The organism is Duganella rivi (genome assembly GCF_009857435.1).
Classification (GTDB): domain Bacteria; phylum Pseudomonadota; class Gammaproteobacteria; order Burkholderiales; family Burkholderiaceae_D; genus Rugamonas; species Rugamonas rivi.
Map to the genome: position 1 here is coordinate 1 of NZ_WWCK01000003.1, position 230,686 is coordinate 230,686.

General features: G+C 61.4%; 206 protein-coding genes, 2 tRNA genes, 6 pseudogenes and 2 riboswitches (1 of these 216 cut by a window edge). Of the genes and pseudogenes, 131 read left to right on the top strand and 83 right to left on the bottom strand.

Annotation, left to right across the window (positions count from 1 at the left end):
* The 3 genes and pseudogenes from GTP45_RS08660 to GTP45_RS08670 all read right to left on the bottom strand — a co-directional run.
* Positions 1-261, bottom strand: a pseudogene (locus GTP45_RS08660) (hypothetical protein); the annotation flags it as partial.
* A 3-nt stretch (positions 262-264) separates the two neighbouring features.
* Positions 265-528 carry a PAAR domain-containing protein gene (locus GTP45_RS08665; protein WP_161013489.1) on the bottom strand — a complete coding sequence of 88 codons (264 nt, stop codon included), beginning with the start codon at positions 526-528 and terminating at the stop codon, positions 265-267.
* Positions 529-537: 9 nt separating this feature from the next.
* The gene (locus GTP45_RS08670) at positions 538-1,377 is read right to left on the bottom strand and encodes a M15 family metallopeptidase (protein WP_371874426.1); all 840 of its coding nucleotides are present in this window, start codon (positions 1,375-1,377) and stop codon (positions 538-540) included.
* 149 nt (positions 1,378-1,526) lie between these two features.
* Between GTP45_RS08670 and GTP45_RS08675 the strand changes: the two genes are divergently transcribed.
* From GTP45_RS08675 to GTP45_RS08700, 7 genes and pseudogenes are all read left to right on the top strand, one after another.
* Complete coding sequence (locus GTP45_RS08675) at positions 1,527-2,312, top strand: hypothetical protein (RefSeq protein WP_161013490.1); 786 nt, start codon at positions 1,527-1,529, stop codon at positions 2,310-2,312.
* Positions 2,309-5,143: a type VI secretion system Vgr family protein gene (locus GTP45_RS08680; protein WP_161013491.1), complete on the top strand. Its 2,835-nt coding sequence runs from the start codon at positions 2,309-2,311 to the stop codon at positions 5,141-5,143. Before GTP45_RS08675 ends, GTP45_RS08680 begins: the two co-directional genes overlap by 4 nt.
* Before the next feature lie 114 nt (positions 5,144-5,257).
* Positions 5,258-7,450: a M23 family metallopeptidase gene (locus tag GTP45_RS08685; protein WP_161013492.1), complete on the top strand. Its 2,193-nt coding sequence runs from the start codon at positions 5,258-5,260 to the stop codon at positions 7,448-7,450.
* The gene (locus GTP45_RS08690; protein ID WP_161013493.1) at positions 7,419-8,078 is read left to right on the top strand and encodes a hypothetical protein; all 660 of its coding nucleotides are present in this window, start codon (positions 7,419-7,421) and stop codon (positions 8,076-8,078) included. Before GTP45_RS08685 ends, GTP45_RS08690 begins: the two co-directional genes overlap by 32 nt.
* A gap of 239 nt (positions 8,079-8,317) precedes the next feature.
* Positions 8,318-8,691: pseudogene (locus GTP45_RS28575) on the top strand (DUF2345 domain-containing protein); the annotation flags it as partial.
* A gap of 36 nt (positions 8,692-8,727) precedes the next feature.
* Complete coding sequence (locus tag GTP45_RS28580) at positions 8,728-8,874, top strand: hypothetical protein (protein WP_229258439.1); 147 nt, start codon at positions 8,728-8,730, stop codon at positions 8,872-8,874.
* Positions 8,871-9,584, top strand: coding sequence for a DUF7738 domain-containing protein (locus GTP45_RS08700; protein WP_161013494.1), 714 nt, complete (start codon positions 8,871-8,873; stop codon positions 9,582-9,584). The genes GTP45_RS28580 and GTP45_RS08700 overlap by 4 nt, the downstream gene beginning before the upstream one ends.
* Positions 9,585-9,633: 49 nt before the next feature.
* On the opposite strand, the pseudogene GTP45_RS08705 reads toward GTP45_RS08700, so the two are convergent.
* Positions 9,634-10,595: pseudogene (locus tag GTP45_RS08705) on the bottom strand (IS481 family transposase).
* Positions 10,596-10,788: 193 nt separating this feature from the next.
* On the opposite strand from GTP45_RS08705, the gene GTP45_RS08710 reads away from it, so the two are divergent.
* The 3 genes from GTP45_RS08710 to GTP45_RS08720 all read left to right on the top strand — a co-directional run bounded on the left by GTP45_RS08710 (position 10,789) and on the right by GTP45_RS08720 (position 13,108).
* Complete coding sequence (locus tag GTP45_RS08710) at positions 10,789-11,178, top strand: hypothetical protein (RefSeq protein ID WP_161013495.1); 390 nt, start codon at positions 10,789-10,791, stop codon at positions 11,176-11,178.
* Positions 11,175-12,143, top strand: a complete 969-nt coding sequence (locus tag GTP45_RS08715; RefSeq protein ID WP_161013496.1) for a T6SS immunity protein Tli4 family protein — start codon at positions 11,175-11,177, stop codon at positions 12,141-12,143. The genes GTP45_RS08710 and GTP45_RS08715 overlap by 4 nt, the downstream gene beginning before the upstream one ends.
* Positions 12,144-12,400: 257 nt before the next feature.
* Entirely contained in the window at positions 12,401-13,108 is a 708-nt protein-coding gene (locus GTP45_RS08720) for a DUF7738 domain-containing protein (protein WP_161013497.1), read from the top strand.
* A 7-nt stretch (positions 13,109-13,115) separates the two neighbouring features.
* On the opposite strand, the gene GTP45_RS08725 is transcribed toward GTP45_RS08720, so the two are convergent.
* The 7 genes from GTP45_RS08725 to GTP45_RS08755 all read right to left on the bottom strand — a co-directional run bounded on the left by GTP45_RS08725 (position 13,116) and on the right by GTP45_RS08755 (position 22,247).
* Positions 13,116-13,634: a hypothetical protein gene (locus GTP45_RS08725; protein WP_161013498.1), complete on the bottom strand. Its 519-nt coding sequence runs from the start codon at positions 13,632-13,634 to the stop codon at positions 13,116-13,118.
* Complete coding sequence (locus tag GTP45_RS08730; RefSeq protein WP_161013499.1) at positions 13,634-14,134, bottom strand: hypothetical protein; 501 nt, start codon at positions 14,132-14,134, stop codon at positions 13,634-13,636. The genes GTP45_RS08725 and GTP45_RS08730 overlap by 1 nt, the downstream gene beginning before the upstream one ends.
* Positions 14,131-16,419: a TIGR02594 family protein gene (locus GTP45_RS28965; RefSeq protein ID WP_161013500.1), complete on the bottom strand. Its 2,289-nt coding sequence runs from the start codon at positions 16,417-16,419 to the stop codon at positions 14,131-14,133. Before GTP45_RS28965 ends, GTP45_RS08730 begins: the two co-directional genes overlap by 4 nt.
* Entirely contained in the window at positions 16,416-16,934 is a 519-nt protein-coding gene (locus GTP45_RS08740) for a hypothetical protein (RefSeq protein ID WP_161013501.1), read from the bottom strand. Before GTP45_RS08740 ends, GTP45_RS28965 begins: the two co-directional genes overlap by 4 nt.
* A 14-nt stretch (positions 16,935-16,948) precedes the next feature.
* Positions 16,949-19,879 (bottom strand): type VI secretion system Vgr family protein, encoded by a 2,931-nt coding sequence (locus GTP45_RS08745; RefSeq protein ID WP_161013502.1) that lies wholly within the window; start codon positions 19,877-19,879, stop codon positions 16,949-16,951.
* A gap of 144 nt (positions 19,880-20,023) precedes the next feature.
* Positions 20,024-21,325, bottom strand: a complete 1,302-nt coding sequence (locus GTP45_RS08750; protein ID WP_161013503.1) for a dicarboxylate/amino acid:cation symporter — start codon at positions 21,323-21,325, stop codon at positions 20,024-20,026.
* A 127-nt stretch (positions 21,326-21,452) separates the two neighbouring features.
* Positions 21,453-22,247, bottom strand: a complete 795-nt coding sequence (locus tag GTP45_RS08755) for a 3-hydroxybutyrate dehydrogenase (protein ID WP_161013504.1) — start codon at positions 22,245-22,247, stop codon at positions 21,453-21,455.
* 121 nt (positions 22,248-22,368) lie between these two features.
* Here GTP45_RS08755 and GTP45_RS08760 point away from each other — a divergent pair, with 121 nt between their 5' ends.
* Genes GTP45_RS08760 through GTP45_RS08770 form a run of 3 tightly spaced genes read left to right on the top strand, consistent with a single transcriptional unit; the run spans position 22,369 to position 25,880 of the window.
* A complete protein-coding gene (locus GTP45_RS08760) occupies positions 22,369-23,247 on the top strand; it encodes an alpha/beta fold hydrolase (protein WP_161013505.1) in 879 nt (292 codons plus the stop codon).
* 25 nt (positions 23,248-23,272) lie between these two features.
* Positions 23,273-23,623, top strand: a complete 351-nt coding sequence (locus tag GTP45_RS08765; RefSeq protein ID WP_161013506.1) for a RidA family protein — start codon at positions 23,273-23,275, stop codon at positions 23,621-23,623.
* A gap of 7 nt (positions 23,624-23,630) precedes the next feature.
* Positions 23,631-25,880, top strand: coding sequence for a RelA/SpoT family protein (locus GTP45_RS08770; RefSeq protein ID WP_161013507.1), 2,250 nt, complete (start codon positions 23,631-23,633; stop codon positions 25,878-25,880).
* Here GTP45_RS08770 and gstA read toward each other — a convergent pair.
* Positions 25,877-26,476, bottom strand: a complete 600-nt coding sequence (gstA, locus tag GTP45_RS08775) for a glutathione transferase GstA (RefSeq protein WP_161013508.1) — start codon at positions 26,474-26,476, stop codon at positions 25,877-25,879. The two genes, GTP45_RS08770 and gstA, sit on opposite strands and share 4 nt — an antisense overlap.
* Before the next feature lie 91 nt (positions 26,477-26,567).
* Here gstA and GTP45_RS08780 point away from each other — a divergent pair, with 91 nt between their 5' ends.
* Complete coding sequence (locus GTP45_RS08780) at positions 26,568-27,431, top strand: LysR family transcriptional regulator (RefSeq protein WP_161013509.1); 864 nt, start codon at positions 26,568-26,570, stop codon at positions 27,429-27,431.
* Here the strand turns inward: GTP45_RS08780 and GTP45_RS08785 are convergent.
* The 3 genes from GTP45_RS08785 to GTP45_RS08795 are packed head-to-tail and all read right to left on the bottom strand — an operon-like array spanning position 27,426 to position 30,440.
* On the bottom strand, positions 27,426-28,070 hold the full coding sequence (locus tag GTP45_RS08785; protein WP_161013510.1) for a CatA-like O-acetyltransferase: 645 nt from the start codon (positions 28,068-28,070) through the stop codon (positions 27,426-27,428). The two genes, GTP45_RS08780 and GTP45_RS08785, sit on opposite strands and share 6 nt — an antisense overlap.
* 7 nt (positions 28,071-28,077) lie before the next feature.
* Positions 28,078-29,532, bottom strand: coding sequence for a hypothetical protein (locus GTP45_RS08790; RefSeq protein WP_161013511.1), 1,455 nt, complete (start codon positions 29,530-29,532; stop codon positions 28,078-28,080).
* Positions 29,529-30,440, bottom strand: a complete 912-nt coding sequence (locus GTP45_RS08795) for a cation diffusion facilitator family transporter (protein WP_161013512.1) — start codon at positions 30,438-30,440, stop codon at positions 29,529-29,531. Before GTP45_RS08795 ends, GTP45_RS08790 begins: the two co-directional genes overlap by 4 nt.
* 140 nt (positions 30,441-30,580) lie before the next feature.
* Here GTP45_RS08795 and GTP45_RS08800 point away from each other — a divergent pair.
* From GTP45_RS08800 to GTP45_RS08855, 12 genes are all read left to right on the top strand, one after another.
* A tRNA-Val gene (locus GTP45_RS08800) sits at positions 30,581-30,657 on the top strand.
* Positions 30,658-30,694: 37 nt separating this feature from the next.
* Positions 30,695-30,771 (top strand) — tRNA-Val (locus GTP45_RS08805).
* Between the two features lie 184 nt (positions 30,772-30,955).
* On the top strand, positions 30,956-32,863 hold the full coding sequence (thrS, locus tag GTP45_RS08810; protein ID WP_161013513.1) for a threonine--tRNA ligase: 1,908 nt from the start codon (positions 30,956-30,958) through the stop codon (positions 32,861-32,863).
* Positions 32,864-32,883: 20 nt separating this feature from the next.
* Positions 32,884-33,423, top strand: a complete 540-nt coding sequence (infC, locus tag GTP45_RS08815) for a translation initiation factor IF-3 (RefSeq protein ID WP_371874441.1) — start codon at positions 32,884-32,886, stop codon at positions 33,421-33,423.
* A gap of 197 nt (positions 33,424-33,620) precedes the next feature.
* Entirely contained in the window at positions 33,621-33,818 is a 198-nt protein-coding gene (rpmI, locus tag GTP45_RS08820; RefSeq protein WP_056156036.1) for a 50S ribosomal protein L35, read from the top strand.
* Positions 33,819-33,844: 26 nt separating this feature from the next.
* Positions 33,845-34,204 (top strand): 50S ribosomal protein L20, encoded by a 360-nt coding sequence (gene rplT, locus GTP45_RS08825; protein ID WP_092271776.1) that lies wholly within the window; start codon positions 33,845-33,847, stop codon positions 34,202-34,204.
* Between the two features lie 82 nt (positions 34,205-34,286).
* Positions 34,287-35,306, top strand: coding sequence for a phenylalanine--tRNA ligase subunit alpha (gene pheS, locus GTP45_RS08830; protein WP_161013514.1), 1,020 nt, complete (start codon positions 34,287-34,289; stop codon positions 35,304-35,306).
* Between the two features lie 33 nt (positions 35,307-35,339).
* Positions 35,340-37,766 carry a phenylalanine--tRNA ligase subunit beta gene (gene pheT, locus GTP45_RS08835; protein ID WP_161013515.1) on the top strand — a complete coding sequence of 809 codons (2,427 nt, stop codon included), beginning with the start codon at positions 35,340-35,342 and terminating at the stop codon, positions 37,764-37,766.
* A gap of 143 nt (positions 37,767-37,909) precedes the next feature.
* A complete protein-coding gene (locus GTP45_RS08840; RefSeq protein ID WP_092271767.1) occupies positions 37,910-38,260 on the top strand; it encodes an integration host factor subunit alpha in 351 nt (116 codons plus the stop codon).
* Positions 38,261-38,277: 17 nt separating this feature from the next.
* A complete protein-coding gene (locus GTP45_RS08845; RefSeq protein ID WP_161013516.1) occupies positions 38,278-38,673 on the top strand; it encodes a MerR family transcriptional regulator in 396 nt (131 codons plus the stop codon).
* Positions 38,674-38,811: 138 nt separating this feature from the next.
* Positions 38,812-39,444 carry a response regulator gene (locus GTP45_RS08850; RefSeq protein WP_161013517.1) on the top strand — a complete coding sequence of 211 codons (633 nt, stop codon included), beginning with the start codon at positions 38,812-38,814 and terminating at the stop codon, positions 39,442-39,444.
* Between the two features lie 81 nt (positions 39,445-39,525).
* Positions 39,526-41,076: a CHASE3 domain-containing protein gene (locus GTP45_RS08855; RefSeq protein ID WP_161013518.1), complete on the top strand. Its 1,551-nt coding sequence runs from the start codon at positions 39,526-39,528 to the stop codon at positions 41,074-41,076.
* Here GTP45_RS08855 and GTP45_RS08860 read toward each other — a convergent pair.
* A complete protein-coding gene (locus GTP45_RS08860; RefSeq protein ID WP_161013519.1) occupies positions 40,973-41,716 on the bottom strand; it encodes a Crp/Fnr family transcriptional regulator in 744 nt (247 codons plus the stop codon). The genes GTP45_RS08855 and GTP45_RS08860 overlap by 104 nt on opposite strands.
* 197 nt (positions 41,717-41,913) lie before the next feature.
* Between GTP45_RS08860 and GTP45_RS08865 the strand changes: the two genes are divergently transcribed.
* From GTP45_RS08865 to GTP45_RS08905, 9 genes are all read left to right on the top strand, one after another.
* Positions 41,914-42,582 carry a response regulator transcription factor gene (locus tag GTP45_RS08865; protein ID WP_161013520.1) on the top strand — a complete coding sequence of 223 codons (669 nt, stop codon included), beginning with the start codon at positions 41,914-41,916 and terminating at the stop codon, positions 42,580-42,582.
* A complete protein-coding gene (locus GTP45_RS08870; protein WP_161013521.1) occupies positions 42,579-43,565 on the top strand; it encodes a sensor histidine kinase in 987 nt (328 codons plus the stop codon). Before GTP45_RS08865 ends, GTP45_RS08870 begins: the two co-directional genes overlap by 4 nt.
* Positions 43,566-43,666: 101 nt before the next feature.
* Positions 43,667-44,092, top strand: a complete 426-nt coding sequence (locus GTP45_RS08875; protein ID WP_161013522.1) for a type IV pilin protein — start codon at positions 43,667-43,669, stop codon at positions 44,090-44,092.
* The gene (locus GTP45_RS08880) at positions 44,080-44,721 is read left to right on the top strand and encodes a pilus assembly FimT family protein (protein ID WP_161013523.1); all 642 of its coding nucleotides are present in this window, start codon (positions 44,080-44,082) and stop codon (positions 44,719-44,721) included. The genes GTP45_RS08875 and GTP45_RS08880 overlap by 13 nt, the downstream gene beginning before the upstream one ends.
* Positions 44,718-45,152: a type IV pilus modification PilV family protein gene (locus GTP45_RS08885; protein ID WP_161013524.1), complete on the top strand. Its 435-nt coding sequence runs from the start codon at positions 44,718-44,720 to the stop codon at positions 45,150-45,152. Before GTP45_RS08880 ends, GTP45_RS08885 begins: the two co-directional genes overlap by 4 nt.
* A gap of 1 nt (position 45,153) precedes the next feature.
* On the top strand, positions 45,154-46,365 hold the full coding sequence (locus GTP45_RS08890; RefSeq protein ID WP_161013525.1) for a PilW family protein: 1,212 nt from the start codon (positions 45,154-45,156) through the stop codon (positions 46,363-46,365).
* Positions 46,362-46,940, top strand: a complete 579-nt coding sequence (locus tag GTP45_RS08895; RefSeq protein ID WP_161013526.1) for a pilus assembly PilX family protein — start codon at positions 46,362-46,364, stop codon at positions 46,938-46,940. Before GTP45_RS08890 ends, GTP45_RS08895 begins: the two co-directional genes overlap by 4 nt.
* A 9-nt stretch (positions 46,941-46,949) precedes the next feature.
* Positions 46,950-51,509 carry a PilC/PilY family type IV pilus protein gene (locus tag GTP45_RS08900; protein ID WP_161013527.1) on the top strand — a complete coding sequence of 1,520 codons (4,560 nt, stop codon included), beginning with the start codon at positions 46,950-46,952 and terminating at the stop codon, positions 51,507-51,509.
* Positions 51,510-51,554: 45 nt separating this feature from the next.
* A complete protein-coding gene (locus tag GTP45_RS08905; protein WP_161013528.1) occupies positions 51,555-53,222 on the top strand; it encodes a peptide chain release factor 3 in 1,668 nt (555 codons plus the stop codon).
* Positions 53,223-53,227: 5 nt separating this feature from the next.
* On the opposite strand, the gene GTP45_RS08910 is transcribed toward GTP45_RS08905, so the two are convergent.
* The 3 genes from GTP45_RS08910 to xth are packed head-to-tail and all read right to left on the bottom strand — an operon-like array spanning position 53,228 to position 55,784.
* Positions 53,228-54,241 (bottom strand): NAD(P)H-hydrate dehydratase, encoded by a 1,014-nt coding sequence (locus GTP45_RS08910; RefSeq protein ID WP_161013529.1) that lies wholly within the window; start codon positions 54,239-54,241, stop codon positions 53,228-53,230.
* The gene (locus GTP45_RS08915) at positions 54,238-55,002 is read right to left on the bottom strand and encodes a histidine phosphatase family protein (RefSeq protein WP_161013530.1); all 765 of its coding nucleotides are present in this window, start codon (positions 55,000-55,002) and stop codon (positions 54,238-54,240) included. The genes GTP45_RS08910 and GTP45_RS08915 overlap by 4 nt, the downstream gene beginning before the upstream one ends.
* Entirely contained in the window at positions 55,002-55,784 is a 783-nt protein-coding gene (gene xth, locus GTP45_RS08920) for an exodeoxyribonuclease III (RefSeq protein WP_161013531.1), read from the bottom strand. The genes GTP45_RS08915 and xth overlap by 1 nt, the downstream gene beginning before the upstream one ends.
* 179 nt (positions 55,785-55,963) lie before the next feature.
* On the opposite strand from xth, the gene GTP45_RS08925 reads away from it, so the two are divergent.
* From GTP45_RS08925 to GTP45_RS08935, 3 genes are read left to right on the top strand one after another with little or no spacing between them, the layout of a single operon-like run.
* Positions 55,964-56,350 carry a GntR family transcriptional regulator gene (locus GTP45_RS08925; RefSeq protein WP_161013532.1) on the top strand — a complete coding sequence of 129 codons (387 nt, stop codon included), beginning with the start codon at positions 55,964-55,966 and terminating at the stop codon, positions 56,348-56,350.
* The gene (locus GTP45_RS08930; protein ID WP_161013533.1) at positions 56,347-57,066 is read left to right on the top strand and encodes an ABC transporter ATP-binding protein; all 720 of its coding nucleotides are present in this window, start codon (positions 56,347-56,349) and stop codon (positions 57,064-57,066) included. The genes GTP45_RS08925 and GTP45_RS08930 overlap by 4 nt, the downstream gene beginning before the upstream one ends.
* Positions 57,063-58,490, top strand: a complete 1,428-nt coding sequence (locus GTP45_RS08935; protein ID WP_161013534.1) for a hypothetical protein — start codon at positions 57,063-57,065, stop codon at positions 58,488-58,490. Before GTP45_RS08930 ends, GTP45_RS08935 begins: the two co-directional genes overlap by 4 nt.
* Here GTP45_RS08935 and GTP45_RS08940 read toward each other — a convergent pair.
* The 3 genes from GTP45_RS08940 to GTP45_RS08950 all read right to left on the bottom strand — a co-directional run bounded on the left by GTP45_RS08940 (position 58,487) and on the right by GTP45_RS08950 (position 60,049).
* Positions 58,487-59,233 carry a PA4824 family protein gene (locus GTP45_RS08940; protein ID WP_161013535.1) on the bottom strand — a complete coding sequence of 249 codons (747 nt, stop codon included), beginning with the start codon at positions 59,231-59,233 and terminating at the stop codon, positions 58,487-58,489. The two genes, GTP45_RS08935 and GTP45_RS08940, sit on opposite strands and share 4 nt — an antisense overlap.
* Positions 59,234-59,300: 67 nt before the next feature.
* Positions 59,301-59,684 carry a cupin domain-containing protein gene (locus tag GTP45_RS08945; RefSeq protein ID WP_161013536.1) on the bottom strand — a complete coding sequence of 128 codons (384 nt, stop codon included), beginning with the start codon at positions 59,682-59,684 and terminating at the stop codon, positions 59,301-59,303.
* On the bottom strand, positions 59,681-60,049 hold the full coding sequence (locus tag GTP45_RS08950) for a hypothetical protein (RefSeq protein ID WP_161013537.1): 369 nt from the start codon (positions 60,047-60,049) through the stop codon (positions 59,681-59,683). Before GTP45_RS08950 ends, GTP45_RS08945 begins: the two co-directional genes overlap by 4 nt.
* Positions 60,050-60,145: 96 nt before the next feature.
* On the opposite strand from GTP45_RS08950, the gene GTP45_RS08955 reads away from it, so the two are divergent.
* On the top strand, positions 60,146-60,580 hold the full coding sequence (locus tag GTP45_RS08955; protein ID WP_161013538.1) for a cache domain-containing protein: 435 nt from the start codon (positions 60,146-60,148) through the stop codon (positions 60,578-60,580).
* 15 nt (positions 60,581-60,595) lie between these two features.
* Positions 60,596-62,227 (top strand): methyl-accepting chemotaxis protein, encoded by a 1,632-nt coding sequence (locus tag GTP45_RS08960; RefSeq protein ID WP_161014160.1) that lies wholly within the window; start codon positions 60,596-60,598, stop codon positions 62,225-62,227.
* Here GTP45_RS08960 and GTP45_RS08965 read toward each other — a convergent pair.
* From GTP45_RS08965 to gcvT, 7 genes are all read right to left on the bottom strand, one after another.
* Complete coding sequence (locus GTP45_RS08965; protein ID WP_161013539.1) at positions 62,201-62,629, bottom strand: hypothetical protein; 429 nt, start codon at positions 62,627-62,629, stop codon at positions 62,201-62,203. The genes GTP45_RS08960 and GTP45_RS08965 overlap by 27 nt on opposite strands.
* A gap of 36 nt (positions 62,630-62,665) precedes the next feature.
* Positions 62,666-62,902 (bottom strand): hypothetical protein, encoded by a 237-nt coding sequence (locus GTP45_RS08970; protein WP_161013540.1) that lies wholly within the window; start codon positions 62,900-62,902, stop codon positions 62,666-62,668.
* A 9-nt stretch (positions 62,903-62,911) separates the two neighbouring features.
* The gene (locus GTP45_RS08975; RefSeq protein WP_161013541.1) at positions 62,912-63,238 is read right to left on the bottom strand and encodes an ArsR/SmtB family transcription factor; all 327 of its coding nucleotides are present in this window, start codon (positions 63,236-63,238) and stop codon (positions 62,912-62,914) included.
* 126 nt (positions 63,239-63,364) lie between these two features.
* Positions 63,365-65,026 carry a methyl-accepting chemotaxis protein gene (locus GTP45_RS08980; RefSeq protein ID WP_161013542.1) on the bottom strand — a complete coding sequence of 554 codons (1,662 nt, stop codon included), beginning with the start codon at positions 65,024-65,026 and terminating at the stop codon, positions 63,365-63,367.
* A gap of 197 nt (positions 65,027-65,223) precedes the next feature.
* Positions 65,224-68,118, bottom strand: coding sequence for an aminomethyl-transferring glycine dehydrogenase (gcvP, locus tag GTP45_RS08985; RefSeq protein WP_161013543.1), 2,895 nt, complete (start codon positions 68,116-68,118; stop codon positions 65,224-65,226).
* Positions 68,119-68,193: 75 nt separating this feature from the next.
* Complete coding sequence (gene gcvH, locus GTP45_RS08990; RefSeq protein ID WP_161013544.1) at positions 68,194-68,571, bottom strand: glycine cleavage system protein GcvH; 378 nt, start codon at positions 68,569-68,571, stop codon at positions 68,194-68,196.
* A gap of 41 nt (positions 68,572-68,612) precedes the next feature.
* Positions 68,613-69,725 (bottom strand): glycine cleavage system aminomethyltransferase GcvT, encoded by a 1,113-nt coding sequence (gene gcvT / locus GTP45_RS08995; RefSeq protein ID WP_161013545.1) that lies wholly within the window; start codon positions 69,723-69,725, stop codon positions 68,613-68,615.
* 47 nt (positions 69,726-69,772) lie between these two features.
* Positions 69,773-69,873: riboswitch (glycine riboswitch) on the bottom strand.
* An 8-nt stretch (positions 69,874-69,881) separates the two neighbouring features.
* Positions 69,882-69,968: riboswitch (glycine riboswitch) on the bottom strand.
* 121 nt (positions 69,969-70,089) lie between these two features.
* Between gcvT and GTP45_RS09000 the strand changes: the two genes are divergently transcribed.
* Positions 70,090-70,650, top strand: coding sequence for an ATP-dependent Clp protease proteolytic subunit (locus GTP45_RS09000; protein WP_161013546.1), 561 nt, complete (start codon positions 70,090-70,092; stop codon positions 70,648-70,650).
* Positions 70,651-70,708: 58 nt separating this feature from the next.
* Here GTP45_RS09000 and GTP45_RS09005 read toward each other — a convergent pair whose 3' ends face one another.
* Positions 70,709-70,906: a hypothetical protein gene (locus GTP45_RS09005; RefSeq protein WP_161013547.1), complete on the bottom strand. Its 198-nt coding sequence runs from the start codon at positions 70,904-70,906 to the stop codon at positions 70,709-70,711.
* Between the two features lie 295 nt (positions 70,907-71,201).
* Between GTP45_RS09005 and GTP45_RS09010 the strand changes: the two genes are divergently transcribed.
* On the top strand, positions 71,202-73,616 hold the full coding sequence (locus tag GTP45_RS09010; RefSeq protein ID WP_161013548.1) for a DUF1631 family protein: 2,415 nt from the start codon (positions 71,202-71,204) through the stop codon (positions 73,614-73,616).
* Positions 73,617-73,782: 166 nt separating this feature from the next.
* Here the strand turns inward: GTP45_RS09010 and GTP45_RS09015 are convergent, their stop codons facing one another.
* Entirely contained in the window at positions 73,783-74,406 is a 624-nt protein-coding gene (locus GTP45_RS09015; protein WP_161013549.1) for a glutathione S-transferase family protein, read from the bottom strand.
* A 113-nt stretch (positions 74,407-74,519) separates the two neighbouring features.
* Between GTP45_RS09015 and GTP45_RS09020 the strand changes: the two genes are divergently transcribed.
* The 7 genes from GTP45_RS09020 (at position 74,520) to GTP45_RS09050 (ending at position 84,662) form a co-directional block, all read left to right on the top strand.
* On the top strand, positions 74,520-75,149 hold the full coding sequence (locus GTP45_RS09020) for a phosphatase PAP2 family protein (RefSeq protein WP_161013550.1): 630 nt from the start codon (positions 74,520-74,522) through the stop codon (positions 75,147-75,149).
* Positions 75,150-75,240: 91 nt separating this feature from the next.
* Complete coding sequence (gene smc / locus GTP45_RS09025) at positions 75,241-78,768, top strand: chromosome segregation protein SMC (RefSeq protein ID WP_161013551.1); 3,528 nt, start codon at positions 75,241-75,243, stop codon at positions 78,766-78,768.
* Positions 78,765-79,913, top strand: a complete 1,149-nt coding sequence (locus tag GTP45_RS09030) for a cell division protein ZipA C-terminal FtsZ-binding domain-containing protein (RefSeq protein WP_161013552.1) — start codon at positions 78,765-78,767, stop codon at positions 79,911-79,913. The genes smc and GTP45_RS09030 overlap by 4 nt, the downstream gene beginning before the upstream one ends.
* Before the next feature lie 12 nt (positions 79,914-79,925).
* A complete protein-coding gene (gene ligA / locus GTP45_RS09035; RefSeq protein WP_161013553.1) occupies positions 79,926-82,265 on the top strand; it encodes an NAD-dependent DNA ligase LigA in 2,340 nt (779 codons plus the stop codon).
* Positions 82,266-82,271: 6 nt separating this feature from the next.
* The gene (gene galU / locus GTP45_RS09040) at positions 82,272-83,171 is read left to right on the top strand and encodes a UTP--glucose-1-phosphate uridylyltransferase GalU (protein WP_161013554.1); all 900 of its coding nucleotides are present in this window, start codon (positions 82,272-82,274) and stop codon (positions 83,169-83,171) included.
* Positions 83,168-83,704 carry a peptide deformylase gene (gene def, locus GTP45_RS09045; RefSeq protein WP_161013555.1) on the top strand — a complete coding sequence of 179 codons (537 nt, stop codon included), beginning with the start codon at positions 83,168-83,170 and terminating at the stop codon, positions 83,702-83,704. Before galU ends, def begins: the two co-directional genes overlap by 4 nt.
* Positions 83,705-83,708: 4 nt before the next feature.
* Entirely contained in the window at positions 83,709-84,662 is a 954-nt protein-coding gene (locus GTP45_RS09050; protein WP_161013556.1) for an ion channel, read from the top strand.
* Here GTP45_RS09050 and GTP45_RS09055 read toward each other — a convergent pair.
* From GTP45_RS09055 to GTP45_RS09075, 5 genes are all read right to left on the bottom strand, one after another.
* Positions 84,659-85,078 carry a hypothetical protein gene (locus GTP45_RS09055; RefSeq protein ID WP_161013557.1) on the bottom strand — a complete coding sequence of 140 codons (420 nt, stop codon included), beginning with the start codon at positions 85,076-85,078 and terminating at the stop codon, positions 84,659-84,661. The genes GTP45_RS09050 and GTP45_RS09055 overlap by 4 nt on opposite strands.
* A gap of 12 nt (positions 85,079-85,090) precedes the next feature.
* A complete protein-coding gene (locus tag GTP45_RS09060) occupies positions 85,091-86,110 on the bottom strand; it encodes a DNA topoisomerase IB (RefSeq protein ID WP_161013558.1) in 1,020 nt (339 codons plus the stop codon).
* An 83-nt stretch (positions 86,111-86,193) separates the two neighbouring features.
* Positions 86,194-86,421, bottom strand: a complete 228-nt coding sequence (locus GTP45_RS09065; protein ID WP_161013559.1) for a hypothetical protein — start codon at positions 86,419-86,421, stop codon at positions 86,194-86,196.
* A 60-nt stretch (positions 86,422-86,481) separates the two neighbouring features.
* Positions 86,482-87,312 (bottom strand): 6-phosphogluconolactonase, encoded by an 831-nt coding sequence (locus GTP45_RS09070; RefSeq protein WP_161013560.1) that lies wholly within the window; start codon positions 87,310-87,312, stop codon positions 86,482-86,484.
* Positions 87,309-88,676 (bottom strand): NAD(P)/FAD-dependent oxidoreductase, encoded by a 1,368-nt coding sequence (locus GTP45_RS09075; RefSeq protein ID WP_161013561.1) that lies wholly within the window; start codon positions 88,674-88,676, stop codon positions 87,309-87,311. Before GTP45_RS09075 ends, GTP45_RS09070 begins: the two co-directional genes overlap by 4 nt.
* Before the next feature lie 191 nt (positions 88,677-88,867).
* Between GTP45_RS09075 and GTP45_RS09080 the strand changes: the two genes are divergently transcribed.
* The 6 genes from GTP45_RS09080 to urtE all read left to right on the top strand — a co-directional run bounded on the left by GTP45_RS09080 (position 88,868) and on the right by urtE (position 95,512).
* The gene (locus tag GTP45_RS09080; protein WP_229258391.1) at positions 88,868-89,989 is read left to right on the top strand and encodes a porin; all 1,122 of its coding nucleotides are present in this window, start codon (positions 88,868-88,870) and stop codon (positions 89,987-89,989) included.
* A 22-nt stretch (positions 89,990-90,011) separates the two neighbouring features.
* The gene (gene urtA, locus GTP45_RS09085; RefSeq protein WP_161013562.1) at positions 90,012-91,268 is read left to right on the top strand and encodes an urea ABC transporter substrate-binding protein; all 1,257 of its coding nucleotides are present in this window, start codon (positions 90,012-90,014) and stop codon (positions 91,266-91,268) included.
* 105 nt (positions 91,269-91,373) lie between these two features.
* Positions 91,374-92,948, top strand: a complete 1,575-nt coding sequence (urtB, locus tag GTP45_RS09090) for an urea ABC transporter permease subunit UrtB (protein ID WP_161013563.1) — start codon at positions 91,374-91,376, stop codon at positions 92,946-92,948.
* Positions 92,945-94,018 (top strand): urea ABC transporter permease subunit UrtC, encoded by a 1,074-nt coding sequence (urtC, locus tag GTP45_RS09095; protein ID WP_161013564.1) that lies wholly within the window; start codon positions 92,945-92,947, stop codon positions 94,016-94,018. The genes urtB and urtC overlap by 4 nt, the downstream gene beginning before the upstream one ends.
* Positions 94,015-94,809 (top strand): urea ABC transporter ATP-binding protein UrtD, encoded by a 795-nt coding sequence (gene urtD, locus GTP45_RS09100; protein WP_161013565.1) that lies wholly within the window; start codon positions 94,015-94,017, stop codon positions 94,807-94,809. Before urtC ends, urtD begins: the two co-directional genes overlap by 4 nt.
* A 4-nt stretch (positions 94,810-94,813) precedes the next feature.
* Entirely contained in the window at positions 94,814-95,512 is a 699-nt protein-coding gene (urtE, locus tag GTP45_RS09105) for an urea ABC transporter ATP-binding subunit UrtE (protein ID WP_161013566.1), read from the top strand.
* Positions 95,513-95,540: 28 nt separating this feature from the next.
* On the opposite strand, the pseudogene GTP45_RS09110 reads toward urtE, so the two are convergent.
* Positions 95,541-95,900, bottom strand: a pseudogene (locus tag GTP45_RS09110) (YbhB/YbcL family Raf kinase inhibitor-like protein); the annotation flags it as partial.
* A gap of 149 nt (positions 95,901-96,049) precedes the next feature.
* On the opposite strand from GTP45_RS09110, the gene GTP45_RS09115 reads away from it, so the two are divergent.
* On the top strand, positions 96,050-96,412 hold the full coding sequence (locus GTP45_RS09115; protein WP_161013568.1) for a hypothetical protein: 363 nt from the start codon (positions 96,050-96,052) through the stop codon (positions 96,410-96,412).
* Positions 96,413-96,471: 59 nt separating this feature from the next.
* Here GTP45_RS09115 and GTP45_RS09120 read toward each other — a convergent pair whose 3' ends face one another.
* The 11 genes from GTP45_RS09120 to GTP45_RS09170 form a co-directional block, all read right to left on the bottom strand.
* Positions 96,472-96,876: a type II toxin-antitoxin system VapC family toxin gene (locus tag GTP45_RS09120; protein ID WP_229258392.1), complete on the bottom strand. Its 405-nt coding sequence runs from the start codon at positions 96,874-96,876 to the stop codon at positions 96,472-96,474.
* Between the two features lie 5 nt (positions 96,877-96,881).
* Entirely contained in the window at positions 96,882-97,124 is a 243-nt protein-coding gene (locus GTP45_RS09125; protein ID WP_161013570.1) for a FitA-like ribbon-helix-helix domain-containing protein, read from the bottom strand.
* Between the two features lie 45 nt (positions 97,125-97,169).
* Complete coding sequence (locus GTP45_RS09130; protein WP_161013571.1) at positions 97,170-98,438, bottom strand: DUF445 domain-containing protein; 1,269 nt, start codon at positions 98,436-98,438, stop codon at positions 97,170-97,172.
* The gene (locus GTP45_RS09135) at positions 98,435-99,190 is read right to left on the bottom strand and encodes a substrate-binding periplasmic protein (protein ID WP_161013572.1); all 756 of its coding nucleotides are present in this window, start codon (positions 99,188-99,190) and stop codon (positions 98,435-98,437) included. Before GTP45_RS09135 ends, GTP45_RS09130 begins: the two co-directional genes overlap by 4 nt.
* A 115-nt stretch (positions 99,191-99,305) precedes the next feature.
* On the bottom strand, positions 99,306-100,217 hold the full coding sequence (locus GTP45_RS09140; protein WP_161013573.1) for a response regulator transcription factor: 912 nt from the start codon (positions 100,215-100,217) through the stop codon (positions 99,306-99,308).
* Positions 100,201-103,572, bottom strand: a complete 3,372-nt coding sequence (locus GTP45_RS09145) for a hybrid sensor histidine kinase/response regulator (protein WP_161013574.1) — start codon at positions 103,570-103,572, stop codon at positions 100,201-100,203. Before GTP45_RS09145 ends, GTP45_RS09140 begins: the two co-directional genes overlap by 17 nt.
* Before the next feature lie 60 nt (positions 103,573-103,632).
* The gene (locus tag GTP45_RS09150) at positions 103,633-104,310 is read right to left on the bottom strand and encodes a flagellar brake protein (RefSeq protein ID WP_161013575.1); all 678 of its coding nucleotides are present in this window, start codon (positions 104,308-104,310) and stop codon (positions 103,633-103,635) included.
* Between the two features lie 206 nt (positions 104,311-104,516).
* Positions 104,517-105,266: a pseudouridine synthase gene (locus GTP45_RS09155; RefSeq protein WP_174821647.1), complete on the bottom strand. Its 750-nt coding sequence runs from the start codon at positions 105,264-105,266 to the stop codon at positions 104,517-104,519.
* Between the two features lie 37 nt (positions 105,267-105,303).
* Positions 105,304-107,871, bottom strand: a complete 2,568-nt coding sequence (locus GTP45_RS09160; RefSeq protein ID WP_161014163.1) for a [protein-PII] uridylyltransferase — start codon at positions 107,869-107,871, stop codon at positions 105,304-105,306.
* A 19-nt stretch (positions 107,872-107,890) separates the two neighbouring features.
* The gene (map, locus tag GTP45_RS09165; RefSeq protein WP_161013576.1) at positions 107,891-108,709 is read right to left on the bottom strand and encodes a type I methionyl aminopeptidase; all 819 of its coding nucleotides are present in this window, start codon (positions 108,707-108,709) and stop codon (positions 107,891-107,893) included.
* A 135-nt stretch (positions 108,710-108,844) separates the two neighbouring features.
* A complete protein-coding gene (locus GTP45_RS09170; RefSeq protein WP_161013577.1) occupies positions 108,845-109,657 on the bottom strand; it encodes an MHFG family PEP-CTERM protein in 813 nt (270 codons plus the stop codon).
* A gap of 372 nt (positions 109,658-110,029) precedes the next feature.
* On the opposite strand from GTP45_RS09170, the gene rpsB reads away from it, so the two are divergent.
* The 17 genes from rpsB to GTP45_RS09255 all read left to right on the top strand — a co-directional run bounded on the left by rpsB (position 110,030) and on the right by GTP45_RS09255 (position 126,614).
* Positions 110,030-110,782: a 30S ribosomal protein S2 gene (rpsB, locus tag GTP45_RS09175; RefSeq protein ID WP_161013578.1), complete on the top strand. Its 753-nt coding sequence runs from the start codon at positions 110,030-110,032 to the stop codon at positions 110,780-110,782.
* Between the two features lie 106 nt (positions 110,783-110,888).
* Positions 110,889-111,806 (top strand): translation elongation factor Ts, encoded by a 918-nt coding sequence (tsf, locus tag GTP45_RS09180; RefSeq protein WP_161013579.1) that lies wholly within the window; start codon positions 110,889-110,891, stop codon positions 111,804-111,806.
* 123 nt (positions 111,807-111,929) lie between these two features.
* Complete coding sequence (pyrH, locus tag GTP45_RS09185; protein WP_161013580.1) at positions 111,930-112,646, top strand: UMP kinase; 717 nt, start codon at positions 111,930-111,932, stop codon at positions 112,644-112,646.
* Positions 112,647-112,671: 25 nt separating this feature from the next.
* Positions 112,672-113,232: a ribosome recycling factor gene (gene frr, locus GTP45_RS09190; RefSeq protein ID WP_161013581.1), complete on the top strand. Its 561-nt coding sequence runs from the start codon at positions 112,672-112,674 to the stop codon at positions 113,230-113,232.
* Positions 113,233-113,387: 155 nt separating this feature from the next.
* A complete protein-coding gene (uppS, locus tag GTP45_RS09195; protein ID WP_161013582.1) occupies positions 113,388-114,140 on the top strand; it encodes a polyprenyl diphosphate synthase in 753 nt (250 codons plus the stop codon).
* Positions 114,140-114,991 carry a phosphatidate cytidylyltransferase gene (locus GTP45_RS09200; RefSeq protein WP_161013583.1) on the top strand — a complete coding sequence of 284 codons (852 nt, stop codon included), beginning with the start codon at positions 114,140-114,142 and terminating at the stop codon, positions 114,989-114,991. Before uppS ends, GTP45_RS09200 begins: the two co-directional genes overlap by 1 nt.
* A 10-nt stretch (positions 114,992-115,001) precedes the next feature.
* Entirely contained in the window at positions 115,002-116,195 is a 1,194-nt protein-coding gene (gene ispC, locus GTP45_RS09205; RefSeq protein WP_161013584.1) for a 1-deoxy-D-xylulose-5-phosphate reductoisomerase, read from the top strand.
* Positions 116,192-117,547 (top strand): RIP metalloprotease RseP, encoded by a 1,356-nt coding sequence (rseP, locus tag GTP45_RS09210; RefSeq protein ID WP_161013585.1) that lies wholly within the window; start codon positions 116,192-116,194, stop codon positions 117,545-117,547. Before ispC ends, rseP begins: the two co-directional genes overlap by 4 nt.
* Before the next feature lie 30 nt (positions 117,548-117,577).
* Positions 117,578-119,914: an outer membrane protein assembly factor BamA gene (bamA, locus tag GTP45_RS09215; protein WP_161013586.1), complete on the top strand. Its 2,337-nt coding sequence runs from the start codon at positions 117,578-117,580 to the stop codon at positions 119,912-119,914.
* Positions 119,915-119,972: 58 nt separating this feature from the next.
* Positions 119,973-120,476, top strand: a complete 504-nt coding sequence (locus GTP45_RS09220) for an OmpH/Skp family outer membrane protein (RefSeq protein WP_161013587.1) — start codon at positions 119,973-119,975, stop codon at positions 120,474-120,476.
* A gap of 15 nt (positions 120,477-120,491) precedes the next feature.
* Entirely contained in the window at positions 120,492-121,547 is a 1,056-nt protein-coding gene (gene lpxD, locus GTP45_RS09225) for a UDP-3-O-(3-hydroxymyristoyl)glucosamine N-acyltransferase (RefSeq protein ID WP_161013588.1), read from the top strand.
* A complete protein-coding gene (fabZ, locus tag GTP45_RS09230) occupies positions 121,544-122,029 on the top strand; it encodes a 3-hydroxyacyl-ACP dehydratase FabZ (protein WP_161013589.1) in 486 nt (161 codons plus the stop codon). Before lpxD ends, fabZ begins: the two co-directional genes overlap by 4 nt.
* 5 nt (positions 122,030-122,034) lie before the next feature.
* Complete coding sequence (gene lpxA, locus GTP45_RS09235) at positions 122,035-122,826, top strand: acyl-ACP--UDP-N-acetylglucosamine O-acyltransferase (RefSeq protein ID WP_161013590.1); 792 nt, start codon at positions 122,035-122,037, stop codon at positions 122,824-122,826.
* Positions 122,810-123,985 (top strand): lipid-A-disaccharide synthase, encoded by a 1,176-nt coding sequence (gene lpxB / locus GTP45_RS09240; protein WP_371874427.1) that lies wholly within the window; start codon positions 122,810-122,812, stop codon positions 123,983-123,985. Before lpxA ends, lpxB begins: the two co-directional genes overlap by 17 nt.
* Positions 123,982-124,602, top strand: a complete 621-nt coding sequence (gene rnhB / locus GTP45_RS09245) for a ribonuclease HII (RefSeq protein WP_161013591.1) — start codon at positions 123,982-123,984, stop codon at positions 124,600-124,602. The genes lpxB and rnhB overlap by 4 nt, the downstream gene beginning before the upstream one ends.
* The gene (locus tag GTP45_RS09250; protein WP_161013592.1) at positions 124,599-125,384 is read left to right on the top strand and encodes a TrmH family RNA methyltransferase; all 786 of its coding nucleotides are present in this window, start codon (positions 124,599-124,601) and stop codon (positions 125,382-125,384) included. The genes rnhB and GTP45_RS09250 overlap by 4 nt, the downstream gene beginning before the upstream one ends.
* A gap of 30 nt (positions 125,385-125,414) precedes the next feature.
* Positions 125,415-126,614: an EAL domain-containing response regulator gene (locus tag GTP45_RS09255; RefSeq protein ID WP_161013593.1), complete on the top strand. Its 1,200-nt coding sequence runs from the start codon at positions 125,415-125,417 to the stop codon at positions 126,612-126,614.
* 96 nt (positions 126,615-126,710) lie between these two features.
* Here the strand turns inward: GTP45_RS09255 and ppsR are convergent, their stop codons facing one another.
* Positions 126,711-127,559: a posphoenolpyruvate synthetase regulatory kinase/phosphorylase PpsR gene (gene ppsR / locus GTP45_RS09260; RefSeq protein ID WP_161013594.1), complete on the bottom strand. Its 849-nt coding sequence runs from the start codon at positions 127,557-127,559 to the stop codon at positions 126,711-126,713.
* Between the two features lie 151 nt (positions 127,560-127,710).
* Between ppsR and ppsA the strand changes: the two genes are divergently transcribed.
* The 12 genes and pseudogenes from ppsA (at position 127,711) to GTP45_RS09320 (ending at position 138,509) form a co-directional block, all read left to right on the top strand.
* The gene (gene ppsA / locus GTP45_RS09265; RefSeq protein ID WP_161013595.1) at positions 127,711-130,140 is read left to right on the top strand and encodes a phosphoenolpyruvate synthase; all 2,430 of its coding nucleotides are present in this window, start codon (positions 127,711-127,713) and stop codon (positions 130,138-130,140) included.
* Positions 130,141-130,290: 150 nt separating this feature from the next.
* Entirely contained in the window at positions 130,291-130,713 is a 423-nt protein-coding gene (locus GTP45_RS09270) for an NfeD family protein (protein WP_161013596.1), read from the top strand.
* 21 nt (positions 130,714-130,734) lie between these two features.
* Positions 130,735-131,685, top strand: a complete 951-nt coding sequence (locus GTP45_RS09275) for an SPFH domain-containing protein (RefSeq protein ID WP_161013597.1) — start codon at positions 130,735-130,737, stop codon at positions 131,683-131,685.
* Positions 131,686-131,694: 9 nt separating this feature from the next.
* Positions 131,695-132,549 (top strand): hypothetical protein, encoded by an 855-nt coding sequence (locus GTP45_RS09280; RefSeq protein ID WP_161013598.1) that lies wholly within the window; start codon positions 131,695-131,697, stop codon positions 132,547-132,549.
* Positions 132,550-132,609: 60 nt separating this feature from the next.
* Entirely contained in the window at positions 132,610-133,776 is a 1,167-nt protein-coding gene (locus GTP45_RS09285) for an acyltransferase family protein (protein ID WP_161013599.1), read from the top strand.
* Between the two features lie 136 nt (positions 133,777-133,912).
* Complete coding sequence (locus tag GTP45_RS09290) at positions 133,913-134,356, top strand: hypothetical protein (protein ID WP_161013600.1); 444 nt, start codon at positions 133,913-133,915, stop codon at positions 134,354-134,356.
* 76 nt (positions 134,357-134,432) lie between these two features.
* Complete coding sequence (locus GTP45_RS09295; protein ID WP_161013601.1) at positions 134,433-134,771, top strand: hypothetical protein; 339 nt, start codon at positions 134,433-134,435, stop codon at positions 134,769-134,771.
* Between the two features lie 116 nt (positions 134,772-134,887).
* Positions 134,888-135,919 (top strand): annotated as a pseudogene (locus tag GTP45_RS09300) (IS110 family RNA-guided transposase).
* Positions 135,920-136,222: 303 nt separating this feature from the next.
* Positions 136,223-136,660, top strand: a complete 438-nt coding sequence (locus GTP45_RS09305) for an Imm44 family immunity protein (RefSeq protein ID WP_161013602.1) — start codon at positions 136,223-136,225, stop codon at positions 136,658-136,660.
* Positions 136,661-136,715: 55 nt separating this feature from the next.
* A complete protein-coding gene (locus tag GTP45_RS09310) occupies positions 136,716-136,997 on the top strand; it encodes a hypothetical protein (RefSeq protein WP_161013603.1) in 282 nt (93 codons plus the stop codon).
* Positions 136,998-137,043: 46 nt separating this feature from the next.
* On the top strand, positions 137,044-137,445 hold the full coding sequence (locus GTP45_RS09315) for a DUF2750 domain-containing protein (protein ID WP_161013604.1): 402 nt from the start codon (positions 137,044-137,046) through the stop codon (positions 137,443-137,445).
* Between the two features lie 80 nt (positions 137,446-137,525).
* Positions 137,526-138,509, top strand: coding sequence for a hypothetical protein (locus GTP45_RS09320; RefSeq protein WP_161013605.1), 984 nt, complete (start codon positions 137,526-137,528; stop codon positions 138,507-138,509).
* Positions 138,510-138,679: 170 nt separating this feature from the next.
* On the opposite strand, the gene GTP45_RS09325 is transcribed toward GTP45_RS09320, so the two are convergent.
* Positions 138,680-140,272: an SGNH/GDSL hydrolase family protein gene (locus GTP45_RS09325; protein WP_161013606.1), complete on the bottom strand. Its 1,593-nt coding sequence runs from the start codon at positions 140,270-140,272 to the stop codon at positions 138,680-138,682.
* A 2-nt stretch (positions 140,273-140,274) separates the two neighbouring features.
* Positions 140,275-141,357 carry a GSCFA domain-containing protein gene (locus tag GTP45_RS09330; RefSeq protein ID WP_161013607.1) on the bottom strand — a complete coding sequence of 361 codons (1,083 nt, stop codon included), beginning with the start codon at positions 141,355-141,357 and terminating at the stop codon, positions 140,275-140,277.
* Positions 141,358-141,406: 49 nt separating this feature from the next.
* Here GTP45_RS09330 and GTP45_RS09335 point away from each other — a divergent pair, with 49 nt between their 5' ends.
* A complete protein-coding gene (locus GTP45_RS09335) occupies positions 141,407-141,817 on the top strand; it encodes a DUF4259 domain-containing protein (protein ID WP_161013608.1) in 411 nt (136 codons plus the stop codon).
* Here the strand turns inward: GTP45_RS09335 and GTP45_RS09340 are convergent, their stop codons facing one another.
* The 5 genes from GTP45_RS09340 to GTP45_RS09360 form a co-directional block, all read right to left on the bottom strand.
* Positions 141,818-142,435 (bottom strand): PEPxxWA-CTERM sorting domain-containing protein, encoded by a 618-nt coding sequence (locus GTP45_RS09340; protein WP_161013609.1) that lies wholly within the window; start codon positions 142,433-142,435, stop codon positions 141,818-141,820.
* A 114-nt stretch (positions 142,436-142,549) separates the two neighbouring features.
* Positions 142,550-143,248 (bottom strand): TorF family putative porin, encoded by a 699-nt coding sequence (locus tag GTP45_RS09345; RefSeq protein ID WP_161013610.1) that lies wholly within the window; start codon positions 143,246-143,248, stop codon positions 142,550-142,552.
* Positions 143,245-144,534: a S8 family peptidase gene (locus GTP45_RS09350; protein ID WP_161014165.1), complete on the bottom strand. Its 1,290-nt coding sequence runs from the start codon at positions 144,532-144,534 to the stop codon at positions 143,245-143,247. Before GTP45_RS09350 ends, GTP45_RS09345 begins: the two co-directional genes overlap by 4 nt.
* Entirely contained in the window at positions 144,534-145,208 is a 675-nt protein-coding gene (locus GTP45_RS09355; RefSeq protein WP_371874429.1) for a zf-HC2 domain-containing protein, read from the bottom strand. The genes GTP45_RS09350 and GTP45_RS09355 overlap by 1 nt, the downstream gene beginning before the upstream one ends.
* Complete coding sequence (locus tag GTP45_RS09360; protein ID WP_161013611.1) at positions 145,181-145,735, bottom strand: RNA polymerase sigma factor; 555 nt, start codon at positions 145,733-145,735, stop codon at positions 145,181-145,183. Before GTP45_RS09360 ends, GTP45_RS09355 begins: the two co-directional genes overlap by 28 nt.
* Positions 145,736-145,822: 87 nt before the next feature.
* Between GTP45_RS09360 and GTP45_RS09365 the strand changes: the two genes are divergently transcribed.
* Entirely contained in the window at positions 145,823-146,659 is an 837-nt protein-coding gene (locus tag GTP45_RS09365) for an NAD-dependent protein deacetylase (RefSeq protein WP_161013612.1), read from the top strand.
* On the opposite strand, the gene GTP45_RS09370 is transcribed toward GTP45_RS09365, so the two are convergent.
* From GTP45_RS09370 to smpB, 3 genes are all read right to left on the bottom strand, one after another.
* On the bottom strand, positions 146,656-147,210 hold the full coding sequence (locus GTP45_RS09370; RefSeq protein ID WP_161013613.1) for a FlgO family outer membrane protein: 555 nt from the start codon (positions 147,208-147,210) through the stop codon (positions 146,656-146,658). The genes GTP45_RS09365 and GTP45_RS09370 overlap by 4 nt on opposite strands.
* Positions 147,211-147,903 (bottom strand): hypothetical protein, encoded by a 693-nt coding sequence (locus tag GTP45_RS09375; protein ID WP_161013614.1) that lies wholly within the window; start codon positions 147,901-147,903, stop codon positions 147,211-147,213. It abuts the gene before it with no gap.
* A 135-nt stretch (positions 147,904-148,038) separates the two neighbouring features.
* Positions 148,039-148,488 carry an SsrA-binding protein SmpB gene (gene smpB / locus GTP45_RS09380; RefSeq protein WP_161013615.1) on the bottom strand — a complete coding sequence of 150 codons (450 nt, stop codon included), beginning with the start codon at positions 148,486-148,488 and terminating at the stop codon, positions 148,039-148,041.
* Positions 148,489-148,563: 75 nt separating this feature from the next.
* Between smpB and GTP45_RS09385 the strand changes: the two genes are divergently transcribed.
* Both GTP45_RS09385 and GTP45_RS09390 read left to right on the top strand, forming a co-directional pair.
* A complete protein-coding gene (locus GTP45_RS09385) occupies positions 148,564-148,998 on the top strand; it encodes a type II toxin-antitoxin system RatA family toxin (RefSeq protein ID WP_161013616.1) in 435 nt (144 codons plus the stop codon).
* A complete protein-coding gene (locus GTP45_RS09390) occupies positions 148,988-149,278 on the top strand; it encodes an RnfH family protein (RefSeq protein WP_161013617.1) in 291 nt (96 codons plus the stop codon). The genes GTP45_RS09385 and GTP45_RS09390 overlap by 11 nt, the downstream gene beginning before the upstream one ends.
* Positions 149,279-149,280: 2 nt before the next feature.
* Here the strand turns inward: GTP45_RS09390 and GTP45_RS09395 are convergent, their stop codons facing one another.
* Entirely contained in the window at positions 149,281-150,474 is a 1,194-nt protein-coding gene (locus GTP45_RS09395) for a DUF7379 domain-containing protein (protein ID WP_161013618.1), read from the bottom strand.
* Between the two features lie 128 nt (positions 150,475-150,602).
* Here GTP45_RS09395 and GTP45_RS09400 point away from each other — a divergent pair, with 128 nt between their 5' ends.
* A complete protein-coding gene (locus GTP45_RS09400) occupies positions 150,603-151,445 on the top strand; it encodes a substrate-binding periplasmic protein (RefSeq protein WP_161013619.1) in 843 nt (280 codons plus the stop codon).
* On the opposite strand, the gene GTP45_RS09405 is transcribed toward GTP45_RS09400, so the two are convergent.
* The 8 genes from GTP45_RS09405 to GTP45_RS09440 form a co-directional block, all read right to left on the bottom strand.
* A complete protein-coding gene (locus tag GTP45_RS09405; protein ID WP_161013620.1) occupies positions 151,442-153,688 on the bottom strand; it encodes a beta-glucosidase family protein in 2,247 nt (748 codons plus the stop codon). The two genes, GTP45_RS09400 and GTP45_RS09405, sit on opposite strands and share 4 nt — an antisense overlap.
* Before the next feature lie 34 nt (positions 153,689-153,722).
* Positions 153,723-156,092 (bottom strand): GH36-type glycosyl hydrolase domain-containing protein, encoded by a 2,370-nt coding sequence (locus GTP45_RS09410; RefSeq protein WP_161013621.1) that lies wholly within the window; start codon positions 156,090-156,092, stop codon positions 153,723-153,725.
* Positions 156,093-156,105: 13 nt separating this feature from the next.
* Complete coding sequence (locus GTP45_RS09415) at positions 156,106-157,443, bottom strand: MFS transporter (protein WP_161013622.1); 1,338 nt, start codon at positions 157,441-157,443, stop codon at positions 156,106-156,108.
* Positions 157,444-157,538: 95 nt separating this feature from the next.
* The gene (locus tag GTP45_RS09420; RefSeq protein WP_229258393.1) at positions 157,539-158,054 is read right to left on the bottom strand and encodes a gluconokinase; all 516 of its coding nucleotides are present in this window, start codon (positions 158,052-158,054) and stop codon (positions 157,539-157,541) included.
* Between the two features lie 100 nt (positions 158,055-158,154).
* Positions 158,155-159,183, bottom strand: a complete 1,029-nt coding sequence (gene gntR, locus GTP45_RS09425; RefSeq protein WP_161013623.1) for an HTH-type transcriptional regulator GntR — start codon at positions 159,181-159,183, stop codon at positions 158,155-158,157.
* Positions 159,184-159,246: 63 nt separating this feature from the next.
* A complete protein-coding gene (locus GTP45_RS09430) occupies positions 159,247-159,741 on the bottom strand; it encodes a DUF4124 domain-containing protein (protein WP_161013624.1) in 495 nt (164 codons plus the stop codon).
* A gap of 75 nt (positions 159,742-159,816) precedes the next feature.
* Positions 159,817-160,296, bottom strand: a complete 480-nt coding sequence (locus tag GTP45_RS09435; RefSeq protein ID WP_161013625.1) for an FxDxF family PEP-CTERM protein — start codon at positions 160,294-160,296, stop codon at positions 159,817-159,819.
* Positions 160,297-160,628: 332 nt separating this feature from the next.
* Positions 160,629-160,994, bottom strand: coding sequence for an Arc family DNA-binding protein (locus GTP45_RS09440; RefSeq protein WP_161013626.1), 366 nt, complete (start codon positions 160,992-160,994; stop codon positions 160,629-160,631).
* 181 nt (positions 160,995-161,175) lie between these two features.
* On the opposite strand from GTP45_RS09440, the gene guaB reads away from it, so the two are divergent.
* The 6 genes from guaB (at position 161,176) to GTP45_RS09470 (ending at position 171,708) form a co-directional block, all read left to right on the top strand.
* Positions 161,176-162,639, top strand: coding sequence for an IMP dehydrogenase (gene guaB / locus GTP45_RS09445; RefSeq protein ID WP_161013627.1), 1,464 nt, complete (start codon positions 161,176-161,178; stop codon positions 162,637-162,639).
* Between the two features lie 66 nt (positions 162,640-162,705).
* Complete coding sequence (gene guaA, locus GTP45_RS09450) at positions 162,706-164,316, top strand: glutamine-hydrolyzing GMP synthase (protein ID WP_161013628.1); 1,611 nt, start codon at positions 162,706-162,708, stop codon at positions 164,314-164,316.
* Positions 164,317-164,787: 471 nt separating this feature from the next.
* Positions 164,788-167,328: an excinuclease ABC subunit UvrA gene (locus GTP45_RS09455; RefSeq protein ID WP_161013629.1), complete on the top strand. Its 2,541-nt coding sequence runs from the start codon at positions 164,788-164,790 to the stop codon at positions 167,326-167,328.
* Entirely contained in the window at positions 167,321-167,575 is a 255-nt protein-coding gene (locus GTP45_RS09460) for a hypothetical protein (RefSeq protein WP_161013630.1), read from the top strand. The genes GTP45_RS09455 and GTP45_RS09460 overlap by 8 nt, the downstream gene beginning before the upstream one ends.
* A gap of 408 nt (positions 167,576-167,983) precedes the next feature.
* Positions 167,984-170,419, top strand: coding sequence for a glucose/quinate/shikimate family membrane-bound PQQ-dependent dehydrogenase (locus tag GTP45_RS09465; RefSeq protein WP_161013631.1), 2,436 nt, complete (start codon positions 167,984-167,986; stop codon positions 170,417-170,419).
* 14 nt (positions 170,420-170,433) lie between these two features.
* A complete protein-coding gene (locus GTP45_RS09470) occupies positions 170,434-171,708 on the top strand; it encodes a carbohydrate porin (protein ID WP_174821648.1) in 1,275 nt (424 codons plus the stop codon).
* A 1-nt stretch (position 171,709) separates the two neighbouring features.
* On the opposite strand, the gene GTP45_RS09475 is transcribed toward GTP45_RS09470, so the two are convergent.
* Positions 171,710-172,363 carry a TetR family transcriptional regulator gene (locus GTP45_RS09475; protein WP_161013633.1) on the bottom strand — a complete coding sequence of 218 codons (654 nt, stop codon included), beginning with the start codon at positions 172,361-172,363 and terminating at the stop codon, positions 171,710-171,712.
* 205 nt (positions 172,364-172,568) lie between these two features.
* On the opposite strand from GTP45_RS09475, the gene GTP45_RS09480 reads away from it, so the two are divergent.
* Positions 172,569-172,838 (top strand): GlsB/YeaQ/YmgE family stress response membrane protein, encoded by a 270-nt coding sequence (locus GTP45_RS09480; protein ID WP_161013634.1) that lies wholly within the window; start codon positions 172,569-172,571, stop codon positions 172,836-172,838.
* Between the two features lie 7 nt (positions 172,839-172,845).
* Here GTP45_RS09480 and GTP45_RS09485 read toward each other — a convergent pair whose 3' ends face one another.
* The 5 genes from GTP45_RS09485 to GTP45_RS09505 all read right to left on the bottom strand — a co-directional run bounded on the left by GTP45_RS09485 (position 172,846) and on the right by GTP45_RS09505 (position 177,987).
* On the bottom strand, positions 172,846-174,243 hold the full coding sequence (locus tag GTP45_RS09485) for an efflux transporter outer membrane subunit (protein WP_229258394.1): 1,398 nt from the start codon (positions 174,241-174,243) through the stop codon (positions 172,846-172,848).
* Positions 174,240-175,220: an efflux RND transporter periplasmic adaptor subunit gene (locus tag GTP45_RS09490; RefSeq protein ID WP_229258395.1), complete on the bottom strand. Its 981-nt coding sequence runs from the start codon at positions 175,218-175,220 to the stop codon at positions 174,240-174,242. Before GTP45_RS09490 ends, GTP45_RS09485 begins: the two co-directional genes overlap by 4 nt.
* 45 nt (positions 175,221-175,265) lie before the next feature.
* The gene (locus GTP45_RS09495) at positions 175,266-175,997 is read right to left on the bottom strand and encodes a transporter substrate-binding domain-containing protein (protein WP_229258396.1); all 732 of its coding nucleotides are present in this window, start codon (positions 175,995-175,997) and stop codon (positions 175,266-175,268) included.
* Positions 175,998-176,175: 178 nt separating this feature from the next.
* Complete coding sequence (locus tag GTP45_RS09500) at positions 176,176-176,931, bottom strand: SDR family NAD(P)-dependent oxidoreductase (protein ID WP_161013636.1); 756 nt, start codon at positions 176,929-176,931, stop codon at positions 176,176-176,178.
* 156 nt (positions 176,932-177,087) lie between these two features.
* On the bottom strand, positions 177,088-177,987 hold the full coding sequence (locus GTP45_RS09505) for a LysR family transcriptional regulator (RefSeq protein WP_161013637.1): 900 nt from the start codon (positions 177,985-177,987) through the stop codon (positions 177,088-177,090).
* Positions 177,988-178,221: 234 nt separating this feature from the next.
* Between GTP45_RS09505 and GTP45_RS09510 the strand changes: the two genes are divergently transcribed.
* The 5 genes from GTP45_RS09510 to GTP45_RS09530 all read left to right on the top strand — a co-directional run bounded on the left by GTP45_RS09510 (position 178,222) and on the right by GTP45_RS09530 (position 185,440).
* On the top strand, positions 178,222-182,358 hold the full coding sequence (locus tag GTP45_RS09510; RefSeq protein ID WP_161013638.1) for a beta strand repeat-containing protein: 4,137 nt from the start codon (positions 178,222-178,224) through the stop codon (positions 182,356-182,358).
* A 69-nt stretch (positions 182,359-182,427) separates the two neighbouring features.
* Positions 182,428-183,030 carry a 2OG-Fe(II) oxygenase family protein gene (locus tag GTP45_RS09515; RefSeq protein WP_161013639.1) on the top strand — a complete coding sequence of 201 codons (603 nt, stop codon included), beginning with the start codon at positions 182,428-182,430 and terminating at the stop codon, positions 183,028-183,030.
* Between the two features lie 29 nt (positions 183,031-183,059).
* The gene (locus GTP45_RS09520) at positions 183,060-183,947 is read left to right on the top strand and encodes a hypothetical protein (protein WP_161013640.1); all 888 of its coding nucleotides are present in this window, start codon (positions 183,060-183,062) and stop codon (positions 183,945-183,947) included.
* A 62-nt stretch (positions 183,948-184,009) separates the two neighbouring features.
* Positions 184,010-184,978, top strand: coding sequence for a glycosyltransferase (locus tag GTP45_RS09525; protein ID WP_161013641.1), 969 nt, complete (start codon positions 184,010-184,012; stop codon positions 184,976-184,978).
* Positions 184,979-185,029: 51 nt separating this feature from the next.
* Positions 185,030-185,440 carry an EamA family transporter gene (locus tag GTP45_RS09530; protein WP_371874442.1) on the top strand — a complete coding sequence of 137 codons (411 nt, stop codon included), beginning with the start codon at positions 185,030-185,032 and terminating at the stop codon, positions 185,438-185,440.
* Positions 185,441-185,445: 5 nt separating this feature from the next.
* Here the strand turns inward: GTP45_RS09530 and GTP45_RS09535 are convergent, their stop codons facing one another.
* Positions 185,446-186,168, bottom strand: a complete 723-nt coding sequence (locus tag GTP45_RS09535) for a hypothetical protein (RefSeq protein ID WP_161013642.1) — start codon at positions 186,166-186,168, stop codon at positions 185,446-185,448.
* A gap of 145 nt (positions 186,169-186,313) precedes the next feature.
* Here GTP45_RS09535 and GTP45_RS29280 point away from each other — a divergent pair, with 145 nt between their 5' ends.
* Positions 186,314-186,592, top strand: coding sequence for a type II toxin-antitoxin system TacA family antitoxin (locus GTP45_RS29280; RefSeq protein WP_161013643.1), 279 nt, complete (start codon positions 186,314-186,316; stop codon positions 186,590-186,592).
* On the opposite strand, the gene GTP45_RS09545 is transcribed toward GTP45_RS29280, so the two are convergent.
* Entirely contained in the window at positions 186,532-187,500 is a 969-nt protein-coding gene (locus GTP45_RS09545) for an integron integrase (RefSeq protein ID WP_161013644.1), read from the bottom strand. The two genes, GTP45_RS29280 and GTP45_RS09545, sit on opposite strands and share 61 nt — an antisense overlap.
* A 337-nt stretch (positions 187,501-187,837) precedes the next feature.
* On the opposite strand from GTP45_RS09545, the gene GTP45_RS09550 reads away from it, so the two are divergent.
* From GTP45_RS09550 to GTP45_RS29285, 4 genes are all read left to right on the top strand, one after another.
* Entirely contained in the window at positions 187,838-188,251 is a 414-nt protein-coding gene (locus GTP45_RS09550; RefSeq protein ID WP_161013645.1) for a hypothetical protein, read from the top strand.
* 75 nt (positions 188,252-188,326) lie between these two features.
* A complete protein-coding gene (locus tag GTP45_RS09555) occupies positions 188,327-188,749 on the top strand; it encodes a hypothetical protein (RefSeq protein WP_161013646.1) in 423 nt (140 codons plus the stop codon).
* Positions 188,750-188,821: 72 nt separating this feature from the next.
* The gene (locus tag GTP45_RS09560) at positions 188,822-189,250 is read left to right on the top strand and encodes a hypothetical protein (protein ID WP_161013647.1); all 429 of its coding nucleotides are present in this window, start codon (positions 188,822-188,824) and stop codon (positions 189,248-189,250) included.
* A gap of 64 nt (positions 189,251-189,314) precedes the next feature.
* Positions 189,315-189,650 carry a ribonuclease E inhibitor RraB gene (locus tag GTP45_RS29285; protein ID WP_161013648.1) on the top strand — a complete coding sequence of 112 codons (336 nt, stop codon included), beginning with the start codon at positions 189,315-189,317 and terminating at the stop codon, positions 189,648-189,650.
* Here GTP45_RS29285 and GTP45_RS09570 read toward each other — a convergent pair.
* Positions 189,586-190,736 (bottom strand): IS3 family transposase gene (locus tag GTP45_RS09570; protein WP_161013649.1). Its coding sequence is split into 2 segments (ribosomal slippage): positions 189,586-190,493 and positions 190,493-190,736, totalling 1,152 coding nucleotides; the frame shifts between segments, so codons are not numbered across the junction. The genes GTP45_RS29285 and GTP45_RS09570 overlap by 65 nt on opposite strands.
* Positions 190,737-190,838: 102 nt before the next feature.
* Between GTP45_RS09570 and GTP45_RS09575 the strand changes: the two genes are divergently transcribed.
* The 10 genes and pseudogenes from GTP45_RS09575 to GTP45_RS29290 all read left to right on the top strand — a co-directional run.
* Entirely contained in the window at positions 190,839-191,255 is a 417-nt protein-coding gene (locus GTP45_RS09575) for a hypothetical protein (RefSeq protein ID WP_161013650.1), read from the top strand.
* Between the two features lie 3 nt (positions 191,256-191,258).
* Positions 191,259-191,609, top strand: a complete 351-nt coding sequence (locus tag GTP45_RS09580) for a hypothetical protein (protein WP_217363337.1) — start codon at positions 191,259-191,261, stop codon at positions 191,607-191,609.
* 2 nt (positions 191,610-191,611) lie between these two features.
* Positions 191,612-191,971, top strand: coding sequence for a GFA family protein (locus GTP45_RS09585; protein ID WP_161013651.1), 360 nt, complete (start codon positions 191,612-191,614; stop codon positions 191,969-191,971).
* A gap of 158 nt (positions 191,972-192,129) precedes the next feature.
* On the top strand, positions 192,130-193,734 hold the full coding sequence (locus tag GTP45_RS09590) for a hypothetical protein (RefSeq protein WP_161013652.1): 1,605 nt from the start codon (positions 192,130-192,132) through the stop codon (positions 193,732-193,734).
* Positions 193,731-194,147: a DUF1801 domain-containing protein gene (locus GTP45_RS09595; protein ID WP_161013653.1), complete on the top strand. Its 417-nt coding sequence runs from the start codon at positions 193,731-193,733 to the stop codon at positions 194,145-194,147. Before GTP45_RS09590 ends, GTP45_RS09595 begins: the two co-directional genes overlap by 4 nt.
* Positions 194,148-194,282: 135 nt before the next feature.
* Entirely contained in the window at positions 194,283-195,476 is a 1,194-nt protein-coding gene (locus GTP45_RS09600; protein WP_161013654.1) for an efflux RND transporter periplasmic adaptor subunit, read from the top strand.
* Between the two features lie 10 nt (positions 195,477-195,486).
* Positions 195,487-198,783, top strand: a complete 3,297-nt coding sequence (locus tag GTP45_RS09605; RefSeq protein ID WP_161013655.1) for an efflux RND transporter permease subunit — start codon at positions 195,487-195,489, stop codon at positions 198,781-198,783.
* The gene (locus GTP45_RS09610; RefSeq protein WP_161013656.1) at positions 198,780-200,180 is read left to right on the top strand and encodes an efflux transporter outer membrane subunit; all 1,401 of its coding nucleotides are present in this window, start codon (positions 198,780-198,782) and stop codon (positions 200,178-200,180) included. Before GTP45_RS09605 ends, GTP45_RS09610 begins: the two co-directional genes overlap by 4 nt.
* Before the next feature lie 70 nt (positions 200,181-200,250).
* On the top strand, positions 200,251-201,660 hold the full coding sequence (locus GTP45_RS09615) for an amidase (protein WP_161013657.1): 1,410 nt from the start codon (positions 200,251-200,253) through the stop codon (positions 201,658-201,660).
* 37 nt (positions 201,661-201,697) lie between these two features.
* Positions 201,698-201,850 (top strand): annotated as a pseudogene (locus GTP45_RS29290) (BrnT family toxin); the annotation flags it as partial.
* A 215-nt stretch (positions 201,851-202,065) separates the two neighbouring features.
* Here the strand turns inward: GTP45_RS29290 and GTP45_RS09625 are convergent.
* On the bottom strand, positions 202,066-203,718 hold the full coding sequence (locus tag GTP45_RS09625; RefSeq protein ID WP_161013658.1) for a methyl-accepting chemotaxis protein: 1,653 nt from the start codon (positions 203,716-203,718) through the stop codon (positions 202,066-202,068).
* Between the two features lie 164 nt (positions 203,719-203,882).
* On the opposite strand from GTP45_RS09625, the gene GTP45_RS09630 reads away from it, so the two are divergent.
* Positions 203,883-206,861, top strand: coding sequence for a ligand-binding sensor domain-containing diguanylate cyclase (locus tag GTP45_RS09630; RefSeq protein ID WP_161013659.1), 2,979 nt, complete (start codon positions 203,883-203,885; stop codon positions 206,859-206,861).
* Here GTP45_RS09630 and GTP45_RS09635 read toward each other — a convergent pair.
* From GTP45_RS09635 to GTP45_RS09645, 3 genes are read right to left on the bottom strand one after another with little or no spacing between them, the layout of a single operon-like run.
* The gene (locus GTP45_RS09635; protein ID WP_161013660.1) at positions 206,833-208,821 is read right to left on the bottom strand and encodes a TonB-dependent receptor plug domain-containing protein; all 1,989 of its coding nucleotides are present in this window, start codon (positions 208,819-208,821) and stop codon (positions 206,833-206,835) included. The two genes, GTP45_RS09630 and GTP45_RS09635, sit on opposite strands and share 29 nt — an antisense overlap.
* Before the next feature lie 54 nt (positions 208,822-208,875).
* Positions 208,876-210,516: a phytase gene (locus GTP45_RS09640; RefSeq protein ID WP_161013661.1), complete on the bottom strand. Its 1,641-nt coding sequence runs from the start codon at positions 210,514-210,516 to the stop codon at positions 208,876-208,878.
* A gap of 8 nt (positions 210,517-210,524) precedes the next feature.
* Positions 210,525-213,068 carry a TonB-dependent receptor gene (locus GTP45_RS09645; protein WP_161013662.1) on the bottom strand — a complete coding sequence of 848 codons (2,544 nt, stop codon included), beginning with the start codon at positions 213,066-213,068 and terminating at the stop codon, positions 210,525-210,527.
* A gap of 296 nt (positions 213,069-213,364) precedes the next feature.
* Here GTP45_RS09645 and GTP45_RS09650 point away from each other — a divergent pair, with 296 nt between their 5' ends.
* The gene (locus GTP45_RS09650) at positions 213,365-214,261 is read left to right on the top strand and encodes a GGDEF domain-containing protein (RefSeq protein ID WP_161013663.1); all 897 of its coding nucleotides are present in this window, start codon (positions 213,365-213,367) and stop codon (positions 214,259-214,261) included.
* Entirely contained in the window at positions 214,258-215,280 is a 1,023-nt protein-coding gene (locus GTP45_RS09655; RefSeq protein ID WP_161013664.1) for an AraC family transcriptional regulator ligand-binding domain-containing protein, read from the top strand. The genes GTP45_RS09650 and GTP45_RS09655 overlap by 4 nt, the downstream gene beginning before the upstream one ends.
* A gap of 12 nt (positions 215,281-215,292) precedes the next feature.
* Here GTP45_RS09655 and GTP45_RS09660 read toward each other — a convergent pair whose 3' ends face one another.
* Entirely contained in the window at positions 215,293-215,658 is a 366-nt protein-coding gene (locus GTP45_RS09660) for a hypothetical protein (protein WP_161013665.1), read from the bottom strand.
* Between the two features lie 240 nt (positions 215,659-215,898).
* Here GTP45_RS09660 and GTP45_RS09665 point away from each other — a divergent pair, with 240 nt between their 5' ends.
* The 8 genes from GTP45_RS09665 to GTP45_RS09700 all read left to right on the top strand — a co-directional run bounded on the left by GTP45_RS09665 (position 215,899) and on the right by GTP45_RS09700 (position 225,190).
* The gene (locus GTP45_RS09665) at positions 215,899-217,074 is read left to right on the top strand and encodes a sialidase family protein (RefSeq protein WP_161013666.1); all 1,176 of its coding nucleotides are present in this window, start codon (positions 215,899-215,901) and stop codon (positions 217,072-217,074) included.
* The gene (locus tag GTP45_RS09670; RefSeq protein ID WP_161013667.1) at positions 217,071-217,808 is read left to right on the top strand and encodes a hypothetical protein; all 738 of its coding nucleotides are present in this window, start codon (positions 217,071-217,073) and stop codon (positions 217,806-217,808) included. The genes GTP45_RS09665 and GTP45_RS09670 overlap by 4 nt, the downstream gene beginning before the upstream one ends.
* A gap of 20 nt (positions 217,809-217,828) precedes the next feature.
* Entirely contained in the window at positions 217,829-218,662 is an 834-nt protein-coding gene (locus GTP45_RS09675) for a hypothetical protein (protein WP_161013668.1), read from the top strand.
* Positions 218,659-220,644, top strand: a complete 1,986-nt coding sequence (locus GTP45_RS09680) for an LTA synthase family protein (RefSeq protein WP_161013669.1) — start codon at positions 218,659-218,661, stop codon at positions 220,642-220,644. Before GTP45_RS09675 ends, GTP45_RS09680 begins: the two co-directional genes overlap by 4 nt.
* Positions 220,645-220,660: 16 nt before the next feature.
* The gene (locus GTP45_RS09685) at positions 220,661-221,323 is read left to right on the top strand and encodes a response regulator (RefSeq protein WP_161013670.1); all 663 of its coding nucleotides are present in this window, start codon (positions 220,661-220,663) and stop codon (positions 221,321-221,323) included.
* A complete protein-coding gene (locus tag GTP45_RS29295) occupies positions 221,320-222,615 on the top strand; it encodes an ATP-binding protein (protein ID WP_161013671.1) in 1,296 nt (431 codons plus the stop codon). The genes GTP45_RS09685 and GTP45_RS29295 overlap by 4 nt, the downstream gene beginning before the upstream one ends.
* A gap of 63 nt (positions 222,616-222,678) precedes the next feature.
* Positions 222,679-223,719, top strand: coding sequence for a bifunctional UDP-4-keto-pentose/UDP-xylose synthase (locus GTP45_RS09695; RefSeq protein WP_161013672.1), 1,041 nt, complete (start codon positions 222,679-222,681; stop codon positions 223,717-223,719).
* A gap of 13 nt (positions 223,720-223,732) precedes the next feature.
* A complete protein-coding gene (locus GTP45_RS09700; protein ID WP_161013673.1) occupies positions 223,733-225,190 on the top strand; it encodes a glycosyltransferase family 39 protein in 1,458 nt (485 codons plus the stop codon).
* Here GTP45_RS09700 and GTP45_RS09705 read toward each other — a convergent pair.
* Positions 225,185-227,863 (bottom strand): bifunctional acetate--CoA ligase family protein/GNAT family N-acetyltransferase, encoded by a 2,679-nt coding sequence (locus tag GTP45_RS09705; protein ID WP_161013674.1) that lies wholly within the window; start codon positions 227,861-227,863, stop codon positions 225,185-225,187. The two genes, GTP45_RS09700 and GTP45_RS09705, sit on opposite strands and share 6 nt — an antisense overlap.
* Before the next feature lie 129 nt (positions 227,864-227,992).
* On the opposite strand from GTP45_RS09705, the gene GTP45_RS09710 reads away from it, so the two are divergent.
* The 3 genes from GTP45_RS09710 to GTP45_RS09720 form a co-directional block, all read left to right on the top strand.
* Entirely contained in the window at positions 227,993-229,345 is a 1,353-nt protein-coding gene (locus GTP45_RS09710) for a hypothetical protein (RefSeq protein WP_161013675.1), read from the top strand.
* Between the two features lie 197 nt (positions 229,346-229,542).
* On the top strand, positions 229,543-230,247 hold the full coding sequence (locus GTP45_RS09715; RefSeq protein WP_161013676.1) for a hypothetical protein: 705 nt from the start codon (positions 229,543-229,545) through the stop codon (positions 230,245-230,247).
* An 80-nt stretch (positions 230,248-230,327) separates the two neighbouring features.
* Positions 230,328-230,686: the 5' portion of a Pvc16 family protein gene (locus GTP45_RS09720; RefSeq protein WP_161013677.1), read on the top strand. 217 nt of this gene lie beyond the right edge of the window; only the first 359 of its 576 coding nucleotides appear in the window; its start codon is at positions 230,328-230,330; its stop codon lies beyond the right edge, outside the window.

Below are 230,686 nucleotides of genomic sequence, written 5' to 3' on the forward strand. Positions count from 1 at the left end.
CGCCAGCGGCGGCGCGGCCGGTGTTGCCTCGGCGGCCGGTGCAGCGCTGACCGTGCCGGCCATCGCCGCCGCGCTGGCGCGCGCCCAAGCCTTGCGGCCCAGCCACCACGCGGACAGCAGCAACAGCGGCAGCACCAGCAGGTACAACGCCAGTTCGCTGGTGGTCGGCATGCGGTTGGTCTCGCGCCAGAACCAGATTGCACCGCCCCAGCTGCCGCCAAATGCGGCGCTGGTCACGGCGAGATTGCGCAGCCAGTTCATACCTTATACCTGATCCACGGTGGCTTGCTGGGTGGCGATCAAGGTCGCCCCGCACGAAGTCTTGTCGCCATGACGCGCCACCGGCTTACCGTCCACCAGCATGCTGGGGTCGCCGCTGGCGATGGTGCCGTCGCCATGGCGCGGGCAAGTGATCTTGTCGCCCACGCGCGCGATACCCTTGCCGCCGCTGTCGCTCATCTGCGAACACTCGACCACGGCGCCGTTGTGTGAAGTCTTGTCGCCCAAGACGATGACTGGTCCTGCCATGCTGCTCTCCTAGTTGTTCATTACGCCGGGCCGGCGCAGTTCCGTGTGCCCGAAATCCATCATCTTCCAGCGCCCGCCCCAGGTCAGGCCCAGCGACTCGGCCACTTCGCCGTACAGCTGGTAGCCGCGCATGGCCCACGGGTCGCGTTCCGAAATCACCAGCTTGCCGTCGCGCAGGAAGGCGCAGTCGGCGGCCAGGCCGTACTGGTGCCAGCTCTGGAAGGCGGCGGCATTGGTCACGCCGGATCCCATCGCGGCCAGCGCGTCCTGGCGCGCGGGACTGCGGTAGCCTTCCAGCAGCGCCATTTCATAGCCATATTTTTCCTTCATGATGCGGAAGGCCAGCAGCAGCCGCTGCGCGTAGACGCCGTCCAGCAGCGCCCAGTCGCGGCTGGCCGAGACCAGCATCGGGCGTTCCAGCTGTACCTCGGCGGTGGTGAACACCAGCGGCGGCAGGGCAGGCGGCGGCACCAGCTGCTCGCCGGCCAGCAGGCCTGCCACCTGCGTGTTGACCTCGCGGGTGGACGCCTCGTAACCGTTCAGTGCTGGTTTGCCAGCCAGCAGGAACGCAGCCAAGGGAGGCAGGCACAGCAGGGCCAGCCCGCCCAGGCACAGCAGATAGTGCTGGCCCAAAAAGTCACGCAGATTGCCGGCGGTGGCGTGGCCCGAGCGGCGCAGCGCATCGATGCCACTGCGCTGGCGCTCGGCGGCGCGCCCCAGTTTCCGCTGCAGCCGCGCGCCGGCGCCCTCCAGTGCCGCCAGCACGAACTCGCGCCCGGACGGGAACAGCACCATCCAGCTGATGAGGCAAGCCAGCAAAAAATAGAGAGTTACCGCCAGTAGCAACACGTTGCCCTCGAAGTCATTAAATGTCTAAAAAGCATTGCTTTGGAGTATATATTAGAGTTATGACAAGCCCGCGCACGATTGAAACTAGCCGTGCGGCATGATTTCTTTGAATGTTTTAAAGTGATGCGAAATTAATAAGGGAGCTAATTTTGCAAGGTGAAGAAAAACGCCCCGCGAGCAGTGGCCGTCCCAGCCTGCTGTCGACGGAACCGCCGGCTGTGGCCGACCGCGCCAGCATCCTGGATGGGCTGGAGCGCCGCCCAGCCACGGCATCGGCTGCCGGCGCGGTTGCGGCCGGGCGCAAGAAAGCGCTGTTAGCCGGTGGCGCCGCGGTGATTGCGCTGGTCGCCGTGGGTGTTGCGGCGCTGCTGAATTTCCAGCCCGAGCCGGGGCTGACCTTGCCGGCGGTGCCGGTGGCTACCGCACCGCAGCCTGCGCCGCCGGCGCCGGCTGCGGCCGTAGCTGCCGTGCCAGCCGCCACCATCGTCGAAGAGACGGCTGCCGTCAGCCCCCCGGCCGACAACACGCGCTCGCTGAAGGAAATGCTCAACGACACGCCGACCAAGCAGCCGAAAGATGAATTGACCGCCGCGCTGGAAAAGCCGCACGCGGCGCCTGCCAAGCCCAAGCTGGCCGAGCACAAGAAAGCCGACAAGCCGGTCAGGAAGCCAGTACAAGTGGCCAAGAAAGCCGAGACCAAGCCTAAAGCGCAACCTGACAGCGATGTCGCCTTGCTGGCGGCGCTGATGGCGCACGTTCAATCCGGCAAGCCGGCCAAGGAAACCGCGACTCCGGCCTCCCAACTCAAACAGTGCAGCCGGATGAGCGAAGCCGGCGCCGCCCAATGCCGCGAACATCTGTGCGCGACCACCGCCCGCAAGGAGCCTGAGTGCAAGTCGCAACCGGTGGCGGTAAAAACTGCTGCCGAATCATGAGCATCGCGCTGCTAGAACAAATCACTACCGCACTGGCCCAATTTTCCAGCGTCACGCGCTTGTACGAATTGACGCTGGATAATGGCGACAGCGCCGACCTCGGCGCGGGCGGTTTGCTGGTTGAAGCGTTTGCCGCTGATGACAGCGTGCAAGGCGTCGGCCCGCGCGATGTGATCGTGTTGTCGACCAACGCCTCGGTGCGGCTGGCGCCGCTGCTCGGGCGGCAGGCCGCGCTGGCGGTCAGCCTGGCAGATGGCAGCCGCACCCAATTCCACGGTGAGATCACGCAGGCAGCGATGCTGGGCAGCGAAGGCGGCCTGGCGCGCTTCCGCCTGCGCTTGACGCCGTGGCTGTGGCGCCTGGGCCAGGTGCGCAACAGCCGCGTGTGGCAAGACAAGACCGTGGTTGAAATCGTCGATGAAGTCTTCGAGGGCTACGCGCCGCGCGCGCAATGGCGCTGGAGCGAGGAGGCCGAGCCGTTCATGGCGGACGCGGTGGCGCGCAGCTATTGCTGCCAGTACCGCGAATCCGATCTCGACTTCGTGCAGCGCCTGCTGATCGAGGAAGGCCTGGGCTGGCGCTACGAGCAGCTGGAAGACGGCGTCGGCGTGGTGCTGTTTGCTGACAGCAGCCAGCCCAGCGCCACGCCGGAAGACGCCAGTAGCGAGGCGGGTGGCGGTATCCGCTACCACGGTGTGCGTGCTGGCGAGGCGGCCGATACCATTCAGGCTTTGCAATCGCGCCGCGCAGTCACGGCGTCGTTGACCACGCTGCTGAGCTACGACTACAAGGCCAAGCAGGCAGTCAACGCCAGCGCGCCATCGCGCCTGCAGTCGGGCAAGCTGCCGGCGCTGGAAAGCTACGACGTGCCGGGCCAGTACGCCTACGCTAACGCGGCGCAAGCCCAGCGCTATGCCGACCTCCAGATGCAAGGGCGCGAGGCTGCCGCCCAGCTGTGGCGTGGCCGTTCCACCGTGCGCACCATGGCCGCCGGCACGCGCTTTACGCTGACGCAAGGCCCGCTGACCACCGACGCCGCGCCAAGCTACGTGCTGCTGCGCGTGCGCAGCGTCGGCGTGAACAATCTGCCGTCGCCAGCGCAGCAAGCATTGGCCGAGCTGTTTGGCCCGTTGCCGGAATTGCTGGAAGAGGTCGCCATCGATGCGCCGGACGACTTTGCATTGACCATCGCCCAGGCGCGCGAAACTGGCTACGCCAACAGCTTTGAAGCGGTGGCGGCCGACGTCACCTGGCGTCCGCAACTGCCCGGCAGCGATGGCCGCAGCCATCCCAAGCCGACCGCGCGCGGCGCGCAAAGCGCCATCGTCATTGGCGCCGACGGCCTGGCGCAACCATCGGGCGCGGATGAACTGTATTGCGACAAGCTGGGCCGCGTGCGCATCCGCTACCACTGGCAAGACAACGGCGACGCTAACTGCTGGGTGCGCGTGGCGCAGCGCTCGGCAGGCGGCGGCATGGGCAGCCAGTTCCTGCCGCGCATCGGCCAGGAAGTGCTGGTGCAATTTATCGAGAACGATATCGACCGGCCCATCATCATCGGCGCGCTGTATAACGGTCAGGGCGAAGGCGGTATCGCGCCGACGCCGGGCGCGCAAAGCAGCGGCGGCGAAGAAACGCGCTTCCAGCCGGCGGCCGATCACGCGCCGTCGGCGCAAGGCAATCTGGCCGGCGGCAACAGCCCGCTGTGGCACGGCGCCTCGGCCGACAGCGCGGGGCACCGTAACGCCGCCGCCCAGTGGGGCGTGCGCAGCAAGGAGTTTGGCGGCTCGGGCTACAACCAGCTGCTGTTCGACGACACCGATGCGCAAGGCCGCGTGCAGCTGCGCTCGACCCACGCCGCCAGCGAACTCACGCTCGGCCACCTGATCCACAGCGCCGACAATTATCGCGGCAGCCTGCGCGGGCAGGGCGCGGAACTGCGCACCGATGCCTATGGCGCCGTGCGCGCCGGCGCTGGCTTGCTGATCAGCAGCTACAAGATCAACCACGGCGCCGAAGCGCGCGAACCGGCCGGTGACAACGCCGCCGGCATCGCGCTGCTCAAGCAAGCGGTCAAGCTGGGCGAGACCTTCAGCGAGGCCGCCAGGACGCATCAAACCGTTGCATTGGCCGGCCACATCGGCGCGGCCAAGGCCAACGCCAGCACGCTCGATCCGAAAGCGCCGCCGCTGCAAGCGATGCTGACGGCGGTGTCCGGCATGGTCGGCAACGCCAGTCTCGACGCAGCCAAGGCCGATGCCGCGGAAAAGAAAACGTCACCGGGCGACGACCAGCTGCCGCACGTCAGCACGCCGGTCATCGCCATCAGCGGCAAGCGCGGCATCGGCGTCACGTCGGGCGCGGCGGTGCAGCTGGCCAATGGCGAAACCATCTCGCTCATGAGCGGCAACGACAGCCAGTTCATGGTCGGCGGCCAACTGCGCGCGCACAGCGGCCAGGCCATCGGCGTGCTGGGCGGCGCCGTCAAGGCAGGAGAGGGCGGGCTGGGCCTGCAACTGATCGCCGCCAAGGACGCCATCGATATTCAGGCCCAGGCCGACGAACTGAAAGTGCAGGCGCGCGACGACATCAACATCGTCAGCGCCAATGCCAGCGTGGACTGGGCGGCGGCCAAGCGCATCAGCCTGTCGACGGCCGGCGGCGCCAACATCACCATTGATGGCGGCAACATCACGGTGCAGTGCCCGGGCAAGTTGACCATTCATGCGGGGAAGAAGAATTTCACCGGCCCCATGCGACTGGAAACGGAATTGCCACTGTTGCCCCGAAGTGACCTTCAAATGAAAAACAAATTCCCGTTCTCGCTATAGCCGAATATGCTAATCAGCCCTCCTTTTTTACCGCCCCGGCAGGCGGCACAAACAGATGACAATTGGCTCGCAGCCGCCATGATATGTGGGCAACCCGGAGATGGTGCTTTTCCAGTGAGTTATCACCTCGGCTGGCACGGCGGCGTGCACCTGACCGCGCCTGTTTCGGGCGCAAACACGGAGCGGGTGCGTGCGATTGCCGACGGTACCGTGGTATTCGCCCGACAACCCACCCCGCATACTGACGACGCCCATCATCCGCAAAATTATCGGGGATGGACTGACAACGGCTGCGTCCTACTGCGTCACGAGACAGCCATAGGTGAGGGGGCGAATGCCCAAGACATCGTATTCTTTTCACTGTATATGCATCTTGGATCAGTACAGCAGGGTATTGCCGCTGGCCGGCGCATCTATCGCAAGGCCGAACTGGGACAGGCGGGACAGATTTACGGAGAAACGAGCCGCAAGATCCATTTTGAACTGCTATGTGACGATGCCAATCTAGCAAAGCTGGTCGGAAGAATCAGCGGCGAGCTGGATACAAGCCGAGATGGCCGGGTGGATGCGACTTACGGCGCGGTATGTTTTTTATTGCCGGCTAACTCCCCGGTGTTTAGCCAGCAGCCGGTAGGCCACCTGGCAGCAGCGCATTTTCAGCCTCCTAAACCTAATGCCCGTGCACTCCTGCCGCCTTTGGTCGCGCTAACGGCCACCCACAACACGAGTGCGCCATTGATCGTCGAGCTGCGCTTCGCGGCCGGAGCCGGTGCACCGGGGCAAAGGGGCGGTTTGGCGATCACGACCCTGCAATTGAGCGGGGAGGTAGTCGGCCAGGTGCAACAGGAGCCAGAGGCGGAATACGGACTTTACGAACAAGCCGGCGCCATTAGCCGCGCGATACATGGTGCTGCCGTACCAGCTTCTGCGACCGTGTACGAACTGCTGCGATTTGGCCGTACTGTGAATAGTGCCCACGAGGCTGCGACCCCCAACACCGTTCCGCACTGGCGCAAGATTAGTTATCCCGGTGGCGAGGGTTGGGTCGATCTGAATACCCAAGGCATCCATAAATATAGCGATGCCGATTTCCCTCACTGGGATGGCTGGTCGTTGATTGATGACAGCAGTGACGGCAATAGCCGTTGCGATTCTGCGACCATTAAGGGGTGGCTGGACGCGAATGCTGACGGCAATGTCACCGTGAGCGAGGCGACTGCCGCAATGGCTGACGCACAGGTCGCCCGCAAACTTGCCAAAGCGATTTGCAAGTTCCCGTCGGAGTGGATCGCCAGCACGATTGATACACGTTGGGGCTGGCTGATGCAAGAGTCGGTGGAAAACACGCCGGCAATGAGTGCAGCCGACTTTCAGGAACTCAAGGCGCACATTACAGCGTTTTGTTTCGACGTTCCCGAGTTGACAAGCGCCACTTGGCATTGGCATCCCCTGGAGTTTATACGCCACTTCCGCAAGTGCGGCTGGTTGAGTTTGAATGAGTTGTGCCAATTGCTACCGCGCCGTTCCGGCAGCAACGCGCAGCAAGTGAGTGAAATCCCGTGGGCCACTGCGACAGCGCGCTTCACGCCTTATTATTTACACTTAAATACGACGATGCGGAAATACGGCATGGTATCGCGGATCAGGCAAACGCATTTTCTGGCGCAGACTTATATTGAAACCGCATTGTGGCGGACGATGGAGGAGCTGGGACGTGCCCACCAGCAGCGCAGGCGTAACGGCCAGTTGTATTGGCCAGCACCAGCAATGCAGTATTACCAGGCCTTCTATGGGCGCGGTGCGATGCAGTTGACTTGGGCCGGGAACTTCGACAAGTACGGCACATACCGCGCATTCGCCAATGTCGGTGCCAGTCATCAATACGTGGATAACCGGATTACCCGCACATCGACCCATTATTGGGGGGATCCGCGCGACAGTAACGGTGTGGTGGTGCGGCAGCCGCAAGTCTGGTGGCCGCGCTATGATCCGCATGACCTGGTCAGCGAGCCATTTTATGCCTGCGATTCTGCGGCGTTCTATTGGGTGTCAACCAACACCGGGGGAGGACGGTTAAATATTCACCGGGTTGCCGATCAAGGACTAACCACCGATGCGGTTGGCCGCGCTTCCGTGCTGGTCAACGGCGGAGGCTATGGTTTTTCGGAGCGCCAGGGCTATGCGGTTTATATCGACCGCTACCTGGGCGATGGTGTCGAGAGCGATCCCACTCGCACATTTGTCGTTACTTATAGAGGAAGAAATCACAATGTTTATGTCGACTTTACTGCCCAGCGTCCGCGTTAGAACGCGGCTGCGGTTATCCTTACTCGCGATGCTGGGCGGTGTGGCGCAAGTTGCATTCTGCGCGCATGCCGACCCGCGCACGGCCTCGGTTGATGAAGTGCGTGAAGTCCATTCTCGTATTGCATCGGTGTTTGCCAATCGCGATGATTTTCCTGAGGCCCCCGTTTCAATGTCCAGACTGGAAAAGAAACTTTACTGGTCCGGCAGTGGATCTGATGCCTTACTGCTACTTCCGCTCACTGTGCGTTTTCGTGGCGTGAGTAATTCCTACTGCCGCTTGGTAACGGCTAACTCCAAATCGGGCGAGTTAGCGCTGATACCGCTGCCTGCGCAAGCCAACTTTGACGATTGCAGCGGTATAGACCAGATTCGTTACGTGGACGTGAATGGCGATGGCTTGCTGGATGTGATCGAGACAGTCAAGGTGAAGTCTAATGTGCAGCAAGGTCAGGTCGCGACCTCGTTAGTGTATGTTTCGTCTCCGCTGCGTGCCGGTGGCTACTGTTATTCCGATGCCGCCAGCCGCCAGTTGGCTCCAGTTGACATGAAAAACGACGCCAGCGTGGCAAAGGCGCTGGAAAGCGCCAAGCAGCGGCTCGGCATCGTGCAGTTCGATTGCGATCACTAGGCTCAAACCCGAGCCGAAGCGGTGTCACAGAACCAGTTCGTGAGCTGCAAAGCGAAATTTTAAAGACAGTATCTTGCAAACCGTGCGCCATGTGAACAGCTGAGCCAGTATGGTTCTTGCATTATTGACAATATCGAGTTTCATGGTTGCCGCACTGCTCGAACAAATCACCGCTGCACTGGCCCAGTTTTCCAGCGTCACCCGTTTGTACGAATTGACGCTGGATGATGGCGACAGTGGCCATCGGCGTGCTGGGCGGCGCGGTCAAGGCCGGCGAGGGTGGGCTGGGCATGCAGCTGATCGCCGCCAAGGATGCTATTGACATCCAGGCTCAGGCCGACGAACTGAAAGTGCAGGCGCGCGACGACATCAACATCATCAGCGCCAACGCCAGCGTGGACTGGGCGGCGGCCAAGCGCATCAGCCTGTCCACCACCGACGGCGCTAACATCACCATCGACGGCGGCAACATCACGGTGCAGTGCCCGGGCAAGTTGATGATCCGCGCCGGGAAAAATCGTTCAGCGGCGCCGAAAGTGCTCAATACGTTATGCCAGCCCTTCCACGCAGTGTGTGTAAGGGATGTCTTCTTAACGCGGCGAAAAGCGATGCGATTGTCGCTCAGTGGGCCAAGCTGAATCCCGCGAAAGTGAAGCGGGGAGAGTCTTCCACCGAATGGGAAGCGCTGGAGAAGGCGCATAAGAAGGAAGTGCTGGATTCGATCAACCGCATGGGCAAGGCCAGCAAGTCCACGTGGGACTATGTCAACGAGTATTTTGACCAGCTATTCAAATGATAAAAAAAATTGTTACGTTATTGTTGTTGTCCGGGACGGTAGTTTGCCACGCGCAGAATGGCAGTGCGCCCAGCTTGGGTGAACGCTTGAATTCTGTTTTTGAACAGGTGGCCAAGAAAGCCGGTCTGGTGAAAGACTACGGCACGCCGAGAAAGGTCAATCGGGGCGCACGGCCTGAAATTATTTTGAAGGACAATACCATCACGTGGAATGGCAAGCCGCTAGCGCTCGGACAGTCCATTGAGGAGTGGCGCAAGGTCATCGGCAAGGGCGCGGTTTGTTCAGCCAGGAATGAACGGCCGGGCTGGTGCAAATGGGATGCCTTGGGGATTGAGATTGCCGGCAGCATTGGCAAGCCCAACCAGGTCGGTACGTTCAACGTCAATTTCAATCGCGCTGCGGATGAAGGTCTCTACGATCTGCGCGCGCGCGATGCGGCGGGAAAGCCGATTGATCCGGTGTGGCTGTCAAAGGGCGTGTTTCCCGGGTATCTCGAGTTCGACGGGTTTGGCATCGACAAACTGACCAAGTTTTGGGAGGTCCGCGCGAGCGTCGATCGCCAGCATGACTTGCGTTGTGGCTTGCGTGACTGCAGCCATCCATTGGGAGCGTTCGGAGAGTCTGCCGCTATCTATATGATCTTGATGTCGAATGACGAATATGGCGTGATTAAAGAGTTTGCGATTGCCAACGATAGCACTCACCAATGAAGTCGCGCGTGCTTAACAAGGCTATCTTCATTTGTGCGATTCACAGACATCATTTCAATTTTCGCAGCGATAGCTCGGCCCGATAGTTCTGCTCCTGAAGACGCTCTTTTGACGAGTCGAATTTAGCGCTGACCTCCTCCCATAGGGGCGTCTTGTCAGAAAGTTCGGTAAGGCGCTCGTTGGGCGTTTTTCCATCAAGAGAGCTATGTGGCCTGTCCCAGTTGTAGTAGTGCTGCCATTCCGCCAGCAAGTCGGGAAGCAGCGGATCTTTGATATCGATTGTGGAATAGAACTCGTCGAGATCAGTCCGCTGGGATCTCTCTACCTTCCCGTTTAAGTGAGGGATGCCGGTTTGATGGGGCGGAATTTAATCCCCCATTCGAGTAGCCGTTCTTGAAATTTTGTGGCGAAAAATTCGCGACCACGATCTGTTTGAATTCGTTGAATCGGAAACGGCATTTCTTCGATCACTGCATCGAAGAACTCCATCGTGTTGTCCGCAGTTCTGCGGCGATAGAGGCGTAGCACCTTGTAGCGCGTGCAGTCGTCAATGGCCGTGTACTGATAAATGTCAAGCGCGATCTTGCAAACGTCGATCTGTACACGGTCTCCTGATATGGGCCGGCTGTACCTGGTGATCTGTTTTCTGTAGGCCCGTTTGTGATTTAGGATTGGCTTGCCAATGCGTCCCAGGATCTTATGAATGGTCGCGGTCGATAGCGAATTTTCGTGCAAGCGCCGTAGCTCATTTTGGATTCGACGATGTCCAAGTTTGCGCTTGCGGAGGTCTGCAATCAGCTTCTCATGCGCTGGCAGTACCTTCTTGGAAGGAGAAGACTTGGGACGGCGGCTCTGTTCCTGGAGGCCCGCTCCTCCAAGTTCTTGATACCGGGTCCACCACTTACGCAGCGTTGGTCGAGAGATGCCGCAACGCAGGCATACAACGGCTGCGTTGCCGAGTTCCTCATACAGCTGAACCCATCGTAACCGCTTCCGGATGTCGTCGTTCATGACACTATTTTAGTTAAAATGATGTCTATGAATCACACATCAATTAAAGCCAGGAAACTAAGATGCAGAGTTATGACCATGAGTACTTCTTCATCAAAAAGAAGAAGGATGATCGGTTGCCGTCCTTGACGCCAGACGAAAATATGGTGCGAGCGGTGGTGCGCAGGCCAGCTTCGAAAAAATCGAATGGCGCATGCGTAAAGGGCTTGAGCCCGAGCAGGGAAGGAGGCCATCAGAAAAAGAGACTACTGGATTCACGCATCACATGGTAAGGGAAGAAGGCAAAAATAAAATATTCGTGGGCGGGGAAACTAAAGTAGAAACGATGTACGGTCCAGCTGGTGGCAGCGTGGTGACTTACGATACTAGTTTCTGGGAAATCCAGTGTGCTAAGCAGGATGGGCTGGGGGATGGCACGGTCCCAGTTAGTTCTGGGGAGGCCCCACGTAATGCGGGTGGCTCACATATTAAGCAACAATTCCGTCTACAAGGTTTTGCCCATGAGCCGTCGTATAAAAATCCCACGGCTCAGCGAGTAACACTCTATGCGATTACAAAAATCGCTTCGTTAGCAAAGCTATGAAACAAACTATTCTTCTAGTGTTCATCCTGTTAGTGGCTGGATGTGATGCGACGAAAAAAACCTCTGAAAAACTCAAAATGACTTCGGCAATGAACACACACTGCGTTGGCCATAGCCTTATCGACCTGCCCGACGGCTATGCCTCGAGTCCGGGGGCATTGGGCATTTTCGTACCGATCCAGGATAGGGTAACTGATGCCAGCATTGATCTGGTCGTCGAGGAAAAAACGAACCAGGCCGCATTTGCAAAGCTGGTGAAGGAGCGGCAAGTCGCCCTGGCCGGGGTTGATCACGGCAACATGGACAAGCTTGTTTTATCACAGGAGACAGGTGATGGCGGCATGCTATTTCGGGTGAACGAAATCGACGATGCCTATAAGAGCGAAGTTCATTGGCTGTTACATGATCGTCACCTCGTCGCTCGCATCGATTCGTACAACAATCAGGTGAAGAGTGCGGAGGCATTGCTGCTTGAATTTAAAAGCAATGTCGAATACATGAGATCCGCGAAAGAACTGCCGGGCGCTTTCTGTCTCGGGGAAATCGCTGTCAAGGGAAGATATCGGTCGGAGTCCGCAAGTCTTGGCTATCGAAGCAACGCTTCGAAGATCTCGTTTGCGTTGGACTTTGATACGTTCCGTAAAGACGATACCGAATCTTTGTTGCAGCGCGTGGGTGGCAAGGATTCTTTGCTGAGGAAATTTCAGGCAAAGGAGAAAGTGCTACGGAAAAAGGAACTTACGGTAGCAGGAATGCGCGCCCAGGAATGGGGAGCTTCTGTCCTGCTGGGGGATGACGACAGTGAGAAACAAGCGAGCTTCGCACTGGAAACGATGCGGCCCGTACCCTCCGTTAGCGCTCCTAAAATTCATCTCGAGATGAACGCACAAGGCAGTGATGCGCAAGATGAAGAGGGATTAATCACATTATGGGACAACGTCACCAAGACGATACGAATGCGCTGAACAGTAATGATGTACGCGTATTTGATCGGCTATCTGAATGATAAAGAAAACCATTTTCCTTGCGTTGTTCTCATGGATGTCGCAATGCCATGCGCAGAATGCTGATAGTGGGCCGGGCATGGCTTGCGCTGCGGCTTGCGCGATTGCCGTCAGCCGCTTGGCGCATTCGGCCCCAATGCCAATATTTACATGAGAATGACAACCAACGATGAGCATGGTTCGCTGCGTGAACTGGCGATCACGTTAGATAGCAATTCATGATGAGTGCAGTTTTCCGTTTTCTTCTGTTCCTTGCACTACTGGCCTCGTGTCGCGCTGGTAACGCACAGTCATTGGGCGAGCGCTTGGGGCAGGCTTTTGAGAAAGCCGCCAACACGACGGGAGCGGCGAAAAATTATGGGAAGGTCAGGAGAGTCGCCAGGGGAGCCAAGCCGACGCTGGTTCTCAGGGATGGCGACATCTATTTCAATGATAACTTGCTGTCGCTTGGGGCCAGCATCGACAGCTGGAAAAAAATTATCGGCAGTGGCAGCGTGTGCAGTCCTGAGAATGAATGGCCTAAATGGTGCAAGTGGGACGCGCTGGGAATCGAGATCGGGACGGGAGCGCATAAAACTGACAGCGTCAAATTCTTGAATATCTATTTTAATCCCGAGCTTAAGGATGCCGATGAATTTCCAGATGTGGACAAGAGCGGTAATCCCGTGGTGCGACCATGGATCGTCAACGGTGTTTTCCCCGGATATTTTGAGTTCGATAATTTTGGTATAGACCGGCATACTAAATTCTGGGAGATCCGTGCGAGCGTGGAGCACAAGCATGATCTTCGCTGCGGACTCAGAGATTGCAGCCAGCCGTTAGGATTACTTAAGGCTGGTGTCGGCATCTATCTGCTGTTGAATCGCAATGATGAATATGGCGAATTGCGAACGTTCAGCATTACGGCCTTGGCGAGGCCGGAATGAAGCAGAATTATTGAGTGGCGTACTTTCGTGCCAAGCGGATGCCGTCGCTTGCTTTGCGGCTTGGCTTTTTGCGGCTGTCTTCGCCGGCCACTGACTCGTTGAGCTGGGTGTCGGCGAGGTAGTGGCCGGTTTGGCTTTTGTAGACGTAGAAGAATTGCTCGTAGCTCTCGTTGCGGGTGTCGCGGTCGGTGTAGATGAAGACGAGGTAGTCTCTGCCTGCCAGCTTGAACGCGGCCACGTCGTTGATGCCGGCGCAGTGCGGATACTGTTCTCCTGGCTCGGTCGACAATATGTCGATGAACTTGGGCGCGCTGGCGGTGCCGGCCAGTAGTCCGCAACTCGGGACGTTGGCGCCGTTGGCGTAGTAGGTCAACGGCGCGATATCGTTGGCCGGTATCGTGAGCCGGGCTTTGCTGTCGTAGGCGGTCCAGCCGCGCTGGGCCAGGTATTTTGCTACGTCGGGGCCGCTTGCGGCGCTTGCGGTTTTCAGCGCAAGCAGGCTAAGCAGCAGGCAGATTTGTTTCATCAACGGTCCAGCTGCGATGACTTGGCAAGTTCCAGGTCGTTGTTGTCGTAGTACAGCGATTCCACCAGCCACCCGGCTTTTTTATCGTAGACGAAGTTGTAGTCTTCGATGCGGGTCGGGCCGATGAAGGCGCATTTGGCGCTGTCGAATCTGGTTTGCGGGATGTATTCCTTGCCGGTCGATTTTTTCATCGCGGTCAGCATGGCGATTTCGGTATCGGCTGGACCGCGCTGGAACAGTTCGGTGTAGTTCTTGATGAATACCGGCCGGGAAATTTTCATCGATTTCATCCCGTCCATCGGCGGCAGCAGTTGTACCGGGAATTTATAGTAGCGCGCCACTTGCTCGGGCTGGCCAGTCAGGGTGGCGGTGCGGAACGATTGCCAGGTAGAGCGCAGCAGCGCCGGATCGGGCGCGCTGCACGGCTCGGCGCTGGCTGGCGAGTTCAGGCATCCTGCCAGGCTTACGGCGCACAGCGTCAGCATCAGGGACTGCTTCATTTACGTTTTTCCTTTTCGGTAGGCCAGCGGTACGATACCAGATGCAGGGCGGGATCGTCGGCGGGGTCGACGGTCCAGCCGGCAAAGTCCCTGACCATGCGCGAGAAGTTGCCGCTCAGGAGGCGTACCACTTTCACCTTTCTGAATTTCTTTTTGGTTTTCTTGGTGATGGTGCCGTCTTTGCCTTTGACTTCGACTTCCTCGACGCCATCCTCGACATTTTTTTCCGTCGTGCCGGTGTAAAAACCAACGTGATACTCCGGTTTGGTGGAGCGGGTGACAACGGTGATGGCGCCGTAGCGCGGTTCACTCAGTTGCTCGCCCCAATTCTTCCACGACACGGCTTGCGCATCGTCGGTGCCGATGTAGCCAGCTTGTTCCATACACCAGTTGGTGAATGACGAGCACCATGCCGTGCCGTCGTCGCGCGCCGCATCGCGGTCCAGCGAGGTGGTCTGCAGGTATTTAACGATGTCCGGGTTGTTGAAGCGTTGCTCAATCTTCAGCATTTCGGCGTCGGCATCGGCGTAGGCTTTTTGCTGACTGGTGATGGCGGCCTGCAGTTCTGCCACTTTGGCGGCGTCCACCGGTTTCTTTTTCTGCTCGATGCCCAGCTGCTTGTGCGCGGCTTTTTCAGCTTTTTTGGCAGCCTCGCGCGCAGCGTGCTGTGCCTTCCAATCAGGGTTAGTCTTGTGGTCATCTCTGTTTTCGATGACTTTCTCGGCGCCTTCCTTGCCTTGCTCCTTGAGGGCGAATGGCATCCACGGCGCGTCGGTGCTGGCCGCAACCGTCTTGACGGCTGGCTGTTCGGCGGTCTGGACTTTCTCTTCGACCTTGAGTTTCTTGGTGTCCTTGTTGGGCAGGCTGCTGCCGATGACTTGCTGGCGCGCCGGGCCGGGCGCGCTGGTGGGTGTGCTCAGCGGCGTTTCCGGGAATTTCGGACGGGTGTAGAACTGCTTCACGTAGGCGAAGGAGGTCATGTAGACGGCGTTCCAGCCGAGGTCTTTTTTCACGGCGGCCACGATGTCTTCGAAGGTGATGTCGCGGCTCGGCGTTGGCTTGGGTGCGGCTTTTTCCTTGGCCGCTTGGGCGGCGGCGTCGAAGACGTTGGTTGGGGCTGGCGGTTTGGCCGGCGACGCGGGCTTGGGGGCAGGCGTCGGCGCTGGTTCTGGCGCAGTGGCTGCGCCGCCGGTGTTTTCGGGCGTCGGCTTCCAGCCGTTGTCGGGCGCGGGGAAGGCTTGGGCGATCTGCTCGCCGTCGTGGGTCTGCAGGACGTGCTGGTTGCCGTCTTCAGGCATGCCTTCTTTGCTGACGGCGTCGTTGTAGGCTTCAACGTCGATGCGCGGGATCAAGATCGTCACCGGCTCTTGCGACTCGGAGCTGATTTCGGGGACTTTGCCGTCGGCGCCGGTGGTCATTTCTCTGGCGCTGACTTCCCATTCGATGCCCTCGTCGGCAGGAGCGGGCGCATTGTCGCTTGCGGCGGTTTCGGCGGCCGGCGTGGATGCCGGTGCAATCGGCGTCGGCTCGGCGGATGGCGCAGGTGCGGGCGTCGCATCAGCTGCCGGCGGCGCTGCTGCCGCTGGCGCGGCGGGCTTGGCCGGGCCTGCCGGCTTAGGCGTCTTGGTCACGACGATCACCTTACGGCTGCCCATCGGCTTGCCCATGATGTCGTTCAGCTGCACCACCAGTCCATGCGAGGCGTTGAGGATGGCTTCGATACGCTCGGCCTCGTCCACCACGGTTTTGGAATCCGGGTAGCGCTTGTTCTGCTCCAGCTCGGAAAATTCCTTGGGATGCCAGGTTTCTTTCTTGTGCTTGCCATTGCCGACCGGGACCATCTCGCGGTTACGAGTGGAGAACTCGCCATAGTGATAGCGGTAGTAGATCAGCGGTTCAAACTTGCCGGCGGCCGAGCCGTAGTCCTTGATGGTTTCGGCCTTGAGGTCGCGGAAGTAGCCCAGTCCGGCCTTGATGCTGGAGCGCGCGTCAAAGCGGTTGCTGTCGTTGACGCCGTAGGTAGCCGCCGTCTTGTCGATCACCTGCGCGATGCCGGACGCGGTCCCGTTCGGATTGGCCGCATCCGGATTGAACGACGACTCGCGCTTGGCGATGGCGATGTAATAGGCGAGGTCGCGGTTGTTGAAACCCATCTTGCGGGCTTCTTCAATGATGATGTCGATGACTTTCTGCTGCACCTCGGGCGGCACCTCGAAGCCGCGCCGGCCGCTGCCAGACAGCGGCTTGCTCTTGTCGATCGGCTCGTTGAAATGAGTATCGGTCATTGCGGTTGTGGATCTTCAAGCACGGTGTTGTTGATCGGGTAGCGCGGCGCCAGCTTCCACGATGGTTCGCGCAGGCGAATCTCGCGCTGCTCGCTGACCGGCGTCGATTTCCACTTGCTGCCATAGCGCCGCCAGCGGCCGTCGAGTCCCACCAGGGCCTGGAGTTCGCAGGTGTCGCAATTGCCGCCGGTATCCAGGTTCACTAGCAGATAACGTTGCTTGCCGGTTTCCACGCAACGCAGGGCGGATGCGATATGGAAGTCATCTCCGACCGGTTCCTGCTCCAGCAAATCGCGCTTGACGGTCTGCTTGCCCGGCTGCGTGATCACAAGCTCCTGCTCGGTGCAGCCGTCATTGACTTGTACCACGGCGTTGGCGCGATGCGAGACCTCGCAGTACGAGCGCACCACCACTTTGGCGTCGCCGCACTGGGTTTCGTTCTTGAACCAGAACATCTCGGGCTCTGTTGCCAGTGCGGTAGCGGCGCAGGACCACAGCATGGCGGCGGAAATCATCTTTTTATGCATACTCAGGAAAACCATTGGTTCAATTCATCTTCATCGATCTTGTCGCGATGGAATTTCTCGTTATGGTCTAACGAAATCGCGAGTTGTTCTTCTTTGGCGGTGTTGACCGGCGTGGTGTGGCCTTCGGCATCGGTCTTGCCGAAGAAGACCTTGCCGTCGGCGCGCTGTTTCTTATACAGGCGGCCGGCGATGGCGGTGCCGGCCAGCGCATCCTTGACCTGGAAGCGGCCGGCGTACAGTTTTTCGTTCGGCAGCTCGGGCAGGGCGGGCGTGCTCTGTGCCGGGCCGGTCAGCTCCTTCATGCTGGCCTTGAAGGTCATGGTGCCGGGGCCGTGCACTTCGATATTGCCGCCTTCCAGTTTGAGGTAGGCGCCTTGCGCGGTCAGCAGCACGTGTTCCTTGGCGGCCATGCGCACGTCCTTGCTGACGCTGGCCACGGTAACCAGCCGGTCGGCGGTCAGCGAGGTGGCGTCGTTCTGGCTCTGGCTACTGAGCTTGCCGCTGGCCGCGTGCAGGCGGATGCCGGTTTCCTGGTTGGGCTTGTCGGCGCTGCTGGCTTTGCCGTAGGTGAACAGGCTAATGCCGTCGCGCACGGCGTGCAGGCTGTTGGCTTGCGCGAGCAGGTTGATGTCTTGTCCGGCCGCCAGCGTGCTGGTGGCGCCGGCGGCAATCACCGCGCTGGCCGGCGTGGTAGCGGCAATACCGGCTGGGGCGGACAACTGCATCATCGCTGCGCTGAACGCGGCGGCTTGGCCACCGCCGCCCGCATCGCCGGCCAGTCCCGAGCCAGACGCGGACAGCGCTTGCGCGCTGCTGGCCATTTGCGCGATGGCAGGCAACTTTTCGGGCTCCGGCTCGGACTTGAGTTTGGCGTTCTGCTTTTGCGCGGTGGTTGCCAGCGTGGTTTGCAGCGCTTGCGCCTGTTCGATCTGTGCCTGCCCTTCGCGCGCATCGAGCTGATGGCCGCTGCCGCCGTTGCGCAGGTCGGCCGACAGCAGCATGCCGCGTCCGGCACGCAGCGCGGCGCTGTGTTCGGACTTGAGCTCGGCGCCGAAACCGGCCGGCTGCAGGCGCTGGTTGTCGGTTTGATGGCGCAGATTACCCAGGTTGAGTTCGTCCGTGCCCTGGTGCGGCGACGCGTGCCGCTGCAAGCCCAGGCGCGGTTGGCCCGGCGTGTCATCGAACACCAGCTGGCTGTAAGCGCCGCTGCCCCCCTGGCTGGCTGGCAGCGCCTGGCTCTTGAGGCCGGACAAGGCGGCCGGGTGGGCGTGACCGGCAGTGGTGCCGGGGAACCACGCCGGCGCATTGCCGGTACTGGCGCCGCCGCCTTGCGCAACCTGGTTGTGCTGGGCGTCGGCCTGGCCCTGGCCGTTGTAGAGCGCGCCGATCACCACTGGCCGGTCGATATTGCCGTCGATGAAATCGACCAGCACTTCCTGGCCCACGCGCGGCACGGCGTTGCTGCCCCAATTGGCGCCCGCTTGTGGCGCCAGCGGCGTGGCAACGCGCACCCAGGCGCCGACGCTGTCATCGGCCGGCGCGCCGCTGTGGCTGCCGGGCGCCGGATGATTCAGGCGGCTGTGGCCGGCATCGCCGCGCTGCCAGTGAAATTGCACCTTGACGCGGTGGTCGCGGTCGGTATGCACTGCCGCGCCTGCCGGGCCGACCACCACGGCGGTCTGCTGGCCCTGCATGGTCGGGCGCGGGTGCAGCAGGCGGCCGTGGCCGTCCGTGCCGCTGGCGCGGTAGGGCACGCTGGCGCGGATGGCATCGATGCGGTTGCGGTACAGCGGCCGCTCGCCGGCCTCCTTGCCCACTGCGTGCAAGCTGCTGGCCTGCTCGGCGGCGATGGCGGCGCCCAGCGCGCTCTCGCCCAGCCGCTGCATCAGGCCGGCGTGCAGGTCGGCGCCGAGGTTGTTGTGCGCCAGGTGCACCACGCGCGTGACGAGGAAGCTGTCATCCCCCAGCGCGTGCTCGCTCAAATTGAAGGTGGTGCCCGGCGACAGCGTGCGCACGGTGCCGGCGCCGGTGTAGACCTCGCGCGACGCCTCCAGCGCTTGCAACTGCTGGTCGGCGATGCGCTGGCCGTGGGCGCGTGACGGGTAGGCGTAAGCGCCGGGTGCGTCACGGCTGGCCAGCAGCGCATCGGCCGCCGCATCCAGCGAGGCGGCGCTGACCGGGCGCTTGTCCAGCGTGCGGTAGTCCCAGCTATGCAGTTCGACGGCATTGGTTTGCAGCTTGAGTTCGCTGCGCCAGCGATCCATGCTGTCCTCGCGCATGACGGCGCCGGGCTGGGTGAAGCGCACCTGTGCCTGCGCGTTGGGCTTGAAGCTGCTGTTATCGTCGGCAATCACCAGTTCGTGGCCATCCTTGCTGTGCACGAAGTAGTGGAACAGGCCTTCCTCGTGCATCAGGCGCTCGGCAAAGGCGAGATCGCTTTCCTGGTACTGCGTGGTCAGGCTGCGCACCGGGTAGCGGCCGCGATCCTGCACTTCGAAGCGCCAGGCCGGCGCCAGCTTGCCCTGGCCTTGCCAGGCGCCGAATATGGCGTCCAGGATGTCCAGCACGTTCTTGTCCTGGAAAATGCGGCTGTCGCGGTTATGGCCGAGGAAAGCGAGCCACGGTTCCAAGGTCAGCGTGTAGCGCGCCAGGCCGCCGTTGGCGCCATTGGCCTCAGCACTGGTGATGTGACCGTGGAACGGCCGCGCCTCGCCCAGCGTGGTTTGCAGCTCCAGCAGCACCGGCTGGCCGAGCAGGGCGCGCAGCGACAGCCCGGCGTCCGGCGACAGGGCGGTGATGCGGAAACGGAAGCCGCCGCTTAGCGCCTCTTCGCCGCGGACGCATTCCGGCGTCAGCAGTTGGTCGCCAAGTGGCGTGATCAGGCGCAGCAGGCGGGTTTCCTGGCCTGGCAGGGAAAGCAATTCGCGCAGCATGGTTGTTAAGTTAATATGTTTGCATTCCGCATTACACCTGATTCGATCCAGCTCAGCAAGAGTGATTCGATTGAAATCTTGCGCCAATGAAAAACGCCCCGCGCGGCGTGAGCCGGGCGGGGCGTTGAGTACTGGTAATGCCTGTTAGTGGCTAGGCACAACTTCCATAGGTTCTGGATCGGTGATGGTCGAACCTGGGTGGGCCAGTTCGGCTTTCATCTTGTCCATGTCCAGCTCTTTTTCCCAGCGCGAGACTACCATCGCTGCCACGCCGTTGCCGATGAAGTTGGTCAGCGCGCGGCACTCGCTCATGAAGCGATCGATGCCGAGGATCAGCGCCATGCCGGCCACCGGAATATCCGGTACCACGTGCAGGGTGGCTGCCAGCGTGATGAAGCCGGCGCCGGTGATGCCCGATGCGCCTTTCGAGGTCAGCATCGCGACGCCCAGGATGGTCAGCTCTTGCATCAGGGTCAGGTCGGTGTTGGTGGCCTGTGCCACGAACAGCGCCGCCATGGTCATGTAGATGTTGGTGCCGTCCAGGTTGAACGAGTAGCCGGTTGGAACCACCAGGCCCACCACCGATTTCGAGCAGCCCAGGCGCTCCAGTTTATTCATCAGCGAAGGCAGTGCCGATTCCGAAGAGCTGGTGCCCAGCACGATCAGCAGTTCTTCCTTGATGTAGGAGATGAAGCGGCCAATCGAGAAGCCGGTCAGGCGCGCCACGGTGCCCAGCACTACCACCACGAAGATGATGCAGGTGGCGTAGAAGCAGCCCATCAGCGTAGCCAGTGGCAGCAGCGACTTGATGCCGTATTTGCCGATGGTGAAGGCCATCGCGCCGAATGCGCCGATCGGTGCAACCTTCATCACGATGTTCACCACGCCGAAGATGGCGTGCGAGGCTTCATCGATCAGCTTGACCAGCGGCTTGCCGCGTTCGCCCAGCAGCGAGATCGAGAAACCGAACAAAATCGCGATCAGCAGCACTTGCAAGATGTCGCCCTTGGCGAACGCATCCACCACGGTGTTCGGGATGATGTTCAGCAGGAAGTCGGTAGTGGTTTGTGCGTGTGCCTTGGTGGTGTACTGCTCGATGGACTTGGCGTCCAGCGTAGCGGCGGTGGCGTTGAAGCCGGCGCCTGGTTTCACCAGGTTGGCAACGAACAGGCCGATCACCAGCGCGAAGGTCGAGATCACTTCAAAGTACAGCAGCGCCTTGCCGCCGACGCGGCCGATTTTCTTCACGTCCTGCATGCCGGCGATACCCGACACCACGGTGCAGAAGATCACCGGTGCAATAATCATCTTGATCAGCTTGATGAAGCCGTCGCCGAGCGGTTTCATGGCGACGCCGCTGTCCGGGTAGAACGCGCCCAGCATCACGCCGCAGAAGATGGCGAAGAGTACCTGTACGTACAGGATTTTATAGAATGGTTTTTTCACGGAGTCTCCTCGTGTTTCGTTTGAGGAGTGCATCATCGCGCAGAAGGGCAGATATCACTATTGTGGAAAGCCGCAAATAACGGCTGGTGATATCTGCCTTTGGTAAGGGATAGTACTTACTGCGTGCTTATTGAGCTACCCAGCCGCCGTCCATATTCCAGGAGACGCCGCGCACTTGCTTGGCCGCGTCCGAACACAGGAACACCGCCAGCGCGCCCAGTTCTTCCGGCGTGACGAAGTCGCCCGACGGCTGCTTGTCCGCCAGCAGCGCCTTTTTGGCTTGCTCGTTGCTGATGCCGTCCTTGGCGGCGCGGTCGTCCACTTGTTTTTGCACCAGCGGCGTCAGCACAAAGCCGGGGCAGATGGCGTTGACGGTAACGCCGGTGGTGGCAGTCTCCAGCGCATTGGCCTTGGTCAGGCCGATCAGCCCGTGCTTGGCGGCGACATAGGCCGACTTGCCGGCCGACGCCACCAGGCCGTGCGTCGACGCCAAATTAATGATGCGGCCCCAGTTGTTGGCGCGCATGCGCGGCAGCACCAGGCGCGAGGTGTGGAAGGCCGAGGTCAGGTTAATCGCAATGATGGCGTCCCACTTCTCAACCGGGAATTCCTCGACGTTGGCGACATATTGAATGCCGGCGTTATTCACCAGTACATCGACGCCGCCGAACTTCTCGCCGGCGAAAGCAATCATGGCTTCGATCTCGGCTGGCTTGGTCATGTCGGCGTTGTGGTAAGCCACCTTCACGTCGAACTCCTTGGCGAGATCAACTTGCAACTGCGCGATTTCCTGGCTGTCGCCAAAGCCGTTCAGCAGCACGTTGGCGCCCTCGGCCGCCAGCGAGCGGGCGATGCCCAGGCCGATGCCGGAGGTGGAACCGGTAACCAACGCGGTTTTACCGCTCAAAGTCTTGTTTGCCATACTGTCCTCTATAGGGTTGGTGATAAAAGGCGCGCTGCGCTACACTTCGGTAGAATTTTGTCACAACGCGGTAAAATGGTCATTCTGAACATCATTACATAAAAACCATTAAGGAAGCCGCATGCTCCACGCAAAAATAAAGTCTGTTCAATGCCTGTCGCTGGCTGGCCTGCATCGCATGTCCTACAAGGAGTGGGGCGATGAAAACAATCCCAACGTGCTGGTCTGCGTGCACGGCGTCACCCGCGTAGCGGACGACTTTGACAACATGGCGCGCGCGCTGGCCAACGACTACCGCGTGATCGCCCCGGACATCGTCGGCCGCGGCCGCTCCGAGTGGCTGAAAAATCCGCAGCTGTACCGCATACCGCAGTATGTCAGTGATATCGTAACCTTGCTGGCGCGTGTGCTGCCAGACGGCGAAAGTCAGAAGGTCGACTGGTTCGGTACCTCGATGGGCGGCTTGATCGGCATGGGCCTGGCCTCGCTGCCGGGCAATCCGATCCGCAAGCTGATCCTCAACGATATCGGCCCGGTGCTGGCGCCGATGGCCTTGCAGCGCATCGGCGACTACATCGGCCAGGACTTGCGCTTTGAAACCTTTGAGGCCGGCGCCAAGTTTGTCCGCGACGTTTCGCTGTCGTTCGGCGAGCACACCGAAGAGGAATGGCACAAGCTGGCAACCGACGTTTTGCGCCAGGACAAAGACGGCAAGTGGGTGCGCCATTACGATATGGGACTGGCCTTGCCGTTCCGCTCGGCCACGCCGGAATCGGCCGACGCCGACCAAGCCATGCTGTGGGCGGCTTACGATGCCATCATGTGCCCGACGCTGCTGGTGCGCGGCGCCGATTCCGACCTGCTGTCGCCGGAAACGGCCAAGCTGATGACCGAGCGCGGCCCGAAAGCCAAGCTGGTAGAAATTCCGAACGTCGGCCACGCGCCGACCTTTATTCACGACGATCAAATCGCAATAGCAAAGCAATTCCTGCTGGGTTAAGCAAGTTAAGTTAGGTAAGAAGAGTATGGAAATCAAACGACTGCACGTGGGCAAACGCCTGTCCGAAGTGGCGATCCACAACAACACCGTGTATCTGGCCGGCCAGATCCCGGACGACCTGTCGCTCGACATCAAGGGCCAGACGCGCGAAGTGCTGGCCCACATCGACCGTCTGCTGGGCGAATCCGGCAGCGACAAGACCTGCATCCTGAGCTGCCAGATCTACCTCAAGGACATGGCCGACTTCCCCGGCATGAACGAGGAGTGGGACGCATGGGTGCCGCAGGGCCACACGCCGCCGCGCGCCACGGTCGAAGCGAAACTGTACGATCCGCGCGTGCTGGTTGAAATTATCGTCATCGCCGCGCAGCGCTAGGAGCATCATGGTTTCCACCACTGCGCTTACCAGCGCGACGTCGGAGCAGCTGGTTCAAGGCCTGTCTCCCGACGACAGCGCCCGCATGCTGGCAGCGCTCGACTTTGCCGGCGGCGCCTACGCCGACAAGGTCGCCTCCAGCGGCCAGCCGGCGCTGGACTTCGCGGTCGGCGTGGCCGGCACGCTGGCCTCCCTGAATACCGACGTTGAGACCCGCATCGCCGGCCTGATGTTCGAGCTGACCTTGCTCGACCCGGCGCTGGCGCCGATCATCGAACCGCGTTTCGGCTGCGGCGTCAACGACCTGGTGGCCGGCGTGCGCCAGTTGATCCGCTTGCGCGAACTGACGCAGACGCAAAATGCTCCAGCCGCAGGACGCGGCCGCAACGCTGCGCAAATGGCGGTGGCGCAGGTCGAAACCCTGCGCAAGATGCTGCTGGCGATGGCTTCCGATATGCGCGTGGTGCTGGTGCGCCTGGCGTCCTGCGTGACCAGCCTGCGCTACTTTGCCGACATCAAACTGTTCAACGACATGACCTGCGCTTATGGGCGCGAGACCTTGGACTTGTATGCGCCGCTGGCCAACCGGCTCGGTATCTGGCAGCTGAAGTGGGAATTGGAAGACTTGTCGTTCCGTTTCATCGAGCCGGAAACCTACAAGCGCATCGCCAAGATGCTGGAAGAAAAACGCCTGATGCGCGAAGGCTTCGTTGCCAGCGCCATCGAGCGGCTGCAGTCGGAAATGGCGGCAGCGGGTATCCAGGCCGAGGTGTTTGGCCGTCCCAAGCACATCTACTCCATCTGGAGCAAGATGAAGGGCAAGGAGCTGGACTTCACCGACCTGTACGACGTGCGCGCCTTCCGCGTGATCGTGTCGGACGTGAAAACCTGCTACACCGTGCTGGGCGTGGTGCACAACATCTGGACGCCGATTCCGAAAGAATTCGACGATTATATTTCGCGTCCGAAGCCAAACGGCTACCGTTCGCTGCACACCGTGGTGACGGCGGAAGACGGCCGTCCGCTGGAAGTGCAGATCCGCACGCAGGAAATGCACAGCTTTGCCGAGTATGGCGTGGCGGCGCACTGGCGCTACAAAGAGACTGGCGGTTCCAACTTCACCGCGCAGCAGTACGACGAGAAAATCGCCTGGTTGCGCCAGCTGCTGGCGTGGAAAACCGACGTGGCCGATGCCGTGGTCGGCGAGGAAGAACAGCAGCGCGAGTGGGTGGAAAAGCTGAAAGCCGCCGCGCTGGACGACCGCATCTTCGTGCTGACGCCGCAAGCGCGCGTGATTGAGCTGCCGGTCGGCGCAACGCCGGTGGACTTTGCCTACCACCTGCACAGCGATGTTGGCCACCGCTGCCGTGGCGCGCGTGTCGATGGCGTGATGGTGCCGCTGAATACACCGCTGAAAAACGGCCAGACCTGCGAAATCATCACTGCCAAAGGCGCGCCGGGCACGGCTGGCCCATCGCGCGATTGGCTCAGTGATGAGTACACGGTGGCGACGCGCACGCGTTCCAAGATTCGCGCCTGGTTCCATGCGATCGACATGCAGGAAACCTTGTCGCACGGCCGCGCGCTGGTGGAGAAGACCTTGCAGCGCGAGGGCAAGACCGCCGTCAATCTGGAAGCGCTGGCGAACAAGCTGGGATTTGCCAAGGTTGACGACTTGTTCCTGTCTGTCGGCAAAGATGAATTCAGCCTGCGCGCAATTGAAAACGCGCTGCACGACAGCGGCGAGCCGACCGAGCCGGTGGACGAAGTCTTCCTCGGCAAGAGCCGCGCATCAAGCGTGGAGCAGGGCGCCAAGTCGGGCGTGCTGGTGGTGGGTACGGATGGCTTGATGACGCAGCTGGCCAAGTGCTGCAAGCCGGCGCCGCCGGATGGCATCGTCGGCTTTGTCACGCGCGGCAAAGGCGTGTCGATCCACCGCGCCACCTGCAAGAACTTTGCCGAAATGCGCGCCAAGGCGCCGGAGCGGGTGATTGTCACCGAGTGGGGACGTGCCGGTGCGGATACGGTCTACCCGGTCGATATCTTCATCCTGGCGAACGACCGCCAGGGCCTGCTGCGCGATATCTCGGAGATTTTCTCGCGCGAGAAAATCAACGTTATCGGCGTCAACACCCAATCGGCCAAAGGCTTTGCGCGCATGACCTTCACCGCCGAAATCGGCGCCACGGCGCAGCTGCACAAAGCCCTGAGCGCGATCTCGGAAGTGGGCGGCGTGCAGGAAGCGCGTCGCGCTTAAACGTGCGCCCGCCGCGCCGCCTGCACCGACGGGCGGGCGGCGAGGCGTTTCTCGTAGGCCGCAACGGCCGGCCATCGCTCAAGTCCGATGGCGAAGAATGAGAACCACCCCAGTACGGTATACAGATAAGCGTCCGCTACGGTGAATGCCGTGCCTTGCAGGAAGGGCTGCGCTTGCAGCGTGTCTTCCAGTGTCGCCATGCGGCGGAACAGGCGTTCGCGGAAGATGGTCGCAGCCGCTTCAGGCAGCTCCTTGTTGAAAAGCGGCGCCACTCCGGCGTGAATCTCGCTGGTGATGAAATTCAGTGTTTCCTGCAAGCGCACGCGCGGCCAGCTGCCTACTGGCGGCGCCAGTTGCATCTCCGGTTTCAGGTCTGCCAGATATTGGATGATGGCCGGGCCTTCGGTTAGCACTTCTCCATTATCCAGTTCCAGCGCGGCGACATAGCCTTTGGGATTGATGGCGCGGAAATCGCAGCCGTCGGCGGTGCGTTTGGTCTGGTTGTCGACCTTGACCAGCTGGTGCGCGAGGCCGAGTTCCTCCAATACGATCAGCGGTGATAGGGAACAGGTGTGCGGTGCGTAATACAGCTTCATTGAATGCTCCTTGAACGATGAGCCGCCACTGTATGGCTTGCGCGGGGCGCTGTAAAATTAATGCTCCAGAAATCAGCTATCAGTTTTTCTAATGATGAACTTATCCCATTGGCGCTTGCTGGCAGCAGTGGCCGATACGCGCAATATTTCGCGGGCCGCGGAGTTGGTCGGCATCTCGCAATCCGGCGCCAGCCAGGCGCTTGCGCAGATGGAGTCTGCGCTTGGCAGCAAACTGCTGGTGCGCGAACGGCGCGAGGTGAGTGTCACCGCGCTGGGGGAGCAAGTGCTGGTGCACGCGCGGGCGATGCTGGCGCAGTTTGACGCGATTCGTGCTTTGGCCGACAGCGCGCAAGGACTGCATTCCGGCCGCATTCGCCTAGCGACCTTTCCTTCAGTGCTGGCGACGGTGTTACCCGCATTGATATCGTCGTTCAGGCGCCGCCATCCGGGCATTGAGCTGGTGGCACTGGAGGGCACGGATGAAGAGGTGGAAGAATGGCTGGCGGCAGGCACAGTGGAATTGGGTGTGGTGCTGAATCCGGAGCCGGCGAGGCAAGCCGCCATCATCGGGCGTGACGAGTGGATGGCGGTGATCCCGGCCAGTCACGCGCTGGGGCGGCGCAACAGTGAGCAGGGGGTGCGTTTGAGCGAGCTGGTCGGCGAGCCGTTTGTGTTGGCCACCGGTGGGTGCTCGGTGCATGCGCAAAGCCTTGTGGAGGAGGCTGGTCTGATGCTGTCCGATATCCGCGTAACGGTACGCGATCTTGCCAGCGCGGCGGTGCTGGTGCGCGAAGGGCTTGGTGTGTCCATCTTGCCCGAGTCAGCCTTGCCGGAAAACCGGCGCGGCTTGCGCGTGCTGCGCTTGCAACCACGCGCTTATCGTGACTTCGGGCTGGTTTGCTCCCAAGTGGCGCGGGAGTCGGCGCCGGTGCAGGCGTTCTTGCGGGAGTTATGAGGTCATGGTCCGCGCAATGCGCGCGGCGATGGCTTCTGCCAGCAGGTGGATGTGGTAGCCGTCCACGAAGCCATGATGGGCTTGCACTGACATGGTCATGGTCAGGCGGCCATCGTCACGCGGCTCGCTGAAGCGGCCCCAGGCGAGCGACGGAATGTCGTAATCCTTGTGCTGATAGATCGGGTGCTCGATCGACGTCAGCTTCAGCCATGGCATGCAGGTGATGTGGATGTTGCGGCGCTGGTCGTACTCGCTCAGGTCTTCCGACTTGTTGATGATCCTGGTGCTGGCTTCCGCCACCTTCTTCGCCTCCACGCTGCGGGCGACAAATTCCTTCAAGTCCGGCGTCATTTCAAAGCGCGCGAAGTTCAGGTTCTGATCCTGATTGATGACGGTGTACGAAGCCCAGAAATCCTTGATCTTGATAACTTCGCCCTGATGGATGCGGTACATGAAGTTATCGATGCCTTCCAGTGCGTGCAGCACGTGATACAGGAAGAAGTGAAACGGCGGCAGTCCGTTCTGCTTGCAGAAAGGCCGGAACTCCGGCACTTCCAGCTCAAAGCTCAGGTTGACGAGGGGTTTTTCGAATGACGCAAAAGCCTCGTAGCGGTCGCGGCGTTTTTCAAAATTATGCATGGTGTTATTAGGGTTGTGTGCTGTCCAGTGTGAGCGGCTTGATGGTTCGCTGCAAGGACTGGACGCGCGGATCGTCTGGCGCTATCAGGCTGAGCGCGGCAAGCGCTTCGGATGAGGTCGCAGCTGGCGATTCGGCTGCCGCCAGCAGTTCGGGAATGTAGCGATGAGCCTTGTTGCCCGCGTGGCCAATCAACTCCGCCAACGGCATGGCGGTGCGCGACACGGCTTGGCCGGACAGCAGCAACTTGACCAGTGCCGGCAGCGCTGGCTCCAGCATGGTCTGCATGCGCTGGGCTCCGTTCTTGTCGCGCCAGCCGTTCATGGAAATGTAGCCTACCGATTGCGAGAGTTCGATGAGGGCGGCGTCGACGACCGCTGCGTCGGTTGAGGTCAGGCCGGCGCCGATGATTTGGCCCAGTCGCTGTCCAAGCGGTTCGGCCGGCTCCGGCATGTGCGTAAGTACGGTAGTCATTGCCGACAGTACGCAAGCGCGCGGCGTAGTGGCGCTGTTGCGGGCGAAGTCGAGCATTTCGGCTGCTGTTGGCGCATCCTGCGGCAGGCCGGATTTGCGATCGGCATATTCTGCGCCGCTGATGTGGCAGGCGGCGTTGCTGATGCGTTGCTGGTCATGCGTGGCCAGTGCCTCCTTTAGGATGCCGAACGCAGTGCAGGATCCAGCTTGCGCAGCACTCAGGTCGCTGGTCAGGACATTGGTTGGACGCACGCTGTCCTCCACCTCCAGCAGCGCGGCCCAGCCTTGAATGCTGACACGCCCCTTGGGTGTCTCGCAATTGTTGTAGACGACTTCACGCGCATCGCCCATTGCGGTGGCGCCAAATGCGCGGTCACCGCAGAGCGAGCCTGAATAGGGTGGGACTGGATCGCCATCGAAATCGGTGCGGTAATACACAGCGGATTTATATGGCTGGTAGGCGGCTGGCAGTTCGTAGTGGAAGTTTTGAACCACTGCCGGCTGCTGGCTGGAGCACATGCCGGAGTTGGTTGCCAGTTGCAGCAGTTGCCGTGCCGGAGCGCCATCCAACACCAGCTGGGCGCCGGCGCCATCGAGCTTAAGTGGTTCGGCATCGATGAAGAAATCGGTCTGCGCAGGATAACGCCAGCGCTCCTTGTTGTTCATGTAGCGGATGGTGTAGTGCGCTCCCGGCTTGAAGCCGCCCACCGGCGCCACGCGGGCCAGATAGCGTTGTGCTTTGCCTTTCGCGCCAAGGTCGGGCCAGCTCAGTTGCGCTTTCAGCGGCCCCGGCTGGGCATTGGTCGTGATGTAGAAGGCGGTGGGCTTGAGCTTGTCGTCCTTGGCAAGGAATAGCGCGCCGCGGGCATTGGCGGGCAGGCGGTCGAGGTCGGCGTGTACAAATCCGACTTCAGGCAGCGGCGAGCAGGAGCAAGCCCACGCTGGGCTGAGCATCAGTAGCGTGCTGAGTGTAATCAGAGGGCGGATCATGGGGCGACTTCAGCTTGCAGGGTGATGTGGTCGATGCCGTGTTTTTCGAGGAGCATGGCTTTGATGTTGTGCAGGATTTCTGGCCAGCGTTCCAGGTCGGTGATTTCGACGTGGCCGATCAGCGCAGGCTGGCCGGGCGACATGTCCCACACGTGCAGGTCGTGCACGGAGCAGACGCCGTCCATTTGCTCGAGGTCGGCGCCGACTTTCAAGTAATCGATTTGCTCGGGCACGCCGCCCATCAGGAAGTGGTAGGACTCGTGCAGCACGCCGATGGTGGACTTCAGGATCAGCAGCGCCACGAACAGCGACAGCAGCGGGTCGATCTGCATCCAGCCAGTGTAATAGATGACGCCGCCCGCCACCAGCGCGGCGACGGAGCCGAGCAGGTCGCCCAGCACGTTGACTAAGGCGGCGCGGGTGTTCATATTGCTGTCGCCGCGCGACAGCATCCACGCCAGCACGAGGTTGATCACCAGGCCCAGCGCGGCCACGATGAATACGGTCGCGCCTTGTACTTCTTCGGGATGCGCGAAGCGGCTGATGGCTTCGTAGCAGATCCAGCCCACCAACACGAGCAGCACCAGGCTATTCACAAACGCCGCCAGCGCCTCGGCGCGGCCGAAACCGAACGAGTGGCGCGCCGAAGGAGGGCGCTTGGCGATCAGCTGCGCCAGCAAGGCCAGGCCCAGCGCGGCAGCGTCGGTCACCATGTGGCCGGCGTCGGAAATCAAGGCCAGCGAGTTGGACATGAAGCCGGTCACGACCTCCGCCACCGCAAAGCCCAGCGTCAGCGCCAGCGACCATGCCAGCACCGACTGGCTGCGCTGCACCGTGTAGTGCTGGTAATGGGCGTCACCATCACGGTGTTCGTGCAGGTGGGCGGAAGGGGAGGTGTCGGCTTGCATAGGCGCGTGGTTTGGTGGGAATAGCGACAGTTTACTGCATGCCAGTAACGGCCGCTTCGTACTTCTCATAGGAGAAATTGAAATGTTTCCTTTGATTACCCTTGTTTTTCTCCGGATCGCTCTCTATAATGCTGGTCTTCGGGCGGTTAGTTCAGCTGGTTAGAATACTTGGTCGACATCCAAGGGGTCGGGGATTCGAATTCCTCACCGCCCACCAGAATTCGTAGTAAAGTAAAATTTAAGAGCAGTACCACGGGCGGTTAGTTCAGCTGGTTAGAATACTTGGTCGACATCCAAGGGGTCGGGGATTCGAATTCCTCACCGCCCACCAGACATCTGTAAGAGCGAGAAAGGCAATCACGGTTATGACACCGCGAACTACTACCAAGCTTTGGGAGTGACGCTAGTCAACGGGATTCTTTTGCTTGTCAAAAAGAGAAAAACGCGGCTAGCCCGCGTTTTTTTTCGTCCAAATTTTTCCAACACCGTTTTAAATTAAATCACCGGAGATCACTATGATTTCAGTTCGCCTTCCTGATGGTTCCGCCCGCGAATTCGACGGCCCGGTCACTGTGGCCCAAGTGGCGTCCAGCATTGCGACCAGTCTCGGCAAGGCCGCGCTGGCCGGCAAAGTCGATGGCAAAGTGGTCGATACCTCGTTCCTGATCGACAAAAACGTCGACCTGGCCATCGTGACCGACAAAGACCCGGAAGGTCTGGAGGTGATCCGTCACTCGACCGCTCACTTGCTGGCTTACGCTGTCAAAGAGCTGTTCCCGGATGCGCAGGTCACCATCGGCCCGGTGATCGATAACGGCTTCTACTACGACTTCTCGTACAAGCGTCCGTTCACGCCTGACGACCTGGTGGCGATCGAAAAGAAAATGGGCGAGCTGGCGAAAAAAGACGAGCCAGTCACCCGCAAAGTGCTGCCGCGCGACGAGGCCGTGGCCTACTTCAAATCGATCGGCGAAGCCTACAAGGCCGAGATCATCGAGTCGATCCCTGCTGACCAGGACGTTTCGCTGTACAGCGAAGGCAACTTCACCGACTTGTGCCGCGGCCCGCACGTGCCATCGACCGGCAAGCTGAAGGTGTTCAAGCTGATGAAGCTGGCCGGCGCTTACTGGCGCGGCGACAGCAAGAACGAAATGCTGCAGCGCGTGTACGGCACCGCCTGGGCCAAGAAGGAAGATCAAGAGCAGTACCTGTTCCAATTGGAAGAGGCGGAAAAGCGCGACCATCGCAAGCTGGGCAAGCAACTGGACTTCTTCCACTTCCAGGACGAGGCGCCGGGCCTGGTGTTCTGGCATCCGAAAGGCTGGACCATTTGGCAGCAAGTTGAGCAGTACATGCGCAACAAGTACCAGGTCAATGGCTACCAGGAAGTGAAAGCGCCGCAGATTCTGGACGCCAGCCTGTGGGGCAAGACCGGCCACTGGGATAACTACCGCGAAAACATGTTCGTGACCGAGTCGGAAAACCGTTCGTACGCGCTGAAGCCGATGAACTGCCCGGGTCACGTGCAGATCTTCAACAGCAATATGCGTTCGTACCGCGACCTGCCGCTGCGCTACGGCGAGTTCGGCCAGTGCCACCGCAACGAGCCGTCGGGCGCGCTGCACGGCATCATGCGCGTGCGCGGCTTTACCCAGGATGATGGTCACATCTTCTGCACCCACGAGCAGATCCAGCCGGAAGTCGTCGCTTTCCACACGCAAGCGATGGAAGTGTATTCGGACTTCCACTTCCACAATATCGAAGTGAAGCTGGCGCTGCGTCCTGACAACCGCATCGGCTCCGACGCCATCTGGGATGAGGCGGAAGAAGCGCTGCGCGCCGGCCTGCGTGCCTGCGGCGTCACCTGGACCGAGCTGCCGGGCGAGGGCGCGTTCTACGGCCCGAAGATCGAATATCACCTGAAGGATTCGCTGGGCCGCCCATGGCAGGTCGGCACCATGCAGGTCGACTTCTTCATGCCGGAACGCCTGGGTGCCGAGTACGTGGCCGCTGACAACAGCCGCCAGGTGCCAGTGATGCTGCACCGTGCGATCGTCGGTTCGATGGAGCGCTTCATCGGCATCCTGATCGAGAACTATGCGGGCGCGCTGCCGGCATGGCTGGCGCCAGTGCAGGTGTCGGTGCTGAACATCTCGGATGCGCAGGCTGAATACGTGCAGCAAGTGGCTGAAAAGCTGCGCCGCTGCGGCTTCCGCGTACAGACCGATTTGCGCAACGAGAAAATAAACTATAAAATACGCGAACATTCCGTCCAAAAACTGCCTTACATCTTAGTTGTAGGTGACAAAGAACGGGATGCCAACACCGTCGCCGTGCGGGCACGGGGCAATGTCGATCTGGGCGTCATGTCCGTCGATGCCCTGATAGAGCGACTGCAACAAGACGTCGCCACCAAGGCCTAAGCGCACTGGCAATTCATTAGATTTTAAAAGGAATCACCATAGCTACTGACAAGTCGCATCGCATCAATGGCGAAATCACTGCCCCTGAAATGCGTTTAACTGGGGTCGATAACGAGCCTCTCGGTATCGTGAGTTTGGCCGAAGCCTTCCGCCTGGCGGAAGCGGCAGACGTCGACCTGGTCGAGATCGCACCTACCGCGGTCCCGCCGGTCTGCCGTCTGATGGACTACGGCAAGTTCAAGTATTCGGAGCAGAAAAAGGCTCACGAAGCGAAATTGAAGCAGAAAGTCATCTCCGTGAAGGAAGTCAAATTCCGCCCGGGTACCGATGACGGCGACTACAATATCAAGCTGCGTAACCTGATCAAGTTCCTCGAAGACGGTGATAAAACCAAGATCACCCTGCGCTTCCGTGGCCGCGAGATGGCGCACCAGGATATTGGCTTCCGCATGCTGGAACGTCTGAAAGCCGACCTGGAGCCGCATGGCCAGGTCGAGCAGTTCCCGAAAATGGAAGGCCGCCAGATGATTATGGTGCTGGCGCCGAAGAAGAAAAAATAAGTTTGCTGTAAAGGCAAGCAAAAAAAGGGCACGCGAGTGCCCTTTTTTCATTTTCCTGCGCTATAATGTCCGGCTGTAGTAAATGTAGTGGACTCGCATCCGCTGCACAAACAAGTGAGAGCAGGCATCTAAGAGCGACGTAGTGTTGCCACCTGTAATCCTGTTTAATAGGAGCTGTCCGAGAGGGCAGAATATCTATGCCAAAAATGAAAACCAAGAGCTCGGCGAAAAAACGTTTTCGCGTGCGTCCAGGTGGTACCGTTAAATCGGGTATGGCTTTCAAACGCCACATCCTGACCAAGAAGACGACGAAGAACAAGCGTCAACTGCGCGGCACCCGTAACATCGATGCGACCGACGTCCAGCGCGTCTACGCAATGATGCCATCCGCTTAATCTCACCACTCAATTAAGGAGCTAATATGCCTCGAGTAAAACGTGGGGTTACTGCGCGTGCCCGTCATAAAAAAGTACTGAACCTCGCCAAAGGCTACCGCGGTCGTCGTAGCAAGGTATACCGTATTGCCAAGCAAGCAGTGATGCGCGCTGGCCAGTACGCATACCGTGACCGTCGTAACAAGAAGCGCGTCTTCCGCCGCCTGTGGATCGCCCGTATTAACGCTGCTTCCCGTGAGCACGGCGTTACCTACAGCGCATTCATGAACGGTCTGAAGAAAGCTTCGATCGAACTGGACCGTAAAGTCCTGGCCGACATGGCAGTTATGGACAAGCCAGCCTTCGCTGCGATTGTCAACGTCGTTAAAGCTAAAATCGCTGCTTAATTTTTAAGCGCGGATTTACGCAAGAGAACGGGGCAAGGGTCACACCTGTGCCCCGTTTTTGATTCAAGGATAAGAAAAACGCATGGACTCCCTGGAACAACTCGTCGCCTCAGCAGTGCAGGATTTCGACGCGGCCAAAGACGACGCCGCCGCACTGGAAAACGCCAAAGCCAAATACCTGGGCAAGACCGGCCAGATTACCGAATTGATGAAGGGCTTGGGCAAGCTCGACCCGGACGCCAAGAAGGCGCAGGGCGCGCTGATCAACGCCGCCAAGCAGCAGATCGAAGCCGCGCTGACCGCGCGCCGTGATGCGCTGGCCGAGGCGCAGCTGCAAGCCCGTTTGAACGCCGAGGCGATTGACGTCTCGCTGCCAGGCCGCGGCCGCGCCGGCGGCGGCATCCACCCGGTGATGCGTACCTGGGAACGCGTGGAAGCCATCTTCCGCTCCATCGGTTTCGACGTGGCCGACGGCCCGGAAATCGAAACCGACTGGACTAACTTTACCGCGCTGAACAGCCCGGAAAACCATCCTGCGCGTTCGATGCAGGACACCTTCTACATCGAAGGCAACGACAGCCAGGGCAAGCCGCTGCTGCTGCGCACCCACACCTCGCCGATGCAGGTGCGCTACGCGCGCAACAACCAGCCGCCGATCAAGGTGATCGCGCCGGGCCGCACCTACCGCGTCGACAGCGACGCCACCCACTCGCCGATGTTCCATCAAGTGGAAGGCCTGTGGATCGCCGAGAACATCAGCTTTGCCGACCTGAAGGGCGTGTACCTGAACTTCGTCAAGGCCTTCTTCGAGACCGACGACCTGCAAGTGCGCTTCCGTCCGTCGTATTTCCCGTTCACCGAACCGTCGGCCGAGATCGACATCGCGTTTGGCAGCGGCCCGTTGAAAGGCCGCTGGCTGGAAGTGTCGGGCTCGGGCCAGGTGCACCCGTCGGTGGTGCGCAATTTCGGCCTGGATCCTGAAAAGTACATCGGCTTCGCGTTCGGCTCCGGCCTCGAGCGCCTGACCATGCTGCGCTACGGGATCAACGACCTGCGCCTGTTCTACGAAGGCGACCTGCGTTTCCTGAAGCAGTTCAACTAATACGGACACGATAAAAAGAAAGCTCGAACGAATATGCAATTCTCCGAAAACTGGCTCCGTACCATGGTCGATCCGAAGATGACTTCGGACGAACTGGCCCATCTGCTGACGATGTCCGGCCTGGAAGTGGAAGAAGTGGAACCTGTCGCGCCGCCGTTCTCCAACGTGGTGGTTGGCCACGTGCGCGAAATGATGAAACACCCGAACGCCGACCGCCTGAACGTCTGCCAGGTGGACGTCGGCACCGGCACCTTGCTCAACATCGTCTGCGGCGCGCCGAACGTGCGTCCGGGCCTGAAAGTGGTGTGCGCCATGGCCGGCGCCGTGCTGCCGCCGGGCGCCGATGGCAAGCCGTTTGAAATCAAGGTAGGCCAGCTGCGCGGCGTCGAGTCGCAGGGCATGCTGTGCTCGGCCAAGGAACTGAAATTGTCGGAAGAGGGCAGCGGCCTGCTGGAACTGCCGGACGACGCGCCGATCGGCAAGAACTTCCGCGACTACTACGCGCTCAACGACCTCAAGTTCACCATCAAGCTGACCCCGAACAAGGCGGACTGCCTGTCGGTGCTGGGCGTGGCGCGTGAAGTGTCGGCCCTGACCGGCGTGGCGCTGACTGCGCCGACCTTCCGTCCGGTGACCGTCAACCTGGATGAAAAACTGCCGGTGAAAATCTCGGCGCCGGATCTGTGCGGCCGTTTCTCGGGCCGCGTGATCCGCAACCTGAACGCCAAGGCCGCCACGCCGGACTGGATGAAGCAGCGCCTCGAGCGCAGCGGCCAGCGCTCGGTATCGGCGCTGGTGGACATCTCCAACTACGTGATGCTGGAACTGGGCCGTCCGACCCACGTGTTCGACCTGGCCAAGATCCACGGCGGCCTCGACGTACGCTGGGGTCGCAAGGGCGAATCGCTCAAGCTGCTGAACGGTAACACCATCGAGATCGATGAGTGGGTCGGCGTGATCGCCGACGAGAAGGAAATCGAATCGCTGGCCGGCATCATGGGCGGCGATGCGACCGCCGTGTCGCTGGACACCGAATCGATCTACCTGGAAGCCGCTTTCTGGTGGCCGAACGCGATTCAGGGCCGCGCCCGCAAGTACAACTTCTCGACCGATGCGGCACACCGCTTCGAGCGCGGCGTGGACTACGCCACCACCGTTGAACACATCGAGCGCATCACCTCGCTGCTGATCGAAATCTGCGGCACCGCGACCACCCAGGTGGGCCCGGTGGACGACCAGATCGTCAACCTGCCGAAACGCGAGCCAGTGCAAATGCGCACCGCGCGCGCGCAGAAAGTGATCGGCGTGGCGCTGGACGACAAGGTGATTGCCGACATCTTCACCCGCCTGGCGCTGCCGTTCTCGCTGGCCGACGGCGTGTTCTCGGTGACCGCACCGTCGTACCGCTTCGACATTGAAATCGAAGAAGACTTGATCGAAGAAGTGGCCCGCGTGTACGGCTTCGAGAACATTCCGACCGTGGCGCCGGTAGCAGCCAACACCATGATCATCGCGCCGGAAAACACCCGCTCGCTGTTTGCGGTGCGCCATCAGCTGGCCGACCTTGGCTACCAGGAAGTGGTCAACATGAGCTTCGTGGAAGCGGCGTGGGAGCAGGACTTTGCCGGCAACGCCAACCCGATCAAGCTGCAGAACCCGATCGCCAGTCAGCTGAGCGTGATGCGTTCGACCCTGGTCGGCAGCCTGGTGGCCAACGTGCGCTACAACCTGAACCGCAAGACCAACCGCGTGCGCGCGTTTGAAATCGGCGCCATCTACCAGCGCGACGACAGCGTGGCCGACGGCCCGCTAACCGTGGCCGGCTACCATCAGCCGAAACGCGTGGCAGGCATCGCCTACGGCAGCGTGGCGGACGAGCAGTGGGGGCAGGACACCCGCGCGGTCGACTTCTTTGACGTCAAGGCCGATCTGGAGCACCTGTTCGCGCCGCTGGCTCTGCGTTTCGTCAAAGCGGAACACCCGGCGCTGCACCCGGGCCGCTCGGCGCACGTCTTGCTGGATGGCAAAGTTATCGGTTTCATCGGCGAACTGCACCCGCGCTGGCTGCAGAAGTACGAGTTGCCAAACGCACCAGTCGTCTTTGAAGTCGACGCGATTGCCTTGCAGCAACGACCTGTGCCAAAATATGATGAGATTTCCAAGTTCCCGGGCGCGACCCGCGACTTGGCGGTAGTCGTCAAGCAAGAGGTGGCGGCACAGGATTTGCTGGACGCGTTTAATGCCGCTGTGCAAGCAATCCCGCAGGGCAAGATTGTGCAAGCCATTGTTTTGTTTGATGAATATCGTGGTAAAGGTTTGGAGGCAGACGAAAAATCGCTTGCTTTCCGCTTTAGCTTGCAAGATACTCAAAACACGCTGCAAGACGACGTAGTGGAAGCCGTGATGGCTGCCGCCGGCGAGGCCGCCAAGCAAAAACACGGCGCGCGCCTGCGTACTTAAGCGTTGCATTTTTGACTAATCGTGAGTCCGGCTTTGTGCCGGACTTGTTCATTTTTACTTTAAGGCAGGGCTGGAAAATTAATAATAACGACGTAGATTCCGCCGTACTCCAATCCGCATTGGCTGCCGATCTGCACCGGGCCATGCAGGTTGCCAAGGTGCGCCAGGACGCGGAAAAAGATTTACCGACGCTGACCAAGGCGGAACTGGCCGAACTGTTGTTCGAGCAAGTGGGCCTGAACAAGCGCGAGGCCAAGGACATGGTCGAGACCTTCTTTGACGAAATCCGCAACGCGCTCGAGCGCGGCGAGGCCGTCAAGCTGTCCGGTTTCGGCAACTTCCAGCTGCGCGACAAGCCGCAGCGCCCGGGCCGCAACCCGAAAACCGGCGAGGAAATTCCGATCACGGCGCGCCGCGTCGTGACTTTCCACGCCAGCCAGAAACTCAAGGGCATGGTGGAAGAGAGCAACCCATCGATGGCGCGCGCCGCCTGAACGGGAGTTAAGCTGCAATGAACGATCGACTCGCCAAGTCCGAACTGGTCGTCCTGCCGCCGATTCCAGCCAAGCGCTACTTCACCATCGGCGAAGTGAGCGAGCTGTGCGGCGTGAAGCCGCACGTGCTGCGTTACTGGGAGCAGGAATTTACCCAGCTCAAGCCGGTCAAGCGCCGCGGCAACCGCCGCTATTATCAGCACCACGAGGTGCTGCTGATCCGCCGCATCCGCGAGTTGCTGTACGAGCAGGGCTTCACCATCAGCGGCGCCCGCAACAAGCTCGATAGCCGCGGCTACGACAGCAGCGCGGAATTGGATGCGGCCGAGGCGCCGCCGGAATTGCCGCCGCTGGATCGTGAATTCATCCGCGCTGAATTGCAAGCGATACTGGCGTTGCTTAAACTCGACTGAGCAGTCGCGCGCACTGCTGGCACAAACCGCAGCTGGCGATATGATTGCTGCTATACTTTCAATATTATTCGATTATCAGCGACGCTGATGCACGGTGGCGGATAGCCCGGCAAAGTCCGGGCACGACGAGAGGAAAGAATGATACGCGTTGCCATTTGTGACGATCACCAAATTGTAAGAGCAGGCTTTAAACAGATTTTTTCATCCTCGGACGATTTTGAGGTGGTGGCGGAAGCCGGTACCGGCCGCGAAGCGCTGGATATCGCCCGCCGCGAAATTTGCGACGTGCTGCTGCTCGATATCGCGATGCCCGATCAAAGCGGCATCGACACCTTGCGCACCATCCGCCAAGGGCAGCCTGATCTGCCGGTGCTGATCCTGTCGGGCTATCCGGCGCAGCAGTACGCGGTCAACCTGTTCAAGATGGGCGCCAACGGCTACCTCAACAAGGAATGCGAGGCCGACGAGCTGATTACCGCCGTGCGCACCGTGTACCAGGGCCGCCGCTATGTCAGCTCCACTGTGGGCGAACTGCTGGCGCAGAGCTTTGACCGCGACCCGAATACGGCGTTGCACACCGAGCTGTCGGATCGCGAGTTCCAGGTATTCCTGCGCCTGGCGCGTGGCGCTACCGTATCGGACATCGGCGTGGCGCTGTCGCTCAGCATTAAAACCGTCAGCACCTATCGCACTCGCATCATGGAAAAAATGGGCATGCAGTCGAATTCCGACTTGACCTACTACGCCATGAAAAATAATTTGCTCGATTAGCGCACACTGTTGGGGCGCGCACAGACGCACTAAATTTTCTTCCAGTCTATAATTTGGCTGTTCACACTGGGAAGGAAATGGATGTATTTCACCGTCGAAACAGCGCCGCATCAACGCTTGCCGCTGTACAAGACCGTCTTGTGCGTGACTTGCGCGTTGCTGCTGATCGTCAACGGCTTCAGCCTGTTTCATAATTTGCAAGCACTGCGCGGCGCGCAAGTCCTGCTGGGGCAGACCGCGCGCGTGGCCGACCGCCTGCAATATTTGAACGTGCTGGTGCTCGATGCCGAGAGCAGCATGCGCAGCTATTTCCTGTCCGGCCGCGACGCCTACCTTGGGCCGACCCGCACCGCGCTGGCCGACTCCGAAGCCGAATTCAAAGAACTGGAACGGCTGCTGGCCGATAATCCGTCGCAGTTGAAGAACCTGGCGCAACTGCACACGCTGGTGCGCCGTCGCCTCAGCATCATGAGCCAGGCGCTCGATGTGTACCGCGACGGCGGCTTGCAGGAGATCGTCAAAATTGCCAAGCTCAGCGACGACCGTTCCAGCATGGACGAGATCCGCCTGCTGGTGGTGATCATGGAGCAGGAGCAGAATGAAACGCTGAACGCGCGCAGCGCCACCTTCTACCAGGAGTATCAAAAAGCAGTGCTGCTAGGCGTCGGCATCAATGTGCTGGCGATTCTGGTGCTGGTGATGTTCTACCAGCTGGTGCGGCGCAGCTTTGCGCACCGCGCCGCAGTGGAGCACGCGCTGCAATCGGCCAACGAAAACCTGGAATCGACCGTGCAGCAGCGCACGCAACAGCTGTCCGTGCTGTCGCGCCACCTGATCAGCATCAGCGAGGAAGAGAAGGTGCGCCTGTCGCGCGAGCTGCACGATGAGCTGGGCGCGAACCTGACCTCGATCAGCATGGACATCGCCGCCGTCACCCAGCAATTGCGCAAGACGCATCCAGAACTGGCCGAACAACTGAAGCGCGCCCGCGGCACGCTGGTGGAAACGGTGGAGATGAAGCGCCGCATCGTTGAGAACCTGCGTCCAAGTCTGCTGGACAATCTCGGCCTGTGCGCCGCCATTGAAAGCTATTGCGACGAGTTCAGCCGCCTGTCCCAGGTGCGCTGCGACTGCAATGTGGCGGCCGACATGGAAAGCATGACGCGCCACTCCGGCGATCTGTCGATTGCCTTGTTCCGCATCGTGCAGGAATCGCTGACCAATATCCGCAAGTACGCCCAGGCCAGCCGCGTGACGGTGACCTTGAATCGCAACGAGGAAGGGTTGATGCTGCGGATTATCGACGACGGCATCGGCATCTCGCCCGACACCATCATCAAGCCGATGTCGCACGGCTTGCTGGGCATGCGCGAGCGCGCCTTGCTGCTGGGCGGTACGCTGAATATTCGCCGCGGCCGCAACGACACCGGCACCTGCATTGAAGTGGCGATTCCGCTGCGCCAGCGTGAGGAAACGGTGGAAGTGGGAGAGCGCCGGGTCGTGCTGCCGCCGGCGCTCACCGAAGTGATCAGCAACGCGCTACATCAACCCGCAGACGATCAAACTCCGTCTTCGCAACCTTATAGCACTCGCCCGCATACGCCTCCAAGCCTGAGCGATCAAGCACAGTGATATTGCCGCGGCGGTAGGTAATCAAGCCTTCGTCTTGCAGCTTGCCGGCCGAGGCGGTAATGCTTTCGCGCCGCACGCCCAGCATGATGGCGATCATTTCCTGCGTTACCTTCAGTGCATTCGATGGCGAGCGGTCGAGGCGATCCAGCAGCCAGCGGCACAGTTTTTGTTCGATCGAGCTATGGCGGCCGCCGACGGCGTTTTGCGCCATTTGTGCAAACAGCGCGGTGTTGTAGCGCATCAGCAGGGCAGGCAGGGCGCCGCCCTTGGCGAAGGCTTCGCGCAGATGCTGGGCTTTCATGCGGTAGCCGTAGCCGGCCGCTTGCACCACGGCGCTGCACATGGCGCGCTCGCCGTCGAACAGCGATACTCCTACAACGCCTTCATGGCCGACCACGGCGATTTCCGTGGTGGCGCCGTCTTCCATGACGTAGCGCAGCGAGACGATGGCGGTGGTAGGGAAGTGCACGTATTCCATGGCCGTGCCGAATTCAAACAGTTCTTTGCCGAAAGGCAGTTGAACCAGCTCCAGATGTTCAAACAGGGATTCCAGCGCTTCGCGAGGCAGTGCGCCCAGCAGTTCGTTTTGCTGCGCACCGCTGTAAGTGATGGCAGGACGGGAAGCGGTTTTGTTGTTCATGGTGATCCTCAAAAGCTAGTTACGTGTTGACGTAACTTTATGAGGATTGTTAGTTGGCGAACATAAGAGCAGGGGACGCGGAAATGTAGGTCTGGAACAGGCCTGCCTGTAGTCCTGATCCTACAAGGGATCACCGGCTATCTTTCTGAAGGGGGCAGCGGCATAATGACATACCCCCTGATGATGTGGCGCACGATATGCACGTACTGGTAGTGGAAGATGATGCGGTGTTGGCGGACGGCCTGAGTCGCGTGCTCGGCAGCCATGGCATGGCCGTGGAGGTGGTCGGCAACGGCGCCCAGGCGGATCAACTCCTACAACGCGCGGGACAGGCGGAAGTGGTGGTGCTGGACATCGGCCTGCCCGGCATGGATGGCTTCGAGGTAGTCCGGCGCCTACGCGCGCGCGGCAGCGCCGTGCCGGTGCTGCTGCTGACGGCGCGCGACGCGGTCGAGGACAGGGTGCGCGGGCTGGAGCAGGGCGCCGACGATTATCTGGTCAAGCCGTTCGCCACCGCCGAGCTGGTGGCGCGCGTCAAGGCGCTGGCGCGGCGTCACACGGCGCCGCAGGCCGGGCTGGCGCTTGGCAATTTGTCGCTGGACGTGGCCGCCAAGCGCGCGCGCGTGGGCGAGAAGGTGATCGAGCTGTCGGTGCGCGAATGGGCGGTGCTGGAATATCTGCTGCAACATGCCTCGCGCGTGGTGTCCAAGCAGCAGATCATCGACGCCATCCTGCCGTGGGGCGACGACATCACGCCGAACGCGGTGGAAGTCTACATCTCGCGCCTGCGCCTGAAGATCGCCGACGCCGGCGTCACCATCCGCACCATCCGCGGCTTTGGCTACATGCTGGAGCCGGCCGCATGAGCAGCATCCGGCTGCGCCTGTTGCGGCGGGTGATTCCGCCCATCCTCCTGATGAACCTGGCCGCCGGCGCGCTGGCCTACACGCTGGCCTCGCCGCACCTGCGCGAGGCGGTGCTGCGCACGCTGGTGCTGCTGGAAATCGTGTTCGCGCTGGGCTGCGTGGCGCTGATCTGGTTCTCGGTCAGCAATGGCTTGCGGCCGCTGAACCGCCTGCGCGCCGATCTCAACGCGCGCGATGGCGGCGATCTCGCGCCGATCGCCGCCGATGATGTGCCGTACGAACTGGCGCCGCTGGTATCGTCCTTCAACGGCTTGCTGGCCAAGGTAGGCGAGGGCGCGCAGGCGCGGCAGGATTTCCTCGCCAATGTGGCGCACCAGCTGCGCACGCCGCTGGCCGGCCTCAAGACCCAGCTCGAATGGCTGGGCGCGCGCCACGCCGAACCGGACACGGCGCAATCGCTGAAGCTGATGCTGTCGGCCACCGAGCGCATGATCCGCCAGACCAACCAGCTGCTGTCGCTGGCGCGCGCCGAGCCGCATCACTTTGAGAAGACCCGGCTGGAGCCGGTAGCGCTGGACGCGCTGGTGGCCGACGCCGTGCAATCGTTCGTCGATCAAGCCTCGCTGAAAAACATCGACATCGGTTTTGATCTGGAGCCGGCCACCATCACCGGCGACCGCTTCCTGCTGCGCGACCTGATCGACAACCTGATCGACAACGCCATCCGCTACACGCCGGCCGGCGGCGCCGTCACGGTGACAGTCCGCTCCGGCCTGCTGACGGTGGAAGATAACGGCCCCGGCATCCCGCCCGCCAAGCGCGAGCAAGTGTTCAGCCGCTACGTGCGGCTCGACGACAAGACCCACGGCAGCGGCCTCGGCCTTGCCATCGTGCGCGACATCGCCGTGGTGCACGGCGCCAAGCTGACGATTTCCGACCCGGCCAATGGGCAAGGCGCGCTGTTCACGGTGAAATTTAGCTAAATTTGTGCGCTTGTCAGCAGTTTGTCAGGATTTCCTCAGGGAAATGAAAGCCAGGCGCGCTACACTGTTTCTCAGAAGATTCCATTCCGAGGAGCAGGCCCATGAAACGCATCCAGCAAGGTTTTACCCTGATCGAGATCATGATCACGGTGGCGATTGTCGGCATCTTGCTGGCCGTGGCAATTCCGGCCTATAGCGACTACACCACGCGCGGCCGTTTGAGCGAGGCTTTTACCGCCCTCGGCGGCGCGCAGCCGGCCGCCGAGCAGTTCTGGTCGAACAACCGCACCTACGCCGGCTTCGACGCTTCGCCAAGCTTCCCGGCCAACACCGCGACCTTCACCTACACGCTCAGCAACGCCACCACCTCGACCTACACCATCACCGCCACCGGCGCCGGCAAGATGAACGGGTTCATCTACACCATCAATGAAACCGGCGCCCACGCCACCACCGGCAGCCCGGCCGGCTGGGGCACCAGCAATGCGTGCTGGGTCGACCACAAGGGTGGAGCATGTTCCAACTAATCGCCCCGTCGCGCCGCCGCGCTGGCGGCTTTACGCTGATCGAGCTGCTGATCACGATCACCATTTTCGGCGTGATGCTGGCGATCGGCATCCCCAACGCCAGCCAATGGCTGCTGACCAACCGCGCGCGCAGCGCCAGCGAGTTTTATCTCGACGGCTTTGCCATGGCGCGGCGGCAGGCGGTGTCGCACAACGCCTTCAGCCGCATTTCGCTCACGCCCAACACCAATACCGGGCAGATGGATTGGCAGGTGGATATCTGCTTCGTCGGCGCCAACGGCAATTGCGCGGCCGACGATGCGGGCTGGTCGACCACCACCGCCGCCGCCGCCAACGATCCGCAGGGCGCGGCCGGTTTCAAGTCGGTGTTCCGCTCGGCCGATGCGCTGCCGTCGTCGGAAGTGCTGCTGCCGAGCACGCTGCCGGCCGGCGCATCGCAGGTGTATTACACCGCCACCGGCTGGGTCGATACCAATTTCGCGCCGCGCCTCACGCAGCTGCGCCTGGATCCGTCGACCAAGTACGCGAACAACGTGCCGGTGGTGGCGCTCAGCGTCACGCTGGCCGGCATGGCCAGCAAGTGCGATCCGACGCTGGCGGCCACCGATAACCGGGCTTGCCCACCATGAAGACCATTCCACAAGCACGCAGCTTGCGCCGGCAGGGCGGTATCGCCTTGCTGGAGGCCATGCTGGCGATTGTCATCCTCGGCATCGGCCTGCTGGGCACCGTCGGTTTGCAGGCGCGCGCCTACTCGGCCTTGTCGGACGCCGGCGCGCGCGCCGACGCCACGCTGGCGGCGGAAAAGCTGATCGGCATCATCAACGCCGACCTGCCGAACGTGAACTCCTACAACCTGGCCGAGAACGGCACACCCAACAACCAACTGGCAGGCTGGGCCGCCGAGACGCGCAAGAATATTCCTGGTGCGATTCTGTTCGTGCAGGTGCAGGATCAGCCGGCGCAGAACCGCTATCAGGTCGACATCTCGATCCGCTGGCAGCGCAAGGCCAAGAGCGAGCCGAACCGCCACCGCGTCACCTCCTACATCGCGCGCTGACATGGCTACCCAACCTAACCAACGCCAAGGCGGCTTCTCGCTGGTCGAGCTGATGGTCAGCGTGGTGATCGGCCTGCTGGCGCTGCTGTTTGCCACGCGGCTGGTGATTAGCGGCGAAGCCAACAAGGACGCCGCCGTCGGCGGTTCCGACTCCATGCAAAACGGCATGCTGGCAATGTTCTCGCTGAGCGGCGATGCCGCCACCGCCGGCTGGGGCTTGAACGACCGCACCGTGGCCGGCTGCAATACCGTTTTCAGCGACCAGCGCGGCTACGCGCTGCTGGGCGCCAAGCGCGACGGCGTTGACATCACGCCACTGGCCTCGGTGGTGATCCAGTCCAACGGCACGGCGCCGGACGTGATCTCTTTCAACAGCGGCAATTCCAACGCCGGCGTCGGCTCCATCATGATGACTGCCGATTACGGCGGCGAAAGCTTTGTGGTCGGCGCCCAGCGCTCGCCGTACGGCTACAACAATGGCGATGTGCTGGTGGTGGCGCCGCAAGCGCCGGATCGCCCGTGCACCGTGATGCAGATGGCCGGCTTTAATCCCGCCACCGGCCGCGACGCCGAGATGCTGCTCAACAGCGGCGCCCAGTACCGCTACAATCCGGCGGCCAGCATGGCGCAGGCCTACCTCAAGAACGTCACCTTCATGTACAACCTGGGCCGGCCGGATTTGCTGCACTTCCACACCTGGTCGGTGAACAACGGCGTGCTGCTGCTGCGCGCGACCGACCTGGCCGGCGCTGAGCAGGCCGGTATTTCGGTGGCCGACAACATCGTGTCGATCAAGGCGCAGTACGGTTTCGATAATCGCGCGCTGCCGAACTGGGATCCCAACCCGGCCGGCAACGGCACCCAGATGGTGGTCACCAGCACCGGCATGCAGACCACGGTGTGGAGCCCAACGATGATGGATGCCGATAACGACGGCGTCAACGGCGGCCCCGGCGACTACCAGCGCATCTCGGCGGTGCGGATCGCCGTGGTAGCGCGCAGCAAGACGGTGGAAAAGCCGGCCCGCGACGGCACCTGCAGCGCCACCACGGTGCTGCCCACGGTGTTCGGCAACAGCGTGCCGACCGGCGTGGCGGCAGTGCCGATGCAAGTCAACGTGGCAGTGGGCGGCGATCCGCTGAGCTGGAAGTGCTATCGCTACCGCGTGTTTGAAACCATCGTGCCCATTCTTAATTCCCAGTACCGGCCATGAGACAGCTCCATTCCCAGCGCGGCATTGCCTTGCCGATCATGCTCATCATGCTGGCGGTGATGATGGTCAGCAGCATTTACCTGCTCAAATCCAGCACGTCCAGCACGCTGACCACCTCCAATCTTGCCTACGAAGCGGCGCTGACCAAGGCGGCCGACGCCGGCCTGCATGCCGGCTTCACCTACCTGCGCACGGTGCCCAACAAGAATGCTTTGCTGACCGACCAGGCGGCGGCCGGCTACGTCGCCACCTTGCCGCAGAACTGGACGGTCAGCAATCCCAATTTCTGGATCGGCGCCATCACCATGCCGGCAGATGCCGACGGCAACCGGGTGCAGTACGTGATTCACCGCATGTGCATGCTGCCCGGCGCTTACGACGACCCGACCAACCGCTGCCAGACCACGGCGCCGCGTCCCGGCACCACCGGCCCGCGCGCGCTGGGCGAAACGCTGAAGATCGACGCTTCCAACCTGGCCGTCGCGGCGCAGATCCACTACGTGGTGACGGCGCGCGTGTCCGGCCCGCGCGGCGGCAATGTGATGACGCAAGCCGTCGTCATGAAAGGCCCTTGAGGAATCACCATGACGAAGTTACTAACCCCGTTACTGTCCCTGCTGGCGTTATTGCTGTCCATCGGTGCGCACGCCGCCCCGACGCAGATCGCCCAAGTGCCGCTGCTGAATATCACCGGCACCGGCACCGTCAAGCCGAACCTGATGCTGCTGTTCGATAACTCCGGTTCCATGGATCAGACCTACACGCCGGACTACGTCAACGACAGCATCTGCCGCAGCAATGTGACCTTGCAGGCGGGGACGATGGCCTGCAATGTCGGCCATCCGCCGTTCATGAGCCCGGACTTCAACAAGCAGTACTACAACCCGGCGATCCACTACCAGGTGCCGATCAAGTCGGATGGCACCTACTACCCGGAGCAGAACGCGGCCAATACCAGCAACTGGACCGTGGTCAGCAACGACGGCTTCGGCGCGCGCCGCGCCGACTTGTTCGGCAATACCGGCAGCAACAACATCAACCTGGTGACCGGCTTCCCGGATTTGAAGTGGTGCACCAACACCAACGGCACCTCGTGCCAGTTCAATACCTCGACCTACAGCTACCCGGACGCGACTTACCGGTCGCCGATTGATATCACCACCGGGCCGTATTACTACACCATCGGCGTTGGCCAGTACTGCGCCGACGACAAGATGACGAGCTGCAAATCGACCACCATCGGCGGCACGGCGCCGAGCGGCTATCCGGTGCCGGTGAAAGTGCGCTGGTGCAGCGATCGCTTGCTGACCAACTGCCAGGGCAAGCGGGTAGGCTCGTTCATCTATCCGAGCTACTCGGCGCCGTCCGGGGCGATTGCGTCCTTCGGCACCATCGCCATCGGCGCCTCGAGCAGCGCCAATTCGCTCAGCATCAGCAGCATTGTGATTGCCGAATCGGGCGGCAACGTCACCATCACCAATGGCACGGTGACCGCGTCCACCGGCACCAACACCGCGCTCAAGCAGCAGACCATGGCCAGCGCGGTCGCCGCCAGCATCATTGCGCGCAGCACCACCAACCAGTACTACGCCTGCGTGAAGACGCCGACCGGGCAGGCCACCGTACCGGCGTGCAGCACTTTCGGCATTACGCTGTCGGCGGAGAACGTGGTGGCGGTGGTGCCGGTCACCTGCAATGGCGCCAAGAATCTGACCAACTGCGTGACCGTGACCGATAACTCGCGCGCCGGCTGGGGCTTTACCGTGACCGCCACCTCGGTGCGCACCGCGCCAGCCTACGTGACGTTCACCGGCACTACCTCGAACAGCGGCTCGCCGACCATCGGCACCACCAAGTACAACACCACCAACCTGTTTAACAGCCTGTCGCTGAATACCAATCGCTCGGCGGCGCAGGTGGCCAACACCTTCGTGACCGCCATCGGCACCGGCGGCACCTACAAGGCGTACGCCGGCACCAACAGCAATTGCGTGAACACGCTGCCGGCCAACAGTGTGTGCGTGGTCGATAGCGGCTCCAGCGCCAACACCGGCACCATCGTCATGGGCTCGATTTCGAACGCCGGCTCGCTGGTTGCCACGGTCACGGCCGCGGCCATGGATACCATCACCACCACCACGGCTGCGCTGTCGGCCGGCTCGGGTGCGCCGAACCCGTTCGTGCGCGTGAACATCGTCAGCGGCCAGACCTATCCGAAGTCCGTCGACCGCACCGATTGCGCCGGCGCGACCTGCACCTACGCGGAGGAGATGACCAACTTCGCCAACTGGTACGTGTACTACAAGAGCCGCTTGCAAATGATGAAGACCTCGGTGGGCATCGCGTTCTCGCCGATCACGGCGAACTACAAGGTCGGCTTCGTCAAGCTGTCCAACGCCGGCGCCGGCAGCGCCATGGATTTGAAGCCAGCCGATTTCACCGGCGCGGCGCGCTCGACCTGGTACACCACGCTGTACAACACCACCACTTCCGGCTCGACGCCGATCCGCACCGCGATGGACAATGTCGGCCGCATGTTTGCCAACCTGTCGCCGTACAACTATGCGGCGGGGCAGGAGGTGGTGCAGTACCCGTGCCAGCCGAATTTCATGATCCTGACCACGGACGGCTACTGGAACGGCAGCAGCACCAACAACGTGGTGAACAACGACAACGTGGAAAACTCGGCGCGCTTCTGCACCATCTCGTCCGGCTGCGTGGACAAGCGGGCGCAGTCGCAGCCGTCGATCTCGGACGTGGCGCTGCACTGGTACAACGGCGGCTCCAGTACCGGCACCGTATCCTTGCGGCCAGCGCTGGAGCCGGACATGAACAAGCCCGGCTCGGTGCCGGCCGCCAACGGCGAGAACACCCACCTGCACATGAACACCTACACGCTGGGCCTCGGCGTGGACGGCGTCATGACCTACGAGCCGAACTACGACACCGCGCCCAAGCCAGGCGGCGACTTCTACAACCTGATCACACAAGCGCCGTCCGGCTGCCCGTGGAATGGCGGCGGCGCCTACGTCTGGCCAGACCCGGACACCACCAACACCGCCAGCACGGTGCAGGAACGCGTCGATGACTTGTGGCACGCCGCCATCAACGGCCACGGCAAGTACTTCAGCGCGCAGGATCCGAAAGACGTGGTGAGCGGCTTGCGCGAGGCGCTGTCCAACATGCAGGTACGCACCGGCGCGGCAGCGGCGGCGGCAACCTCGACGCCGAACATCACGCTGACCGACAACGATATTTTCTCGGCCACCTTCACCACGGTGCGCTGGTATGGCGAGCTGACCGACCGCAAGATCGACACCACCACCGGTGAAGTCATCAAAACGCCTACGTGGAGCACCAGCACCACGGTCGGCAAGTCGATCGCCACCCGCAAGATCAAGATGATGCAGGCCAGCCAGGCGCCGGGCACCGACCCGGTCGACTTCACCTTCGATAACATGGACACCGCTACCAAGGCATGGTTTGCCAACAAGTGCAGCATCCTGGCGCAGTGCACCTTGTTGTCTGCTGCGGACAAGACCACGGTCAACAACGGCACCAACATGGTCAACTGGCTGCGCGGTGTACAGGATTATGCCGACGACAATCTGTTCCGTGCCTACACCACCACCACCGATTCCACCGGCGCCACGGTGCCGATCGTGATCGGCGACATTGCCTCGTCAAAACCGGCCTACCTGCGCGAACCGCACAACAATTACCCGGACACCGCCTACGCCGACTACAAGACCGCCTACGCCAGCCGCCCCGGAACGGTGTTCGTGGCGGCCAATGACGGCATGCTGCACGCATTTGATGGCGCCACCGGCAGCGAGCGCTGGGCCTACGTGCCGCGCATCGTGATGGGCAAGATGGCCGCGCTGGCCAGCACCACCTACGGCACCAACCACCAGTTCACCGCCGACGGTTCGCCCGAGGTGGCGGACGTGAAGATCAACGGCCAGTGGCGCACCATGCTGGTCGGCGGACTGAACGCGGGCGGACGCGGCTTCTACGCGCTGGACGTGACCGATCCGGCCGCGCCGAAAGTGATGTGGGAGCTGTGCGCCGACGCCGCCGTTTGCCCGCAGCACAATGAGCCTGAATTGGGACTGAGCTTTGGCAATCCGCAGTTCGGCATTTGGCAGGATAAATGGGTAGTGTTCCTGACCTCCGGCTACAACAATATTCCGGGCTCTGACGGCGTGAATACTGGCACCGGTACCGGCATGCTGTTCATCGTCGAGGCGGCGACCGGCAATGTGCTGGCGCGCGCCAAGACCAACTCGGGCGACACCACCACGCCGTCCGGCCTGGCCAAGATTACCGCCATCAGCAGCGACCCGCTGGCCGATGCCAAGGTGACCTACATCTACGGCGGCGACGTGCTGGGCGCGATGTGGCGTTTCGATTTGACCGCCACCACGGGCGCGATTTCGGTGGTGAAGATGGGCGATGCCGGAACTTCCAAGCCGATCACCACGCGGCCAGACGTGACGCAGTGCGGCGTGCCGATTACCAGTACGGACTCGAACGGCATTACCAGCACCAAGACCAGCGCCACCCGCATCGTGCTGTTCGGCACCGGCCGGCTGCTGGATGTGCCCGATACCTCCAACACGGCGATCCAGAGCTTGTTTGCGCTGAAGGACAGCGGCACTGCGCTGGGCACGATTCCGACCTCGAACCTGGTGCAGCAAGTCTTGAGCGTGCAGGGCTCGTCCAGCAACCAGACCACCTACGCCATCACCAACAACGCGGTCGACCTGACGCAAAAGGATGGCTGGTACTTCAACTGGAACCTGAATGCCGGCGAGCGCATGAATCTGGACCCGCAAATCGTCAGCGGCGTGGCTAACGTAATTACCAACATTCCGTCGTCGTCGTCGGCGTGCTCGGTGGGCGGCACCAGTAATCTGTACCAGGTCGACGTCTGCACCGGGCAGGGCGTGAATGGCGATCCGGCTGGCTCGACCCTGTCCAACACCTCGGCGGCGGTCGGTTTCATCATCGTGCGGCTGCCGAGCGGCCAGTTGAAGCTGATTACCACCTTTGCCGACGGCAGCAACGCCACCAGCCGCACCAAAGAACTGGATACGGCCGAGGCGCACCGGGTCGGATGGCGTCGTATTAAGGGCGAATAGCGGGTATAATCGAGGGTTTGCAGAACCGCTTCTCAGATCCTCGACATGGTCACCGACACCGAAAACAATATCCCCGAAAATAACGACGACGCTCCGTCGCCAGCGGCCAGCCTAAAAACGCCGGCCCTGATCGCGCGCGAAGTGCAGCGCCGCCGCACCTTCGGCATCATTTCCCACCCGGATGCGGGTAAAACCACGCTGACCGAGAAGCTGCTGCTGTTCTCGGGCGCGATCCAGATGGCCGGTACCGTGAAAGCCCGTAAATCGGGCCGCCACGCGACCTCGGACTGGATGGAAATCGAGAAGCAGCGCGGCATTTCGGTGGCCTCGTCGGTGATGCAGTTTGAATTCCGCGACCACGTGGTCAACCTGCTGGATACCCCGGGCCACCAGGACTTTTCGGAAGATACCTATCGCGTGCTGACCGCCGTTGACTCGGCGCTGATGGTGATCGACGCCGCCAAGGGTGTGGAAGCGCAGACCATCAAGCTGCTGGACGTGTGCCGCATGCGCAATACGCCTATCGTGACCTTCATGAACAAGATGGATCGCGAAACCCGCGACCCGCTGGAACTGCTGGACGAGCTGGAATCGGTGCTGAAGATCCAGTGCGCGCCGGTAACCTGGCCGATTGGCATGGGCAAGAACTTCCGCGGCGTCTACCACCTGCTGAACGACACCATCATGCTGTTCAAGGCCGGTGAAGAGCGTGCCGACGGCGCGTTCGAGATCATCGAAGGCATCGACAATCCGCGCCTGCAGGAAATGTTCCCGCTGGAAATGGATCAACTGCGCATGGAAGTGGAGCTGGTGGCCGGCGCCTCGACCCCGTTCAACCTGCAAGAATTCCTGGCCGGCGTGCAAACTCCGGTGTTCTTCGGTTCGGCAATCAACAACTTCGGCGTGCGCGAGATTCTGTCGGCGCTGGTGGACTGGGCCCCGGCGCCTCGCGAACGCGACGCCAGCGTGCGCGCGGTCGATCCGAAAGAAGAGCCGTTCACTGGCTTCGTGTTCAAGATTCAGGCCAATATGGATCCGGCGCACCGCGACCGTATCGCCTTCCTGCGCGTCTGCTCGGGCCGCTTTGAGCGCGGCATGAAGGTCAAGCACCTGCGCCTGGGGCGCGAGGTGAAGGTATCGTCGGTGGTGACGTTCATGGCATCGACCCGAGAGCAGGTCGAAGAGGCATACGCCGGCGATATTATCGGCTTGCCGAACCACGGCAATATGCAAATCGGCGATTCTTTCTCCGAAGGCGAAATGCTGACCTTTACCGGCATTCCCTTCTTTGCGCCGGACTTCTTCCGCCAGGTGCGCATCCGCAATCCGCTGAAAATCAAGCAGCTACACAAAGGTTTGCAGCAGCTGGGCGAAGAGGGCGCAGTGCAGGTATTCAAGCCGGTGCAGGGCGGCGAACTGGTGCTGGGCGCGGTCGGCGTGCTGCAGTTCGAGGTGGTGGCAAGCCGCCTGATGAACGAGTACGGCGTTGATGCGGTGTTTGAAAGCACCAGCATCAGCAGCGCGCGCTGGGTCTCGAGCGACGACAAGAAAGCGCTGGCCGACTTCGAAGACCAGCTCGGTCACAACGTCGCCTACGATGCGGCTGGCAACCTGGCCTATCTGGCGACTTCGAGCGTCAACCTGCGCCTGACGCAGGAACGCTGGCCAAAACTGCAATTCCACGCCACCCGCGAGCACTCGGCCAAGCTTTAATCGGTCTAATCGGCCGCCATGGCGCGCAGCAGGGCCGGCACTTCGGTGCTGATCTCGCGCGCCAGGTAGCCTTGCGGCCCGTGTTTCAGGGCCAGCTGTTCTCCCGCCATGGCGTGCAGCGCCACGCCCCAGGCCGCAGCCTGTCCCAGTGGCGCGCCGCGCGCTGCCAGGCCGGCGATGATGCCGGCCAATACATCTCCCGATCCCGATATCGCCAACCCGGTGTTGCCGCCTTCGTGATGCCATTCCTGGTGGTTGACGTCGGCAATCACGGTCAACGCGCCTTTCAGCGCGACCGTGGCTTGCCAGCGTTGCGCCGCCAGCGGGGCAGCGGCGGCCGGCTGGGCCCGGATGTCGTCTTTGTCGGCGCCGGTAAGGCTGGCGAGTTCGCCCGCGTGCGGTGTCAGCAGCACCGGGCTGGCAAAGCGGAAGCCGCCGACCGGGGCGGCCAGCGCCTCAGCCTCCGCTGCGACTGCGCCGCCCGCCACCGCAAGGGCTAAGCCGCCAGCCGGCGCCTGCCCGGGGCCAGCGGCCGTACCTGTGACGCTCGTGGCGGCCGCGCCGCAGTCGGCGTCGCGGCTGACGATGCTCATGCCGGCCGCGTCCAGAATCAGCGGCGCGTGGATGCAATCCGGCAGCAGGGCGCGCACGAGCTGGCAGCAAGCGGTCTCGTCCTGCATGCCGGGCCCGATCAGCACGGCGCTGGCCTGGCGGCAGACGGCTTGCAGGTCGGGGCGCTGGTCGACGATCAAGCCGCCTTCGGCCGTTTCCCGCAGGCCGATCACGCGCGCTTCGGGCACCGCCACGCCGACGTGCGGCGCTACACTGTCGGCGGTCACGATGGCCAGCTTGCCTGCGCCGGCGCGCAGGGCAGCGGTAGCGGCCAGCAGCACCGCGCCCGGCATCTCCCGCGATCCGGCGATAATTACCACGTAACCTCGCGCATTTTTATCGCCATCAGCCAGTGGCATGGGCAGCGGCCAATCGCGCAGCAAGCGGGGGGTGATGTGCTGGATCATGATTTGGGCGCCGCCGGCTGGTCTTTTTGATGGGTGACCGGCGTGCCGGTCTGCTCGAGCGGCGCGACGAAGTTGGCTTGCACCAGCGTCAACTTGCCGTGCTTGCCCGCTGCCGGATCGAAGCGGTATTCAGTGATGCCGCAGTTGGGCACGTCGCCGGCGCGGTCAATCGCCAGGATAGCGTCCTCGTCCAGCCGCTCCAGCAGATAGCGGAAGCAGTTGACGATCACCTGATGGGCGACGATCAGCACCCGCTCGCCGTGGTACTCGCGGGTCATGGTGTCGATCACGCTGCGCAGCCGCAGGATGACGTCGCACCAGCTCTCGCCGCCGGGCGGACGGAAGTAAAATTTGCCGACGTGGGCGCGCTGTTCGGCCAGCTCGGGATATTTGTCGTGGATGCCCAGCGGCGTCAGGCGGTCGAGCACGCCAAACTCCTTTTCACGCAGCCGCTCGTCGGCCGCCACTGCCAGCAACCGGTCGCGCCCGAGGTGGTCAAGCACCGCGTTGGCGGTGGCCCTGGCCCGGATGTAGGGTGAAAACAGCACCACGCTGGGCTGGGCGTCCGGCGGCAGCGCCTGGAACCAGCCGCTCATTGCGTGTGCCTGGCGCTGCCCCAGCTCGGACAGCGGAACATCAACGTCGCGGTCAGCCAGGTCGATCAGTAACTTTTTTCCAGCTTCGGCTTCGTCGCGGGCGACATTGCCGGCGCTTTGACCGTGCCGAACCAGCCAGAGTTGCTGCGGCCATTTTTGTTCCATCAGCGCTCTCCTAGATCGAGTTCAACCCAGACCGGCGCATGGTCGCTGGGCTTGTCGCGCCCGCGCACATCCCGGTCAACGCCGGCCGATTTGAGCGCCGGCGCCAAGGCAGGGCTAAGCAGGATATGGTCGATACGCAGGCCAGCATTGCGCCCGTAGGCATTGCGGAAATAATCCCAGAAGGTATAAATCACTTCGCCCGGATGGGTGGCGCGCAGGGTATCGCACCAGCCCTGATCAAGCAAACGGTGAAATGCCGCGCGCACTTCGGGACGGAATAGGGCATCGTCCAGCCAGCGTTCCGGTTTGTACACATCCAATTCGGTCGGCATAACATTAAAATCGCCGGCTAGCACCACAGGGGCGCCGCTTTTGATTAATTGCGAGGCATGCAGAATAAACTGCTCAAACCATTTTAGTTTGTAATCGAATTTAGGGCCGGGAGCGGGATTGCCATTCGGCAGGTATAAGCCGCCGATAACAACGCCGTTCACCACAGCCTCGATATAGCGGCTTTGCGTATCGTCAGGATCGTCCGGTAATCCACGTCCGGTTTCTATCGGCTGCTGCCCGCGCGCTAAAATCGCAACGCCATTCCAGCTTTTCTGGCCGTGCCAGATAGCTTGATAACCGGCCTCGTTAATCGCCGCCTCGGGAAATTTCTCCTGCGGTGCTTTCAATTCTTGCAGGCACACTGCGTCCGGCTGCGTCTCAGACAGCCATTGAAGCAGTGCAGGCAAGCGGGCGCCGATGCCGTTGACGTTAAAGGTAGCGATACGCATTTAGCAATTATAAGGAGCGGGGCGGCACGCACCCGTGCGCCAGCGCACCTAAAGGCCTGGCTTTCATGCCAAGTCTTGGCGCGTTCTTGCCAAGTTCTGGCGAGCGTCGCGAATTCTTCTTGACAGCTGCGTAGTTCGGGCCTACTGTATTAGGCAACTAATACACAAATACTAGTGCCATGGCTACCCATACAGCATCATTATTTTCGATTGCAACCGGCTCGTCCGATCCCATTTACCGGCAATTAATTGAACAGGTAAGGCGATTAATTGCTGCCACGGTTTTAAAACCCGGCGATGTTTTACCGTCGGTGCGCGATGTAGCGCTGACATTAGCCGTTAATCCGATGACGGTTTCCAAGGCTTATAACATGATGGAAACCGAGGGTTTATTGAGCCGCGCGCGCGGTGTCGGCATGCTGGTGGCCGAAAGTAAATCACCGCAAGGTAAAGAAAATCTTTTAAGGCCGAGTTTGGAGCGGGCCGCCGCTGAAGCCCGCCAATTGGAATTGGATAACGAAACCGTATTAGCGCTGTTTGCAAAAATTCTTGGAGAAACTAAATGAAATCAGCCGTCGTTGAAATCGCCAATCTGCATAAATCTTTTGGCCAACAGCAAGTATTGCAGGGTGTTAATTGGAATATTGAATCCGGTAAAGTAATTGGCTTGCTGGGGCGCAACGGCGCAGGCAAATCGACCTTGCTGGAATGCCTGCTAGGTTTGCGCGAGGCGGACGTCGGCGGCTGCAAGCTGTTCGGCGAGCCGGTGAACGCGCTGAGCGAGGCGGCGCGTGCCGACATCGGCTATGTGCCGCAAAAGTCGGAATTGTTTGAGTGGTTGACGCCGTTGCAACTTTTAGATTACTTCAAGGCGCTGTATCCGCACTGGAACCAAGCCAAGGTGGATGGCCTGATGCAACGCTGGGGACTGGCCAGCGACGCGGCGACTAAGCAAATTAGCAAGCTTTCCGGCGGCGAAAAGCAGCGCCTGTCCATCATCCGAGCGCTGGCCCACGATCCGAAGTTGCTGGTGCTGGACGAGCCAGTCGCCAGTCTCGACCCAGTTGGCCGCCGTGATTTCTTGCAGGAATTGATCAGCGACGGCATCGAGCGCGGCACCACGGTGATCTTCTCCACCCACATCCTGTCCGACCTTGAACGGGTAGCGCTAGACGTTGCATTTTTGCAAGGCGGCAAAATCGTACTGCAAGGCGCGCTCGATGAATTGCTAGAAGGCAAAAATCTGAGCCTGGAAGACCTGTTCGTCGAGGTGACCAAGTGAATGCCGCCGACCGCCAATTACTGTTGCAAGTGGTTTACGACCGCGCCGGCAGGGGCACACTGGTGCGCCTGAGCTGGTTCATCGGTTTCTTAGGATTGGTGCAGCTGATTAGCAAGCACTTCAACCAGCCGGCGTTCGGCGAGGTGCCGCTGCTGTTCCTGAGCAGTTGCCTAGCTTACCTGTGGTGCGGTGCGTTTGTGAAAAACGCGATCCAGCAGAATTCGCCGTCAAACGCGGTGCTGGTGCCGGGCTTGCGGCGCCGCCTGATGCGGATGACGGTATATTTTTACGTCGCAGCCACCTTGCTGACCGGCGTGCTGAGCTGGCTGCTGCTTGACCGGCCCAGCTACGGGCTGTTGTTGGGGGCCGTGTTCAGCGTCTACGTGCTGTACGCGCAACGCCACAGCGGCTTGAATTTTCTGCCGGTCGCGGTGATCATTGCCTCGACATGGGTAAGCCGTCATCCCGTGGATGAACTGTTGGCAGCGGTTGATCGTATTGGTGAGTTGCCAATCACGGTGATTGGTTTGCTGCTGCTGGCGCTGATGGGCTGGCACGCTGTGCACATGCTGTTCCTGCACGGCGGCGACCGCCATTGGGCCTGGCATCACCGCCACATCCGCCAATTGGCGCGCGCCAACGGCCGCACGGTCAACACCGCGCCGGGTTGCGGCCTACGCTGGCTGGCTTGGCTGCGTACGCCGTACAACCTTGCTTTGCGCGCCGACAGCCGCCGTGGTGCGGGTCGCGGCCGCCAGATGCTGCATTCGCTGGGCTTGCCGGCCTATGATGGCGGAGCGATTGGCTATGCGCTGGTATCGGCAGTGGTGATGGCGCTGGTGGGGCGCTACGTGGCCAGCAAGGGCGATGTTGTGGTGACCATGATCTGCAGCACCATGATGCAAGGCATGCTGATGATGAGCGTGCTGATTTATGCCGCCACGGTGGCCTCGCAAGCGGTGCGCTACGGCGGTGAGCAGGGCTTGTTCCGCTTGAGCCCGGCGGCGCCTGCGACCGGGCAGTTCAACCGCGTGCTGCTGGGCACGCTGCTGTTCCGCTGCTTGCGGCTGTGGCTGATTTCGGCGGTGGCGGCCATCGCCATCGATGCGGCAGTGCTCGGCCAGTTTGAATTGCGCGGCATTACCTACGCGCTGGCGATGCTGATGCTGCCGTTTTCCGTCATGCTGCTGCGCGATTACGCCAGCGCGGCGGCGCAGCCGAATACCGTGCTGACCGTGGCGACGACCACGCTGGTCGTGCTGGCCTACATCGCGCTGGCGGGATTGGATCAGAAGTACCCGGGGCTGCCGCTGTTCTGGCTCGGCAGCATCGTCTGGGCAGCGACGGCCGTGACGCTGGTGCTGCGCTGGCGGCGCTGGGGGGCAGCGCCAGTGCTGCTGCCGGCCGGACGCTTGGCCGCCTAGTTGGTTTGCAGGACGAGGCCCAGCGTGACAACCGGTTCGCTGCCGCCGCGCGCGACGAGGCGGTTGCCCCAGGTGGCGTCGATTTGCAGGTGGTCCGGGATCAACTGATGAGCGTAGCCGAACTGGTAGCGTGAGCCGTTGCGCTGCTGGCCAAAGGCTTCGGCAGTGATCGAGTTGCGCGGGTTGAGCTTGAACTCAGCGCCGATGCCCCAGGTGGCGTCGGTGGTGCGCGTGGCTTGCGTGCGGGCGACGCCAGCATTCAAGTGCAGCAGCACGCTGTCATCGCGCAGCGAGAAGCTGAGCGGGACGTTGGCCGAGACGTCGCCATCCAGACCGCGTCCAGCGCGGAATTGATCGGCCAGCACCAGGCCAATGCCCCAGCCGCCGGCCTCCAGCGGCTTGAACACAGTCTTGGCTTGCAGGCGGCCGTAGTGCATGGTGCGCACCTTGTCGTCAGCCCAGCCGACGCCGGCGGCCATCTCCCACGTACCGCCCGCATTGCAGGCAGGCGTGGCCCAGAACTCGCGCGCGTTGCCGGCGCGCTGGCCGTAAGTCTCCAGCTGGCATTGGCCGGGCGCGACGATGGCGGCATCATCAACCGTCATCGGACGGCCAGCATGCGCCGGCAGCGCGGCAAAAATGGCGGTGGCAGCGAAGGCGGTAACGGCCAACGGGCAGGCGCGCGCGGTCGCGGCGCCACCGGCCGCGCGGCGCGACCGGATCAGGGTGTTCAGCAAGATCATCGGATTGTCAGTTTCTTTTTATGGCGTCGCCACTGTAGCGCCACCAAGTGAAACCTTGATGACAGCCTTACTTGGCGAGAGTGGCCAGCGGTTTGCCCTTATCGACCACGTAGACGCCAACCAGCTTCAGCGGCACGGAGCCGGTGTTGATGGCGTCATGGATGGTGCCGGCAGGTATGACGTAAGATTCACCGGCCTTGACGCGGCGCGGGTCTTCGCCCTCGATGCGCAACTCGCCTTCGCCTTCCAGTATGTAGGCGATTTCATCGCCCGGGTGGGAATGGCGGCCGGCGGCCACGCCCGCATCCAGTTCGACCTTGGCGACGACCGCCTCGCGTCCGGGGATGGACACATCGGCTTTCTGGATCACGGTGCGGCGGATTGTACCAGTTTGCGCCAGCGCGGTGCCGGCGGCCAGCATTACAATCAGGATAACCTTGGTCAGTTTCATGGCGCGTCCCTCGGCGTTGTTGGAACGTCAATTCTACGCCGTCCTAGCCACAGCGCATCGGCAATCGCGCCGATCCAGCAGATGACACAAACTAGCGAGGCCAGATTGGTTGCAGCGTTGTCGACGCCTGCCGTGTGGATGCGTTCGGTGATGGCGATCGGGTCAAGGGGCAGGGCGCCACTGTTGATCTCGTCCAGCAGGCGGGAAGCCAGTTGCAGCACGGTGCGCAGCAGGTAAAACACGGCGGCAGCGGTCGGCAGCAGGAACAACAGACCGCGTTTGGCGCGGCGCGGTTGAAGCACCAAGTGGCCGAGTCCGGGAAAAACCAACGCCGATAGCAGGGCCGCCTTGGTCGATGCTTTCATATCGCTCCTGTTGTTACTTTGTGCCTATTGATCGAACGCAAAATTACCTTGCGGCAGCCAGCGTAGATTACAACATCTTGGCTACCGGGGGGAATCATGCGTGCGTTAATCGGAATGGCTTGGATGGTGTGCTGTGCGGTGCAGGCCGCACCGAATGAGAAGGATGCCATAGCGCTGGCCGAGAAGGGCGCGCAGTTCGTGCGCGCGCGCGGCAAGGCCGAGATGACGGCGCGCATCAACAGCAAAGACCCGGAATTCAACCAGGGCGCGCTGTATCTGGCCATGCGCGATTTGAATGGGATTACGGTGGCGCATCCGACCACCGCATTGATCGGCAAGAACCTGCTCGACGTGCCCGACGCCGACGGCAAACTATTCCGCCAGGAGATGGTGGCGCTGGCGCGCGGGCCGGGGCGTGGCTGGGTCGACTACAAATTCCGCAACCCGGAAACCGGCAAGGTCGAGGCCAAGCGCACCTACGTGCTGCGCGTGGACGACGTGGCGCTGGAAGCCGGCATCTACAAGCACTGAACCATCGTGCAGACTATGCTCAGCAAACTACGGATAGGGCCGAAGCTGCTGCTGGCGCCGGGTGTCGTGCTGATCCTGCTGATCGTGTTGTCGGCGGGCGCGTACCTTGGGCTGCTGCGGCAGAACCAGTCGCTCGACAACATGGTGCAGCAGCGCGCGGTGCGGCTGAAGGCGGCGGCCGACCTGGTGGCCAACGCGCACAAGGCGCATACCGAAATCTACCAGCTGCTCACGTGGATCAACGCCAGCTTCTCGACGCCGCGCGTGGATGCGCTGGTGCGCGATATTCATTTGCGCCACGCTGCGCTGGATCGCCAGTTCGTGCAGCTGGAAATGGCGACGCAGGCCGATCCGGCCGAGCGCCGCTTCGTGGTGCAGTCGCAGGCGGCGCACGCGGTGTACGTCAAGGCCATGCTTGATGTGATTGAGCTGGCGATGGCCGATCAGTCGATGGCGGCCAACGCCATGTCCAAGGCCGAGCGCGCGTTTGACGTGGTGGCGCTGCGGCTGGAAGAGCTGTCCAAGCTGGAGCAAAGCCTGAGCGAGCGTGCCTATGCCGATGCGGAGACTGACTTCCGCGTACTGTCGACGTGGATGCCGATCGTGGTGGCCTTGTCGATTGCGCTGTCGCTGCTGGTGACGATGGCGGTGCGCAACGCCATGCTGAAAGAAGTGCGCGAGATCGGCGCGGCGGCGGTGGATCTGGCCGAGGGTAATCTGACGGTGCGCCAGCGTGTGTACGGGCGCGATGAAATTGCCGAGACCTCGCGCGCATTGGACACCAGCATCCGCAATTTGAATACCACGTTGAAGACCATCCTGGCATCGGCGCAGTCGATTGATAACGCCTCACGCGAAATCGCTCAAGGTAACGCAGTGCTGGCGCGGCGCGCACGCGCGCAAGCCGGCACGCTGGAAGAAGCCGAAGGCGCGATGCAGGAACTGGGCTCGCAGTTGGCGCAGACTGCTACGCACGCCGAGTTGGCGGGCCAGTTGGCGCACTGCGCGAACAGCTTCGCGGCGCGTGGCGGTAGCGTGGTGCAGCGGCTGGTGGTGACCATGGCCTCGATACGCGGCAGCTCGCGGCGCGTGGTGGAAATCGTCGGCGTGATCGATGGCTTGGCGGTGCAGACGCACATGCTGGCCTTGAGCGCGGCAGTGGAAGCTGCGCGCGTCGGCGAGCAAGGGCAAGGCTTGGCAGTGGTAGCGGGTGAGGTGCGCATCTTGGCGCAGCGCTCGGCATCGGCTGCGCAGGAAATCAAGCTGCTGATTGCGGATTCAGTAGCGGAAATCGACAACGGCGCACGCTCGGTGGAAGAGGTGGGATTGAGTATGGCGGAAATCGTCGACTCGGTGCGGCAGGTTGGGGAAGTAATCGGTCAAATCGGCGTCGGCAACGGCGAGCAGGCGCAGGGCGTGGTGGGCATGCAGCAGGCCATCGTCAGCATGGATCAAATCACGCAGCAGAATCTGGCCTTGGTTCAGCAAGCGGCTGCTGCAGCGAGTACTTTGCAGCGGCAAGCGGTCTACCTATCGGAGGCGGTGGCCATCTTCAAGCTGGACGAAGGCATCGAGCCACCCGACGCCACCCGTCCAGCAGGCAGTGCCCGCATCGTCCGCCTACGCTTGGCTTCCGTGCGCAGCTAACTTACTCCACCGGTCGCCTTGCTGCTGGATGTAGCGAGCGTAGACGTATTTCCACGGCATGGCGAGCGGGATAATGATCACGAACAGGCATTCGAAAGTCGTGCTCATAATGGCTTCATCCACGACGCCGCTTTGCCACGCGGGCAGGGCGACGATTAGCAGCCAGATGGTTTTCCACGTCAGTTCCCAGAACAGCACCGGCAGCATTTGCAGCGGGTAGCGAATTCCGAGCACGCACAGCAAACTAAACGCCGCCAGCATGCACTTCACCACGCCCTGCGACAAGCCCCAAGGTTGGGCGTGATGAATCACGCCAGGCCATACCACCAGCCCCAATCCCACCACGATAATCAAATACACAGCTCTCAGCGAATACAGGCGAAACAGCGATACGTGTGGCATGGTGCGGCTCCTTGGTGTTAGTTCGTGTTGGTTAGATTATTCGACTTCCTTGAGTACTTTTTCGATGCCGGCCACGCGCGCTTGCAGATCGGCCAGCGCAGCGGCGGTTTTCTCTTGCGCTGCGACGGCGCGTTCGGCGATCAGGCGATACGCTTCTTCACCCTCTGCCTGCAACTTCGCCTTCTTGATGGCGACGATGAAGCGCATGCCGAAGATCAGAAAGATCGTCGCCAGCGGCATGAAGATGGTCAGCAGGTAAATCGGTTCAGACATAAGACGCCTCTATTTTTCAGGGTTGTTAGTCAAGGTTTTTACTGCTTCGGCAATCGCGGCCGGCGACAGATCGATGGCGAAGGGCGCGGCCTCAAAAAAATTCAGCGCCTTACCGTCTTCGGACAGTTCGAGCTGGCTGGAGACCAGGCCCGCTTCCTCCAGCTTCTGCAAATGCAGATGCAGCAAAGGGCGGCTGATATTCAACTCACGGGCCAACTGGCTGACGTAATTCCGTCCACCCGCCGCCAGCGCCCCCACCACCCGCAAACGATGCGGATTAGACAGCGCCGAAAGCGCCGCCAACAACTGATCGCCTGTGAGATGTTTTGATTTCATGTGTAAAGAATATCTGACAGGTGTCAGCAAGTCAAAGCTTTTTTTTAAAAGCGGCATTACTGCGGAGGGAAAGGCGGGGGGAGGGCGGCGGCGGCTTGGGCCGCGAGTGCGGCCCATTGGGGGCGTTCAAACGGTTTCGCTATTTTCCATCTTGCTGTTGCTCTTCGACAAGCGCTTGAGTGGTTTAGCCTGAAGGGTCGCTGGCGCGTGCTGTGCCACGCCGGCCAAGCGGAAGGCACTGACCACCAGGTTCAAGCTGTTAACTTGATCCTGCATGGCCTGTGCCGCCGCCGCGGCTTCTTCGACCAGTGCGGCGTTCTGCTGGGTGACGTCGTCCATCTGGGTGACAGCGTTATTGATTTGCTCGATGCCAGCCGACTGCTCCTGGCTGGCCATCATGATTTCGGACATGATATCGGTGACCCGCTTGACGCTGGAAACCACTTCCTCCATGGTGGCGCCGGCCTGTTCGACCAGGCGGTTGCCTGCTTGTACCTTATCGACCGAATCGCCGATCAGCTCCTTGATCTCCTTGGCGGCGGCGGCGCTGCGCTGCGCCAGCGTGCGCACTTCGCTGGCGACCACGGCAAAGCCACGTCCTTGCTCGCCTGCACGCGCCGCTTCCACTGCCGCATTCAAGGCCAGGATATTGGTCTGGAAGGCAATGCTGTCAATGACCGCGATGATGTCGACAATTTTGTGGGCGGAATTGTCGATCGCCGCCATGGTGTCGACCACTTGCGCCACGACCGCGCCGCCTTTGGCCGCAACGTCGGAGGCGCTGACGGCCAGTCCGTTGGCCTGACGCGCGCGGTCGGTATTCAGGCGAACCGTGCTGGTGAGTTCTTCCATGGACGAGGCGGTTTCCTCCAGCGTGCTGGCTTGCTGTTCGGTTCGCGACGACAGGTCGAGATTGCCATTGGCGATCTGGCCGGCCGCGCTGGCAATCGTGTCGCTGCTGTTGTAGACCTGGCCGACGATGCGCACCAGGCCCTCGCGCATGGTCAACATGGCATGCAGCAGGCTGTGCTTGTCGCCCGGGCGCGGATGGATGGCGACGGTCAGGTTGCCGGCGGCGATTTCATTGGCAATCGCCGCCGCCTGGCCCGGTTCGCAACCGAGTTGGCGCACCAGGCCGCGCGTGATGAGCCATGCGGCGACGGCGCTGGTCAACAAGGCCAGTGTGCCGACGGTCAGCATCTGGTTGCGGGCGCGATCATAGGCGGCTTCAGCCTGCGCCACTGCTTCGGTATTTTGCTGCTCTTCCAGCGTGCTCAGCTTGCGTAGCAGTTCCCACCATTTTTTTTGCACCGGGCGGAACTGGTAGCGCAACAGCTGGTAAGCCTGATCCTGTTGTTGATTCAGGGCCAGGTTCTGCGCCTGCTGGTAGAACGGCGCTGCCAACTCGCCTTGCTGTCGTATCTCTTTCAGCAGCGCTATTTCTTCCGGCGTGGTCAAGTTGGTGTCGCTGAACATCTGGTTAAGCTTGGCCATCGTTTCGGTGTATTTTTTTTTCTGGTCGTCGATACGCTTGATTTCCAGCTGGATCTCCTTCTCCTCTTTCAGCAGGATCAGGTTGCGCAGCGCGAGTGCGCGCTCGGTGACCGTTAAGTCCATCGCTTGCGCCAGCCGGATTTCGACATCGTTTACCTTGGTGATTTCAATCATGCGCCCCTGGATTTGCCGCATACTGGCTAGCCCCAGCACGATAATCAGCAACAGCAGCGCAGATACCAGGCTGAAGCCCAAGCCCAAGCGACGAGCAACCGACAGATTTTTCAATATCATGTTTACCTCCGAGGTAATTTCCATGCAACAAGTTTTTGTAAAGTACTTGCATGATAGGCGATAAAAAAAGCTGGATTGTCGTCAATAGTCACAGTCGTTTTCGCGTGCGCAAATATAATCCGCTTGACTACTTGGTGATCCGCGCAGAAATGAAAAAGCCCGGCGCGAAGGCCGGGCTTTGAAAGGAGGCGACTAGCTTACTCGTAGTCGCTCATCGGGGCGCAGCCGCAGAACAGGTTGCGGTCGCCGTAGACGTTGTCGGCGCGGCCGACTGGTGGCCAGTACTTTTGCTTGCGCAGCGATGGCACTGGATAGGCAGCCACTTCGCGCGAGTACTTGCGATCCCATACGTCAGCGGTCAGCACTTCCGCAGTGTGCGGCGCAAATTTCAGCGGGTTGTTCAGCTTGTCGAACTCGCCGCTTTCCACTTTGGCGATCTCGCCGCGAATCGCGATCATGGCGTCGATGAAGCGATCCATCTCGGCTTTCGATTCCGACTCGGTCGGCTCGATCATCAGCGTGCCCGGCACCGGGAACGACATGGTCGGTGCGTGGAAGCCGAAGTCCATCAGGCGCTTGGCCACGTCTTCGTTCGAGATGCCGGTTGCATCTTGCAGCGGACGCAGGTCGATGATGCACTCGTGCGCCACCAGGCCGTCGTGGCCCGTGTACAGCACCGGGTAGTGCGGCGACAGGCGACGGGCGATGTAGTTGGCGCCCAGGATCGCGGTTTCGGTCGCAGCGGTCAGGCCTTCTGCGCCCATCATGGCGATGTACATCCACGAAATTGGCAGGATCGATGCCGAGCCATATGGCGCAGCCGATACCGAACCGATACCTGCGTTGTCGCGGATGTAGCCGTTCGAACGCTGGTTCGGCAGGAACTTGGCCAGGTGCGCGCCGACGCCGATAGGGCCAACGCCTGGGCCGCCACCGCCGTGCGGAATGCAGAAGGTTTTGTGCAGGTTCAGATGCGATACGTCGCCGCCGAACGCGCCCGGTGCGGCCACGCCCACCAGTGCATTCATGTTGGCGCCGTCGACGTACACCTGGCCGCCGTGGCTATGCACGATGTCGCACAGTTCGCGGATGCCTTCTTCGAACACGCCGTGGGTCGAAGGGTAGGTGACCATCACGCAGGCCAGGTTCTTCGAGTGCAGTTCGGCCTTGGCTTTCAAGTCAGCCAGATCGACGTTGCCGTTTTCGTCGCAAGCGGTAACCACCACTTGCATGCCGACCATCGAAGCCGATGCCGGGTTGGTGCCGTGCGCCGACGATGGAATCAGGCAGATGTTGCGGTGGCCTTCGCCACGCGACTGGTGGTAAGCCTGGATCACCAGCAGGCCGGCGTATTCGCCCTGCGAGCCGGCGTTTGGTTGCAGCGAGACGGCAGCGTAGCCAGTGACTGCGCACAGCATCTCTTCCAGCGACGCGATCATCTCGCGGTAGCCCACGGTTTGCGACTCTGGCGCGAACGGGTGGATGGTCGAGAATTCCGGCCAAGTCACTGGGATCATTTCGCTGGTGGCGTTCAGCTTCATGGTGCAGGAGCCCAGCGGGATCATGGTGCGATCCAGCGCCAGATCTTTGTCGGCCAGCGAACGCAGGTAACGCAGCATCTCGGTTTCCGAGTGGTAGCGGTTGAATACTGGGTGCGTCAGGTATTCCGACGAACGCGCCAGCGCTTCCGGGAAGTGACGTTCAACGGTGGCTTCCACGGTGTCGAAGTCCGGGCCATGGGCAGGGCCGCCGACTGGGTGCGAGAACACAGTCCACAGCAGCGCGATGTCTTCGCGGGTGGTGGTTTCGTCCAGCGACACGCCGACGTGCGAGGCGTCGATCACGCGCAGGTTGACGCCGTGCGAGTGCGCCGATGCGTGCAGCTGCTCGGCGTTTTTCACGGCCACGGTCAGGGTGTCGAACCAGGTGTCGTTGGTGACGGTGTAGCCCAGCGTCTTCAGGTTCGACGCCAGCACGCCGGTCAGGCGGTGCACGCGCTTGGCGATTTGCTGCAGGCCTTTCGGGCCGTGGTAGACGGCGTACATCGACGCCATCACTGCCAGCAGTACCTGCGCGGTGCAGATGTTCGAGGTGGCTTTTTCGCGGCGGATGTGCTGCTCGCGGGTTTGCAGCGCCAGGCGGTAAGCCTTGTTGCCCTGCGCGTCGATGGTGACGCCTACCAGGCGGCCCGGCATCGAGCGTTTGAACTCATCGCGGGTGGCCATGTAGCCGGCGTGCGGGCCGCCGAAGCCCAGCGGTACGCCGAAGCGCTGCGAGTTACCGACAACCACGTCCGCGCCCCATTCGCCCGGTGGCGTCAGCATGGTCAGCGCCAGCAGGTCGGCGGCGGCAACCACCATCGCGCCTTTGGCTTTAACGGCTTCCACGTCGGCTTTGTAATCGCGCACATTGCCGTTCACGCCTGGGTATTGCAGCAGCACGCCGAAGCATTCGCCCACGGCAGCCAGTTCGGCAGGGTGGAAGGTTTTAACGATGATGTCCAGCGGCTTGGCGCGGGTCTGCACCACTTCCAGCGTTTGCGGCAGCACGTCGTCGGCCACGTAGAACACGTTCGATTTCGATTTGCTCACGCGCTGGATCAGCGTCATGGCTTCCGCAGCGGCGGTGCCTTCGTCCAGCATCGACGCGTTGGCGATACCCATGCCGGTCAGGTCGGTGATGGTTTGCTGGAAGTTCAGGATCGCTTCCAGACGGCCTTGCGAAATCTCTGGCTGGTATGGCGTGTACGCGGTGTACCACGCTGGGTTTTCAAAGATGTTACGCAGGACGACGTTAGGCGTCAGCGTGTTGTAGTAGCCCTGGCCGATCAGCGACTTGAGCACCTTGTTTTTCGAAGCGATTTTTTTCAGCTTGTTCAGCGCTTCGTTTTCCGGCATCGGCTGGGTGTAGGCGCCCAGTGGCAGGGCTTCCTTGTTGCGGATGTTGGCCGGAACGATGGCGTCGATCAGGGCAGCGCGCGTGGCGTAGCCGAGTACCGACAGCATTTCCTGCTGTTCGGCGGCGTCTGGGCCGATGTGACGGGCGATAAAGGCGTCGCGCGCTTCGAGTTGGGTCAGGCTGGTGCGGGTCATGATATGGCGAGGGCAGAGAAAAGAGGGCAGGAGGGCGGTCGTCCCCGCTCTCGCGGGGACTTATGCAGAGCGGTATTAACCGATGTTTTTGCCGTAGGCAGCTGCGTCCAGCAGGCCGTTGATGGCGCCGGCGTCGGCTGGCTTGATCTTGAACAGCCAGTTGGCGTAGGCATCGGCGTTGATCGACTCAGGCGCGTTCACGACTTCGTCGTTCACTGCCACGACTTCACCCGCCACTGGAGCGTAGATGTCGCTGGCGGCCTTCACCGATTCCACCACGGCGGCATCGTCGCCGGCGCCGTAGGTCGTGCCGACTTTCGGCAGTTCGACGAAGACGATATCGCCCAGTGCGTCCTGCGCGTACTCGGTGATGCCAACGGTGACAGTGCCGTCGGCTTCAGCGCGTACCCACTCGTGGGATTCGGTGTACTTCAGGTCTGCAGGAATGTTCATGTAAGGCTCCAGATGGATGAGAGGTGTTTATTTAATTAAACTTAAACTGCCAGGATTTTACCGTTGCGAACGAACGGCAATTTAACCACAGACGCGGCCAGCTTCTTGTCGCGGATTTCCACGTGCACGGTGTCGCCGACGTTCACGCCCATCGGCACGCGCGCCAGCGCAATCGCTTGCTGCATGGTCGGGCTGAAGGTGCCGCTGGTGATTTCGCCGGTGGCGTCAGTGCCGGCCACGATGACTTTCTGGTGGGCGCGCAGCACGCCGCCTTTTTCCCGCAGGATCAGGCCGACGAATTGGGCGTTTTGGCCCAGTGCTTGCAGGGCAGCCTTGCCGATGAAATCACGCTCGGAGACCAGGTCGATAGTCCATGCCAGGCCGGCGTCCAGCGGGTTCACGGTTTCGTCCATGTCCTGGCCGTACAGGTTCATGCCGGCTTCCAGGCGCAGGGTGTCGCGCGCGCCCAGGCCTGCTGGCTTCACGCCGGCGGCAACCAGCGCGTTCCACAGGTTTTCGGCCTGCTCTGCAGCGACGCCGATTTCAAAACCGTCTTCGCCGGTGTAGCCGGTGCGGGCGATCATCGCTTCGCCGAAAGCGGCGCTCTGCGCGAAGGCGACGTTGAACGGCTTCATTTCAGCCGTGCCTTCTTTCGATTCCGGGATCACTTCCCATACCTTGGCGCGGGCGTTCGGGCCTTGCACGGCGATCAGCGCCATCGCGTTGGCGCCATCGCGGCGCTGGGTGATGGTCAGGCCGGTGGTGTTTTGAGCCTGCATCCACGCCACGTCTTTTTCAGCGGTGCCGGCGTTGACCACCAGGCGGAACCAATTCTCGTTGATGAAGTAGACGATCAGGTCGTCGATCACGAAGCCCTGCGGGTTCAGCATGCAGGAGTACAGTGCTTTGCCCGACACTTGCAGCTTGTCGACGTTGTTGGCCAGCAGGCCGCGCAGGAAGCCGCGCACATTGTCGCCCTTGATGTCGACCACGCACATGTGGGCCACGTCGAACATGCCGACGTCGGTGCGCACGGCGTTGTGTTCTTCGATCTGCGAACCGTAGTTGACCGGCATATCCCAGCCGCCGAAATCGACCATGCGGGCGCCGGCTGCGCGGTGAGCGTTATTAAGTGGGGTAGCTTTGAGCGTCATGGTACGTTCCGAACGAAAAGAGGTTAACAGGGAATGCCAATGATTCCAAAAACCCCTCTGTCCTTGGTACCTGAGAGATAGCGGGGATGAATATCCCGCACGCCCCTTCGGTGGATTGCCGCTGCAATCTCTCTCCAGAGTTTGAGCTCATTCAGAGCCCCTTGACCAGTCCTTTTGCCTGAGAGTTTTTGGGTAGTGCCCCTTCGGCGGCAACGCTGGATTGCCCTCTCCCGATCAAGACTCGGGAATATATGCCAGAAGGGCCTGAATGTCAATCTTGCCTGGCCGCGCACGACTGAGCTCAGCGGAAACAGTTTAAGCAACAATTTGCTAGAATAAATCACACTAATTTGAGAGCCCAGCCATGAGCCAAGACGATACGAGTTACGAAGGACAGGCGTGGTTCACGCTGTCGGGAGATGTTAATAGCGACATGGTGCGCCGCGTGTTCGATGCCGTGGCCGACATGACCGAGGATCGCGTGACTACCGCCCATATCCTGATCCAATCCAACGGCGGCTACGTCAGCGACGGCATCTGCCTGTACAACTACCTGAGCAAGCTGCCGATCAAGATCGTTACCTACAATGCCGGCGCGGTGGCGTCGATTGCGGTGATTTTGTTCCTGGCAGGTGCTGAGCGCTATGCCAGCGAGACCGCGCGCTTCATGGTGCACAAGTCGCATGCCAGCGCACCGCATGGCGCGCGGCCGGATGCGCTGCGCATTATCGTGGAAGGCTTGCAGGCCGACGATGCCCGCACCGAGCAAATCCTGCGCAATCACGTGGAGCTCACCGAAGAGCATTGGCGCGTGCATGAATATTCAGATCTGCATTTGACGGCGGCGGAGGCGTTGAAGGTGGGGATGATACGGCAGGTCAGTGATTTCGAGCCGCCGGGCGGGCTGCGGGTGACGAACATCTAAACCGGAAGGAAGGGCATGCGGCGCGGGGGAAAGCGCCGCATGTAGCGCTGCGTGTTACTTAGCGGTTGCCGGACTTGTTGCCGTCATTTTTGTGGCTTTGACGGCCGGCTTCCACGTGCTGGTCGTGGGTGCCGCCTTGGGTGCCGCTGCCCGAACCGCCGGACGAGCCTTTGCCGCCAGATTGCTTATTGGTGCTTTGGCTGCCACCTTGGTTGCCACTCTGCTTGCTACTGCCACCTTTTTGGTTCGCGTTCATTTTGATTCCTTTACGAAGTGAAAGAATGCCCAGAGACGCGTTCGCATTTCTGGTGGGGCAATGATGCGTTTTCGCTGCGGTGGTCGGTATCGGAGTTCCCCTAGTGGATGTGTAGGAGCATGGCTTGCTGGGCGCTAGTAGCCAAAGTGCAACCTTGTCGTTTGAACTGCACCGAAGTTGCTGGAAGCCAGCAAAATACGCGAAATATTGCCTATTCTTGGTTTCATGGTATTGCTTTGTGGAAACGCTGTGTAACAATACGGGGTAGAGATGATTTAACTCAGCAGGATCGCCCATGATTGCCAATTCCACCACGCCAGCCTCGCCGAAAAAGACGGTCTCGCCGCGGCACGCCTTGCTGGAGGAGTTGATCGGCATCGCCGTCAAGCAGGCCGGCGGCCAGTACCTGGACTTGGCTAATCAATTGGCCGGCGCCTTGATCGACGCTACCGATGGCGATGCGCGCCAGATTCAGCAGCGTCTGCGCGCGGGCAACCAGCTACGCAACCGCAACTTCGCCTTCCTGCACCTGGCGACCAGCACCCTGGAAAAAGCCTTGCGGCGCGAGATTGCCGAACTGGCTCCGGCCGCCAAAAGCGCGGCGCGCGAAAGTGGCCTGTCCCTGTCGCTGGTGCCGTTCGAGGAGATGGACAACAAGGTCGCGCTGAGCGGCGTCAGCAAACCATTTGAGACTTTGTACGCAGATCAGCTGCAGACCTTGAACGTGCGGTTGGCGTTTCTGCTGGATCGCGACATTTTGCGCGTCAGCCAGAATCCGTTCCGGCCGGAGGTGTTCCTGGTGGCCTTGCAGCAGGCGTGGACGGAGTTTGACCCGGAAGCAGAGTCGGCGGGGCTGTTGCAGCCGCTGCTCAAGCCCGGCATGTTCATTGAGATGGGGCCGATGTTGGAGGCGCTGAGCCTGTGCCTGCAAAGCAAAGGCGTGCTGCCGGGCGGCGTGGACGGTTATCGGCGGCGCAAGCCGGACGGCGGCAAGGAGGGCGCGGCTGCCAAGGCGCGCAGCAATCAGGACGCATTGGCGCAGCAACTGCGGCAGTTCTTCGCTTCCAGCGAGGTTGCGGGCTCGGCGGCAGGGCAGATTGTCGACGGCATCGCCAACGGCATGCTGCAGGGCGTTGATCTGCGCATCCCCGATCTCCCAGCAGCCGCACTGGCCGCCGGCAGCACATGGGCGCCCAACGCCGATCGCGCAACTGGCACGGTCGCGGCAGGAGGTTTCGTTGATGCTGCAGTCGGCGCGGCTGGTGCGCAGCCCGGTGGCGTGTGGCTGCAGGGGCCAGCGCAGGGCTTCCACGTCGGCGTCATGACCAACGAAGAGGCGCAGCGCCTGTCACAACTTACTGGCAAGCAGCCTTTGCTGGCCTACCTCGCGGAACTACAAAAATCCGCAGCGCCGGCCGCAGCGAGCGACGACGGCACACCGCCAGCCAACGTCTTCTACCTGCCCAACCTCAAGCAAGCCATGCCGCAAGGCAGCCTGACGCGCGCCGACGAGTCGACCATCGACCTGCTTTCCGCTGTGTTCGACACCGTCTTCCGCGACCAGAGCATCTCGGCCGAAATCCGCGAACTGATCCGTTTCCTGCAAATTCCCGTCCTGAAAGCCGCACTGGTCGATAAAAACTTCTTCTTCCAGGAAGCCCACCCGGCGCGCCGCCTGCTGGAACTGCTCTCGCGCATGGGCTGGGAGCAGCGCAAAGGCCCGGACGACCCGTTATTCCAGGCGATGCAGCGCAGTGTCGACCGCGTCGGCCGCGACTACGAGCAGGAGCTGTCGGTTTTCACCGAGGCCGTCAACGAACTGGAAGCGTCCATACAGGCCGAAGAAAAAGCGGCCGCCGCCGCCATCGCCGCGCCGATCGCGGCGGCGCTCAAGCAAGAGAAAATGGCCGAGTCGAACAAGCTGGCCAAGAACGCCGTCGCCTTGCGCATTGGCACCGGCGAGGTGATCGCCGTGGTGGAAGCCTTCCTTGAGCAGCGCTGGGTCTCGGTGCTGACCATCGCCTACAGCATCGAAGACGAGAAACCGGGCGCCGTCAACAGCGCCACCAAGACCATGGACGACCTGATCTGGAGCGTGCGTCCCAAACTGAAGCCGGAAGACCGCAAGCAACTGATCGCCAAGCTGCCGGGCCTGCTCTCCACGCTCAACAAGTGGCTCGACGTCATCAAATGGCAAGACGCCGACCGCCTGCAATTCTTTGCCGAACTGGCCGAATGCCACGCTTCCATCGTGCGCGCGCCGTTGGAAATGTCGCCTGAGCGTCAAGTGGAAATTTCGATGCAGGTCGCGCAGCAAGCGGCAGAGCGCCGCCTGCAACTGCAAGCCAAAGCAGAAGCCGAAGAAAAAGCCCGCGCCGAACAGCCGCCACTGGATGAGGATGAGGAAGACGCGATCATCGAAGTCGACAGTCTAGTACGCGGCATGTGGCTGGAATTCGCAGACGAGCAGGGTGGCGCTAACCGCAAAGTCAAACTAGCGTGGATTAGCCCCCGCCGCACGCTCTACATCTTCGCCACCGCCGCGCGGCAGGAAGCGTTCTCCATGTCCGGGGAAGAGTTGGCCAAGCGCTTCCGCGAAGGCAGCGCCCACGCCGTGCGCAGCGACGGCGTGGTCACCGTCGCGTTGTCGCAAGCCCTGTCCCGCAGCGCCGGCAACGACGCGTCAATTACGGCCGCTGCGGTCGGTTAGATGTTTGGCGGGGTACTCAAGATGAGTACAGTTAGCATCAAGCTCCCATCCTAAAAAGCACCCCGAACGAAAGGGTCAGACCCCGTATGGGGTCTGACCCTGGCCGCAGCGGTGTGCGGGGTGGGTTGGTGCCGCGTGCTTTTAAGACCCAGCTACGTCAACCCCGTCAAGGCACCCCATTGGCGCCGTGTTGGATGTAGGCTGGGCGAGCGGCCAGGCGCTCGAACCAAGCCTCCACGGCCGACAGTGCAGGACGCTCGATAGGCGTCGAGAGCCAGCGGTTCAGCGACAGGCCCAGCACGATGTCGGCCAGCGTGAATCGATCGCCGCACACGTAGGCGTTGGTGCGGGCCAGCTGCGCATCTAGCAGGGTCATTAAGCGATTCCACTCGGCTGCGCTGGCGGCGATGGCTGCGGCATCGGTATGCGCCGGGCTGCGGCGCACCAGTGCCATGAAGGCATAACGCCACGCGTTATTCAGCTCCGTCGCCTGCCAGTCCATCCATTTTTCCACCTGCGCCCGCGCCATTGGTCCTACCGGCAGCAAATCGGAGCGGCCATGCTTAACGGCCAGATAGCGGCAAATCGTATTGGACTCCCACAGCGCCTGCCCCTCATCAATGATGACCGGCACCATGCCGTTAGGATTCAGACTAAGAAACTCCGGCGTACCGGTCGGCAGAAAGCCATTGCCGTACTGTTCCAATTCGTAGGGCACGCCAATTTCCGCACAAGTCCACAACACCTTGCGCACATTAATCGAGCTTGATTTACCGAGTATTTTTAACATCGCGCCAGTATGCCATAGCTATTTAATATTGCATTAAGGTAAATGTTCGCCAGAATACACGGGCATGTGTTTTAATGCGTGCTGCAGTGCAAAATACAAGGAGCTGGCGGTAAATGATGATGTGGTGGCATTGGTTGAGTGTAATTGGCAGCCTCGCGGTGACGGGCCCGATCGGCGTCGCCATCGTGGTGTGGCTGCTGGCGGGGAAATCGTGGCGCTTGACCGCTATCTGGCTCGGCCTGTTTGGCGCCGGCATGGCGCTGGTGGTGGCGACCAAGATGGCTTTCATCGGCTGGGGCGTCGGCGTCGCCTCGGTGGAATTCGCCGGCTTCAGCGGCCATGCCATGCGTGCCGCCGCCGTGTTCCCGGTGGCCGGCTTCCTCGCTACCCGTTCCTCGCCGTCGCACCTCCGCTGGCTCGGCACCGCTGCCGGCGTGCTGCTGGCCGTGCTGATTGCCATCTCGCGCGTCTACGTGCGCGCCCACCCGCCGTCCGAAGCGCTGACCGGCTGCCTGCTGGGGCTGGCCGTGGCCGGCATCTTCATCTGGTACGCCAGCACCGAGCACCACATGGCCTTGAGCCGCCTGCTGGTGCTGTTGTGCATCCCGGTGCTGCTGGTGGCGCCGCAGGTCGAGCCGATCCCGGCCGAACAGTGGATTACCAAGGCCGCGCTTTACCTGTCCGGCCGCGACCAGCCCTACACCCGCAATATGTGGCGTCAACCGAAGTCGCCGCTCGACTGACGCCGCTGCAACGTTGCGCGTTTTCCGGCCTTAAGCTATGCACAAAATGGTATTATTGTGAACTTTTCCAGCCCACACTCCAGATAACAACGTGCGTCTATCTTCCATCAAATTGTCGGGATTTAAGTCTTTCGTTGATCCTACCAATTTTCAGGTTCCGGGTCAGTTGGTCGGCGTAGTTGGGCCCAACGGTTGCGGCAAGTCGAACATCATCGATGCGGTGCGCTGGGTGCTGGGCGAATCCAAGGCTTCGGAGCTGCGCGGCGAGTCGATGCAGGACGTGATCTTCAACGGCTCGACCCACCGCAAACCGGCCGGGCGCTCGTCGGTGGAGCTGGTATTCGATAACAACGCGGGCAAGGCCGCAGGGCAGTGGGGCCAGTATGCCGAAATCGCCGTCAAGCGCACGCTGACGCGTGACGGCACGTCGACCTACTACATCAACGGCCAGCCGGTGCGCCGGCGCGACATTCAAGACATCTTCCTCGGCACCGGCCTTGGCCCGCGCGCTTACGCGATTATCGGTCAGGGCATGATCTCGCGGATTATCGAATCGCGCCCGGAAGAACTGCGCGTGTTCCTCGAAGAAGCGGCCGGCGTCTCCAAGTACAAAGAGCGCCGCCGGGAGACTGAGAACCGCCTGCACGACACGCGCGAAAATCTGCTGCGCGTCGAAGACATTCTGCGCGAACTGAACTCCAACCTGGAAAAGCTGGAAGGCCAGGCCGCCGTCGCCACCAAATTCCACCAGCTGCAAGCGGATCAGGAAGAGAAGCAAAAGCTGCTTTGGCTGCTGCGCAAGGTAGAAGCTGAAAACGAGCAGAAAAAATACTTCCGCGAAGTCGAGCAAGCGCAGAACGATCTGGAAGAACAGACCGCCAAGCTGCGCAACGTCGAGCTGTCGCTGGAACAGATGCGCCAGTCGCACTTTGCTGCCGGCGACCGCCTGCACACTGCGCAAGGCGCGCTGTATCAAACCAATGCCGAAATCGGCAGCCTCGAAGCGCAGATCAAGTTCGTGGTCGAATCGCGCAGCCGCTTGCAAGCGCAGTTGGCCGCGCTGACCGCGCAGCGCGATCAATGGCAGCGTCAAGCCACCGAGGGCAACGAGCAAATCGAAGAAGCCGAATTCAATCTGGAAGAACTGAGCGCCAAGGTCGAAGAAGCGCAAGTGATGGCCGAGCAAAAGGCCGAGTCGCTGCCGATGCTGGAACAAGCGTGGAAGGAAGCGCAGACCAAGAGCACCGAATCGCGCTCGCGCATTATGCAAGCGCAGCAGCAGTTGGAATTGGAATCGGCGCACCAGCGCAACGCCAACAACATCTTGAACGGCCTGGCCGTGCGGCGCGAGCGCCTGCAACAAGAGAAGAGTGGTTTAAGCCTGCCGGACAGCGCGCACTTGTCGAATCTGCGCCTGCAACTGGAAGAGAAACAGCAAGCGCTGGAAGAACAAACCTTCCTGCTGGAAGAAGCGCACGAGCAGCAGCCAAAGCTGGAGCAGGAGCGCCAGGAAGCGCAGCAGCAGGTCAACGCGGAAACCGCCGCCAACGCCCAGCTGGAAGCGCGCCTGAACGCACTGCGCCAGTTGCAGGAGCGCGTGCAAACGCAAGGCAAGGTCACGCCATGGTTGCAAAAGCACGAGCTGGAATCGCTGCCGCGCTTGTGGCAAAAACTGAATATCGAAAGCGGCTGGGAGCCGGCGCTGGAATCGGTGCTGCGTGAGCGCACCTCGGCGCTGCAAATGTCGAATATCGAGTGGGCCAAGGCCTTCTTCAGCGATGCGCCGCCGGCCAAGCTGGCGCTGTTTGCGCCGTCGACCGCGGTGCCGCCTGCACCGGTGGAAGCGCCCGGCCTCAAGCCTTTCCTGAATCTGCTGAAGATTAACGATCCCGGTCTGCGCGGCTTGCTGCAAGACTGGCTGCACAACGTCTACATCGCCGACGATACGGCGGAAGCGTTTGCCGACCGCGCCAAGCTGCCTGCTGGCGGCTCGATCATCACGCGTCAAGGTCACGTGGTGACGCAGAACAGCGTGCGCTTCTACGCCGCCGACTCTGAACAAGACGGCATGCTGGGACGCCAGCAGGAAATCGAAAACATCACCAAGCAGCTGCGCGCGCAGCAGATGCTGGCCGACGAAGCGCGTTCGCGCTCGGTGCGCGCGGAAGCCGCAGTGACGGAACTGACGCGCCGCCTGACCGAGTACCGCGCCAAGCTGCAAAGCCTGCAATCGTCGGTGCACACGCTGCAACTGGAAGTGGTGAAGCTGTCCGAAATTGAAGCGCGCTTCAACCAGCGCAGCACGCAGATCGAAACTGACTTGGCCGAAATCGCCGCGCAGGAAGAAGAGCAAACGCAGATCAAGCTGGAGTCGGAAGAGAAATTCGAGCAGCTCGACATGGAACTCGGCAATCTGCAAGGCGAGCACGAAGACGGCCAGACCGACTTTATGCAAAAGGAGCAGCGCCTCGCCGACGCCCGCGAAGCCTTGCGCGACCTCGAACGCGCCGCGCAGGAAGTGCAGTTCGCAGAGAAAACCCAGCGCAGCAAGATCGAAGAATTCCGCCGCAATATCGCTACTGCGACGGCGCAAGTGGCGCAGGTCACGGAGAGCATCGAGTCCGGCCGCATGGAGCTGGAAGGCCTCGAACAGGGCACGGCCAACGAAGGCTTGCAGGAGCTGCTGGATCGCCGCACCACCCAAGAAAAAGCGCTGTCCGACGCGCGCCACGAACTCGATCAAATCGCGCAGCAACTGCGTTTGTTCGAGGAAGGCCGCATGTCGACCGAGCGCGCGCTGCAACCGCAGCGCGACAAGATCATGGAGATGCAGCTGAAGGAGCAGGCCGCGCGCCTGAACCAGGAGCAGTTTGCCGCGCAACTGGCCGAGGTGCAGGCCGACGAAGCGGCGCTGTCCGAGAAGCTGCATCCCGATATGAAGGCATCGTACTTGCAGGGTGAAGTCACGCGCCTGACCAACGCCATCTCGGCGCTGGGCGCGGTCAACCTGGCGGCGCTGGACGAACTGGCCACCGCTTCCGAGCGCAAGAACTTCCTCGATTCGCAAAACGCGGATTTGACGGAAGCGATCAACACGCTGGAAGACGCCATCACCAAGATCGACAAGGAGACGCGCGATCTGCTGCAAGACACCTTCGACCGCGTCAACGGTCACTTCTCCGAGCTGTTCCCGATTCTGTTCGGCGGCGGCCAGGCGAAGCTGATCATGACCGGCGACGAAATCCTGGACTCCGGCGTGCAGGTCATGGCCCAGCCGCCGGGCAAGAAGAACGCCACCATTCACCTGCTGTCCGGCGGTGAAAAAGCGCTGACCGCCACCGCGCTGGTGTTCTCCATGTTCCGCTTGAATCCCGCGCCATTCTGCTTGCTCGACGAGGTCGACGCGCCGCTGGATGACGCCAATACCGAGCGATTCTGCCGCATGGTCAAACGCATGTCCGAACATACTCAATTCCTCTTCATCTCGCACAACAAGATTGCGATGGAGATGGCCAATCAACTGATCGGTGTGACGATGCAGGAACAAGGTGTATCGCGCATCGTGGCGGTGGATATGGAATCCGCCGCAAACTTCGCTTCCGAGGCTCAAGCAGCATGACAGATCTTCAACTCAGTTTAATCGCGGCCGCCGGCGTGTTTGTCGCCGGCGTCTTCACGTACAACAAAATCCAGGAATACAAGGCCAAGAAAAGCGTGGAACGCGCTTTCTCGTCCGACCATGACGATGTGCTGATGCGCACCGGCGACGATGCAGTCGCGCGTCAGGAACCGAGCTTCTCGCTCGACAGCGCAACGCCCGGCGTGGCAGGCGGCGAAGCTGCTGCGGCAGCGGCGGCACTGAGCGCAGTGGCCGCGGAATTCACCACCGACGACGAAGCCGGCCAGCCAGCCAGCGAAGACGCACTGGCCGCCCGCGCCAACGCTGCATCAGCAGCGGCGGCGGAACAGGCCACGGCCCTGGTTGACCCGCTGATCGATTGCCTGTTGCCGCTATCGCTGGAAGCGCCTGCGCGCGGCGACAAGCTGCTGCCGGTACTGCAAACCCTGCGCATGGTCGGCAACAAGCCAGTGCACTACATCGGCAAAGCCGTGAGCGGCGATTGGGAACCGATCGCCCACGGCGGCGTCTACACCGAACTGCAAGGCGGCGTGCAACTGGCCAGCCGCAGCACCGCGCTCAATGAACTCGAATACTCGGAACTGGTAACGCGCCTGCGCGCCATGGCCGACGAAATCGGCGCCGAGCCGGTGATCCCGGACATGATGGAAGTGATGGCAGAAGCGCGCAATCTGCACCGCTTTGTCGCCGGTCACGACGCGCAGCTGGGCGTCAACCTGCAAACCAATGGTGCGCCATGGTCGATCACCACCTTGATCGGCGCCCTGGAAAAGCAGGGCTTCGACGTGCGTCCTGATGGCCGCTTCGTGATGCCGGACGGCGAAGGCAGCTTCCTGTTCTCGCTGTCGACCAATGTCACGCCGGCCGAGGAAACCACGGCCCGTTTGACACTGCTGCTGGACGTGCCGTGCGTAGCACCGGCCCGTGACGGCTTCGGCGCCATGGTTGCTTGCGCCAAGTCGCTGGTGGCGCGCCTGGACGCCACCATCGTGGACGACTACAACCAGCCTTTGTCCGACGCCGCACTGACGGAGATCGCTGGTCAGGTACAAGATTTTTACGCCGAGATGAACGATGCCGACATCCCGGCCGGCTCCACCCGCGCGCTGCGTTTGTTCAGCTAAGAAGGTTTGGTAATGACGGAAGTAGATTTCAAAACGCGCATCGCAGAACTCAGCGCGGAGCTGAACCGGCATTTGCACGCCTATCACGTGGAAGACGCGCCCACCATCCCGGACGCGGAGTACGACAAGCTGTTTATCGAGCTGCAAAAGCTTGAAGAAGAACATCCAGAGCTGGCGCTGCCGGACTCGCCGACCAAACGCGTCGGCGCAGCGCCGCTGCCGCAGTTCGATCAGGTCACCCACACGGTGCCGATGCTGTCGCTGAATAACGGCTTCACTGACGAAGATATCGAAAACTTCGACCGCCGCGTGCGCGAAGGCCTCGATACCGCGGCGCTGATCGAGTACGCCGCCGAAGTAAAGTACGACGGCCTCGCCATCAATCTGCGCTACGTGGACGGCCTGCTGGTGCAAGCCGCCACGCGCGGCGATGGCTATACCGGTGAAGATGTCACCACCAATATCCGCACCATCCGCAGCATTCCGCTGCGCCTGAAAACCGATAATCCTCCCGCCGTTCTCGACGTGCGCGGCGAAGTGCTGATGTTCAAGCGCGACTTCGAAGCGATGAACGAACGCCAGCGCGAAGCGGGCCAGAAGGAATTCGTCAATCCACGCAATGCGGCGGCGGGCAGCCTGCGCCAGCTGGACTCGCGCATCACCGCATCGCGCAAACTGAGTTTCTTCGCTTACGGCATCGGCGCCCTCGAGGGCGCCGATATCCCGGGATCGCACTCCGCGCTGCTGGACTGGTATCGCGAGCTTGGCCTGCCGGTGGCGAAGGAAGCCACGGTGGTGCGCGGCTACGACGGCTTGATGGCCTACTACAAGCAGATCGGCGAAGCGCGTCCGACCATGCCGTACGAAATCGACGGCGTGGTGTACAAAGCCAACCGCCTTGAAGATCAGCGCACGCTGGGCTTCGTGTCGCGCGCGCCGCGTTTCGCGCTGGCGCACAAGTTCCCGGCGGAAGAAGCGCTGACCGTGGTGCAGGCAATTGAAGTGCAGGTCGGCCGCACCGGCGCGATTACGCCAGTGGCGCGCCTGGCGTCCGTGTTCGTGGGCGGCGTCAACGTCACCAACGCCACGCTGCACAACGAAGATGAAGTGCGCCGCAAGGACGTGCGCGTGGGCGACACGGTAATCGTGCGCCGCGCCGGCGACGTGATCCCGGAAGTGCTGGCGGTGGTGCTGGAGCGCCGTCCCTCGCCGGAACCGGAAGCTTACGTGCTGCCGAAAACCTGCCCGGTGTGCGGCTCGCACGTGGTGCGCGAAGAGGGCGAGGCCATTGCCCGATGCTCCGGCGGTTTATTCTGCTCAGCGCAGCGCAAGGAAGCCATCCGCCACTTCGCCGGCCGCCGCATGATGGACATCGAAGGCCTGGGTGACCGTTACATCGATAACCTCGTCGAAGCGGGGAAAGTCCAGCGCGTGGCCGATCTGTATGCGCTCAAGCTGGAAGACTTGCTGGAGATGAAGCGTCTGGCCGACGAACGCGACGGCACTACGCCGGAGACGGTCGCACAGGGAAAGATCGCCACCAAGTGGGCGGACAATCTGCTGGAAGCTATCGCCGCCAGCAAGAACCCGCCGCTGGAGCGCCTGCTGTTCGCGCTCGGTATCCGCCACGTCGGTGAATCCACCGCCAAGACCTTGGCCGAGTGGCTCGGCCGCTTTGACCTGATCCGCCGCGTGCCGGCGGCGCTGCTGCGCGTGCTCCCGGATATCGGCGGCGTGGTGGCCGACTCCATCGCAGACTTCTTCGCGGAGCCGAAGAATCAGGAAGCCATCGACGCGCTGCTGGCCGCAGGCGTGGCGCCGCAAGGCGAACATGCGCCAAGCGCCAAGCTGCGCGAGAAGCTCGACCCGGTCAAGCTGATGGCCGCGCTGGCGATTCCCAAACTGACCGAGCCACGCAGCAAGCAGCTGGTCGAGCAGGACGTCACGCTGGAGGTGCTCGCGCATCTGCCGGTGTACACGGTATTCGGGCTGCCGGCAGCGGTGGCGGAATCGCTGGAAGCGTGGATGGCAACGCCGGGCAACAAGCAGCAAGTGATCCAGTTGCACAAGCTGCGTGTAGACCTGCTGGCGCAACTGCCGGAAACCGTCGCCGCCGAAGGCCACCTGACCGGCAAGACCTTTGTGTTAACCGGCACCTTGCCAACCATGGGCCGCGATCAAGCCGCAGCGCTGATCGAAGCGAAGGGTGGTAAAGTATCCGGCTCCGTATCGAAGAAAACGCATTACCTTGTGGCTGGCGCGGATGCGGGCAGCAAGCTAGCCAAGGCGCAGGAATTGGAAGTCACGATTCTTGATGAAGCAGGACTGCTCGCACTACTCGAAGAAAAATAAATAATCATGCCAAAAATTCAAAAAGCAGTATTCCCTGTTGCGGGCTTGGGCAGCCGCTTCCTCCCTGCCACCAAGGCGCAGCCGAAGGAGATGCTGCCTATCGTCGACAAGCCACTGATCCAGTACGCGGTGGAAGAGGCGGTCGCCGCCGGCATCACCGAAATGGTGTTCATCACCGGCCGTAACAAGCGCGCTATCGAAGACCACTTCGACAAGGCCTACGAGCTGGAATCGGAACTGGAAGCGGCCAACAAGCAGCAGCTGCTGGAACTGGTGCGCAACGTGATTCCTAAAAGCGTCAACTGCATCTACATCCGCCAGTCGGAACCGCTGGGCCTCGGCCATGCGGTGCTGTGCGCGCGTCCGGTGATCGGCGACGAGCCGTTTGCCGTGCTGCTGGCGGACGACTTCATGGACACCGCCAGCGGCGTCAAGCCGGTGCTGGCGCAGATGACCGACTTGTATGCCTACGAGCGCTCCAGCATCCTCGCGGTGCAGGAAGTGCCGCGCGAGGCCACGCGCCAGTACGGCATCGTCAGCGCCACTGCGTATCAGCCGAAGCTCGAACTGGTGCACGGCATCGTTGAGAAACCGGTGCCGGAGAAAGCGCCGTCCACGCTGGCCGTGGTGGGCCGCTATGTGCTGTCGGGCCGTATCTTCGACTATCTTGAAAACCTGGGCAGCGGCGCCGGTGGCGAGATCCAGCTGACCGACGGTATCGCCGCGCTGATGAAAGATGAACGCGTGCTGGCCTACCGCTACGACGGCACCCGCTACGACTGCGGCTCCAAGTTGGGCTACCTCAAAGCCACCACCGCCATGGGCCTCAAGCACGCGGAAACCGGCGATGATTACTGCCAGTTCCTGCGCGATATCCAGTGCAATATCAACGGCGAAGCAAAATGACTGTCCGCGAAATTTTGAAGATGGGCGATCCGCGCCTGCTGCGCGTGGCCGAACCGGTGACCGAATTCGATACGCCGGCCATGCGCGAACTGATCGCCGACATGTTCGACACCATGCACGCTGCCAATGGCGCGGGCTTGGCGGCGCCGCAGATCGGCGTCAATCTGCAATTGGTGATCTACGGCTTCAAGAGCAATCCACGCTACCCGGATGCGCCGCAGGTGCCGGAAACGGTATTAATCAATCCGGTGCTGACGCCGCTGTCTGACGAAATGGAAGAAGCGTTTGAGGGCTGCCTGTCAGTGCCGGGCATGCGCGGCAGCGTACCGCGCTACACCAGGCTGCGCTACGAAGGCGTGGATGAACACAACCAGCCGATCAAGCGCGAAGTGGACGGCTTCCACGCGCGCGTGGTGCAGCACGAAGTGGATCACCTGCTGGGCAAGCTGTACCCGATGCGCATCAAGGACTTTTCCAAATTCGGCTTCACCGAGGTGATGTTCCCCGGCCTCGATCCTAACGACGACGATTGACGCCATGACGCCACAACCGCCGCAGCAACCGATCCGGCCGCGCGTGGGGCAGGTGCGCGGCGAGTTTCAGCTCGGGACATCGCGCATCAAGCGCGTGGGCGTGAGCCGCTGGCACTGGGGCGACATCTACCATTGGATGCTGACCGTGAGCTGGCCGCGCTTCTTCCTGCTGGTTGGTGCGCTGTACTTGATCACCAACTTGGTGTTTGCGCTGGCCTTTTACGCGGTGCCCGGTTCGATCTCCAACGCGCGTCCCGGCTACTTCCCGGATTGCGTGTTCTTCTCGATTGAAACGCTGGCCACGGTCGGCTATGGCTATATGAATCCAGCCACCACCTACGGCCACATCGTCGCTTCGACCGAGATTTTGCTCGGCATGGTGGAAGTGGCGGCGGTGACAGGCTTGTTGTTCGCGCGCTTCTCGCGTCCTACCTCGCGCATCATGTTCTCCAACGTGGCGGTGATTACGCCGTTCAACGGCGTGCCGACCTTGATGCTGCGGGCCGGGAACGAGCGCGCCAACTTGATCCTGGAAGCTTCGGTGCGCGCCTCGCTGGTGCGGCGCGAAACCACGCTGGAAGGACAGGTCTTCACGCGCTTCTACGATTTAACACTGGAGCGCGAAAACTCCGGCGTGTTTGCGCTGACCTGGACTATCCTGCATAAGATCGACGAAACCAGCCCGCTGTTCGGCAAGACGCAGCACGACTTGCAGAGCGAAGGCACCACGCTGGCGGTCGCCATCTCCGGCACCGACGACACGCTCAATGATTTCGTCCACGCGCGCCAGACCTACGCGGCGGAGCACATCTTCTTCGGCCATCACTTTGCGGATATTTTGTCCGACAAAATGGAGGGTAATGTGCGGGTGCTGGACTACAGCAAATTCCACGACATCTACCCGGACGGTAGCCGCGAAGGCAGCATGCCCGGCGCCGCGCTGGCGCATCCGGGCTAGCTGGTATCGCCCAGCAGGTCGCGGGCGTTCAGCAGGGCGTAGACGATGTCTGGATGCTCGCGCATGCAGCGGCGGATGGCGGCCGGCAGCGCCTCATGCGTCTTGCGGCACAGGCCCGGCTGCTCGGCCAGTTTGATTGACAGGCCCATGACGGTACTAACACCGCGCGCGCTGGGCGTGATGGTGAGCGTAATGCCCAGCAGCTCCTGCAAGCGCTGCTCAATGCGGCCGAGCTCCTCGTAAGTGGCTACGGCTGCGATCTTCTCGATCAGCCGCTTCTCTTCCTCGCGCGTCAGCCGCAGCACGCGGATGTCTGCACCTTCGCGCTCCCAAGCCTCCAGCAACTCATCGCGCCCGCAAACACAAGCGCCAGGCGGGCACTCTTTGCGGATCGGGAAAGGCAGGGCTGGTGGCATAGTCGGGCTATTCTACTCCAATCGCTGCTGCAAAAGCGCGAGGACGGCCGCTTCCACCGGCGGACTCAGTATCGTGCCGCCGAGGTAAGCCTCGATGATGGCCGGATGGACGTAGCACTTGCGGCATATCGCCGGCGTGTTGCCCAGCTTTTGAGCGACCGACTCAATGGCCTGCACGATGTTCTTCTTGGCCTGCGTCTCCGAGTCGAATTTTTCGTATGCTTGCAAGGCGGCCGCCGCCAGCACCGTACCGGCCCAGGTGCGGAAATCCTTGGCCGTGTAATCTGCGCCGCTAATTTCTTGCAGGTAGTCGTTGACGTCGGCGGAGTCGATGGCGTGCGGCTTGCCTTCATCGTCCTCGTACTGGAACAGCTCTTGTCCCGGCAGGTCGCGGATGCGGCGGATGATGTTGGCCAGGCGGCGGTCGTGTACCTCCACCGCGTGGTGTACGCCGCTCTTGCCGCGAAAACGGAACTGCACCGTGCTGCCGTCGAGCCGCACGTGGCGCTCGCGCAGCGTGGTGAGGCCGAAGGACTTGTTCTCGCGCGCGTACTCCTCATTCCCAATCCGCATCAGCGTCGCCTCCAGCAGGATCACGATAGTGGCGAGTACCTTCTCGCGCGGCAGGCCGGGCTTGCGCAGCGCTTCCTCGGCCGCTAGCCGTATCTTCGGCAGGGCCTTGCCGAAACTGAGCATGCGGCCATACTTGGCGTCGTCGCGGTGCGCGCGCCAGCGGGCGTGGTAGCGGTATTGTTTGCGGCCGCGCGCATCGCGGCCGGTGGCTTGCAGGTGACCCAGCGCGTGCTTGCAGATCCAGACATCAGTCCATGCCGGCGGAATCACCAATGCCTTGATGCGGGCCAGCGTGTCTTCATCGGTGACGGCGTTGCCGTCAGCGTCGAGATAGCGAAAATGCTTGCCGTGCGCGCGGCGGGAGATGCCCGGCTGGTCATCGTGGACGTAGCGCAGGCCGGCCTGCCGCGCGGCGACCGGGGCAGGGGCGGGAAGCACGGCGTGTAGGTCGCGTTTCATGGCAGTCCTCTTGATCTGAACAAGAGCATGCTACGCCGGCCCAAACACCAGCATTGTGCGCTAGCGCACGATTAGTTCATCGATTAATCCATGCGCTTGAGGCGCTGGCCGACGATGCTCCATTGGCAGGCTTCGCCGTCGACGGTGCCGGTCAGTACCCAGCCGGTGCCGATCTTCTCGACGCCGATCTCGCACTCCAGTTCCTTGGCCAGCTTCTCAGCCCAGCCCTTGGCGGCGCCTTGGCCCTTGAATAGTTCGTGGCCGTCATAAATCACGGTGGCGTCGAAAACTGGGGCGGCAAATATGGTCATGATGGTCTTCCCGAAAAATAAGCCGTTATTTTGCCAGACTTATTCTACGGCCGGGGAGCGCTAAACCAGGGAGGCCGGCGCCGCATGCCGCGCGGGAGGCGTGGCCTGGTAATCGCGGTCGGACAAGCTGCATGGCACCGCCGCGTAGTCGATGAAGATGCTGACCTGCGGGCAGCTGCGCAACTCGGACACCGGCACTTGCGGCCCGCCGCCGCCAAACAGCAATTGATAGCAGGCGTCGCGCTTTTCCTCGCCCAGCATCACCACGATGGATGAACGCGCCTCGCGCAGCACCCGCAGGCCGAGGCTCGCGCCGTACTGGAAATCGACCCGGTTGGCCGCGCGCGTGGCAGGGCTAAGGCGCACCACGCCGCTGCTCAAGCGTACCGACTGCCGCGGTTCATTGAAGCCGATATGGCTGTTGCGGCCCACGCCGTGCAAGGCGCAATCGATGCCCCCCAACTGGCGCAGCTTGTGTTCGTACTCCCTGGGCGTTGCCTTGCAAGCGCCATCGCCATCGTAAAAATGCTCAAAGCGCGCTATGCCCATCGGCTCGATAAAATCGCGGCGCAGCGAGTACGCAAAGCTGGCCGGATCGCTGCTCGGCATGCCCGCGTATTCGTCCATCTGGAAGCAGATCACGCGCTGCCATTCAATCGTGTGACGGTAGTCCTGCCGCAGCACCTCGAAGATCGGCGTCATGGTGCGGCCGACGGACGGTGTCAGCACCACGTGCTGCTTCTGTTGCAGCAAAGCCGCCAGCTCCGTCACCAGCCGCGCCGCCGCCAGGCGCGCCACGTCCAGCGTGCCCGCCACGTGCAGCGCATGCGGCTTCACATGGAACCACGGCGCCAATGACGCCAGCATAGACAGGTGATGCGCGGTGCTCATACCTTGATCCTTTCGTCTTCACGGTGAGGTTGATGTGCCAATATCTGATTGACGATGTCCGCGCCGATGGCGCCGTGCCACAGCGACAGGCCGTTGGCCTCGCCGCGAAAACTCGGTTCGCCGTGCACGCCGGCCATCGGGTAGCCGGCAGATAGACCCAGCGCGTAGACGCCGCGAACCGGCTGTCCGGCGCCATCGAGTACGCGGCTGCGGTCATCGACTAGTGCGGCACCGGCACGCTCGCTTTGCAAAGCGATCCCTTGGCCGTCGCGTTCATACAAGGGCAGGGCGCGCGGCCGATAGCCCAGCGCCGCCACGATTAAATCCGCCTCTTCCAGCAAATCTGCTGCCTGCTGCGCATGCTGATCTAGCGATAGCAACTGCAAGCGGGGTTCCGGCGGCGCATCGCCCAGCGACCAGTAGCGGCGCAGCAGATGGCGCGAGTCGCTGCGCATCCCGGCCAGCGGGAACACGCGGCCGCTGCGCGGGCAGATATCGTCCGGCGTGAAATCGTGATAGCCCTCGGCGCGCGCAATCTCCGGCGTGGCGTAGGTAATGCGGAACGGGCGGCGGTGCAGAATGGTGACGCGGCCTTGCCGCTGTTCTTCCGCATCCCAGTGCTGAAGGCAGACCAGGGCGCTGGACATGGCGCTGTGCGAGCCGCCGACCACCACCACGCGCGGCGCGCGCTTGCCCTGCAGCCGCTGCGCCAGCAGCGCCTTGCCGCCGTGCGCCAGCAACTCGCCGGACAGCACGGTCTTGTCGCCAAAGCGCGGCAACAGCGGCAGGCCCGCCACCGTCGCATGTTCCAATGCGGCGCGCGATTGCGCTGCGCCGGTGGCTAATACCACATGGCGGCTGCGGATGCCGGAAGTGCCGCCATCGGCATTGCGATAAGTGGTCAGCCAGGCGCCATCGGACTGGCGATGCGCATGCAAGGCAGTCGCGCCGCAGATGAAGGGATCGTAGTCATGCTGATCGAGCCAGGTGCGCAAATGGCGGCCGACATCGGCCATGAAATCGGCCACGGTGGACAGCGGCACCGGCCCGCCGCGCTGCTGCTCCAGCTGTTGGCCCGCACCATGGCGCAGCAGCGGCGCCAATGACGGCAAGCCTTCCAGCGCGGCCGGCGCGAGGAAGCTGTCGGCAAAACTGTCCGAGCGAATCGCGTAGCGTCCCAGCTCGCCGGGGCCGATCTGCGGACTGTGATCGAGCACCGCCAGGCCGCCATCCATCAGCGCCGTCAGCGTGCCCTGGCCACGCGCGGCCATCAGCGGCCCCAGTCCCGCCGGGCCGGCGCCAACGATGACCGCGCCCAGCGTGCCGGCGCTAATACCACTTTCGAAATGGAAGCTTGGTTGCACGGAAAATACCTTGCAAAAAAATAATGAGAATTTATTTAAAGATAATACATAAGCGTATTTCTTTGTTAGTTTTTTGACTTATTTTTTTGCACACATACGCAACACCTACGTTATTCGACGTATTTCTCCGACAGTGCGCACTGGCTAATCTTGGCAACAGATTAACTAGCCAACCAAAAAAGGGGATCCAGATGCGAGTCAAGCGAGGGTGCAAAGGGCTGCTGGCGGCAGCAGCGGTGGCGGCGATCGGCAATGCCTACGCCGGCGCGACCGTCAACTTCGGTCAAGACAAATCGGTCAGCGTGGGCTTCGGCCTGCGCGAGAGCTACACCAGCGCCGAAAACGGCGCGCCGGACGGCGGCCGTTCCAACGACTTTAATCTCGACAGCGGCCGCTTGTTCTTCGGCGCTTCGCTGAACAAGAACATCAAGGGCATGTTCAACACCGAGTGGGACGGCGACAAAATCCGCGTGCTGGACGCGGCCGGCCAATTCGCCTTCTCGCCGGAGTTCAATATCTGGGCGGGCCGCTTGCTGTCGCCGTCCGACCGCGCCAACATGGCCGGCCCTTATTATTCGCTGGGCGGCGGCTACTGGGCCGGCGTAGCCTCGCGCTACGGCTACAACGGCGGCATCTTCCGCGGCCGTGACGACGGCGTGGTCGTGTGGGGCAATGCCGGCGACGGCGGGCGTCTCGGCTACTCGTTCGGCGCGTTTGAAGGCCACACCTTCGGCATCGGCTCGCTGACGCAGAACCAGGCCAAGGCAGCCGGCATCAAGGCCGATGACGCCTTGATGTACGCAGGCCGCATCCAGTACGACTTCTGGGACGCGGAGCCAGGCTACTACGGCACCGGCAATTACCTCGGCGGCGCCGACATCCTCGCCATCGGCGTGGCGGGCCGTTCGCAGAAGGACGGTATCCTCACGGTCGGCAAGGTCGGCGACTACAGCTCCTACAACGTCGACTTCCTGCTGGAGAAGCGCATCAAGGGCGCGGGCGCGTTTGCGGTGGAAGCGGCCTGGTACAAGTACGACACCGACGACATCATCAAGGCCGAGCAGGGCAAGGCTTATTCGGCCGGCGCTTCCTACATTTTCGAAGACAAAGCCGGATGGGGCAAATTCCAACCGTTCGTGCGCTGGCAGAAGTTCGCCGCCGACACCAACATCGACACCAAGCAGTATGACGTCGGCACCAACTACATCATCGACGGCTACAACGCGCAGATCAGCGCCGTGTACTCGAAGACCAAGATCACCGGCGCAGCGGACAACGACAAGTTCTCGATCGCGCTGCAACTTCAATACTGATTAACCACCACGGAGCTTACCTATGCAAAATCGTCGTAACTTTATCGGCACCCTGAGCCGCATCGCTGCCGCTACCGCGCTGCTGGCCGCTGGTGCGCAGGCCCACGCTGCGGACACCATCAAGGTCGGCATCCTGCACTCGCTGTCCGGCACCATGGCGATCTCGGAGACGTCGCTGAAAGACGTGGCCTTGATGACCATCGATGAAATCAACGCAAAGGGCGGCGTGTTGGGCAAGAAGCTGGAGCCGGTGGTGGTGGATCCGGCCTCCAACTGGCCGCTGTTCGCAGAAAAAGCGCGCGGCTTGATCGCGCAGGACAAAGTGTCGGTGGTGTTTGGCTGCTGGACTTCGGTGTCGCGCAAATCGGTGCTGCCGGTGTTTAAAGAACTGAACTCGCTGCTGTTCTATCCAGTGCAGTATGAAGGGGAAGAGCTGGAGAAGAACGTGTTCTACACCGGCGCGGCACCGAATCAGCAGGCGATTCCTGCGGTGCAGTATTTGATGAGCAAAGAAGGCGGCGGCGCCAAGCGCTTCGTGCTGCTGGGGACTGACTATGTTTATCCACGCACCACCAACAAGATCCTGCGCGCTTACCTGAAAAGCAAAGGCGTGAAGGATAGTGATATCGACGAGGTGTACACCCCGTTCGGCCACTCGGATTACCAGACCATCGTCGCCAATATCAAGAAGTTTGCAGCGGGCGGCAAGACGGCCGTGATCTCGACCATCAACGGCGATTCGAATGTGCCGTTCTACAAAGAGCTGGGCAACGCCGGCTTGAAGGCGACCGATGTGCCGGTGGTGGCGTTCTCGGTGGGTGAGGAAGAACTGCGCGGCGTGGACACCAAGCCGCTGCTGGGCCACCTCGCGGCGTGGAACTACTTCGAGTCGGTGAAGAACCCGGTGAACACGGACTTCATCAAGAAGTGGAAAGCGTATGCGGTCGCCAAGAAGCTGCCAAATGCGAACACGGTGGTGACCAACGATCCGATGGAAGCGACCTACGTCGGCATTCATATGTGGGCGCAGGCGGTGGAGAAGGCCAAGTCGACCGACACCGATAAAGTGATCGCGGCGATGGGCGGCCAGACCTTCAAAGCGCCGTCGGGCTTCACGCTGACCATGGATGCGACCAATCACCACTTGCATAAGCCGGTGTTCATCGGCGAGATCCGCCCGGATGGCCAGTTCAACGTCGTATGGAAAACGCCGGGGCCAGTGCGCGCCAATCCCTGGAGCCCGTACATCCCGGGTAACGAGGGCAAGCAAAAACTCTGATTGAGCCGCGCCCTAACCCTAAGTGGCGGGGTCTGACCCCAGAGGGGTCAGACCCCAGTTCGCCGCAGTGCGGGTTTCACGATTGCCGCATACTGGATCGATATCATGTTACGCAAACTATTTCTGATCGCTTGCCTGTGTTTTGCCCGCGCGGCCTGCGCTGGCATCGCCCCCGGGTTACTGGCGCCGCTGGCCGGCGACGATCCCGACGCCCGCGTTGAAGCCATCGCCAAGATCGGCGCACTGGCCAATGACGACGCCACGCGCCTGCTCACTGCGCTGCAATCCGGCGACGTCTACACCGCGCCAGACGGTAAGCTGTATTTCGTCACCGACGATAAAGCCACCGACGTCGCCACCGGCGCCATCGGCCCGCTGCCCGAAGGACTTGACGGCCTAATGGTCAACAACCGCCTGCGCGGCGCCATTGACGAAGCGCTGTCCGCACTCAAGATGTTCTCCCCAGACCGCGTGCAACGCCTCGCCGCCGTCACCGAACTGCAAAAAAGCGCCACACTCGCACAAGCTCCCCTGATCGAAAAAGCCCTCGGCAAAGAAACCGACGCCGAGGTGCGCGAGTTGCTGCGCCTGGTCGCCGCCACCGCCAATCTCCAATCGCCGGACGTCACAAAACGCCGCAGCGCAGTCGAAGCGCTAGCCGGCAGCAGCAACGCCAGCCTGCGCCCGCAACTGCAAACCATGCTGACCGAAGATCCCGACGCCAGCGTGCGCGTGGCCGCAGCTCAAACACTGCAAGCACTGGACAGCCGCCTCGCTCGCACTGAATTCATCGGCAATGTCTTCTACGGCATCTCGCTGGCAAGCGTGCTGCTGCTAGCGGCGCTGGGCCTCGCCATCACTTTTGGTCTGATGGGCATCATCAATATGGCGCACGGCGAGCTGCTGATGATCGGCGCATACACCACCTACTTGTGCCAACTGGCGTTCCGCCGCTGGATGCCGGACGCGTTGGACTGGTATTTGGCCGCTGCGCTGCCAGCAGCCTTTGTGGTAACGGCGCTAGTCGGCATCGCGCTCGAACGCACCGTGATCCGCTGGCTCTACGGCCGCCCATTGGAAACCCTGCTCGCCACCTGGGGCATCAGCCTGATACTGATGCAAGCCGTGCGCACCATCTTCGGCGCGCAAAACGTCGAGGTGGCGAATCCGGCGTGGATGTCGGGCGGCGTGACGGTGCTTGGATCGCTGGTGCTGGCCTATAACCGCATCGCCATCATCGTATTTGCCGCGCTGGTGGTCGGCGGCGTGTGGCTGATCCTGAATAAAACGCGTCTCGGCCTGTTCGTGCGCGCCGTGATGCAGAACCGCCGCATGGCCGGCTGCGTCGGCGTGTCCACCGCGAAGATCGACATGATGACCTTTGGCCTCGGTTCCGGCATTGCAGGCCTGGGCGGCGTGGCCTTGTCGCAGCTGGGGAACGTCGGGCCAGACCTCGGCCAAGGCTACATCGTCGACTCCTTCATGGTGGTGGTGCTGGGCGGCGTGGGCCAACTGGCCGGCACCGTGATCGCAGCGCTGGGCCTTGGTGAAGCCAATAAATTCCTAGAGCCGGTGGCCGGCGCCGTGCTGGCCAAAATCGCCATCCTGATCTTCATCATCATCTTTATCCAAAAGCGTCCGCAAGGGCTGTTCGCCATGAAAGGCAGGAGCGCTGAATGAACCATCCAACTCTGTTTTCGCGCAAGGCGTGGAGCGGCATCGTTGCCGTCACCGTGCTGCTGGCGGCGCTGCCGCTGCTGAATCTCTTCTTTGCCGACGGCCACGCGCTGCATGTGCCTAGCTACATGGTGAGCCTGATCGGTAAATTCATGTGCTACGCGCTGGCGGCGTTGGCGCTCGATATGGTGTGGGGCTATGCGGGCATTCTGTCACTGGGCCACGGCGTGTTCTTCGCGCTCGGCGCGTACGCACACGGCATGTACCTGATGCGCTCCATCGGCAGGGAAGGCGTGTATCAAAGTGACCTGCCGGACTTCATGGTCTTCCTCGATTGGAAAGCCTACCCGTGGTACTGGAGCGGCACCGACAGCTTCTGGGTTGCGCTGGCGCTGGTGGTGCTGGTGCCCGGCGTGCTGGCCTTCGTGTTCGGCTTCTTTGCCTTCCGTTCGAGGATCAAGGGCGTGTATTTCTCGATCATCACGCAGGCCATGACGTATGCCTTCATGCTGCTGTTCTTCCGCAATAACACCGGCTTTGGCGGAAATAACGGCTTCACGGACTTCAAGCGGATACTGGGCTTTTCGATTAGCGCGCCGGGCACCAAGGCGGCGCTATACCTGATCACGCTACTGGTGCTGGTCGGTGCGCTGCTGCTGTGCCGCTGGATCGTCACGTCCAAGTTGGGGCGCGTGCTGCAAGCGGTGCGCGATTCGGAATCGCGGCTGATGTTCATCGGTTACAACCCACTGTGGTTCAAGCTCTTTGTGTGGACGCTGTCGGCGGTGCTGTGCGGGATTGCGGGCGCGTTGTACGTGCCGCAGGTGGGCATTATCAATCCGTCCGAGATGTCGCCGGCCAATTCGATCGAGATGGTGATCTGGGCGGCGGTTGGCGGCCGTGGCACGCTGCTCGGCCCCGTGATCGGCGCGTTCTCGGTGAATGGCTTGAAAAGCTGGTTCACCGGCGCCTTCCCCAACCTGTGGTTGTTCGCACTGGGTTTGATCTTCATCCTGGTTACGCGCTATCTGCCGCGCGGATTGGCAGGACTGGTACGCAAGGAGCAGGCATGAGTTCCATGAACGACGGGCGCATTGCGCTGCAAGGGCTGGACACCACGCACGGCGCCATCCTGTATCTGGAAGAGATCAGCGTGGTGTTCGATGGTTTCCGCGCGTTGAACAAACTGAGTCTCGATATCTCGGTCGGTGAACTGCGCTGCATCATCGGGCCGAATGGCGCGGGCAAGACCACCATGATGGACGTAATCACCGGCAAAACGCGGCCGACTTCCGGCACGGCCTTCTTCGGCCAGACCATGGACTTGAGCCGCATGAGCGAGCATGAGATTGCGCATGCGGGCATCGGCCGCAAGTTCCAGCGTCCTACCGTGTTTGAACAGCACACGGTGTTTGAGAATCTGGAACTGGCGATGAAGATGGACAAGCGCGTGCGGCCTACGCTGTTTGCTCGCCTGTCATCCGAGCAGCGCGGCAAGATTGAAGAGATCCTCAAGCTGATACGCTTGAATGGCAGCGAACAGCGCCTGGCGGGCTTGCTGTCGCACGGCCAAAAGCAGTGGCTGGAGATCGGCATGCTGCTGATGCAGGAGCCGCAGTTGATCCTGCTGGATGAACCTGTAGCCGGTATGTCTGATGCCGAAACCGCGCGCACGGCGGAACTGCTGAACGAATTGCGTGGCAAGCACTCCATCATGGTGGTCGAACACGATATGGCCTTCGTTACCGAGATCGCGCAGCAAGGCGTAGTGACAGTGCTGCACGAAGGCTCCGTGCTGGCGCAAGGCCGCATGGACGAAGTGCAGGCCGATGAACGGGTAATCGAAGTCTATTTGGGACGCTAACGCTATGCTGCAAGTCGAAAAAATCAACCAATACTACGGTGCTGCGCATACCTTGCGCGGCGTGTCGATGGAACTGGAGAAGGGCAAGTGCACGGCGCTATTGGGCCGCAATGGCGTCGGCAAAACCACGCTGCTGAAATGCCTGATGGGCGTACTGCCTGTATCTGCGGGCAGCGTGAAGCTGGAAGGGCGCGACATCACCAGGCTCGCGCCACACCAGCGCGCGCGGGCCGGCATCGCCTACGTGCCGCAGGGCCGCGAAATTTTCGCGCGCCTGACGGTGGAGGAGAACCTGTTGATGGGCCTCGCCACGCATAGCGGCAAGAAGGCGCACACGATCAAGGGCGAAGTCTACGAACTATTCCCGGTGTTGAAAGAGATGCTGCACCGGCGCGGCGGCGACCTGTCCGGCGGCCAGCAGCAGCAGCTGGCCATCGCCCGCGCACTGCTGGCGGAACCGAAACTAATCATCCTCGATGAGCCTACCGAAGGCATCCAACCTTCCATCATCAAAGATATCGGCAACGTCATCCGCCTGCTGCGCCAGCGCGGCGATATGGCCATCCTCCTGTGCGAACAATACTTCGACTTCGCCCACGAGCTAGCCGACCAATTCATCGTCCTCTCGCGCGGCGAAGTAGTCGCCTCCGGCGCGCAGGCTGCCATGAATGACCCGGAGGTCAAGCGCCACTTGGCGGTCTGAAGTTGTTTGCACCCATCATGACAAGTCCTTATTTGAGTGGTGGCTGGTTTTGCGCATATCGTCCGAGGATTTCGCCCTTGGCCAGCACGTGGCCCTGGATCGCTTGCAACAGCTGATCCCGATCTGCTCCCCATCCCAAGGGTAGTAAGCTGTCCAGCGCGAAAATCTGGACGTGATAGTGATGTGGTGGATCACCGACTGGCGGACGCGGCCCGAAGTAGCCTATCGAGCCGCGCGTGGTGCGCCCTTGCAGGACGCCATCTGGCTGGGTTAGGTGCGGCTGTTCTTGCAGGCCTTCGGGCAGGCTCGTGACGCCGGCGGGGATATTCCACGCCAGCCAGTGCACGAACGGTTTATTGGGCGCGTCTGGATCTTCCATGATGATGGCGTATGACCTGGCCGGCCGGGCCTATATGCACTCTGTGCGCACGCTAACTCAAATCCTAAACCACCTCGCCGCGCGTTCCGTTAGGCCGCGAACAGACCTGCGGCACCGCCACAGTAAGCTCTTTATCTATTGAGATTAAAGGAGCCATTATGTCGATCCAGTTCGCCAGCGACACCGACCACGCCGCCACTGTCAAGGCAGCCCTACATTCCCAACAACACGCACCATTTCCGCTGACCATCAGTCAGCTGTTCTTGCGCAACAATCCTCAGCAACGGGCCGAGTTGCTCAATCAACTGCTGGCCAATGTGAGCCCGGACATGCGCGCCGCCTTGGCCGGCAGCATCGGTAGCTTCAGCGACGACGGCACGCATCCGCACATCACGCCCGAGCAAACGGAGCAGATCGCTCCCGCGCAGGTCGAGGAGATCGCGGCGACGGCGGAACAGCACTCGCCCGGTGTGATAGCGCGTCTTCAGACCATGGCGGCAGACGTCGGCACCGAATTCTGAGCCGCAACTAACCGAGGTGGAGTCGAAAGCTCGGTGGAGGTTTGTACCAGACCTACCACTCAAATCAACCAAGGATTTACTAGATTTAGTCCTATGTGATTAAAATCTTTGATATTCCGTGTGGCGAGTCGCGCTTGATGTGATAGGCATATTGCAGCGATTTGGCCATCCGCCATGCTTATCGGTTGGCCAATTTTTTCGCGCTTGGTAACTAGCTCTCCGTAGCAAACCGCTGCCGCTTGGTCGTACGGGAGCACGCGTCCCGAAAGTTCTTCGTTAAGCATCGCTTGAAATGCTGCTTGCAATGAGGACTTGCGCCTGCCGTCGGGGAGGCGGGTAATGCCGTGCTGAATTTCTCCCACTGTGATTGCGGTAATGGCGATGTCGGTGATGGTCTCGATATACTCTAGGACGTTGTCATCCGGTGTCGAGCGCATTAGCTCCGACAGGACGTTGGTGTCCATGATCATCATTTTGGTAACTCGGCCGGGATTGCCGGTTGGTCACGGGCGGGGAGCTCTAATTGGGACGTGTCGATATTTGCGAAACGCTGGCGGATGCGCTGACCTAAGCCCGGGCTGTTGTTTGATGGCGTTAATGCTAACTGGAGAAGGGTGCGGGCGTGATCTTCGGCCGAGCGTTTGTGCAGCGCGGCTGCTTTCTGCAGGCGTTCTTTCAGTTCTTCATCAACTTGTATCGTGAGTGGTGACATAGGGCCTCCGCGTGTCGGCTACAAGCTTATGCTAGCACGAATCGCTTAGCGCAGCAGGCCGATGGTGCAGGTGGTGGCGTAGAGGAGCAGGCCGATCAGGCCGCCGACCAGGGTGCCATTGATGCGGATGTACTGGAGGTCTTTGCCGATATTGAGTTCGATCTGGTCGGCCATGCCTTTGTCGTCCCAGGCTTTGACGGTGTCGCTGATGTGGCGCGTCAGGAAGCTGGAGAAGGCCGGCGCCAGCGTGCGCGCCATGCCGGCCAAGTGCTGGTTGAGCGACGCGCGCATGTCGGGATGCGTGAGCAGTTCTTCGCTCAGCCACGCGCTGGCTTGCGTGACGCCGGCGCTGAGGCGCGATTCCTCGGCCGTAATGTCGGCTTTGATCCAATCGCGCACGCTGTGCCACAGATCCAGCGTGTAGCGGTTGAAGGTGTCGCTGTCGCGCAGGTAGCGCTTGAAGTCTTCGCCCTTGGCGATGAAGGCCGGATCCGATTGCAGCCGCACGGCGAAGTTCTGCACCATCTCATCGAAGCGCACGCGCAGCTTGTGGTCTTTGTCGGCGGCGACGTTTTCCATGATGCTGTTGAGCGTATTGGCGATCATGACCGCGCCGTTTTCGCTGATCCATTCGGTCGGCAGCACCAGTTCCATTGCTGCGTGTTCGCGTTTGAGCCAGCTGGTAATCAGCTCCGCCATCACCTGCCGCGTGGACGGCCGATTCAGCAGGCCGATCAAGGCGCGCATTCCATCATCCAGCAGTTCCTGGTGGCGGCCATCCTTGGTCAGGCCCGTAATGACAGTGCCCAGCGCTGGCGACATATCGAGTTTGCCGATGGCGGCGTGCAGCGCGTCTTTCAGTAGTTGCTGGATGCGCGCATCGTCGGCGGTGGCGAGAATTTCAGGCACCAGCTTTGCCAGATACGCGGCCAGATAGCTGCGGTTGGCGGGCTCCTTCAGCCAGTCTGCCACGCCGGTGGCGGGATCGGTTTTGAGTATGACTGCGGCCAGCGCTTCCGGCTTGAGGAATTTCTCGTCCACGAAGCCGGCCAGATTGTCGGCAATCCGCTCTTTGTTTTTCGGGATGATCTCGGTGTGGCGCGACACGAACGGAATCGGCACGCGGCGGAACAGGGCGACCACCGCAAACCAATCCGCCAGCGCGCCGACCATGGACGCTTCCGCCACCGCCTTCACGCCGCGTATCCAGATATTCTGCGGCGCCAGCGAGGCCGCGACGAACACCAGCGCCGCAGTCGCCAGCAGCATCAGTGCCAGCCGCTTGGCTTTGCGGAGTTCAATCTCTTTGCTCATTGGTGGTTCTTGAAGAAGTTGCGGGCGATGTTGTCGATTTCGCCGGTGCGCTTCATCTGGTAGATGGCGTTGTCGAACTGCTTGGCGAAGTCGCTCTTGTAGGTGAACTTGCCGTTATCGCGGTCGGTGAAGCCAAGGAAGCCTTGCTCCACCGCGATCACCGTCGCTTCGGCCATTTCTGCGTGCGCGCCGCCTTCATCCAATTTGCCGTGCGCCTTCAGTTCATTGCGCGTCCACTGGATCGACACGCGGTCGTTGATGTAGCAGTCGATGCGCTTCATGCCCAGTTTGAGGATATTCGTCTCGCTATCCTTGCCTTCTTCCATGCGCAGCTGGCCGGCGCGCACGGCTTTTTCAAACGCCTCGCCGCCGACGATGAAGCCGGCATTGTTGCCGATGGTGAGGCCGTAAAAATCTTCCGGCCAGCGCCTGCGCGGCTTGGCCGCCAGTACGTCCTTGCGGCACACGGCCACCACGCGCTCTTCATACAGCGGCAATGAATACGGCCAAGTCCACGGTTCGTCCTTGGTGTTCATGTAAGGCGGATAGAGCGCAAAGCCGGCGCCGGATTTGATTAACGCCATGCCGCGCTTCCATGGTACGGTTTGCACCTCGATTTTGTAGCCGTGCATATGGCCGAAGGCGGCGCGCACGATTTCGTAATACAGGCCGGCAGGCTTGCCGTCTTTTTCGTAGGAGTAGGGAGGGTAGCCGGCGTCGGCGTAAATGGTCACGGGGATGTCGGCCGCCATGGCAGCCGCACCCCACAATGCGGAGATGCTGAGGATAAGCCGGGTTATAACCACGCCGTTGCCTGAGTCGTTAATCGGATGCCCAACCAGGACATCCTATCACGATAGTGATTTACTAGGAACCCGCTCCCGCGCGGATCTTGTTCAGTGCTACAGAGGCGGCCGACGTGCGCGTTTCTACACCCAGTTTAATGAACACGTGCTCCAGGTGCTTGTTGACGGTGCGCGGGCTGGTGCCGAGGATGTCGCCGATGTCGCGGTTGGTCTTGCCTTTGATGACCCAGTTCAGCACCTCCGATTCGCGCTGGGTGAGTTTGAAGCCAGCCATCAGTGCTTCGATCAAGCCAGCGTCGGATTCTTCGCGCAGCACGATCATCCACTGTTCGTTTTCGCTGAATTCGGCGGCGGAGAAAATCAAACGGCGGGCGCCTTGGGTGAGCGTTAGCGGTGGGTGCGATTGGCCTTTGCTGTGCGCCGTTTGCGTCGCTTGCAGCCATGCCGGTAGTTCGGCGTCCACCATGTAGCCTTGCATTAGCGTGCGCGCCAGCGGCGTTTGCCAAACGATTTTGCCGTCGCGCGGCGTCATGGCGATGACGGCGTTGCCGAAGGCGTCCAAGGCGCTGCGGGCCTGATCGACCAGCCGCGCGGTTTGCATGTGCGACGAGATGCGCGCCAATACTTCGCTGGTGCGCAGCGGCTTGGTGACGTAGTCGTTGCCGCCAGCTTCAAACGCGGCGACTACGTGTTCCGCTTCCGTCAGGCCGGTCATGAAGATGACCGGGATGTGGCGCGTGGCGAGGTTGGCTTTCAGGTGGCGGCAGGTTTCAAAGCCGTCCATGCCGGGCATGATGGCGTCCAGCAGGATGATGTGCGGCTGCGCTTCGGCGGCGCGCAGCAGGGCCGCTTCGCCGTTGTTCGCCACCAGCACGGTGTAGCCGGATTCGTCGAGCGCGTCGTGCAGCACGGCGAGGTTTTCCGGGATGTCGTCCACGACCAGCACGACGCCGGCGTCAGGATTGAAGTTCATTGGTTTCTTTCACAAAGTCCGCCATCGCGTCGAGCTGGAAGTGGGCGGCGAAGTTGCGCATGGTGTTCGCGAACTGCGGATAATCGGCTTCGATCTCGTCGAGTTTTTTCTGGATGCCGCGCACGTAGCCGATGCGGATTAATTCGCGCAGCGCGGTCATGATGTCTTCCGGCGGGAAGACCAGTTCCAGCGGTATGGCCGGCGTTTCGGCAGGCTCGCGCGCTTGCGTGATCCATTCCAGCGACAGGCGCGCGCCGATCCAGTCCAGCAGTTCGTTGAGGTTCACCGGCTTGATGAAGAAGTCTTCGGCGCGGATGGCGGCGGGATTCTCCATGCCTTTATCGAAGGCGTTGGCGGAAACGATGGCAATCGGCGTGATCGACATTTCACGGCGGCGCAGGATGTAGCTGGCTTCCCAGCCGTCCATTCCGGGCATGGCGAGATCCATCAGGATCAGGTCAGGCTTGAAGGTGGCGTACAGGTCGAGGCATTCAAGACCAGTTTCCGCCTGCGCGACCTCGAAGCCGAGCGGTGTAAGGATGTTGAGCAGCAGCTCGCGGTCTACCTGCTCGTTGTCGACCACCAGGATGCGACGGCGCGGGCCGTGGTAGCCGGTGCGCTGTAGCTGGGCATCGCCTCGGCGAGCGTTGACCGGGTCGACGCCGCCACGCGCGTGCACGCTAGGCAGGAACAAACGCACCTGGAATGTGCTGCCGCGCGGTGTGGTGCGAACTTTGAGTTCGCCGCCCATCAACTGCGTCAGCATGCGCGCGATCGGCAATCCGAGGCCGGTGCCGCTGGCATTGGCGTGTGCGCTGGCGCTGCCGCGCGAGAACGGCTCGAAGATGTGGTCGATCTCCTCTTGCAGGATGCCGGGGCCAGTATCTTCAATCTCAAACGACGCCATCTCGCGCGCATACTGCAAGCGCATGACGATACCGCCGTGGCTGGTGAACTTGACCGCGTTGCCCAGGATGTTGATCAGAATTTGCCCCAGCCGCTTGCGGTCGGCGCGCACGCATTGCGGCAGGCTGCCGGTCAACTCGTAGCGGAAGCTCAAGCCCTTGTTGGCCGCTTGCAGTTCAAACATGCGCACCACCTGGCCGATGAAGTCGGGGAAGTCCAGCTCCTTCATATCGAAGTGCAGCTTGCCGCTTTCGATGCGGGCAATATCGAGCGTGCCTTCGATCAGCGACAACAGGTGCTCGCCGCTGTTGCGGATCACGCGCACGGCTTGCTGGCGATGCGCGGGAATCGCTGGATCGTTGTCCAGCAACTGCGCGTAGCCGAGAATGGAATTCAACGGCGTGCGGATCTCGTGGCTGATGCCGGCGATGTAGCGGCTCTTGGCCTGATTGGCCAAGTCGGCAGCTTGCTTGGCTTGCTGTAGCTGGGCGTCGGTCTGCTGGTGCAGCTCGATTTCGCGTGTCAGTAAGCCGGTTTGGCGATTCGATTCTTCCTGCGCCACGCGGCGGCTTTCGCTGGTCAGCACCAGCCACCATGCGACGATGCCGCTCAACAGCAGCAGCGCCGCAAATACCTTGAAGAACACCAGCTGCAACTGCGGCAGTAGCGCGGCATCAGGCAGCACCGATTGCTCATGGTAGTAGATCAGCCCAAGTAACGCTCCTAGCGACAGTACGGTCACGATCATCAGCAGCAGGTAGTGTCCCAGTCCGCTGCTCAAGTAGCGCCACAAGGATTGCGGCAACAATGCGCGCATGGCTTCCTGCCACTGCACGGCCACGCGCGCGTGCGGCTTGCAGGTATCGTTGCAGCGCGCATCGAGGCAGCAGCACAGCGAGCAAATCGAGCCCTGGTAGGCCGGGCAGTGCGCCATGTCATCGGCCTCATATTCTTTTTCACAGATCACGCAGGTCTTGCTGTGCACATGCTCCGGCTGGCGAGCCACGTAGTATTTGCCGCGCGTGGCGATGGCGATCAATGGCGACGCCACCAGTGCCGTCAGCAGAGCGATGAAGGCGGAGAAGGCCTGCGCCTGCGCGCCGAACGTGCCCATGAAGGCAGCCACGGAGAGCGCTGACGCCAGCAGCATCGCGCCCACGCCGACCGGGTTGATGTCGTACAGGTAGGCGCGGCGGAACTCAATCCCTTTCGGGCTAAGGCCCAGCGGCTTGTTGATGACGAGATCCGCCACCACCGCCGTAATCCACGAGATGGCGACGTTGGAGTACAGGCCAAGCACTTGATCCAGCGCCTGGAACACATCGAGTTCCATCAGCAGCACCGCGATCAGCGCATTGAACACCGCCCACACCACGCGCCCCGGATGGCTGTGCGTCAGGCGCGCGAAGAAGTTAGACCATGCCAGCGATCCAGCGTAGGCGTTGGTCATATTGATCTTCACCTGCGACACCACCACCAGCAGCGCCGTCGCCGCCAGCGCCGCTTGCGGATGAGAGAACACCAGCCCAAAGCCAGCCAGGTACATATGCGTTGGATTGACTGCCTGCTCCAGAGGCATGGCGCTGCTGATGCAAAGCCACGCCAGCAGCGCACCGCCCAGCATCTTGGCGATGCCGAGCAAAATCCAGCCCGGCCCCGCCATCAGCACGCCGAAATGCCAGCGCAGCCGGTTGTCTTTGGTTTGCTGCGGCATGAAGCGCAGGAAGTCGACCTGCTCGCCGATCTGCGTAATCAGCGCCACGCCCACCGCCGTCGCTGCGCCGAACATCAGCACATTGAAGTGGCCGTGCGTACCTTCGCGGCCGGCGTAGTCGAGCAGCTGCGCCGGCAGTTCCGGGCGCTTGAGGAAAATCGCGATGAAGGGCAGGGCCATCAGAATCAGCCACACCGGCTGCGTCAGCATCTGAATGCGCGAGATCAGCGTCACGCCGTGCGTCACCAGCGGGATCACCGCCAGCGCGCTGACCATGTAGCCTATCCATAGCGGCAGGCCGAAATACAGCTCCAGCGCGTAAGCCATGATGGCCGCTTCCAGCGCAAACAATATGAAGGTGAACGAGGCATACACGAATGACGAGATGGTCGAGCCGATGTAGCCGAAGCCGGCGCCGCGCGTCAGCAAATCCATATCGACGCCGTAGCGCGCCGCGTAGTAGCTGATCGGCAGGCCGGTGAGGAAGATGATCAGCCCAACCGCCATGATGGCCCACAGCGCGTTGATAAAGCCGTAGTTGACGGTAATGGTGCCGCCGATCGCCTCCAGCACCAGAAACGAAATCGCCCCGAACGCCGTGTTCGACACGCGAAACACCGACCAGCGCCGGAAGGCGCGCGGCGTGTAGCGCAGCGCGTAATCTTCGATGGTCTCGTTGGCCACCCAAGTGTTGTAGTCGCGGCGGATTTTGACGATGCGCTGGGTCGTGGTCATAAAAAAAGCAGCTAGTGAACTAGCTGCTTTTTAAGCAAGTTACATGCCCATCACCGGCAATTAGCCGAAGCGCTGCTTGCTGGAGTTGAGCTTGTCGAGCAGGCGCTTGAGTTCTTCTTCCATCATCGGCGACAGGTTGGAGAACTGGCAGCCGATCTGCACCTGCTCGCCGAGCAGGAAGGAGCGGAAGGTGCGCGACAGGCGCACTTCAAGGTCGGCAATCATCACCGAATCCGGGCCCAGTTCCAGCCGCACGCGTTGCAGCTTGCGGCCCACGTGCAGGCCAACCGCATCGCGCGGCGCCGCGCGCATGCCAACGCCGCCGGCCGAGAAGTCGTACAGTTGCAGCTCGTACGGCTTGCCGTTCAGGACGAAGGACGCCATGTAGTACACGCCGAGCGGCGTTTCCAGCCGCGCCGACGAGCGGCGGTTCAGCACCAGGCACTTGAGCGGGAATTCCAGATTCAGCAGGGTCGGCTGTTCCGGCAGCGACGGCCACCCGTCCGAACTGAGCTTGAACTGGATCTTGGCCGAGCGCAGCCACGCCACGAAGGTCGCTTCTCCGGGCGGCAGGAATTCGCCCTCGTTCAGCTCCAGCACGAAGTAGGGATTTTCCGGGTCGACCGATTTAATCCGCGCCATCACCACGTTGGTGGACGAGGCCGGGTATATCGAGATCGGCTCACCGGAATCGGCCAGCAAGGTCAGAGCATCACCGATGTCATGTTCATCGGTCATCTCGTGGGGTTTCGAACCCGACGCGATTGGCTCCACAGCGTCTTTTAGGGTGGGAGGCCCGCGTCGAAATTCATTTGGTATTGGATCGTTCACGACGGCATATCTCTTTGATAATGACTTCTACAATGCGAGGTCGATCTACGCAGTTTACAGCGGATTCAAGTTTTTGGCTTGCAAAAAGGCAAGAATATTTGATTTCTTGTGGTTCAGAAGCGCTCATCGGGGCGCAAATAGCGCCATTGGCCCACTGGCAGGTCGCCCAGCTTTACTTTGCCGATGCGAACCCTTTTCAAACCTACAACTTTCAAGCCCACCATTTCGCACATGCGGCGGATCTGGCGCTTCTTGCCTTCTTTCAGCGTGAAGCTGAGCTGGTCGTCGTTTTGCCAGCGCACCTTGGCCGGCAGCAGCGGCTTGCCGTCCATCCACAAGCCGTGGTTGAGTTTTTTCAGGTCGCTGTCGGGCAGCTTGCCCGGCTTGGTGTACTCGACGCGCACCAGGTATTCCTTGTCGACCTCGGTGGTTTCGCCAATCAAATGCTTGGCAACGCGGCCGTCCTGGGTCAGCACCAGCATGCCGACCGAGTCGATGTCCAGGCGGCCGGCCGGCACCAGCGAGCGCAGCTGCGTCGGGTGGAACAGCTCCGGCGACGGGTCTTCCGGCCAGCGGTTTTCCGGCTTGATCAGCACCACCGCAGGCTGGTAGCCGTCCTCGGCCTGGCCGCTGACGTAGCCCATCGGCTTGTTGATGATGATGGTGACGCGCTTCGATTGCTCGGCGGCGGCCTGGCGCTCGACCGTGACTTTCTGGCTCGGGTAAATCTTGGTGCCCAGCTCGGAGACGACCTTGCCGTCCACGCGAACCCAGCCGCGCGCGATCCATTCGTCGGCCTCGCGGCGCGAGCACAGGCCCAGTTCGGACATGCGCTTGGACAGGCGGAGTAATTCTTCAGACATTGTGTAGCTCTTTTTAAAATTCTTGTAAAACGACAGGTTAAACCTTGATGGCGTCCAGCAGGTCGGTTTCCAGCTGGATCTGGTTGCGGGCGTTGCTCAGCGCCGCGCCGTCGATCAGGAACACGTCTTCCACGCGCTCGCCTAAGGTCATCACCTTGGCTGTGTGCAGGTTGATCTTGTACTTGGTCAGCACGTTGGCAATCGAGTACAGCAGGCCGGTACGGTCATTGGCCGCCACCGACAGCAGGTAGTATTGTCCACGTTCATCCGGCCGCAAGTCGACTGTCGGTTGGATAGGGAAGGTGCGCGACAGGCGCGACAGGCGGCCCTTGCCCGGCGCCGGCAGCGGCTCGGGCGTGGTCAGCAGGCCGCATAGCTCGTGTTCGATCAGGCTGATGATGTCTCGGTAGCTCTTGGCGAAGTTCTGCTCGGTGACCAGGAAGGTGTCCAGCGCGTAGCCGTGGCGCGTGGTGTGGATCTTGGCGTCAAGGATGGAGAAGTTCTTGCGGTCGAAATAGCTGCAAATGCGCGCGAACAAATCCGGCTGATCTTTGATGTAGACGGCGATCTGCAAACCTTCGCCGATCGGCGCCAGGCGGCACTTGACCACCGGCTTGTCGCTGTTGAAGCGATCGTACAGGGCGCGCGTTTGCCAGGCGATGTCGGAGGCGTCGTGGCGCAGGAAGTAGGCCACGTCCAGTTGTTTCCAGAACGGCTCGTGCGCGTCGGCTTCCAGGCCGTACAGGCGCAGCGTGGCCAATGCCTCTTGCTGGCGGTTGCGCAGTTCGTTGTCGGCGCTGTGCGGTTCGCCGCCCAAAACACGCAGGGTGATCTTGTACAGGTCTTCCAGCAGCTTGGCTTTCCACGCGTTCCAGACCTTCGGGCTGGTGCCGCGTATGTCGGCCACGGTCAGCAGGTACAGGCCGGTCAGGTGGCGCTCGTCGCCGACCAGCTTGGCGAACGCCTGGATCACGTCCGGGTCGGACAAGTCCTGCTTCTGCGCCACTTGCGACATGGTCAGGTGGTTCTCGACCAGGAACACCACCAGCTCGGTATCTTCCTCGCTCATGCCGTGTTCGCGGCAGAACTGTTCGGCGTCGGCCATGCCGAGCTTGGAGTGGTCGCCGCCGCGTCCCTTGGCGATGTCATGGAACAGCGCCGCCAGGTACAGCACCCACGGCTGCGGGAAATTGGCCATCAGCTGGCTGCAGAATGGGTATTCGTGCGCGTGCTCGGCCATGGTGAAGCGGCGCATATTGCGCACCACCATCAGGATGTGCTGGTCCACCGTGTAGACGTGGAACAGGTCGTGCTGCATCTGGCCGACGATCTTGCGGAAGTTGGGCAGATAGCGGCCCAGGATCGACAAGTCGTTCATGCGGCGCAGCGCGTGGATGATGCCGACCGGCGCCTGCATGATGCGCAGGAACAGCGCGCGGTTGACCGGATCGGCGCGGAACGCCGCATCGATCTGGAAGCGGTCGTGCCACAGCGCGCGGGTGGCGCGCGCGGTCATGCCCTTGATCGACGGCCGCTCGGTCATCAGCAGGAAAATTTCCAGCATGGCCGACGGCGTCTTTTCAAACGTGTCGTCCTCGGCGATGTCGATCAGGCCGTTGACGTCGTTGAAGCGCTCGTTGATGCGTACCGCCTCGCCCGATTTCGGGAACAGGCGTTCTTCAATGTTTTGCAGCAGGATGGTGTTCAGCTGCGTGACGGTCTTGGCGGCCCAGTAGTAGCGCTGCATCAGGTATTCGCTGGCGCGGCGCATGTGGACGCCGTTGCCGGTGGCGCTCAGGCCCAGCGATTCGGCAATTGCGGTCTGCACGTCGAACACCAGACGGTCTTCGCGGCGGCCGGCGTGCAGGTGCAGGCGCACGCGGATGTCCTTGAAGGCGCGTTCCTTTTCCATCAGCTGCTTGGCCTCGGTCTGCGTGATCAGGCCACTGGTGGCCAGCGTGCGCCACGAATTGGCCAGGCCGGCGGCTTTCACCAGCCACAGGATTACCTGCAGGTCGCGCAGGCCGCCCGGGCTTTCCTTGCAGTTCGGCTCCAGGCTGAAGGCGGTGTCTTCATACTTGGCGTGGCGCTGGCGCATTTCCAGCACCTTGGCGTGGAAGAAGGCGCGCGGATCCATGGCGGCGTTGTAGCGCGTTTCCAGTTGCTGGAACAGCTGCTCGTCGCCGCAGATGATGCGCGCTTCGAGCAGGCTGGTTTGTACCGTGATGTCGGCCGCCGATTCGCTCAGGCACTCGTCCACCGTGCGGATGCTGTGGCCGATTTCCAGGCCCAGATCCCACAGCAGTTGCACCAGCTCTTCCAGCTTTTCCGTGGTGGCGGGGTCGGGCGACTGCTCCAGCAGGATCAGCAGGTCGACGTCGGAGTAGGGGAACAGCTCGCCGCGGCCGTAGCCGCCGACGCCGATCAGCGCCGTGTTGTCCGGCAGGCCGGCCGCGTGCCACGCCTCGGTCAGCACCGCGTCCACCGACTGGCGCAAGCTGCGCAGCAGTTTCTCCGGCTTGCCGTCTTCCTTGAAGCCGGCAATCACCACCTGGCGATCCGCCTTCAGCTGGCGCTTCAGTTGCTCGCGCAGTTCCTTCTTCATCACGGCCGCGTTCACGGGCTTAGGCTGCTTTAGCGGCGCCGGTGATGAACGCCGGCGGCGGCGGGCTGCCGGCCGACAGCGTCAGCACTTCGTAGCCGGTGTCGGTCACCAGGATCATGTGTTCCCACTGCGCCGACAGGCTGCGATCCTTGGTCTTGATCGTCCAGCCGTCGCCCATTTCGCGGATTTCGCGGCGGCCGGCGTTGATCATCGGCTCGATGGTGAAGATCATGCCTGCTTCCAGCTTGATGCCGGTGCCTGGGCGGCCGTAGTGCAGCACTTGCGGCTCTTCGTGGAACACCTTGCCGATGCCGTGGCCGCAGAACTCGCGCACCACGCTGTAGCCGGCTTTCTCGGCGTGCTGCTGGATGGCGTGGCCGATGTCGCCCAGCGTGGCGCCCGGCTTCACTTGCTGGATGCCCAGCCACATGCACTCGTAGGTGACGTCGGACAGGCGCTTGGCCATGATCGACGGCTCGCCGATGAAGAACATGCGGCTGTTGTCGCCGTGGTAGCCGTCCTTGATGACGGTGATGTCGAGGTTGACCACGTCGCCGTTTTTCAGCACTTTGTCGCCGGGAATGCCGTGGCAGATCACGTCGTTGACCGAGGTGCAGATGGCTTTAGGGTAGGGCGTGTAGCCCGGCGGGCAGTAGTTCAGCGGCGCCGGGATGGTGCCCTGGACGTTGACCATGTATTCGTGGCACAGGCGATCCAGTTCGCCGGTGGTGACGCCGGGTTTGACGAAGGGGGTGATGTAGTCCAGCACCTCGGAGCCGAGGCGGCCCGCAATGCGCATGCCTTCGATATCTTCGGCGGTTTTAATGGAAATAGACATATTGGATCGCAATCTGCAAAGTAAACGGTGAACACGCCCGGCGCGCCACCGGCCCGGAGGCGGTAGCGCGCGGCGTGCAATATGTCGAAATTATAAACGACGGCGGGGGTGTCGTGCGGCAGTCTCGGCGGGGGCTTATTTGCCCGCTTTGGCGCGGCGGCGCGCCGCCCAGCCGACCAGGCCGAGGCCGGCCAGCAGCATGGCCCAGGTATCGGCTTCCGGCACGGCCGACACCTGCGGCGGCAGCAGTTCTTCGTCGGCCGGGCCGAAGCCGTTCAGGCCGCGCGTGCCGAACGAGCCGACGCGCACTTTGTCGGCCGCTTCGGCCAGTTCTTCCTCGGTCATCAGCTCCGAGATTTGCGCCAGCTGGTCGAGGGTGCGCTGGTTGCCGCTCTGGCGATCAGGGTGCTTGAGTTCGTCCAGTGCCGGGTCGTCGCGCTGCGGTGCATCGGCCAGGCCGAGGTCGGCAAATTCCACCGGCCCCTCCATATCGCGCCCTTGCTTGCCGGCCGGCGCCGGGGCGGCGGCAGTGGCTGCGGCGGCGGCGGCAGTGCGGTTGATGCGGCTGACGTTGCCGCAAATGCGCGGCACCAGGATGCAGTGCTGCTCGACGCAGTAGACCGCTGCCGGCTCGGCGCGGTTTTCGCTCCACTTGTCGCGAGTCACGCTGGCGCAGACTGACTGTTTGCCGAAGTGCATGTCGCGGATCACCGGGTCGTACTGGTATTTGCCGGCGATGTTGTCGCGGGTGATGCTGACTTTGTCATCCGACAGATGTTCTTGCAGGCGGCGCTTGAGGGTGCTGCGCACGGCTTCCGGGATATCGGTGTAGCGGTCGATGGCGGCGGCAGCGGTGCCGGTGTACGGGTTGTGGCCGGGATTATCCCACGAGCAAGCGGGTTGGACGCTGGTGGCGGCGGCAAGTGTGACAGCTAGCAATAAGGGCATGGGGAATCTCTCAGGCTAAAACGCTATCGCATGGGTTGGGCGCGGCGAATAATTAATTAAATGAAACTATGTTTGTGCAGAATCATATTACATTTTCTGCATCAATAGTCATCGCCATAGGAAATATTTAATGCCTCGCACCATTGCAGTGCGATAATTTGCAACACTATCAAGTTGCTTGCACCGGCCCGGGGCGTCCGCCTCATAGGGGAAATGCTTGCCCAAGCGCCTGTTTTCGAGGTAGAATCTCGGGTTGCTTGGATTTGATCCGGGCAATGTTGTAAATTCCGTTAATTTAAACACGCGAATCCGGTCGACAAGGGTGCCTGCTAGGTGACTGATCGGATTCCAGAACTAACCCTGGAGTAAATTATGTCCGTAACTATGCGCGAAATGCTGGAAGCCGGTGTCCACTTCGGCCACCAAACCCGTTTCTGGAACCCAAAGATGGCGCCGTTCATCTTCGGTCACCGCAACAAGATCCATATCATCAACTTGGAAAAGACGATGGGTATGTATCAAGAAGCGATGAAGCACGTGAAACAGGTTGCCGCTAGCCGTGGCACCATCCTGATGGTTGGCACCAAGCGTCAAGCACGCGATATCATCGCTGCTGAAGCCCAGCGCGCAGGCGTTCCTTATGTTGACCAGCGTTGGCTGGGCGGCATGCTGACCAACTTCAAGACCATCAAGACCTCGATCAAGCGCCTGAAAGACATGGAAGCCGCTCTGGAAGACGGTTCGGTTGAGAAGCTGTCGAAAAAAGAAGCGCTGATGTTCCAACGCGAAATCGTCAAGCTGCAAAAATCGATCGGCGGCATCAAAGACATGGGCGGCGTTCCTGACGCAATCTTCGTCGTTGACGTTGGCTACCACAAGGGCGCCATCACCGAAGCCGCTAAACTGGGTATCCCAGTGATCGGCGTGGTCGATACCAACCACTCGCCAGAAGGCGTGCAGTACGTCATTCCAGGCAACGACGACTCGTCGAAAGCCATCACTCTGTACGCCCGTGGCGTGGCAGATGCGATCCTGGAAGGCCGTTCGGCCGCAGGCGCTGAAGTTGTTGAGCTGGTGAAAGCCGCAGCCGGCGACGAATTCGTCGAAGTTAGCGAACAGGCTTAATCGTTCCTGACAGGCTGTAAGAAAAAAAGGGGTGGCCAACAGCTCCCCCTTTTTTTTGACATAAGCACCCCCACCGAATACTGAATACCGAATACAGGAGAAACACATGGCAGCGATTACTGCAGCAATGGTAGGCGAACTGCGCGCGAAAACTGACGCGCCTATGATGGAATGCAAAAAAGCACTGACCGAAGCCGAAGGCGATATGGGTCGTGCGGAAGAGATCCTGCGCGTCAAGCTGGGTGGCAAGGCTGGTAAAGCAGCAAGCCGCATCACCGCTGAAGGCGTAGTGGCTACCTTCATCGCCGGCGGCGTAGGCGCGCTGGTTGAAGTGAACTCGGAAACCGACTTCGTTGCGAAAAACGACGACTTCCTGGCCCTGGCGAACACCGCCGCGCGCCTGGTTGCGGAAAAGAACCCAGCCGACGTAGCTGCCCTGCTGGCCCTGCCAGCCGGCGACGAAGGCAAAACCCTGGACGAAGTGCGTTCGGCACTGATCGGTAAAATCGGCGAAAACATGTCGATCCGCCGCTTCCAGCGTTTCGAAACCACCGCCAAGCTGGCATCGTACCTGCACGGCGCCCGTATCGGCGTGATCGTTGAATTCGACGGCGCGGACGAGCAAGTGGGTAAAGACGTAGCGATGCACATCGCTGCAATGAAGCCAGTATCGCTGTCGGCTGACCAGGTTCCTGCAGAACTGATCGAAAAAGAGCGTTCGGTAGCCCAGCTGAAAGCGGACGAAGATGCAGCAGCTGCTGTGGCCGCTGGCAAACCAGTACAGCCTGCCGACATCGTCGCCAAGCGTCTGGAAGGCTCGGTACAGAAGTACCTGAAAGAAGTATCGCTGCTGAACCAGGCTTTCGTGAAAAACGACAAGCAATCGATCGAGCAGATGCTGAAAGAAAAATCGACCACCGTTAAAGCCTTCACCATGTACGTGGTAGGCGAGGGCATCGAGAAGAAAGTAGACGACTTCGCAGCAGAAGTGGCCGCTCAGATGGCCGCTTCCAAAGGAGCGTAATAAAAGAAAACGGGCCGGAAGGCCCGTTTTTTTAAGCCCGCAGCAGTGCCCGGCGCCGGGCGAGGTATGATAGGCGCCGGCAGACTTACCCTGAACAACCCCATTATTTAGGAGCCCCGTCTCATGTCCAAACCAGCCTATAAGCGCGTCCTCCTCAAATTGTCCGGCGAAGCCCTGATGGGCGATGATCCTTACGGCATCAACCGCGCCACGATCGAACGGACGGTGGCCGATGTGGCCGAGGTCGCGAAACTGGGCGTGGAACTGGCGATCGTCATTGGCGGCGGCAACATCTTCCGGGGCGTAGCGCCCGGCGCACAAGGCATGGACCGCGCAACTGCCGACTACATGGGCATGCTGGCCACCGTGATGAACGCGCTGGCACTGGCTGACGCGATGCGTCACGTCGGCATTACCGCGCGCGTGATGTCGGCCATCGGCATCGAGCAGGTGGTCGAGCCGTATGTGCGCCCGAAAGCGCTGCAATATCTGGAAGAAGGCAAGGTCGTGGTGTTCGCGGCCGGTACCGGCAACCCGTTCTTCACCACCGATACCGCAGCGGCGCTGCGCGGCTCGGAAGTGAGCGCGGAAATCGTGCTGAAGGCCACCAAGGTCGACGGCGTCTACACCGCCGATCCAAAGAAAGATCCGAACGCCACGCTGTACAGCTCGATCAGCTTCGACGAAGCGATCGCCAAGCACCTGCAGGTCATGGACGCCACCGCGTTTGCGCTGTGCCGCGACCAGAAACTGCCGATCAAAGTGTTCTCCATCACCAAGCCAGGCGCGCTGATGCGCGTGATCATGGGTGAGGATGAGGGTACACTGGTTCACGTTTAATTTTCAAGATAACAGGAGAGCAGCAATGTCCGTAGCTGACGTTAAAAAGAATGCGCAAGACCGCATGGCCAAATCGCTGGAAACCCTGCGCGGTAATCTGGCCAAGGTTCGTACCGGCCGCGCCCACGTAGGTATTCTGGATTCCGTGATGGTTGAGTACTACGGTAATCCAACCGCGCTGAACCAGGTCGCCAACCTGACCCTGGTGGACGCCCGCACCATTGGCGTGCAGCCGTTCGAAAAGAAAATGGCTGCTACCATCGAGAAGGCCATCCGCGACGCCGACCTGGGCTTGAACCCGTCGGCCCAGGGCGACATGATCCGCGTGCCGACCCCGCCGCTGACCGAAGAGCGCCGCAAGGAAATGGTTAAGCTGGTCAAGAGCGAAGGCGAAGATTCGAAAGTTGCCGTGCGCAACATCCGTCGCGACGCCAACGAGGGCTTGAAAAAGCTGGTCAAAGACAAGGCCATCTCGGAAGACGACGAGCGCCGCGGCACCGACGACATCCAGAAACTGACCGATAAAGCCATCGTCGATATCGACAAGATGCTGGCTGAGAAAGAAAAAGAAGTTCTGACGGTGTAAACCCATAGACGCCAGCGACTGATCCAGCACCTCGTCCTAGGGGTCTGACCCCGTACGGGGTCAGACCCCGCCGCAGGCCGGTTGCCGGGTTGGGCTGGCGTCTTGTCTTTTCGGCCAACACCTGCAATACTTTATACTTTGGCACCAACGTTTTCATGAAATATACGAGTTCGACTACCGAGGTTCCAGACGCACCTGCCGTGCCACGCCACGTGGCCATCATCATGGACGGCAACGGCCGCTGGGCCACCAAGCGCTTCCTGCCGCGCGTAGCCGGCCACGCCAAGGGCGTGGATGCCGTGCGCACCGTGGTCGAATCCTGCGCCCGCCGCGGCGTTGAGTACCTGACCCTGTTCGCCTTCAGTTCGGAAAACTGGCGCCGCCCGGAAGAGGAAGTGTCCCTCCTGATGCGCTTGTTCGTGACCGCGCTCGAACGCGAAGTCTCCAAGCTGCACAGCAATAACATCCGCCTGCGCGTAGTGGGCGACCTGAGCCGCGCCGACGAGAAGCTGCAAGGCATGATCGCCGCCGCCGAGCGCAAAACCGCCGCCAATACCCGCATGACCCTGACCGTGTGCTTCAACTACGGCGGCCGCTGGGACATCATGCAGGCCGTCGGCGAGATGGTCAAAGCCCATCCGGGCGCAACCGGCTTCACCGAAGAGCAATTGGCGCCGCACCTGGCCATGGCCTACGCGCCCGAGCCCGACCTGTTCATCCGCACCGGCGGCGAGCAGCGCATTTCCAACTTCCTGTTATGGCAGCTCGCGTATACCGAACTGTTCTTCACCGACACCTACTGGCCGGACTTTTCCGCCGAGTGTCTCGACGAGGCGATCGCCTCCTACCAGCACCGCGAGCGGCGTTTCGGCCGCACCGGCGCGCAACTGGCTGAAAAGACAAACTGATGCTGAAAACGAGGATTATTACCGCTGTGGTCTTGCTGGCGGTGCTGCTGCCAGTCCTGTTCTTCAACTATTTTCCCGCGTTTGCCCTGGTGGTGACGCTGTTTGTCGGCGCCGCCGTGTGGGAGGGCGCGCGCCTGTTCGGCATCGGTGAGAGCAAGGCCCGCGTGGCCGGCTTTGTCGGCGGCGCGCTGTTCGTGGCGCTGATGTACTCGGCCAAGCCGGGTTCGGTCAACGCGCTGTACGGCGTGGCCGCGCTGCTGTGGATCATCCGCTATGCGCCCACCTTGGGCCTCGGCCTGCCGCAACTGGGCGGCGCGGCTAACTGGTCGCTGGCGATTACGTTTACCTTTGCCGTGTTTGCGGCCTTCTTTGCGATTGTCGGCCTGTACCTGCATTCGCCGCTGTATCTGCTGTCGGTGATGGTGCTGGTGTGGATTGCCGATATCGGCGCCTACTTCTCCGGCAAGGCCTTCGGCAAGCGCAAGCTGGCGCCGACCATCTCGCCGGGCAAGTCGCGGGAAGGCGCGATTGGCGGCGCGATTGCCGTGTTGGTGATCGCCTCGGTCTCGGTGCTGCTGGCTGGTGCTGGCGACACGGGCGCCGCGCCATGGCTGCAGGACACCTTCTCGTACAAGCTGCACGCCCGCTTCGGCTGGGGCCTGACCCTGTTGATCCTGCTGGTGATCGTGATGTTCTCCGTCATCGGCGATCTGTTTGAATCCGCGCTCAAGCGCCGCATCGGCTTCAAGGACAGCAGCAACCTGCTGCCCGGCCACGGCGGTGTGCTCGACCGCGTGGACGCGCTGATCCCGGTGCTGCCGATGGCGGCGCTGGTCACGTCCTGGATCTGAAAGAATCATCATGCAACGTATTACCGTTTTAGGCGCAACCGGATCGATCGGTGTCTCCACGCTGGACGTGGTGGCGCGACACCCGGATCGCTATTCCGTCTACGCGCTGTCGGCGCATAGCCGCGTTGACGAACTGGCTGCGCAGTGCGTGCAGTTCAAGCCTGCGCGCGCGGTGGTCGGCACTGCCGCCGCTGCCGACCGCCTGGCCGCGCTGCTGCGCGCCGCCGGCGTGAAGACCCAAGTAGAGTGGGGCGAGCAAGCCCTGTGCAGCATCGCCAGCGCGCCGGAAGTCGATAGCGTAATGGCCGCCATCGTTGGCGCGGCCGGCCTGGCGCCGACGCTGGCCGCAGCGCGCGCCGGCAAGAAAGTCCTGTTGGCGAACAAGGAGGCGCTGGTGATGTCCGGCCAGCTGTTCATGGACGCGGTGCAGGAATCTGGTGCGGTGCTGCTGCCTATCGACAGCGAACATAACGCCATCTTCCAATCGATGCCGCAATTCGGCGGCCGCGTGCCGGCCGTGCGCGACGCCGCCGCTGGTGTCGCCAAGATTCTGCTGACCGCATCGGGCGGCCCATTCCTGACGCGCGACGTCGCCACGCTGGACGCGGTGACGCCGGAACAGGCTTGCAAGCACCCGAATTGGTCGATGGGCCGTAAGATCTCGGTCGATTCGGCCACCATGATGAACAAGGGCCTGGAAGTGATCGAGGCGCACTGGCTGTTCGGCGCACCGGCCGACCAGATCGAAGTGGTGATCCACCCGCAGTCGGTGATCCACTCGATGGTGTCCTACGTCGACGGCTCGGTACTGGCGCAGCTGGGTAATCCAGACATGCGTACGCCTATCGCTCACGCCTTGGCCTACCCGGAGCGCATCACCTCCGGCGTAGCGCAGCTGGACTTGACCCAGGTCGCCACCCTGCAATTCGAGAAGCCGGACTTCAACCGCTTCCCGTGCCTGGCGCTGGCGTTCGATGCCCTGCGCGCGGGCGGCACCGCGCCTGCCTTGCTGAATGCGGCCAACGAAGTGGCGGTGCAAGCCTTCCTCGATTTGAAAATCGGCTTCCGCCAGATCGACCGCGTGATCGCCCATGTGGTGGACGCGCTGCCGCACGGCGACACCCACAGCATCGAAGCGGTGATGGCGCAAGACGCCGCCGCCCGCGCCGCTGCTGAAACCTACATCGCCAGCCTGACAAAATGAACTTCCTGCAAACCGCGCTGGCGTTTGTCGTCTGCCTCGGCTCCCTGATCGTCTTCCACGAATTGGGGCACTACCTGGTGGCGCGCTGGTGCGGCGTGAAGGTGCTGCGCTTCTCGGTCGGCATGGGCAAGGTGGTGTGGTCGCGCCGTTTCGGCCCGGATCAAACTGAGTGGGCCATCTCGGCGTTGCCGCTCGGCGGCTACGTCAAAATGCTGGACGCGCGCGAAGGCGAGCTTGCCGGCCTCCCGGAAGCGGACTTGAAGCGCGAGTTCACGCGCCAGAACGTCTGGAAGCGCATCGCCATCGTGGCTGCCGGCCCGGCCGCCAACTTCCTGATCGCCATCGTGCTGTTCGCCGGCCTGTTCATGCACGGCATTGAAGAGCCGAGCAGCAAAATCAGCGTCACCGCCAACAGCAAGGCCGCGCAAGCGGGCCTGCAAAGCGGCGACGTGATCACCGCCATCAACGACCAGCCGGTGCAGGTATGGTCGGAACTGCGCTGGCAGTTCATCCAGTCCGCCATCGACAAACACGAGCTGCGCCTCGCCGTCGAACGCGCAGGGCAGGGCCGCGTGGCCGCCACCTTGCCGGCCGATGCATTGGCCGGCCTTGATCTGGAAGGCGACGTGCCGGCCCAATTGGGCGTCGGCATCTCTCGCCCAGCGCCGGTGGTGCAGCAAGTGATGCCGGGCAGCCCAGCCGAACGCGCCGGCCTGCGTGAGGGCGACCTGCTGATCGCGGTAGATGGCACGCCGGTCGCCGACGGCATCGCTTTCATCGACATCATTCGCGCCTCGGCCGGCAAGACCGTGCAAGTGGACTTGCAGCGCGCCGGCCGGCCGCTCACGCTCAGCATGGCGCCGCAGGCGGAACAAGCAAAAACCAGCAAAGGAACTGTAACAGTCGGTAAGATCGGCGCTTACGTCGCGCTGCTGCCCGATATGATCAACGTGCCTTCGTCGCCCGGGGCGGCACTCGGTAAAGCGGTTAGCAAGGTCTGGGATACTTGTACGATGACGCTGAAAATGATCGGCAAAATGATCACCGGCGAAGCTTCGCTAAAGAACGTCACCGGCCCGATTACGATTGCCGATTACGCAGGGCAGACCGCGCGGATGGGCGTGGCAAGCTATTTGAGCTTCATTGCCTTCATCAGCATTAGTTTAGGTGTTATGAATTTGCTGCCGATTCCCGTTCTGGATGGCGGGCATTTGCTGTATTATTCGCTGGAAGTTTTAACTGGGCGTTCTGTACCGGAGCGCGTCGGAGAGATAGCGCAGCGTTTGGGCATGGGTTTATTACTGACCCTGATGCTGCTGGCGGTCTTTAACGACGTGGCCCGGTTGTTGTAGCAGTTCTCGTTGATTTAGCCATTAGACCCGATGAAATTATATTCTGACCGTATTACTTCAACTTCTTTGCGCCGTAGCCTGATCGGCGCCGCTGTCCTGGCCCTGTGCAGCGGTAGCGCCATGGCGATCGATCCTTTCGTCATCAAAGATATCCGCGTCGAAGGGATCCAGCGTACGGAAGCCGGTACGGTCTTCAGCTATCTGCCGGTGCGTGTAGGCGAAACCTTCAACGACGATAAATCCGTTACCGCCATCAAGGCGCTGTATGCCACCGGCTTCTTCAAAGACGTGAAGCTGGAAAAAGACGGCCAGGTGCTGGTGGTGCTGGTGGAGGAACGTCCGGCTATCTCCAAGGTGGACTTCACCGGCACCAAGGAATTTGAAAAAGACACGCTGATCAAAGCGCTGAAAGACATCGGCGTCGGCGAAACCAAGATTTTCGATAAGGCGTCGGTCGACCGCGCCGAGCAAGAACTGAAACGCCAGTACCTGTCGCGCGGCCTGTATGGCGTGAAGGTCGTCACCACTGTCACGCCGATCGAGCGTAACCGCGTGACCATCACCTTCGCGGTGGACGAGGGCGAAATCGCCAAGATCAAAGAGATCAACATCGTCGGCAACAAGATCTTCAGCGACAAAGAGCTGAAAGACCAGCTGGCGCTGAATACCGGCGGCTGGTTCTCGTGGTACACCAAGGCTAACCAGTATTCCAAGACCAAGCTGACTGGCGATATCGAGTCGCTCAAGTCCTACTACCTGAATCGCGGCTACATCGAGATGAATATCGATTCGACCCAAGTGTCGATCACGCCCGACAAGAAGGACATCTACATCACCATCAACATCACCGAGGGTGAGAAGTACACCGTATCCGGCATCAAGTTCGAAGGCGAGACCTTCGGCCGCGAAGAAGAGCTGCGCGAACTGGTGCTGCTGAAAAAAGGCGAGACCTACTCGGGCGAACGCCTGACCCTTACCAACAAGCTGATCTCGGATCGCCTGGGCACCTTCGGCTATGCCTTCGCCAACGTCAACGCCAACCCGGACATCGACCGCGACAAGCGCGAAGTGGCCTTCACCTTCTTCATCGATCCGGGCAAGCGCGCTTACGTGCGCCACATGAACATCGCCGGTAACACCACCACCCGCGATGAAGTGATCCGCCGCGAATTCCGCCAGTTCGAATCGAGCTGGTACGACGCCAACAAGATCAAGCTGTCGCGCGACCGCGTTGACCGTCTGGGCTACTTCAAGGACGTGACCATCGACACGCCGGAAGCGCAAGGCACTTCCGACCAGGTGGACGTCAACCTGACCGTGACCGAGAAGCCGACCGGTAACTTCCAGATCGGCGGCGCGTTCTCGCAGTCGGAGAAGTTCTCGTTCCAGGCGGCGATCCAGCAGGCTAACTTTGCCGGTTCTGGCACCACCGTGGGCCTGGAGCTGAACACCTCCAAGTACAGCCGCACGATTTCGTTCTCGCAGACCGACCCTTACTACACCGACGACGGCGTCTCGCGCGGCTACGAGCTGTATCTGCGCACGCAGAAGCCGCCGGCAGCCAACATCGGCTACTACACCATTAAACAGCAGGGCGGCCGTATCAGCTATGGCGTGCCGTTCTCGGAAGTCGATACGGTGTTCTTCGGTATCGGTCTCGAACGCTCGAAGATCACCACCGACGCCACCTCGCCGATCCGCTTCCAGGAGTACGTGAACAGCATCAACGGCACCACCACCGGTGTTGGCACCGCCTCCACCAACGCCGTGCCGCTGACCGTGGCGTGGGCGCGCGATAGCCGCGACTCGGCGCTGACGCCGACCGTGGGCCGCTACCAGCGCGCCAACCTTGAGATCGACGTGGTCGGCCAGCAGAAATACTACCGCGCGGTGTACGAGCACCAGTGGTACAAGCCGATTTACCAGAAGGTCACGCTGGCACTGAAGGGCGAGTTCGACTACGGCCATGGCCTTGGCAACAGCAGCTACCCGGTGTTTAAGAACTTCTACGCCGGCGGTATCGGCTCGGTGCGCGGCTATCTGAGCTCGACGCTGGGCGCGGTTGATTACAGCTACGGCGATGCGCTGGGTGGCGCCTCGCGCCTGATCGGTAACGCTGAATTGCAGCTGCCGTTCCCAGGCTCGGGCCAAGACCGCAGCTTGCGCTGGTTCGGCTTTATCGATGGCGGCCAGGTGTACCAGGAAGGCCAGAAGATGCGTGCTTCCGAGCTGCGCTTCTCGTCCGGTCTGGGTATCAGCTGGATTTCGCCGGTGGGCCCACTGAAACTGAGTTATGCTAAGCCCCTGAACGCCAAGACGGGCGACCGCCTGGAACGCTTCCAGTTCCAGATGGGCTCCGGCTTCTAATGCTTGAAAGTATCAATTTTTACCTCGGAGAAATAAGTTGAAGACTGCATCCGCTACCATGACCAAATATCTCGCCGCGCTTGCACTGGGCTGGTGTTCATTGGCGCCGGTGCAGGCTCAGACCTCGGCTTCGCGCATCGCGTGGATCAGCCCTGAGCGCATCTACAATGAGTCCAAGCTGGCCAAGCTAGCCGAGGAAAAGCTGAAGGAAGAATTCAAGGCGCGCGAAAAAGCCATGAACGATATGGGCTTGCGCTTGAAGTCGGCCTCGGAAAAACTGGACAAGGATGCGCCGACGCTGAGCGAGGCAGACCGCGTCAAGCGCCAGCGCGATGTGTTTGAGCTGGACAAGGAATACCAGCGCCGCCAGCGCGAGTTCCGCGAAGACGTCAGCCAGCGCACCAACGAAGAGCGCCAGGCGATCTCGGAAAAGGCCACCAAGATCATCAAGCAGCTGGCTACCGTTGAAGGTTTTGATATCGTGCTGCAGGACGCCGTCTGGGCCAGCAACCGCATCGACATCACCGACAAGGTGCTGGCGGCGCTCGATAAAGACAAATAAAGACAGGATTACCCGATGGGCACTCGACTAGGAGCATTGGTCGAACGCTTGGGCGGACAGTTGGTAGGCGATGCGAACCTGGAAGTAACCGGGATCGCGCCCCTGACTGATGCCGGCGTTTCGCACATCAGCTTTCTCAGCAATAGCAAGCTGCGCGCGCAAGCGGCGCAGAGCAAGGCGGCGGCACTGATTGTGTCGGCCGCCGATGACGCTTTTATCGCGGCCGGCTACAGCGGCGCGCGCATCGTCGTTCCGAATCCCTATGTGTACTTCGCCCGTGCGGCGCAGTACTTCGCGTCGCTGACGGCCATCGTGCCGGCGGCCGGCGTGCATGCCACGGCGGTGGTGGCGGAGACTGCGCAAGTCGCAGCTTCGGCGCACATCGGCCCGCGCGTGGTGATCGAGGACGGCGCAGTGATTGAAGACGGCGCGGTGATCGGCGCCGGTTGCTTTATCGGCCGCGAGGCGGTGATCGGCGCGGAGACGCAGCTGTTCGCCAACGTGACCTTCCACGCTTACTGCCAGATCGGCAAGCGCGGCATCATCCACTCGGGCGCGGTGATCGGCACCGACGGCTTTGGCTTTGCCAACGAGGGCGGCGTCTACATCAAGATTCCGCAGACCGGCCGCGTGATGATCGGCGACGATGTCGATATCGGCGCCAACACCACCATCGACCGCGGCGCCCTGGCCGATACGATTATTGAAGACGGCGTGAAGCTGGATAACCAGATCCAGATCGGCCATAACTGCCATATCGGCGCGCACACGGCGATGGCAGGCTGCGTCGGCGTGGCCGGCAGCGCCAAAATCGGCAAGTACTGCACCTTCGGCGGCGCGGCCATGGTGCTGGGCCACTTGACCATCGTCGACAAGGTGCACGTGGGTTCGGGCAGCATGGTATCGCGCTCGATCCTGGAACCGGGCCAATACACCGGCTTCTACCCGTTGGCCAAGAACGCCGACTGGGAGAAATCAGCTGTCATTGTGCGCAACTTGTCGGCTATGCGCGATAAAATCCGCGCGCTCGAAAAAATCATTAAGACGAAATCAGAAGAAGACGAATCATGACCACTACCGAAACCTCCAAAACCATGGACATCTGCGAGATCAAGTCCTACCTGCCGCACCGCTATCCGCTGCTGCTGGTTGACCGCGTGATCTCGTACGAAGAGGGCAAGACCATCACCGCCATCAAGAACGTGACCGTGAATGAAGAATTCTTCAACGGCCACTTCCCGCACAAGCCAGTGATGCCGGGCGTGCTGATGATCGAAGCGATGGCGCAAACTGCGGCCCTGCTGTCGTTCAAGACCATGAACCTGAAGCCGGATGAGAACTCGGTGGTGTACTTCGTCGGCATCGACGGCGCGCGCTTCAAGCGCCCGGTGGGCCCTGGCGACCAGCTGCGCATGGACGTTGAGATCCTGCGCAACGCGCGCGGCATCTGGAAATACAAGGCAGTCGGCACGGTCGACGGCCAAGTTGCGGTGGAAGCAGAACTGATGTGCACCATCCGCAGCGCTACCGACGCATCGCAACCAGCAGGTTAATCATCATGGCGAAGATACATGCGACCGCCGTCGTTGACAGCAAGGCCGAGCTGCACGACAGCGTAGAAATCGGCCCGTACTCGGTGATCGGCCCTAACGTGACCATCGGCTCTGGCACCGTGGTGGGCCCGCACGTGGTCATTGAAGGCCACACCACCATCGGCAGCGATAACAAGTTCTTCCAGTTCTCGTCGATCGGCGCTGCGCCGCAGGACAAGAAGTGGAAGGGCGAGCCGACTCGTCTGACCATCGGCGACCGCAACACCATCCGCGAATTCTGCACCTTCAACACCGGCACGGTGCAGGATAAGGGCGTGACCTCGCTAGGTAACGACAACTGGATCTCGGCCTACGTGCACCTGGCGCACGACTGCCAGGTCGGCAGCAACACCATCTTCTCGAACAACGCGCAGATCGCGGGCCACGTGGAGATTGGCGACTACGTGATCATGAGCGGCTTCGCCAACGTGCACCAGTTCTGCAAAATCGGCGCGCACGCGTTTGTCGGCATGAGCACCTCGCTGACACAGGACGTGCCGCCGTTCGTGCTGTTGAACGGTAATCCGGCTGCGGCGCACGGCGTCAATATCGAAGGCCTGAAACGCCGTGGTTTCACCCGCGAGCAGATCAACGGCATCCGCGCTGCGTACAAAATCATCTACCGTTCGGGTAACACGCTGGAAGAAGCGAAGGCTTTGCTGATCGCTGAAGAAGCGGCAGTACCGGCCGACGTTGCGTTGCATATGCGCGCCATGCGCGAGTTCCTCGATACCGCGACCCGTGGCATCGTACGATAAATCGCAGGCGGGGCAACCCGCCATCGCCCTCGTGGCAGGCGAGCCGTCCGGCGACATGCTGGCGGCTCGTTTGCTTTCCGGCCTGCGTCCGCACTTGCCGGAGGCGCGCTTCCATGGCATCGGTGGCCCGGCGATGATGGAGCATGGCTTCGAGTCGCATTGGCCGATGGATCAGCTGACGGTGCGCGGCTTGCTGCCGGTGCTGATGAAATACCGCGAGTTGAAAGGCATCCAGAACCAGCTGCGCGATCAGCTGCTGGCCGAGCGTCCAGCGGTCTTCATAGGCGCCGACTATCCGGGCTTTAACCTTGGACTGGAAGAGCAGCTGAAGGCGGCCGGCATCCCGACCATGCACTACATCGGCCCGCAGATCTGGGCGTGGCGCGGTGGGCGCATCAAGAAAATCATCCGCGCCGTATCGCACATGCTGGTGGTGTTCCCGTTCGAGGAAGAGATCTACAAGCAGGCCGGGGTGCCGGTCAGCTACGTCGGCCACCCGCTGGCGGAACTGATTCCGCTGACGCCGGACGAAGGCGCCGCCAAGCGCGCACTGGGTTTGCCGGAAGACGCCAACGTGGTCACCATCATGCCGGGCAGCCGCATGTCGGAGATCAAGTACAACACGGTGGCCTTTGTGCAGGCGGCCAAGCTGCTCAAGCTGCGCGACCGCACACTGCGTTTCGTCGCGCCGATGGCGGGCGAGCGCCAGAAGCAGTACTTCCTGCAACTGGTGGCGCAAGCGGGCTTGCAGGACATGGAGATCCAGCTGCTGGACGGCCAGTCGCACACCGCGATTGCGGCGGCCGATGCGGTGATGGTGGCTTCGGGTACGGCCTCGCTGGAAGTGGCGCTGTTCAAGAAGCCGATGGTCATCGCCTACAAAATGGCGGAACTGGAGTGGCAGATTTTGCGCCACTTCGGCTACCAGCCGTGGATAGGCTTGCCGAATATCCTGGCGCGTGAATTCCTCGTGCCGGAATTGCTGCAGCACGCGGCCAGTGCCGAAGCCCTGGCGGAGGCGATGTGGAAGCAACTGAGCGATGCGCCGCACCGCCTGCGCCTGGCGCAGCGTTTCACCGATATGCATCACAGCCTGCTGCGCAATAGCGCGGTGGAGAGCGCAGCCGCCGTGCTGCGCGTCATTGAAGGACGAAAGTGAAGAATCAAAATCTCGGCTTGTTCGACGACCTGCCGGAATCGCCGGACGAAATCATCTGCGGCGTGGACGAAGCGGGCCGCGGCCCCCTGGCCGGCCCGGTGTTCGCGGCCGCCGTCATCCTCTGTCCAACGCGGCCGATCGAGGGCCTGCGCGATTCGAAAAAACTCAACGAAGCCAAGCGCGACATGCTGGCGCCGCTGATCAAGCAGCACGCCGTGGCGTGGGCGATTGCCGAAGCCTCGGAAGAAGAAATCGACAAGCTGAATATTTTGCAGGCCTCCATGCTGGCCATGCGCCGCGCCGTGGAAGCGTTGAAGACAGTGCCGACGCTGGCCCTGATCGACGGCAACCGCTGCCCGGTGATGAAGGTACAAAGCATCGCCATCGTCGGCGGCGACGACAAGGTGGAAGCCATTTCGGCCGCCTCCATCCTCGCCAAGACCGCGCGCGATGCGGCGCTGGTGACGCTGCATGCGAAGTATCCGCAGTACTGCTTCGACCAGCACAAAGGCTACGGCACCGCGCTGCACCTGGAGCGCCTGCGCGAGCATGGCCCTTCGCCGGTGCATCGCCGTTCGTTCGCGCCGGTGCGCGCGTTGCTGGAGGTGGGGCTGTGAAGACGATTACCTCGCGCGATAACGCGCAGTACAAAGAACTGGTCAAGCTGGCTGGCAGCCAGCAGGCGCGCCGCAAGGCCGGCCGCACGCTGCTGGACGGCGTGCACCTGTGCCAATCGTTCCTGCAATTGCGCGGTTTGCCGGAGCAGTGTGTGGTCAGCGAAAGCTCGCTGCAAAATCCTGAAGTGATGGACATCATCGGCCAGCTGGAAGCGCAGCACGCCCACGTGCTGGCGTTGCCTGATGCGCTGTACAACGGCATCAGCCAGGTGGAGCATGGCGTCGGCGTGATGTTCCTGATCGCCACGCCGGAGCGCGCGGTGACGGCGCCAGTGAGCGTGTCGGCAGTGCTGCTCGACGGCGTTCAGGATCCCGGCAACGTCGGTTCGATCCTGCGCAGCGCGGCGGCGGCAGGGATCAAGCAAGTGTATTGCAGCGCCGGCACCGCGTTCTGCTGGTCGCCGAAAGTGCTGCGCGCCGCGATGGGCGCGCACTTCGTGCTCGATATTTTTGAAAACGTCGACCTGGCGGAATTGGTGCGCAGCGCCAAGGTGCAGACGCTGGCCACCAGCGGCTATGCCACCCAGCGCCTGTACGACGTCGACCTGCGACCGCCAACCGCATGGCTGTTCGGCCACGAAGGGCAGGGCGTTGCGGATGATTTGCTGTCGATGGCCACGCACCAGGTGGTGATACCGCACCTTGGGCAGGTTGAGTCGCTGAACGTGGCGGCTTGCGCGGCAGTTTGCTTTTTCGAACAAGTAAGGCAGAATCAGGCGTAAGCAAGGAATAAGCAAACACTGGAGCCGTACATGGATATCGCGCAGTTGCATTTTCTGGTAGCCGAAGGGGATCAGGTTCAACGCCATGCGCTGGCCGATATCCTCGTCCACGTCGGCGTCGGACGGATCACGCAGGCGCCCGACGGCCACACCGCGCTGCGCCACTTCAGCGCCGGGATTACGCCGGCGGTGGACATCGCCATCATCGACCTGGCCTTGCCGGGCATGGATGCGCTGGAGCTGATACGCCGTCTGGGCGAAGCCAAGTCCCGTGCTGGTGTGATCGTGGTGGGCGCGCAAACCAATGCGGTCTTGTTCTCGGTCGAGACCATGGCCGATGCCTACGGCGTCAACGTGCTGGGTGCTATCGGCAAGCCGGTGATTGGCAGCCGTCTCGTGGCGCTCATCAACAACCACCTGCAACCGGGCGAAGCGCGAGGCGCGCATGCGCAAGCGCCGCAGCTGTCGTTTGCCGAAGTGGGACAAGGCTTGCAGGCGCGCGAGTTCGATCCCTTCTTCCAACCGAAGATTGAGCTGGAGACTGGCCAGGTAAAAGGCCTGGAGATGTTTGCGCGCTGGCGCCATCCGCTGCATGGCGTGCTGGGACCGGCGTCGTTCATGCAGGCGCTGGAAGACAACCGGCGCGTAGACTTCCTCGATTGGACCATGATCGAAAAATCGGTGGCGGCTTGCCGCACCTTGCACGATCAGGGCGTGCCGATATCGGTGTCGATCAACGTCGACCAGAGCACGCTGGCGCATCCGCAATTCATGGAGCAGATCTCGGCGTGCCTGGAGCGGCACCGCATCATGGCCGACTACATCACCTTCGAGATGACCGAATCGGCGGTACTGAGCACCGACCCGCACTTCCTCGAACGGCTGCTACGCCTGCGCATGAAAGGCTTCGGCCTGGCGATTGACGATTACGGCACCGGGCGCAGCAACTTGCAGCTACTGGCGCGCATCCCATTCTCCGAATTGAAGATAGACCGTAGCTTCGTCGACGGCGCCTCCAAGCGCGCGGCGATAGGCATGGTGCTGCGTTCCTGCCTAAGTCTGGCGCGCAGCCTGGATCGAAAATCGGTGGCGGTCGGCGTCGAAACCAAGCAAGACTGGGACTTCCTGCAAGGCCTGGGCTGCACCTATGCCCAGGGCTACTACATCGCCAAACCCATGCCGGTAGAAGACTTCCCGGGGTGGCTGTCCGACTGGCAGCACTTCTTCTAAAAAAAAACCTACCCCATACGCTTTTGCCTCGACGCTGGCGTTACCACTTAAGGGTCAGACCCCGTACGGGGTCTGACCCTGCGTGGCCGTGCGGGTTTAATACTCGCGGCGATCCGGCTTAATCTCCTGCAGAATAGTAGTGGAGATCTCCTCGATCGACTTAGTAGTCGAGGACAGCCAGCGGATGCCTTCGCGTTTCATCATCAACTCGGCCTCGTTCACTTCATAGCGGCAGTTCTCCAAGGCCGCGTACTTGCTGCCGGCGCGACGTTCGTTGCGGATTTCGCTGAGGCGTTCCGGCGTGATCGTCAAACCGAAGATTTTATTTTTGAACTCGTACAAGGACGATGGCAGCTTGCCGCGTTCAAAATCATCCGGTATCAGCGGGTAGTTCGCCGCCTTGATCCCATACTGCATCGCCAAATACAAGCTAGTTGGCGTCTTGCCCGAGCGCGACACGCCCACCAGGATCACATCCGCCGACGACAGATTCTTGTGCGACTGCCCGTCATCATGCGCCAGCGAGAAGTTGATCGCCTCGATCCGGTTCTTGTACTCCTCGCTGTCCACGATGTTGTGCGAGCGCCCAATCGTATGGGTGGACTTCACCTGCAACTCTTGTTCCAGCGGAGCAACAAACGTCTGGAACATGTCCATGTACATGCCCTTGCACTGACGAATGACGTCCGACAACTCGGTCTTGACCAGCGTGGAAAAGATGATCGGACGCTGACCATCAGTTGCAAACGCTTCGTTAATCTTGCGCACCGCGTCGTGCGCCTTGTCCAGCGTATCGATGAACGGCAGCCGCACCTGGCGGAAGCGCAGCTCGAACTGGGTCAGCACGGAGTGACCGAAGGTTTCAGCAGTAATACCGGTGCCGTCGGAGACAAAAAAGACGGTGCGGGCAGCGGAGGGCAGTGGTGGTCGTTGTTCTTGTGTCATGTAGAGGAGGCTATCGGTATTGTGAATCGTCAATTCGCTGCGCAGGCTGTAGAATGATTGCCATAGTTAGATTGTGCTGCACGACGAACAGAATAACAAGAAACAAGTCTGCGCCTCGCTGGAAGATTTCTATCATCAAAAAGGTGTAATTATGTCCAACGCAGCATTGAAGGAGCAAAACAACGAAGCAGTCTACGTTGCCTCGTTTGAACACTTGCGAATGACGGATGTTGAATCCGTCGGCGGCAAGAACGCCTCACTCGGCGAAATGATCAGCCAATTGGCCGGCGCCGGTGTGCGCGTGCCAGGCGGCTTCGCCACCACGGCGCAAGCCTTCCGCGACTTCCTGTCGTACAGCGAGGCAGGCGGCAAGTCGCTGGCCGACCGCATCGCTGACCGCCTCGCCGATTTGAATATCGACGACGTGCGCTCGCTGGCGCAAGCCGGCGCGGAGATCCGCCAGTGGATCATCGACACGCCATTCCAGCCGCGTCTCGAAGCTGAAATCAAGACCTTCTATGAACAACTGGTGACCGATTCGTCGACCGAAGTATCGTTCGCCGTGCGCTCGTCGGCGACTGCGGAAGACTTGCCGGATGCATCGTTCGCCGGCCAGCAAGAGACCTTCCTGAACGTGGTCGGCATCGAGAATGTGCTGGACGCGATGAAGCATGTGTTCGCATCGCTGTACAACGACCGCGCGATTTCGTACCGCGTGCACAAAGGCTTTACCCACGCCGAAGTGGCGTTGTCGGCTGGCGTGCAGCGCATGGTCCGTTCCGATCTGGGCGCGGCTGGCGTGATGTTCACCATCGACACCGAGTCCGGCTTCAAGGACGTGGTGTTCGTGACCTCCAGCTATGGCCTCGGCGAGACCGTGGTGCAGGGCGCGGTCAACCCGGATGAGTTCTACGTCCACAAGCCGATGCTGGAGAAGGGCAAGTCGCCTGTTATCCGCCGCAACATCGGCTCGAAACTGATCAAGATGGAATTCACTGCGGAAGCCAAGGCTGGCCGCTCGGTGAAGACGGTTGACGTTCCGGTCGAACTGCGCAACCGCTACTCGCTGAACGATCAGGAAGTGGTGGAGCTGGCCAAGTACGCCGTCATCATCGAAAACCACTACGGCCGTCCGATGGACATCGAGTGGGGCAAGGATGGCCGCGACGGTAAGCTGTACATCCTGCAAGCGCGTCCTGAGACCGTGAAGTCGCAGCAGAAAACCACCGACGTGCAGCAGCGCTTCAAGCTGAAGTCGAGCGGCACGGTGCTGGCCTCGGGCCGCGCGATCGGCCAGAAGATCGGCGCCGGCCCTGTGCGCGTGATTCACGATCCATCGGAAATGGAACGCGTGCAGCCGGGCGACGTGCTGGTCGCCGATATGACCGACCCTAACTGGGAACCGGTGATGAAGCGTGCTTCGGCCATCGTCACCAACCGCGGCGGCCGCACCTGCCACGCAGCGATTATCGCGCGTGAACTGGGCGTGCCTGCGGTGGTGGGCTGCGGCGACGCGACCGACGTGCTGAAAGACGGCACCTTCGTGACCGTGTCCTGCGCTGAAGGCGACGAAGGTCGTATCTACGACGGTCTGCTGGAAACCGAAGTATCGGAAGTGCAGCGCGGCGAACTGCCTAAGCTGCCGACCAAGATCATGCTGAACGTGGGTAACCCGCAGTTGGCGTTCGACTTCCAGGCCGTGCCTAACGCCGGCGTGGGTCTGGCCCGTCTTGAGTTCATCATCAACAACAACATCGGCGTGCACCCGAAAGCGATTCTGGAATACCCGAACATCGATGCCGACTTGAAGAAAGCAGTGGAGTCGGTCGCGCGCGGCCACGCTTCGCCTCGCGCCTTCTACGTCGACAAGCTGGCCGAAGGTATCGCCACCATCGCCGCTGCGTTCTGGCCGAAACCAGTGATCGTGCGCCTGTCGGACTTCAAGTCCAACGAGTACAAGAAGCTGATCGGCGGTTCGCGCTACGAGCCGGATGAAGAAAACCCGATGCTGGGCTTCCGCGGCGCGGCACGCTACCTGGCGGACGATTTCGCCGGCGCATTCGAAATGGAATGCGCTGCGATGAAGCGCGTGCGTAACGATATGGGTCTGACCAACGTTGAGATCATGGTGCCGTTCGTGCGTACGCTGGGCCAAGCTGAGAAGGTCGTGAACCTGCTGGGCAAAAACGGTCTGGTACGCGGCGAAAATGGTCTGCGTCTGATCATGATGTGCGAAGTGCCGTCGAATGCGATTCTGGCGGAGCGCTTCCTCGAACACTTCGACGGCTTCTCGATCGGTTCCAACGACTTGACCCAGCTGACGCTGGGCCTCGACCGCGATTCCGGCATGGCGCTGCTGGCGGCCGATTTCGACGAGCGCGACGACGCGGTGAAAGCCCTGCTGTCGCAAGCGATCAAGGCCTGCCGCGCGCAGGGCAAGTACATTGGTATTTGCGGCCAAGGTCCATCGGACCACCCGGACTTTGCGGCGTGGCTGATGGAGCAGGGCATCGAGTCGATGTCGCTGAACCCGGATTCGGTGATCGACACCTGGCAGAAACTGGCCAGCTTGCAGAAGTAATTGAAGTTATTGACGTAGGCTGAAAATGGTATAGACTGGAGTTATCGAATTTAGTAGTAAAAAACTCTATCAATACCATCTGTCAGCAGCAAAAAACCCTCGCCGCCCATGTTGGGAAGCGGGGGTTTTTTCATTTGAAAGGAGCGCATCATGGCTGATTGGAGCTACTGGCTGGCGGCTGCCGGCGTGGTTGTGATTCTCGAACTGTTCAGCGGGACGTTCTACCTGCTGATGATCGCCATCGGGCTGGCGGCCGGCAGTGCTGCGGCGTTGCTGGGTCTGGGCGAAGCGGTGCAATTGCTGGTGGCCGCTGTGGTTGGCGTGGCCGCCACCGTGGCCTTGCGCCGCAGCCGGTATGGCCTCACGCAGCAGCGCGTGCAGGCCGAGCGCGATCCGAACGTGAACCTTGATATCGGCCAGACCGTGCATGTGCCGGCGTGGCAGGATAACGCAGCGCGCGTGATGTATCGCGGCGCGCTGTGGGATGTGGAGTTAGCTCCTGGCGTGAGCGCCACGCCGGGCCAATTCGTCATCCGCGAAGTACGCGGCAGCCGCCTGATCGTGGCCGCCTAAGATTAATCAACGGAGATTTACATGGACATCAGCATAGGTAACGTCACCTTCATTCTGTTTATTCTGGCGATTGTGTTTGTTTTCAAAACCATCAACGTGGTGCCGCAGCAGCACGCGTGGGTGGTGGAGCGGCTTGGTAAATATCATGCGACGCTGGGGCCGGGCCTCAACATCGTGATTCCGTTTGTGGACCGCATCTCGTACAAGCACGTGCTGAAAGAGATCCCGCTCGACGTGCCGCCGCAGGTTTGCATCACCAAGGACAATACACAGTTGCAGGTGGACGGCATCCTGTACTTCCAGATCACAGACGCGATGCGCGCGTCGTACGGTTCATCCAACTACATCGCCGCGATTACGCAGCTGGCGCAAACCACGCTGCGTTCGGTGATCGGCCGCATGGAGCTGGACAAAACGTTTGAAGAGCGTGAGCACATCAACACCGCCATCGTGAACGCGATCGACGAATCGGCCGCCAACTGGGGCGTGAAGGTGCTGCGTTACGAGATCAAGGATTTGACGCCGCCGAAAGAAATCCTGCACGCGATGCAGGCGCAGATCACGGCCGAGCGTGAGAAGCGCGCGCTGATCGCCGCGTCCGAAGGCCGCAAGCAAGAGCAGATCAACATCGCCAGCGGCGAGCGTGAGGCCCAGATCGCGCGCTCCGAAGGTGACAAGCAAGCGGCCATCAACCGCGCGCAAGGCCAAGCTGCGGCGATCGTGGCGCTGGCGGAAGCGAATGCAGCGGCACTGCGCCAAGTCGGTGCGGCGCTGCAAGAGCCGGGCGGCGAGGATGCGATGAACTTGAAAGTGGCCGAGCAGTACGTTGGCGCGTTCAGCCAGCTGGCGAAGACCAACAACTCGGTCATCATCCCGGCAAACCTTGGCGATATGAGCGGGTTGATTGCTACTGCCATGCAGGTGGTCAAATCGCAGAAGGATGCGCCTTTGATCAAGCCAGTTAAAGCTTAAAGGAGAGATATGCCTTCAGTGATATCGCCGGGGCCGTGGTCTAAAGAGGAACGAAATTTTCAACTTGCCTTCGTGGTGTTCTCCGGCCTCTCTGTGTTGTCCGGCACGGTCGCGATGATGGCAACTGGCGGGGCGCCGGGCTTGTGGTTGCGTAATCCCGTGATGTGGGGCGTGACATTGATGCTGTGCGTGGGACTGCGCCGGCTTCACATGCCTCCACCATGGGTAGTAATAGCGATTGTTAGCCTTCTCGCGCTGAGCTTATTGGTGGGGCCAGATCAGGCAGGCGTGCATCGTTGGCTCGCCGTTGGCCCTGTGCAGTTGAACGTTGCTGCGCTCGTGATTCCCCTCGGTCTGCTGCTGGCGGATCGAGGAGTCCGGCATGCCGGGCAGCCCAGATATGCGATTGCGGTGCTTGCAATCGCAATGATCTTGGCGTGGCAGCCGGATATGTCGCAGCTGAGCGCCTTGATTGCTGCGCTCTTGATCTGGGCCATTGCGCGGCGTAGCGTGCAGTCGCTGCTCTGGGTGGCGCCAATGGCATTGCTTGCTTTGTTCTTCTGCGCTGGCAGGCCTGATCCGCTTGAGCCAGTTCCTCATGTGGAGGGGATTTTTCATCTGGCTGCAGAGGTTTCACCCATGCTGGCTTTCTGTGGTGGGCTCTGCCTGTTGCTTACTGCCCTAAGTCCGCTGGCTCTAGCGAATGATCTGAACAGACGTCCGGTGGCGGCTGGGTTGACGGCGTATTTTTTAGTATCCGGCTTTGCCTGGTTGTTTGGTGCGTTTCCGGTGCCGCTTGCAGGCTATGGCATCAGCTTCATACTGGGCTGGCTGATCGGCGCAACGGCTCTGTTGATGAAGTAGTACCCACGTTGGGAAGGCCGCTGCGGCGGTGCGTTAAAAAAAAATTAAAAAGAAATTCTCATGATGCATTCTGATTCGTCCTCCCGTCTTGTTGGGCTGGACACCTTGCGCGCACTCGCCATTGCACTGGTGCTGATGTCCCACTACAACGGCTTTGTCAGGCAGGCGCCGGGCTTTGGCGCTCTCGGTAGCATAGGGTGGGCTGGCGTCGATTTGTTTTTCGTGCTGAGCGGCTACCTGATCGGCAACCAGCTTCTGGCGCCCTTGTCCCGTGGCGAGAGTCTAGACTTACGGATTTTTTTTGCGCGCCGACTGCTGCGCACACTTCCAAACTATTATGTAGTACTCGCCATCTACCTGTTACTGCGCGACAGTCCAATTGCAGGCAAGACCATGTCGCCGGTTTGGCGCTTCCTCACTTTCACCCAGAATTTCGGCATGCATTATGGGGAGACCTTTACACACTCATGGTCGCTGTGCATTGAGGAACAGTTCTACCTGGTACTGCCGTTGGCGCTCATTGCTCTAGTCCGGCGCAAGCGCTCTCCGTGGCTTCTGTGGTGCGCCTTGATCGCCGCCATCGCAGCGGGCATGACGGCACGCGGCATTGCCTTCATGGATGGAAAGGATGTGTTCGCGGCGCCAGTGTACTACTCGAGCTTTTGCCGCTTCGACGAATTATTGCCGGGTGTAGCCATTGCCTTGCTGAAGAATTTCCATCCCATCGCGTTCGCGCGCCTGCTTCGCTATGGGAACGCGTTGTTGGTGGCCGGCCTTGCCAGTGCCGCAGCCGTGCTGTACGGAGTGATGAACGAAGCACCTAACGCCTTCCTCGCATCCACCTTCGGCTTTTCGCTGGTCGCCGCAAGTTTCGCGCTGCTGACCTGCTCGGCGCTTAGCCCGTCGTCGCTGCTAAACCGGCTTCGCATTCCCGGCGCCGCGAGCTTGGCGCTGTGGTCATACGCCGTGTACCTGGTACACAAGCCGATCTTTATGGCCCTGCGCCCTGAATTCCAGAGACTGGGCATCGATACTAGCGCGCCACTGACCATTGTAATGGTCATGGCGGTTGGCATTGCGGGCGGTTGGCTGCTGTACCTGTTGGTAGAGCGACCGTTCATGCAACTACGGGCACGCTACTACCCAACGAGCGGAAGAAAGACGCATGGTTCCACTACCTCCGCCGCAGTCGGTGGGGGAATAGGCGATGAACTCTCTAAGCGCTAAATAGACCATAGACCCGGACGGTCTCAGCCTAGCGTGAGAATGCGTGAGTTTTACAGATTAGCAAGCTGCTATTCTGAATGGCGTTGGCCGTGTTCGGCCACAAGCGGACCTTTCCATATACGTGAGAATTAAACCAATGAGACCTGTATTCGATGCATCTCCTTATTTATGGGCTGACGACGGCTCTCTCCGGGACGTCTATATCCAACAGATGGGGTCAAAGCATTGGGAACGGTTCGATTCACTGGTCAGCAAGTATGAGCTTTCATACAGCTTTGATGGGGCTCACGCCCAGTTCCCTGGAAGCCAAGCTGTTTTCGCTAATCGAGAGGGCAGTCATCTGCTGTCGGTGATACTCGGCCAAGTAAGCGTCAATTGTCATTTCTTCGTTGACTGGCAACTCGAGCTGGATATATCACCGCGAGAAATTCTCGGGCCTATTGAGCATGATGCTGTTCTCGACTTCGTGGAACAGCTGTCAGTAGAATTAGAGCTGCCTGCGGACATTACGCCGGAAAATAGCGAGACCACACCATTCATGACGTATTCGCCTACAACGCATTCTTGGACGCTACACTAACGCTTACGGATGGCTGGCACTTACCGGCCATAAGCGGTCGTTACCGCATTGCTGACGCCAGATAGAAAGAGAACGAATGTATAGCATTTACGCTGGTTCGGATTTAGTCGGGCATACAGCACTGGAAAATGGCGATGCTCCTATGGGCGTGGCATTCGGCGTGTTTCTTCCTTCAGATGGGTATGCTCGTATAAGAGAAGTTTGTCAGCGGAACCACAGTGACCAAAGCATGTTGCAGCTGTCAGTCGCGACCGAAGCGGGCGATGCGATTCCTGCCATAGGCGTTAGTGTGCTTGACTATACTGCGATGGTAGACGAACCGGAAATACAGGTAAATTTGATTGGTGTTGAAGCTGCGCTTTATGAAGCGCTGTTTCCAATGCATGTGCGAGCCTATCGACAAAGGTTCGCATGAAATCTAGCCTCTCCTCCAATCGGCCAGAAGCAATGGGATGGACTCCTCCTCACCTGCCGGCGTCTGAGCGCCTAAACTGGAGTTTCGACACAACCAGTTGAGAGAAGGAGTCCACCGTGAACATTATCCGCGTCGGCGTAGATCTCGCCAAGAATGTCTTTCAAGTGCATGGGGTTGATCGTTGCGAAAAGGTTGTATGGCGCAAGAAGTTGGGACGGGCGGAATGGCTAGCGGCATTGCTGGAGAAGATTGAACCCGGCTGCGAGATTGCTATGGAAGCTTGCGGCGGCGCGCATCATTGGGCCCGGCAATTGCAGAAACGCGGCTTCACGGTGAAGCTAATCGCGCCGCAGTTCGTCAAGCCGTACGTGAAGAGTAACAAGAACGACGCGAACGATGCGGAAGCGATTTGCGAGGCGATGAGCCGCCCGAGCATGCGCTTCGTCGCGGTCAAATCGGTCGAGCAGCAAGACCTGCAGGCGATCCACCGGATCAGGGCGGAGCTGGTCAGTCAGCGCTCCGCGAAGGGTAACCAGATCCGTGGGCTGTGCAGCGAATATGGTCTGGTGGCACCGAGAGAAATGATCCAACTGCGCGCCGCCATTCCGCTGTGGCTGGAGGATCTGGAGAATGGATTGACGCAACGTTTCCGGCGTATGCTGCGTGGCCTGTGGCTTGATCTACTGAATCTGGAACTGCGGGTCAAGGAACTGGATCAGGAGATCGAAATCGCGGCATCGACCGATCCGGTCGCTACCCGGTTGCAGCAGTTACGCGGAGTGGGACCGATCATCGCCACGGCGATTGTGGCAAACGTGGGCGACGCCAAGCAGTTCAGCAGTGGCAGACAGATGGCGGCATCGCTGGGCCTGACACCCCGGCAGAATAGCTCGGGTGGGAAGGAGCGACTGCTGGGGATCACAAAGCGAGGCGATGCGCAACTACGCACGCTGTTGATCCACGGTGCCCGGTCGGTGTGACGAACGGCGGCCAGCAAGAATGATCGGATGAGTCGCTGGGTGACGCACATCGCCGAGACGAGGCACCACAACATAGCGGCGGTCGCGCTCGCCAACAAGACGGCGCGTATCGCCTGGGCGATGATAACCAAAGGCACCGACTACCAGCCTGGGCTGGTGACGATTTAAGCGGTAAGAGCAACCAGTACGTAAAAAGGAGTATCCAACCACGATTGCGAAACATGCCGATGATGGCCAACAGGTCGAACCGGCGCTGGCAGAACCCGACAACGTCTGTGGCCACTGAGTCCGGAGTAGCAATAGGGAGCCAGCGCGCGAATAGCCCATTATGGTCCTTGCCCGAGAGCGGGCAATGCAGTTAGAGACCGAATATACGTGAGCAGTCGTACCTGAAAGTCAAAGACGGAATGTTTGCAAACGAGGAGGAGTCCATATACAGACGTTCATCAGTAATTTCAATAAAGACTTTTAATGCGATTTCGAGTAACGTCAATAACGTATGAGGATGAGGCCAAGCTTGTTATGGCCCCGTTGTGCAAGATTGAAGACTGGCTGAATGCTGCGATGGCCGATGGAGAATTCGGTGGCGGCTTGGACAGCCTTATGATTGTAGTTATTTGCTATTACATCGATGAAGCTGGTGAGATAAGTAAGCTACCTAAGCCGTCAAGATTGAGTAAGTACAAGCACCCGATGACAGGCGAGGAGCAACGCTGCCTGACCCTGCACGTTTCTGTGGAAGATAAGGCGCTACTACGTGTGGAACCTGAAAATATGGTGAACTACCTAAGTCAATTGATTGTCGACAAGTTGCCTGAGCGGCCGCTGCGCATTCCCAAGGGCCTCGACTATAGCCGCTTGAGAACTGCCATGCAGAAATGCATCGGCGCATTTGCTGAAGTGCGTTAGACCGAGACCGGCCAAGAGCGGCCGCTGAGTCAAAAGCGAATACTGGAGAGCATGGATGAGTGAAGTTAATATCTCAAATGCGCTGGCAGAATTTGTAGGTGCGTTTGAAGTTGTGTTCAGGTATGACTGGGAATACACGAAGATTATGATCGGTGACGAGGCGACTGGCGCTACTTTTCTCGAACCGGGTCTCGATGATGAATCGGAAGACTGGGGTGCAAGAGGGGCTTTGCTAGAAAAATATAGGGCGCTTGTAGTTGCTATGCAGAGTCAGGGCCTGGAGCCCAAATTTCCATTTCCGCAAGCTCAATTACAGAGCCTCAAAGGACCGGCGTGACGCAACTGCTAACGGCCATTTGCGGACATACAAAGGGATGTAGCACATGCAAAAAGACGTTCATCTTTCACCAGAAAAGTATGCAGCACTTATATCAGCAGACGGGCCAAAACGCTTCAAGCATTTGATATCGCAAGCCGCAGATCGAGAAGTGCTCTGGGGACTTCGAGACGAATCTGGCTGGGTTAGTCTGGGCGACGATTCAGGTGCCCCTGGCTTTCCTATTTGGCCGCATCCTGATTATGCACGGGATTGCGCAACGGGTTCTTGGGCTGGATGTTCTCCAGCGGAGATTGAGGTTCATGAATTTGTCGATGATTGGCTGCCGGATATGTCGGAACAGGGAGTTTCGATTGCAGCCTTTCCTACACCTTCGATGAATGGTGTTTGGATTTCTCCTGACGAATTGAAGCTCATCTTGGAGGAAGAATTAGCAAAATATGAGTAGGCTGTCTACGGCCAAAAGCGGCCTACCACTCTTCCTTTAGTGAAAAATTAATTTAATTGATATTTTCAGGAGTGCGTCCAATGTTTAAGCATGGGGATATTGACAAGTATTCTTTTGAGGAAATTCCTCTTGATAGAGACTGCTTTCTCATGAGCGAAATCTACATGAGGGAATTTGACGAAGCCCTGGAAACGATGCTCCGAAAAGAAGATTGCAATCCTTACGAAGTGGGCTACGTTAGCCCAGTTGCGGTAAGAAAAATTAATAGTACATCCTTGGAACTTTCTTGGTATCCCAATACCTACACACGATTCCATGAAGTTTCGATTACTCTGCCAAAGGATATGGTCAAGATATGTGTGGGCTGCTGGCAATACGATATTAAGCCGTACATTTTCGTTAACCATGAATGGCTAGAACATCTTTTCTTACGGGAATATTCTGTATTTGCATTGGTTGATGCAATAGGCGTTAAGAATGCGATTCGAGATAATGCGCTAAGTAAAGAGAAGTTGATTGAGCTGAGAGATCGAATTGATGAACTGGCTGAGAGACACGCCAACATATCTTTTATCTCTTTTGCAGATAGTTTAATTCTGAAAAGCAACTGGGATGTTGGCTATTCTGGCAAGGGGATAAAGTGCACATATAGTCCAGAAGAACTTTTATATGTTATAAAGGAAATTGATTCAATTTACCAAGAAGTTCTAGGTCTGAATATTTACGCCGTCCTAACACAGGGAAGTAATGAATACTATGGAGAGTCATTGCTTCATATATCAAAAACTCAGAATCATATTTGCTTGAATAGCTTAGGCGTTCCGTTTGCCGAACTGTTGGCAATTGAAAGTGCGTCAAAAAAATCCATAAAGTCGGGCGTGCATCCTCCCATGCAGTTATACTTGGACGAACAGTTTTATCATTCATTGCAGTTCAAATTCGATTTTGAAAAGAACTCGAAGCCAAAGAACTCGTATGTCGGAATAATGAAGCCTCACCAGTCAAATTATTTTTACTCTACCTGTGATATGTTAATTCTCAATTTAAAAACTAAACGAGATTAGCCGTAACTTACTAGTTTTCGGTTGTTCTTTCTTGAACCAGAGCTCATATGCAAAGCGCTTAGGAAACAACTGTTTGCCTAGTGTCTGAATGTCGGCAACGGGGCGGGAACTGCCGGTCGTAAGTCGGACTTCTGACGTCGTGCGTTAGTTCAAGTATGAGCTAGCACAGCCTACACCATCGTCAGCGCGCGGATGGTTACCTGCTCGCCATCGAATGGCGGATGGGCGATCATGCCGGTGACGCTGTACTGGAACGGATCAAGTGGCCATTCATTCAGGTCGCTCCAGACCACGCGGAATGGCTGGCCGGCACCCCGCGGTGTTAGGGCGATTTCGACCAAGCTGATATCACCGGCGCGCGGATCCAGCAAGCAGACTGCGACGGCTGGATCGTACACGGCCAATGCACCCGGTGCGGCGCTCATTACGTGCAGCACATTGCCATCGGCGGAAGCGAAGCCGATGGTGCCTTCGCCGCCGAGGCGCAGCACGGCTTTGCGCACGCCGTCAGCTTGCGTGGCGCGCGCCAGCAGCAGTGGGCCGTTGCCGGCCGCGATAAAGCTTGGACGGAAGCTCGATACCGTCATCGCGTAATCAACTGCGCCGTGCAGCACGGCTTGGCCTATGCCCTGGCTTAGCAGTTGTGCTGCTAGTTCCAGTTGCTCGGCGCTTGGCTGTGCGCTGTGCAGCGCGCCTCGGCTGCCTTGCGGTGTCGCGCTCCAATCCATGCGCGGCGACAGTTGCGCAGTGGCGCGATAATGCTCACGCGGCGCTTGCAGTGCCTGCACCGGCGCCGTGAGTTGGCCGATGCAGATGCCGCTGGCTGGATGAGCCACTGCGGCAGCGATAGCCCGATCTGCCTCGGCTCCATTGGCGGTCTGCGGCGGCACGTCGTTGTCGGCTTGCGCCGGGCGCTTGGCCTGATTGGCCGCGTGCAGGTAGCGCGTATTGTTTTGCGCGTCCCAGGTATTTTCGTGCAGGCTGGTGACGATTTTATCCAGCGAGATGTGTGCGGCGGCGGCCGTCAAGTGCATGCCGTCCAAGTCGAACTCCGGCAACAGGTAGCCGTCCTTGCTGGTCTCCGGCCAAATGTCGATGAACGGAATGCCGTTAGCGGCGCATTCGCGCGCCAGCACTTGGTTGGCCATCACGGTCAGCTTGGCGCGTACCGATTTATGTACCTTGGTCCAGCGCTTGGTGGCCACATCGTCGGAGGTGCGCGGCGGCACGCAGTGCACCAGCATGCGGGTGAAGCCCGCCGCGCGCAGCATGCGCAAGCCGGCGATGAATGGCGCCAGCAGCTTCTCCACTTGCGCGAGGAGCGTGGCGTATGCCACCGGCCGCAGCGAGCGGTCAACGCCGTAATGCACGTCGTCCGGCAATTCGAAATCGTAGCCTGCGAATTGGCCGTACAAGTGGTGCAGATCGAGATCACCTATGCACAGCACCAGCGCCGGCGCGACCACCGCACGCTTCTCCATCCAGGCACCGCTGATGGTGGCGCCGTCCAGCGACAAGTGCGATGGCGCCAGATTCGCGCGCAGCAGTTCCTCGCCGCGAAACGCTTCCAGCAAATCCGGGTGGAAGGCGTTGCTGGCCTGCTGGAAGAAGTTCTGCGCCATCACGTGCGGCAGGAAGCGAATCCGGCACTGGAACAACTGGTCGTTGGCGCCTGCCCGGAACAGCAGGTTGCGGAAAATAAGCGTGTGGCTTTCGCCTATCAAATAGATCGGGCTTGGCGTGCCAAGCATGGTAAGCGGCATTGTTACTGTCCTTGTGCAGCGTGACGGGCCAGCGCGTCCATCACCAGTTGCTCGTCGCACAAGGGCTGGTTGGGCAGGGCGGTGGTGGTTGGTGCGGTGGGTGCGCTGGCGATGGCTTCGTCGCCCATATACTGGCGGCGGAAGCAGGCGATGACGTGCGCCACGGCGGCCGGCAGCACGCTGCGGCGGTCGGGCGCGAAGTAGTTGCTGTCGCCGGTGGCGGTGACGATTTCGTACGAGGCAAAGTAGTGCGCGTTGTCATGACGGCGCAGCACTTCTTCCACGGCCACGCGCAGCACCGCCTTGGAGTAGGTGGTGGCTTGCAGCACGTGGCGATCTTCAAAGGTGGCCATTAACGGCACCGGCGAGACGGTGAGGATGACTTGCGCGCGCGGGTTGACCTCGGCCAATCGCGTGATGAACTGCGACAGGTGCTCGGTGACTTCGGCCACGCTGAAGTTGTGGTAGCGGTGGCGCGCCGGATCGAATTCGCCCCCCAGGCCTGAGCCGGGACTGACCGGGAATACCGCGCCGTCGTCGGCGCTGAGCCACGCCTCGGTCAGGCCGAGCGTGAACACGAATACGTCTAGCTGTTCGAACATGGCGCGCACGGCGGCCAGGTGTTCGCGCCGGTCCCACAGGCATTCGCTCTCGGTGGCGAAGCCGCCCGGCTGCACCGATGGGCGGAATGGGTCGACATAGCCGCCTTCGGCATTGCGCCACAGTGGCTCGCTCGGTTCGAAGCGGCCGTAGGCGCGGTCGAACAATTGCAGCAGTTGCAGCGTGGTGTAGATGTTGCCGTAGCGGGCGCTGTAGACGCCGTAGCCGAGCGCCTTGCGGTCGGCGGCATCGATGAATGCCGGGCCGCTTTCCGCGACCATGTAGCCGTAGCCGCTGTCCTGCAAGGCCTCGGCGATGCGCTGGGCGAAGCAGCTGCCGGCCGACGCCACTTGCTGGGTCGGCGTGATGCGCAGGCGCGGGGAGAGATGCGGGTCGATCTCGGCGGCCGGCCGGTCGGCCACGGCGTCTTTCCAACGCGCGCCAGTTGGCACTTTCAGATACGGGGATGACGGATGTAAGGCCATGGGCGTCTGATAAAATTCGGAGAGAGCAATATAACAGGGGAAACAGCCTATGGCTACTTGGGCGGTAGACGCCTTCGGCAATGACTACGCACAGGACTGGGCGGAAGACTTGCACGAGACAAGCAATTTGGACGCGGTTGAGGACACGCTCAACACGGTATTGGACAGCGGCGCGGAATTGGAAGCGCCATTTGCAGCGGAGGCGCTGGTGGCGATCGAGGTGCTGGCGCGCTTGCAAGGCAAGGGCGGCCCGCGCACCGAGGATAGCGCTGCGGTGGACGAATGGGTGGACGCGCGCAAGCCGAAAGCCAAGCCGCGCGCGGACCTGGCGGCGAAAGCCGCGCAAGCCATCGAGCGCATCCTGTCGCCCGAGAGCGAATTACGTCAACTGTGGGAAGACAGCGAGCACTACACCGATTGGTGCGCAGCCGTTGAAGGCTTGCGCACCCGGCTCACTTAATTACTTCTGCTTGCGGCGGCGGGCGGCGAAGCCTACCAGGCCCAGGCCGGCCAGCATCATGGCGTAGGTTTCTGGTTCCGGCACGGCGGTGGTCAGCGAGATGTTGTCCAGCGAGGTGCCGAGGCTGTCGTTGGTGCCAATCGCTTTGAAGCTCAGCGCTTCCATACCGCCATTGCCCAACAGGCTGTAGCTGACGGTCTGCCAGCCGCCGTTCAGCGAGTTGTTGACGGTGCCCACCACTTGGCCGCCCCAGCTGATTTCCAGCCCCTGCGACGCGGTCGTCACGCCCGGCCGATCCTGGAACTGGAAGGTCAGGGTGTACGACTTGTTCAGCACGGTGCTGACCGATTGGCTCAGTGAGCTGTTGTTGGTGGTGTCCAGTTCCACGAAGTTCACGCCGTCCGCCGCCACGCCGGCCACGTTGTTGCGCAGTTCGATGCCATACGCGCCGCCAGTCCAGCCAGCCAGATTGTTGTAGACGTTCCAGGTGCCGTTGGCCTGGATGTTTTGCTCGAAGCTGCCATTGATCAGCAGTTCGGTAACCGGGGTCGCGTGGGCGGCGCCGCCGGCCAGCAGGGCCGCGAGGGCGAGGGCTTTGCGGGTGTGCTTGGCTTGCATGGTCGTTCTCCAGATGTTGTTTGTTGGTAATTTAAATTTCTCAAAAGACATGTAAATTTTATCTCAACAACATACTGCCAACCTAGGGACATTTGTCACTTTTTTCAGTTTTGTCTAAAAAGCGTAACTAAGGCCGGCGCTCCATGCCTTCGCAGGGCGAACTGGATAGCCGTAGTAGCGGATGCCGTCGTCGGGGCTGTATTCGCGCGCCGCTTGCACGGTCCAGTTGCCGAACGGGATGGCGACGCCAAGTTTGACGTCGTAGCGCGAGCGCGCCGGGATGCCGGGCCAGGTGCCTTGGTCGAGGTTGTAAAGCAGGCCGCCGTGAGCGGTGAGGTTGATGCGCTCGGTGAGCGGGTAGAACAGGTTGGCTTCGGCGTACAGCACGCGGACGGCCCAGCCGAAGTAGCGCGGGGCGTAGGACAGGCGGCCGCTGATGCGCTCACCGTTCAGGCCGGCGTAGCATTCGTGGAAGTCGTTGTTGTGGGATTGGGTGTAGGTGATGCGGTTGCAGCCTGTTTCCCAGCTGAGGCCGGATGACATCCGTTGCGCGTAGCCGGCGTAGGCTTGCAGCTTGTAGCCCTCGCTGGCGCCGATGCGCATGGCGGCGGCGTAACCGCCGGCGTACCAGCCGCTGGCGTGGTCGGCGTTCAGCGTGAGCTGCGGCGAGACGGCGCTGTCGCCCGGCGTCTGGCCACGATAGCGGTATTCGGATTGCACGGAGACGCTGCCACTGACGTCCCATTGGGCGGCGGCGGGGAGCGTTGCCAGCAGTACTGGCAGGAGCAGGACGGCGCGCAAGGCGATGGTCACGGCGCGCCGCCGCGCTGGCTCAAGGCGCGCGGACAACTGAGTTGTTGCACCAGCCGCGCAACGGCGCTGCAGGCGTCGATGGTGGCGGTGGTTGGCGCGGCGCCGGATTGGAGCAGGCTGCGCAAGCGGGCAGGGGATGCGCCCGGCTGCAATTGGTCGAGCAGGGCCAGCATGCCGCTCACATGCGCCGCCGCGTACGAGCTGCCGCTGACAAACGACCAGCGACCACCCGGCGCGGTGGTCGGCACATCGCTGCCCGGTGCCAGCAGCGGCGCGTCCGTCTGCACCGCGCCGCCCGGAGTCCGCTCGGCGGTCGGTGCTGTGGCCGCGCTAACTTGCGGCCGCGTGGGCGCGTTGATTTGCGTGAGCGTGGCGACGGCGAGGACGCCGCGGTGGTTGGCCGGGAAGCTGGGGCCGCTGGCCTGCGCGTCGATGGCGCCGACGATGCTGATGCTGCGCTCCAGCGCCACGTCCAGCAGACGATCCAACAGCCTGTCGGGCGGGCCGGACAGGCTGAGGTTGATGATCTGCGCGCCATTCTGGATCGCGAAGTTGAGCGCCTTGCCGAGCGTGAAGCTATTACATCGGGTGTTCGCGTCCGGCTGTTGCCAGCACGCCCGCAAGCCCATCACCTTGGCCTGCGGCGCCACGCCGACGATGCCGCCATGTCCCGCGCGCGCGGCGATGATGCCTGCCACTGCGGTGCCGTGGTTTTCCGGCGGCGTCGGCCCGGCATCAACAAAATTCTGGTTCAACGCCACTTGGCCCTGCAGGTCCGGGTGGTTGGTGTCAATGCCGCTATCGATTACGGCTACCTTGATGTCGCGCCCGGTGGTGTAGCGGTGCAGCTCGGCCACGTGCCAGAAGCGCGCGGCTGGTTGCACTGGATAAAGGGCGTCGGCCTGCTGCATGCCGGCGAAACGTGCCACCGGCTGCGCCCATTCCACTTGCGGATCGCTTTCCAGCAGCGCGATCAAACGCTCGGCGCTGTCATTGGCTGGATAGCGCATCACGTAGCAATCCACGCCGAGCATGGGCATGGCCCAGTCGTCGACCAAGGTCAGGCCGTGCTGGCGCGCGAGCGCTTCTGCGCGATTGCGGCGCGCGCTGCGGCCGGCGTCATCGAGGTAGCGGCCGCCGTAGCTGGCGTCCGGCCGGTAGTGCGGCGCGGGTAGGCGCAGCATCACTAGCAGTTGATGCGCGTCGGCGTCTTCCGGCGCTGGTGCGGCGGCTTGGGCTTGTATGGCCCACCACAGCAGGCAGGCGATCAGCATACGCAGCAGCATCACGGTGTGGCACCGCCGTCAAGAGGTTCGGCCAGCTTGACGGCCGATGCGCCGCGCAGTGCTTGCAGCGCTTGGGCGCGGCGTTCGGTTGGCACACTAAGCAGGTAGGCGTCGGTGACGGTCGGGCCGTCAATGACGCGGGCGTTCTGGGCTTGCAGTAGGCTGCGCAGCTCGCGCTCGCTGGTGTTCGGCTGGAACACGACCACGAGATTGGCGCCGCTGGCCGAGCCAGCGCCCAGTACGTGGTACTCGGCGGCTGGCTGTGGACGCAGCAACAGCGCTGCCAGCCCGATGATCAGCACGCACTGCGCGGCCACCGCCCAGCGCAGCCAGCCAGGCTGATTGGCCGCCGCCATACGCCACCACGGCAGCGGCGCGGCGGTACGCTCCTGCGGCCCCAGCGCTGGCATGAGCTTCGCTAGCGCGCGTTCCATGTCCACGCCGTCCGGTAGCGTATCGCCCGTAGCGGCGGCTTCGGCGCGCATGCCGTGTTCCCACTCCAGCTCGTGGCGACACTGGGCGCATTCCTGCAAGTGCTGGCGCACGCGCCGCGCCTCGTCTGCCGCCAACTGCGACGACGCGTACCACGGCAGCAATTCCTGCACCGCCTGGTGCGCCGGCACATCCATTCTGAACACGCGACCGTTCATCGGCTGCTCTCTCTTTCGTTCCACAACAAATCCTTTAATCTGTGCCGCGCATGAAACATGCGGGTTTTCACCGTGTTCAGTGGGCACTCGATGATCTCGGCGATCTCGCTATAGGCCATCTCGTGATAATACGTCAGCACCATCACCGCCCGCTGTGCCGGCGGCAGCGCGTCGAGCGCATCGGCCACGGTCTGCTGCAGTTGCTGGCGGCTGAAGACGTGCTCCGGCTGGTGCGCCGGCTCGTCCTCGTACAGCGAGGCGTCCGACTCCACCGGCTCGTCGCTCAGCTTGAGACCTTTCAAGGTCTTGCGATACGCAATCGCAAAAATCCATGTGGACGGTTTGCAGCTGCCATCAAAGCTGGCGGCCTTTTGCCAGACCACCAACATGGTGTCATTGACCACTTCCTCAATTAGCGTCGCATTGCGCGCCATACGGCCGACAAAGCGCGACAGGCGTGGAAAATACGCCCGGTACAGCGCCTCGAAGGCGCGCCTATCCCCGGCAGCTATGCTGCCCAACAGCTTGGCATCCTCTGTATCCGGGGTCATCCACTTCCTCCATTTTCACGGTTTATGCCTTGCCGACTGCAAAGGGTTCAACCAACCGCGAAACTTTTTTTAGGCTACCATGCTGGAATGAACTTGAACCATCAAATTGACCAACTGAGCACCTTCCTGCACCGCCATCAGCGCGTGCTGGTGCTCACCGGGGCCGGCCTCAGCACCGCCTCCGGCATCCCCGATTACCGCGATAAAGACGGCGTGCGGCGTGGCCGCAATCCGATCCAGGGCCCGGATTTCCGTAAATCCGAGGCGGTGCGCCGCCGCTACTGGGCGCGCAGCATGGCCGGCTATCCGACCTTGGCCGGCGCTTCGCCCAACGCTGGCCACCACGCGCTGGCGGAACTTGAGTCGGCAGGCCGCATCCACGCCATCATCACGCAAAATGTGGATGGCCTGCACACGCGCGCCGGCAGCCGCAAGCTGATTGAACTGCATGGGAATATCCACGGCGTGGTCTGTCTCGACTGCCGCACGGTGCACCCGCGCGCCGAGATCCAGCACTGGCTGGCCGAAGCCAATCCGTCTCTGGTGCCGACCGGCCCGGCCGGCGAGGTGGTGCCGGAAGCGCGCCCTGACGGCGATGCCGAGGTCGAACTGGACGAGTTCCAGGATTTCCAGCTGCCGTACTGCGCGGCGTGCGGCGGCACCTTGCAGCCGGATGTGATTTTCTTCGGCGATAACATTCCGCCGCAGCGCACCGCCGAAGCCCTGCAATGGGCCGACGAGGCGGACGCCGTGCTGGTGGTCGGCTCCTCGCTGATGGTGTTTTCAGGCTATCGCTTCGCCAAACTGGCCGCACAAGCAAACAAGCCGATCGCGGCCATCAACATTGGGAAAACCCGGGCGGATGACTTGATCGGCTTGAAGGTGGAGGCGTCGGCAGTGGATGTGCTGCCGCTGCTAATCTAGTTACGTTGCAGCATCGAGCGGATGATGGCTTCTTTCGCCAGCACATAGTCATGACCGGCCAGCACGAAGTTGGTGTTCGGCTGGATCACCTTGACGTTGATGAACACCATGTCGCTGGTCTCGGCATACGAGCCGACCACGATGGCCTGCGCGTTGTGGCTGTTGGCCACTTCGCCGATCTCGCGGGTCAGCATGAGCTCGCCTTGATTGCGCTTCAGGTAGACGCTGTTGCGCAGTTTCATTTCCAGCATGCTCAGGCCGCCTTGCGCCATGCGGGTCGAGATTTGCTCCGACACCAGGCGGCCCAGCGTGGTGGTCTGCTCCAGCGCGTCGATATTGACCACGGTGGCGACGATCAGCGGCTTGTCGGCCAGCAGTTTGCCGCTCAATTGCTGCAACAGCGCATCGGCTGCCTTGTAGTTGGCGTTGATGAACTGGTTGGAGGCGATGGTCGAATAATTGCCGAGCTCTTCACTCTTCGGCGTCGAGGAGCAGCCGGCCAGCAGCAGCGGCGCGGCCAGCAGGGCGGTACGCAATACAGTCTTCAGCATTTACATGTCTCCGCGCACTTGGAAAGTGCGGGTCAGTTTAGGTTCTTCAGGCTTGGGATCGACGATGCCGTACAGTACGCGGTCGGTGTCGGCCACGTAGTAGGCCGAGGTGTTGCGCGCCACGTAGCGGTACTGGTCGGATACCGAGACGGTGACGATGATCTCGGTCTTCGGCGTTGCGCCCGGTGCGAATTGGGCGTTGAACCAGTCGTAGGCGTCCCACGCACCGGCGCCGGCCGCCACGTTGAGCAGGGCCGGGGCTTCGATTTCGCTCAACAACCAGACGCCGGCGCCGAGGATGGCGCGCTCGCCGTGGTAGCGGTATTGCGGACGGTTGGCGGTGAAGGTGACAGCCTGCACGTCCAGATCCACCTTGAGCGAGCCGGCCGGGCTGCGCGAGACCACGTAGCCGTCGTTCACCAGCGAGGTGGTCAGCTGCGTCGCCAGTGCGCGCTGGAACGGGGTCGGGTCTTTTGGTTCGTTAATGTAGACCGGGCGCGGCGGATTTTTCTTCAGCTCGATCGCGACGTTCTTCTCGATATTCTCGGAAATGACGCCCCAGTGGTAAGCCGCTTGCAGCTTGGCTTGCTTGGTGGTGGGGAAGTTGGCGGCCAGCGGGGTCGGCGTGTAGCGCGCCGCGCATCCTGCCAGCAGTATTCCGGCTGCCACAGCCATTGCAGTTTTCAGCGCCATTATTGCCTCATCGTCAAAAATACGAATGTAAAATCTTTCTCCACTTAGTTTAGCATGGATGTTTCTAATTAGAAATTCTGCAATCAATAAAAAACCCGGTACGAGACCGGGTTTTGTACAGAGTGCGCAACAGTTTTAGCGGCGGTGGGTTTTCATGGCGGCTGCGACTTCGCGCTTGCCGTCGCGATCTTTCTCTGTGGCACGTTTGTCATGCATTTTCTTGCCCTTGGCGAGGCCGATTTCACATTTCACGCGGCCACCCTTGAAGTGCAGGTTGAGCGGCACTAGGGTATAGCCGGCGCGCACGACTTTGCCGATCAGCTTGTCGATCTGTTCACGGTGCAGCAGCAGCTTGCGGGTGCGCACGGCTTCCGGGCTGATGTGGGTGGAGGCGGTCGGCAGGGCGCTGATGTGCGCGCCGAACAGGAACAGCTCGTCGCCCTTGATGGTGACGTAGGCTTCCTTGATTTGCACCTTGTTGTCGCGGATGGCCTTGACTTCCCAGCCTTCCAGCACGATGCCGGCCTCGAAGCGGTCTTCGATGAAGTAGTCAAAAAAGGCTTTTTTGTTATCGGCTATGGTCATGAGTTGGTATCGGTTAAACTACTGCTGCGCGCTGCGAAGCGCGAATAATTCAACATCATAGCAAATGGTTAGACAATGGCAGTAGTACACAAATCAGTTTTACTCGGTTACAGCGCCCGTCAAATGTTCGATCTGGTGGCGGCGATCGAGGACTATCCCAAGTTTTTGCCATGGTGCGGTGGTGTCGAGATCAAGGAACGCAACGGCGATACGGTGGTTGCCAGTGTCGGCATCAACTATCACGGCGTGAAGCAGAGCTTTACCACGGCCAATGAAAACACGGCGCCGGTTACCATCAAGATGAAGCTGGTGGACGGGCCTTTCAAGTGTCTTGATGGGACTTGGACGTTTAAAGAGCTGCGCGCGGACGCCTGCAAGATCGATCTGGATCTGCACTACGAGTTTTCCAGCGCCTTGTTGGCCAAGCTGGTGGGGCCGGTGTTTGGCATCATCGCCAACAGCATGGTGGATTCTTTCTGCAAACGGGCGGAAACGGTGTATGGCGGCTGAGACCATCAATATTCAAGTGTGTTACGCCAGCGAGGCGGTGCAATTCCTGCGCGCCTTGCAAGTGCCGCTCGGCACCACTATCGAGCAAGCGATTGCTCTCAGCGGCGTGCAGCAAGCCGTGCCTGAGACTGACTTGAGCCTGCTTGAAACGGGCATCTATGCCAAGAAAAAGCCACGCGACACCATCCTGCGCGAGCACGACCGCATCGAGCTCTACCGCCCCCTGATCGCCGACCCCAAGCACGCCCGCCGCCGCCGCAAAACCCCTGCGCCAGAATAACGTTAACCGAGGTTGGCTAGCAGGAAGTCGCGCGTCGCGGGATGTTGGAAGAATTCGGTGTGCCAGACTTCGGTTTGTTTTTGGTCAGCGCTGCCGAAGTTGAGGATGTGGGCGGCCTCCGGTGCAGCTTGCGGTAGCAGTACGTTGTTGAAGGGGACGACTAGGTCGTTGGCGGCGTCGAGTAGCAGACTGGTGAGCAACGCACCGCTGCGGGCCAGGAGCGAGTCGCCGTAGGAGAAGTTGGCACGGGCGTAGTAGCTGTTGGCGCTGGTCAGCAGCGTGTTGCCTTGGTTTAGTTTGTCGATGAAAGACGAGCCGCTGGCTAGGGCTTGTACGCTTGGACGTTGGAAGCCGAGCGAGACCACCACCCGGCACAGGCCGATCACCAGGTCTAGCGCCATGCCGCCACTGAACGAGGCCAGCAGGGCTGCGGCAGTTAGGAATTGCTGCACTTCATCCGGCGAGGCCAGCGGCGAACCTTGGTTGGCTGCCGCCACAAACATCACTTTCCCTACCTTGCTGATGCGCCCACTACGCGCCCGCGCGACGTCGGCCAAGGCTTCACTCAGCAGCGAGCGCACTACCAGCCCGCCGCGGCTATGGCACAGAATATCAATCTCCCAGCCAGCATCCGGCGGCAGCAGCAACAGCAGGTCGAGCGCGTTGCGCTGCGGCGTTTTGGCGATAGTCCAATGATCGTAGGCGAACACGCGGCCGTGGTAGCGATCCAGCAGCGGCTGCAAGTCCAGCGCGCCGTAGGCGCCTTCTGTCGAGCTAAGCACGCCGTGCACCAGCAACAGCACCTTGCGTCCGCGCGCTGCCGCCAAATCGGCCGAGGTGGCCGCAACGCCGTAGCCGTGCCGCAGTGCCAGCAGTTGCTCCGGCTTGTTATGGCCCTCAATATGCTCAATCATCGTTTGCGTCATGTGTTCTTTGGTGCGCAAGGTGGCCTGTACGATCCAATCCCAGCCCCGCGGCAGCAAGCTCGGCGTTGCAGAGGGAAACACAAACTGCACGCAGCCGCTATCCTTGTGCCGCACGATATGCAGTTCGTTATCGATGATGTGGGCGGCCGGCAGTGGCGGCGTGCCAGCCAACGGTTGCAGACCCGGCGGCGCCGACAGCAGGGCGTGATCATCCGCCGCGTCCTGTAGGGCGCGCTGTAGCTCGGCTTGCTTGGTGGGAGTGAGTCTCATGACCCCAGTGTACGCTTGCCACAACACCTGCCTTTGCACTGTTGCAAACAGGCTTTGCAGCAATGGGGCTTCCTCGCCGCAAGCGACCAACCTAAGATACACTCATTGATACCACCCGCTAAGAGTTCATGATGAGACGCAACCGGTTGCTCGTGATTACCGTGCTGTATTGCAGCTTGTCCGCTGCCGAGGCCGGAACTGTCTGCCCGCCAGTCACCCGCGTCGGCTTGAGTGACCTCGGCTACACTTCCTACCGCGATCAGGGGCGCATCGCCGGCATTTCGGTTGATATCGCCAATGAGATGGCGCGCCGCACCGGCTGCAAATTTGAATTCCACTGGTATCCGCGCCAGCGCCTGTTCATCGAACTGGCGGCCGGCAACATCGATATGACCATGGGCTCGCTGCGCCTGCCCGAGCGCGACGCTTATGCGCGCTATTTGCCGTACGCCTACCTGCAATATGATTTGGTCTTGAGCGTGCCGCCGGGGCGCAACTACACCAGCCTGGCCGATTTCGTCGAGCATGGCAACGGGCGGCTCAACGTCACGCGCGGCCTCGCCTATGACCCGGCCATCGAGACCCAGTTGGCCAAGCTGACCGCAGCCGGCCGCCTGGAGTTGGTGAATGATTTCGAAACCGTGTTTGCCAAGCTCGACATGGGGCGCGCCGACGGCACCATCGCCACGCCGCCGATCTACAGCAAGTATTTGAAGGGGAGCCGGGTGCAAGCCAGCGCGGTGGTGATTACTCTGCCGGAAGCAAATCCGCGGTTCACGGGACTGTACCTGTCGAAGAAAACCATCTCGACGGCGGTACGCGACCGCTACGCGGCGACGCTGAAAGCGATGCTAACGGATCAAACCATCCGCACCATCTACACGCCGTACTTTGATGACGCGACCCTCAAACGCATGATCCGACAAGGCCAGGGGCCGCTGCTCACGGCCTTGTCGGCGCCGGAAAATTAACGGCCGTTGACGTCCACGGTACGCGCATCCAGCTTGACCTTGACGCTGGCGGCTGGTTTGGCGCCGGCCGAATCAGCCAAGGTCACGAGGTATTCGCCGGCAGCGATTTTCCACGTTTTGCTGGCGCTGTCGTACACGCCCAGCAGGCGCGGGTCGATCTGCACGGTGGCTTTGCCGCTGGCGCCGGCCTTCAACTCCAGCTTGTCCCAGCCGCCCAGGCGCTTAGGCGCTTCCCAGCCGCCAGCTACCGACGACACGTAGACCTGGCCAACCGCCTTGCCATCGCGCTTGCCGGTGTTCTTGATGCTGAAGGTGACGGCGATGCCGCTGCCTTCCGCCTTGGCGCTCAAGCCTTCATACGCGAAGCTGGTGTACGACAGGCCGTAACCGAATGGGAACAGCGGCTTGTGGCCTTTCAGGTCAAACCATTTGTAGCCGATGGCCGCGCCTTCGATGTTGTAATCGGTGGTGACCTTCTCGATGATGTTCTCATCCTTGGTCTTGGCGTCGCCATCGAGTTTTGGACGCGGCAGCTGCGCCAGCGAAGCAGGGAAGGTGGCAGGCAGGCGGCCGGACGGATTCACTTCACCGGACAGCACGCGTGCAATCGCCGCGCCGCCGTTGGTGCCGGTGTACCACGCTTCGACCACGGCGCCGACGCTGTTCAGCCAAGGCATGACGACCGGGCCGCCGGTCTGCAGCACCACCACGGTTTTCGGATTGGCCTTGGCGACAGCTGCGATCAGTTCATCCTGCTTGCCCGGCAGATTCAGGTCGTCCGAGTCGAAGCTCTCGGCCATCCACTGGGTGCCGAACACGATGACCACGTCGCTGCTGGCTGCCAGCTTGGCGGCGGCTGCGATGTCCTTGCCGTCGGTGTAGGCCAGCTTGGCCTTGGTCAGCTTGGCCAGTTCGCCCATCGGCGACGAGCGGTGATACACGATAGGGCCAGGGAAGTGCGTCGGGCCTTCATTCGGCACTGCCGAACCGCCTTTTGGATACACCTGCGCCGAGCCGCCGCCCGACAGCACGCCCACGTCGGCGTGACCGCCGATGATGGCGATGCTGCGCACACCAGCGGCCAGCGGCAGCAGGTTGTCGTGATTCTTCAGCAGAACCATGGCTTCTTCGGCGTCGGCTTGCGAGATCTTGCCGTGCGCGGTGAAATCGATGCCGGCATCGGCCGACGTTGGCGCTGCGACTGGATGTTCAACCACGCCGTTGGCAAACATGGTGCGGGTGATGCGCTTGACCATATCGTTCAAGCGCGCTTCCGGCACGTGGCGATTGACCACCGCTTCTTTCAGCGGCGCGTTGAAGTAGTCCGATTTGTCGAACGGGTAGCCCGATTGCTGATCGAGGCCGCGCAGCGCTGCCGGAATGGTGGAGTGCGTCGCGCCCCAGTCGGACATCACGTAGCCCGGGTATTTCCAGTCCTGCTTCAGCACTTCGTTCAGCAGGTAATCGCTTTCGCAGGCGTAGTCGCCGTTGACGCGGTTGTAGGCGCACATGACGGAACCCGGCTGGCCACGCTCAATCGCAAATTGCAGCGCCAGCAGGTCGGACATGCGGCCGGCCTTGTCGTCGATCTTGACGTTGACGTGATTGCGGTTGGTCTCCTGATCGTTGAAGGCGTAGTGCTTCACGGTCGAAATGATGTGGTTCGATTGAATGCCGCGAATCTGTTCGCCGACCATGATACCGGCCAGCAGCGGATCTTCGCCGCCGTATTCGAAGTTACGGCCGTTGCGCGGTTCGCGCATCAGGTTCACGCCGCCGGCCAGCAGGATGTTGAAGCCGGTGGAGCGGGCTTCGCTGCCGATCATGGCGCCGCCGGCGAAGGCCAGCTTGGGATTCCAGGTCGCAGTGGTGGCAAGGCCGGACGGCAGGGAAGTGCGCTCGTACGGTTTCTTGGACACGGCCTGCGTCGCTACGCCGACACCGGCGTCCGACTGCCATTGCGGCGGCAAGCCAAGGCGCGGAATGCCTGGCACGTAGCCGGCCGAATCAGGACGGCCTTCTTTCGGCTGCTCGTATTTTTTCGGCGAGAATTCGGTCGAGAAGTAGGCGAACACGGTCTGGATTTTTTCATCCAGCGTCATCGCCTTGACCAGTTGGTCGGCGCGCGCGTCCGGCGAAAGGGCCGGATTCAACCAAGGTTTGTCAGCGTCTGCGGCGTGCGCGGCGCCGTTCAACATGAGTGGATAAACGAGTGCCAGAGACAGCCAGAGACGCTTCTTCATACGATTACTTTGTCCTTGTAGTTTTAGTTGATAGTCAGCGCGGGATTAAGACCTCCAGCGCGTATGCTCCGCCTGCAACGATACCTTTGATAACGTTTTCAGTCAAACGATTACCGTCCTGCCAGACCTGAATTTCGCTCACATCCGCGCGTTGTATAGACACGTTGAAGGTCGCGTGGCGGAACTGGCGCACCACCTTCATGCCGTCCCAGTGCGCAGGCAATTGCGGATTGATGGTCAGGCCATCGCTGCTGCCTTTCAGGCCGCAGAGGCCTTCAACGAAGCACTGGTAAGCCCACGACACGGTGCCGGTGTTGAACAACTGGCTGGAACGGCCGGCCGTGCGCGGATACTCTTTGTAAGCGCCGCGATAGTAGTTCGGGATGAACACCGGCAGTTGGCCACGTTGCAGGTAATCGGCCTCGCTCGGGCCGGGCAGCATCTGGCGCAGCAACTTGTAGGCGCGGTCGCCTTCGCCGATGGTGTACAGGCTGTAGATGTAGAACACGGCGGCGTGGTTGTAGACCGCGCCATTCTCCGCCGAACCGGGATGCTTCTGCGTGACGCGGCCGACGTCGTCGCGCATGGCGCTGAACGGCGGTGCGAACATCTGCACGCCGTACGGAGTGCACAGCTGCTCGTCGACTTGCGCCAGCATCGAGGCGCGCTGGCCAGCGTTGGCCGCGCCGCCGAGGATGGCCCACGCTTGCGGATTAAGCCAGATGCGGCCTTCCTTGTCCTTGCTGGTGCCGAATACCACGTCGTCATCGGTGATGCCGCGTGCGAACCAGTCGCCGTCCCACAGGTGTTCGTTGGCGGCGCGGTTGACGTTGCGCGCACCGGCGCGGAAATGTTTGGCGCTTTCGGCCAGCGAGGAGCTGGCGCCGGTGGTTTCGCAAATCTCGGCCCACAGGTTCAGGGCGTAAGCCGTGGCCACGGTCAGCCAGCCGGAGACGCCGCGGCCCTTGTAGCCGACCATGTTCATAGGGTCGCACCAGTCGCCCTGCGCGATGTAGCTGAGGCCACGCTTGTCGCGCGCTTGCAGCAGCCAGTCCATGGCGCTGCTCACGCGCTCGGAGACGGTGAGAGCGACGCCGCTGTCGGCGCCGACCACGTCTTCGTTGAGGATGTCGTAGTCGCCGGTTTCATCGAGGTAGACCTTGAGCGCCACCGGCAGCCACACGCAATGGTCGGTGTGCGGCACCTGGTTGATGTATTTGAGCTCCGCGCCTTCGGCCAGCAGAATCCCGTCCGGCATGGCGCCGCTGGCTTCCTGCTGCGACAGCGCGTGCAGGAAGGCCTTGCGCATCACGCTAGGCTTGATGAAGCTCATGCCCATGTTGTCTTGCAGGTAGTTGCGCGTTTGCGGATCGGTGCTCAGGCGATTGACGTCGCCGTGGTAGAACACCTGGCGCGGCAGCCAGTTGTTGACGAAGTTGTCGAGATCCGCATCCGGCGTTTCGATGCGCAGGCATCCCGGGCCGCCGGCGATGTAGGCGGCGTAGTCGGCGGCGGTGGCCTTGAAGGCTTCCGCGCTCAGGTACTTGTCGCGGACTGCCTTGATCTCGGCATCGTCAAACGCTGGGCCGAAGATGAAGCGGTAGTCGCGCGCTTCGCCATCGGCCAGCGCGACGCGGTATTGCACCACGGCTGTTGGCGTTTCGTAGCGCGCGTCGCTGCCGCTTAGTTGTTCGGCGTCGATGGCGGCAGGGCGGTTCAAGGTGCCTTCGCCTTCAAACGCGGACTGGCGCACCTCCCACGCATCCGGCGCTTGCTCGCACAGGAAGTAGGTCTTGTCCTTGAAGTCTTTTTGCTTGAAGTAGTCGGCCACTTTTTGATACGGCGTGACGCTGCTGGCGACCACGCCGCCCAGGTCCGCGCGGTATTCGCCGGACTGGTTCATCCACGACATGTAACCGATCGGGAAGTAAGGATAGACACTGAGCTTGCGCGCGCGGCCCGAGATATTCGTTACGCGCAGCGACCACAGTTCCACCACGTCCGCCACCGGCAGGCCGAGAGTCAGTTCAACGCGTACGCCCAGGTGTTCGATGGTCCATTCCAGATTGCTCTTACCGACCGAGAAGTTGTAGCTGTCGACCGGCGTGCGCACCGGCTCATACGGCGCGGAGAACAGTTCGCCCGTCTCTTCGTCCTTGATGTAGAAGAAGCGGCCCGGATGGTGGGCGTAGTAGTTCTGCTCCGGCTGCATGAAGGTCTTCGCCTCCAGATTCGGCGCGTGCGCGTACTTGGCCGGTTCCGGCTGCATGTACTGCGCGGTGGCGTAGCCACGGCAGGTAATCTGGATCATCATTTTCTGATTCCACAGGAAGCCTGCTGCTTGTGGCATGGCCGTAGGGCTGGTCAGCTCGTAGCGATCGCCGTTGTGGGTGGGGCGTAACATAGACATCTCTCCGTCAGGATTTGCGCGCTTCAAGATCCGCTTGGATTTGCAGCAGTTTTTGGTTATCGAGGTTATAGAAGAACATGACCGCCACCGCGAGCAGCGCGAAGGCAGCAGGAATAAAGGACATCAGCCACACGATGCCGGCTTGCGACACGGCGCTCTGCGCGGCATTGGCCACGTAGCCAAGCTTGGTGAAGATGGCGCCGATCACCGCCACGGCGACGGCGGTGCCGAGCTTCTGAGAGAAGGTGGCGGCGGCAAAGGTCATGGCAGTGGCGCGGCGGCCGGTGCGCCACTCGTTGTAGTCGGCGGTGTCGGCGTACATGGAGAAGGCCAGCGGCGACTTGGGGCCGAGCGCCAGGCCCATGCCCACTTGAAGCACGAACATCAGCACGATTTGGTCTTTCGGCACGAAGAAGAAGGCCGAGGACAGCACGGCGGTGATGGTCATCAGGATCATCATCAGTTTGCGCTTGTCGACGAAGCGCGTCATCAGCGGCGTGAGCGAGGCGCCGGCGGCAGCGGCCAGCATGTAGGCAGGTACAAAGCCCGCCATCAAATCCGGGCGCTCGACCACGTACTTGAAGTAGTAGGCGGCGCTGCTGGTGCGCAGCGTAATGGTGATCATGATGATCAGCGCGAGGAAGAACAGCGCCACCCACGGACGGTTCTGCGACAAGTCGCGGATGTCTTGCCAGACGTTGGACTTTTGCTCGGCCGGCGGCGCAATGCGCTCACGCGTGTTGAGGAAGGTGAGCACGAACAGCACCGAGGCCAGTGCGCTCCAGGTCAGCATGGTCAATTGCCAGCCCAGTTTATCGTTGCCGCCGCCGAGCCAGTGCACCAGCGCCGGCGTAGCCGCCGTCACCAGCGTGCCGCCGGCAAAGGCGAAGATGAAGCGCAAGCCGTTGACGGTAGAGCGCTCCTGCGGGTCGGCCGACAGCACGCCGGACAAGGCGTTGTAGGGGATGTTGATGCAGGTGTAGCAGACCATCATCGACAAATAGGTGCCGTAGGCCCATATGATTTTGCCGTCTTCCGACAGGTCGGGCGTGGTGTAGGTAAGGAAGGCCGCAGCGGCCAGCGGCAGCGGCACCCAGATCAGATACGGCCGGAACTTGCCCCAGCGCGTGCTGGTGCGGTCGGCCGCGGCGCCGATCATGGGATCGGTGAAGGCGTTGATGATTTTGATCGTGAACATCATGGAGGCGGCGGCCGCTGCCGAGATGCCGAACACGTCGGTGTAGTAGATCAGCAGGAAGGTGGCGATATTGGTCCAATAAAAATTGAACCCCATATCGGCGATACCGTAGCTAATCTTTTCTCGCCAAGTCAGTTGTTTGTTCACGATGGTCTTCTAACGCTTGTAAAAACAGGCAGTAAGGGTATCACTGCCTGAACGGAACTTGCAGCAGTTCCGGGGAGAGCCTTTGATAGCGGTAACTATGTTCTTAGAATTTGCCGCACCAGCTCCACCGGTGGCTGGGCGATATCGAGTACGATGCCGGCCTCGTCGTCTTCCAGCGGTTCCAACGTGGCTAGCTGGCTGTCGAGCAGGGCTGGCGGCATGTAGTGATCCTTGCGTGCCGCCATGCGTTCGGCGATCAGCTGGCGCGGGCCGGCAAGGTGGGCAAAACGCAATTCCGGGTCGGCGCTGCGCAACAGGTCGCGATAGCGCCGCTTTAGCGAAGAGCAGGACAGCACCAGCCCCGAGTGCTTGAGGCGGGCGTCGCGGATCTCGCGGTGCAGCGCCCACAGCCAATCAGCGCGGTCGCTATCGGTCAGCGGTACGCCGGCCGTCATCTTGGCCACGTTCTCGTAGGAGTGATAGCTGTCGCCTTCCAGGAAAGGCACCGACAGCGCGCCCGCCAGCTGCAAGCCCACCGAACTCTTGCCGCAACCGCTGACGCCCATCACGACCCAGCGCGGAGACTTGTTGTTGTTTACACTTTTGAGCATATGAATGATAGCGCTAACAGATTCAGCGAGTGTAGACGTATGGCGAAATTTGTAAAGAACTATCGATGGTGCGCCGCAGCAGTTGGCACTGCGCAATGAGCTAAGCGCTTTCGCGCGCCATCAAAGTGAAGCCGAGGTCGATTTGGCGGGTGGCCGGCTGCTCGCCCTTGATCACCGAGCGCAGCAGGGTGGCCGCCTCGAAACCGATGCGGTAGCGCGGCGTGCCGATGGTGGTCAGCGATGGATTCATCCACGCCGAGGCCGGCAAGTCGTTGAAGCCGCAGATCGCCAGCTGCGACGGCACCGAGATGCCGCGCCGCTGGCTTTGGTAGATGGCGCCGTGCGCCAGGTCGTCGTTGCAGCAGAAGATGGCATCGCAATCGGGCGCTTGCGCCAGCATGCGGCCCAGCAGCTCGGCGCCAAGCGCGATGGTGGACGGCTCGGCCACCATCACCTCCAGCTTGGCGTCGGCGCGGCCCGCTTCCTGCATGGCCTTGCGGTAGCCTTCGGCGCGGCGCAGGGTACGCTCGTCCAGCTGCGCGCCGATGAAGCCGATGCGTTTATGGCCTTTGTCGAGCAGGTAGCGCGTCATGGCGTAGCCCGCCTGGAATTGCGAGAAGCCGACAGTGTATTGCTCGGGATCGGTGGACATGTCCATCATCGACACCACTGGCACGCGCGAGGTGGTGAGGATTTTCTGCACCGTCGGGCTGTGCGTCAGGCCGGACAGCAGCATGCCGTCGGGATTCGATTGCAGATAGGTGCCGATCAGCTTTTCTTCTTCCTTGTCGGAATAGCGGGTGTTGCCGATCAGGATTTGGTAGTCGTCGGCGTCGAGCGCATCCTGGATGCCGGCCAGCACCTCGGTGAACACGGCGTTCGACAGCGACGGCACCAGCACCGCGATCACTTTCGATTGCGACGAGGCCAGCGCGCGGGCGGCGCGGTTCGGCACGTAGCCCAGTTCGGCCACGGCTTTATCGACGCGGTCGCGCAGCAGCTGCGACACCATCTCGGGCTGGGTAATGGCGCGCGAGGCGGTCATGGTGGCCACGCCGGCCTTCTCGGCCACCATGGCGAGGGTGATGCGGCCGCTGGCCCGGCTCTTGCCCGCTTGTGTCTTCGTCATTGCTGCACTGTAAATGATGTTGATAGCGATATCATACGGCAGCCAAGCCAAAAGGAAGAGTATCTATTTGCATTCGGCCAACACTTTTTGCGTGTTTTTGCGTAAATCCTCGCGTTGCTGGTCATTCATATAGCCGCGTTCCCCATTTTTATCGTAAGTACTGAGACGCAAGCCTTGATCGAGCGCCTGCTGGTTTTGGCGCGCGGCGTTGCAATTGGCCGCTTCGTCGGCCTTGCGCTGGGCGTCGGCGGCAGCTTGGCGGGCGGTTTCGGCGGCCTCGGTGCGGCGTTTGTTGAAATCGGCATTGCGCTCGGCCAGCGTGGGCGGCGGCTTGGGGGCGGAGGCGTCGGGTGCGGCAGGTTCGGCTTCGGCTGGAGCGTTGGGATTGAATAGCGGCTTGCCTGGGGCTTTCAGGATGCGCTTTTCCGGGATGTTGGGCGGCGGCGGGCGGTCGGAGAATTGCTTGATGCCTTTGTCATCGATCCACATGTACTGCGCCATGGCGAGCGGGGCAGTGGCCAGCAGCAGGGCGGCCAGCAAGGTCGTGCGGTGATTCATAAAAACGCTCCGGTTAAGCATGCAGCGATTTCGCCATGATTAATGGCAACTGTCAACCGGAGCGCGAAAAACGGATTAAGACTGTTTCTTGCGGCGTGCAGCCAAGCCCAGCAGGCCGAGGCCGCCCAGCATCATGCCGTAGGTGGCAGGTTCAGGCACGGCGGTCACGGTGATGTGGCCGCTGTATGCCGCCAGCGAGCTGGTCGCTTCGGTGCCAGTCAGCTTGAGCACGAATGGCGAGTTCGTTGCAATCGTGATCCCGCCGACGCTGAAGGTGATCGGCAGCGGTGGCGGGCCGTATTGTGCCGACCAGCCCAGGTTGTCGTTCAGCGTGATGCTCTGGATGTCGATATAGTTGCCCGAATAAGACACAGTCACGTTGTAAGTGCCCGCAGCCAAACCGGTGAAGGTGATAACGTCGTCACCGTCATCGAGCAGGGTGCCGGTACCAGTGAAAGGCGTGGTGCCCAGTGAGATTGCTTGCGAAAAGTCGGTAGCGCCGGCGGAGAATGCAACGCCAGCAAGGAGTGCAGCAGCAAGTAGCTTCAGTTTCATCGTAGAACCCCTAAAACACAAGTTATAGTGACCGGCAGATCCAGCCGCCGGACTGTTTTTTGCCCCGAAAGGCAATTCAAGATATCGTTTTTCTTAAATTAGCGTTAAAACAACACCAATTCCGCGCTGCAAGATTTAACAATTCCCTGAGGGTGATGGACTGGGGTGACCGACTGTTATTCTATTGATAATTACCGTGCAATAACTGCAAGTAATCATCGTACTCTTTGCGTGCAATGTAAGCACTATTTATTCGCTGAAAAACTTACAAAAACAACAGGACATTTATGATAGTCACTCAGCTGCCGCTGGCTGGGACGAAGGTATGAGGGCTACTTGTTGGCCTTGGTGGCGCGCAGGACGTTGGAGTTTTGCTGCAGTAGAAGCTCTTCCGTTGCCCGGCTGGGGTCGGTTCCCAGCGTCCATGCGCCACGCGATATCTCGGCAGGGCGCTCATCGAGTTGTCCGCCGAAGTTCACCCCGAAGCTATAACGCATATTCGGGTTTCTCAGCGACAGGCGCTCCAGGGTCTCGTAAATGATCCGCATGTCGAGCTCGTTCGACCCATCGGTCAGGCTGCGCTCAAGCCGAGCGACCAACTCAGCGTTTGCACTGCGTTTTGATTTTCCCGCCTCGCTCTTCAGCTTCTCGAAGAGGGCGAGGGGCATGCGGAATTGGCTTCGGTAGATTTCGGACATGGCGTAATATTGTCATTTACCGCACAAAGATTCTAGTGACTGATCACAAAGAAATAGTGACAACCTATTTCAATCTGCGATGTCAGCGATATAGTGCTGGGTGACTGTCAGGGTTTTAAAAGGTTACGGACAGAGCGCAACTTTTCCTGTATAATGCCGCTTTGCGCCTATAGGAAATGCTATGCGTCTACTCCAAAAAGCACTCACATTCGATGACGTGCTGCTCGTCCCAGCGTACTCCAACGTTCTTCCTGCGGATACGTCCCTCAAAACCCGTCTGACTCGCAATATCAGCCTGAACATCCCACTGCTGTCGGCAGCTATGGATACGGTCACCGAGGCACGCCTGGCTATCGCCATGGCGCAAGAAGGCGGTATTGGCATCATTCACAAGAACCTGAATCCGAAAGATCAGGCCCGTGAAGTAGCGCGCGTCAAGCGCTTCGAGGCCGGCGTGCTGCGTGATCCGATCACGATCCCGCCGACCATGAAAATCCGCGACGTCATCAAGCTGACCGAGCAATATGGCATTTCCGGTTTCCCAGTGGTGGAAGGCAAAGAAGTGGTCGGCATCATCACCAACCGCGACCTGCGTTTCGAGCAAGAGCTGGACGCTGAAGCCCGCACCAAGATGACCCCACGCGAAAAGCTGGTGTACGTCAAGGAAGACGCGGACACCGCTGAAGCCAAGCGCCTGATGAACAAGCACCGCCTGGAGCGCGTGCTGGTCGTCAATGACGCGTTTGAACTGCGTGGCCTGATCACCGTGAAGGACATCCAGAAATCCACCGAGCACCCGCTGGCGTCGAAAGACTCGCAGGGCAAGCTGCTGGTTGGCGCCGCTGTCGGCGTCGGCGCGAAAGATGAAGAGCGTATCGATCTGCTGGTCGCCGCTGGTGTCGACGTGCTGGTGGTGGACACCGCCCACGGCCACTCGCAAGGCATCCTGGATCGCGTGAAATGGATCAAGACCAAGTACCCGCAAGTGGACGTCATCGGCGGCAACATCGCTACCGCTGCTGCCGCTAAAGCGCTGGTTGAATACGGCGCGGATGCGGTCAAGGTCGGTATCGGCCCAGGCTCGATCTGCACCACCCGTATCGTCGCTGGCGTAGGCGTGCCGCAAATCACCGCCATCTCCAACGTGGCCGAAGCACTGGAAGGCACCGGCGTGCCATGCATCGCTGACGGCGGCATCCGCTTCTCGGGCGATATCTCGAAAGCACTGGCCGCCGGCGCATCGACCGTGATGATGGGCTCGATGTTCGCCGGTACCGAAGAAGCGCCGGGCGAAGTGATCTTGTACCAGGGCCGTTCGTACAAGTCGTACCGTGGCATGGGCTCGCTGGGCGCGATGTCGGATGGTTCGGCCGACCGCTACTTCCAGGACGCGGCCATGAAGCAGGACAAGTTCGTGCCGGAAGGTATCGAAGGCCGCGTGGCTTACAAAGGCTCGGTGCTGGCGATTATCTTCCAGCTGGTTGGCGGTGTGCGCCAGTCGATGGGCTACTGCGGCTGCGCCACCATCGAAGAACTGCGCAACAAGGCGGAGTTCGTCGAGATCACCTCGGCCGGCATGCGCGAATCGCACGTGCACGATGTGCAGATCACCAAGGAAGCGCCGAACTACCGTTCCGGCGACTAAGAAGACCTTGCAAACGCCGGCGGCCCGCCGGCGTTTTTCTATATTCAAACTGGTTTACATCATTCCATGCATTCTAAAATCCTCATTCTCGATTTCGGCTCCCAAGTGACCCAGCTGATCGCGCGCCGCGTGCGCGATTCCGGCGTGTTCTCGGAAGTGTATCCGTATGACGTCAGCGACGAATTCGTGCGCAACTACGGCGCCGCCGGCGTGATCCTGTCGGGTAGCCACAGCTCGACGCTGGAAGGCGACGCGCCACGCGCACCGGACGCCGTGTTCGAACTGGGCGTGCCAGTGCTGGGTATTTGCTACGGCATGCAAACCATGGCCGCGCAACTGGGCGGCAAAGTGGAAAACGGCAAGGTGCGCGAGTTTGGCTACGCCGAAGTGCGCGCGCGCAACCACACCAAGCTGCTGGACGGTATCGTTGACTTCGTTACCGACGAAGGTCACGGCATGCAGAAAGTCTGGATGAGCCACGGCGACAAAGTGCTGGAAATGCCGGCTGGCTTCGTGCTGATGGGCGATACGCCATCGTGCCCGATCGCCGCCATGGCCAACGAAGAGAAATCGTTCTACGGCGTGCAGTGGCACCCGGAAGTGACCCACACCGTACAAGGCAAGGTCATGCTGAGCCGCTTCGTGCACGAAATCTGCGGCTGCAAGTCGGACTGGAATATGCCGGATTACATCTCGGAAGCGGTCGAGAAAATCCGCGCGCAAGTGGGCAAGGATGAAGTCATTCTCGGCCTGTCGGGCGGCGTGGATTCGTCGGTAGCCGCAGCGCTGATCCACCGCGCGATCGGCGACCAGCTGACCTGCGTATTCGTCGACCACGGCCTGCTGCGCCTGAACGAAGGCAAGATGGTCATGGATATGTTCGCCAACAACCTGGGCGTGAAAGTGATCCGCGTTGATGCGGAAGACCAGTTCATGGGCCATCTGGCCGGCGTGACCGATCCTGAGCAGAAGCGCAAGATCATCGGCCGCGAGTTCGTGGAAGTGTTTGACAAGGAGTCAGGCAAGCTGGTCAATGCCAAGTGGCTGGCGCAGGGCACCATCTACCCGGACGTGATCGAGTCGGCCGGCAAGGGCAAGAAAGGCCAGACCATCAAGTCGCACCACAACGTGGGCGGCCTGCCGGAGCACATGAAACTGTCTCTGCTGGAACCGCTGCGCGAACTGTTCAAGGACGAAGTGCGCAAGCTGGGCGTGGCGCTGGGCCTGCCGCATGAGATGGTCTATCGTCACCCGTTCCCAGGCCCAGGCCTGGGCGTGCGCATTCTGGGCGAAGTGAAGAAAGAGTATGCCGACCTGCTGCGTCAGGCCGATGCGATCTTCATCGAAGAACTGCGCAACACGCCGTACGAGGCGACCGTGGTGCCTGGCTTCGACCAGGACGCCGTGCCGAAAAATTGGTACGATGCGACCTCGCAAGCGTTTGCCGTGTTCCTGCCGGTGAAATCGGTCGGCGTGATGGGCGACGGCCGCACCTACGAGTACGTGGTGGCCTTGCGCGCGGTGCAGACGCAAGACTTCATGACCGCCCACTGGGCGCACCTGCCGCACTCGCTGCTGGGCAAAGTGTCGAACCGCATCATCAACGAAGTGCGCGGCATCAACCGCGTGGTGTACGACATCTCGGGCAAGCCGCCGGCAACCATCGAGTGGGAATAATTCCCTAGCCGGCAGCGGCTGGCGCTGCTTGGTAAATGGCTGAGATTAAGCCCCTGATTTTTCGGGGGCTTTTTCTTTTTGTGCAGGCGACCCTGAGCGGTTGCGGGATCTGGTCGCCAAGGAACCTACGAAGCTTGCCACTCTGCGCTTACGGAGATCCGGCGTGCTGGCCTAGTGCCGGTGGCCAGTGTGGCGGCGCGGTGGACCGACCTAACCGCGTCTTTTCCATGCCCGCCAGCGCCAGCCCCAAGGCCGCCACAGGCGCAGCGGGAGGGGCACTGATTTCATCGGTTGATTGGGCATGGCATGATCCAGTGGGCAGGTTGGCGTGATAGCCTGATGATGCGGTGGTCTCCCAAGCGCGTCTGTTAGCGCATACACCCAGCGCGCATGCCGAGCGCGGTGAGGTGCCGTACATACCGCCGCCGCGCATTCGTCCATGCTGGCAGCATCTTCTTTACAGGACTCCCCATGCCCCGATCACGCCCAGGTGCCAGCTTTGACGGATACGTCCAGGTGCGCGGCGCGCGCGAACACAATCTGAAAAACGTCGACGTCGACATCCCGCGCAATGCGCTGGTGGTGTTCACCGGCGTCTCCGGCTCGGGCAAGTCGTCGCTGGCGTTCGGCACCTTGTATGCGGAAGCGCAGCGGCGCTACCTGGAGTCGGTGTCGCCGTACGCGCGGCGGCTGTTCCACCAGATGGCCGTGCCGGAGGTCGACTCCATCGACGGCCTGCCGCCGGCGGTGGCGTTGCAGCAGCAGCGCGGCACGCCGACCACGCGCTCGTCGGTCGGCAGCGTCAGTACCTTGTCCAATTCGCTGCGCATGCTGTATTCGCGCGCCGGCGACTATCCGCGCGGCCAGGAGCTGCTGTACGCCGAATCGTTCTCGCCCAATACGCCGCAGGGCGCCTGCCCGCAGTGCCACGGCCTGGGGCGCGTGTACGAGGCGACCGAGCGCTCGATGGTGCCGGACGACAGCCTGACGATACGCGAACGCGCTGTCGCCGCATGGCCGACGGCGTGGCATGGTCAGAACCTGCGCGATATCCTGGTGACGCTGGGCCATGACGTCGATACGCCCTGGCGCGATCTGCCGAAGAAGACGCGTGACTGGATATTGTTCACCGACGAACAGCCGACCGTGCCGGTTTACGCCGGCCTGACGCCGGCCGAGGCGCGGCGCGCACACAAGCGCAAGGAGACGCCGAGCTATCAGGGCACCTTCACCGGCGCGCGCAAGTACGTGCTGCAGACCTTCGCCGGCACCGAGAGCGCCCTGATGAAGAAGCGTGTGGCGCAATACCTGGTCAGCATGGCGTGCCCGCAATGCGAGGGCAAGCGCCTGCGCGCCGAGGCGCTGTCGGTGCGATTCGCCGGGTACGACATCACAGAGATCGGGCGTTTGCCCTTGCGGCGCCTGGCGCAGCTGCTGCAACCTTACGCCGATGGCGGCGCGGTGGCTCGCAAGGACGCCGCCAAGCATCCCGAAAAAACCATCGTCGCGCAGCGCATCGCGGCCGATTTGCTCGCGCGGCTGGCGGTGCTGCTGGATCTCGGCCTGGGCTACCTGAGCCTGGAGCGCGGCACGCCGACGCTTTCGCCCGGCGAGTTGCAGCGATTGCGGCTGGCGACGCAGGTGCGTTCCAGCCTGTTCGGCGTGGTGTATGTGCTTGATGAGCCGTCTGCCGGCCTGCATCCCGCCGACACCGAAGCGCTGCTGCGGGCGCTGGACCGGCTCAAGGCGGCCGGCAATTCGCTGTTCGTCGTCGAGCATGCGCTGGAGGTGATCCGCCATGCCGACTGGATCGTCGATGTCGGGCCGAAGGCCGGTCAACATGGCGGCCAGGTGCTGTACAGCGGCGCGCCGGCGGGGTTGGCGAAGGTCGCCGGATCGCGCACCGCGCAATATCTGTTCGGTACCGAACCGCGCGCCGAACGCGAACTGCGTGCGGCCGCGGGCTGGTTGCGGTTGCGCGGTGTGGTCCGCAACAACCTCGCCGGGCTGGACGCTGATTTCCCGCTGGGCGTGCTGACCAGCGTGAGCGGTGTCTCCGGCTCCGGCAAATCCAGTCTCGTCAGCCAGGCGCTGGTGCAGCTGGCGCAGGCGCAACTTGGTGGCGGCGTCGTGGCCGATGCGGATGAAGGCGAGGCATCGATGGAGGACGTCGATAGCGGCGTGCTGCAAGGCCGTATCGGCGCCGGCATGGACGGCGTGCGTCGGCTAGTGCAGGTCGACCAGAAACCCATCGGCCGCACGCCGCGCTCCAATCTGGCCACGTACACCGGCCTGTTCGACCACGTGCGCAAGCTGTTTGCTGCCACGCGCTCGGCCCGCGCGCGGCACTTCGATGCCGGACGCTTCTCGTTCAATGTCGCCAAGGGACGCTGCCCGCATTGTTCGGGCGAGGGCTTCGTCATGGTGGAGCTGTTGTTCCTGCCCAGCGTGTACGCGCCGTGTCCCGAGTGCGGCGGCGCGCGCTATAACCCGCAGACGCTGGCGGTGCGCTACCGCGAACACAATATCGCCGAGGTGCTGTCGATGACGGTCGATGCGGCCTGGGAGTTCTTCGCCGACGAGGCGCCGCTGCGGCACGCGCTGGACGTGCTGCGCGCGGTCGGCCTGGGTTATCTTCGATTGGGGCAGCCGGCCACCGAGCTGTCCGGCGGCGAGGCGCAGCGCATCAAGCTGGCGACCGAGCTGCAACGCGCCAGCCGGGGCGACACTTTATATGTGCTCGACGAGCCGACCACCGGCCTGCACCCGTCCGACATCGACCTGCTGCTGCAACAGCTGCACGGGCTGGTGGCGTCGGGGAATACGGTGATCGTGGTCGAGCACAACGTGCAGGTGCTGGCCGCCAGCGATTGGGTGATCGACGTCGGCCCCGGCGCGGGCGAGGAGGGCGGGCAGATCGTCGCCGCCGGAACGCCGGCCGAGGTGGCAACCAGCGCCGGCAGCCGCACCGCGCCGTACCTGCGCCGCGCGCTGGAGGAGCATCATGGGTGATTGGCCCGATTTGCTGCAGTGGCCGGCGATGGTGGTCACGGTCGGCGCTGGCGTGCTGGTGTCGTCGGCGCATGCGCAGCGGCGTAAGCTGGGTTTCATCAGCTTCTTGCTGAGTAACGCGCTTTGGATTGCCTGGGGCTGGCACGATGGCGCCTATGCGCTGATCGCCTTGCAGCTATGCCTGTGCGCGACCAATGTGCGCGGCCTGCTCAAGAACGATGATGTCGAGGGAAAACAGCGGGGCTAGGCCGGCACGCTGGTGGCGGACTGGAGTGCTCCGGCCGGTGGCACCGACCGCGGCCGCTCACGAGGCCAATATCATTGACACCCGGACAGCGCGGACGCTGACCTCAATTGCGGTATCTGTCTACTTGGGCCACAAGGCGGTGCTTTTGAAGGCGTGAAATGCGGGCCGGGACAAGCTGCCATAGCTGGTTTCGCCAGCGGCTCGGTTGCCAGCGGCAGCGTCAAGGGCGGGTTGCAAGGAGCCTTCAGTGCTGTTGCTTTTATCAAGTAGGACAGTTCGGCGAAAGTGCTAAGTAATGCAGAAAAATGCATTTTAGCTGCTTGCAGCAATTAACCAAATAGTTAGTTATAATCTCGTTTTCTGCTGGTGTCATCCCAGCCGATTCAAGTTATCGAAGGGATTTTCAAAATGACAAGAAGTGAAACCCATCATTCAGTGGCACTGAAAACCGGGTCTAGATTGCTCGGCCTCGTCTTGCTGGCCACCGGCCTGTTCTTTGCCGTTGGCGGCGCCAAGCTGGCGGCCCTGCACGGCAGCCTGTACTTTGTAATCGCCGGCGTCGTCATCGTGGCGGCAGCCATCCAGTTCATGCGCCTGAAGTCGTCCGCCGTGCTGGTGTACGGCGCAGCATTTGCCGGCACCGTGATCTGGGCCCTGGTGGACGCCGGCCTCGATTTCTGGCCGCTGGTCTCGCGCCTGATGCTCCCCGCCGGCCTGATGCTGCTATCCCTGCTGGCCTGGCCGGCGCTGCGCAAGGCCGACACCGGCGTTGCCATTGGCCGCGGCGCCTACCTTGCCGCTGCCGTGCTGGCGCTGGTGATGGGCGCGACCTTTGTTCAGATGTTCCAGCCGCACCCGACCGTCGCGTTCCAGGGCACGCCCGTGCCGCTGGTGCCGGTCGCCGCTGGCCATGCGCAAAAGAGCTGGGCCAACTATGGCAACACGCCAGGCGGCAGCCGCTTTGCGGCACTGGATCAGATCACGCGCGACAATGTCGGCAAGCTTGAGGTCGCATGGACCTTCCACACCGGCGACACCCCGATCAGCCCGACCGGCAACGGTGCCGAAGACCAGCAAACGCCGCTGCAGATCGGTGACCGCGTCTATCTATGCACGCCGCATAACAATGTGATCGCGGTCGATGCCGACAGCGGCAAGAAAATCTGGGAGCGCGCCATCAACGCACAATCGCAGGTCTGGAACCGCTGTCGCGGCCTGGCCTACTTCGATGCGACCCAGCCGCTGGCCCAGCCAACCTTGGCCGGCGCAACGCCGGTGCTGCCGGCTGCGGTTGCGGCCGGCGCCAACTGCCAGCGCCGCTTGCTGATGAATACCATCGATGCCCGCCTGGTGGCCATTGACGCCGATACCGGCGCCATGTGCACAGGCTTTGGCAACGGCGGGTTCGTCGATTTGAAGGCGCGCCTCGGTGACGCGGCAGATCCGAAGTACCAGCTGACCTCGGCGCCAACCCTTGCCGGCACGACCGTGGTGGTCGGCGGCCGCGTGGCGGACAATGTACAGACCGACATGCCGGGCGGCGTGCTGCGCGGCTTCGATGTCATCACCGGCCAGATGCGCTGGGCGTTCGATCCGGGCCACGACGATCCGAACGCCGCGCTGGAGCCAGGCCGCACCTACGCCCGCAGCACGCCGAATTCGTGGGCGCCGATGTCGTATGACGCGGCAATGAACACGGTGTTCATCCCGATGGGCAGCTCGTCGGTCGATCTGTGGGGCGGCAACCGCACGCCGCTCGATCACCGCTACGCCACCTCGATCCTGGCGCTCGACGCCACCACCGGCAAGGAGAAGTGGGTTTACCAGACGGTGCACAACGACCTGTGGGACTTCGACGTGCCAATGCAGCCGAGCCTGATCGACTTCCCCGGCAAGGATGGCAAGGCCATTCCTGCCGTGGTGTTCGGCTCGAAATCAGGCCAGATCTTCGTGCTCGACCGCGTGACCGGCAAGCCGATTACGCGTGTCGAGGAGCGTCCGGTGAAGACCGCCGGCATTAGCGGCGAGCAGTATGCGCTGACGCAGCCGTTCTCGGTTGGCATGCCGCAAATCGGCGCCGAAAAGCTGAGCGAATCGGACATGTGGGGCGCCACGCCGTTCGACCAGCTGATGTGCCGCATCAGCTTCAAGTCGATGCGCTATGAAGGCCTGTTCACGGCGCCGGGCACCGACGTTTCCCTGAGTTTCCCTGGCTCGCTGGGCGGCATGAACTGGGGCAGCCTGTCCACCGATCCGAATAACCACCTGATCTTCGTCAACGACATGCGCCTCGGCCTGTGGGTGCAGATGATTCCGCAGCAGACCGACAGCGGCCCGGCCAGCAACGGCGGCGAAGCCATCAACGCCGGCATGGGCGCGGTGCCGCTGAAAGGCACGCCGTACGCGGTCAACAAGAACCGCTTCATGTCGCCGCTCGGCATTCCGTGCCAGAAGCCGCCGTTCGGTACGCTCTCGGCGGTGGATCTGAAGACCCAGAAAGTGCTGTGGCAAGTCCCGGTCGGCACGGTGCAGGACACCGGCCCGTTCGGCGTCAAGATGCGCATGAAAATGCCGATCGGTATGCCGACGCTGGGCGGCACGCTGGCCACGCAAGGCGGCCTGGTGTTCATTGCCGGCACCCAGGACTACTACCTGCGCGCGTTCGACAGCGCGACCGGCACGGAAGTCTGGAAAGCGCGCCTGCCGGTCGGCAGCCAAGGCGGCCCGATGAGCTATGTGTCGCCCAAGACCGGCAAGCAGTACGTGCTGATCTCGGCCGGCGGCGCGCGCCAGTCGCCGGATCGTGGCGACTACGTGATCGCCTATGCCCTGAAACAGCAATAATGTGTAACGATAAAATGCAACACGAACATAGCTTCCTGACGCGCCGCACCGGCAGCGCCGCACTGATCGCCGCGGCCGCCCTGGCCTCGGCAGGCGCATGGGCGGACGACGCCACCCTGACCGGCGACTGGGGCGGCGCGCGCAGCCAGTACGCCCAGGCCGGCGTCAGCTTCCGCGGCGATTACGTCTCCGAGACCTTTGCCAACGTCAGCGGCGGCCGCGATCGCGGCAGCACCTATGCCCAGCAATTGCGCCTGGGCGCCGACTTCGACATGGCGCGCCTGGCCGGCTGGTCTGGCGCCACGCTGCACTTCACCATCAACGACCGGCGCGGCGGCGGCGTGTCGGCCGACTACATCGGCAACCGGCTGCCGGTGCAGGAAGTCTACGGCGGCCCGTACACGCGCCTGAGCGAGGCCAGCATCGAACAGAACCTGCTCGACAGCCGCCTCAATCTGCGCGTCGGCTTTTTCGCCATGGGCAATGACCTGGGCGGCATGGCGATTGGCTGCCAGCTGGTGAATGCGGCCTTCTGCGCCCATCCGCTGTCGATGTCGGGCAACACCGGCTGGTACAACTATCCGAACGCGCGCTGGGGCGCGGCGCTGCGCTACCAGTTGCAGCCTGAGTTGTTTTTCCGCACCGGTGCCTTCCAGGATAATCCGCACCTCGGCGACAAGGACAACGCGTTCCGCCCGTTCGCGGCCGGCACGGCCGGTGTGATATTGCCGCTGGAACTGGAGTACGCTCCCGGCAGTTCACCGCGCAGCAAGGCGCTCCCCGGCCATTACAAGCTGGGCCTGATCTACGACACGGCGAGCGCCAAGCGCCAGGGCGAACCCGGCACCGTCGATCAACGCTACGGCGTGTATCTACTGGCGGATCAGGCGATCATGCGCGACAAGGCCAGCGGCCGCGGCCTGGCGCTGTTCGGTCAGTTCACCGCCAATCCGAAGGCGTCGGCGCAGATCACGCGCTGGTATGCGGCCGGCCTGGTCAAGACCGGCACGTTCGCCGGCCGCGACGCCGATACGCTGGCGCTGGGCGTGGTGCATGCGCAGCTCAATCCACGCTTGCGCGCAAGCGCCGCTGCAGCCAACCCGGACGTCGGCGGCTATGCGGCGCTGCCGGCCGGCGAGACCGTGGTTGAACTGAGCTATGGCTGGCAGCCGCTGCGCTGGCTGGGCGTGCGGGCCGATGTGCAATATATTGTCGACCCTGGCGCCTTCAGCTACCGCTCGACGCAGAACGCACTGGCGGTGGGCACCCAGCTGAAAATCACCTTCTGATTCAGGGCGCGCGCACAGCACGCAGGATAGTGTCCACCACCGATGCGCGCCGTGCCGCGTGAACGTCGGCCGCCCCGAGGTCGCGGCCGAAGATGAAGCTGAAGGTGTGGCGGTTCGACACGTTATAAAACGACAGCGCGCTGATCGACATGTGCAGGTCGACCGGATCGACATCGGCGCGAAACACGCCTTCGGCAACGCCGCGCTGGCAGACATGCTCCAGCAACGCAATCGCGCTATGGTTGATGGCCCGTAGTTCGGGAATCTTGCTGATGTACTCGCCCTGATTGATGTTCTCGCCCATCACCATGCGGACGAATTCAGGATGGGCGGCGTGAAAGTCGAAGCTTGCACCGACCAGCTTGCGCAACGCCTGCTCAGGTTCCAGCGCGCCATCGACCTCCAGCGCGCCCTCGATCTCGCGGAAGCGCTGATAACTCTCCTTGAGCGCGGCAACGTACAACTGTTCCTTGCTGCCGAAGTGGTAGTAAATCATGGCTTTATTGAGTCCGCTTTCGGCCGCGATCGCGTCGATGCGGGCGCCGCTCAGCCCGAGCCGGGAAAACTCCTGCAACGCGACGTTCAGGATGCGGGCGCGCGTGCCTTCTTCATCGCCCTTGGCGGGAGCGGTCTTCGATCTGCTTGCTTTAGTCATCAAGTGATTCTATCGAAATTTGCGAGTCAAGTGCCATCAAAGAACAAAATTGTCGCGACGCCTGACCATCGGCCGTCATCAAACGCATTGCGCTACTGTGCGCGCTCACGCGCGGTGTGTGAGAGACCTCACACACCGGCAAGCGCCGCATGACTACTATTGAACACCACCGGAATCCCCGGTGAATTCAATCAAAGGGGGTCATATGCATTTTATTGCCTGGATAGTGATCGGCGGCATCTTGGGCTGGCTTGCCAGCATCGTGATGCGTACCAATGAACAACAAGGGCTGTTCCTGAACGTCGTGGTCGGCATCATCGGTGCGGTGTTGGGCGGATTTATTCTTGCGCCCATGATCGGCACCGGCACCATCAACGATGGTGACTACAGCCTTGCTTCGCTTGGCGTTTCATTGGTCGGGGCGGTGGTGTTGCTCGCTATCGTCAATCTGCTGCGCCGCGGCCGCGTCCGCTAAACGGAGCTTAGCCTGCCTGCCAGCCACCACCGAGCGCTTTGTACAGCGATACCGTGGCTTGCAGGCGTTTGAGTTTCAGCATCCCCAGTTCATTTTGCACGTCCGACAGGCTGCGCTGGGTGTCGAGCACGGTCATCAAGTCTTCCGCGCCGGCCTTGTAGCGTATCTCCGATAAATTGAACGCCAGGCGCGACTGTTCCAGTTCCACCTCTTTCAAGCGGCGCTGTTCGTCAAGGCTGTTGATTTGGCCGAGCACGGTGTCCACTTCCGCCAGGGCCGCCAGGACGGTTGAGCGATAGGTCTGCACCAGCTCCTGCTTTTGTTCGAGGGCGAGATCGCGCTCGGAACGCAGGCGTCCGCCGTCGAAAATCGGCGCTACCAGCGAAGCGCCGACATTCGCGAACAAGTTGTGGGCGTTGAGCAGCGACAGCAGGGCGCTGCTTTGGGTGCCGGTCGATCCGGTCAGGCGGATGCTGGGGAATAATGCCGCGCGCGCCGCCTCGACGTTGGCGCTGGCGGCCGCCAGCATCGCTTCCGAACGCTGTATATCGGGACGCCGCGACAGCAGTTCGGATGGCAGACCCGCCGTCACCTCGGGCAGGCGGATGGTGCCGAGTCCGCTATCGCTGATGCTGAAGGTTTGCGGCGACCGGCCGAGCAGGATGGCCAGTGCGGACTGCGCCTCGCGCTGCTGCTGAAGCAAAGCGGGGATGGCGGCACGCTGGCTGGCGACCGCTGAACGCTGGCGCGCCAGGTCGACCGACGTGGCGGCGCCGACGCTGCTCTGCGCCTCGACCAGCGACAGGACACGCTCTGCGGTGCTGGCATTCTCGCGCGCGACGATAAGTCGGTCGTGCAGGGACAGCAGTTGCAGATAAGTCGACACGATGCCGCTGGTCACGCTGAGGGCGACGGTTTGACGATCGTAGAAATTGGCTTTCAGCGAGGCCTCGGCTGCGGCGGCACTGGCGGCGTTCTTGCCCCAAAAATCAAGCTCGTAAGACACCTGCAACTGCCCGCTCGTGGAGACATTGGCGTTGTGATTGCCGCCGACCGGCAGGTCGCGGCTGGCTCCCGCGTAGGCGTTGACGGAGGGCAGCAGCACGACCCCGGCGATGCGCGCTTGCGCCGCCGCCTGGCGCATGCGCGACAGGGCGGCGGCCAATTCCAGATTGGAGTCCTGCCCGTCGCGTACCAGTTGGCTCAGTTCCTCGCTGCCGAAGCGTTGCCACCAGTCGTTGTCCGGCCATTCCTGGCTGCCCGCTGTCCCCGCCTGCGACCAGCCAGCCGGCAATTCGATGGCCGGAAGCGGTTCCGCCATAGGCTTGGTGTGGCTGCATCCAGCCAGCAAAACACTGGCGAGGCACGCCGCCAGCATCGGGGTTCGCAGCGGCCCAGCCTTCATGGCGTGCCCGCCGGCGCCAGCTGATTGGACGATGGCTGCAGCCCATCCTTGGCCGGCGCGACGATGAATTGCACATGGGCGGTCATGCCGCTCATGAGCTCCTGCTCTGGATTGTCGACCTCGAACAGCACATTGTAAAAAGTCTGCTTGCCTTGCTCGCCCGTGCCGTCGGCAGGGACGGGGAGTACCTGGCGCAGTTTGCCCGACCAGGTGCGGCCTGGATAACCGGGCGTCTGGAAGTTGGCCGTCATGCCGCGCTTCAGGCGCGTCACATCGGCTTCCGCCACGCGCGCTTGCACCGTCATTTTCGACAGATCCGCAATGCGCATCAAGGACAAGCCCGGCTGGCCGATGCTCACCGTTTGTCCGGGCCGTGCATTCAACGCCACCACGGTGCCCGACAGCGGCGCCAGCAGCTGCTTGTGACGGCTGCTTTCCTCATCGAATTTCAGCGTCGCTTCCAGCTGTTGGATCTGGGCGTTGATGGAGTCCACGCGGGCGCGGGCCGAGGACAAATTCATGCGGCTCGACTCGACGCTTTCTTCGCGGGTGGCGTTTTGCGCCTTGAGCTGGGTCTGGCGTTTGAACTGCAATTCGGCGAAGTCGGTCTGGGCTTGCTGATCCGCCAGTTCGGCCCGCAGCCGCGCCATTTGGGCACGGTTGTTTTCCACCTGGGTGGCGCGGATTGCAGGCGAAATCTCCATCACCAGCTTGCCTTCCTGCACGGCATCGCCGACGGCAAACAGCACCTCCTTGATCTGGCCGACGACTTGGGCATTCACATCCGCATACCGGTAGAACTGCAATTTGCCGACCGCGTTGACGGTGACCGTGTCGCGCTTGGCCTCGGCGGGCGCAGGCGGCGTCTCCGCCGAGTCCGCTTCTTGCGCTAAAGAGATATTGGCATGCAGCGCCAGTACAAGCGCTGCTGCCATCAGGCGGGTAGGGCGGCAAGCGCCGTCTTGTTGATTGTTCATCAGATTTACATCATTAAAAGCAGCGGCCATTTTAGCGCATTCATGCTAGTCCGCTGGAGTCGGCAGGCGCAGGCGCAAACGGCGGTCCAGGGTTAAGGCCTTGATGTCGGTGCCGAATGCTTCGTCGATCAGGCGGGCCTTGAGGCCGGTGGCTTCGGCTTCTTTCAGGGCGCGCTCGATGATAGGGCGGTAGTGGGCAACCGATGGGCTCAGGTAGAATGCGAAGTCGGCACGATACTCCAACAGCAGGTGCGGCTCTACCGTTAGTTCGGGATGCACGCGCGCCTCGTCCAGCACCTCGATCACGCCGCGCGGCAGGTAGTCCACGTGGCGGTTGCCCGCCGCCACCATCGCGTAAATCGTACTCCATGGTGCGGCGTGCTCGTACAGCGGTAAGCCGGACGCCTTCCACAGCTTGGTATCGCCCCAGCCGGCGCCGAATCCGGCGATCAATCTAGTACGTTTCAAATCGTCCACGGATTTGACTTGCGCAAAGGCCGGCGCATCGGCGCGGCGAATCAACAGCACGCGCTGGCCGATCAAGCCATTGGTCAGGGCGTTGCGCACCGGGACCAGCTGCTTGTCGTTATCCTTTTCCTTCGATTGCATGCCGTAGAACAGATTGATGTCGCCCTGGCCCAGCATCCACCACATGCGGCGCGCGGGAATGTCCTTCACGTACTCGATATGGTAGGGCTGATGAATCAGCTTCAGTGACTCTTCCAGCAGGCGAATGAAGTAGTCGGCACGCCCATCCGATACCACCGCGACACGCAATTCAAGCGGCGCAACGGCGGGCGCCGATGTTGATGAGACCGATATACATAGCGTGCAAGCGAATAAACACATCATTCGCAGTTTGAAAATCATGCTGGCGGTTCCTGCGAAAAGTCGGGATTGTAGCCTACCACAGGTGCCGAGAAGAAAGCCGCACTTGACCAGAGTGCGGCGCTGCTTAAATTTGGCGCATGCCGCCGTCGACGAAGAGTTCGATGCCGTTGACGAAGCTGGCGTCGTCGCTGGCCAAAAACACGGCTGCTTTGGCGATTTCGTCTGGGTCGCCCACGCGTCCCATCGGAATCAGGGTCGCCAGGTGGTCGAGAAAACCTTGCTGCGCATCGCTGTCGGTGCCGACCAGCTCCACCAGCCCCGGGGTTTTGATCGGCCCAGGGCTGAGCGTATTGACCCGGATGCCGCGGCCTTTCAGGTCGAGGATCCAGTTACGCGCGAACGAGCGCACCGCCGCTTTCGATGCGGCATAGACGCTGAAGGCCTCGGTGCCGCCGCTGCCCGCCGTTGACCCGGTCAGGATAACCGAGGCGCCGGCGCCCAGCAGCGGCAGCGCGGTTTGCACCGTGAACAGCGTGCCTTTGACGTTGCGGGAGAAGGTGTCGTCGAATTGTTCTTCCGTGATTTGGCCCAGCGGCAGCAGGGAACCGCCGCCGGCGTTTGCCACCAGAATGTCGAGCTTGCCGTGGTGCGCTTTGATCTGGTCAAACAAGGCCTGTAAATGCGCGCGGTCTGCGGAGTCGACCGCAACACCTTCAATCGCGCCGCCAATCGCGCTTACCGCTTCGTCGAGTTGGGCCTGACGGCGGCCGGTAATGTAGACCTGCGCGCCTTCGCTGACAAAGCGACGGGCCATCGCCAGGCCAATCCCGGTACTGCCGCCAGTGATGACGGCTACTTTTCCTGCGAGTTTCTGTTGCATCGTATTTCTTCCATAAAGTTGTTGCGTGTCGTGTGACTGCAATGGAAGTGTGAGGCGCAGGACAGGTGGCCGCAAGGCAGGTTGAACGCATATGATTTATGCGGTGCTTGCATGAATCATCAAGGTGCTCTGCAAAAAATGAATAAATTGACAGCGTTAAAGCAGGGATTCGCCGTTCAGGCCTGGGGTCGTCAAGAAGGTCGCCGAGATGAATTCGAGGAATACCGTTGCGCGCTGGGGCAGTAGACGCGAGGCCGAATAGACCGCGTTGATCGGTGCCGGCGCGCAGGTGTGATCGGTGAGCACCGCCTTCACCGTGCCGCTGCGCAGCTGCGCGGCGACCATCCAGGTTGGCAAGTAGGTGATGCCGATGTTGGCCAGCATCGCTCGCCGCACTCCCTCGATACTGTCGGTGCGCAAGCGTCCGCTGACTGCGACCTCACCATGCTTGAACGGCCAGCTGCCGCCGCCGGTGAGCAAGGTGTAGACGATGCATTCGTGCTGCGCCAGGTCGGACGGTTGCTGCGGGGTGCCGTGTTGCTCCAGGTAAGCGGCACTGGCGACGTAGACCCGTTCCGAGGTACCCACGCGTTTGGCCCGCAGCGCGCTATCTTTGAGCACCCCGCCGCGGATCGCAATATCGACCCCTTCGGCCACCAGATCAACAAAGCTGTCGCTGAGACGGAACTCTAGTTCGATGTCGGGATAGCGCGCCAGAAACGCCGGGACAGCGTCCATGATGACTTCGTTACCCAGGATGCTCGAGGTCGCGACGCGCAGCAGCCCGCGCGGGTTCTGCTGCCCCCGCACGTCGGACTCGGCTTGGGAAATCACGTCCAGCGCCTGGCGCGCTTGCAGGTAATAGCGCTGTCCTTCCGGCGTCGCCACCAGTTGCCGCGTGGAGCGGTGCAGCAGGCGCGTGCCCAGGTCTTTTTCCAGCGCGGCGATGTGGCGGCTGACGTTCGGCTGTCCCATGCCGAGTTCGCGGGCGACGGCGGAAAAACTGCCCGTTTCGACCGTGCGCACGAAGCAGTGCATCCACAATAATTTATTCATCTCGACCGCGTCTTTCGCTGGGCTGTTTAAAAAAGACGTCTATTTTCCTTTGGATCAACACTCTTTGCCCTCTGCAATATTGACATAAGTGTTATGCGTTCAGCCTGCCTTATCACTGGCGTAATTCCTGGTCACACTCCGCATGTTTCCAAAAAGCATCAATTCGCCGGGCGGATGGTTGATCTCCGCGTCCTTGGCATCTCTTAACAGCAACAGCCTCCGCAGGAGTAATACGTGACTACTATTGTAACGAGCTTTAGCACAGACCAGATCGCCTCCCTGACAACCCAGCAAATCGTCATGCTGGGCACCGAGGGGATCTCCGCCCTGAATTCCGACCAGTTTGCGGCGCTCACCACAGGCCAGGTCGCCAGCATGACCACCCAGCAAATCGGCGCCCTGACCACCACCCAGCTGTCCAAGGGCCTGAGCACCAGGCAGGTGGCGGCGCTGACCACCCAGCAGGCGGCGGCATTCGGTTCGGCGCAGATTGGCGCCTTCACCACGAATGACATCGCGGCCCTGAGCGCGCTTGATCTGCAGGCGCTGAAGACGGCCGCCATTGCCGGCTTGAGCAGCAGTCAGGTGGCCGCCCTGACCACCCAGCAAGTGGCCGCCATGGGCAGCGGCCAGGTCGCCGCGCTGAGCAGCGTGCAGTTGTCCTCGCTGTCGACCGACGATATCGCGGCGTTGTCCAGCAACGCGATCAAGGCGCTCAAGCCGAGCCAGATCGCGGCCTTGTCCACCGCGCAGGTCGGCGCGCTGACCACCGATGAAATCGCCGCGCTGAGTTCGGCCCAGATCGCCGCGCTGTCCAGCAACGATATCGCCGCGCTGTCCACCAGCCAGTTCGTCGGCTTGTCGTCCAGCCAGTTGGCGGCGATAGGCAGCGCGCAGATTGGCGCCCTGTCGACCGATGATATTGCCGCCATCCGCAGCAGCGAGATCGGCGCGCTGAAGACCAACATCATCGCGGCGCTGAGTTCGAATCAGCTGAACGCGCTGACCTCGAGCCAGGTGGCGCGCTTGTCGAGCGCACAGGTGGCCGCGCTGTCGAGCAGCCAGGTGGCCGCCTGGTCTACCGATGACATCGCCGCGCTCAGCACGCAAGCCATCGCCGCCTTGAAAAACGCCGCCATTGCCGCGCTCAGCACCAGCCAGGTCGCGGCGCTGTCGAGCAACGACATGGCCGCGCTTAGTTCCAGCCAGGTCAGCGTGCTATCCACCAGCGATCTGGCGGCGCTCAGTACCAGCCAGGTGGCCGCGCTGAGTTCGAAGCAGCTGGCGGCGCTGTCGAGCGCCCAGTTTGCCGCCCTGACCACCGATGACATCACGGCGATCTCCACGGCCAATTTTGCGACCCTCAAGACCAGCATTATTGCCGCCCTTGGCAGCTACCAGTTGAGCGCCTTGTCGACCAGCCAGATCGCGGCGCTGTCGACGGCCCAGGTCTACGCGCTCACCAGCAGCCAGGTAGCGGGTTTGACCGCCGACGATATCGCCGCGTTGAAAGCCAGCGCCGTTGCCGCCCTCAAGACCGCCGCGATCGCGGCGCTGAGCACCACCCAGATCGCGGCGCTGTCGACCAAGACCATGGCTGCGCTGACCACGGCGCAAATCGGCGCCTTGTCGACCAACGACATCGCGGCCCTGTCGACCAGCCAGGTTGCCGGCCTGGCCACGGCCCAGATCGGCGCACTGAGCACGCTGCAGTTCATGGCCCTGAGCAGCGACGACATCGGCGCCATTGCCAACCCCACCGTCGGCGCCCTCAAAACCGCCATCATCGCCGCCATGAGCACCAGCCAGTTGGCGGCGCTGACCACCAGCCAGATCGCTGCGCTGTCGACCGCGCAGGTCATGTCCTTGACCAGCGGCCAGGTGGCCAGCCTGTCCACCAACGACATTGCCGCCTTGTCGACCAATGACATTGCCGCGCTGAAGTCGTCGATTATCGCCGCGCTGACCACCAGCCAGATCGGCGCCCTGTCCAACAGCGCGGTCGCCGCCCTGAATACGGCGCAGGTGGCCGCCTTGAGCACCGACGATATGGTGGCCTTGAATAGCAACCAGCTGGCGGCGCTGACCACCAAGCAGCTGAGCGCGTTGTCGACCAACCAGTTCGGCGCGCTCTCGACCGACGACCTGGGCGCCATCTCGGCAAGCCATATTGCCGGCTTGAAGACCAGCATTATCGCCGGCTTGCAGACCAGCCAGCTGGCCGCCTTGAGTACCAGCCAGGTGGCCTCGCTCAGCACGCTGCAGATCGCCGCGCTGACGAATGCCGAGGTGGGCGCCTTGTCGACCAACCAGATCCTGGCGCTGACCTCGCAGCAAATGGGGGCGCTGAGCACGGCCCAGTTCCAGGCCCTGTCCACCGACGACATCGCGGCGATCCGCAACACGGCCATCACCGCATTGAAGACCAGCATTGTCGCGGCGCTCAGCACCAACCAGCTCAACGCGCTGACCACCGCGCAAGTTGCCGCACTGTCGACGCAGCAGGCGCAGGCGCTGTCCAGCGCGCAGGTGAGCGCGCTGTCGAGCGACGATATTGCCGCCTTGTCGAGCAATGATGTCGCTGCGCTCAAGAGCTCGGCCATCGCCGCCCTGAGCAGCAGCCAGCTGGGCGCACTGTCGGGCAGCGCGGTCGCGGCGCTCAACACCAGCCAGGTGGCGGCGCTGACCACCAGCGAAATCAGCGCCCTGCACACCAATCAGGTGGCGGCCATGACGACCAGGCAATTTGCCGCACTCTCGTCGATGCAGTTTGCCGCGCTGAGCACCGACGATATCGGCGCCCTGTCTACCAGTACCGTGAGCGCGCTGAAGACCGCCGTGATTGCCGCCATGACGACCGCCCAGTTGCAAGCGCTGAGCACCACCCAGGTGGCGGCATTCTCGACCAGCCAGGTCGCGGCGCTGACTACGGTGGAGCTCGGCGTGCTGTCAAGCAGCGATGTGCAGGCCATGACCAGCCAGCAGTTGGCCGCGCTCAGCACCGCCCAGTTTGCCGCGCTGTCGACCGCCAATGTTGCCGCCATCGAAACGCGCGACCTGGTGGCCTTGAAGACCAGTGTGATGGCCTCGCTGTCGACCAGCCAGGTGGCGGCCCTGACCACGCTGCAAATTGCCGCGCTGTCGACGCAGCAGGTGGTTTCGCTGAGCAGCAGCCAGTTCCGCGCACTGAGCACGGACGATATCGCCGCGCTGTCGAACGCCGATATCGCGGCGCTGAAAGCGGCGGTGGTGGCGGCGTTGACGACCGACCAGATCGTCGCCTTGTCGACCAACCAGATCCGTGCGCTGACCAGCGCCAATATCAGCGCGCTCAGCACCAACGAGATTGCAGCGCTGACGACCAATCAGGTCGCGGCCCTGACCACCGCGCAGGTGGCAGCACTGTCGGCCGCCCAGGTAGGAGCCATGAGCACCAACGACATCGCGGCGCTGACCCCGCAGGAAATCGCGGCGCTCAAGGCCGCAACGCTGGCAGGCATGGGCACGGCGCAGATTGCAGCGCTGACGACGGCCCAGATTCACGCCTTTACCACGGCGGAAATCCATGCACTGACCACGCCGCAGATCCAGGCCATGAGCTCGCAGCAGTTGGGCGCCTTGCCGGCCCTGACGCCGATCGTGCTGGACTTGAACGACAACGGCATCGACACCTTGGCCGCATCGGCCGGCGTGCAGTTTGACCTGCGTGCCGACGGCAAACCGGTCAACACCGGCTGGGTCGGCGGCGGCGATGGCCTGCTGGCGATGGATCGCAACGGCAACGGCGTGATCGATGACGGCAGCGAATTGTTTGGCTCGTCGACCGTGCTGGCCAACGGCCACAAGGCAGGCAACGGCTACCAGGCCTTGCAGGACATCGACAGCAACCATGATGGCGTGATCGACAGCCGCGACGCCAGCTTCGACAAGCTCAAGGTGTGGATTGATGGGAACGCCGATGGCGTCAGCCAGGCTGACGAGCTGAAAACCCTGGCGCAACTGCACATCCAGCAATTGCAGCTGAAAGTGGCCGCCGGCGGGCAGAACAAGGACGGCAATATCGTCGGACTGACCTCTAGCTACACCACCACCGACGGCGCCACGCACCAGGCGGCCGATGTCTGGTTCGCCGGCGGCAGCGGGGCGCCTGCGGGCCAGCCGCCGGCGGCAGCCAGCGTCAGCGCCATGGCGCAGGCCATGTCGTCGTACTACGCTGCAGCACCGCTGTCGCATCCAGCGATCGGCGCCGAGCAGCAGGATGGCAAGCAGCCGGCGCCGGCACTGGCCGCAGCGGCCGATAATTCGGACGCGCACAAGTTCGGCGCGCTGCGCGCCCAGCATGGTGACGCCCTGTTAGTGGCGAAGCGGTAAATCCGCACAGGAAGGCGGGTTCGCCCGTCTTCCTGCACCTGGTCTCTCCTGAAATACGTAACTGATTTGATGAATACAACACTCGATAGCGCGGCGACTCCGGCCGAAAAAATCCAAGTGGAGACCGGCCTTGTATCGTGCGAACTGCCGATTTTCGTGTGCAAGCTGGATCGCATTGCGCCGCAATTGCAACTGGCCCGGCAGGCGCTGGACGAATTGCGCGCCAGCCATCCTGAATCGACGCCGTCGAATGTGCAGGCGGTGTACATGAGCCCGTGGAACAGCCATGAGATCAACCCCAAGCTACAGCCCTTGTGCGACGCCGTGGTCGCCATTGCCCAATCAATGGCGCAGTCGGCGATGGGCGTGTGGTTCTCGGCCTTGCACATGGAGCTGTACGTCGCCCAGTGCTGGGGCATTTTCTACGAAGACAGCGACCATACGCTGCCGCATAGCCACTTTCCTGCCGAATTTGCCTGCGCCATCTATCTGGAGGCGGACGAGGGCTGTGCCCCCATCGTGTTTTCGCGCAGCCTCGCGATCCATCCCAAGGCGGACAGCATGGTGCTGTTCCCCGGCATTTTGACGCATGAAGTGCCGGCCAATACGGGGCGCCGCGTGGTGATCTCGATGAACCTGTTCAAACGTCCCGCGTTTCCCTTGCCGGCCTGATGGTTCCACCAGAATACGCAGTGCGGATCATGAGAAAGCGCACCATCACCTACATCGAGGAGGTGATCGCCGAGTTCCGCGCGCAACATCAGCAGCGCTTTCCGAATGTGCGCTCGCCGTTTCCCCGAGCCGGCGACAGCTGGAACGCCATCGACAGCGCGCTGCGGCGCGGGGCGATAGTGGAGTGCCAGCGCTTTGCCGCGCTCAAGGCGCAACTGGCCGAGCGCGGCTGGTCGCCGAGCCTGGCGCGGCTGAACAAGGCTTATTCGCCGCGCCGCCAGTTCAAGCGGCGGTTTGCCGATATTCTGGCGATGGTCAACCGCTCGGTGAAAATCCACCACCGCTTCCCGTTGCGCCGCTCGCGCTTTGAGGTGCCCGGCTATGTCGATACCTGGATTGCGATTGACTGCGCGCTGAGCGAGGGCGCCATTGCCGACTGCGTCCTGTGGCGCCAGCATCGCGACAAGATGGCGCAGCTTGGAGTGAGGCCGTCGCTGGCGTCGCTCAATCCGGCTTATTTCCCGGTGCGCCGACAGCAACGCTCGGTGGCGGCGATCAAGGCCATGATCGTCAGCTACATGCTTAAAAACGCCGGACAGCTGCCGCATCAGCGCGCGCGCTTTCCGGCCGGTTTCCCGCCCGACGCCTGGAAGGCGATATGCAAGGCCTTGCGTCTGGGCTCGGTACTGCCGGATGCCGACAGAACGGTGTTTTACGACTGGGTGGCAGCGGATGGCCGCAACCCGTCACTGCATACCTTCATGCAGTGCTATCGTGATGAGCTGGCGGCAGAGTATGCCCAGCGCAGTGCGCAGCCCGATGGCGCGGCAACGCAGCGGCGCGCGCAGCTGGCGCCCGCAATGGCAACCGACCAGCGCCCGGTGAAATTTGCCGCGTTGATTGCACCGCTGTTTTAATAAAGCTTTCATAATTGCTGATGCAAAATCTGCGCTTTCATCTTAAGTGGGTAGCGCAGAGCATGAAGCGTGCATCAACCGGGCCGGAGCTGTCCGTCGTCATCCCCGTGTATAACGAACAGGCTGGGCTTGCCCGGCTGTTTGCGCGCCTGTACCGGGCGCTGGATCAGCTGGGCATGAGCTACGAGATCGTGTTCGTCAACGATGGCAGCCGCGATCAATCGGTGGCCATCCTCGCGGCGCAGTTCCGTCGCCGCTCGGACGTCACGCGGGTGGTGCTATTCAACGGCAATTACGGCCAGCACATGGCCATTCTGGCCGGCTTTGAAGCCGCGCGCGGTCAAATCATGATCACGCTGGACGCCGACTTGCAAAATCCGCCGGAAGAAATCGGCAACCTGGTCGCCAAGATGCGCGAAGGCTATGATTATGTCGGCTCGATTCGCCGCAAGCGGCAGGACGCGGCCTGGCGCACTTACGCCTCCAAGGCCATGAACCAGCTGCGCGAGCGCATCACCAACATCAAGATCACCGATCAGGGCAATATGCTGCGCGCCTACAGCCGCAACGTGGTCGATTTGATCAACCAGTGCGGCGAGGTCAACACCTTCGTGCCGGCGCTGGCCTACCGTTTTGCCCGCAACCCGACCGAGATCGTGGTCGAGCACGAAGAGCGCTCGGCTGGCGACTCCAAGTACTCGATCTACAGCCTGATCCGCCTGAACTTTGACCTCGTCACCGGCTTCTCGCTGGTGCCGCTGCAATTTTTCTCCATGCTGGGCATGGTGATGTCGCTAGTCTCCGCCATGCTGGTGGCGGTACTGCTGGCACGCCGCGTGTTCCTCGGCGCCGAGGTGGAAGGGGTGTTCACCCTGTTTGCGATTTCCTTCTTCTTCATGGGAATGATCTTGTTCGGCATCGGCCTGCTGGGCGAGTACATCGGCCGCATCTACCAGCAAGTGCGGGCGCGCCCGCGCTACGTGGTGCAGAGCATCTTGCAGCGCCTGCCTGGTGAGGAGGAGGTGGGCTAGTCCACCGCGATTCCGATTGAGGAGAGTGCCATTAACTGGTCGTCAAACTGGATAGTCTTTGCGCTGGGCTCGGCATTCTTTGCCGCGCTGACGGCGCTGCTGGGTAAGCTTGGCGTGGCCGGCTTGAACTCCAACCTTGCCACGTTGATCCGAACGGTGGTGATTTTGGCCGTGACTGCGGCCCTCATCAGTTGGCGCGGCGAGTGGCAGCGGCCCGGCGCGATCGGCTTCTCCAGCTGGATCTACCTGGTGCTGTCGGGCGTCGCTACCGGGCTTTCCTGGCTGTGCTACTACCGTGCGCTGCAACTGGGGCCGGTGTCCAAAGTCGCGCCGGTCGACAAACTGAGCGTCGTGCTGGCGATCATGTTTGGCGTGCTGTTCTTGGGCGAAACGCTGACCTGGCCGGTGGCCATCGGCGGATTGCTGATCGCCGCAGGCAGCGTAGTCATCATCGCATTCTAGGCTGCTTACTTCCCCAGCAAGCGCAGCGACTCGTCCCAGTTGCCTTGCCACGCGTGTAGAAAGTCGTGCGACTTGAATGCGCGCTTCAGCGCGCCAAGCGGTGCGCGGTAGACATCGTGCAGCCCGAGCGCCAGCGTGACCGGATTCCAGACAGCGTTGCGTTTGGATTTGCGAACGCTGGCTTTGACGCGGGCGCCGTCGTCGCCAAAGATGCCCGTGGCTTCATCCAATGCCCGCGCCAGATCCATGCGCACGATGGCGGCAAAGGCCAGCATTACCTCATCCTTGCTGATACCCGATTGCGATTCCTTGGCTGCCGTGCTGGCGGCCTGTGGCTTTGGCTGCGGTGCTTGTGCATCTTGTTTCAGCTTGGCCGCCAGGCGATCTAAATCGCTTTTCTGAAAACGCAGCTGTTCGAGTGGCCGGCGGAAGCCCGGCTCCGGCAGACGGGCAGGGAGGCCGTAGGCGTCCTTGGTAAAGGTGATCAAGATGTCTTCGCTGCCGGCCGCGAGGCGGGCGATATCGTCCTTGAAAAAGATCGGGGCCGCGTAGCCGCCGTTGGCATCGCCGAATAAATCGGGATAGGCGGCATCGTAGTCCAGCCACACCACCGGCGTCAGCTCGTTCTCCAGCAAGCGAGCCAAACTCCAAGGTGTGCCGGTTTGCTGTTCCAGCCATGCACAGGCCTCGGCGACGGTGGCGCGGAAAGGTAAGTCGATATTGCTCATATTGATTTCTGTAGCGTTAGATGAGAGATGCTGCCAAGATGTCCGTCGGCGCTGGACTTGTCAAGTCCGGTGTTAGCAGCGAGGCCAGTGATGCTTGAGGGCGTGTTGGGCGTACGATAAGATTCCGTACAAAAGGGGAATTCACATGACCACTGCTACTGCCCGCCTCGATCTTCGCCTTGAGTCTCGTGAGAAAGATCGTATCGCTAAAGCTGCTGCGCTGCGAGGTATGGCAGTGTCGGCGTTTGTGCGTGATGCTATGCTGCGTGAAGCCGATGTCACCATCGGCGAGTGGCGGGGTTCTACGAAGGATTTGGATTCCGTCGCACGAGAGGTCAAAGGGGGCGTTGAATACATGGACGATTACTGTTGGTCGAGTGGGCTAATGACGCATTTGCCTCCTCGGTTTAGCACGTGCGTGTAAATCATTGTGGTGCTGACGTCCTTATGTCCTAGCAGTTCTTGCACCGTGCGGATATCGTACCCCGCTTGCAGCAGATGTGTGGCGAACGAATGCCGCAACGTGTGCGGCGTGGCGGGCTTGGTGATGCCAGTGTCACGCGTCGCCTGTCTCATCGCGCGCTGCACGGCCTTCTCATCGGCGTGATGCCGCCGGATAATGTGGGAACGTGGATCAGTCGAGCGGTGCTTTGAAGGGAAAACATATTGCCAGCCCCACTCCTTGTCCGCAGTTGGATATTTTCGTGCTAATGCGAAGGGCATGTAGGTCGCGCCGAATCCCTCTGCGAGGTCTTGCTCATGCAGCCGCTTAACTCTTTCTAAATGCTCTTGTAGAGGCGCTATCAAGGATTCCGGAAGCATGGTGACCCTATCCTTGGCGCCTTTCCCTTCGCGGATCAGGATTTCCTTGCGTGTGAACTCGACGTCTTTTACGCGCAAGCGCAGACCTTCCATAATGCGCATTCCTGTGCCGTATAGCAGACGCAGTATTAAGCCGTTGGTGCCAGTCGTGTTGGCAAGGATGTGCTGGACTTCGTTTTGGGTTAGCACGACGGGCAAACGCTGCGAAGGCTTTGCACTAGCGATATCGTCCAGCCAAGGCAGTTCGGTATCCAGTACTTCCTTGTACAGGAAGAGGAGGGCGCTCTTGGCCTGATTCTGGGTCGATGCGGCGACACCTGCGGCGACGGCGAGGTGGGTCAGAAAACTCGTTACGTCAGCGGCGCCCATCATCGTGGGATGGCGCTTGTTGTGGAAGAGGATGAAGCGGCGTATCCAATCAACATAAGCTTGCTCGGTGCGGATGCTGTAGTGTTTTAGTCGAATGCGATCCCGTACTTGATCGAGCAACTTTGGTTCTGAAATGTTCATGTCAGCTCCAGAGGGGGATTTGCCTTGCGCCATTAGGGTGTGCTAAATTGATGTAACTTATTGATAATATTGATCCCGATGTCGCCCGCACTGAGAAAATGCAAACTTTTGGCGGAAAAAACTGCGACATTTAGGGTGTCTATTTTTTGTTGGACCAATCAAGCTATCTATGAAACGATCTTTGCCTAAATCTCTCTTCGTCGGCTTGGGTGTGGCCACCGGTACTCTCATTTATACCGGCCTGCTTAGCTCCGCGCACGAGTTCGATTTTTCGCGAGCTATTTTTATTGGTTTGTTCTGCGGAGTTGGCGCTGCAATTTGGCCGCAAAAGAAATGAGTGCGTGCCGTCCTCGTCCAACCTTGCAGTCAACTGGACTGCCTCCACGCTGCGCGTTCCGGCAGCCAGTTACTTTTAAACGTTGGGCTGCTTAAAACCGTGACCGAAATCTCTATACAGATTGAGCGATTCATCGACGACCATCAACCAGGCTTCGTCGAATGTCGCTTAGTCGATGCTAATGGACAGTCGCATACGTTTATCGAAAAGCTCCCGATTGTGACCACCGCTAACCTTTGGACAGATAGCTCATATCCACAGGCCGGAACGATTGCTTGCGAAATCGAATCTGAGTCAATTGATGCTGCTGGCCGGAAGCTCGTGCAGGTAAGCACCGAACGTCCATGGGCTGTCGAATCTACCGAAGGCGTCTCGCGTTTTCTCGTGCTGTCTTCGCAGGTGGTGTGGCTATGACGCTATGGCCCAACCTTGCAGTCAACAGGACTGCTTACGCGCTGCGCGCTCCAGCAGCCTGTTACTTTGAACGTTATGCCTACTAGACTTGTACTGTTCTTCCTCGTCGTGCTTGCTTCGGCTGCTGTACAGGCCGTTGAACGACCTATTGGCTGCTTCGCTGTCCAGATTTCAGAAAAATCGGGTGTTGAGCAGGCAAAGAGCCTTCGATTGACCGATGTGTCAGTTTCGACCCCGTGGGGAAATGGCGGCGCAAATAAAGTCGTTCCAGCTAGAGCTGGCGAGCGCTTCCAATATGCTGCGGCTTACTGGATCGTTGAGGGCAACGACCTGATACTTACTTTTACGAATAACGGATTGTCTGGGATAGAGTTTCGCGTTCGCTCTACGGAAAAGGGCTATAAAGGTGTGATTCAGAATTTCTCGGATTTTGGACCTGGAGTCGATAATGCGCGTCCCGTTACACTCATTCGATTTGATTGTGCTGTTCCAAGATAATTTGCATAACAATTGTTTCCAGCGGACGCCTGACGGCGCCGCTGAACCTGCACGTTAGGAATCGGAAATTCGATGAGCTTTGATCTGATGGTATTTGAGCCAAGTGCTGCGCCAAGAACGCGCGCTGAATTCATGCGTTGGTACCAAGAGCAAGCGGAGTGGTCTGAAGACCATAGCTATGACGATCCTGCTGTAACATCGCCAGCCTTGCAGAATTGGTTCGCTGAAATGATTCAGTACTTTCCCCCTTTGAACGGCCCACTTGCGGTCGGCGATGATAGAGTCGACGATCTAACAGTTACCGACCACTGCATTGGGCGTAATGTAATTTATTCAGCCTTCCGTTGGGACGCTGCCAACGAAGCTTTTGACAAAATGCGTGAACTGGCAATTAAACACGGTGTCGGTTTCTTTCACGCGAGCGATGATGAAGGTGAAATTCTGTTTCCAGGAAATGGAACTCTTGCAAAGACACATAGGCCGTGGTGGAAAATATGGTAAGTCCTAACCCCGTATTCAACCCGGACGCGCTAAAGCGCGCCAGTTAACCGCCACGTTGGGCCGTATGAAAAAAATCCAAAATCAAGCTTGGCCTAATGATGTCGACGGCGACGTCTTTCGGCGAATGAAGTCCAGCGGATTCGATTTCGATGCCACAGTAGATATCGACTTCAACATTGACTTCGATGACTGGCCACCTTCGGCTGAGTTGATCGAACTCTTGCGTGAGAAGTTTGCTGTTGTGAGGGTGTATGAGTCTGATGACCTCGGGAGCGGCTACATTCAACTAGTTTTGAACGAGCGGGTGACATACGAAGTGAATCGCCACCATTCCCCTAGACACTCCGCAGCCGTAAAGAATGCCGCTTTTCAAACTCGATTGGCGACAGCTTTTCATTAAATCCGTGACGACGCTTCGGATTGTAGAACATCTCGATATAGTCGAAGACATCCTGCCTGGCCTCGTCCCTGGTTGAATAGATTTTGCGTCGTATGCGCTCCCGCTTCAGAAGCTGGAAGAAGCTCTCGGCCACAGCATTGTCGTGACAGTTCCCGCGCCGGCTCATACTTTGAACGAGCCCATGTGCAGCAAGGAAGTCGCGCCAGTCATAGCTGCTGAACTGGCTGCCCTGATCTGAATGAACCATGACCTCACCAGTTGGCTGGCGGCGCCACACCGCCATTAGCAAAGCGTTCATAGCAAGGTCTCGATCAATCCTGGAACTCATCGACCAACCGATCACCTGCCGCAAGAACAGATCCAAAACGACGGCGAGGTAAAGCCAGCCCTCATACGTGCGCAAATACGTGATGTCAGTGACCCATACTTTGTTTGGCTCGGCCACATCGAATTCCCGCTGCAGATGGTTGGGTGCAATCACTGACGGCGCGCCGCCGCGTTTCCACTTCCGCTTGGCATAGCCCGTCTGCGAACGAATCCCTTCGGCGCGCATCAGACGATGAACCCGGTTAATCCCGCACTGTTCTCCGAGCTCTTGCAAATCGTCGTAGACCTTGCGGTAGCCATAGACAGCTCCGCTTTCCAGCCATGATTGCTTGATGTGACCAAGCAGCCGTTTGTTCTCCTTTGCGCGCGGGCTTTCCGGGCTAATGCACCAAGCATAGTAGCCGCTGGGGTGAACCCCGACCATCTTGCACAGGCGTCGGATTGAATACATAGCCTGGTGCTCGCGAATGAAGGCGTACCTTACCCGGACGTCTTGGCAAAGTACGCCGCGGCCTTTCGCAAAATATCGCGCTCCTCGGTGACGCGCTTAAGCTCGGCCTTCAAGCGCCGCATTTCCTCAGCCTGTGCATCGTTGGCCTTACGCTCGGCATCCGGTACACCGTAGCGCTTGATCCACGCGTAGATGCTGTGAATGCTTACACCAAGGCGCTCTGCCACCTCCGCCGCAGGATGGCCGCGATCAATCACCTGCTTGACTGCCGCGACCTTGAATTCTTCCGTGTACCGCTTTCCACTCATGATGACTCCTTTGCCTAGAATTATGGCTTAGAAGTGTCTAGTGGTATGGTGGCGATTCATTGCGTCATATAGCCGTTGTTTCGAAGAGTTACGCACCAGGGCATGCTGCTGCATTCTTGCAACGAGATGGTGCAGCCAGAAACCTTCGTTTTGTTTGTCGGATACGCACAAGGGCATTTCGCACCGCACACTTGGTTTGGGCACTTTATGTCTGACTGGGGTGGCCGGCTCGCATACGCCGGTGTAATTATGGTGTTGTGGGCAGTCATCGAGTATATACTCAAGAAACGTGGTTATGTCATATGGGTTCCAAGTTCTAATAACGGAGATGCTTTGAGACCTAAACTACCTATTGCCGCCATTGTCTCTGGCGCTATCGCCGCTTTTATCACTGCGGGCGTCGTATCGTGGGCTACGCCTGATGGCAATCTTGTCGTGACCTTGGTGCCGGCGATTGAGGTCGGGCTGGCTGTGCTTGGCCTCACGACGTGGCTTGTTCGCCTTGCTGCGCAGAGGTGATAGATGAGATTTCTACTTGCTTCCGCTGCGTTGCTGTTCATGCCGTTTGCTCATGCCGAGGACAATGTTCTCGAGACGCCGTCGTTCATCGTCAAGATTGACGTTCGCTGCGCCGAGGGCAACGTCACTTGCGACGACGTGATCTACACAGGGACCAGTCGAAAGACCGGCAAATCGATTTCGGTGAAAGGCCGCACCATGCATTCAACCTGCGCTGATGGCGTCACGCCTTGCCGGTTCCAAGGCTATACATTCTATAACGGTAAGATCAATTACACCGTGTTTGACGATGGCACATTGGTCGTCATGAATGGCAAGAAAACGCTGGTAAGCGAGAAGGGAGAATGGAAGTAAGCATGCTGACCACTACCTGCCATTGCGGCGCAGTACACATCGAGATTCCGGCGCCGCCGGAGGCGCTCATCAACTGCAATTGCTCGATCTGCCGGCGCTACGGCGCACTATGGGCACAGTATGAAGCGTCCACGGTCCGGGTGACTGGCCATCCTGAGAACACGGTTGAATACATCTGGGGCGAGAAGACGATACGCACGCTGCGTTGCCGCCACTGTGGCTGTGTCACGCACTGGGAGCCCCTGGCCGCCAGCGCCGGCACCAAGTTTGGAATTAACATCAGGAACTTCGAGCCTGAGCAAATCGGGGAAGTAAGGCTGCGCCGATTTGATGGGGCGGAGACGTGGACTTATCTCGACTGAGGCGATCATGGCTGACAAAAAAACAGGCCAACCACTGTCAGCATCGCAGAATACTTCGATGAGCTCGGCAAAAGACCAAGTTTTTGGTCGTGAAAAGAGAAACAGCGTTATGATCATAAAGTCATGTCGAAAACGCCACTACTCTTTGAGGGCCGCCCATGCAAGTACCACATCAAGCCAGAAATGACTCCGAGACCGCCCAGGCGGGTGCAGCCAGGACGGTCGCGCAGAAACCGGGTCTTGTGGACCAGCGACCGGAGGCTGCGGCGCAGCGTAAGCTGGTTGAGATGATGAATAACAGCCCGCGCGTGCTACAGCAGCAAGCGCTAGGCCACGCTGTTGGTAACAGTCCGCGAATGGCAGCGCAGCGTCATAAAATGAACACGCTGCTAGCCGGGGCTGTTAATTCACAAGCGAACTCGGTAATCAGGAGTACCCCAGCGCCGACGGGGAACAGGGCAGCAGGCGAGTCGTCGCCGGTTGCACAATTAAGGCCGGCGCGGGCAAGAGTTACTTGGGATACCACGCACGTGGTTAAAGAGATTAACGGCAGCCTTTTCGGGAACGGCGATTACACGGCAAATGAAGTTGCACCTTGGGGCGAACTCAGGCTCGGCGATGTCGTGATAGTCGATGATGAGGATTTGTTCATGTCGCGTCGGGGCGCAAATCAGGAAGACCCGAGGAGGAGAGATGCTGATCGGGTGAAACCTCCTGCCACGGAATGGATCCGTGTTTTGCGCATGCAGGGTGTCGACGTACCGACATTGAAACTTTTTGTCCGCAGGGAGACGATCGCCATCAACGGGGAAGAGGAATCGCCGGAAGATGGCCTGCACGACCTGAATCTCGGCGGCACTGAGGTGAATACTCTGCTTCTTATTGAAGAGATTCGCGCGAAGTTAGGCCATTTGAACAACGAATTGCTTGTGCCCGAGGATCAAATTAGTCCCTCTGACCTCAAGAACAATGCAAGTACTTTTGCGATTAAGCTTGAAGCTAAGCGAAGTCTTGCACAGGGAATAGCGGATGCAAATTTCCCTGGCATGTACGATTGCCTCGTTCGTTTCCATGTCAAGGACGAAAATGTCGGCAAGGTGCATCCCGGTGTTAACTCTTGGGCCTACCTGAAGCATTTGAAGGGGGAGAGGGTTGCGCAGGAAACCGATACCGAGGCCCTCGCGGCGAAGCACATGGACTATGGCCATGATGCTGAATCAGTGAATGGTGTTGAAGTTGTGACGGATAGTCCGTTCGTTTCAACGTCGGAGAATGTCGAAAAACTGGTAGATGCCGACAGCCCTTTCAATCCTAATCGTGGCCTGGCCCTTGCCGCTAGCAGCAACCAAGGTGAACAGAGTATGCTGCGTAAGTTTAACGCGCCCAAAAAAAACCTCGACGCCCCCTCAATGGTTTCCAAACCATTCTCGCCATCCATCGCAACAAAAAAAGGCTCACAGTCGCGAGAGCCCGCACTATATGTATCTGACAAGATCGTCAATTTAACGCACGGCTACCCAAATCAGGTGCATGCGAATATTTTCGCGCCCAAAGCGCCAGTCGCTACGCACATTTCGATTTTACTCGTTCCCAAGTTGTTGACGACTCGGCCTGGCCCAGGTAATCCCAAAAGGTGCTGCATCCTGGAAGCCGAGGTGGTGATCAATGCGCCCACCACTGACCTCGCGCAATTCGTCGTTTTGGAGATCCGAAACCAGCTTCCTCAATTAGTGAAGCGATTCACCGATCCTCAAAAAAAATGACCGAAAACAAAACCAAGCCCACCACCGCCAGCATCGACGAATACATCGCCTCGCGCGCCAACGCGCAGCAAGCAGCCGATTGCCACGAGCTGATGCGCATGCTGGAAAAAATCACCGGCGACGCGCCGACCATGTGGGGGCCCAGCATCGTCGGCCACGGCGTCTACCGCTACACCTACGAAAGCGGCCGCACCGGCGAAGCGCCCTTGGTCGGTTTCGCCATCCGCGGCCGCGAGCTGGTGCTGTATGTAATGGCCGAAGGTGAGGCGCAGCAAGCCTTGCTGTCCCAATTGGGCAAACACAAGATCGGCAAATCCTGCCTCTATTTCAAACAGTTGGCCGACCTTGATCGGCCAACGCTGGAAAAACTGCTCGCCGCCTCGGTCGCCGAAGTCCGCCGCCGATACCCATAATTAGTAATGACAAGTTAGAAATTATTTGCCAAAATGAATCAGGATTCATTTATTTGAGTCCGGCTGTCGTTCGTGCTGTCGCTGTTCTGCGCATTTCCATTTACCTAATTTGCAACACCGTTTTGAGGGGTTCTTATGAATATCCGGGCGGCGATCTCGCATCTTTTGTGTCTAGGCATGGCGCTCGCGCTGGCCGCTTGCGGTAAGCAGGAAGAGGGGGGCGCCCATGGCGCTGGCGGCGGGCCGCCTCCAGTTTCGGTTGCCGCCGTGGTCAAGCGCGATGTGCAGGAGTTTGACGAGTTCACCGCCCGCCTCGAAGCGCCGGACACGGTCGATATCCGGGCCCGCGTCGCCGGCACGCTGGTGCAAGTACATTTCCGCGAGGGCCAATTGGTCAACAAGGGCGATCCGCTGTTCACCATCGACCCGCGTCCGTATGCCGCGGAAGCCGCCCGCGCTGAAGCGCAACTGGCTTCGGCCCGCACGGCGAGCGAACTGAATAAGATCGAACTGGCCCGCGCCGAAAGACTGGTCGCCGTGCGCGGCGTCAGCCAGCAGGAGCTTGATCAACTGAAGGCCGCGCTGGCGACTTCGCTCTCGACCGTCAAGGCGAGCGAGGCGGCAGTGGTGCAGGCCAAGCTCAACCTCGAATTCACCCGCATCACCGCGCCGGTCAGCGGCCGTACTTCGCGCGCCAACGTCACGGTCGGCAATCTGGTCAACATCGGCGATCCGATCCTGACCACGCTGGTTTCCACCGACCGCATCTACGCTTACTTCGACGCCAGCGAGGCGCTCTACCTCAAGTACATGCAATCCGCACGCGATGGCACCCGCCCATCCTCGCGCGACAAGCCGAACGCCGTGCGCCTTGGCCTCGCCAACGAGGAAGGCTACCCGCACGAAGGCAAGATGGACTTTGTCGACAACCGCCTGAATCCCGCCACCGCCTCGCTGCGCGGCCGCGCCGTGTTCGACAACAAGGACGGCCTGTACACGCCGGGCCTGTTCGCGCGCCTGCAACTGGTCGGCAGCGGTACCTACAGCGCCACGCTGGTGGCCGACCGCGCCATCACCACCGACCAGACCCGCAAGGTGGTGCTTGTCGTCGGCAAGAACAACATCGTTGAGCAGCGCGAGGTCAAGCCCGGTGCTTTGATTGACGGCATGCGCGTGGTCAGCGGCGTCAATCCCGGCGAGCTGGTGATTATCGACGGCCTGCTGCGCGCTTTCCCCGGCGCGCCGGTCACGCCGCAAGTGGTGAAACTGGACGAACACGGCAAGCCGATCGCTCCGCCAGCGGGCGCCGCGCCTGCGGCCAAGGGCTGAGGAGCGGCCCATGGATATCTCGCGATTTTTCATCGACAGGCCGCGCTTTGCCACGGTGCTGTCGGTCTTCATCTTCATGGTCGGCTTGCTGGCGATTTTCCAGTTGCCGATTTCCGAGTACCCGGAAGTGGCGCCGCCGCAGATCGTGGTGCGGGCGCAGTTCCCCGGCGCCAATCCGCGCGTGATCTCGGAGACGGTGGCTTCGCCGCTGGAAGAGCAGATCAACGGCCTCGAAGGCATGCTGTACTTCGAAAGCCAGGCCACCGCCGACGGCAGCATGACGCTGACGGTCACCTTCAAAATCGGCACGGTGCCGGAGCAAGCCGAGACGGCGGTGCAGAACCGCATCAACCGCGCGCTGCCGCGCCTGCCGGAGATCGTGCGCCAGATCGGCGTCACCACCGAGAAGCAGTCGCCCAACCTGACCATGGTGGTGCACATGGTCTCGCCGGACAATAGCCACGATGCGCTGTATCTGCGCAACTACGCCTCGCTCAACGTGCGCGACGATTTGCTGCGCATCCCCGGCATGGGCTCGGTGCTGCTGTTCGGCTCGGGCGATTACGCGATGCGGGTGTGGATCAATCCGCGCCTGCTGGCCGCGCGCAATATGACGGCCGGCGATGTGGTCACCGCCATCCGCGAGCAAAACGCGCAGGTGGCGGCTGGCGTGGTCGGTTCGCCGCCAGCGCCCAACGATACCGACTTCCAATTGCAGGTCAACGCGCAAGGCCGCCTGATCAAGGAAGAGGATTTCGCCAACATCATCATCCGCAGCGATCCCAAGACTGGCGCGCTGGTGCGCATCAAGGACATCGGCCGGGTCGAGATCAGCGCCAATTCCTATTCGCTGCGCAGCCTGCTCAACAACAAGGAAGCGGCGGCCATCGGTATCTTCCAGTCGCCGGGTTCGAACGCGCTCAAGCTGTCGAACGATGTGCGCGCGACCATGGAGAACGCCAAGAAGAATTTCCCCCAAGGCGTGGATTACGACATCGTCTACGATCCTACCCGCTTCGTGCAGACATCGATCGAGAAAGTGGTGCACACGCTGATTGAGGCGGTGCTGCTGGTGGTGCTGGTGGTGATCATCTTCCTGCAAACCTGGCGGGCTTCGGTGATTCCGCTGCTGGCGGTGCCTGTGTCGATTGTCGGTACGTTTGCCATGCTGCTGTTGCTCGGCTACTCGATTAACACGCTGACCTTGTTCGGGCTGGTGCTGGCGATTGGTATCGTGGTCGATGACGCCATCGTGGTGGTGGAAAACGTCGAGCGTAATATTGCGGATGGCTTCACGCCGCACGACGCCACGGTGCGCGCCATGCGCGAGGTCAGCGGGCCGATTATCGCGATTGCGCTGGTGCTGTGCGCCGTGTTCATTCCGCTGACGTTTGTGCCGGGCTTGTCCGGGCAGTTCTACAAGCAGTTCGCGGCCACGATTGCGATTTCGACCGTGATCTCGGCCTTCAACTCGCTGACCTTGTCGCCGGCCATGGCGGCCCTGCTGCTGCGCCCGCACGACGCGCCCAAGGACAAGATCATGCTGGTGATGGACAAGTTGTTCGGCAAGTTCTTCCACTGGTTTAACTGCTGGTTCCAGCGCCGCAGCGCCTCGTACGGACGCGGCGTGACCGGGCTGTTGCAGCGCAAATCGCTGGCGCTGATTGTGTATGGGATTTTGCTGCTGTTCACCGGGCTACTGTTCTCGCGGATTCCAAGCGGCTTCGTGCCGGCGCCCGATAAGCAGTACCTGATCGGCATCGCCCAACTGCCGGCCGGCTCCTCGCTGGATCGCACCGAGAAAGTGATCCGGCAGATGAGCGATATCGCGCTCAAGGTGCCGGGCATTGTGGATTCGATCGCCTTCCCCGGCTTGTCGATTGCCGGTTTCTCGTCGTCGCCGAACGAGGGTATCGTATTCTTCGGCCTTGCGCCGTTTGAAGACCGCACCTCGCGCGACTTGTCCAAGGACGCCATCCTTGGCAAGGTCAACGGGGCGATCCAGGCGATACAGGGCGCGCGCATGTTCGTGGTGCCGCCGCCGGCCGTGGACGGCCTCGGCAACGCGGGCGGCTTCAAGCTGCAGGTGCAGGATCGCGGCGGGCAGGGCGAGCAGGCGCTGTATGGGGCGGTTTGGGGCAGCGTGCTGGGGCCGATTTACGGCAATCCCAAGTCCTCGATCGGCACCCCGTACTCCAATTACGACATCAACGTGCCGCAATTGTTTGCCGATGTCGACCGCACCAAGGCCAAGCAGATGGGCTTGCCGCTGCAAGAAATTTACGACACCTTGCAGATCAACCTCGGCTCGCTGTACGTGAACGACTTCACGCGCTTCGGCAAGACGTATCAGGTGGTAGTGCAGGCTGATGCGCCGTTCCGCGCGCAGGCCGGCAGCATTACCAACCTGGAGACGCGCAATTCGGCGGGCCAGATGGTGCCGCTGGGTTCGGTCATGCAGGTGAATCCAACCTTCGGGCCGACGCGGGTGACGCGTTACAACGGCTTCCCTTCGGCCGACATCAATGGCGCGGCCAAGCCCGGCTTCTCCAGCGGGCAGGCGGAGGCGGAGATCGAACGCATCGTCAAGCAACTGCCGCGCGGCATGTCCTACGAATGGACAGACCTCAGCTACCAAGACCGGTTGACGCGCGATATCACGCTGCCCGGCATCAACGTCAAGATTCCGACCTTGGCGGCGGTGCTGTTCCTGTCGGTGGTGCTGGTGGTGCTGGTGCTGACCGCGCAGTACGAAAGCTGGAGCCTGCCGCTAGCGATCATCATGATCGTGCCGATGTGTATTTTGTCGGCGCTGTTCGGCGTCTGGCTGTCGCACTTCCCGCCGTTTGCGCAAGGCGGGGATTTGAACCTGTTCACACAGGTGGCGCTGGTGGTGCTGGTCGGGCTGGCGTGTAAGAACGCGATTCTGATCGTGGAGTTTGCCAAGGAGCTGGAGGAGCAGGGACAGTCGATGGTGGACGCCGTCATCAACGCGTGCCGCCTGCGTTTGCGGCCGATTCTGATGACGTCGATTGCGTTCTGCGCTGGCGTGATTCCGCTGATCCTGGGTAGCGGCGCCGGCAGCGAAATGCGCCGGGCGATGGGGATTGCCGTGTTCTCCGGCATGGTCGGGGTGACGCTGTTCGGCATCTTCCTGACGCCGGTGTTCTACAGCCTGCTACGCAAGAGCACCGAGAAACGCCGTGCCCACGCAGTCGAACTGCGGCACCAGATCGACGCCGCCGCCCATCCATTCCACGCCGGTATCGACGATGCCGAGCCGCCGCACAAGAAGGGGGATGTATGAGCCCGCACCGCAAGTATTTCCTGCTACTGGCGTTGGCCCTGGCCGGCTGCTCCAGCGCGCCGCCGGTCAAGCTGTATCAGCCTGAATTGGGCGGCGGCTTTGCGAATGCGCCGGCCGAGGCGGCTGCGGCCGAGCCGGTTAGCGAGTTCTGGCGTGCTTTCAACGATCCGCTGCTGGATTCGCTGGTGCAGCGCGCCTTGCAGGCCAACACCGACGTGCGCAGCGCCACCGCCAGCCTGCGCGAGGCGCGCGCGCTGAACCGCTTTGCCGACGCCAGCCTGTTGCCGAACGTGGGTGTGAACGCAGGCGTGTCGCGCGTGCGCGGCACCAACGATCTCGGCGTGCAGAGCACCAACAACCAATACGCGGTCGGCTTCGACGTGGCGTGGGAGGTCGATTTGTTTGGCCGCCTGGGCGATGCGCGGCGGGCGGCGCAGGCGCAGGTCTTGGCCGGCGCGGCTGGCGTGCGGGCGGCGCAAGTCAGCGTCAGTGCCGAGGTGGCGCGCAACTACTTCGAGCTGCGCGGCTTGCAGGAGCAGTTGCGGGTGGCCGTGGCCTCGCTGGATACGCAGAAGGCGGCGCTGGAATTGGTCGATGCGCGCTTTGAAGTAGGGCGCGGCACGGCGCTCGATACGGAGCGTGCACGGGCCTTGGTTACTTCAACTGCGGCCAATATTCCAGCACTGGAAGCGGCGTTGATCCGCACGCGGTATCGGCTGGCCGTGCTGTGCGGCCAGCAACCGACCGCGCTTGATGCCGAACTAATGCCCGTTCAGCCGCTACCGGGATTGAAATCGGTGGAACTGGCTGGCATCGGTTCACCTGCTACCTTGTTGCGGCGCCGGCCCGATATTCAACTGGCCGAAGCGCAAGCTGCGGCTGCGGCAGCGCAGGTGGGCGTGGCCCGCAGCGCCTTGTTCCCGCAGTTGACGCTGGGGGGCACGCTGGGCCAGAACTCGCTGCAATTTAGCGACTTGGGCAAAGGCGCATCTTACGTCTACAACCTTGGCGCGCAGTTGACGTGGAATCTGCTGGACTTCGGCCGCATCCGCGCCCAAATCGCCGCTGCCGATGCACGCAACGAAGCCGTCATGGTCGCCTACGAGCGCGCCGTGCTGGGCGCGCTGGAAGAAACCGAGGGCGCACTGGCCACTTACACGCGCACCCAGCAGCAAACCACGCTGCTGTTCGAATCGGCGCGCTCCTCGGAGCAGGCAGCGGTGATTGCCCGCGAGCGCTTCGCCGTCGGCTCCACCGACTTCCTGACCGTGCTGGATGCCGAGCGCGAACTGCTCTCCGCCCGCGATCGCCTGGCCCAGGCCCAGGCCGGCGCCGCCACGTCGCTGGTGGCCGTCTACAAAGCCCTGGCCGGCGGCTGGGAGGTGCCGGCGCAGTGAGATGAGGCGGGTTTGCCCGGCGATGAACTGTTGTGCTAAATTGGCATGACCTCTTGCTAAGACAGAATCTATGGACAAAGCCGCTTGGAATATGTGGAATCAGGATGCCGTGAGTTTGCTGGCGGCGCTGCGGCAGGCCGTCATGAGTTCGGAGCAGCTGGTTCAGGGGCACCTGGAGCGTATCGCGCAATCGCAGGCGCGGCTCAATGCGGCGACGCAGGTTTTCAGCGAGCAGGCGCTGTCTCAAGCGCGCCAGCTTGATTTGTCTGGCGATAAATCCTTGCCTTTGTTTGGCCTGCCTTGCAGCGTCAAGGAGACGTTTGGTTTAGCCGGTGAGCAGGTCACAGCGGGCTCGGTGCGCATGCAGCCGGAATTGCATGAGCAAGATGCGGAAATTGTGCGGCGCTTGAAGGCGGCCGGCGCGATCGTGATCGCGCGCAGCAATGTGCCGGAGTTTGCGATGACCGCCGAATCTTCCAACCCGCGCTACGGACGGACTAATAATCCGCTCGATCCGGCGCGCGTGGCGGGCGGCTCCAGTGGCGGGGAGGGCGCTCTGGTCGGTTCAGGCGGCTCGGTGTTTGGTGTTGGCTCGGACATTCTTGGCTCGATCCGTATCCCGGCGGCGTTTTGCGGCGTGGTCGGCTTCAAGCCGCATTCGGGCGCTGTCGACAAGCGTGGCACCTGGCCTACGGTGCGAGGCAATACGAAAAGCTGGCTCGGCCTCGGGCCATTGACGCGCAGCGTGCGCGATGCCGAACTGGTCTACAACGTCATCGCAGACCAGCCGATTGCTGCGCCTGCCGAGCTGGGCGGCCGCCTGGTGATTCCGCGTGGCTTCCCACTGAAGATGCGGGAGCCGTGCATCGCCGCAGCGCTGGACTGCGCCACCAAGACACTGCTCAATGAAGGCTACGCCGAAGATGGGCGCGACTTCGGCGACGTCTGTCACCTCTTTCTGCAAATTCCCAAGCTGATCCTCGATGATTTTTACGGCGACTGGATACGCCTGCTCTCCAGTCCCGAACACGGCCGTTTCTCGCCGCTGAAGGAACTGTGGGCACAGTTGATAGGCAAGCCGACCATCGACGACGGCCTGCTGAAATGGATGCTGATCGCGCCGCTGCTGAAACCGCGCAGTGAAGCCAAGGTGCAAACGATCGCGGCCACTTTCGCGCGGGCCCGCATCCATTACCAGTCATTGCTGGGCACCGATGGCGTCATGGTGCTGCCGACGCTGGGCCTGCTGCCACCGCAGCACGGCAAGATGAACCGGCTATCCTTGAAGCCCGGCGTGAACGGCCTGTTCACCGCCCACACCATGGGCAACTACCTCGACCTGTCGGCCATCGCCGTCCCAGCCCGCAAGTTCAGCGACCCAGCTACCGGACTGCCGCCCAGCATCTCCGTCCTGTGCGCACCGGGCGCAGAAGCCAAACTCTTCGCCGCCGCCAAGCGCCTCGAAGCAGCGCTTAACTAAGTGCGCAACAAGTCAAGGTTCTACGCCGGATCCCGATCATTCAGTTGGCGAGATTCGCCACCTCACCTTCGGAATGTCGTATGCTGGGCGTGTACTGACTGTTATTTCAACCGAGCGACACGGTGGCATTCGTATCATCAGCGCGCGCAAGGCTACCCGACACGAGCGAGGGATTTATGAGCAAGGCTAAAACTAGCGATGAAATGCGGCCTGAGTATCGCCGAGAGGATATCGGTCGTGGTGTACGAGGCAAGTACCTAGCTCGCCGTATGCCTGGAGCGAATATTACGGCGCTTGATGAGAAGCTTGCCAAAGCTTCTTCAAATTCCGAAAAGGTCAAGACATACCGTTGAGTGATTTTGTCCCGATCGCTGCACATGCACAGATCGGGACTATTTGTGGTGCTTAGGCGCGGCGGGCGTGGGCTTCCTGGTGCTGGGAGAGTTGCACGCTGCGGGTCTGGCTTGGCACCAGGCTGGCTTTGCCTTTTTTGCCGCCTTGCGGTGGCAGCTTGAAGACTTCCAGCGCTTTCGCTACAGCTTGCGTTTGTAGGTCGAGCACGCCGGTGGCGGAGGAGGCTTCTTCTACCATTTGCGCATTCTGACGCGTCACTTCATCCAGCTGCATGATGGCGTCCTGCACCTGATGCACGCCGCTGGTTTGTTCGCGCGTCGAGCCGCTGATGTCGCCCATGATGGACGCAACGCGGCCAATCGCTGCAATCACCGCTTCCATATCTTTACCGGCAGTACTGGCCATGCCGGCGCCGATTTCAATCTTGTCGGCCGAGGTGTCGATCAGCGACTTGATTTCCTTGGCCGCCGCCGCGCTGCGCTGCGCCAGGTTGCGTACTTCGCTGGCCACCACCGCGAAGCCACGGCCGCTCTCGCCAGCGCGTGCTGCTTCCACCGCTGCATTCAGCGACAGGATGTTGGTCTGGAACGCGATGCCGTCAATCAGGCTGATGATGTCGACGATCTTGCGCGACGACTGGCTGATGTCGTTCATCGCGGTCACCACTTGCGCTACCGCCACCCCGGTGCGCTCGGCCAAGGCAGTTGCTTCGCTGGCTACGCCGCTGGCGGTGGTGACGTTGTCGGCGGTCTGGCTGACCATGCCGGTGATCTGGCCCATGTGGGCCGAGGTCTGCTCCAGATTAGCCGCCTGCGCTTCGGTACGCGCCGACAGATCGACGTTGGCCGAGCGCACTTGGGTGGTGGTGCTGCGGGTCAGGGTGAAGTTGCTGCGGATATCCACCAGTATCGACGCCAAGTTCAGATTCAGCTGGCGCACAAACGCTTGCAGCTGGCCCAGTTCGTCATGACGATCCACCGCCATGCGGGTGGTTAGGTCGCCGCCGGCCAGAATGCGGGTCGCTTTGATGCTAGCCTTAATCGGCGCCACGATCGCGACGTGCAAATTACGCCAGCTGTACAAGGCCAGCACCGCCATCAACAGCGCCTGCACGTGCAGCGCGGTCTCGGAATAGTCAAACAGCGCATGGCTGGCCATCGACAGCGCCAGCAGCGTCACGCCGCCAAAGCTCAGGGCCAGGCGCTGCGCCAGCGTGATATCGCGCAGGGCGTGCGACAGCTTGCTCCAGCCGCGCGCCGCTTCAGCGCCGCGCACGATGCGCACGCCGTCCGGGTTGGCGCCCTTGAGGGTGCGGTACAGCTGCGCGGCTTGGTCGATTTGCTCTCGCTTGGGCTTGGTGCACACCGACATAAAACCGGTGGTCGCGCCGCTTTCAATCACCGGCGTGACGTTGGCGATGCACCAGAAGTAGCTGCCATCCTTGCCGCAGTACTTCACCAGCCCGCGCCACGGTTCGCCCGACATCACGGTGCGCCACATATCGGCATCCACTTCCTGCGGCATGTCCGGGTGGTACAGCGCGCTTTGCTGGCGGCCGGCCAATTCCTCGTCCGTGTAACCGCTGGCGTCCGTGAAGGTGGAGTTGACGTAGGTAAGGCGGCCCTTCAGATCAGTGGTCGTGACGATCGGCTTGCCATCTTCAAGAACGGTTTCGTGGCCGCTCCCTTGTTGCGTGCTGCGCATGTGCAAATCCTGTGCAAAGGTTAACGAAAGTGGACTGCATACTAACAGATTTAGGATTCAACTAATTCCTAAAAGCACTATTTTTGCACCATAACAACAAAACGGCTAGCACGGGGCGCTGGCGTGGTAAAGTCTTGCCTCGAATACAAAAGAGGGAGAGCCCGTTGCACCTATTTCGCGTCATAGCTCTGCTGGCCTTGCTATGGAGCGTGGGCAGTTCTGCCGCCGTGCCTGCCAACGATTTGGCGAGCTACCATTTCCGCAGCTGGATGGTCGAGCAAGGGCTGCCGCAAATTACCGTCAACGGTATTCGCAAGGACAGCAGTGGGGCGCTGTGGCTGGCGACCGAGAAAGGGCTGGTTCGCACCTACGGCACTGATATGGAAGTGTTCCGCAGCGCGGACACGCCTAGCCTTGGCTCCAACTGGATACGGCTGTTGCAGCCGGCCGGCAACCGCCTGTTCATCGCAACACAAAAGAATCTGGCATGGTGGGATGGCCGCGCCTTCCACGCGGTACCCGGCAGCGAAAAACTGGGCACGGTGCGGCAGATGGCCGCCGATGCCAACGGCCTGTTGTGGATCCTGGCCGATCACTTGAGCGCATGGGACGGCCAGCGCCTGCAAACCTACGCGAACCTGGAGCCGGCCTTCAGTGCGCTTGCGCTGAACGCCGCCGAGCCGACCCTGGCCGATCAGAACGGCCGCCTGTGGGCGCTGCGTGGTGGCAAACTGGCCGAGCTTCCCTTGAACTGGCCGGCCGGCGTCTCGATTCGCCATCTGCTGTGGCGTCAAGGCCAGCTGTGGCTCGGCTCCACCCAGGGCTTGTATGCGTGGACGCCGGCCAGCAACGCACCGGCCAAGCGCATCGATGACGACAGCGCAGCCGTCGACCAACTCAGTCTCGACAACGATCAGCGCTTGTGGGTATTGGCCGCCGGCAGCCTGCGCGTGTTTGAAGGCGAGCGCAATATCGCGGCGCTGCCGTCCACCGCCGCTAGTGCACTGAGCACGGCGCGCATCGTGCTGGCGGAAGACCTTGATCATTTCTGGGTAGGCAGCCAAACCTTCGGCCTGCGCTACTACTGGGCCGCCGCCACCCGCGCTTTGCAGCCGGAAGCCAACGGCCAGCCGCTGCAAACCTGGGCTTATACGCCCACCAGTCACGGCCTGCTGGTCGGCACCAACCAAGGCGTCTGGCGCACCGATGGTGAGAGCATGACGCCGTTCTACACGGCGCCCGAACTGCAAGGCCAGATCGCCTACTCCATGCTGGAAGACAAGCAAGGACGCCTGTGGATTGGCACCCGCAACGGCCTGCATAGCCTTGAGAACGGCAAGCTGCACCGCGTTGAGCAGCTGGACGGCGTCACGGTCGGCACCTTGTTCCAGCGCGCTGATGGACAACTGCTGGCCGCCACCATGCAAGGCCTGTACGCGCTGGACGGCGCGGCCCGCACAGCGACGCGGCTATTCCGCGAGCAGTTGCCGGGCACGGTCAGCACCATGTACGAAACCAGGGATCATGCCCTGTGGATCGGCTCGGCGAATGGCCTGTGGCGCTGGCATGACGGCCAGCTGCGTCCACAAGCGGCCAGCGCGCTGGGCCAGGCCCTGATTACCGCCTTGACCGGCTTTGGCGAACTGGGCGTGCTGGCCGGCACCTACCAGCACGGCGTCCACATCATCGATGGCGACAAGCACCGCAGCTGGCTGCGCACCGATGGCATGCCGTCCGATGGCGTCGGCTCGCTGGCTTATTACGATGGCTGGTACTGGGCTTCGTATGTGGACGGCGTGTTCCGCTTCCAGTTGCCGCCCGAGGGCAGCAAGGCCGCGCCGCTGGCGCAAACGCTGTACACCGATCTTGGCAATGTCACCGGCCGCAACCGCATTCGCTGCTGCAACGGATTGGGCCGTGACAAGGGCTACCTCGCTGCACCGTATTTCTGGGCCGCCAGCCTGGCCGGCGCCGTGCGCACCCGCCTGGACGTGCCACCGCCGTCGCTGCCGCAAGTGTTCATGCGCAAGGCCAGCGTCGATGGCAAGGCGCTGGACTTGAGCGGCGGCGCACTGCGCCTCGCGCCGGTACAGCGCGAACTGGAGATCGGCTTTGAAGGCCGTGAATTCCAGCTGCCGGAGCGCTTGCTGTACCGTTACCGCATGCCGCCGTTCCAAAACGAGTGGCGGCAAGTCGGCTCCCGTCACATGGCTTACTTCACCAACCTGCCCGCCGGGGATTTCAGTTTTGAAGCGCAAGCGAGCTGGGACGGCCAGCACTGGGGGCCGGCCGCCGCGCTGGACGTGCGCGCCGAACCGGTATGGCACGAACGCGCCTCGGTGCGGGCGCTGGGCGTGGTGCTGGCGCTGCTGCTGGTGTACGCGCTGGTGCAACTGCGCCTGAAACAGCTGGAAGCACGCAGCATGGAGTTGCAGCGCGAGGTCGATCGGCAGACCGAGGCGCTGCGCGCCGCCAATGCCAATCTCGAACGCCTGAATCAATCGCTGGAACAAGCCAGCCTGACCGATCCGCTGACCGGCCTGCACAATCGCCGCTTCGCACAGCAGCACATTCCAGCGATGCTGGCCAACTTGCGTCGCCGCCGAGCCGTACCGAATGCGACCGACGTGGTGGGCGTCATCCTGGTCGACCTCGACCACTTCAAGCGCATCAACGACGGCCATGGCCACGACGTCGGCGACGCCGTGCTGCAAGGCGCGGCGCAGGCCTTGCGCCGCGTGATCCGCACCGAAGACCACGCGATCCGCTGGGGCGGTGAAGAGTTCCTGCTGCTGGTGCACGGCCGCTGCCCGGAAGATTTGCATGCGGTGGCCGAGCGCATACACGCTGCCCTGGCCGAGCATGCCGGCGGCACGGTGGCGGGCAAGGTGACGGCATCGGCGGGCGTGGCGTGGCTGCCGCTGCCCGACGGCGCTTGCGATGAGCACGCGCTCGAATGCGCGCTGCAAATGGCCGACTACGCGCTGTACGCGGTCAAGGGCGGCGGCCGCAACGGCAGCGCCTTCGCCGAGCTGGATGCGGGCGTGGTGTGGCCGGCGGCCGGGGCAGTCACGGAATTGCTGAAAGCGTGGGAAGGCGAAGGTCGCTTGCGGCTTACCAATCGCGGCGCAGGCGCAGCATAGCGAACGGCTGGGTGCGGGTGCTGTTGTGCTCGTAGAAGTCCGGGCCGCCCGCCAAGCGGTCATTGCCCGCATAGTGCATGCGGTCGTAGGTGATGACGCGGCTGGCGAGATTGTTCAATTCCAGGGTCAGCATCATATTCGAGGCCGGGCGGTAGTTGACGAAGGCGCGTGCCCAGCTGCTGCCGCTGCTGGTGTCGCGCTCGGCCACTTGCCAGCTGTCGTTGTTCCAGCCGTTGTCGACCGAGAAGCCCCATGCCGCTTTCTGCTGCGGCAAATCCTGCGAGAACTCGACCCGCCACGCCAGCGCCTGCTCGCCCGACAAGCGGCGCGTCGTCAGCGTGGTTGGATCGGTGACCGATGACGAGCGCCACGTGGTCGACAGCTTGAGCAAGCCTTGCGGCAGCGCCAAGCTGTCGGTCGGCAGATTGAGCATGCCGGTCACGCTATCCGCGCTGGCGTCGCCGATATTGCCGGCCGTGTCGTAGGTGGCGGATGCGGTACGGATCGGCATGCGGTCGACCACGTCGCTGATGTGCGATTGGGTGTAACTGAGCACAGCCGCGCCGCGATCCCAGAAACGGTACTCCACCGCGCCTTCGCACAGCCAGGTCTTGGCCGGCACCACGTCCGGCAGATCGGCGCGCAGCGTCTTGTCGGCCATGCCGAAGAAACCGGCGTTGTCGCCAAAGTTAAGCTGGCTGACTTCGCGCTCCATGCGCAGCCGCAGTTGCAGCGCCGGCGACGGCGACAAGGCCAGGCGCAGGCGCGGTTTAGGGTAGAGGTAGCTCTTGCCGTCCGCCTGCGCCGAGCTGGTGCTCAGGCTGGAGTGCGCAAGCTTGAGGCCGGCCTCGGCGCTGAGCGAGCTATCGACTTGCCATGCCGACGACAACTGGCCTTCCACCCGCGACTCCTGTGCCCACGCGTAGATGCCCGGCGCTGCGGCGCTCTGGGCGTTGGGCTGGTACGCATTGTTGTTGTCGTTGGTGTTGACGGCGCGTTCGATGCCGCCGCGTATCACCACGCCATCAGAGGTTTGCCAGGTCAGCTGGCCGGCCAGCACGTGCTCGTTGGCCGAAGTGCTGCTCAGCGAGTGCGAAGTGCTGCCGCCCGACGCAAAGGCCGAATCGTTGCTGACCTCGGCGCTGCGGTGCGTTGCCTTGAGGTCCATGCTGGCGCCGCCCGCGAGATCGCGCGTGTAGGCGATGCCCTGCTCCATGGTGCGGCCGGCGTTGTCGTTGCTGTTCAGTCCAACCGAGGCGCCATCGTTATGAATCTGCGATTGGTACGTCCACGGATTGAATGCGCCGTTCAGGGTCAGCTGGCCATCGAACAAGTCTTGGCCGTAGTTCATCTTGACCGATTTATTCTCGGAGATGCCGGAACCGGACAGCTGGGTCTGAGCGTCCGGGCCGCCGTCGGCGTACTTGGTGATGCGCTGGCCTTCGCCTTGGCCGGTATCGGGAGAGCGCCGCCAGCCTGCGGAAATGTTGATGCTCTTGTCGCCGCGCTTCAGGTTGTAATTGCTGTCCAGTGTAGGTTGCAAGCTGCCGTCCGCCGTCACGTAGCTGGACGCGGTGGTGGAGGCCGACACCAAGTCCATCGGCTTGAGCACCACGTTGGCCACGGTCGGGTAGCCTTGCATATCGATACCACTCGCGCCGCCGTTGATGACGTCGATGCGTTCCACCGCCGCGACCGGGATGCGGCCCAGCACATCGCCCAGCGGATCGGTCTTCGACGTTGGGCGCTTGCCGTTGATCAGCACATTGCCGGGCGTGCCGCGCCCGGTATTCCCGCCTTCAAACACAAAGCCCGGCAGGCGCGTGATCATATCCAGCGCGGTACTCGACTGAAACTGGTTGAAATATGCCGGCGCAAACGACTGTGCGCCAGCCATCCCTTGGGCGGCCAGCGCACTGACTAGCAAAACAGCATGGCGAATGGACGGAAAATGGCGCATCTCAACATTGTGCAATGAACAGCATTTCCCTGCAAGCGTCCAGTTTCAGCCCTTTTAATCCAGTTTGAGGGCCTTGGCGACGTCTTCCCACGCCACGTACTTGAAGTTCTGCGGGCCGTCGGGCAGGCGCTTGTAGCCGTCCTGGATCACCAGCATGCCCTTGGCGTACGGGCCGCCGAAGTTGGCCGAGCTCACTTCCAGGCCGTCCGTCTCCGAGGTGCCGTCAATGCCGGCGGCAAGGTTATAGCCGACGCGGAAGCTGCCGCGCACGCGGTAGGGCGCTTGCGCATCCAGCACCAGGTAGCTGTTGTCGCCCTGGCTGGACACCACGAGATAGTCGGCTTTGTCGCCGTGGTACAAGCCCATGCCTTCGACATCGGCCACCAGTTGCGGGCCGACCGGCACCACCATGCTCAGCTTCGCTGGTGCGTCGCCGCGCGCCGATACCGTCCACACGCCGCGTTTTTCTTCGCCGAGGAACAGGCGGTGATTGCGGTCATCGACCACGCAGCCTTCCGGCTGGCTGCCGACCTTGAAGCGGCGCAGCAGTTTGCCGCTCATGGCTTTACCGTCCGACTCGATGCGGTACTGGAGGAAGCTGCCGTCCTTGTCGTTGATGAAGGCTTCCAAGCCGCCATCGGCTGGGCGGTACAAGCACATGCCGTAGATGTTGTCCAAGCCGGTAGGGAAGGCGCCGGCCGGCGTCACTACGCCTTGTGAGTCGATGGCGAATAGCATCACGCTGTTGTCGTCGCGCTGGGTGGCGACGGCCACGTCGAGCTTGCGGCCGCCGATCGTCACATTCTGGCGCACGTCGACGTTGTTGAGTCGGCCCACTTCCAGCAATTGCAGTTCCTTGCCGGCCAAGTTGTACACCAGCAGGCCTTGCTTCTTGTTGGTGCCAAGGATGCGCGCACCGGTCGGATCAGCCGGGTTGCGCCAGATGGCCGGATCGTCGGCCGCATCGCCGGTGCGGGCCACGGGTTCGGTTTGCGCGCGCGGCTGGACAATGGCCTTGGTCACCGGCGTAGCGGCGGCGGGCCACGGCAGCACGATGGCTTCACCTTTCTTGATGGTGTCGCCGCGCTTGAGCAGTTTGCGCTCAGGCACGCCCTCAGCTTCGGCGTTGTACGCCCATAGGCCGACTTTGTCCTCATTGACCAGCAACTGCTGGGCGGCGTCGTCGGCGCGGCAGTGCTTGGTGTGCGGCGGCAGCGCCAGCTTGCGCACCAGTTGGCGCTGCTCGCCGTGCATCAGCCATTGCTCGGCCTGGCCATCCTTGGCGACCACGAACAGGTGATCGATTTGCTGGGCGTCGCGGTACAGGCAAGCTGCTTCGATGCCGAACGGCGGCGCCGGGAATGGCGCTAGTGCGGTCAGCGCGCCAGCTTGCAGGTCAACCCGCACCGGCAGCACTTGCTCGGCATTGGCGTCCATCACCACGGCAATCGCGCCGTTGCCCTGCGGCCGCAGGTCGAGGTGCTTGGCGCGCACTTTGAGGCGGGCGCGCTCCTTGCCGCTGGCGTCCAGCAAATGCACGCCTTGCTTGTCGAGACTGAGCCAGCCGCCGTCCGGCAGCATGGCCAACTCGCTGGCCTTGGCTGCCAGGCCCGGTAGCGGCGCAGCGGCGTTGGCCAGTGCGCCGCCGGACAGCAGCGCGCTTAACAAGATACGTGTGATGAGGCTCGGTTTCATGGGTTTCATTAGAACAGGCTGACTTTCAGGCTGAGTTTGTAGGTGCGGCCGTATTGTTCGTATTGGGCGTTGTAAGCCTTGCTGCCGAGGTAGACGTAGTATTTCTCGTTGTTCAGGTTGGCGGCTTCAAAGTTCAACTGTACCTGCTTGCTCAACTGGTAGGCCAGCGAGAAGTCCACCTGCTTTTGGGCGTCGACGATGCGGTCTTGCTTGGCGTCGAGAATGTCGTCGCCCATCTCAAGCAGGTAGGACGACTTGTAGTTGACGGCCAGACGGGTACTCAGCGGGCCTTGCTCGTAACCCAGCATCAAGTTCAGCACGCGATCCGATTGGCCCGGCAGGTCGATGCTGCGCGAGCGCATGCGCTTGGCGGCGGTGTCGTAGCGGGCGACGTCGGCATCAGAGCGGGTCAGGCTGCCATTGGCGCCGACGATCAGGCGGTTGAACGGCTCCGGCAGCATGCGCAGCGGCTGGGTGTACGACAGTTCCAGGCCTTTGACGCTGGCCTTGTCGCCGTTGGCGTAGGTAATCGCCGAGGTGTAGTTGGCCCACTGCCCGCTGCCCGCCAGGTTGGTGGTGTAGGTGAAGTTCTTGATGTCCTTGTGGAACACGTAGGCCGACAGCGCGCCGTCGTCGCCGAGGATGCGCTCGATGCCGAGATCGAGGTTGGTCGATTTCAGCGGCGCCAGATCCGGGTTGCCGATGGTGGCTTCGGTGTCGCTGGCTTGGCTCACGCCCGGCGCCAGTTGGCTGAAGTTGGCGCGCACCACGGAGTGCGTCCATGCGGCGCGGACGCTGGTTTTGGCGTCGAGATCGTAACGGGTTTGCAGGGCCGGCAGCCAGTTGGTGTAGGAGCGGTCGCGATTGATTGGGCTGAAAGTGCCTGCCTCTTCGTCCACGCGCGATCCGGCGGCGTCGAAGCGGGTGCGCTCGGCGCGCACGCCGGCCAGTATGTGCCAGGTATCGAGGTCGATGCTGTTTTGCAGGTAGGCGGCGTCGATGTATTCTTGCAGGCGGTAGTCGTCGATGGTGGAGTCAACGATGACGCGGGCCTTATCGCGGCTCAGGCCGGAGACCAGCGTGCGGATGGCGGCCGGGTTGATGGCGCTGCCGATCTTGCCCAGTTTGTAGTCGAGCTGGCTGGTGGTGATGTAGTCGCTCATGCTGGTGCTGGCGCTGCCGATCTGCTTGCTGCTGTACGACCACAGTTCCGTGTCGTTGGTTTTTTCGCGGCGGCTGGTTTTGGCGCCGAACTTGAGCGTGCTGCTGCCGTCGGCCAGTTCGAACTTGCGCGACAGGTCGAATTGCAGGTGGTGTTCCTTGTCCTCGGCATCGCCTTTTTTCAGGGCGATGGAATTGAGCTTGTAGTTGGCCGCGTCGTACAGCGCGGCCGGGCCGGTGATGTGCGGAACCTCGGTGCCGGTGAAGCCGACACCGGCGAAGTCCTTGCTGCCGCGGAAGCGCGCATCATTGATCGACTCCGGCGCCTCGTCGGTGGAACGGCTGGCTCCGCCGTTCAGATCCAGTTTCCACTGATCCCATTTCTGCTCGGTGCCCAGCACCAGCGATCTGATGGTCTGGGTGTACTTGCGCTGGCGCAGACGGCGTTCGCCGCGCGCGCTAGCGGTTTGGCCTTCGGCGAGGCTGCCGCCGGCGATGTTGCTGATGGTCAGGCGGTCGCGTACTTCGTCGTCGCTGAAATCGCTGATGAAGCTGCGCAGGAAGTATTTGCTGGCGTTGTCGGCGTGGTAGTCGAGGTTGAGCGCGGCGGCACGGCGTTCGCGGGTTGGCAGGTAGTCGCGCAGTTCCAGGCCGGCCAGTTTGCCGTTTTCCCATGCGCCGCCGGTTTCGGCATTGTCCGAGCCGAACTCGCGTTTTTCGTAGCTGAGGCCGCCGGCGACGCCGAGTTTGCCGTCGAGGAAGCGGTCGGCAAACAGCACGCTGCCGCTTGGGCTGGTCTTGCCGATGTTTTGGTCGCGGCTGGCGCCGACCGTGGCCGACAGTAGTTTGCCGGTCAGGTCGAAGCCGGTCAGGGTTTTCACTTCGACGGTGCCGCCCAGCGAGTTGGCGTCGTGGTCGGGCGTGAGGGTCTTGCTGACTTCCAGCGTGCGGATCAGGCCGGCTGGCAGCACGTCCAGCGCCACAGCGCGGCGGCCCGATTCCGGCGACGGCACCAGCGCGCCGTTGATGGTGACGGCGTTCAGATCCGGGCCGAGGCCGCGCACGCTGACGTAGCGGCCTTCGCCCTGGTCGCGCTGCACCGCCACGCCCGGCAGGCGGGCCAGGGCTTCGGCGGCGTTCTTGTCCGGCAGGCCGCCGATGTCGTCGCTGCTGATGACGCTAACGATGTTGTCGGCTTTCTCTTGGGCAGCGATGGCGTTGCGCAGGCTGGCGCGCTGGCCGCTGACCACCACGCTGTTGGCGCTGGCGGCCACGCTGGCGGCAAGTTCGGCGGTGTCGGCCGGATCGGCGGCGTGGGCGTAGCCGGCCAGCATGGCGAGCACGCCGATGGTCAGGGCGGAGAGGCGGGGAGTGGTGTGTGTCGTTTTCATTTTGTGCCGTTAGTGGAATGGAGAACGGTGCGGATAGTAGGCAGGCAATGTGTCAGTTGCATGACAGCTGGGCGCGCCGAGGCCGCAAAACAGCGTCAGCGCAGGCCAAATGAGCTTGAATGACCTGTCAACGCGGTGCCGGCGAAGGCGGGCATCCACGGCGAGGCTGCGATGACGTACGTGATGTGAGCTGTTTTGACCTGCTGTTGGAAATCCGCCAATCCACCGTCATGTCATACCCGCGTCATAAACCACAGTTAGGCTGCTGCGGCACTCACCACGTCCATCGCCAAGCTATGCTGCAACTACACCGCTTTACCCTGATTGTTTCCGGCCTCGCACTGCTGGCTTGCGTGTGCCTGTATTCCACGCTGGGCATCGCCAAGCCCTTCGCCGTGTGGAAGTGGACGGACATCATCAGCGAAGGCGGCACCGCCGTGATGGCCGGCAGCTGGGTACTCTTCACTCTGAGCAGCCGCCCCGGCGGACTGGTGACGCGCTTGCTGGCGGGCGGCCTGTCGATGATCATGATCGGTTCCTTCGCCGACTGCCTCGACGAATTCTTCGCCATCAGCAAGGCGGCGCGCTGGGATCACTGGCTGGAATCGCTGGTGCCGCTCGGCATGCTGTGCGTTACCTGCGGCATGTATTACTGGCGCCACGAGCAATTCCGCCTCAACGAACACCTGCAAAAGCGTGAACGCCTGTTCCGCGACCATCGCGCTTTCGACCGCATCACGCAACTGGCCAACGCCGACTACCTGCGCCGTCAAATCCGCCACGAGCAAGCGCATAGCGCCGGGCAGCCATGCGCGCTGGTGCTGCTCGATATCGACGGCTTCCACCGCATCAACCGCGACCACGGCCAGCGCGAGGGCGACCGCGTGCTGCAAGCGGTCGGCCATATGCTGCTGCTGAATCTGCGCAATGACGACCTGCTGTGCCGCTACGCTGGCGACCGCTTCGCCTTGCTGATGCCCGGCACCAGCGCGGCCGAAGCCGAAGCCTTGGCGCGTCATCTGTCGGCCATGGTTGGGCAGATGCGCCATCATGCCAGGGATGGCAGGGTGCAGATCAGCTTGCGCCACGCCAGCGCGGTTGCCGACGTTGCGCCGGACGTGCTGCTGGCGCAGTTGAGCCGTGAGCTGGCATTGCAAGCCGAGGCCAAATCGGCTGGAACGGCAGCGGCGTGATCGCTTATCGTCAAAGCGGCGACCGTTTTATCCCGGCGCAGCACCAGCCGGCGCTGGTGCTGGACTATGCGTGCAGCCGCGAGCTCGATCGCGATGGCGACACGCTATTGCGCGGCACCGGCCTGCGTCACTGGGATATGCCGTCTGCCGATTGCGAGCTGACGCCAGCCGAGTATTTGCAGCTGCTGTCCAATGTGATGCGCGCGCTTGATAGTCCCGATACCAGTTTCATGCTGGGCCAGCAAATGCTGCCCGGCCATTATGGCGCTCTCAGCCATGCGCTGCTGCAAGCCCAGAGTTTGCGGCAGGCGCTGGATATTCTGTGTACGGGACATGCGCGCCTGTGTCCGTTGTTGACGCCGCGCTTGCGCGAGGAGGGCGGTCTGGCGGTGCTGTATTGGACTGACAGTTTTGGCGCACCCAGCCAACTGCCGGCGCTGGTCGAAATGCACATGACGGCGGTGACGGCCATGTGCCGCTGGCTCAGCGGCGAGCGCCTGCCCTGGCGCTACTGCATCAACCGCAGCGCACCGGCGCACGTGGAGCAGCACGAGGTCCACCTTGGCAGCGACCTGCGTTTCAACTGCCATCTCGACGCGATGCTGATTGATCCTGTCTGGCTGGATCGTCCTTGGCCGCGCGGCAATGCGATGGCGGCATCGGTAGCGTTGCAAGGCGGGGACGCGGAAGCCGGCGCGCCGAGTTTGCTGACGGCGCTCTACGACTACCTATTGGAAAATATACGGCTGAGCCCAACGCTGGAAGGCAGCGCCGCCGCCTTTGGCATCAGCCCTGCGACCATGAAACGCCACCTGGCGCGTCACGGCAGCCACTTCCAGGCCGAGCTCGATCAAGTGCGCACCCACGTGGCAATGCAGCTATTCCAGATGCGCGGCTACGACAACGAAGCCGTGGCCCATTACCTCGGCTTCCACGACGCCACCAACTTCCGCCGCTCCTTCAAGCGCTGGACAGGCTTGGCGCCGAGTTTGCTCCGGGACGCATTGCTGCGCACCTGAGTCCCGCCAGAATCAGCTGTGGTACACCTCCGCCACCACGGCCGGCGCACCGATGATTTTGAGGTGACCGAAGTCGTAGCCCACGCTGCTTGTATCGGCCGCGCCGAGCTTGCCCGAGAAGTCGTAGGCAAGATGCGAGTGGGTGGCCGACGAGTAGACGAGGCTGACCTCGTTGGGCGTGGCCAGCGTGACGCTCAGGGCGTGCACCAGCAAGTCGCTGCCGTGCTTGGCGCCGCTGGTGTAGCTATCGGTGCCGAAGCTGCCGTTGCTGTTGTAGTAGCCGCCAAAGGAGAAGCTGCCGTCGCCCTTGAGCGCACCGGCGCTGATTTCGATCGGGTTTCTATCTCTTGAATTATAAAAATAATATCGTAGGTGCAAATAATGCATCTAAAGTGAACCAAGGATAAGTTATTTGTTGACTACGCTTCGAGTATTTGCGACATATTGTTGTATGGTGAGTCGCTTGCGCCTGGCCGGTGGAGAACCGATGCCTTTCAACATCTAATCCTGATTTTCCTGTAGGATATCGTCTTCCTCCGACTGGGAGGGGGATGATTATTACTAGGGCAAAGGGAACACGGTGACGGCTTCCTTCAGTCCCGATCTCTTGGAGACGGAATGGGAGTTTCACGCCCACCGATGCAGCGACCGGCTTGGCTGGTCGTCGGAGCATGTATTTTTGCAGTAGCAACCGTGGCGGCAGCGGAGGGCTGGCGCTGGTCGCGCGCGTCGCAGCACCACGCCAAGCCGGCGCCCGTCAGCACGGCCACGCCGACCCCGGTTACCCTGACCGAGATTTCCCACGCCATTATTCCAATGCCGAAAGGTGTGCCGTCCGCGCACGCCAGCGCGCTGGCGCAACTGCCGCAGGGCGATTTGATCGCATTCTGGTGGGCTGGCAGCCGCGAGTCCGGCCCGGACGTCAAGGTCTACGCCTCGCGCTGGTCGAACGGGCAGTGGAGCGACAACTGGGTGGTCGCCAGCCGCGAGTCGCTCGGTGCCGCGCTGGGCCACGGCGTGCGCCGCATTGGCAATCCGGTGGCGTGGACTGCCGCCGATGGCACGGTTCATCTATATGTCGTGGCGACCGGACTTGGCGGCTGGGCCGCTTCGCGCGTGGTGCAGCTGCAATCGCAAGACGAGGGCCATAGTTTTAAAGTGCGCCGCGTGCTGCCGATGTCGCCGGTGTTCAATACCAGCGTGTTGGTGCGTTCGACCCCGGTCGGCCTGGCCGATGGCGGCTGGTGGCTGCCGGTCTATTTCGAGATCGGCCACAAATATCCGATGCTGGTGTCGTTCGACGCCAACGGCGATCCGCAGCGCCTGACCCGCATCGGCGCGCGTACCCGCTCGCTGCAACCGACCCTGGTGCCGGTGTCGCCTACCGAAATCCGCGCCTGGATGCGCGATGCGAATAAAGATCACTCGGTAGTGCAGCAAGCCGTCAGCCACGATAACGGCGCGACCTGGCAAGACCTCGGCCCGACCTCGATCCGCAATCTCGGCACCTCGCTGGCGGTGCTGCGCCTCGATAGCGGCAGCCTGCTGATGCTGCGCAACCAGGGCACCAACCGCAAGACCGCCCGCAGCACCTTGTCGCTGTCGATTTCGACCGACGGCAAAGGCGAAGTGTGGACGCCGCTGACCGACATCGTGTCCGGCCAGGAAGGCGACGAATTCTCTTATCCCACCATGTTCCAGGTGGGCGATGAGCTGCACATTACTTATACCCACCAGCGGCAAGCGATCGCGCACCACCGCCTGAAAATTCACGACGGGAAGGACGTGCTATGAGCTTGCCCGAACTCGAGCTACAGATAATTTATGCGCGCATCGCGTGGGGCTTGGTCGCCGCGTCGATGCTGTTGTCGGTACTGCCTACCGTGCTACCGAAGATCTTCCCGCAACTGGCGCGCCGCACCAAGGCCATCGTCATCGGCACCGTGGCGCTGATGATGGTGCTGCCGGGCGAAGCGTCGCCGGCGCACTGGCTGACGCTGGTGTTCCAGTATCCAAGCGGCCTGCTGACCGGTTATAGCCTGGTGGCGCTGCTGGCGCGCTGGCGCGAGCGCCCGGTGATCTTCCCGCTGCACCCGGCCTTCGCGTTGTTGCTCACCGTGATCGGCGTGGTGCTGTACCTCGACGCCTTTGGCGTGATCGCGGTAGGACTCTATTATCGCGGCTTTGACTCCGGCGCCGCCGCGGTGCTGACGGTTGCTGCTGCCGTTGCGGGTGCTGCTGCCGTCTACTTCCGTTATGCGGGCACCGCCGGCGCGGCCTTGCTGACCAGCGTCTTGCTGTTCTCGCTGCTGCGCCTCCCTAGCGGTAATCTGTGGGATGCGCTACTCGATCCGCTGCTGTGGGCATGGGCCGTAGGCTCGGTCATCTGGGCCGCCGTGCGCCGCTATCAGGCGCGCAAGGCGGCGCTGCTGGCGCCTGTCGTGCCCCCGGTCGAAGTGGACGTGGAGCCGGAATTGGCGCAGGCACGTGCCGCTGCCATCGACATTGAACAAGTTCAGTACAAATAATATCAACAAGGGAGTAATACATGGCATCGACGAAGTGGTATGTGCATCCGGTAGTTGCGACCGGTGTCGCGATCAACGTCTTTCTTCTCGGCCTGGCGGTCGCGTTCTCGCACGATCAGCAGGCCTTGTGGCGCTTGCTGGTAGAAGATGGCATCGTTGAATGGATGCAGTTCCTGTGCTTTGCACTGCTGTCGGGTTTGCTGGGCTTCCTCGCCGTCGAACAATGGCAGCGCGAACCGAAGATCAACCTGCAATTGCTGGCCTTCGTGGGACTGAGCGCGCTGGTGGGTTTGGCCGCGCTGGAAGAAATCAGCTGGTTCCAGCGCGTGCTGCACATTATTCCGTCGGAGTTCTTCGCGCAGAATAATCGTCAAGGCGAGACCAATCTGCACAATCTGGCGCTGGGCAAGAGCAGCTTGCACAAGGCCGTGCTGTTGAAGATTATCGCCATCGTCGGCCTGACCCACAACATCATCCTGCCACTGCTGGCCCGTACCAAGCCAGCCGTGCGTACCTTCGTTGAGAAGTTTGGCCTGTACCTGCCGCCGCTGTCGGCGTCGATTATTTACATCGTACTGGTGGCGCTGTCGCACCTGCTGGTGGACCACCCGCGCAAAGGCGAGCTGGGTGAGATCTTCGGCGCGATGCACTACCTGGTGACCGTGGTTGCCGCCTACTTCTTCGGCGTGAACTACGGTAAAAAGCCGGTGTTCGCCGACTCGCGCGACGCCCGCAATATCTCCACGCTGTTCTGCATGATCCTGGTGTTCATCCTGCTGACCGGCTGGATGCTGAGCGCCGGTGCCGGCGCCGGCGCCTACATCGCTAGCCATCCTGGCTTTGGTGCCGAATGATGCAGCAGTCCTTGTTGCAGCGCTTCGCGGCGCGGCTTGAAAAACTGACGCTGTGGGCCGGCCCGTTCGCCGGCGTGCTGCAGGTGTTGCTGCTTGGCTTGGTGATTTTCTCGCTGTCGCGCGCCGGCCTGGTGGCGTGGCAGTGGGAGCGCGTGTCCGCCACCGGGATCGTCGGCCAGATCATGGTGCAGGGCGTGCGCGCCGACTTGATCATGCTCGGTTACTTGATCGTCCTGCCGCTGGTGTTGTCTCCGTTGCTGGCGCATCAAAAAACGCTGAAGCTGTGGAAGAACGTGACGGTGGCGTGGGGTACGTTTGCACTGATCTTCATCGTCTTCATGGAGCTCTCCACGCCGCAGTTCGTGATGCAGTATGACGTGCGTCCGAACCGCTTGTTCATTGAATACCTGTCGTATCCGGCCGAGGTGATGTCCACCTTGTGGCACGGCTTCCGCATCGCGCTGGTGCTGGGCGTCGGCTTTACCGTGCTGCTGGGGACTGCGATCTACAAGCTGCTGAAAGCGGCATCGGCCAACATGACCGCGTGGCGTCCATTGAAGCTGCTGGCCCTGTGGCCGTTGCTGGTGCTGCTGGTGGCGTTTCAGATTCGTTCGACCCTGGCGCACCGCCCGGCCAATCCGGCGTTGTTCGCGCTGACCGGCGACGCCATGGTCAACTCGCTGATTATCAACTCGCCGTGGTCGGTGCTGGATGCGTGGGGCGCGATGAGCCATGAGGCCAATTCGTCCGAGATCTACGGCAAGTACCCGCGCGAGAAAGTGTTTGAAGTGGTGAAGAGCGCGCCGTGGCTGCGCGATCAGCAATTCACCTCCGCCGATATGCCGACCCTGCACAAGCAAGTGGCGGCGGTGGAGCGCCCGCGTCCCCTCAACCTGGTGATCGTGCTGGAAGAAAGCCTGGGCGCGACCTTCGTGGAATCGCTGGGCGGCCTGCCGGTCACGCCGGAACTGGAAAAGCTGAAGAAAGAAGGCTGGTGGTTTGAGCAGCTGTACGCCACCGGCACCCGCTCGGTGCGCGGCATCGAGGCCGTGGTGGCGGGTTATCCGCCAACCCCGGCGCGCAGCGTGGTCAAGCTGTCGCTGTCGCAGCAGAACTTCTACACGCTGGCCGCAGGGCTGGGCAAGCAGGGCTACCACACAGAGTTCGTGTACGGCGGCGAGGCGCACTTCGACAATATGCGCAGCTTCTTCACCGGTAACGGCTTCCAGAAAGTGGTGGATCGCCGCGATATGAACCCGGTGTTTGAAGGTAGCTGGGGCGCATCGGACGAAGACCTGTTCGACAAATCGCTGGAGCGTTTGAAGACGCTGCATGCCAGCGGCAAGCCGTTCTTTAGCCTGATCTTCTCGTCGTCGAATCACGAACCATTCCAGTTCCCGGATGGCCGCATCAAGCTGCACGACGCGGAAAAGCAGACCGTGAACAACGCCGTCAAGTACGCCGACTATGCGCTGGGCCGCTTCATCGCGGAAGCCAAGAAGCAGGACTATTGGAAGGACACGGTATTCCTGATCGTGGCCGACCACGATAATCGCGTCTATGGCGACAGCCTGGTGCCGATCAAGAAGTTCCACATTCCTGGCCTGATTCTCGGTGCGGACGTGCAGCCTAAGCGCGTTACCACGATTGCCAGCCAGGTGGATTTGGCGCCGACCTTGTTGTCGCTGATTGGCGTATCGAGCGAGCATCCGATGATAGGCCGCGACCTGGCGCGTGATAGCGAGACGCCGGGCCGCGCGCTGATCCAGTTCGATAATTACTTCGCGTGGCTGGAAGGTTCGTCGGCCACCATCCTGCGTCCGGGCCAATCACCGCTGGCTGGTCAGTATGATGCGGCGACCGGCGTACTGACTACCGGCGGCGTGCCCGATGCGCAGCTGGTGGACAAGGCGATGTCGCACGTGGTGCTGCCGTCGCTGCTGTACCGCGAGCAGCGTTACAAGCTGCCGCCGTCTAAATAGCCGCAAGGAGGCCGTTATGCGCTTGTTGTTGGTCGAAGATGATCCGATGATCGGCGAGAGCATCGAAGAAGGCCTGCGTGGCGAAAGCTACGCAGTCGACTGGGTGCGTAATGGCCGCGACGTCGAGCTGGCACTGGCCGGCGTCGATTATGACCTGATGCTGCTGGATCTCGGCCTGCCGGGCAAGCAGGGAATGGAAGTGCTGCGCGCCGCCCGCGCGCGCGGCGACGACCTGCCGGTGCTGATCATCACCGCGCGCGACGGCACGCCGGCGCGCGTCGAAGGCCTTGATGCCGGCGCCGACGACTATCTGGTTAAACCTTTTGACCTCGACGAGCTGCTGGCACGTATCCGCGCACTGCTGCGTCGGCGCGTCAGCCGCACCCGTTCCGTGATCGAGCATGGCGGCTTGCGCCTGGATCTCGCCAGCCATGAAGCCACGCTCGATGGCCAGCCGGTCAAGCTGTCGGCGCGAGAATTCTCGGTGCTGCGCGCGCTGCTCGATAATCCGGGCAGCGTGGTGTCCAAGGCGCAGCTGGAGGAAAAGCTGTACGGCTGGAACTCCGAAGTGGAGAGCAATACCGTTGACGTCTACGTGCACCACCTGCGCAAAAAGTTCGGCTCGGACTTCATCAAGAACGTGCGCGGCGTCGGCTACAAAATCGTGACGGCGCCGTGAGAACGATCCGCCGCCAACTGCTGGTTGGTCTGCTGGGCGCGACCTTGCTGTGCGTGGTCGGCGCCGGTGCGTCGCTGTATCGCTTCCTGCGCATGGAGACCAATGAACTGGCCGACCTTCAATTACGCCAGTTGGCGGTTGCTCCCGACAGCAGTCTGCCGGCCCCCGAGGATCCTGAAGAAGAATACGTCCTCCAGGTTTGGGACGGCAAGAGCATGCAGGTGCTGCATATGTCGCACGGACTGAAACCGCTGATGCGCCACGATGTGCAGGGCTTCGAGACCGTCAAGATCGACGGTCACCATTGGCGCTTGTACGGCGAGGATAGGCAGGGGCGCTTCGTGCAGGTGGCGCAGCCGCTGGCGGTGCGTAACAAGCTGGCGGCGGAAATGGCCTTGCGATCCGGCTCGCCGCTGCTGGTATTTGCACTGGTGCTGGGCGTGCTGGTGGTGGTGGTGGTCGGGCGCGCGCTGCGGCCCTTGCACCGTTTGGCGCAGGGAGTGGAGGGACGTTCGCCATCTGATTTGTCGCCGTTGCCGACCGACGATCTATCGCCTGAATTGCTGCCGGTGGCAGCCGCGCTTAACACGCTGATGGGTCAATTCGACGAGGCATTGACGTCGCAGCGCACTTTTGTAGCGGATGCGGCGCACGAACTGCGTTCGCCGCTGACCGCGCTGAAATTGCAGTTGCAGCTAGTCGAACGCGCGCCAAACGATGAAGCGCGTGCGGCGGCGCTGGCCAAGCTGCACGAGCGGCTCGATCGCAGCACCCACCTGGTGCGCCAGCTTCTTAGCCTTGCGCGGCACGAGGCGGCGTTGACGGCGGCGCAGCACAAGCCGGTGAGCCTGAGCGAGTTGCTGGAAGCGGCCGTTGGCGACCACTCCACCTTGGCGGAGAGCCGCGACATCGATCTCGGCGTCGAGGCGCCATGCGAGGTACTGATCTTCGGCGATGAAGACGGCTTGCGGGTGCTGCTGAATAATCTCATCGACAACGCGCTGCGCTACACCCAGCGCGGCGGCCGGGTCGACCTGCAAGCCGACTACGACGGCGACCGCCCGTTCCTGCGCGTGCGCGACAACGGCCCCGGCGTGGCCGAGGAATACCGGGCGCGCCTGTTCGACCGTTTCTTCCGCCCGGACGGACAACAGGCGTGGGGCGCCGGCCTTGGGCTGTCCATCGTGCGCAATATCGCCGACCACCATGATGCCGAAATTGTATTGGCCGAGGGCGAGGAGGGGCGTGGACTGAGCGTCACGGTACTATTTCCCGCTACCCCAAAGATTTAATGCTGCGTTAATACTCGCTCAGGCAAACTTCCGGCTTCTAAAAAAATCCGGTGGCAGCATTAAATGAAAAAAGTTCTCATTCTCGGCGTGAACGGCTTTATCGGCCATCACCTGTCCAAGCGCATCCTGGAAACCACGGACTGGCATGTCTACGGCATGGACATGAATACCGACCGCATCGCCGATCTGCTGGCGCACCCGCGCATGCATTTCTTCGAAGGCGACATCACCATTAACAAGGAATGGGTGGACTACCACGTCAAGAAGTGCGACGTGATCCTGCCGCTGGTGGCGATCGCTACGCCTTCCACGTACGTGAAAGCGCCATTGCGCGTGTTTGAGCTGGACTTTGAAGCCAACCTGCCGATCGTGCGCGCCGCTGCCAAGTACGGCAAGCACCTGGTGTTCCCATCGACCTCCGAAGTGTATGGCATGTGCCACGACGAGGAGTTCGACCCTGAGAACTCGGAACTGATCTGCGGCCCGATTAACAAGCCGCGCTGGATCTACTCCAACGCCAAACAGCTGATGGATCGCGTGATCTGGGGCTACGGCATGGAAGGCTTGAACTTCACGCTGTTCCGTCCATTCAACTGGATCGGCGCGGGTCTCGATTCGATCCACACCCCGAAAGAAGGCTCGTCGCGCGTGGTGACCCAGTTCTTCGGCCACATCGTCCGTGGCGAGAACATCTCGCTGGTCGACGGCGGCCACCAGAAGCGCGCCTTCACCGACATCGACGACGGCATCGACGCCCTGATGAAAATCATCGAGAACAAGAACGGCGCGGCCACCGGCAAGATCTACAACATCGGCAATCCGGTCAACAACTATTCGATCCGCCAGCTGGCCAACATGATGATGGAACTGGCCCCGCAGTACCCTGAGTACGCAGAAGGCGCGGCCAAGGTCAAGATCGTTGAGACCACCTCCGGCGCTTACTACGGCGAAGGCTACCAGGACGTGAAAAACCGCGTGCCGAAGATTACCAACACCTGCGAAGAACTGGGCTGGAAGCCAACCACCACCATGGCCGACGCACTGAAGAAAATCTTCGACGCGTACCGTGACCAGGTAGCGGCAGCAAAAGAACTGGTGAACTGACGCTCCAACACCGATGTCCGACTTCTTGCGCTCCAAGGCCGCATGGTATCTGCTGGCCGCCGTTTTCATCGTCGCCTCTCTGTTCGTGCTGAACGTGCGCACGCTGATTCCGCCGGACGAGGGGCGCTACGCAGAAATGGCGCGCGAGATGCTGCTCAGTGGCGACTGGGTCACCACGCGGTTAAACGGCATTAAGTATTTTGAGAAGCCGCCGCTGCATACGTGGATGAGCGCCTTGTCGTTCGCGGTGTTCGGCATCGGTGATTGGCAGGCGCGCCTGTGGAATGGCGTCAGTGGTCTTTTTGGCGTAGCGATGGTCGGCTATACCGGCTGGCGCGTGTACGGCGGCCGCGTCGGTTTGTATGCGGCCATGGTGCTGGCGTCGATGGTGTTCTGGGCCGGTGCATCGCAGTTTAATTCGCTGGATCTCGGCGTGGCGGTGACGATGGGACTGTCGCTGTGCGCCTTGCTGATCGCGCAGCAGCCCGGCGTCAGCGATGCGACGCAGCGGCGCTGGATGCTGGTGTGCTGGGCGGGCATGGGCTTGTCGCTGCTGGCGAAAGGCTTGATCGGCATTGTGCTGCCGGGCGCCGTGCTGGTGCTGTATTCGTTGATCAGCGGCGACCGGGGAATTTGGCGCCGCTTGCATCTTGGCTTGGGCTTACCGGTATTTCTGCTGGTGGCCCTGCCGTGGTTCTTGCTGGTAGCGGTGCGCAATCCAGAGCAGCCGGCGTTCTTTTTCATTCACGAACACTGGGATCGCTTCTTCCTGAAAGAGCATCACCGTGAAGGGCCGTGGTATTACTTCCTCGTGCTGATGGCGCCGGCCACGCTGCCGTGGCTACCGATGATTCCCCCAAGTCTGATGGCGGCACGCCGTCCACAGCCGGGACGCTTTCAAAGCGGCACCATGCTGCTGGTGTGGATAGGCTTCATACTGCTGTTCTTCAGCGTTTCAAGTTCCAAACTGCCGGGGTATATGCTGCCGGTGTTTCCCGCCCTGGCGCTGCTAATAGGGCGTCATCTGGAATTGAAAGGCTGGCGCACAGTCACCGTTCTGATGCTGGCCATTGCCGGCTGGGTGCTGACGCAAGTGGGGATGGCGGCCACCGAACAATATGGCCGCGAGCAGTCCGGCGTAGTGCTGGCGAAAGTCCTGCGCGACAAGCTGGCGCCGGATACGCCGGTGTACGCCGTCGGCACCTATGAGCAATCGATGACTTTCTACATGGAGCACAAAGTCATCACCGTGGCCTACACCGATGAATTGGCGTTCGGTCTGCAACAGCAGCCGGAGCTCGGCATTCCAACGCTGGAAGAATTCACCACCCGTTGGCGCAAGCGCGCCGCACAACGCGGGCCGCAATACGCGATCATGCGTCCGGCCATGTATAGCGAACTGCAAAAGCGCCAGTTGCCGATGAAAGTCATCGGCAGCAGCGAGCGTGTAGTCGTCGTCTCCGGCCTATAAGTCCTTGCTGCACAACTGGAACTCTGGATCGTCTTCGTAGGGGCGCATCTGGAAGTCCAGGCTGGCCATCAGTTTCAGCATGGGGCGGTTCTTGCGCAGGACTAGGCCGACAATTTCGGTCAGCCCCCGGTCGCGCGCAACGTCCATAATCTCCAGCATCAGCCGCGTGCCCAAGCCTTGGCCGCTGAATTTGTCATCCACCAGCAGCGAGAACTCGCAGCTGCTGCGGTCAGGATTGGCAATGTAGCGCGACACGCCGATGATGCTCTCGGTCTCATTGAAGCTACCGTCATCTTCGACCGTGCGCGTGGTCAGTACGGCCACCAGCGCCATCTCGCGGTCGTAGTCGATCAGCGTGTAGCGCGCCAGCATTTGCGCCGACAGTTCGCGCAGCGACGATGCAAAGCGGTTGTAGCGCGATTGCTCGGACAGGCCGCGCACCAGCGATTGCAGCATCTCGGCGTCGGTTGGTTGCACTGGACGCAGAGTGTATTCGCCACCGCCGCGCATCGGCCACACGCTGGCGTAGTTGGACGGATACGGCATGATGGCCAACTGGTCGAAGCGCTGTGCCGATGGCGGCGCGGCGCCAACCACCACGCGCGCATCAACGGCAACCAGGCCGTTCTGATCGACGATCAGCGGGTTGATATCCAGTTCGCGCAGTTGCGGCAGTTCGCACACCATCTCCGATACGCGCAGCAGGATGTGCTCAATCGCTTGCAGATCCACCGCCGGCGCGCCGCGCCATTCGCCCAAGGTGGCCGCTACGCGTGCCCGATCCACGAGGCGCTGCGCGAGGAATGGGTTCAGCGGCGGCAGTTCGACCGCGCGGTCGTTGAGCAAGTCGATCATGGTGCCGCCCGCGCCGAAGCCGATCACCGGGCCAAATAAGGGATCGCTGGCGACGCCGATGTACAACTCGCGGCCATCGCGCTTGCCCGCCATGCGCTGCACGGTCACGCCATTGATGCGCGCACCGGGCTGCAAGCGCGCCACGTTGGCCAGCATGTCGTTGTAGGCGGCCGACAGGGCGGCGGCATCGCTCAGGTTGAGCACTACGCCTTGGACTTCGGATTTGTGGCTGATGTCGGGCGAGTCGATTTTCAACGCCACCGGGTAGCCCAGCTGCGCGGCGATCAATTGCGCCTCGGCCGCGCTGCGGGCCGGCATGGTCGGCGTGATCGGGATGTGGAAGGCGGCCAGCAGTGCCTTGGATTCCATTTCGGTGAGCACGCTGCGGCGTTCGGCCAGTACGCTTTCCACCAGCCGGCGCGCGCCGTCAAGATCGGGCTTGGCCAGTTGCGACAAGGGCGGTGGCGTTTGCTGAAGCAGTTGCTGGTTCTGGTAGAACACGGCGATATTGCTGAAACCATCGACAGCCGCCTCCGGCGTGCGGAAATTGGCGAGGCCGGATTGCGCGATCAGTTGCCGACCCGGCGCCACGCGCTCGTCGCCCATCCAGCAAGTCAGCAGCGGTTTGCTAAGGCCGCGGCCCGCATCGACCACCCCTTGCGCCACAGCCACCGGATCGCCATCGAGCTTGGGCGAGTAGATCACCAGCAGGCCGTCGATATTCGGATTCTGCGCGCAGGAGCGGATGGCGGCGGCATAGTGCTGCGGGCCGGCTTCTTCCGACAGGTCGAGCAAGTCGGTCAGCGTCGCATGCGGCGGCAGTTCCGGCGCCAGCGCTTGGGCCGCTTCGGCTCCCGGTACGCCCAGTTGCAGGCCCAGTTTTGCCAGCCAGTCGGCGGCCAGCACGCCGGGGCCGCCGCCGTTGCTGATTACCGCCAGGCGCGGCCCCACCGGGCGGTAGCGCGAAGCCAGGCACTTGGCAGCGGAGAACAACTGCACGAAGGTATTGACGCGCACCGCACCGGTGCGGCGCAGGGCCGCATCGAATACTTCATCGCTGCCGATCAGGGTGCCAGAGTGCGTGGCCGCCGCGCGCGACGCCGCCGCGCCGTTGCCGGACTTGATAATTACCACCGGCTTGGTATTGGCCGTGCCGCGTAGCGCCGACAGGAAGCGGCGCGCATCGGTAATGCCTTCCATATAGATGACGATGCTCTCGGTGGCCGGATCGGTGGCGAGGAAGTCCAGCGCCTGTGCCAAATCGACCGAGGTATTTGGCCCCAGCGAAATCACGGCCGACAAGCCCACCGCATTGGTGCCGGCCCAGTCAAGAATGGCGGAAGTCAACGCGCCCGATTGCGAGATCAGTGCCAAACTGCCGGCCTGCGCCAACTGGCCCGCCACGCCGGCATTGAGTTTCAAGCGCGGACGCTGGTAGCCGAGGCTGTTCGGCCCCAGCAAGTGCATATCATGCTTGCGGGCGATGGCATGCAGCTCGGCCGCCTGCGCCGGCAGCACGCCGGACGACACGATCAGCGCCGACTTGCACTGGATGCGGCCCGCGACCTCCAGCGCGAAGGCCAGTTCCTCATTCGGCAGCGCGATCAGGGCCAGGTCGGCGCGCGACTGCACCAGGTCGGCCAAGGTGCCGGTCATGCTCACATCAAGGAAGGTCAGGGCGCCTTCATAGCCGCCGTTGCGCAACTGCGCGCAAATACTGCGCCCATAGACATTTTGCCGCTCAGGTTCGTCCGGCGGGCCGGCAAACACGACGATCGACTTGGGCGCAAACAGCGGGCTTAGATAGTGCAGATCCATGACATCCTTTTTCAGCAGCAACAAGACCACACTATACGCCAAGCGCGGTGTTACGGTAACGACACTTACCGTCATTCCACCGGCACGCTAGCATCGCATCGCCATCGCGTAGACGCCAAGGAGATGCAAATGAGCCGTAGCGGCATTCGTCAAGCTAGCCCCGCAGGAAGGCAGAAGGCATCCCTGCCAGATGCTGCGGCCCAAAAAATGCCGGATAGCCGCAGCGACTCGCTCCGGCTAAGCCATCATGGGCAAGCGGCAAGCATCTCGCCGCAAACGGCGCAACTGAAAGACTATGCGCAGTTGATGGCGAATGGCAGCACCGATGTGGTTCAGAAGGTCGACTACCCTGCAGATTCAGTGGGAAGCTTCGATAGAACCATGGCGAAGAGTGTCAACCGGGAGACCGGAGGCTCGGTCGATATCTCCGGCGCAGAGCTACAGCGGCGCATCATACAGACCGCTCAAAAGCTGCAGGGGGCCGACACCGGAGGCTTTCGTCTAGGAACCATCAATTTTGAGCCAGGCGCCCCCTTGACGAGGATAGACGATCCGCAGCCTGAGGGACATGGAATGCAGCCCTTGCCGGATGACTTCGACCCTGCTCGACTCGACACGCTGATCCGCCCTTTAGTGAAGGGAACGCTCCAAGACTCTGGGCAGTGGACTTATCTGCTGAAAAATTGGCCTGAAATTTCACGTTCCCACCAGGTCGTCATTGATGTGGACTGCCAATTTAACCGCGCGCAAGGGGCACTTGGATTTCATAAGGATAGCCGGGGTAGCACAGTGTTCTTTAATCTCACCTTTAGTAACGCCGCCCCCATGCAAGGGCCGGACTTCTATCAGGATCACTACGGCGTTGAGGATCTTGAATGGAACTTGCCGCCTGAAGTCCAGAGCGATATTGCCAGTCGCCGGGAGCAGGAGATTGAGGAGGACGATACCTCCATCCACTCTCCCGTGTTGCCAGCTTTTGGGCGGGTGAGTTTATCTGATCCCAATCTGTACCATTCGACGCCCAAGCTGGGCCATCGCACCCGACCGCCGGAGCATTTTGAGCGTAGCGAACTGATTGATCAACTGGTACAAACTTATCGTCATAAGGGCAATTTTAGGAATTTCTTTGAAGGTAAGTCGGATGAAGAACTCCTGCATTATGTCGAACCGTACAATCTTCATAATACTGAATCGGAGCTGCTGGGGCAGGAGGCGGAGGAAATCCTTAGAGGCGAAGCTGAACTTAAGCAGCGCAGACTGAGCGTCGACCTAACTAACGACGACACGCTGCAAAGTGCGCTGGACGAGCAAGCGAAATTGCCAAGGACGTTCATCCGAACCTGGGTGCGCATGGTGCCCAAGAACATAATGGATCAGATGAGCCCATACGGTGACATGTGGGGCGACAAAAATAACGAGAAGGGCCACCGGGAGCAAGCGGATCTGCTCGAAAATCTCTTCGACAAGGTCGTACGCGCCTGATAAAAATCAATGGCTTAGCTCGCGGAAGGTTTCCAGAAGAAAGATTTTCCTCGTCGGACTTAAAGTGCTTTCAGATTGCTCACGCACGATAACTCCAGGGGACTATCATCAACCATCCGGCACACATCCAGGTCGCTACGGCGACCGCGCCTGCGCTGACGCCGCCACGCAGCACAGACGAGGAAATCCTTGCTGCGTTGAAAAAGGTTTTGGCCAGCAAGCAATTTTCTAAGGCCCATCGCTGCACCGCGCTGCTGGCTTATCTGGTGCGCCGAGCGGTCGGCAATGATGATCCCACGCCGCCGCCTGAACATGAAATCGGCGTTGCCGTGTTCGGCCGTGACCGTGTTACGTATTACACCGGCGACGATCCCATCGTGCGGGTGCAGGCCGGCCGCTTGCGCTTGCGGCTTGCCGCTTACTATGCCGAGGAAGGCTGCAACGATGCGCTTCGCATCAGCATACCAACCGGCAGTTACCAACCGAAAGTCGAGTACGCGCCGGCCAGTGCACAACAAATCCCGGCCCTATCCCAAGCCCCGCCGCTGCTGATGCTGCGCCAGCTCGCCTGCCTCAATCCCGATCCCGCGCTCACCGCCTACGTGCTGGGCCTGAACGACGAACTTGGCTACCGCCTGTATCGCGCGGTCGGCCCGATCCGCCGTGTTGACACCGACATCCCATTGGCTGCATTGGGCAGCGTCGCCAACGCCACACTGCTGGAAGGTACGGTGCGGCAGGATGCTGCGCGCGTGCGCGTGTCGCTGCTGCTACGCAGGGTCAGCGACGGCGCAGTGCTGTGGTACGAGCAGTTTGACGACGCCGGCAGCATCAACATCGCCGCGCAAGAGGGCATGGCCGAGCGCTGCATGCTAGCGCTGCGCGCGTATCTGCCGGAGTAACACGCATCGTGTAACGGTAAAGATACTTCATCTGCGGCGCAGCTGGGGCTAAGGTGAGCGCAATCTTATCGGAGCGGCAAATGATTAGTGCGGCACTTAGCCATATGGCCCATCAGCTCAACCAGCAGTTCAGGATTAATTTCCAGCTGGCGGAGGATGTGGCTGTGGTGTCGAACTTGGTCGAGCTCGATGGCAGTGTCACGCCCAACGCCAACAACAAGCTGGTGCTCACGCTGGTCAATGTCGAGAAGGATACGGTGCCGTACCGCCCCAGCGGCGGCGTGCGCGGTCTGGATGACCGTCTGCTGCAAAACAACGCACCACTGTTCCTTAACCTGTACGTCATGGTCAGCGCCAATTTCGGCGCCGGTAATTACACCGAGGCGCTCAAGTACATCTCGCAGGCGGTGGCGTTTTTCCAGATGAAGCCGGTGCTTGA

Bases quoted from the DNA above. Each gene is read 5' to 3' on its own strand.
- GTP45_RS08900 (WP_161013527.1), top strand. From the start codon at position 46,950: ATGACGAAGTTACTAACCCCGTTACTGTCCCTGCTGGCGTTATTGCTG.
- urtD (WP_161013565.1), top strand. From the start codon at position 94,015: ATGAGTTCCATGAACGACGGGCGCATTGCGCTGCAAGGGCTGGACACC.
- GTP45_RS08970 (WP_161013540.1), bottom strand. From the start codon at position 62,902: ATGTCTGAACCGATTTACCTGCTGACCATCTTCATGCCGCTGGCGACG.
- GTP45_RS09580 (WP_217363337.1), top strand. From the start codon at position 191,259: ATGAGATTTCTACTTGCTTCCGCTGCGTTGCTGTTCATGCCGTTTGCT.
- GTP45_RS09255 (WP_161013593.1), top strand. From the start codon at position 125,415: ATGGATATCGCGCAGTTGCATTTTCTGGTAGCCGAAGGGGATCAGGTT.
- GTP45_RS09115 (WP_161013568.1), top strand. From the start codon at position 96,050: ATGTCGATCCAGTTCGCCAGCGACACCGACCACGCCGCCACTGTCAAG.
- GTP45_RS08730 (WP_161013499.1), bottom strand. From the start codon at position 14,134: ATGAAGCAGTCCCTGATGCTGACGCTGTGCGCCGTAAGCCTGGCAGGA.
- GTP45_RS09000 (WP_161013546.1), top strand. From the start codon at position 70,090: ATGAGCCAAGACGATACGAGTTACGAAGGACAGGCGTGGTTCACGCTG.
- GTP45_RS09385 (WP_161013616.1), top strand. From the start codon at position 148,564: ATGGCAGTAGTACACAAATCAGTTTTACTCGGTTACAGCGCCCGTCAA.
- GTP45_RS08870 (WP_161013521.1), top strand. From the start codon at position 42,579: ATGAGCAGCATCCGGCTGCGCCTGTTGCGGCGGGTGATTCCGCCCATC.
- GTP45_RS28965 (WP_161013500.1), bottom strand. From the start codon at position 16,419: ATGACCGATACTCATTTCAACGAGCCGATCGACAAGAGCAAGCCGCTG.
- GTP45_RS08700 (WP_161013494.1), top strand. From the start codon at position 8,871: ATGATAAAAAAAATTGTTACGTTATTGTTGTTGTCCGGGACGGTAGTT.
- GTP45_RS09640 (WP_161013661.1), bottom strand. From the start codon at position 210,516: ATGAAACCGAGCCTCATCACACGTATCTTGTTAAGCGCGCTGCTGTCC.
- GTP45_RS08855 (WP_161013518.1), top strand. From the start codon at position 39,526: ATGTATTTCACCGTCGAAACAGCGCCGCATCAACGCTTGCCGCTGTAC.
- GTP45_RS09675 (WP_161013668.1), top strand. From the start codon at position 217,829: ATGGCATCGACGAAGTGGTATGTGCATCCGGTAGTTGCGACCGGTGTC.
- GTP45_RS09170 (WP_161013577.1), bottom strand. From the start codon at position 109,657: ATGCCCTTATTGCTAGCTGTCACACTTGCCGCCGCCACCAGCGTCCAA.
- GTP45_RS09705 (WP_161013674.1), bottom strand. From the start codon at position 227,863: ATGGATCTGCACTATCTAAGCCCGCTGTTTGCGCCCAAGTCGATCGTC.
- GTP45_RS08930 (WP_161013533.1), top strand. From the start codon at position 56,347: ATGAAATCAGCCGTCGTTGAAATCGCCAATCTGCATAAATCTTTTGGC.
- GTP45_RS09335 (WP_161013608.1), top strand. From the start codon at position 141,407: ATGGCTACTTGGGCGGTAGACGCCTTCGGCAATGACTACGCACAGGAC.
- gcvT (WP_161013545.1), bottom strand. From the start codon at position 69,725: ATGACGCTCAAAGCTACCCCACTTAATAACGCTCACCGCGCAGCCGGC.
- GTP45_RS09490 (WP_229258395.1), bottom strand. From the start codon at position 175,220: ATGAACAATCAACAAGACGGCGCTTGCCGCCCTACCCGCCTGATGGCA.
- GTP45_RS08745 (WP_161013502.1), bottom strand. From the start codon at position 19,879: ATGCTGCGCGAATTGCTTTCCCTGCCAGGCCAGGAAACCCGCCTGCTG.
- GTP45_RS09015 (WP_161013549.1), bottom strand. From the start codon at position 74,406: ATGTTAAAAATACTCGGTAAATCAAGCTCGATTAATGTGCGCAAGGTG.
- galU (WP_161013554.1), top strand. From the start codon at position 82,272: ATGCCAAAAATTCAAAAAGCAGTATTCCCTGTTGCGGGCTTGGGCAGC.
- GTP45_RS09680 (WP_161013669.1), top strand. From the start codon at position 218,659: ATGATGCAGCAGTCCTTGTTGCAGCGCTTCGCGGCGCGGCTTGAAAAA.
- GTP45_RS08785 (WP_161013510.1), bottom strand. From the start codon at position 28,070: ATGCATAATTTTGAAAAACGCCGCGACCGCTACGAGGCTTTTGCGTCA.
- bamA (WP_161013586.1), top strand. From the start codon at position 117,578: ATGAAATTATATTCTGACCGTATTACTTCAACTTCTTTGCGCCGTAGC.
- GTP45_RS08715 (WP_161013496.1), top strand. From the start codon at position 11,175: ATGAAACAAACTATTCTTCTAGTGTTCATCCTGTTAGTGGCTGGATGT.
- GTP45_RS09310 (WP_161013603.1), top strand. From the start codon at position 136,716: ATGAGTGAAGTTAATATCTCAAATGCGCTGGCAGAATTTGTAGGTGCG.
- GTP45_RS09135 (WP_161013572.1), bottom strand. From the start codon at position 99,190: ATGGCGGCCGACATCCCCGTGACCATTTACGCCGACGCCGGCTACCCT.
- GTP45_RS09465 (WP_161013631.1), top strand. From the start codon at position 167,984: ATGACAAGAAGTGAAACCCATCATTCAGTGGCACTGAAAACCGGGTCT.
- GTP45_RS09590 (WP_161013652.1), top strand. From the start codon at position 192,130: ATGCAAGTACCACATCAAGCCAGAAATGACTCCGAGACCGCCCAGGCG.
- GTP45_RS08925 (WP_161013532.1), top strand. From the start codon at position 55,964: ATGGCTACCCATACAGCATCATTATTTTCGATTGCAACCGGCTCGTCC.
- GTP45_RS09625 (WP_161013658.1), bottom strand. From the start codon at position 203,718: ATGCGCAGCACGCAACAAGGGAGCGGCCACGAAACCGTTCTTGAAGAT.
- GTP45_RS09525 (WP_161013641.1), top strand. From the start codon at position 184,010: ATGAAGCGTGCATCAACCGGGCCGGAGCTGTCCGTCGTCATCCCCGTG.
- GTP45_RS09070 (WP_161013560.1), bottom strand. From the start codon at position 87,312: ATGAGCACCGCGCATCACCTGTCTATGCTGGCGTCATTGGCGCCGTGG.
- GTP45_RS08690 (WP_161013493.1), top strand. From the start codon at position 7,419: ATGTCGACTTTACTGCCCAGCGTCCGCGTTAGAACGCGGCTGCGGTTA.
- GTP45_RS08860 (WP_161013519.1), bottom strand. From the start codon at position 41,716: ATGAACAACAAAACCGCTTCCCGTCCTGCCATCACTTACAGCGGTGCG.
- GTP45_RS09150 (WP_161013575.1), bottom strand. From the start codon at position 104,310: ATGACCGATGAACATGACATCGGTGATGCTCTGACCTTGCTGGCCGAT.
- GTP45_RS09020 (WP_161013550.1), top strand. From the start codon at position 74,520: ATGATGATGTGGTGGCATTGGTTGAGTGTAATTGGCAGCCTCGCGGTG.
- urtB (WP_161013563.1), top strand. From the start codon at position 91,374: ATGTTACGCAAACTATTTCTGATCGCTTGCCTGTGTTTTGCCCGCGCG.
- GTP45_RS08890 (WP_161013525.1), top strand. From the start codon at position 45,154: ATGGCTACCCAACCTAACCAACGCCAAGGCGGCTTCTCGCTGGTCGAG.
- GTP45_RS09475 (WP_161013633.1), bottom strand. From the start codon at position 172,363: ATGACTAAAGCAAGCAGATCGAAGACCGCTCCCGCCAAGGGCGATGAA.
- GTP45_RS09440 (WP_161013626.1), bottom strand. From the start codon at position 160,994: ATGTCCGAAATCTACCGAAGCCAATTCCGCATGCCCCTCGCCCTCTTC.
- GTP45_RS09305 (WP_161013602.1), top strand. From the start codon at position 136,223: ATGCGATTTCGAGTAACGTCAATAACGTATGAGGATGAGGCCAAGCTT.
- GTP45_RS09350 (WP_161014165.1), bottom strand. From the start codon at position 144,534: ATGCTGCTGCGTATGCTGATCGCCTGCCTGCTGTGGTGGGCCATACAA.
- GTP45_RS08780 (WP_161013509.1), top strand. From the start codon at position 26,568: ATGATGAACTTATCCCATTGGCGCTTGCTGGCAGCAGTGGCCGATACG.
- lpxA (WP_161013590.1), top strand. From the start codon at position 122,035: ATGGCGAAGATACATGCGACCGCCGTCGTTGACAGCAAGGCCGAGCTG.
- GTP45_RS08665 (WP_161013489.1), bottom strand. From the start codon at position 528: ATGGCAGGACCAGTCATCGTCTTGGGCGACAAGACTTCACACAACGGC.
- GTP45_RS09420 (WP_229258393.1), bottom strand. From the start codon at position 158,054: ATGCTCAAAAGTGTAAACAACAACAAGTCTCCGCGCTGGGTCGTGATG.
- GTP45_RS09120 (WP_229258392.1), bottom strand. From the start codon at position 96,876: ATGGACACCAACGTCCTGTCGGAGCTAATGCGCTCGACACCGGATGAC.
- guaB (WP_161013627.1), top strand. From the start codon at position 161,176: ATGCGTCTACTCCAAAAAGCACTCACATTCGATGACGTGCTGCTCGTC.
- GTP45_RS09295 (WP_161013601.1), top strand. From the start codon at position 134,433: ATGTATAGCATTTACGCTGGTTCGGATTTAGTCGGGCATACAGCACTG.
- GTP45_RS29280 (WP_161013643.1), top strand. From the start codon at position 186,314: ATGACCACTGCTACTGCCCGCCTCGATCTTCGCCTTGAGTCTCGTGAG.
- GTP45_RS09275 (WP_161013597.1), top strand. From the start codon at position 130,735: ATGGACATCAGCATAGGTAACGTCACCTTCATTCTGTTTATTCTGGCG.
- GTP45_RS09285 (WP_161013599.1), top strand. From the start codon at position 132,610: ATGATGCATTCTGATTCGTCCTCCCGTCTTGTTGGGCTGGACACCTTG.
- GTP45_RS09615 (WP_161013657.1), top strand. From the start codon at position 200,251: ATGGACAAAGCCGCTTGGAATATGTGGAATCAGGATGCCGTGAGTTTG.
- GTP45_RS08910 (WP_161013529.1), bottom strand. From the start codon at position 54,241: ATGATCCAGCACATCACCCCCCGCTTGCTGCGCGATTGGCCGCTGCCC.
- GTP45_RS08975 (WP_161013541.1), bottom strand. From the start codon at position 63,238: ATGAAATCAAAACATCTCACAGGCGATCAGTTGTTGGCGGCGCTTTCG.
- GTP45_RS08945 (WP_161013536.1), bottom strand. From the start codon at position 59,684: ATGAAACTGACCAAGGTTATCCTGATTGTAATGCTGGCCGCCGGCACC.
- GTP45_RS08905 (WP_161013528.1), top strand. From the start codon at position 51,555: ATGGTCACCGACACCGAAAACAATATCCCCGAAAATAACGACGACGCT.
- frr (WP_161013581.1), top strand. From the start codon at position 112,672: ATGTCCGTAGCTGACGTTAAAAAGAATGCGCAAGACCGCATGGCCAAA.
- GTP45_RS09370 (WP_161013613.1), bottom strand. From the start codon at position 147,210: ATGCTGAAGACTGTATTGCGTACCGCCCTGCTGGCCGCGCCGCTGCTG.
- GTP45_RS09055 (WP_161013557.1), bottom strand. From the start codon at position 85,078: ATGCCACCAGCCCTGCCTTTCCCGATCCGCAAAGAGTGCCCGCCTGGC.
- map (WP_161013576.1), bottom strand. From the start codon at position 108,709: ATGTCTATTTCCATTAAAACCGCCGAAGATATCGAAGGCATGCGCATT.
- GTP45_RS09500 (WP_161013636.1), bottom strand. From the start codon at position 176,931: ATGCAACAGAAACTCGCAGGAAAAGTAGCCGTCATCACTGGCGGCAGT.
- GTP45_RS09665 (WP_161013666.1), top strand. From the start codon at position 215,899: ATGGGAGTTTCACGCCCACCGATGCAGCGACCGGCTTGGCTGGTCGTC.
- GTP45_RS09505 (WP_161013637.1), bottom strand. From the start codon at position 177,987: ATGAATAAATTATTGTGGATGCACTGCTTCGTGCGCACGGTCGAAACG.
- GTP45_RS09320 (WP_161013605.1), top strand. From the start codon at position 137,526: ATGTTTAAGCATGGGGATATTGACAAGTATTCTTTTGAGGAAATTCCT.
- rseP (WP_161013585.1), top strand. From the start codon at position 116,192: ATGAACTTCCTGCAAACCGCGCTGGCGTTTGTCGTCTGCCTCGGCTCC.
- xth (WP_161013531.1), bottom strand. From the start codon at position 55,784: ATGCGTATCGCTACCTTTAACGTCAACGGCATCGGCGCCCGCTTGCCT.
- urtC (WP_161013564.1), top strand. From the start codon at position 92,945: ATGAACCATCCAACTCTGTTTTCGCGCAAGGCGTGGAGCGGCATCGTT.
- rpmI (WP_056156036.1), top strand. From the start codon at position 33,621: ATGCCAAAAATGAAAACCAAGAGCTCGGCGAAAAAACGTTTTCGCGTG.
- GTP45_RS08755 (WP_161013504.1), bottom strand. From the start codon at position 22,247: ATGGCAAACAAGACTTTGAGCGGTAAAACCGCGTTGGTTACCGGTTCC.
- GTP45_RS09125 (WP_161013570.1), bottom strand. From the start codon at position 97,124: ATGTCACCACTCACGATACAAGTTGATGAAGAACTGAAAGAACGCCTG.
- GTP45_RS08840 (WP_092271767.1), top strand. From the start codon at position 37,910: ATGCAGGTTGCCAAGGTGCGCCAGGACGCGGAAAAAGATTTACCGACG.
- GTP45_RS08740 (WP_161013501.1), bottom strand. From the start codon at position 16,934: ATGATTTCCGCCGCCATGCTGTGGTCCTGCGCCGCTACCGCACTGGCA.
- GTP45_RS08950 (WP_161013537.1), bottom strand. From the start codon at position 60,049: ATGAAAGCATCGACCAAGGCGGCCCTGCTATCGGCGTTGGTTTTTCCC.
- GTP45_RS09595 (WP_161013653.1), top strand. From the start codon at position 193,731: ATGACCGAAAACAAAACCAAGCCCACCACCGCCAGCATCGACGAATAC.
- GTP45_RS09520 (WP_161013640.1), top strand. From the start codon at position 183,060: ATGAGAAAGCGCACCATCACCTACATCGAGGAGGTGATCGCCGAGTTC.
- GTP45_RS09585 (WP_161013651.1), top strand. From the start codon at position 191,612: ATGCTGACCACTACCTGCCATTGCGGCGCAGTACACATCGAGATTCCG.
- pheT (WP_161013515.1), top strand. From the start codon at position 35,340: ATGCAATTCTCCGAAAACTGGCTCCGTACCATGGTCGATCCGAAGATG.
- GTP45_RS08680 (WP_161013491.1), top strand. From the start codon at position 2,309: ATGAGCATCGCGCTGCTAGAACAAATCACTACCGCACTGGCCCAATTT.
- GTP45_RS09645 (WP_161013662.1), bottom strand. From the start codon at position 213,068: ATGAAAACGACACACACCACTCCCCGCCTCTCCGCCCTGACCATCGGC.
- GTP45_RS09480 (WP_161013634.1), top strand. From the start codon at position 172,569: ATGCATTTTATTGCCTGGATAGTGATCGGCGGCATCTTGGGCTGGCTT.
- GTP45_RS09340 (WP_161013609.1), bottom strand. From the start codon at position 142,435: ATGCAAGCCAAGCACACCCGCAAAGCCCTCGCCCTCGCGGCCCTGCTG.
- GTP45_RS08875 (WP_161013522.1), top strand. From the start codon at position 43,667: ATGAAACGCATCCAGCAAGGTTTTACCCTGATCGAGATCATGATCACG.
- GTP45_RS09515 (WP_161013639.1), top strand. From the start codon at position 182,428: ATGAATACAACACTCGATAGCGCGGCGACTCCGGCCGAAAAAATCCAA.
- GTP45_RS09160 (WP_161014163.1), bottom strand. From the start codon at position 107,871: ATGAAGAAGGAACTGCGCGAGCAACTGAAGCGCCAGCTGAAGGCGGAT.
- GTP45_RS09600 (WP_161013654.1), top strand. From the start codon at position 194,283: ATGAATATCCGGGCGGCGATCTCGCATCTTTTGTGTCTAGGCATGGCG.
- GTP45_RS09005 (WP_161013547.1), bottom strand. From the start codon at position 70,906: ATGAACGCGAACCAAAAAGGTGGCAGTAGCAAGCAGAGTGGCAACCAA.
- GTP45_RS09290 (WP_161013600.1), top strand. From the start codon at position 133,913: ATGAGACCTGTATTCGATGCATCTCCTTATTTATGGGCTGACGACGGC.
- gstA (WP_161013508.1), bottom strand. From the start codon at position 26,476: ATGAAGCTGTATTACGCACCGCACACCTGTTCCCTATCACCGCTGATC.
- GTP45_RS09280 (WP_161013598.1), top strand. From the start codon at position 131,695: ATGCCTTCAGTGATATCGCCGGGGCCGTGGTCTAAAGAGGAACGAAAT.
- ligA (WP_161013553.1), top strand. From the start codon at position 79,926: ATGACGGAAGTAGATTTCAAAACGCGCATCGCAGAACTCAGCGCGGAG.
- GTP45_RS08940 (WP_161013535.1), bottom strand. From the start codon at position 59,233: ATGATCTTGCTGAACACCCTGATCCGGTCGCGCCGCGCGGCCGGTGGC.
- GTP45_RS09155 (WP_174821647.1), bottom strand. From the start codon at position 105,266: ATGTCTGAAGAATTACTCCGCCTGTCCAAGCGCATGTCCGAACTGGGC.
- rpsB (WP_161013578.1), top strand. From the start codon at position 110,030: ATGTCCGTAACTATGCGCGAAATGCTGGAAGCCGGTGTCCACTTCGGC.
- pheS (WP_161013514.1), top strand. From the start codon at position 34,287: ATGGACTCCCTGGAACAACTCGTCGCCTCAGCAGTGCAGGATTTCGAC.
- GTP45_RS09635 (WP_161013660.1), bottom strand. From the start codon at position 208,821: ATGCGCCATTTTCCGTCCATTCGCCATGCTGTTTTGCTAGTCAGTGCG.
- GTP45_RS09670 (WP_161013667.1), top strand. From the start codon at position 217,071: ATGAGCTTGCCCGAACTCGAGCTACAGATAATTTATGCGCGCATCGCG.
- uppS (WP_161013582.1), top strand. From the start codon at position 113,388: ATGAAATATACGAGTTCGACTACCGAGGTTCCAGACGCACCTGCCGTG.
- GTP45_RS08980 (WP_161013542.1), bottom strand. From the start codon at position 65,026: ATGATATTGAAAAATCTGTCGGTTGCTCGTCGCTTGGGCTTGGGCTTC.
- GTP45_RS08850 (WP_161013517.1), top strand. From the start codon at position 38,812: ATGATACGCGTTGCCATTTGTGACGATCACCAAATTGTAAGAGCAGGC.
- GTP45_RS09080 (WP_229258391.1), top strand. From the start codon at position 88,868: ATGCGAGTCAAGCGAGGGTGCAAAGGGCTGCTGGCGGCAGCAGCGGTG.
- GTP45_RS09485 (WP_229258394.1), bottom strand. From the start codon at position 174,243: ATGAAGGCTGGGCCGCTGCGAACCCCGATGCTGGCGGCGTGCCTCGCC.
- pyrH (WP_161013580.1), top strand. From the start codon at position 111,930: ATGTCCAAACCAGCCTATAAGCGCGTCCTCCTCAAATTGTCCGGCGAA.
- GTP45_RS08720 (WP_161013497.1), top strand. From the start codon at position 12,401: ATGATGAGTGCAGTTTTCCGTTTTCTTCTGTTCCTTGCACTACTGGCC.
- GTP45_RS08955 (WP_161013538.1), top strand. From the start codon at position 60,146: ATGCGTGCGTTAATCGGAATGGCTTGGATGGTGTGCTGTGCGGTGCAG.
- GTP45_RS09050 (WP_161013556.1), top strand. From the start codon at position 83,709: ATGACGCCACAACCGCCGCAGCAACCGATCCGGCCGCGCGTGGGGCAG.
- GTP45_RS09200 (WP_161013583.1), top strand. From the start codon at position 114,140: ATGCTGAAAACGAGGATTATTACCGCTGTGGTCTTGCTGGCGGTGCTG.
- GTP45_RS09145 (WP_161013574.1), bottom strand. From the start codon at position 103,572: ATGACCACGACCCAGCGCATCGTCAAAATCCGCCGCGACTACAACACT.
- GTP45_RS09375 (WP_161013614.1), bottom strand. From the start codon at position 147,903: ATGGCGCTGAAAACTGCAATGGCTGTGGCAGCCGGAATACTGCTGGCA.
- GTP45_RS08895 (WP_161013526.1), top strand. From the start codon at position 46,362: ATGAGACAGCTCCATTCCCAGCGCGGCATTGCCTTGCCGATCATGCTC.
- GTP45_RS08845 (WP_161013516.1), top strand. From the start codon at position 38,278: ATGAACGATCGACTCGCCAAGTCCGAACTGGTCGTCCTGCCGCCGATT.
- GTP45_RS09710 (WP_161013675.1), top strand. From the start codon at position 227,993: ATGAGCCGTAGCGGCATTCGTCAAGCTAGCCCCGCAGGAAGGCAGAAG.
- GTP45_RS09555 (WP_161013646.1), top strand. From the start codon at position 188,327: ATGCCTACTAGACTTGTACTGTTCTTCCTCGTCGTGCTTGCTTCGGCT.
- GTP45_RS09220 (WP_161013587.1), top strand. From the start codon at position 119,973: ATGACCAAATATCTCGCCGCGCTTGCACTGGGCTGGTGTTCATTGGCG.
- GTP45_RS09470 (WP_174821648.1), top strand. From the start codon at position 170,434: ATGCAACACGAACATAGCTTCCTGACGCGCCGCACCGGCAGCGCCGCA.
- GTP45_RS09030 (WP_161013552.1), top strand. From the start codon at position 78,765: ATGACAGATCTTCAACTCAGTTTAATCGCGGCCGCCGGCGTGTTTGTC.
- smpB (WP_161013615.1), bottom strand. From the start codon at position 148,488: ATGACCATAGCCGATAACAAAAAAGCCTTTTTTGACTACTTCATCGAA.
- GTP45_RS09390 (WP_161013617.1), top strand. From the start codon at position 148,988: ATGGCGGCTGAGACCATCAATATTCAAGTGTGTTACGCCAGCGAGGCG.
- GTP45_RS08770 (WP_161013507.1), top strand. From the start codon at position 23,631: ATGGTTTCCACCACTGCGCTTACCAGCGCGACGTCGGAGCAGCTGGTT.
- gcvH (WP_161013544.1), bottom strand. From the start codon at position 68,571: ATGAACATTCCTGCAGACCTGAAGTACACCGAATCCCACGAGTGGGTA.
- GTP45_RS08865 (WP_161013520.1), top strand. From the start codon at position 41,914: ATGCACGTACTGGTAGTGGAAGATGATGCGGTGTTGGCGGACGGCCTG.
- GTP45_RS09430 (WP_161013624.1), bottom strand. From the start codon at position 159,741: ATGAATCACCGCACGACCTTGCTGGCCGCCCTGCTGCTGGCCACTGCC.
- urtA (WP_161013562.1), top strand. From the start codon at position 90,012: ATGCAAAATCGTCGTAACTTTATCGGCACCCTGAGCCGCATCGCTGCC.
- GTP45_RS09560 (WP_161013647.1), top strand. From the start codon at position 188,822: ATGAGCTTTGATCTGATGGTATTTGAGCCAAGTGCTGCGCCAAGAACG.
- GTP45_RS08795 (WP_161013512.1), bottom strand. From the start codon at position 30,440: ATGCAAGCCGACACCTCCCCTTCCGCCCACCTGCACGAACACCGTGAT.
- GTP45_RS09460 (WP_161013630.1), top strand. From the start codon at position 167,321: ATGGGTGATTGGCCCGATTTGCTGCAGTGGCCGGCGATGGTGGTCACG.
- GTP45_RS09400 (WP_161013619.1), top strand. From the start codon at position 150,603: ATGATGAGACGCAACCGGTTGCTCGTGATTACCGTGCTGTATTGCAGC.
- GTP45_RS09700 (WP_161013673.1), top strand. From the start codon at position 223,733: ATGTCCGACTTCTTGCGCTCCAAGGCCGCATGGTATCTGCTGGCCGCC.
- GTP45_RS09395 (WP_161013618.1), bottom strand. From the start codon at position 150,474: ATGAGACTCACTCCCACCAAGCAAGCCGAGCTACAGCGCGCCCTACAG.
- guaA (WP_161013628.1), top strand. From the start codon at position 162,706: ATGCATTCTAAAATCCTCATTCTCGATTTCGGCTCCCAAGTGACCCAG.
- GTP45_RS09365 (WP_161013612.1), top strand. From the start codon at position 145,823: ATGAACTTGAACCATCAAATTGACCAACTGAGCACCTTCCTGCACCGC.
- GTP45_RS09605 (WP_161013655.1), top strand. From the start codon at position 195,487: ATGGATATCTCGCGATTTTTCATCGACAGGCCGCGCTTTGCCACGGTG.
- GTP45_RS08960 (WP_161014160.1), top strand. From the start codon at position 60,596: ATGCTCAGCAAACTACGGATAGGGCCGAAGCTGCTGCTGGCGCCGGGT.
- GTP45_RS09325 (WP_161013606.1), bottom strand. From the start codon at position 140,272: ATGCCGCTTACCATGCTTGGCACGCCAAGCCCGATCTATTTGATAGGC.
- rplT (WP_092271776.1), top strand. From the start codon at position 33,845: ATGCCTCGAGTAAAACGTGGGGTTACTGCGCGTGCCCGTCATAAAAAA.
- GTP45_RS08760 (WP_161013505.1), top strand. From the start codon at position 22,369: ATGCTCCACGCAAAAATAAAGTCTGTTCAATGCCTGTCGCTGGCTGGC.
- GTP45_RS09435 (WP_161013625.1), bottom strand. From the start codon at position 160,296: ATGAAACTGAAGCTACTTGCTGCTGCACTCCTTGCTGGCGTTGCATTC.
- GTP45_RS08765 (WP_161013506.1), top strand. From the start codon at position 23,273: ATGGAAATCAAACGACTGCACGTGGGCAAACGCCTGTCCGAAGTGGCG.
- ppsA (WP_161013595.1), top strand. From the start codon at position 127,711: ATGTCCAACGCAGCATTGAAGGAGCAAAACAACGAAGCAGTCTACGTT.
- GTP45_RS09575 (WP_161013650.1), top strand. From the start codon at position 190,839: ATGCTGCTGCATTCTTGCAACGAGATGGTGCAGCCAGAAACCTTCGTT.
- ppsR (WP_161013594.1), bottom strand. From the start codon at position 127,559: ATGACACAAGAACAACGACCACCACTGCCCTCCGCTGCCCGCACCGTC.
- GTP45_RS08965 (WP_161013539.1), bottom strand. From the start codon at position 62,629: ATGCCACACGTATCGCTGTTTCGCCTGTATTCGCTGAGAGCTGTGTAT.
- GTP45_RS09545 (WP_161013644.1), bottom strand. From the start codon at position 187,500: ATGAACATTTCAGAACCAAAGTTGCTCGATCAAGTACGGGATCGCATT.
- GTP45_RS09060 (WP_161013558.1), bottom strand. From the start codon at position 86,110: ATGAAACGCGACCTACACGCCGTGCTTCCCGCCCCTGCCCCGGTCGCC.
- lpxD (WP_161013588.1), top strand. From the start codon at position 120,492: ATGGGCACTCGACTAGGAGCATTGGTCGAACGCTTGGGCGGACAGTTG.
- GTP45_RS09405 (WP_161013620.1), bottom strand. From the start codon at position 153,688: ATGAAGAAGCGTCTCTGGCTGTCTCTGGCACTCGTTTATCCACTCATG.
- urtE (WP_161013566.1), top strand. From the start codon at position 94,814: ATGCTGCAAGTCGAAAAAATCAACCAATACTACGGTGCTGCGCATACC.
- GTP45_RS09535 (WP_161013642.1), bottom strand. From the start codon at position 186,168: ATGAGCAATATCGACTTACCTTTCCGCGCCACCGTCGCCGAGGCCTGT.
- GTP45_RS09455 (WP_161013629.1), top strand. From the start codon at position 164,788: ATGCCCCGATCACGCCCAGGTGCCAGCTTTGACGGATACGTCCAGGTG.
- GTP45_RS08915 (WP_161013530.1), bottom strand. From the start codon at position 55,002: ATGGAACAAAAATGGCCGCAGCAACTCTGGCTGGTTCGGCACGGTCAA.
- GTP45_RS09685 (WP_161013670.1), top strand. From the start codon at position 220,661: ATGCGCTTGTTGTTGGTCGAAGATGATCCGATGATCGGCGAGAGCATC.
- ispC (WP_161013584.1), top strand. From the start codon at position 115,002: ATGCAACGTATTACCGTTTTAGGCGCAACCGGATCGATCGGTGTCTCC.
- GTP45_RS29285 (WP_161013648.1), top strand. From the start codon at position 189,315: ATGAAAAAAATCCAAAATCAAGCTTGGCCTAATGATGTCGACGGCGAC.
- GTP45_RS08885 (WP_161013524.1), top strand. From the start codon at position 44,718: ATGAAGACCATTCCACAAGCACGCAGCTTGCGCCGGCAGGGCGGTATC.
- gntR (WP_161013623.1), bottom strand. From the start codon at position 159,183: ATGACGAAGACACAAGCGGGCAAGAGCCGGGCCAGCGGCCGCATCACC.
- GTP45_RS08710 (WP_161013495.1), top strand. From the start codon at position 10,789: ATGCGTAAAGGGCTTGAGCCCGAGCAGGGAAGGAGGCCATCAGAAAAA.
- GTP45_RS09130 (WP_161013571.1), bottom strand. From the start codon at position 98,438: ATGAGCAAAGAGATTGAACTCCGCAAAGCCAAGCGGCTGGCACTGATG.
- tsf (WP_161013579.1), top strand. From the start codon at position 110,889: ATGGCAGCGATTACTGCAGCAATGGTAGGCGAACTGCGCGCGAAAACT.
- fabZ (WP_161013589.1), top strand. From the start codon at position 121,544: ATGACCACTACCGAAACCTCCAAAACCATGGACATCTGCGAGATCAAG.
- GTP45_RS09610 (WP_161013656.1), top strand. From the start codon at position 198,780: ATGAGCCCGCACCGCAAGTATTTCCTGCTACTGGCGTTGGCCCTGGCC.
- GTP45_RS09140 (WP_161013573.1), bottom strand. From the start codon at position 100,217: ATGAACTTCAATCCTGACGCCGGCGTCGTGCTGGTCGTGGACGACATC.
- GTP45_RS09010 (WP_161013548.1), top strand. From the start codon at position 71,202: ATGATTGCCAATTCCACCACGCCAGCCTCGCCGAAAAAGACGGTCTCG.
- GTP45_RS09360 (WP_161013611.1), bottom strand. From the start codon at position 145,735: ATGACCCCGGATACAGAGGATGCCAAGCTGTTGGGCAGCATAGCTGCC.
- thrS (WP_161013513.1), top strand. From the start codon at position 30,956: ATGATTTCAGTTCGCCTTCCTGATGGTTCCGCCCGCGAATTCGACGGC.
- GTP45_RS08725 (WP_161013498.1), bottom strand. From the start codon at position 13,634: ATGAAACAAATCTGCCTGCTGCTTAGCCTGCTTGCGCTGAAAACCGCA.
- gcvP (WP_161013543.1), bottom strand. From the start codon at position 68,118: ATGACCCGCACCAGCCTGACCCAACTCGAAGCGCGCGACGCCTTTATC.
- GTP45_RS09065 (WP_161013559.1), bottom strand. From the start codon at position 86,421: ATGACCATATTTGCCGCCCCAGTTTTCGACGCCACCGTGATTTATGAC.
- GTP45_RS09410 (WP_161013621.1), bottom strand. From the start codon at position 156,092: ATGTTACGCCCCACCCACAACGGCGATCGCTACGAGCTGACCAGCCCT.
- GTP45_RS09270 (WP_161013596.1), top strand. From the start codon at position 130,291: ATGGCTGATTGGAGCTACTGGCTGGCGGCTGCCGGCGTGGTTGTGATT.
- GTP45_RS09330 (WP_161013607.1), bottom strand. From the start codon at position 141,357: ATGGCCTTACATCCGTCATCCCCGTATCTGAAAGTGCCAACTGGCGCG.
- GTP45_RS09650 (WP_161013663.1), top strand. From the start codon at position 213,365: ATGCTGCAACTACACCGCTTTACCCTGATTGTTTCCGGCCTCGCACTG.
- def (WP_161013555.1), top strand. From the start codon at position 83,168: ATGACTGTCCGCGAAATTTTGAAGATGGGCGATCCGCGCCTGCTGCGC.
- GTP45_RS09695 (WP_161013672.1), top strand. From the start codon at position 222,679: ATGAAAAAAGTTCTCATTCTCGGCGTGAACGGCTTTATCGGCCATCAC.
- GTP45_RS08880 (WP_161013523.1), top strand. From the start codon at position 44,080: ATGTTCCAACTAATCGCCCCGTCGCGCCGCCGCGCTGGCGGCTTTACG.
- GTP45_RS09315 (WP_161013604.1), top strand. From the start codon at position 137,044: ATGCAAAAAGACGTTCATCTTTCACCAGAAAAGTATGCAGCACTTATA.
- GTP45_RS08790 (WP_161013511.1), bottom strand. From the start codon at position 29,532: ATGATCCGCCCTCTGATTACACTCAGCACGCTACTGATGCTCAGCCCA.